The 227992-nt window shown below is 65.0% G+C and carries 210 protein-coding genes, 1 tRNA gene and 1 other RNA gene (2 of these 212 cut by a window edge); 108 read left to right on the top strand and 104 right to left on the bottom strand.

What is annotated here, in order from left to right; all coding sequences use genetic code 11:
- Both AC3FLX_RS10150 and AC3FLX_RS10145 read left to right on the top strand, forming a co-directional pair.
- Positions 1-984, top strand: partial view of a SulP family inorganic anion transporter gene (locus AC3FLX_RS10150; protein WP_488696133.1) — the 3' portion only. The gene continues 765 nt to the left of window position 1, outside the view; 984 of the gene's 1749 nt are visible here — the last part of the coding sequence; its start codon lies off the left edge, out of view; it ends in the stop codon at positions 982-984.
- 112 nt (positions 985-1096) lie between these two features.
- A complete protein-coding gene (locus AC3FLX_RS10145; RefSeq protein WP_488696132.1) occupies positions 1097-2056 on the top strand; it encodes a D-2-hydroxyacid dehydrogenase family protein in 960 nt (319 codons plus the stop codon).
- A gap of 30 nt (positions 2057-2086) precedes the next feature.
- On the opposite strand, the gene AC3FLX_RS10140 is transcribed toward AC3FLX_RS10145, so the two are convergent.
- On the bottom strand, positions 2087-2884 hold the full coding sequence (locus AC3FLX_RS10140; RefSeq protein ID WP_488696131.1) for an IclR family transcriptional regulator: 798 nt from the start codon (positions 2882-2884) through the stop codon (positions 2087-2089).
- On the bottom strand, positions 2881-3660 hold the full coding sequence (locus AC3FLX_RS10135; protein WP_488696129.1) for an IclR family transcriptional regulator: 780 nt from the start codon (positions 3658-3660) through the stop codon (positions 2881-2883). The genes AC3FLX_RS10140 and AC3FLX_RS10135 overlap by 4 nt, the downstream gene beginning before the upstream one ends.
- A 262-nt stretch (positions 3661-3922) precedes the next feature.
- Here AC3FLX_RS10135 and AC3FLX_RS10130 point away from each other — a divergent pair, with 262 nt between their 5' ends.
- The 5 genes from AC3FLX_RS10130 (at position 3923) to AC3FLX_RS10110 (ending at position 9459) form a co-directional block, all read left to right on the top strand.
- Entirely contained in the window at positions 3923-4882 is a 960-nt protein-coding gene (locus AC3FLX_RS10130) for an MBL fold metallo-hydrolase (RefSeq protein WP_488696128.1), read from the top strand.
- Positions 4883-4966: 84 nt separating this feature from the next.
- Positions 4967-6718, top strand: a complete 1752-nt coding sequence (locus tag AC3FLX_RS10125) for an FAD-dependent oxidoreductase (RefSeq protein WP_488696127.1) — start codon at positions 4967-4969, stop codon at positions 6716-6718.
- 27 nt (positions 6719-6745) lie between these two features.
- Entirely contained in the window at positions 6746-6955 is a 210-nt protein-coding gene (locus AC3FLX_RS10120; RefSeq protein WP_488696126.1) for a DUF2783 domain-containing protein, read from the top strand.
- Positions 6956-7047: 92 nt separating this feature from the next.
- Entirely contained in the window at positions 7048-8397 is a 1350-nt protein-coding gene (locus AC3FLX_RS10115) for an MFS transporter (RefSeq protein ID WP_488696124.1), read from the top strand.
- Between the two features lie 144 nt (positions 8398-8541).
- Positions 8542-9459 carry a glutamate/aspartate ABC transporter substrate-binding protein gene (locus tag AC3FLX_RS10110; protein WP_488696122.1) on the top strand — a complete coding sequence of 306 codons (918 nt, stop codon included), beginning with the start codon at positions 8542-8544 and terminating at the stop codon, positions 9457-9459.
- A gap of 12 nt (positions 9460-9471) precedes the next feature.
- Here AC3FLX_RS10110 and AC3FLX_RS10105 read toward each other — a convergent pair whose 3' ends face one another.
- The gene (locus AC3FLX_RS10105) at positions 9472-10356 is read right to left on the bottom strand and encodes a MurR/RpiR family transcriptional regulator (protein ID WP_488696121.1); all 885 of its coding nucleotides are present in this window, start codon (positions 10354-10356) and stop codon (positions 9472-9474) included.
- Positions 10357-10543: 187 nt separating this feature from the next.
- Here AC3FLX_RS10105 and AC3FLX_RS10100 point away from each other — a divergent pair, with 187 nt between their 5' ends.
- From AC3FLX_RS10100 to AC3FLX_RS10090, 3 genes are all read left to right on the top strand, one after another.
- A complete protein-coding gene (locus AC3FLX_RS10100) occupies positions 10544-11869 on the top strand; it encodes an aspartate aminotransferase family protein (RefSeq protein WP_488696120.1) in 1326 nt (441 codons plus the stop codon).
- 11 nt (positions 11870-11880) lie between these two features.
- On the top strand, positions 11881-12726 hold the full coding sequence (locus AC3FLX_RS10095; protein WP_488696119.1) for a beta-keto acid cleavage family enzyme: 846 nt from the start codon (positions 11881-11883) through the stop codon (positions 12724-12726).
- A gap of 71 nt (positions 12727-12797) precedes the next feature.
- Positions 12798-14000, top strand: a complete 1203-nt coding sequence (locus AC3FLX_RS10090; RefSeq protein ID WP_488696116.1) for a pyridoxal phosphate-dependent aminotransferase — start codon at positions 12798-12800, stop codon at positions 13998-14000.
- A 69-nt stretch (positions 14001-14069) separates the two neighbouring features.
- On the opposite strand, the gene AC3FLX_RS10085 is transcribed toward AC3FLX_RS10090, so the two are convergent.
- The 5 genes from AC3FLX_RS10085 to AC3FLX_RS10065 are packed head-to-tail and all read right to left on the bottom strand — an operon-like array spanning position 14070 to position 19371.
- Complete coding sequence (locus AC3FLX_RS10085) at positions 14070-15533, bottom strand: efflux transporter outer membrane subunit (protein ID WP_488696114.1); 1464 nt, start codon at positions 15531-15533, stop codon at positions 14070-14072.
- A 15-nt stretch (positions 15534-15548) separates the two neighbouring features.
- A complete protein-coding gene (locus AC3FLX_RS10080; RefSeq protein ID WP_488696112.1) occupies positions 15549-16712 on the bottom strand; it encodes an ABC transporter permease in 1164 nt (387 codons plus the stop codon).
- Positions 16709-17716 (bottom strand): ABC transporter ATP-binding protein, encoded by a 1008-nt coding sequence (locus AC3FLX_RS10075; RefSeq protein WP_488696110.1) that lies wholly within the window; start codon positions 17714-17716, stop codon positions 16709-16711. Before AC3FLX_RS10075 ends, AC3FLX_RS10080 begins: the two co-directional genes overlap by 4 nt.
- Positions 17713-18675: an HlyD family secretion protein gene (locus AC3FLX_RS10070; RefSeq protein ID WP_488696108.1), complete on the bottom strand. Its 963-nt coding sequence runs from the start codon at positions 18673-18675 to the stop codon at positions 17713-17715. The genes AC3FLX_RS10075 and AC3FLX_RS10070 overlap by 4 nt, the downstream gene beginning before the upstream one ends.
- 21 nt (positions 18676-18696) lie before the next feature.
- Positions 18697-19371, bottom strand: a complete 675-nt coding sequence (locus AC3FLX_RS10065; RefSeq protein WP_488696106.1) for a TetR/AcrR family transcriptional regulator — start codon at positions 19369-19371, stop codon at positions 18697-18699.
- 225 nt (positions 19372-19596) lie between these two features.
- Between AC3FLX_RS10065 and AC3FLX_RS10060 the strand changes: the two genes are divergently transcribed.
- Positions 19597-20973, top strand: coding sequence for a carbohydrate porin (locus AC3FLX_RS10060; RefSeq protein ID WP_488696104.1), 1377 nt, complete (start codon positions 19597-19599; stop codon positions 20971-20973).
- A 12-nt stretch (positions 20974-20985) separates the two neighbouring features.
- On the opposite strand, the gene queF is transcribed toward AC3FLX_RS10060, so the two are convergent.
- Both queF and ilvA read right to left on the bottom strand, forming a co-directional pair.
- Positions 20986-21819, bottom strand: a complete 834-nt coding sequence (queF, locus tag AC3FLX_RS10055; RefSeq protein WP_488696102.1) for an NADPH-dependent 7-cyano-7-deazaguanine reductase QueF — start codon at positions 21817-21819, stop codon at positions 20986-20988.
- Positions 21820-21827: 8 nt separating this feature from the next.
- Positions 21828-23363, bottom strand: a complete 1536-nt coding sequence (gene ilvA, locus AC3FLX_RS10050; protein ID WP_488696100.1) for a threonine ammonia-lyase, biosynthetic — start codon at positions 23361-23363, stop codon at positions 21828-21830.
- 198 nt (positions 23364-23561) lie between these two features.
- Here ilvA and otsB point away from each other — a divergent pair, with 198 nt between their 5' ends.
- The 3 genes from otsB to AC3FLX_RS10035 all read left to right on the top strand — a co-directional run bounded on the left by otsB (position 23562) and on the right by AC3FLX_RS10035 (position 27653).
- A complete protein-coding gene (gene otsB / locus AC3FLX_RS10045; protein WP_488696098.1) occupies positions 23562-24365 on the top strand; it encodes a trehalose-phosphatase in 804 nt (267 codons plus the stop codon).
- A gap of 104 nt (positions 24366-24469) precedes the next feature.
- Positions 24470-26227, top strand: a complete 1758-nt coding sequence (locus AC3FLX_RS10040) for a glycoside hydrolase family 15 protein (RefSeq protein WP_488696223.1) — start codon at positions 24470-24472, stop codon at positions 26225-26227.
- A gap of 31 nt (positions 26228-26258) precedes the next feature.
- Positions 26259-27653 (top strand): alpha,alpha-trehalose-phosphate synthase (UDP-forming), encoded by a 1395-nt coding sequence (locus AC3FLX_RS10035; RefSeq protein ID WP_488696096.1) that lies wholly within the window; start codon positions 26259-26261, stop codon positions 27651-27653.
- 47 nt (positions 27654-27700) lie between these two features.
- On the opposite strand, the gene AC3FLX_RS10030 is transcribed toward AC3FLX_RS10035, so the two are convergent.
- The 8 genes from AC3FLX_RS10030 to AC3FLX_RS09995 form a co-directional block, all read right to left on the bottom strand.
- Positions 27701-28306, bottom strand: coding sequence for a nucleotidyltransferase family protein (locus tag AC3FLX_RS10030; RefSeq protein WP_488696094.1), 606 nt, complete (start codon positions 28304-28306; stop codon positions 27701-27703).
- Positions 28303-29358 (bottom strand): XdhC family protein, encoded by a 1056-nt coding sequence (locus AC3FLX_RS10025; protein WP_488696092.1) that lies wholly within the window; start codon positions 29356-29358, stop codon positions 28303-28305. The genes AC3FLX_RS10030 and AC3FLX_RS10025 overlap by 4 nt, the downstream gene beginning before the upstream one ends.
- A complete protein-coding gene (locus tag AC3FLX_RS10020; protein ID WP_488696090.1) occupies positions 29331-29915 on the bottom strand; it encodes an SRPBCC family protein in 585 nt (194 codons plus the stop codon). The genes AC3FLX_RS10025 and AC3FLX_RS10020 overlap by 28 nt, the downstream gene beginning before the upstream one ends.
- Positions 29906-31153, bottom strand: coding sequence for a vWA domain-containing protein (locus AC3FLX_RS10015; RefSeq protein WP_488696088.1), 1248 nt, complete (start codon positions 31151-31153; stop codon positions 29906-29908). Before AC3FLX_RS10015 ends, AC3FLX_RS10020 begins: the two co-directional genes overlap by 10 nt.
- 1 nt (position 31154) lies before the next feature.
- Positions 31155-32051 (bottom strand): AAA family ATPase, encoded by an 897-nt coding sequence (locus AC3FLX_RS10010; protein WP_488696086.1) that lies wholly within the window; start codon positions 32049-32051, stop codon positions 31155-31157.
- Positions 32052-32190: 139 nt separating this feature from the next.
- Positions 32191-32991: an FAD binding domain-containing protein gene (locus tag AC3FLX_RS10005; protein ID WP_488696084.1), complete on the bottom strand. Its 801-nt coding sequence runs from the start codon at positions 32989-32991 to the stop codon at positions 32191-32193.
- 15 nt (positions 32992-33006) lie between these two features.
- Positions 33007-35391, bottom strand: coding sequence for a xanthine dehydrogenase family protein molybdopterin-binding subunit (locus tag AC3FLX_RS10000; protein WP_488696083.1), 2385 nt, complete (start codon positions 35389-35391; stop codon positions 33007-33009).
- Positions 35392-35403: 12 nt separating this feature from the next.
- Positions 35404-35898 (bottom strand): (2Fe-2S)-binding protein, encoded by a 495-nt coding sequence (locus AC3FLX_RS09995; protein WP_488696081.1) that lies wholly within the window; start codon positions 35896-35898, stop codon positions 35404-35406.
- Positions 35899-36166: 268 nt separating this feature from the next.
- Here AC3FLX_RS09995 and AC3FLX_RS09990 point away from each other — a divergent pair, with 268 nt between their 5' ends.
- The 16 genes from AC3FLX_RS09990 (at position 36167) to AC3FLX_RS09915 (ending at position 55513) form a co-directional block, all read left to right on the top strand.
- Positions 36167-36745 carry a YqaA family protein gene (locus AC3FLX_RS09990; RefSeq protein WP_488696079.1) on the top strand — a complete coding sequence of 193 codons (579 nt, stop codon included), beginning with the start codon at positions 36167-36169 and terminating at the stop codon, positions 36743-36745.
- Positions 36746-36919: 174 nt separating this feature from the next.
- A complete protein-coding gene (locus tag AC3FLX_RS09985; RefSeq protein WP_488696077.1) occupies positions 36920-40894 on the top strand; it encodes a DUF3683 domain-containing protein in 3975 nt (1324 codons plus the stop codon).
- Between the two features lie 77 nt (positions 40895-40971).
- Positions 40972-41406 (top strand): HIT family protein, encoded by a 435-nt coding sequence (locus tag AC3FLX_RS09980; protein WP_488696075.1) that lies wholly within the window; start codon positions 40972-40974, stop codon positions 41404-41406.
- A 189-nt stretch (positions 41407-41595) separates the two neighbouring features.
- Positions 41596-43506: an ABC transporter ATP-binding protein/permease gene (locus tag AC3FLX_RS09975; RefSeq protein ID WP_488696073.1), complete on the top strand. Its 1911-nt coding sequence runs from the start codon at positions 41596-41598 to the stop codon at positions 43504-43506.
- Between the two features lie 51 nt (positions 43507-43557).
- The gene (locus AC3FLX_RS09970) at positions 43558-43974 is read left to right on the top strand and encodes a gamma-butyrobetaine hydroxylase family protein (protein ID WP_488696071.1); all 417 of its coding nucleotides are present in this window, start codon (positions 43558-43560) and stop codon (positions 43972-43974) included.
- A 22-nt stretch (positions 43975-43996) separates the two neighbouring features.
- Entirely contained in the window at positions 43997-44728 is a 732-nt protein-coding gene (ubiE, locus tag AC3FLX_RS09965) for a bifunctional demethylmenaquinone methyltransferase/2-methoxy-6-polyprenyl-1,4-benzoquinol methylase UbiE (protein WP_488696069.1), read from the top strand.
- 50 nt (positions 44729-44778) lie between these two features.
- Positions 44779-45783 carry a Tim44 domain-containing protein gene (locus AC3FLX_RS09960; protein WP_488696067.1) on the top strand — a complete coding sequence of 335 codons (1005 nt, stop codon included), beginning with the start codon at positions 44779-44781 and terminating at the stop codon, positions 45781-45783.
- A 117-nt stretch (positions 45784-45900) separates the two neighbouring features.
- Positions 45901-46578 carry a ubiquinone biosynthesis accessory factor UbiJ gene (locus tag AC3FLX_RS09955; RefSeq protein ID WP_488696065.1) on the top strand — a complete coding sequence of 226 codons (678 nt, stop codon included), beginning with the start codon at positions 45901-45903 and terminating at the stop codon, positions 46576-46578.
- Between the two features lie 56 nt (positions 46579-46634).
- Positions 46635-48212, top strand: a complete 1578-nt coding sequence (gene ubiB / locus AC3FLX_RS09950; RefSeq protein ID WP_488696063.1) for a ubiquinone biosynthesis regulatory protein kinase UbiB — start codon at positions 46635-46637, stop codon at positions 48210-48212.
- Positions 48213-48489: 277 nt separating this feature from the next.
- Complete coding sequence (locus tag AC3FLX_RS09945) at positions 48490-49926, top strand: high affinity choline transporter 1 (RefSeq protein WP_488696061.1); 1437 nt, start codon at positions 48490-48492, stop codon at positions 49924-49926.
- A gap of 198 nt (positions 49927-50124) precedes the next feature.
- The gene (locus AC3FLX_RS09940) at positions 50125-50463 is read left to right on the top strand and encodes an FmdB family zinc ribbon protein (RefSeq protein WP_488696059.1); all 339 of its coding nucleotides are present in this window, start codon (positions 50125-50127) and stop codon (positions 50461-50463) included.
- A gap of 14 nt (positions 50464-50477) precedes the next feature.
- The gene (locus AC3FLX_RS09935) at positions 50478-51173 is read left to right on the top strand and encodes a DUF502 domain-containing protein (protein ID WP_488696057.1); all 696 of its coding nucleotides are present in this window, start codon (positions 50478-50480) and stop codon (positions 51171-51173) included.
- A 46-nt stretch (positions 51174-51219) separates the two neighbouring features.
- Complete coding sequence (aspS, locus tag AC3FLX_RS09930; RefSeq protein ID WP_488696055.1) at positions 51220-53028, top strand: aspartate--tRNA ligase; 1809 nt, start codon at positions 51220-51222, stop codon at positions 53026-53028.
- A gap of 214 nt (positions 53029-53242) precedes the next feature.
- Positions 53243-54211: a phytochrome family protein gene (locus AC3FLX_RS09925; protein WP_488696221.1), complete on the top strand. Its 969-nt coding sequence runs from the start codon at positions 53243-53245 to the stop codon at positions 54209-54211.
- Between the two features lie 85 nt (positions 54212-54296).
- On the top strand, positions 54297-54761 hold the full coding sequence (gene nudB / locus AC3FLX_RS09920; RefSeq protein WP_488696053.1) for a dihydroneopterin triphosphate diphosphatase: 465 nt from the start codon (positions 54297-54299) through the stop codon (positions 54759-54761).
- Positions 54758-55513 carry an endonuclease/exonuclease/phosphatase family protein gene (locus tag AC3FLX_RS09915; RefSeq protein ID WP_488696051.1) on the top strand — a complete coding sequence of 252 codons (756 nt, stop codon included), beginning with the start codon at positions 54758-54760 and terminating at the stop codon, positions 55511-55513. The genes nudB and AC3FLX_RS09915 overlap by 4 nt, the downstream gene beginning before the upstream one ends.
- 15 nt (positions 55514-55528) lie before the next feature.
- Here AC3FLX_RS09915 and mobB read toward each other — a convergent pair whose 3' ends face one another.
- Positions 55529-56041 (bottom strand): molybdopterin-guanine dinucleotide biosynthesis protein B, encoded by a 513-nt coding sequence (mobB, locus tag AC3FLX_RS09910; protein WP_488696049.1) that lies wholly within the window; start codon positions 56039-56041, stop codon positions 55529-55531.
- 220 nt (positions 56042-56261) lie between these two features.
- Here mobB and clsB point away from each other — a divergent pair, with 220 nt between their 5' ends.
- From clsB to AC3FLX_RS09875, 7 genes are all read left to right on the top strand, one after another.
- Complete coding sequence (gene clsB, locus AC3FLX_RS09905) at positions 56262-57476, top strand: cardiolipin synthase ClsB (RefSeq protein WP_488696219.1); 1215 nt, start codon at positions 56262-56264, stop codon at positions 57474-57476.
- 377 nt (positions 57477-57853) lie between these two features.
- Positions 57854-58444 carry a TetR/AcrR family transcriptional regulator gene (locus tag AC3FLX_RS09900; protein WP_488696217.1) on the top strand — a complete coding sequence of 197 codons (591 nt, stop codon included), beginning with the start codon at positions 57854-57856 and terminating at the stop codon, positions 58442-58444.
- An 89-nt stretch (positions 58445-58533) separates the two neighbouring features.
- Entirely contained in the window at positions 58534-60321 is a 1788-nt protein-coding gene (locus AC3FLX_RS09895; RefSeq protein WP_488696047.1) for an acyl-CoA dehydrogenase C-terminal domain-containing protein, read from the top strand.
- Positions 60322-60417: 96 nt separating this feature from the next.
- Positions 60418-62844 (top strand): 3-hydroxyacyl-CoA dehydrogenase NAD-binding domain-containing protein, encoded by a 2427-nt coding sequence (locus AC3FLX_RS09890; RefSeq protein ID WP_488696045.1) that lies wholly within the window; start codon positions 60418-60420, stop codon positions 62842-62844.
- A gap of 21 nt (positions 62845-62865) precedes the next feature.
- On the top strand, positions 62866-64065 hold the full coding sequence (locus AC3FLX_RS09885; RefSeq protein WP_488696216.1) for an acetyl-CoA C-acyltransferase: 1200 nt from the start codon (positions 62866-62868) through the stop codon (positions 64063-64065).
- Between the two features lie 117 nt (positions 64066-64182).
- Entirely contained in the window at positions 64183-65139 is a 957-nt protein-coding gene (locus AC3FLX_RS09880) for a DegV family protein (RefSeq protein ID WP_488696043.1), read from the top strand.
- Positions 65140-65175: 36 nt separating this feature from the next.
- A complete protein-coding gene (locus AC3FLX_RS09875) occupies positions 65176-65952 on the top strand; it encodes an enoyl-CoA hydratase (RefSeq protein WP_488696041.1) in 777 nt (258 codons plus the stop codon).
- A gap of 161 nt (positions 65953-66113) precedes the next feature.
- Here AC3FLX_RS09875 and AC3FLX_RS09870 read toward each other — a convergent pair whose 3' ends face one another.
- The gene (locus AC3FLX_RS09870) at positions 66114-66515 is read right to left on the bottom strand and encodes an acyl-CoA thioesterase (protein WP_066739509.1); all 402 of its coding nucleotides are present in this window, start codon (positions 66513-66515) and stop codon (positions 66114-66116) included.
- Positions 66516-66628: 113 nt separating this feature from the next.
- On the opposite strand from AC3FLX_RS09870, the gene AC3FLX_RS09865 reads away from it, so the two are divergent.
- The 4 genes from AC3FLX_RS09865 to AC3FLX_RS09850 all read left to right on the top strand — a co-directional run bounded on the left by AC3FLX_RS09865 (position 66629) and on the right by AC3FLX_RS09850 (position 71379).
- On the top strand, positions 66629-68521 hold the full coding sequence (locus AC3FLX_RS09865) for an ABCB family ABC transporter ATP-binding protein/permease (protein WP_488696038.1): 1893 nt from the start codon (positions 66629-66631) through the stop codon (positions 68519-68521).
- Positions 68522-68693: 172 nt separating this feature from the next.
- On the top strand, positions 68694-69752 hold the full coding sequence (locus AC3FLX_RS09860) for an ABC transporter substrate-binding protein (protein ID WP_488696037.1): 1059 nt from the start codon (positions 68694-68696) through the stop codon (positions 69750-69752).
- Positions 69749-70603: an ABC transporter ATP-binding protein gene (locus AC3FLX_RS09855; RefSeq protein ID WP_488696035.1), complete on the top strand. Its 855-nt coding sequence runs from the start codon at positions 69749-69751 to the stop codon at positions 70601-70603. Before AC3FLX_RS09860 ends, AC3FLX_RS09855 begins: the two co-directional genes overlap by 4 nt.
- A gap of 2 nt (positions 70604-70605) precedes the next feature.
- Positions 70606-71379 carry an ABC transporter permease gene (locus AC3FLX_RS09850; RefSeq protein WP_488696033.1) on the top strand — a complete coding sequence of 258 codons (774 nt, stop codon included), beginning with the start codon at positions 70606-70608 and terminating at the stop codon, positions 71377-71379.
- A gap of 30 nt (positions 71380-71409) precedes the next feature.
- Here AC3FLX_RS09850 and AC3FLX_RS09845 read toward each other — a convergent pair whose 3' ends face one another.
- Complete coding sequence (locus AC3FLX_RS09845) at positions 71410-71868, bottom strand: Lrp/AsnC family transcriptional regulator (RefSeq protein ID WP_488696031.1); 459 nt, start codon at positions 71866-71868, stop codon at positions 71410-71412.
- Between the two features lie 63 nt (positions 71869-71931).
- A complete protein-coding gene (locus AC3FLX_RS09840) occupies positions 71932-72477 on the bottom strand; it encodes a cysteine dioxygenase family protein (protein WP_488696029.1) in 546 nt (181 codons plus the stop codon).
- Positions 72478-72657: 180 nt separating this feature from the next.
- On the opposite strand from AC3FLX_RS09840, the gene AC3FLX_RS09835 reads away from it, so the two are divergent.
- The 6 genes from AC3FLX_RS09835 (at position 72658) to AC3FLX_RS09810 (ending at position 78499) form a co-directional block, all read left to right on the top strand.
- Entirely contained in the window at positions 72658-73626 is a 969-nt protein-coding gene (locus AC3FLX_RS09835) for a LysR substrate-binding domain-containing protein (RefSeq protein ID WP_488696027.1), read from the top strand.
- A 130-nt stretch (positions 73627-73756) separates the two neighbouring features.
- Complete coding sequence (locus AC3FLX_RS09830) at positions 73757-75064, top strand: Glu/Leu/Phe/Val family dehydrogenase (RefSeq protein ID WP_488696025.1); 1308 nt, start codon at positions 73757-73759, stop codon at positions 75062-75064.
- A 315-nt stretch (positions 75065-75379) separates the two neighbouring features.
- On the top strand, positions 75380-76279 hold the full coding sequence (locus tag AC3FLX_RS09825) for a glutamate/aspartate ABC transporter substrate-binding protein (RefSeq protein ID WP_488696023.1): 900 nt from the start codon (positions 75380-75382) through the stop codon (positions 76277-76279).
- 65 nt (positions 76280-76344) lie between these two features.
- Complete coding sequence (locus AC3FLX_RS09820; protein WP_488696021.1) at positions 76345-77073, top strand: amino acid ABC transporter permease; 729 nt, start codon at positions 76345-76347, stop codon at positions 77071-77073.
- An 11-nt stretch (positions 77074-77084) separates the two neighbouring features.
- Positions 77085-77768, top strand: coding sequence for a glutamate/aspartate ABC transporter permease GltK (gene gltK / locus AC3FLX_RS09815; RefSeq protein ID WP_488696019.1), 684 nt, complete (start codon positions 77085-77087; stop codon positions 77766-77768).
- The gene (locus AC3FLX_RS09810) at positions 77765-78499 is read left to right on the top strand and encodes an amino acid ABC transporter ATP-binding protein (RefSeq protein WP_488696017.1); all 735 of its coding nucleotides are present in this window, start codon (positions 77765-77767) and stop codon (positions 78497-78499) included. The genes gltK and AC3FLX_RS09810 overlap by 4 nt, the downstream gene beginning before the upstream one ends.
- A 290-nt stretch (positions 78500-78789) precedes the next feature.
- On the opposite strand, the gene AC3FLX_RS09805 is transcribed toward AC3FLX_RS09810, so the two are convergent.
- Positions 78790-79620, bottom strand: coding sequence for a class II glutamine amidotransferase (locus tag AC3FLX_RS09805; RefSeq protein WP_488696015.1), 831 nt, complete (start codon positions 79618-79620; stop codon positions 78790-78792).
- Positions 79621-79740: 120 nt separating this feature from the next.
- On the opposite strand from AC3FLX_RS09805, the gene AC3FLX_RS09800 reads away from it, so the two are divergent.
- The 5 genes from AC3FLX_RS09800 (at position 79741) to rnpB (ending at position 84320) form a co-directional block, all read left to right on the top strand.
- Positions 79741-80814, top strand: coding sequence for a tartrate dehydrogenase (locus AC3FLX_RS09800; protein WP_488696013.1), 1074 nt, complete (start codon positions 79741-79743; stop codon positions 80812-80814).
- Entirely contained in the window at positions 80811-82109 is a 1299-nt protein-coding gene (locus AC3FLX_RS09795) for a glycerate kinase type-2 family protein (RefSeq protein WP_488696011.1), read from the top strand. The genes AC3FLX_RS09800 and AC3FLX_RS09795 overlap by 4 nt, the downstream gene beginning before the upstream one ends.
- 15 nt (positions 82110-82124) lie before the next feature.
- On the top strand, positions 82125-83159 hold the full coding sequence (gene pyrC, locus AC3FLX_RS09790; protein ID WP_488696009.1) for a dihydroorotase: 1035 nt from the start codon (positions 82125-82127) through the stop codon (positions 83157-83159).
- Between the two features lie 4 nt (positions 83160-83163).
- Positions 83164-83940: a DUF3025 domain-containing protein gene (locus AC3FLX_RS09785; protein ID WP_488696007.1), complete on the top strand. Its 777-nt coding sequence runs from the start codon at positions 83164-83166 to the stop codon at positions 83938-83940.
- A gap of 34 nt (positions 83941-83974) precedes the next feature.
- Positions 83975-84320, top strand: an RNA gene (rnpB, locus tag AC3FLX_RS09780) — RNase P RNA component class A.
- 81 nt (positions 84321-84401) lie between these two features.
- Here rnpB and AC3FLX_RS09775 read toward each other — a convergent pair.
- Positions 84402-84824, bottom strand: a complete 423-nt coding sequence (locus AC3FLX_RS09775; protein ID WP_488696005.1) for an OsmC family protein — start codon at positions 84822-84824, stop codon at positions 84402-84404.
- A gap of 745 nt (positions 84825-85569) precedes the next feature.
- On the opposite strand from AC3FLX_RS09775, the gene rplM reads away from it, so the two are divergent.
- From rplM to erpA, 5 genes are all read left to right on the top strand, one after another.
- Positions 85570-85998, top strand: coding sequence for a 50S ribosomal protein L13 (gene rplM / locus AC3FLX_RS09770; protein WP_124682435.1), 429 nt, complete (start codon positions 85570-85572; stop codon positions 85996-85998).
- A gap of 12 nt (positions 85999-86010) precedes the next feature.
- Positions 86011-86403, top strand: coding sequence for a 30S ribosomal protein S9 (gene rpsI, locus AC3FLX_RS09765; protein ID WP_124682434.1), 393 nt, complete (start codon positions 86011-86013; stop codon positions 86401-86403).
- Between the two features lie 315 nt (positions 86404-86718).
- On the top strand, positions 86719-87393 hold the full coding sequence (locus tag AC3FLX_RS09760; RefSeq protein ID WP_488696003.1) for a DUF6776 family protein: 675 nt from the start codon (positions 86719-86721) through the stop codon (positions 87391-87393).
- Positions 87394-87415: 22 nt separating this feature from the next.
- On the top strand, positions 87416-87907 hold the full coding sequence (locus AC3FLX_RS09755; protein WP_488696002.1) for a bactofilin family protein: 492 nt from the start codon (positions 87416-87418) through the stop codon (positions 87905-87907).
- A 98-nt stretch (positions 87908-88005) separates the two neighbouring features.
- A complete protein-coding gene (gene erpA / locus AC3FLX_RS09750; protein ID WP_488696000.1) occupies positions 88006-88374 on the top strand; it encodes an iron-sulfur cluster insertion protein ErpA in 369 nt (122 codons plus the stop codon).
- Between the two features lie 65 nt (positions 88375-88439).
- Here erpA and AC3FLX_RS09745 read toward each other — a convergent pair whose 3' ends face one another.
- The gene (locus AC3FLX_RS09745) at positions 88440-89573 is read right to left on the bottom strand and encodes an anhydro-N-acetylmuramic acid kinase (RefSeq protein WP_488695998.1); all 1134 of its coding nucleotides are present in this window, start codon (positions 89571-89573) and stop codon (positions 88440-88442) included.
- A gap of 4 nt (positions 89574-89577) precedes the next feature.
- Positions 89578-90975 (bottom strand): M23 family metallopeptidase, encoded by a 1398-nt coding sequence (locus AC3FLX_RS09740; RefSeq protein WP_488695996.1) that lies wholly within the window; start codon positions 90973-90975, stop codon positions 89578-89580.
- A 215-nt stretch (positions 90976-91190) separates the two neighbouring features.
- Between AC3FLX_RS09740 and tyrS the strand changes: the two genes are divergently transcribed.
- From tyrS to AC3FLX_RS09720, 4 genes are read left to right on the top strand one after another with little or no spacing between them, the layout of a single operon-like run.
- On the top strand, positions 91191-92432 hold the full coding sequence (gene tyrS / locus AC3FLX_RS09735) for a tyrosine--tRNA ligase (protein ID WP_488695994.1): 1242 nt from the start codon (positions 91191-91193) through the stop codon (positions 92430-92432).
- A 10-nt stretch (positions 92433-92442) separates the two neighbouring features.
- Positions 92443-92913 carry a D-aminoacyl-tRNA deacylase gene (dtd, locus tag AC3FLX_RS09730; RefSeq protein ID WP_488695992.1) on the top strand — a complete coding sequence of 157 codons (471 nt, stop codon included), beginning with the start codon at positions 92443-92445 and terminating at the stop codon, positions 92911-92913.
- Positions 92914-92932: 19 nt separating this feature from the next.
- Positions 92933-93580 carry a YbhB/YbcL family Raf kinase inhibitor-like protein gene (locus AC3FLX_RS09725; RefSeq protein WP_488695990.1) on the top strand — a complete coding sequence of 216 codons (648 nt, stop codon included), beginning with the start codon at positions 92933-92935 and terminating at the stop codon, positions 93578-93580.
- Positions 93581-93623: 43 nt separating this feature from the next.
- Positions 93624-94298, top strand: coding sequence for a histidine phosphatase family protein (locus tag AC3FLX_RS09720; protein ID WP_488695988.1), 675 nt, complete (start codon positions 93624-93626; stop codon positions 94296-94298).
- A gap of 19 nt (positions 94299-94317) precedes the next feature.
- Here the strand turns inward: AC3FLX_RS09720 and AC3FLX_RS09715 are convergent, their stop codons facing one another.
- The 17 genes from AC3FLX_RS09715 to AC3FLX_RS09635 form a co-directional block, all read right to left on the bottom strand.
- Entirely contained in the window at positions 94318-95052 is a 735-nt protein-coding gene (locus tag AC3FLX_RS09715) for a queuosine precursor transporter (protein ID WP_488695987.1), read from the bottom strand.
- A gap of 158 nt (positions 95053-95210) precedes the next feature.
- A complete protein-coding gene (locus AC3FLX_RS09710) occupies positions 95211-95798 on the bottom strand; it encodes a BPSL1445 family SYLF domain-containing lipoprotein (protein WP_488695986.1) in 588 nt (195 codons plus the stop codon).
- Positions 95799-95862: 64 nt separating this feature from the next.
- Complete coding sequence (locus AC3FLX_RS09705; RefSeq protein ID WP_488695984.1) at positions 95863-96453, bottom strand: hypothetical protein; 591 nt, start codon at positions 96451-96453, stop codon at positions 95863-95865.
- A 162-nt stretch (positions 96454-96615) separates the two neighbouring features.
- Complete coding sequence (gene ruvB, locus AC3FLX_RS09700; protein ID WP_488695982.1) at positions 96616-97683, bottom strand: Holliday junction branch migration DNA helicase RuvB; 1068 nt, start codon at positions 97681-97683, stop codon at positions 96616-96618.
- A gap of 66 nt (positions 97684-97749) precedes the next feature.
- Positions 97750-98331 carry a Holliday junction branch migration protein RuvA gene (gene ruvA / locus AC3FLX_RS09695; protein WP_488695981.1) on the bottom strand — a complete coding sequence of 194 codons (582 nt, stop codon included), beginning with the start codon at positions 98329-98331 and terminating at the stop codon, positions 97750-97752.
- Between the two features lie 86 nt (positions 98332-98417).
- Complete coding sequence (locus tag AC3FLX_RS09690; RefSeq protein WP_488695979.1) at positions 98418-99590, bottom strand: glycerophosphodiester phosphodiesterase; 1173 nt, start codon at positions 99588-99590, stop codon at positions 98418-98420.
- 65 nt (positions 99591-99655) lie between these two features.
- On the bottom strand, positions 99656-100201 hold the full coding sequence (gene ruvC / locus AC3FLX_RS09685) for a crossover junction endodeoxyribonuclease RuvC (RefSeq protein WP_488695977.1): 546 nt from the start codon (positions 100199-100201) through the stop codon (positions 99656-99658).
- Between the two features lie 167 nt (positions 100202-100368).
- Entirely contained in the window at positions 100369-101943 is a 1575-nt protein-coding gene (purH, locus tag AC3FLX_RS09680; protein ID WP_488695976.1) for a bifunctional phosphoribosylaminoimidazolecarboxamide formyltransferase/IMP cyclohydrolase, read from the bottom strand.
- Positions 101944-101959: 16 nt separating this feature from the next.
- Entirely contained in the window at positions 101960-102193 is a 234-nt protein-coding gene (locus AC3FLX_RS09675) for a Fis family transcriptional regulator (RefSeq protein ID WP_488695975.1), read from the bottom strand.
- Complete coding sequence (gene dusB / locus AC3FLX_RS09670) at positions 102190-103260, bottom strand: tRNA dihydrouridine synthase DusB (protein ID WP_488695973.1); 1071 nt, start codon at positions 103258-103260, stop codon at positions 102190-102192. Before dusB ends, AC3FLX_RS09675 begins: the two co-directional genes overlap by 4 nt.
- 170 nt (positions 103261-103430) lie before the next feature.
- On the bottom strand, positions 103431-104684 hold the full coding sequence (locus AC3FLX_RS09665) for a UbiH/UbiF/VisC/COQ6 family ubiquinone biosynthesis hydroxylase (protein ID WP_488695971.1): 1254 nt from the start codon (positions 104682-104684) through the stop codon (positions 103431-103433).
- Complete coding sequence (locus AC3FLX_RS09660) at positions 104662-105135, bottom strand: hypothetical protein (RefSeq protein ID WP_488695969.1); 474 nt, start codon at positions 105133-105135, stop codon at positions 104662-104664. The genes AC3FLX_RS09665 and AC3FLX_RS09660 overlap by 23 nt, the downstream gene beginning before the upstream one ends.
- A complete protein-coding gene (locus AC3FLX_RS09655; RefSeq protein WP_488695968.1) occupies positions 105132-106529 on the bottom strand; it encodes an aminopeptidase P N-terminal domain-containing protein in 1398 nt (465 codons plus the stop codon). Before AC3FLX_RS09655 ends, AC3FLX_RS09660 begins: the two co-directional genes overlap by 4 nt.
- Positions 106530-106692: 163 nt before the next feature.
- Positions 106693-107403 (bottom strand): N-acetylmuramate alpha-1-phosphate uridylyltransferase MurU, encoded by a 711-nt coding sequence (gene murU / locus AC3FLX_RS09650; RefSeq protein WP_488695966.1) that lies wholly within the window; start codon positions 107401-107403, stop codon positions 106693-106695.
- A complete protein-coding gene (locus AC3FLX_RS09645) occupies positions 107400-107723 on the bottom strand; it encodes an AzlD domain-containing protein (protein ID WP_488695964.1) in 324 nt (107 codons plus the stop codon). Before AC3FLX_RS09645 ends, murU begins: the two co-directional genes overlap by 4 nt.
- Complete coding sequence (locus tag AC3FLX_RS09640) at positions 107720-108493, bottom strand: AzlC family ABC transporter permease (protein WP_488695962.1); 774 nt, start codon at positions 108491-108493, stop codon at positions 107720-107722. Before AC3FLX_RS09640 ends, AC3FLX_RS09645 begins: the two co-directional genes overlap by 4 nt.
- 3 nt (positions 108494-108496) lie before the next feature.
- Positions 108497-109555, bottom strand: coding sequence for an aminoglycoside phosphotransferase family protein (locus AC3FLX_RS09635; RefSeq protein ID WP_488695960.1), 1059 nt, complete (start codon positions 109553-109555; stop codon positions 108497-108499).
- Positions 109556-109735: 180 nt separating this feature from the next.
- On the opposite strand from AC3FLX_RS09635, the gene AC3FLX_RS09630 reads away from it, so the two are divergent.
- The 5 genes from AC3FLX_RS09630 (at position 109736) to trpS (ending at position 116725) form a co-directional block, all read left to right on the top strand.
- A complete protein-coding gene (locus tag AC3FLX_RS09630; protein WP_488695958.1) occupies positions 109736-112216 on the top strand; it encodes an LPS-assembly protein LptD in 2481 nt (826 codons plus the stop codon).
- A 9-nt stretch (positions 112217-112225) separates the two neighbouring features.
- Positions 112226-113695, top strand: coding sequence for a peptidylprolyl isomerase (locus AC3FLX_RS09625; protein WP_488695956.1), 1470 nt, complete (start codon positions 112226-112228; stop codon positions 113693-113695).
- 21 nt (positions 113696-113716) lie between these two features.
- Positions 113717-114781 (top strand): 4-hydroxythreonine-4-phosphate dehydrogenase PdxA, encoded by a 1065-nt coding sequence (gene pdxA, locus AC3FLX_RS09620; RefSeq protein ID WP_488695955.1) that lies wholly within the window; start codon positions 113717-113719, stop codon positions 114779-114781.
- A 3-nt stretch (positions 114782-114784) separates the two neighbouring features.
- Positions 114785-115627, top strand: a complete 843-nt coding sequence (gene rsmA / locus AC3FLX_RS09615; RefSeq protein WP_488695954.1) for a 16S rRNA (adenine(1518)-N(6)/adenine(1519)-N(6))-dimethyltransferase RsmA — start codon at positions 114785-114787, stop codon at positions 115625-115627.
- Positions 115628-115696: 69 nt separating this feature from the next.
- Positions 115697-116725, top strand: a complete 1029-nt coding sequence (gene trpS, locus AC3FLX_RS09610) for a tryptophan--tRNA ligase (RefSeq protein ID WP_488695952.1) — start codon at positions 115697-115699, stop codon at positions 116723-116725.
- Positions 116726-116786: 61 nt separating this feature from the next.
- On the opposite strand, the gene AC3FLX_RS09605 is transcribed toward trpS, so the two are convergent.
- Both AC3FLX_RS09605 and gloA read right to left on the bottom strand, forming a co-directional pair.
- Positions 116787-117692 (bottom strand): DMT family transporter, encoded by a 906-nt coding sequence (locus tag AC3FLX_RS09605; RefSeq protein ID WP_488695950.1) that lies wholly within the window; start codon positions 117690-117692, stop codon positions 116787-116789.
- A gap of 11 nt (positions 117693-117703) precedes the next feature.
- A complete protein-coding gene (gene gloA / locus AC3FLX_RS09600) occupies positions 117704-118111 on the bottom strand; it encodes a lactoylglutathione lyase (protein WP_488695949.1) in 408 nt (135 codons plus the stop codon).
- 69 nt (positions 118112-118180) lie between these two features.
- Between gloA and AC3FLX_RS09595 the strand changes: the two genes are divergently transcribed.
- Positions 118181-118357: a hypothetical protein gene (locus tag AC3FLX_RS09595; protein WP_488695948.1), complete on the top strand. Its 177-nt coding sequence runs from the start codon at positions 118181-118183 to the stop codon at positions 118355-118357.
- On the top strand, positions 118354-121113 hold the full coding sequence (locus tag AC3FLX_RS09590) for an autotransporter family protein (RefSeq protein WP_488695947.1): 2760 nt from the start codon (positions 118354-118356) through the stop codon (positions 121111-121113). Before AC3FLX_RS09595 ends, AC3FLX_RS09590 begins: the two co-directional genes overlap by 4 nt.
- Before the next feature lie 21 nt (positions 121114-121134).
- On the opposite strand, the gene AC3FLX_RS09585 is transcribed toward AC3FLX_RS09590, so the two are convergent.
- The 13 genes from AC3FLX_RS09585 to AC3FLX_RS09525 all read right to left on the bottom strand — a co-directional run bounded on the left by AC3FLX_RS09585 (position 121135) and on the right by AC3FLX_RS09525 (position 135672).
- Positions 121135-122007, bottom strand: coding sequence for a M48 family metallopeptidase (locus AC3FLX_RS09585; protein ID WP_488695946.1), 873 nt, complete (start codon positions 122005-122007; stop codon positions 121135-121137).
- Positions 122004-122765 carry a lysophospholipid acyltransferase family protein gene (locus AC3FLX_RS09580; protein ID WP_488695944.1) on the bottom strand — a complete coding sequence of 254 codons (762 nt, stop codon included), beginning with the start codon at positions 122763-122765 and terminating at the stop codon, positions 122004-122006. The genes AC3FLX_RS09585 and AC3FLX_RS09580 overlap by 4 nt, the downstream gene beginning before the upstream one ends.
- Positions 122766-122789: 24 nt before the next feature.
- Positions 122790-123383 (bottom strand): D-glycero-beta-D-manno-heptose 1,7-bisphosphate 7-phosphatase, encoded by a 594-nt coding sequence (gene gmhB / locus AC3FLX_RS09575; RefSeq protein ID WP_488695942.1) that lies wholly within the window; start codon positions 123381-123383, stop codon positions 122790-122792.
- Between the two features lie 30 nt (positions 123384-123413).
- Entirely contained in the window at positions 123414-125537 is a 2124-nt protein-coding gene (gene glyS, locus AC3FLX_RS09570) for a glycine--tRNA ligase subunit beta (RefSeq protein WP_488695940.1), read from the bottom strand.
- Between the two features lie 30 nt (positions 125538-125567).
- Positions 125568-126185, bottom strand: a complete 618-nt coding sequence (locus AC3FLX_RS09565) for a hypothetical protein (RefSeq protein ID WP_488695938.1) — start codon at positions 126183-126185, stop codon at positions 125568-125570.
- Complete coding sequence (glyQ, locus tag AC3FLX_RS09560; protein ID WP_488695936.1) at positions 126182-127135, bottom strand: glycine--tRNA ligase subunit alpha; 954 nt, start codon at positions 127133-127135, stop codon at positions 126182-126184. The genes AC3FLX_RS09565 and glyQ overlap by 4 nt, the downstream gene beginning before the upstream one ends.
- A 458-nt stretch (positions 127136-127593) precedes the next feature.
- The gene (lnt, locus tag AC3FLX_RS09555; RefSeq protein WP_488695934.1) at positions 127594-129237 is read right to left on the bottom strand and encodes an apolipoprotein N-acyltransferase; all 1644 of its coding nucleotides are present in this window, start codon (positions 129235-129237) and stop codon (positions 127594-127596) included.
- Positions 129234-130121 (bottom strand): CorC family transporter, encoded by an 888-nt coding sequence (locus AC3FLX_RS09550; protein WP_488695932.1) that lies wholly within the window; start codon positions 130119-130121, stop codon positions 129234-129236. The genes lnt and AC3FLX_RS09550 overlap by 4 nt, the downstream gene beginning before the upstream one ends.
- A 110-nt stretch (positions 130122-130231) precedes the next feature.
- The gene (ybeY, locus tag AC3FLX_RS09545; RefSeq protein WP_488695930.1) at positions 130232-130984 is read right to left on the bottom strand and encodes an rRNA maturation RNase YbeY; all 753 of its coding nucleotides are present in this window, start codon (positions 130982-130984) and stop codon (positions 130232-130234) included.
- Positions 130985-130986: 2 nt separating this feature from the next.
- On the bottom strand, positions 130987-131982 hold the full coding sequence (locus AC3FLX_RS09540; RefSeq protein WP_488695928.1) for a PhoH family protein: 996 nt from the start codon (positions 131980-131982) through the stop codon (positions 130987-130989).
- A gap of 6 nt (positions 131983-131988) precedes the next feature.
- The gene (gene miaB / locus AC3FLX_RS09535) at positions 131989-133341 is read right to left on the bottom strand and encodes a tRNA (N6-isopentenyl adenosine(37)-C2)-methylthiotransferase MiaB (protein ID WP_488695926.1); all 1353 of its coding nucleotides are present in this window, start codon (positions 133339-133341) and stop codon (positions 131989-131991) included.
- Positions 133342-133404: 63 nt separating this feature from the next.
- Positions 133405-133782: a hypothetical protein gene (locus AC3FLX_RS09530; RefSeq protein WP_488695924.1), complete on the bottom strand. Its 378-nt coding sequence runs from the start codon at positions 133780-133782 to the stop codon at positions 133405-133407.
- Between the two features lie 201 nt (positions 133783-133983).
- Complete coding sequence (locus AC3FLX_RS09525; RefSeq protein ID WP_488695922.1) at positions 133984-135672, bottom strand: ClcB-like voltage-gated chloride channel protein; 1689 nt, start codon at positions 135670-135672, stop codon at positions 133984-133986.
- A gap of 247 nt (positions 135673-135919) precedes the next feature.
- Between AC3FLX_RS09525 and AC3FLX_RS09520 the strand changes: the two genes are divergently transcribed.
- Positions 135920-137509, top strand: coding sequence for a DEAD/DEAH box helicase (locus AC3FLX_RS09520; RefSeq protein WP_488695920.1), 1590 nt, complete (start codon positions 135920-135922; stop codon positions 137507-137509).
- 12 nt (positions 137510-137521) lie between these two features.
- Positions 137522-138571, top strand: a complete 1050-nt coding sequence (locus AC3FLX_RS09515; protein WP_488695918.1) for a serine/threonine protein kinase — start codon at positions 137522-137524, stop codon at positions 138569-138571.
- Between the two features lie 31 nt (positions 138572-138602).
- On the opposite strand, the gene AC3FLX_RS09510 is transcribed toward AC3FLX_RS09515, so the two are convergent.
- Positions 138603-139046, bottom strand: coding sequence for a universal stress protein (locus AC3FLX_RS09510; RefSeq protein ID WP_488696215.1), 444 nt, complete (start codon positions 139044-139046; stop codon positions 138603-138605).
- Positions 139047-139371: 325 nt separating this feature from the next.
- On the opposite strand from AC3FLX_RS09510, the gene AC3FLX_RS09505 reads away from it, so the two are divergent.
- Both AC3FLX_RS09505 and panP read left to right on the top strand, forming a co-directional pair.
- Positions 139372-140046 (top strand): LuxR C-terminal-related transcriptional regulator, encoded by a 675-nt coding sequence (locus AC3FLX_RS09505; protein WP_488695916.1) that lies wholly within the window; start codon positions 139372-139374, stop codon positions 140044-140046.
- Between the two features lie 181 nt (positions 140047-140227).
- A complete protein-coding gene (gene panP / locus AC3FLX_RS09500; protein ID WP_488695914.1) occupies positions 140228-141886 on the top strand; it encodes a pyridoxal-dependent aspartate 1-decarboxylase PanP in 1659 nt (552 codons plus the stop codon).
- A gap of 119 nt (positions 141887-142005) precedes the next feature.
- Here the strand turns inward: panP and AC3FLX_RS09495 are convergent.
- The 5 genes from AC3FLX_RS09495 to AC3FLX_RS09475 all read right to left on the bottom strand — a co-directional run bounded on the left by AC3FLX_RS09495 (position 142006) and on the right by AC3FLX_RS09475 (position 146935).
- A tRNA-Met gene (locus tag AC3FLX_RS09495) sits at positions 142006-142082 on the bottom strand.
- 198 nt (positions 142083-142280) lie between these two features.
- Positions 142281-143978 (bottom strand): MFS transporter, encoded by a 1698-nt coding sequence (locus AC3FLX_RS09490; RefSeq protein ID WP_488695912.1) that lies wholly within the window; start codon positions 143976-143978, stop codon positions 142281-142283.
- Between the two features lie 321 nt (positions 143979-144299).
- Positions 144300-144650: a DUF4212 domain-containing protein gene (locus AC3FLX_RS09485; protein WP_488695910.1), complete on the bottom strand. Its 351-nt coding sequence runs from the start codon at positions 144648-144650 to the stop codon at positions 144300-144302.
- Positions 144647-146221, bottom strand: coding sequence for a sensor histidine kinase (locus AC3FLX_RS09480; RefSeq protein WP_488695909.1), 1575 nt, complete (start codon positions 146219-146221; stop codon positions 144647-144649). Before AC3FLX_RS09480 ends, AC3FLX_RS09485 begins: the two co-directional genes overlap by 4 nt.
- 24 nt (positions 146222-146245) lie before the next feature.
- A complete protein-coding gene (locus AC3FLX_RS09475; RefSeq protein ID WP_488695908.1) occupies positions 146246-146935 on the bottom strand; it encodes a response regulator in 690 nt (229 codons plus the stop codon).
- 262 nt (positions 146936-147197) lie between these two features.
- Here AC3FLX_RS09475 and recA point away from each other — a divergent pair, with 262 nt between their 5' ends.
- The 9 genes from recA to AC3FLX_RS09430 all read left to right on the top strand — a co-directional run bounded on the left by recA (position 147198) and on the right by AC3FLX_RS09430 (position 156638).
- Entirely contained in the window at positions 147198-148259 is a 1062-nt protein-coding gene (gene recA / locus AC3FLX_RS09470) for a recombinase RecA (protein WP_488695906.1), read from the top strand.
- A gap of 97 nt (positions 148260-148356) precedes the next feature.
- On the top strand, positions 148357-148815 hold the full coding sequence (gene recX, locus AC3FLX_RS09465) for a recombination regulator RecX (protein ID WP_488695905.1): 459 nt from the start codon (positions 148357-148359) through the stop codon (positions 148813-148815).
- A 342-nt stretch (positions 148816-149157) separates the two neighbouring features.
- Positions 149158-149829, top strand: coding sequence for a DUF2889 domain-containing protein (locus AC3FLX_RS09460; protein WP_488695904.1), 672 nt, complete (start codon positions 149158-149160; stop codon positions 149827-149829).
- Positions 149830-149919: 90 nt separating this feature from the next.
- Complete coding sequence (gene sucC, locus AC3FLX_RS09455) at positions 149920-151086, top strand: ADP-forming succinate--CoA ligase subunit beta (protein WP_488695902.1); 1167 nt, start codon at positions 149920-149922, stop codon at positions 151084-151086.
- A 58-nt stretch (positions 151087-151144) separates the two neighbouring features.
- The gene (sucD, locus tag AC3FLX_RS09450) at positions 151145-152026 is read left to right on the top strand and encodes a succinate--CoA ligase subunit alpha (protein WP_488695901.1); all 882 of its coding nucleotides are present in this window, start codon (positions 151145-151147) and stop codon (positions 152024-152026) included.
- 289 nt (positions 152027-152315) lie between these two features.
- On the top strand, positions 152316-153011 hold the full coding sequence (locus AC3FLX_RS09445) for a TerC family protein (RefSeq protein ID WP_488695900.1): 696 nt from the start codon (positions 152316-152318) through the stop codon (positions 153009-153011).
- Between the two features lie 278 nt (positions 153012-153289).
- Complete coding sequence (locus AC3FLX_RS09440) at positions 153290-153793, top strand: pilin (RefSeq protein WP_488695898.1); 504 nt, start codon at positions 153290-153292, stop codon at positions 153791-153793.
- Positions 153794-154054: 261 nt separating this feature from the next.
- Positions 154055-154555: a pilin gene (locus AC3FLX_RS09435; RefSeq protein ID WP_488695897.1), complete on the top strand. Its 501-nt coding sequence runs from the start codon at positions 154055-154057 to the stop codon at positions 154553-154555.
- Between the two features lie 271 nt (positions 154556-154826).
- A complete protein-coding gene (locus tag AC3FLX_RS09430) occupies positions 154827-156638 on the top strand; it encodes a PglL family O-oligosaccharyltransferase (RefSeq protein ID WP_488695896.1) in 1812 nt (603 codons plus the stop codon).
- On the opposite strand, the gene AC3FLX_RS09425 is transcribed toward AC3FLX_RS09430, so the two are convergent.
- The 3 genes from AC3FLX_RS09425 to moaC form a co-directional block, all read right to left on the bottom strand.
- Positions 156635-157159 carry a hypothetical protein gene (locus AC3FLX_RS09425; RefSeq protein WP_488695895.1) on the bottom strand — a complete coding sequence of 175 codons (525 nt, stop codon included), beginning with the start codon at positions 157157-157159 and terminating at the stop codon, positions 156635-156637. The two genes, AC3FLX_RS09430 and AC3FLX_RS09425, sit on opposite strands and share 4 nt — an antisense overlap.
- Entirely contained in the window at positions 157156-157617 is a 462-nt protein-coding gene (locus AC3FLX_RS09420) for a hypothetical protein (protein ID WP_488696214.1), read from the bottom strand. The genes AC3FLX_RS09425 and AC3FLX_RS09420 overlap by 4 nt, the downstream gene beginning before the upstream one ends.
- A 209-nt stretch (positions 157618-157826) precedes the next feature.
- Positions 157827-158303: a cyclic pyranopterin monophosphate synthase MoaC gene (gene moaC, locus AC3FLX_RS09415; protein WP_488695894.1), complete on the bottom strand. Its 477-nt coding sequence runs from the start codon at positions 158301-158303 to the stop codon at positions 157827-157829.
- Between the two features lie 118 nt (positions 158304-158421).
- Here moaC and AC3FLX_RS09410 point away from each other — a divergent pair, with 118 nt between their 5' ends.
- A complete protein-coding gene (locus AC3FLX_RS09410; RefSeq protein WP_488695892.1) occupies positions 158422-160251 on the top strand; it encodes a beta-barrel assembly-enhancing protease in 1830 nt (609 codons plus the stop codon).
- On the opposite strand, the gene AC3FLX_RS09405 is transcribed toward AC3FLX_RS09410, so the two are convergent.
- From AC3FLX_RS09405 to AC3FLX_RS09380, 6 genes are all read right to left on the bottom strand, one after another.
- Positions 160248-160832, bottom strand: a complete 585-nt coding sequence (locus tag AC3FLX_RS09405; RefSeq protein ID WP_488695890.1) for a DUF2946 family protein — start codon at positions 160830-160832, stop codon at positions 160248-160250. The two genes, AC3FLX_RS09410 and AC3FLX_RS09405, sit on opposite strands and share 4 nt — an antisense overlap.
- 46 nt (positions 160833-160878) lie before the next feature.
- Positions 160879-161895, bottom strand: coding sequence for a YheT family hydrolase (locus tag AC3FLX_RS09400; RefSeq protein ID WP_488695889.1), 1017 nt, complete (start codon positions 161893-161895; stop codon positions 160879-160881).
- Positions 161896-161909: 14 nt separating this feature from the next.
- On the bottom strand, positions 161910-162350 hold the full coding sequence (locus AC3FLX_RS09395) for a YybH family protein (protein ID WP_488695887.1): 441 nt from the start codon (positions 162348-162350) through the stop codon (positions 161910-161912).
- 10 nt (positions 162351-162360) lie between these two features.
- Complete coding sequence (gene waaF / locus AC3FLX_RS09390) at positions 162361-163383, bottom strand: lipopolysaccharide heptosyltransferase II (RefSeq protein WP_488695885.1); 1023 nt, start codon at positions 163381-163383, stop codon at positions 162361-162363.
- A 112-nt stretch (positions 163384-163495) separates the two neighbouring features.
- Positions 163496-163690 carry a zinc-finger domain-containing protein gene (locus tag AC3FLX_RS09385; RefSeq protein ID WP_029051276.1) on the bottom strand — a complete coding sequence of 65 codons (195 nt, stop codon included), beginning with the start codon at positions 163688-163690 and terminating at the stop codon, positions 163496-163498.
- 48 nt (positions 163691-163738) lie between these two features.
- A complete protein-coding gene (locus tag AC3FLX_RS09380) occupies positions 163739-164659 on the bottom strand; it encodes a branched-chain amino acid transaminase (protein WP_488695883.1) in 921 nt (306 codons plus the stop codon).
- Positions 164660-164785: 126 nt separating this feature from the next.
- On the opposite strand from AC3FLX_RS09380, the gene AC3FLX_RS09375 reads away from it, so the two are divergent.
- The 5 genes from AC3FLX_RS09375 (at position 164786) to AC3FLX_RS09355 (ending at position 172251) form a co-directional block, all read left to right on the top strand.
- Complete coding sequence (locus tag AC3FLX_RS09375) at positions 164786-167716, top strand: SNF2-related protein (RefSeq protein WP_488695881.1); 2931 nt, start codon at positions 164786-164788, stop codon at positions 167714-167716.
- Between the two features lie 374 nt (positions 167717-168090).
- Positions 168091-169578: an amidase gene (locus AC3FLX_RS09370; protein WP_488695880.1), complete on the top strand. Its 1488-nt coding sequence runs from the start codon at positions 168091-168093 to the stop codon at positions 169576-169578.
- A 34-nt stretch (positions 169579-169612) separates the two neighbouring features.
- On the top strand, positions 169613-170944 hold the full coding sequence (locus AC3FLX_RS09365; protein WP_488695878.1) for an MFS transporter: 1332 nt from the start codon (positions 169613-169615) through the stop codon (positions 170942-170944).
- Between the two features lie 189 nt (positions 170945-171133).
- The gene (locus AC3FLX_RS09360; protein WP_488695877.1) at positions 171134-171931 is read left to right on the top strand and encodes an AzlC family ABC transporter permease; all 798 of its coding nucleotides are present in this window, start codon (positions 171134-171136) and stop codon (positions 171929-171931) included.
- Positions 171928-172251 carry an AzlD domain-containing protein gene (locus tag AC3FLX_RS09355; RefSeq protein ID WP_488695875.1) on the top strand — a complete coding sequence of 108 codons (324 nt, stop codon included), beginning with the start codon at positions 171928-171930 and terminating at the stop codon, positions 172249-172251. Before AC3FLX_RS09360 ends, AC3FLX_RS09355 begins: the two co-directional genes overlap by 4 nt.
- Here the strand turns inward: AC3FLX_RS09355 and AC3FLX_RS09350 are convergent.
- Positions 172248-173402 carry a helix-turn-helix transcriptional regulator gene (locus AC3FLX_RS09350; RefSeq protein WP_488695873.1) on the bottom strand — a complete coding sequence of 385 codons (1155 nt, stop codon included), beginning with the start codon at positions 173400-173402 and terminating at the stop codon, positions 172248-172250. The two genes, AC3FLX_RS09355 and AC3FLX_RS09350, sit on opposite strands and share 4 nt — an antisense overlap.
- 138 nt (positions 173403-173540) lie before the next feature.
- The gene (locus AC3FLX_RS09345) at positions 173541-174647 is read right to left on the bottom strand and encodes a helix-turn-helix transcriptional regulator (RefSeq protein ID WP_488695872.1); all 1107 of its coding nucleotides are present in this window, start codon (positions 174645-174647) and stop codon (positions 173541-173543) included.
- 364 nt (positions 174648-175011) lie between these two features.
- On the opposite strand from AC3FLX_RS09345, the gene AC3FLX_RS09340 reads away from it, so the two are divergent.
- The 7 genes from AC3FLX_RS09340 (at position 175012) to AC3FLX_RS09310 (ending at position 182712) form a co-directional block, all read left to right on the top strand.
- Entirely contained in the window at positions 175012-176208 is a 1197-nt protein-coding gene (locus AC3FLX_RS09340; protein ID WP_488695871.1) for a phosphoglycerate kinase, read from the top strand.
- 72 nt (positions 176209-176280) lie between these two features.
- A complete protein-coding gene (pyk, locus tag AC3FLX_RS09335; RefSeq protein ID WP_488695869.1) occupies positions 176281-177726 on the top strand; it encodes a pyruvate kinase in 1446 nt (481 codons plus the stop codon).
- Between the two features lie 115 nt (positions 177727-177841).
- Entirely contained in the window at positions 177842-178906 is a 1065-nt protein-coding gene (fba, locus tag AC3FLX_RS09330; protein ID WP_488695868.1) for a class II fructose-bisphosphate aldolase, read from the top strand.
- Between the two features lie 116 nt (positions 178907-179022).
- Positions 179023-179931 carry a phosphoribosylaminoimidazolesuccinocarboxamide synthase gene (locus AC3FLX_RS09325; RefSeq protein ID WP_488695866.1) on the top strand — a complete coding sequence of 303 codons (909 nt, stop codon included), beginning with the start codon at positions 179023-179025 and terminating at the stop codon, positions 179929-179931.
- Positions 179932-179951: 20 nt separating this feature from the next.
- Complete coding sequence (purE, locus tag AC3FLX_RS09320) at positions 179952-180449, top strand: 5-(carboxyamino)imidazole ribonucleotide mutase (protein ID WP_066739411.1); 498 nt, start codon at positions 179952-179954, stop codon at positions 180447-180449.
- A gap of 19 nt (positions 180450-180468) precedes the next feature.
- Positions 180469-181713, top strand: coding sequence for a 5-(carboxyamino)imidazole ribonucleotide synthase (locus tag AC3FLX_RS09315; protein ID WP_488695865.1), 1245 nt, complete (start codon positions 180469-180471; stop codon positions 181711-181713).
- 6 nt (positions 181714-181719) lie between these two features.
- Complete coding sequence (locus AC3FLX_RS09310; RefSeq protein ID WP_488695864.1) at positions 181720-182712, top strand: L-threonylcarbamoyladenylate synthase; 993 nt, start codon at positions 181720-181722, stop codon at positions 182710-182712.
- Positions 182713-182823: 111 nt separating this feature from the next.
- On the opposite strand, the gene dacB is transcribed toward AC3FLX_RS09310, so the two are convergent.
- Complete coding sequence (dacB, locus tag AC3FLX_RS09305; protein WP_488695863.1) at positions 182824-184413, bottom strand: D-alanyl-D-alanine carboxypeptidase/D-alanyl-D-alanine endopeptidase; 1590 nt, start codon at positions 184411-184413, stop codon at positions 182824-182826.
- 99 nt (positions 184414-184512) lie between these two features.
- Complete coding sequence (locus tag AC3FLX_RS09300; RefSeq protein ID WP_488695862.1) at positions 184513-184971, bottom strand: PACE efflux transporter; 459 nt, start codon at positions 184969-184971, stop codon at positions 184513-184515.
- 112 nt (positions 184972-185083) lie between these two features.
- Here AC3FLX_RS09300 and AC3FLX_RS09295 point away from each other — a divergent pair, with 112 nt between their 5' ends.
- Positions 185084-185983, top strand: coding sequence for a LysR family transcriptional regulator (locus tag AC3FLX_RS09295; protein ID WP_488695860.1), 900 nt, complete (start codon positions 185084-185086; stop codon positions 185981-185983).
- A 14-nt stretch (positions 185984-185997) separates the two neighbouring features.
- On the opposite strand, the gene AC3FLX_RS09290 is transcribed toward AC3FLX_RS09295, so the two are convergent.
- From AC3FLX_RS09290 to AC3FLX_RS09260, 7 genes are all read right to left on the bottom strand, one after another.
- Entirely contained in the window at positions 185998-186426 is a 429-nt protein-coding gene (locus tag AC3FLX_RS09290) for a hypothetical protein (RefSeq protein ID WP_488695858.1), read from the bottom strand.
- Between the two features lie 12 nt (positions 186427-186438).
- A complete protein-coding gene (locus tag AC3FLX_RS09285; protein ID WP_488695856.1) occupies positions 186439-186885 on the bottom strand; it encodes a hypothetical protein in 447 nt (148 codons plus the stop codon).
- Positions 186879-187223 carry a hypothetical protein gene (locus AC3FLX_RS09280; protein ID WP_488695854.1) on the bottom strand — a complete coding sequence of 115 codons (345 nt, stop codon included), beginning with the start codon at positions 187221-187223 and terminating at the stop codon, positions 186879-186881. Before AC3FLX_RS09280 ends, AC3FLX_RS09285 begins: the two co-directional genes overlap by 7 nt.
- A gap of 115 nt (positions 187224-187338) precedes the next feature.
- Complete coding sequence (locus tag AC3FLX_RS09275; protein WP_488695853.1) at positions 187339-188811, bottom strand: efflux transporter outer membrane subunit; 1473 nt, start codon at positions 188809-188811, stop codon at positions 187339-187341.
- 14 nt (positions 188812-188825) lie between these two features.
- Positions 188826-192131 carry an efflux RND transporter permease subunit gene (locus AC3FLX_RS09270; RefSeq protein WP_488695851.1) on the bottom strand — a complete coding sequence of 1102 codons (3306 nt, stop codon included), beginning with the start codon at positions 192129-192131 and terminating at the stop codon, positions 188826-188828.
- Positions 192131-195292: an MdtB/MuxB family multidrug efflux RND transporter permease subunit gene (locus AC3FLX_RS09265; RefSeq protein WP_488695850.1), complete on the bottom strand. Its 3162-nt coding sequence runs from the start codon at positions 195290-195292 to the stop codon at positions 192131-192133. Before AC3FLX_RS09265 ends, AC3FLX_RS09270 begins: the two co-directional genes overlap by 1 nt.
- Positions 195293-195312: 20 nt before the next feature.
- Positions 195313-196800: an MdtA/MuxA family multidrug efflux RND transporter periplasmic adaptor subunit gene (locus tag AC3FLX_RS09260; protein WP_488695848.1), complete on the bottom strand. Its 1488-nt coding sequence runs from the start codon at positions 196798-196800 to the stop codon at positions 195313-195315.
- A 308-nt stretch (positions 196801-197108) separates the two neighbouring features.
- Here AC3FLX_RS09260 and AC3FLX_RS09255 point away from each other — a divergent pair, with 308 nt between their 5' ends.
- On the top strand, positions 197109-197843 hold the full coding sequence (locus AC3FLX_RS09255) for a response regulator (RefSeq protein WP_488695847.1): 735 nt from the start codon (positions 197109-197111) through the stop codon (positions 197841-197843).
- Positions 197840-199123 (top strand): ATP-binding protein, encoded by a 1284-nt coding sequence (locus tag AC3FLX_RS09250; RefSeq protein ID WP_488695845.1) that lies wholly within the window; start codon positions 197840-197842, stop codon positions 199121-199123. Before AC3FLX_RS09255 ends, AC3FLX_RS09250 begins: the two co-directional genes overlap by 4 nt.
- A 106-nt stretch (positions 199124-199229) precedes the next feature.
- Here AC3FLX_RS09250 and plsY read toward each other — a convergent pair whose 3' ends face one another.
- From plsY to AC3FLX_RS09220, 6 genes are all read right to left on the bottom strand, one after another.
- Positions 199230-199838, bottom strand: a complete 609-nt coding sequence (plsY, locus tag AC3FLX_RS09245; RefSeq protein WP_488696213.1) for a glycerol-3-phosphate 1-O-acyltransferase PlsY — start codon at positions 199836-199838, stop codon at positions 199230-199232.
- A gap of 104 nt (positions 199839-199942) precedes the next feature.
- The gene (locus tag AC3FLX_RS09240) at positions 199943-200434 is read right to left on the bottom strand and encodes an aminoacyl-tRNA deacylase (protein ID WP_488695843.1); all 492 of its coding nucleotides are present in this window, start codon (positions 200432-200434) and stop codon (positions 199943-199945) included.
- Between the two features lie 20 nt (positions 200435-200454).
- A complete protein-coding gene (gene xerD, locus AC3FLX_RS09235; RefSeq protein WP_488695842.1) occupies positions 200455-201363 on the bottom strand; it encodes a site-specific tyrosine recombinase XerD in 909 nt (302 codons plus the stop codon).
- Complete coding sequence (locus AC3FLX_RS09230) at positions 201360-201839, bottom strand: methylated-DNA--[protein]-cysteine S-methyltransferase (RefSeq protein WP_488695840.1); 480 nt, start codon at positions 201837-201839, stop codon at positions 201360-201362. The genes xerD and AC3FLX_RS09230 overlap by 4 nt, the downstream gene beginning before the upstream one ends.
- A gap of 256 nt (positions 201840-202095) precedes the next feature.
- The gene (locus AC3FLX_RS09225) at positions 202096-203076 is read right to left on the bottom strand and encodes a tripartite tricarboxylate transporter substrate binding protein BugE (protein ID WP_488695839.1); all 981 of its coding nucleotides are present in this window, start codon (positions 203074-203076) and stop codon (positions 202096-202098) included.
- A 95-nt stretch (positions 203077-203171) separates the two neighbouring features.
- The gene (locus AC3FLX_RS09220) at positions 203172-203789 is read right to left on the bottom strand and encodes a chalcone isomerase family protein (protein WP_488695838.1); all 618 of its coding nucleotides are present in this window, start codon (positions 203787-203789) and stop codon (positions 203172-203174) included.
- Between the two features lie 154 nt (positions 203790-203943).
- Here AC3FLX_RS09220 and AC3FLX_RS09215 point away from each other — a divergent pair, with 154 nt between their 5' ends.
- Positions 203944-204837: an AEC family transporter gene (locus AC3FLX_RS09215; RefSeq protein ID WP_488695836.1), complete on the top strand. Its 894-nt coding sequence runs from the start codon at positions 203944-203946 to the stop codon at positions 204835-204837.
- Here AC3FLX_RS09215 and queG read toward each other — a convergent pair.
- Positions 204834-206036: a tRNA epoxyqueuosine(34) reductase QueG gene (gene queG, locus AC3FLX_RS09210; RefSeq protein ID WP_488695834.1), complete on the bottom strand. Its 1203-nt coding sequence runs from the start codon at positions 206034-206036 to the stop codon at positions 204834-204836. The genes AC3FLX_RS09215 and queG overlap by 4 nt on opposite strands.
- A gap of 16 nt (positions 206037-206052) precedes the next feature.
- Between queG and tsaE the strand changes: the two genes are divergently transcribed.
- Both tsaE and AC3FLX_RS09200 read left to right on the top strand, forming a co-directional pair.
- The gene (gene tsaE / locus AC3FLX_RS09205) at positions 206053-206586 is read left to right on the top strand and encodes a tRNA (adenosine(37)-N6)-threonylcarbamoyltransferase complex ATPase subunit type 1 TsaE (protein ID WP_488695832.1); all 534 of its coding nucleotides are present in this window, start codon (positions 206053-206055) and stop codon (positions 206584-206586) included.
- On the top strand, positions 206580-208082 hold the full coding sequence (locus AC3FLX_RS09200) for an N-acetylmuramoyl-L-alanine amidase (RefSeq protein ID WP_488695830.1): 1503 nt from the start codon (positions 206580-206582) through the stop codon (positions 208080-208082). The genes tsaE and AC3FLX_RS09200 overlap by 7 nt, the downstream gene beginning before the upstream one ends.
- 70 nt (positions 208083-208152) lie before the next feature.
- On the opposite strand, the gene AC3FLX_RS09195 is transcribed toward AC3FLX_RS09200, so the two are convergent.
- Positions 208153-209178 (bottom strand): bile acid:sodium symporter family protein, encoded by a 1026-nt coding sequence (locus tag AC3FLX_RS09195; protein ID WP_488695828.1) that lies wholly within the window; start codon positions 209176-209178, stop codon positions 208153-208155.
- Between the two features lie 94 nt (positions 209179-209272).
- Here AC3FLX_RS09195 and AC3FLX_RS09190 point away from each other — a divergent pair, with 94 nt between their 5' ends.
- Positions 209273-210178 carry a LysR family transcriptional regulator gene (locus AC3FLX_RS09190; RefSeq protein ID WP_488695826.1) on the top strand — a complete coding sequence of 302 codons (906 nt, stop codon included), beginning with the start codon at positions 209273-209275 and terminating at the stop codon, positions 210176-210178.
- On the opposite strand, the gene AC3FLX_RS09185 is transcribed toward AC3FLX_RS09190, so the two are convergent.
- Positions 210179-210952 (bottom strand): class I SAM-dependent methyltransferase, encoded by a 774-nt coding sequence (locus AC3FLX_RS09185; RefSeq protein ID WP_488695825.1) that lies wholly within the window; start codon positions 210950-210952, stop codon positions 210179-210181. It abuts the gene before it with no gap.
- 126 nt (positions 210953-211078) lie between these two features.
- On the opposite strand from AC3FLX_RS09185, the gene AC3FLX_RS09180 reads away from it, so the two are divergent.
- On the top strand, positions 211079-211885 hold the full coding sequence (locus AC3FLX_RS09180; RefSeq protein WP_488695824.1) for a helix-turn-helix transcriptional regulator: 807 nt from the start codon (positions 211079-211081) through the stop codon (positions 211883-211885).
- Between the two features lie 20 nt (positions 211886-211905).
- Here the strand turns inward: AC3FLX_RS09180 and AC3FLX_RS09175 are convergent, their stop codons facing one another.
- From AC3FLX_RS09175 to AC3FLX_RS09145, 7 genes are all read right to left on the bottom strand, one after another.
- A complete protein-coding gene (locus AC3FLX_RS09175) occupies positions 211906-212664 on the bottom strand; it encodes a 3-hydroxyacyl-CoA dehydrogenase (protein WP_488695822.1) in 759 nt (252 codons plus the stop codon).
- A gap of 159 nt (positions 212665-212823) precedes the next feature.
- On the bottom strand, positions 212824-213489 hold the full coding sequence (gene adk / locus AC3FLX_RS09170; protein ID WP_488695820.1) for an adenylate kinase: 666 nt from the start codon (positions 213487-213489) through the stop codon (positions 212824-212826).
- A gap of 369 nt (positions 213490-213858) precedes the next feature.
- Positions 213859-214668, bottom strand: coding sequence for a 3-deoxy-manno-octulosonate cytidylyltransferase (gene kdsB, locus AC3FLX_RS09165; RefSeq protein ID WP_488695818.1), 810 nt, complete (start codon positions 214666-214668; stop codon positions 213859-213861).
- A 40-nt stretch (positions 214669-214708) separates the two neighbouring features.
- The gene (locus tag AC3FLX_RS09160) at positions 214709-214909 is read right to left on the bottom strand and encodes a Trm112 family protein (protein ID WP_101680194.1); all 201 of its coding nucleotides are present in this window, start codon (positions 214907-214909) and stop codon (positions 214709-214711) included.
- The gene (gene lpxK / locus AC3FLX_RS09155) at positions 214890-216014 is read right to left on the bottom strand and encodes a tetraacyldisaccharide 4'-kinase (protein ID WP_488695815.1); all 1125 of its coding nucleotides are present in this window, start codon (positions 216012-216014) and stop codon (positions 214890-214892) included. Before lpxK ends, AC3FLX_RS09160 begins: the two co-directional genes overlap by 20 nt.
- A 130-nt stretch (positions 216015-216144) precedes the next feature.
- Positions 216145-216576 (bottom strand): ExbD/TolR family protein, encoded by a 432-nt coding sequence (locus tag AC3FLX_RS09150; protein WP_488695813.1) that lies wholly within the window; start codon positions 216574-216576, stop codon positions 216145-216147.
- 18 nt (positions 216577-216594) lie between these two features.
- Positions 216595-217215 (bottom strand): MotA/TolQ/ExbB proton channel family protein, encoded by a 621-nt coding sequence (locus AC3FLX_RS09145; RefSeq protein WP_488695811.1) that lies wholly within the window; start codon positions 217213-217215, stop codon positions 216595-216597.
- 1022 nt (positions 217216-218237) lie between these two features.
- On the opposite strand from AC3FLX_RS09145, the gene xseA reads away from it, so the two are divergent.
- The 3 genes from xseA (at position 218238) to AC3FLX_RS09130 (ending at position 221417) form a co-directional block, all read left to right on the top strand.
- The gene (xseA, locus tag AC3FLX_RS09140) at positions 218238-219623 is read left to right on the top strand and encodes an exodeoxyribonuclease VII large subunit (RefSeq protein ID WP_488695810.1); all 1386 of its coding nucleotides are present in this window, start codon (positions 218238-218240) and stop codon (positions 219621-219623) included.
- A gap of 184 nt (positions 219624-219807) precedes the next feature.
- The gene (gene sodB, locus AC3FLX_RS09135; protein WP_488695808.1) at positions 219808-220386 is read left to right on the top strand and encodes a superoxide dismutase [Fe]; all 579 of its coding nucleotides are present in this window, start codon (positions 219808-219810) and stop codon (positions 220384-220386) included.
- Positions 220281-221417, top strand: coding sequence for a hypothetical protein (locus AC3FLX_RS09130; protein ID WP_488695806.1), 1137 nt, complete (start codon positions 220281-220283; stop codon positions 221415-221417). Before sodB ends, AC3FLX_RS09130 begins: the two co-directional genes overlap by 106 nt.
- A 25-nt stretch (positions 221418-221442) precedes the next feature.
- Here the strand turns inward: AC3FLX_RS09130 and AC3FLX_RS09125 are convergent, their stop codons facing one another.
- Positions 221443-222315: a DMT family transporter gene (locus AC3FLX_RS09125; RefSeq protein ID WP_488695804.1), complete on the bottom strand. Its 873-nt coding sequence runs from the start codon at positions 222313-222315 to the stop codon at positions 221443-221445.
- On the bottom strand, positions 222312-223361 hold the full coding sequence (locus tag AC3FLX_RS09120) for a LysR family transcriptional regulator (RefSeq protein ID WP_488695802.1): 1050 nt from the start codon (positions 223359-223361) through the stop codon (positions 222312-222314). The genes AC3FLX_RS09125 and AC3FLX_RS09120 overlap by 4 nt, the downstream gene beginning before the upstream one ends.
- Before the next feature lie 210 nt (positions 223362-223571).
- Here AC3FLX_RS09120 and AC3FLX_RS09115 point away from each other — a divergent pair, with 210 nt between their 5' ends.
- On the top strand, positions 223572-225275 hold the full coding sequence (locus tag AC3FLX_RS09115; RefSeq protein WP_488695800.1) for an FAD-dependent oxidoreductase: 1704 nt from the start codon (positions 223572-223574) through the stop codon (positions 225273-225275).
- On the opposite strand, the gene AC3FLX_RS09110 is transcribed toward AC3FLX_RS09115, so the two are convergent.
- Together AC3FLX_RS09110 and AC3FLX_RS09105 are read right to left on the bottom strand one after the other, a co-directional pair.
- Entirely contained in the window at positions 225245-226045 is an 801-nt protein-coding gene (locus tag AC3FLX_RS09110; protein ID WP_488695798.1) for a sensor histidine kinase, read from the bottom strand. The two genes, AC3FLX_RS09115 and AC3FLX_RS09110, sit on opposite strands and share 31 nt — an antisense overlap.
- Positions 226046-226047: 2 nt before the next feature.
- A complete protein-coding gene (locus AC3FLX_RS09105) occupies positions 226048-226662 on the bottom strand; it encodes a flavodoxin family protein (RefSeq protein ID WP_488695796.1) in 615 nt (204 codons plus the stop codon).
- A 342-nt stretch (positions 226663-227004) separates the two neighbouring features.
- Between AC3FLX_RS09105 and AC3FLX_RS09100 the strand changes: the two genes are divergently transcribed.
- Together AC3FLX_RS09100 and AC3FLX_RS09095 are read left to right on the top strand one after the other, a co-directional pair.
- Positions 227005-227544, top strand: coding sequence for a CBS domain-containing protein (locus AC3FLX_RS09100; protein ID WP_488695795.1), 540 nt, complete (start codon positions 227005-227007; stop codon positions 227542-227544).
- Positions 227545-227548: 4 nt separating this feature from the next.
- Positions 227549-227992, top strand: the beginning of a protein-coding gene (locus AC3FLX_RS09095; protein WP_488695793.1) for a GlxA family transcriptional regulator. It continues 528 nt past the right edge of the window; only the first 444 of its 972 coding nucleotides appear in the window; it begins with the start codon at positions 227549-227551; its stop codon lies beyond the right edge, outside the window.

Genomic DNA, 227992 nt, shown 5'->3' with positions numbered 1-227992 from the left:
CCGGCGTTTGCCATCCCCTGGCTCAGCGAGGTGGATCTGGTCAAGATCGTGCTGGGCGGCTGTGCCGTGGCGATGATTGCATTTGCCGATACCAGCGTGCTGTCCCGCACCTATGCCGCGCGCACGCATACGCGCGTGGATCCGAACCAGGAAATGGTCGGCCTTGGCGCGGCCAATCTCGCGGCCGGTTTCTTCCAGGGCTTTCCGATCAGCAGCAGCGCATCGCGCACGCCGGTGGCCGAAGCCGCGGGCGCGCGCTCGCAGCTGACCGGCGTGGTCGGCGCGATTGCCGTGGCGATCCTGCTGCTGGTGGCGCCCAACCTGCTGCGCTCCCTGCCGAACAGCGCGCTGGCGGCGGTGGTGATTGCAGCGGCCATCGGCCTGTTCGAGTTCAAGGACCTGCAGCGCATCTACCGCATCCAGCAATGGGAGTTCTGGCTGTCGATGCTGTGCTTTGCGGCGGTGGCCGTGTTCGGTGCGATTCCGGGCATCTGCCTGGCCGTGGTTATCGCCATCATCGAATTCCTGTGGGACGGCTGGCGCCCGCACTTCGCGGTGCTGGGTCGCGTGCCGAACCTGCGCGGCTTTCATGACCTGAAGCGTTACCCGCATGCCGCGCTGATTGACGGCCTGGTGTTGTTCCGCTGGGATGCGCCGCTGTTCTTTGCCAATGCCGAGCTGTTCCAGCAGCGGTTGATGGAAGCCGTGGAGGCTTCGCCAACGCCGGTGCGGCGCGTGGTGGTGGCGGCCGAGCCGGTGACCAGTGTCGATGTCACGTCCGCCGATATGCTGCGCGAACTGAGCCAGAAGCTGGCGGAAGACGGCGTTGCGCTGCATTTCGCGGAAATGAAAGACCCGGTCCGCGACAAGCTCAAGCGCTTCGAGCTGACCGAGGTGTTCAGCGACAATCGCTTCCATCCCACGGTAGGCAGTGCCGTGGATGACTACCTGGAGAGCACGGGCATCGGCAAGCCCGAGGAGTAGTCCCCCATTGATGCGAGCGGTGCATCAATTCGAAGCAACTTTGCAATTCACAGCTTGCGCGGATGCCGCGATGATGCTCCTCCTGGCGAGACAAGACGCAATGGAGGAGACAATGGCAGCCCGCCCACGCATCACGGTCCTTGGCGACTACGAACGCGCGCTTGCGCGGCTGGCCGACTGGCAGGCCATCCAGGCGCAGGCCGAGGTCGGCTTTCATCACGAACCGCTACGCGGCGACGCGCTGGCCGCCGTGTTGCGCAATACCGAAGTGCTGGTGCTCGTGCGCGACCGCACGCCGCTGGACGCCGCCACGCTGGCCATCGCCAGTCAGCTCCGGTTCGTGATCTATACCGGCACGCGCAACACCACGCTCGATACCGAGGCGCTCAAGGCGCGCGGCATTCCGGTGGCCAACACGCATTGGGGGCCTTCCAAGGAGAGCACCTGCGAGATGACCTGGGCGCTGATTCTGGCGGCCGTGCGGCAGCTCGAATCGCAGATGGCGACGATGCGCGCGGGCAACTGGCGTTCGACGGAAAGCCTGGCACTGCCGGGCGTGCTCCACGGGCAGCGCCTGGGCCTGGTGGGCCTGGGTGAAATCGGCAAGCGCGTGGCCCGCGTGGGCAAAGCATTCGGCATGGAGGTGGTGACCTGGAGCCCGCACATGACGCCCGAACGCGCCGTCGCCGAAGGTGCAACGGCCGTCACGCTTGAGGAACTGCTGCAAACATCGCGCGTGGTCAGCCTGCACCTGGTGCCGACCGATCAGACGCGCAAGCTCATCAACGCCGAGCGGATGGCCACGATGCGTCCCGATGCGATCCTGGTCAATACATCGCGCGCCGCGCTGGTCGACATGGATGCGCTGCCCACGGCGCTCGACCAGGGCCGTCCGGCACTGGCCGCGCTCGATGTCTTCGACACGGAACCGGTGCCGGCCGATCACGCATTGCGCAAGCGGCGCGACGTCGTGGTGACGCCGCATATGGGCTTCGTGTGCGAGCCGGTGTTTGCCACGTTTGCGCAAGGGGTGACCGAGGCGTTGACCGCCTGGCTGGCCGGGCAGCAATGACCTGAAAAATCCCGCCGATGGCCTGGTCGATCAGGCGCCGGCTGCTGTCGTCGCGCCGAAGCGCCACGACAGCCGCTGCGCCGCCTGTTTCACGACCTGGGCGATGTCGCTGTCCAGCGCGCTGTCGAAGCTGCCGCTGCTGCCCATGACGGCGATGACGATGGCCAACGCGCCGGTGTGATCGAATACGGGCGCGGCCAGTGTGTCGATGCCGGGCACGGGCCGGCTGACGGCGTTGTCGATGCCGGCCTCACGAATCCCGCGCCAGCGTGGCATGCAGTCGGCCAGCAGGCCGGCGTCGACTTCCACGCCCGCCATGCGGATCGCGTCCTGCGCCAGTGCCTGCCTGAGTACGTCGTCGGGCAGGTGCGCCGCGAAGGTCCGCCCGATCGCCGTATTGACCATCGACAGCACCGTGCCCACGCGCAGGCTCACGTGCTGCGGGCGGGACGCTTCCTCAAGCCGGATCACGGTTGGGCCCAGCGGCCCGAACACCGCCATTGCCACCGATAGCCCCGTGGCGTGCGCCAGCGCGATCACCTCCGGCTCGGCTTCGCGCGTGGGGGACAAGCGCTGCAGCGCCAGCAGCCCCAGCTCCAGCGCCAGAACCCCGGCTTCGAAATCACCGTTGGCGTTGCGTGTCAGCAGGCCGATCTTCTGCAGGCTGACCAGATGCGGAAAAGCCTTGGCCGGCGCCATGCCGGCGGCACGCGCCAATTCGCCGAGCGATAGCGGACGTCCCGCATCGGCCAGCGCGCCGAGCAACTGGCCGGTGTTGTCGAGCGACTGGATGCCGCGCTGGGGTTTGCTGTCTTCGGTTTCGGTCATGCCGGCTCCATCGCGCGCGCGATGTTATCGATCGTGCCGCGCATGGCGCGCGCCACCGGGCCTTGCCAGTCGACGTCGATCGCACCGGTCGATCCGATGGCCGTCAGCACCAGCCATAGCGTGCCATCGGCGCCTCTCAGCGGCATGGCAAGGCTGCTGACGGCGGGGCTGGGCGAATCGATGCTGTGTTCCATGCCGCGTTGACGAACCATCTCCAGATGCGCGGTGAAAGCGGGCAGGGTATCGGCCGATGCGCCGGTCTGCTGTTGTTGCCAGATTGGCTGCCAGTGCGCGTCGGGCTGGAACGCGCAATAGGTGCGGCCCGTGGCCGTGGTTGCCAGCGCCATCACCGTTCCCACGTGCAGGTTCACATGAAGCGGCGTGCCGGCGGGCGCGTAGTGGACGATGGTCGGACCCTGCGGCGTGGGCAGGCTGATCGCCACATTGCAGCCGATGGCCGATGCCAGCGCCTGCACATGCGGCACCGCGGCGCGATAGGCCGGCGCGTGATCCAGATGAAGCATGCCCAGCCGCAGCGCCAGCGGGCCGGGCTCGTAGCTGCCGTCGAGATGGTCGCGCTTGATCAGCCCGAGCCGCGTCAGGCTCACCAGATAGGTATGCGCCTGCGCCGGTGCAAGCTGGGCCGCGGCGGCCAGCTCGGCCAGCGACAGCGGCCGGCGCGCTCCGGCCAGCGCCTGCAGCAGGCGGCCGCCCACCTCCACGCTCTGGATGCCGCGTTGCGTCTTGCCTGCCGGTTCGCCTGGGGGTCGTGCCATTGCCACGGTCGTGGTTTGAAAAGAGTCCAATGGTAAGCGATACGCCGGCTTCGGGCGCCCTGTGAGGCGCTTGCCCGTCGTCGCGATCGCTGGGGTTTTCCCGGAGAAACCCACGTGGCCACGGGACTTTGCGGGTAATTTAGCAAATAGCAATCGTATTTGCCATTGACTAAAAATGGGCGTCTTCCTAAGATTCATTCACGCCGATCCCCACCAGATCGCCCCCCCGATCCCTACCTATCAAGACGACAACGAGGCAGACATGGCAAAAGCATTCGCATCCCAGGCCGACCTGGAAGCCAAGCAGATCACCTTCACCCAGCTTTCCGAAAACGCCTGGGCCTATACGGCGGAAGGCGATCCGAACTCGGGCGTGATCATTGGCGACGACGGCGTGATGATCGTGGACACCACGGCCACGCCCGCGATGGCGCAGGACCTGATTGCGAAGATCCGCGCCATCACCGACAAGCCGATCAAGTACGTGGTGCTGTCGCACTACCACGCGGTTCGCGTGCTCGGGGCGTCGGCGTACTTTGCCGAAGGCGCGCAGCAGGTGATCGCCAGCCGTGGTACCTACGAGATGATCGTCGAGCGCGGCGAGGCCGATATGAAGTCGGAGATCGAGCGATTCCCGCGCCTGTTCGCCGGCGTGGAAACGGTGCCCGGCCTGACATGGCCGACGCTGGTCTTCGAAAAGGAAATCACGCTGTTCATGGGCAAGCTCGAAGTGCGCATTGCCCACCTTGGGGCGGGCCACACCAAGGGCGACACCGTCGTATGGCTGCCGCAGCAGAAGGTGCTGTTCTCGGGCGACCTGGTTGAATACGACGCCGCGTGCTACTGCGGCGACGCGCAGCTTGAGCAATGGCCGGCCACGCTCGACGCGCTGGCCGCGCTGCAGCCGGAAAAGCTCGTGCCGGGCCGTGGCCCCGCGCTGACCAATCGCGAGGATGTGGCCAAGGGCCTGGCCTACACCAAGGACTTTGTCTCCACGCTGCTGCAGGCCGGCCGCGAAGCCGTGGCCGACAAGATGGATCTGAAGGCCGCGATGGCGCATACCCGCAAGTCGATGGATCCGAAATTCGGCAGTGTTTTCATCTACGAGCACTGCCTGCCGTTCGACGTGTCGCGCGCATTCGACGAGGCATCCGGCATCAGGCACCCGCGTATCTGGACGGCGCAGCGCGATCAGGAAATGTGGGCCGCGCTGCAGGAATGACCGCGAGCCGGTGATTGTCTCCCTCTCCAGCGGCGCCGGAGAGGGAAGCAGAAGAACACAACCACAGAAGTGGACGGAGACACCATGAGCAGTACCGAAGTCGATATCGACTACCAGAAGCAGACGTACGACTACGTGCCCTGTGCCGAGCAGCAGGCCGGCCACCGTGCCGAAGGCCCGCACCCCGTGATCGTCGTGGGCGCTGGTCCGGTGGGGCTTGCAACCGCCATCGACCTGGCGCGCCACGACGTACCCGTGGTGCTGATCGACGATGACTGCTCGCTGTCCACGGGGTCGCGCGCGATCTGCTTTGCCAAGCGCACGCTCGACATCTTCGATCGCCTTGGCTGTGGTGATCGCATGGTCGACAAGGGCGTGCGCTGGCACGTCGGCAAGGTGTTCCTCAAAGACCGGCAGATCTACGCATTCGACCTGCTGCCCGAAGCAGGGCACCAGCGTCCCGCGTTCATCAACCTGCAGCAGTATTACGTCGAGGGATACCTGCTCGATTGCGCGCGGTCGATGCCGAACATCGACATCCGCTGGAAGAGCCGCGCCGTGGCCCTGGAGCAGCACCCGGACCACGCGGCACTGACGATCGAAACGCCCGATGGCTGCTACACGTTGTGCGGCCGGTATGTGGTGGCGGCCGATGGCTCGCGCAGCCCGCTGCGCAGGATGCTGGGCCAGGAAAGCCACGGCCACACGTTCCGTGACCGCTTCCTGATTGCCGATGTGAAGATGGAAGCGCCGTTCCCGGCCGAGCGGTGGTTCTGGTTCGACCCGCCGTTTCATCCGAACCAATCGGTGCTGCTGCATCGCCAGCCCGACAATGTCTGGCGCATCGACTTCCAGCTTGGCTGGGATGCCGATCCCGTTGCCGAAAAGGCGCCCGAACGTGTCATCCCGCGCGTGCAGGCATTGCTCGGCCCCGACGCAAAGTTCGAACTCGAATGGGTCAGCGTCTACACGTTCTCATGCGTGCGCATGGATAGTTTCCGCCACGGGCGGGTGCTGTTCACGGGCGACGCCGCGCACGGCGTATCGCCGTTCGGCGCGCGTGGCGCAAACAGCGGCGTGCAGGATGCCGAGAACCTGGCCTGGAAGCTGGCCTATGTACTGCAGGGCAAGGCGCCCGACAGTCTGCTCGATACCTATGCCGGCGAACGTGAATTCGCCGCCGACGAGAACATCCGCAATTCGACGCGCTCCACCGATTTCATTACGCCCAAGAGCGCGGTCAGCCGTGTGTTCCGCGACGCCGTGCTGACGCTGGCGCGCGACCACGCGTTTGCGCGGCAACTGGTCAATAGCGGCCGCCTGTCGGTGCCGGCAGTGCTGCGCCAGTCCCGGCTGAACACGGCGGACGCCGATGGCTTTGCCGGCGCGATGGTGCCTGGCGCGGTGTGCGTCGATGCCCCGGTCGCGGACGCGGCCGGCAAGCCCTGGCTGCTGCAACATCTTGGCGATACCTTCGCCGTACTCGTGTTCGGCGCGCCGGCCGGACTCGATGCCGCACAGGCCGAAGCGCTGCGCACGCTGCAGCAGAGCGGTATTCCGCTGCGGGTGGTGTTCGTTACCGATGCATCCATTTCGGCATCGGCACAGGCATGGCCCGGCGCTTCCGTGCTGCGCGATGCCGAGGGTCTGGCAGCGAAACGCTATGACGCACGCGCCGGCACGTGCTATCTGGTGCGCCCCGATCAGCATGTGTGCGCGCGCTGGCGCGGCGTCGATGCCGCAAGCATCGCCGTGGCGCTGGCCCGTGCCACCGGCAACGAGCCGGCATCGAATGCCGGGCCGTCCGCGCCGGTGCGCGTCGCGGCATTGGCCTGAAGACCCGAACGTAAAGGAGACAGGCTCATGCCGCTCAACACCGCCCCCAATCTGGCGCGTCCCGATGATTTCTACGAGGCGCTGATCGACATGCATCGCGATCTCGACGACGCGGCCAGCCAGGCCGTCAATGCCCGGCTGATCCTGCTGCTGGCCAATCACATCGGCGATCACGACACGCTGGCCGAAGCCATGCGGCTGGCCCGCGCGGCGGCCGACGAATCCACGCCCGCCTAACCACTACCCAACCGGCGATTGACCTCCGCAGGGGCGCGCACAGACGCCCCAGGGGCCAACTCGTCCCTGTGCAACCGAATCCGGAGACAACCATGCACACCCAGAGCCTGGGCGCCGCCCCCGCATTGCCCGACGTATCTGCTTCGATCCTTCCGCTGCAACAGGAAGATGCGCTGTACCGCAAGGTCTGGCTACGCATCATCCCGTTCCTGTTCATCTGCTACGTGGTGTCGTTCCTGGACCGGATCAACATCGGCTTTGCCCAGTTGCAGATGAAACAGGACCTCGGCTTCAGCGACGCGATGTACGGACTCGGCGCAGCCGTCTTCTATATCGGCTACGTGCTCTGCGAAGTGCCCAGCAACATGCTGCTGGCGCGCTTCGGGGCACGGCGGACGTTCACGCGGATCATGATCCTCTGGGGTCTGGCATCGGTCGGCATGATGCTGGTGTCGCAGCCATCGCATTTCTATCTGCTGCGTTTCCTGCTGGGCGTATTCGAGGCGGGATTCTTCCCCGGCATCGTGCTGTATCTCACTTACTGGTTTCCGGCGCGCCGCCGTGCCGCGGTGATGGCGATCTTCTTTGCCGGTGTTGCCGTGGCCGGTGTGTTGGGCGGGCTGGTGTCGGGATGGATCATGCGTGACATGGCCGGCGTGCTCGGCATGTACGGCTGGCAGTGGATGTTTGCAATCGAAGGCGCGCCGGCCGTGCTGCTGGGGCTGATCGCGGCTTTCTGTCTGGTCGACGGGCCGCGCCAGGCCACCTGGCTGACGCCGGCCGAGCAAGACCATCTGGTGGCGCAGCACGAAGCCGAGACGCGCGGGAAGGGCAGTCAGGCGCATTCGCTGCAGGCGCTGACGCAGGCGTTGCGCAATCCGCGCGTGTACCTGTTCGCGTTCATCTACTTCGCGCTGACCTGCGGTTCGTTGACGCTGTCGTTCTGGATGCCGCTGATGATCCGCGACTTCGGCATTCGTGACGTGATGGCGGTGAGCCTCTACTCGGTGATTCCGAACGCCATTGGCGCCGTTGGCCTGATCCTGATCGCGCGGCGGTCCGACCGGCTGGGCGAGCGCCACGGGCACTTCCTGTGCTGCACTGCCGGAGGCGCCCTGGCACTGGTCGCGCTGACGCTCCATGTGCCGAGCTTCGGGGTCTCGCTGGCGATCCTTTCGATTGCCGCGGTGCTGATCTTTGCCGCCCTGCCGATCTTCTGGTCGCTGCCGCCCAGCCACCTGCCGGCACAGACCGCTGCCACGGGCATCGCCTTTATTTCCAGCATCGGTATTACCAGCGGCATTGTCAGCCCGTGGGTGATCGGCCAGATCAAGACGCATACGGGCAGCATGGACAACGCGCTGTATCTGCTTGCCGGGCTGCTGCTGGCCAGTGGCCTGGCCATGTGGAAGGGAGTTCCCCGCACCCCCACGGCGCACTGAGACCCGCCCACTTCACCAAAGCCGGGCGCCGCATGCCCGACTTCGGTGAAAAACCATTTGTTTCATGGTTATCCATGATGGAACACTTGTTGCTGAGTGACTAGCATTGCAACAGCTGACGCTTTCATTCAACAGGAGTGTTCCATGATCCAGTCCTTCCCGATCCGTGCCGCCGCGTTGCTGGCGGCATTGACCGGCGCCGGTTCGGCGCTGGCCGCCGATCCCGCCGCGGTGGCCGCCAGCCCCACGCTCGGCAAGATCAAGTCGTCCAACACGATTTCGATCGGGCATCGCACGTCGTCGATTCCGTTCTCGTACTACGACGCGAACCAGAAGGTGATCGGGTTTGCGCAGGACATCTGCGACCGCGTGATCGATGCGGTCAAGAAGGAAACCGGCTCGCCCGGCCTGCAGGTGCGCATGGTGCCGGTGACATCGCAGAACCGCATGTCGCTGGTGCAGAACGGCACCGTGGATCTGGAATGCGGTGTGACCACCAACCTGAAGGCGCGCCAGCAGCAGGTGTCGTTCTCGACCACGTACTTCGTGGCCGGTACGCGGTTGCTGGTCAAGAAGGGCAGCGCGGTGCACGACTTCCCGGACCTGGCCGGCAAGACCGTCGTGACCAACGCGGGTACTACGTCGGAGCGAATCCTGCGCAAGCTCAATGACGAAAAGGGCGCCAACATGACGATCCAGAGCGCCAAGGATTACGGTGAATCGTTCCTGATCCTGCAGTCGGGCCGGGTGGCGGCGTTCATGATGGACGATGTGTTGCTGTCCGGCGCGCGCACGCTCTCGCCCAAGCCCGACGACTGGGCCGTGGTGGGCACGCCGCAATCGTTCGAAGCCTACGGCTTCATGATGCGCAAGGATGATCCGGGCTTCAAACAGGTGGTGGACGGCGCGATGAGCGGCCTGATGCGCAGCGGCGAGATCAATACGCTATACGCGAAGTGGTTCCAGAAACCGGTGCCGCCCAAGAACATCTCGTTCGATCTGCAGCAAAGCGAGCAGATCAAGAAGGCATACGCGAACCCGAACGACGAGGCGTTCGAATAACAGGCGCACGCCTCAGGGCAGATAGGCCCCGGTGCGATGGAGTTGGCCCTCGGTCTGCTCCAGCGCCCGGATCGCGCCCTTGCCCTTGCGCGCCAGCAGCTGTTCCACCAGCGCTTCCACCATCGTCACGCCCGATGTGATCGACGGGAAGAACGACGGGCTGTCGATGGCGAACAGCAGCGTGCAATCGGCTTCCAGGGCGATTGGCGCCACGGTGCTGTCGGTCAGCGCAATGACCTTGCAACCGGCCTCGCGTGCGGCCTGCGCCACGCGCAGGCTTTCCTGCGAGTAGGGCGCAAAGCCGGCCACCAGCACGGCATCCTTGGCGTTGAGGGCGCGCAGTTCCATTTCCAGCGTGCCGGCATCGCCACGAATCAACCGCACCGAGCTGCGGAACAGGCCGTAGATGTAGTGGAACGTGAACGCAATCGGAAAGCACGACCGGAAGCCGGCCACGTGCACGATGGGCGCGGCGGCCAGCAGATCGGCCGCGCGCGGCAGCGTGTCGGCATTGTTGGCAAGCAGCGCATCGAGGTTGTGATGCTGGACTTCGATCATCTCTCCCAGCATCTTGCTTGAGCCACTTTCCTTGACCACCTTGCGCGCCCGCCGGGCATACGGCTGGCTGCCGCCGTCGCGCACCGCCGCGACAAAGAGTTCGCGCAACCCCTGCCAGCCTTCGAAACCCAGCGATTGCGACAATCGCACCAGCGTGGCCGGCTGCACCCCCGCATTGGCGGCTACCTTGCGCATCGACTGGATCGCGATGTCACGCGGATGGTCGAGCAGATAGCGTGCCCCGCCCTGGAACTGGACGCTCAGATTCGGGAATTCGTTGCGCAACTGTTCGAGCAGCGCGTCAAGCGTTTGTGGCGGCATGGCCTGATCGGCGGGCATCTGGATGGGGAGTGAACGAAAAGTGCAACGATTGTTGCATAGGTTCGTGCGCCGCGCCGCCCAATGCGCGGGAATCGTATGTATCTTTTGCTTGATGCAATGAAACAGTTGTTGCGTAGACGGAAGGTTGTTCCTATACTGGCACCTGTTTCGCGCCCCGCCCACTTGTGGCATCTCCGCTTCCATCATGACGCACGTATTCCATCGCAATCCCAAGCAAACCTTGCCCGTGGCCGTCGGCGGCAAGGGTATCGAGCTGTTCGACAGCAATGGCCGCGGTTATCTGGACGCCTCCGGCGGTGCCGCGGTGTCGTGCCTGGGGCACGGGCATCCGCGCGTGATCGAAGCGATCAAGGCGCAGGTCGATACCCTTGCCTATGCGCACACATCGTTCTTCACGACCGAAGTGTCGGAAACGCTGGCACAAACGCTGGCCGATGCCGCGCCCGGCGATCTCGATCATGTGTACTTCGTGTCCGGCGGTTCCGAGGCCGTGGAGGCCGCGTTGAAGCTGGCCCGCCAGTATTTCGTCGAAGTGGGCCAGACCCAGCGCCGCCACTTCATTGCGCGTCGCCAGAGTTACCACGGCAATACGCTGGGTGCGCTTGCGATTGGTGGCAATGCGTGGCGCCGCGAGCCGTTCCTGCCATTGCTGGTGCCCGCGCATCATGTGTCGCCGTGCTATGCCTACCGTGACCAGGCCGCTGGTGAAACCGATGTGCAATATGCGCAGCGGCTGGCCGATGAACTGGAAGCGAAGATCCTGGAACTGGGGCCCGATTCGGTGGCGGGCTTCGTCGCCGAAACGGTGGTCGGCGCAACGGCTGGCGCGGTGCCGCCCGTGGCCGACTATCTCAAGCGTATCCGCGCGGTGTGCGACAAGTACGGCGTGCTGCTGATCCTGGACGAAGTGATGTCCGGCATGGGCCGCACGGGCTACCTGTTCGCGTGCGAGGAAGATGGCGTGGTACCCGATATCGTCACGATCGCCAAGGGGCTGGGCGCCGGCTACCAGCCGATCGGCGCCATGCTTTCGACGTCGCGCATCTATGACGCGATCGTCGGCGGCAGCGGCTTCTTCCAGCACGGCCACACCTACATCGGCCACGCTACCGCATGTGCCGCCGCGCTGGCGGTACAGCGCACCATCGCCGAGGACAATCTGCTGGCGAATGTGCTGGCACGGGGTGAACAACTGCGCGCACGCCTGCGCGAAGCGCTCGGCAATCATCCGAATCTCGGCGACGTGCGCGGCCGTGGGTTGTTCGTCGGCGTGGAGTTCGTGGCGGACCGCGCCAGCAAGGCCACGCTCGATCCGTCGAAGAAGACGCATGCGGTGCTCAAGCGCACCTGCATGGAAAACGGGCTGCTGGTCTATCCGATGGGTGGCACGGTCGACGGCATCCACGGAGATCACGTGCTGTTCGCGCCGCCGTTCATCTGCACGCCGAACGATATCGACAACATCGTCGACCGCTTCGTGCAGTCGGTGAACAAGGTCCTGCCGGCCTGAGGAACGTCACCATGTCGATCGATACCACGCGGCGTCCGTTCGCGCTCGCCGTTGCCCCCAATGGCGCGCGCAAGACCCACGTCGACCACGCCCGCCTGCCCATCACGCCCGACGAGCTGGCCCAATGCGCGCGCGAGTGCGTGGAAGCCGGCGCGGCCATGATTCACCTGCATGTGCGCAAGGCCGATGCCACGCACAGCCTGGAAGTGGCCGATTACGAGCCAGCCATTTCCGCGGTGCGCAAGGCCGTGGGGAACCGTCTCGTGCTGCAGCTGACCACCGAAGCCGTCGGCATCTACCAGCCTGCGCAGCAGATCGCCACGGTGCAGGCGTTGCGCCCGGAGGCCGCTTCGGTGGCGGTGCGTGAGCTGGCGCCCGACAATACGGCGCTGCCCGACGCGGAAGCGTTCTTTCACTGGATGCACCGCGAAAACGTCGTGGCGCAGTACATCCTTTACGACGCCAACGATGTCCACCGCTATGCGGCGCTGCGTGCCAGCGGCGCAATCCTGGAAGGGCGGCACTGGGTGCTGTTCGTACTGGGCCGGTACTCGGCGGGACAGAAGTCGTCGCCCACGGACCTGCTGCCGTTCCTGGCCGCATGGCAGGAAACGGGCCTTGACCAGGCCGGCATCGAATGGGCGGTTTGCGCTTTCGGCAAGCAGGAAGCCGATTGCGCGGCAACCGCCGTGATGCTCGGCGGTCACGCCCGCATTGGTTTCGAGAACAACATGACGTTGCCCGATGGCGCGACAGCGCCCGATAACGCCGGGTTGCTGCGTGCGGTCGGCACGCCGCTGCGGAGCCTTGGCTATGCGGCGATGACGGCGGACGACCTGCGCGCCCGCTTCGCGTAATCCACTTTGGCAGGGCTGGCGGGATTCCGGTACGCTAGGCGCTTCATCGATTTCCCCATCCAGGAGTGCCGATGTCCGCCAGCCCGTCCAGCCAGTCATTTTCCACTGAAGCCGCGCCGCTGGCGCGCGACATCGTCCACGCATTGCGCGCGTCGCGCATCCGCGAAGTGGCCAATGCCGGCATCGGCCTGCCGGACGTCATGCCGTTCTGGTTCGGGGAATCGGATCAGGTCACACCGCAATTCATCCGCGATGCCGCTGCGCGCGCACTGGGCAATGGCGCCACGTTCTACACGCATAACCTCGGCATCGCACCGCTGCGCGCCGCGCTATCGGAATATGTGACGCGCCTGCACGGCGCCACCCCCGTCGACAACATCGCCGTGACCAGCGCCGGCGTCAATGCGCTGATGCTGGCTGCGCAACTGGTGGCTGGCCCCGGTGACCGCGTGGTCTGCGTCACGCCGCTCTGGCCGAACCTGGTCGAAATTCCGCGCATTCTGGGTGCCTCGGTGGAAACGGTCACACTCGATTTCGGGGCCGATGGCTGGACGCTCGATGTCGACAAGCTGCTGCGCGCACTGACGCCGGGCACGCGCGCGGTGATGATCAATTCGCCAAACAATCCCACTGGCTGGGTCATGACACGTGCCCAGCAGCAGATCGTGCTGGACCATTGCCGCCGTCACGGTATCTGGATCATCGCCGACGAAGTCTACGAGCGGCTCTACTACGGCGCCGAAGGCGGCAACGCGCCGTCGTTCCTCGACATCGCCAGCCGCGACGAGCGGGTGATCGCCGTGAACTCGTTCTCGAAAGCATGGCTGATGACGGGCTGGCGACTCGGCTGGATGGTGCTTCCCGCATCGCTGATGGACGACCTGGGCAAGCTCATCGAATACAACACGTCATGCGCGCCGTCATTCGTGCAGGAGGCCGGCATTGTCGCGGTTCGTGAGGGCGAGTCCTTCACGCAGGATCTGGTGCAACGCCTGCATACCGCGCGTGACCATCTGGTTGGCGCGTTGTCCGCGCTGCCTGGTGTCGAAGCCCATGCACCCGATGGCGCCATGTACGTCTTCTTCCGGCTGGAAGGCGCCACTGACAGCCTGGCCCTGTGCAAACGGCTGGTGCGCGAAGCACATCTGGGGCTGGCGCCGGGAAGTGCGTTTGGGGACGAGGGCGAAGGATTTGTCAGATGGTGCTACGCGTGTGACGTGCCGCGGCTCGATGAAGGGGTAGGGCGGTTGCGGCGTTTCCTTGGGATGGCTTAGGGATCGGGCCGGCGCGCAAGGTGCCGGCCGAACCTGCCATTCACGCGGGGCCTGTCGATTCGTCTCAGGCTACCTTGCCGCCACGTCCTCGCTCCACCATCCACCCCCCAGCGCCTGCATCAGCGCGGCCGAATCGGCCAACCGCGCCGCGCGTGCCTGCGACAGGTCCAGCGCGGCCTGCCGGGCCTGGCGTTCGGCGTCGATCACGGTGAACTGGCTGACGCCGCCCAGCCGATACTGTTCGCTGACGATGGCCAGCGTGTCGCGCGTCTGCCTGGCGTTGTCGGCGCGAGCCTGCAGCGTGCCCGCATCGGCATCGAGTGCGCGCAGCGAATCGGCCACGTTCTGCAGGCCCTGCAGCACCGCCTGCTGATAGGCGCCCAGCGACTGTTCGTACGCCGCTTCCTTCGCGCGCTTTTGTGCCCGGAGTTCGCCGCCGTGGAAGATCGGCTGCACCACGCCCGCGGCAAGGCTCCAGACGTTCATGCTGCTGAACATGTCGCGCAAGCGCATTTCTTGCGTGCCGCCGCTCGCGGTCAGCGTGATCTGCGGATAGAGGTTGGCCGTCGCCACGCCGATATCGGCGGACGCCTGGTGCAGCAGCGCCTCCGCCGCCCGGATGTCGGGACGGCGGCGGGCAAGCTCCGAGGGCAGGCTGACCGGTAGCGACTCAGGCAGATGGAGGTCTTCAAGGCGAAACTCCGGCAGTTGCGCGCTGGCCGGCGTCTGCCCCGTGTAGACGGCGAGCTGGTGGCGTGCGGCGTCCACTTGCTGCGACAGGCCCGGAATCAACGCCTGCGTCTGCGCCAGTTCGGCTTGCTGGCGCTGCACGTCGACGCGCGCCACGCCGCCTGCCTTCAGCCGCTCCTGCATGATGCCGAGCTGCCGCTGCTGGGCTTCGGCAATCGCCACGGTATCGGCCAGTTGCGCGCGCAGGCCGGCTTCGCGGATGGCGGTGGTGGTCACGTTCGCGGCAAGCGACAGCCGCGCCGCTTCCAGCTCGTAGCGTTGATAGTCGACGGCGGCCCGCAAGCCTTCCAGTTCGCGCCGCTGTCCGCCAAAGAGATCCAGCGCGTAAGACACCTGCACGCTTGCGTTGTAGAGCGTGAACGGGCGGGGACTCGGGAATTGCGTGATGCCGACGGAGGTCAGGTCCACTTGCTGGCGCGTGGCACTGAGCTTGGCGTCGACCTGCGGAAACTGCGTGGCGCCAGTGCGCGCGTTGAGATTTTCCTGCGCCTCGCGCAGACGCGCGCGCGCCTGGGTCAGCGTCGGGCTGTTGGCAAGCGCGATCCGTACGGTGTCGTCCAGCTTTGGGCTGCCGAACAACGTCCACCACTGTGCCGGCACGTCGCTCGCTTCGATCGTTTGCGTGGGGTAGCCTTGCGACGCCATTTGCAATGGTTGCGGACCGGTGGTGTAGCGCGCGTCGGCCGGTGCGTCGGGTGTGCGGAAGTCGGGGCCGACCGCACAACCGGCCATTAGCATTGCGGCAGCCGCCGCCGGGATTGCAAGAGAGGTTCGAATACGCATGATGGCGCTCCGCATTCAATCGAGCGTGCGCTTGTAGAAGCGCACCGCGATCGTCATGACGATGACCGTGAACAAGGCGACGGGCCAGACGTTGGGCCAGAGTTCGGTCCATCCGCTGCCCTTGAGCATGATGCTGCGGACCATCCGGTTGAAGTAGGTCATCGGCAGGACATTGCCAATCCACTGCGCCCACGTGGGCATGCCGGCGAACGGGAACATGAAGCCGGACAGCAGGATATTGGGCAGGAAGTAGAAGAACGTGAGCTGTACCGCTTGCAACTGATTCGCGGCCAGCGAAGACAGCGTGATGCCCACGGTCAGATTCGCCGCGATGAACAGCAGGGCGGCCAGATACACCGCGATCACGGACCCCAGGAACGGCACGTCGAACACGAAATGCGCGGCGAGCACGATGATCGTGGCCTGGATCAGGCCGATGAAGATGTAGGGGACGATCTTGCCCGAGATCACCTCGATCGGCTGTACCGGTGTGGCCAACAGGTTTTCCATCGTGCCGCGCTCGCGTTCGCGCGTCATGGCCAGCCCGGTCATCATCACCATCGTCATCGTCAGGATCACGCCCATCAGCCCCGGCACGATGTTGTACTGGGTGATGCCTTCCGGGTTGTATAGCCGGTGTACGTTCACGTCGAACGCCGATTTGCCGCCGGCCAGCGGCGCCAGGGCGCCCTTGAGGTCGATGCGTGCGACGGTGTCGGGCAATTGCGCCAGCGACCCGATGGCCGGGCCGGTGGCGGAGGGGTCGGTGGCGTCGGCCTCGACCAGAATCTGCGGGCGGTCGCCATGCAGCAGCCGGCGCGAGAAATCGGGCGGGATATTGACCACGAACTGCACATCGCCGCGCAACAGCGCTTCACGGCCCGCGTTTTCATCGGGCATCGTGCGCACGACCTTGAAGTAGGTGGTGTTTTCCAGCGCGGCGATGAACGTGCGGGAGAAATCGCTATGCTCGGCAATGATCACCGCCGTGGGCATGTGGCGCGGATCGCTGTTGATCGCAAATCCGAACAGCAGTAGCTGCACGATGGGCAGGCCGACGATCATGCCGAACGTAATGCGGTCGCGGCGCAGTTGCAGGAACTCCTTCAGCACGATGCTCCACCAGCGCTGCACCGAGAAGGACCGACGCAGCCGCGAGACCTGACGCGCGGCGTTCATGATGCCTCCTTGCCGCCATGCGCCTTCTTCTGCGCGGGCGCCGCGGCCATATTGTCCTGGGCGCCACCCATCATATGGATGAAGACGTCTTCGAGGCTCGTCTCGGTCTGCGTGATGCGATTGTCGGCGCCGGCGTACTGCTTCAGTGTCTGTTCGAGCTGGCTGGCGTCCTTGCCGGTCACATGCAGCGCCGTGCCGAAGGCCACGGTCTGGTCGACGCCGGGCTTGCCCTGCAACTGCGCGGACAGCTCGGCCAGGTTGCCGCCTTCGACGCTCCAGGTGCTCAGGTGCTGGCTGGCTACCACTTCGTCGGACGTCCCCTGGGCCAGCAGCTTGCCGTAGGCGATATACGCAAGCTTGTGGCAGCGTTCGGCCTCGTCCATATAGTGCGTGCTGACCAGCACCGAGATGCCGCGCGCGGCAAGCTGGTGCAGTTGTTCCCAGAAGTCGCGGCGCGCTTTCGGGTCGACGCCGGCGGTCGGCTCATCGAGCAGCAGCAACCGCGGCTCATGCAGCAGGCAGGCGGCCAGCGCGAGCCGCTGCTTCCAGCCGCCGGACAGGGACCCGGCCAACTGCTCGGCACGCGATTCCAGGCCAAGGTCTTCCAGCGCGCGATTCACCACCTCACGGCGGTTTGCCATGCCGTAAACGCGGGCGACGAAGTCGAGGTTTTCGCGGATCGACAGGTCTTCCCAGTACGAGAAGCGCTGCGTCATGTAGCCCACGTTGCGCTTGATCTCGGCGGCCTGCTTGAGGATGTCATAGCCCAGGCACGTGCCTGAGCCGGAGTCGGGCGTCAGCAATCCGCACATCATGCGGATCGATGTGGTCTTGCCGCTGCCGTTCGGCCCCAGGAAGCCGAAGATTTCGCCACGCGCCACCTGCATGGTCAGGTTGTTGACCACGTGCTTGTCGCCGAAATGCTTGTTCAGGTCGCGCACATCGATGGCGAGTTCGCCATTGCGATGCGCGCCACCGTTGACGGCGGAGGATGGCGTGCTCATGACTGGACCACCTCCACGGGCTGGCCGGGGCGCAGCTTCGGGGCATCGTCGGCGCTGGGGCGTGCCTCGATCAGAAAGACGAGCTTGCGGCGCGTTTCATTGCTGTAGATCACGGGCGGCGTGAATTCGGCTTCGTTCGATACATAGGTGATCCTGGCGGCGATCGGCGCCGCGCAGCCATCGCAGCGGATCGTGATGGCCTGCCCGTTCTTCAGCGATCCCACCACGGCCTCGGGCACGTAGAAGCGCACCTTGACGTTGCCCGGCGGCAGCATGCGCACGACGGCGCTGCCAGCGGGCACCCATTCGCCCGGCCGGAACGGCACGTCATAGACCAGGCCGGAGACCGTGGCATTGACCGATTTGCGGGAGAGCTTCCATTCGGCCTGCGCCAGCGCGGCGCGCGCGGCATCGATCTGCGCGCTTTGCGCCGCGAGCTGGTCTTTGCGGCCGGGCAGGCGCGCCACATCGATATCGCGCTGCAGTTCGCGCACGCGGGCGGCGTCGGCATCGGCGGTGGCGCGGCTTTCGTCGAGCTGGGCTTTCGAGATGCCACCGATATCGAACTGGGCTTCGTCGCGCTTGCGCTGCGCGGCGCTGCGTCCGGCCTGAGCCTGCGCCTGCACCAGTTGCGCCTGGTTGACCGCCACTTCCACGGGACGCTTGCCGGTCTGGATATCGGCCAATTGCGCCTCGGCCACGCGAACCTGCTCGGCGGCCTGCTGGCGCGCGGCGCGCTCGTCGTCGGACTCAAGCACGAAGAGCGGCGCACCGGTGCTGACCTGCTGGCCGCGATCGACCGACAGCTTTTCCAGCCGTCCCGCGAACGGTGAGGCCACGGCAACGAACTCGCCTTCGACATAGCCTTGCCAGGTGGTGGCCTTGTCGTTGCTGCACGCTGCGAACATCGTGCAGGTCAGCAGCAGGGTCCAGGTGCGGATCGGGGTGGGAAACATCATGCAGGCTCCGTGATTCGGCGTTCAGGCGGGGTCTTTCGGCGGCAAGGACAGGCCGTGACCAAGCAGGGCGGTGACGTGGCGCACCAGGGTGTCCGTGTCGATGTCGGCGGCGCCGGGCAGGGCGCGCCAGATATGCGTGGTGGCCAACGGCAGCAGCGTCAGGCCGACCAGCGACACCATGATCAGCGCGGGCTCCAGCCCTGGATTGAGTTGCCCCTGCGCATGGGCAGCGGCCAGCGGACCGGCGATCAGTTCCGCGCGTTGCAGGGCGACCCGTTGCAGCAGCCGTTCGCGCAGCAGCCCATCGGTGCCGACGATCTCGCGGATCCACAGCCCCGGGAACCACGGCGTCGCCGAGGCCGTGCGGATGATCTGGCCCGCCAATGCCTGGATGCGGGCCACTGGCTCGGCCGGAGCAGCCTGGAGTGCGCCGAACACGTGATCGATCAATGGCAGCAGGCGCTCGTCGAATACGGCATCGAGCAGCGTCTCGCGGTCTCGAAAGTAGTAGTGAACCAGCGCTGGCGTGACGCCGGCTTCGGCGGCAATGGCCTTGGTGGAGGTCGCCGCCACGCCGTGGCGCGCGAACAGCGTCACGGCGGCGTCGACCAGTCGGTCTCGCTGGCCCGCATCGGTGGTTTGCGCAGTGGGCCGGCCAGGGCGGCGCGGACGATCGGAAGGTGGCTTGGTGCTCATGGACAGTCAATGCGGGGTATCGGCTCAATATTAATTTGCGAATTAATTAATACAAGGCCGGTTACAACATCGACTCCACGGCACCCGCAAGCGTTGACAAGACAAGCGTGGACGGAATGCTGCGACGCAGCAAAACAGGGTAGACATGTCATGTCGGCTTGGCTATGCTCGCGCCAGTCAAGAAGGGTGCCCCGTGGGTGGCGCATCCGCATCCCTGGGTTTCCTATGCAGCGTTTCCGTTTCCCGGCCGCCTTGTCGCGGCTGCGCCCGCGCTTTGTCCGTCGACTGGCTGCCCTGTTGGTGGCGAGTACGGCATTGCCGTGGGCGGCGCTCGCGCAGGAAACGAAGGTCGAGCCGGACACTGAAAGCCCGTTCGCCTTTCACGGCCAGACCACCTACATCTGGACCCGCAAGCCGGCCTTCAACGCGGCCTATTCAGGCGAAAACAGCCTGACGCCCGATCGGGCCAAGAGCTATTCGTTCACGGGGACCCTCGATCTCGGTCTGCGCCTTTGGCGCGGCGCGGAATTCCACTTCAATCCCGAGGTGGCGCAGGGCGTGCCGTTTTCCGATTTGCACGGGATGGGCGGCCTGTCCAACGGCGAATTGGCGAAGACCGCCAGCACGACGCCCAAGTTCTATCGCGCGCGCGCCTTTGTTCGCCAGTACTGGGGCATGGGTGGCGGCGACGAAACGCTCGAATCCGATTTCAACCAGTTCGCCCGGACCGTGGACAAGCAGCGCCTGGTGCTGACCGCCGGCAATTTCGGCGTGATCGACGTGTTCGATCAGAACCCGTACGGATCGGACCCGCGCACGCAGTTCATGAACTGGTCGTTCATGACGCACGGTTCGTGGGACTATCCGGCCGATTCGCGCGGCTACAACTGGGGCGCGGCGCTGGAATACATCGGGGACGGCTGGTCGGCACGGGTTGGCCATTTCCTGCAGCCGGTCGAATCGAACGGGCGCGCGCTCGACACCCGGTTGTTCGAGCACTACGGGCAGATGCTGGAACTGGAAAAGCGCTACGCGATTGCCGGACGGCCGGGACAGGCGCGGCTGCTGCTGTGGCGGAACAAGGCGAAGATGGGCGCGTTCAACGATGCCATCGCATTCGGCCAGGCCAATGGCGTGACGCCCGATGTGGCCGACGTGCGCCGCGAGCACAGCAAGTGGGGCGTGGGCCTGGCATTCCTGCAGGAAGTGGCGAACGACACCGGCGTGTTTCTGCGGGCCAACTGGTCCGACGACAAGACCGAAACGTACGCCTTCACCGAAATCGGCCGGCAGGTGGCAGGCGGGGGCACGATGAAGGGTGCGCGATGGGGCCGCCCGAACGATGAGGTCGGGCTGGCGGTGGCGGTGAACATGCTGGGGTCGGCGCACCGTGGCTACCTGGCTGCCGGCGGCCTTGGGGCGTTCCTTGGCGATGGCGCGCTGCGCTATGGGCCGGAACAGATCGTCGAGATCTACTACAGCTTCGCGGTCTGGAAAACGCTGACGCTAAGCCCGGATTTCCAGTACGTGCGAAACCCGGGCTATAACCGCGATCGCGGTCCGGCCAAGTTCATCGGCATCCGCGCGCACGCGGAGTTCTGAGGGCGCCTTTGCTTACTGACGCGCGTTGCGCCGGTTATCGGGCCACGGCGTATTGAAGTTGGTGCGGAACGGATTGATGTCGAGTCCGCCGCGCCGGGTGTAGCGCGCGTACACGGCCAGCTTCACCGGCTTGCACATCCGCTGCACGTCGACAAAAATCCGCTCCACGCATTGCTCATGGAACTCGTTGTGGTTGCGGAACGAGATCAGGTACTTGAGCAGGCCTTCCTGATCGATCGGCGCGCCCACGTAGCGGATCTGCACACTGCCCCAGTCCGGCTGGCCCGTCACCAGGCAGTTCGACTTCAGCAGGTGCGACACCAGCGTTTCTTCCACCGGCGATTCGTCCTGGTCCGCCTTCAGCAGCGACGGGTCCGGTTCGTAGATATCGGTTTCGATATCGAGGCGGTCCAGCAGGAGTCCGTCCAGTTCGCCCATCTTCTGGGTGCCCAGGTCCGCTTCGGTCACCAGCCGCACCTGTACCGTGCCGCCCGTGGCTTCGGACAGGTCGTGGTGCAGCAGTTGCTGCAGCGCCTCGGCGGAGGCAACCTTGCTCTGGTTGAACGAATTCAGGTACAGCTTGAACGACTTCGATTCAACGATGTTCGGCGTATCGGCCGGAATGACGAACGTGGCCAGCGCCACCTGCGGCTTGCCCTTGAGGTTCAGCCAGGACACCTCGTAGGCATTCCAGAGGTCGACGCCGAAGAACGGCAGCGCGCGTCCTTCGGGCAGGCCGATCTCCGTGCGCTTGGGCTGGCGCGGAATCGGGAACAGCAGCGTCGGATCGTATTCGGTCTTGTAGGCCGAGGGCTTGCCCAGCGGCGAGTGCTCAGGAAGCGTCATGATCGGGCTCAGGCCAGGAACAGCTTGTAGACGGGGTTATCGGTCTCGTCCCAGTGTACGTAACCGAGTGTGGAAAGGAAGGTGCGGAATTCGCGCTTCTCGTTCTTCGGCACCTGGATGCCGACCAGGATGTTCGACGTGTCGGCGCCCTGGTTCCGGTAGTGGAACAGGCTGATGTTCCAGTTCGGGCTCATGCTCGACAGGAACTTCATCAACGCGCCGGGGCGCTCCGGGAATTCAAAGCGGTACAGCAGTTCGTCATGCGCCAGCGGCGAGTGGCCGCCCACCATGTAGCGGATGTGCTGCTTGGCCAGTTCGTCGTTGGACAGGTCCAGCGTGTCAAAGCCGTGGCGGCGGAAGTTGGCGGCCATCTTGTCGCTTTCCGCGCGGCTGGCGATCTGCACGCCCACGAAGATGTGCGCCACGCCGGTGTCGGCGATGCGGTAGTTGAACTCGGTCACGCTGCGCGTGCCGACCTGCTCGCAGAAGCGCTTGAAGCTGCCGCGCTCTTCGGGAATCGTCACGGCGAAGACCGCTTCGCGCGCCTCGCCCACCTCGGCGCGCTCGGCCACGAAGCGCAGGCGGTCGAAGTTCATGTTCGCGCCGCAGGCAATTGCCACCAGGTGCTGGCCCTTGAGCTTCTCACGCTCGGCATACGCCTTGAGACCGGCCACCGCCAGCGCGCCGGCCGGCTCCAGAATGCTGCGCGTGTCCTGGAAGACATCCTTCAGCCCGGCGCAGATGGCGTCGGTATCGACCAGGATGATGTCGTCCACCAGTTCGCGCGTGATGCGGAAGGTTTCCTTGCCGACCAGCTTCACGGCCGTGCCATCCGAAAACAGGCCCACGTCCTTCAGTTCCACGCGCTTGCCGGCGTCGACCGAGCGCTTCATCGCGTCCGAGTCGAACGTCTGCACGCCGATGACCTTGATCTCGGGGCGCACCGCCTTGACGTACGCGGCGATGCCCGAAATCAGGCCGCCACCGCCGATGGCGACGAAGATCGCGTGGATCGGGCCGGGGTGCTGGCGCAGGATCTCCATCGCAATCGTGCCCTGGCCGGCGATTACCTCGGGATCGTCGAACGGGTGGATGAACGTGAGCTTGTGCTTCTTTTCCATCTCGGCCGCGTGCAGGTAGGCGTCGCTGTAGGACTCCCCGTGCAGCACGATCTGCACCCATTCCCCGCCACGCTCGCGCACCGCGTCGATCTTCACCTGCGGCGTGGTCGTGGGCATGCAGATGATGGCTTTGCACTGCAGGCGCGCGGCGGACAGCGCCACGCCCTGCGCATGGTTGCCGGCCGAAGCGGCGATCACGCCGCGCTTCAGTTCCTCGGGCCGCAGCGACGCCATCTTGTTGTACGCCCCGCGCAACTTGAACGAGAACACGGGCTGGGTGTCCTCGCGCTTGAACCAGACCGCATTGTTGGTGCGCGCCGATAGCGCCGGCGCGTAGGTCAGTTCGGTCTCCTGGGCCACGTCGTAGACCTTGGCGGTCAGGATCTTCTTCAAATAGTCGGGCTTGGCGGGGGTGCGGGTCATGGTCTGCGGGCGCCACATGGGCGGTGGCAAAAAAAGCCGGAAAAATCGGCGGAAACCGCCAATGATAATGGATGGCGCACCAGCAGGCCCGCCGCGGCCGACAAAGCGTGACGGACCCGCGCGCGTGCCGCAAGGGCCACAGTTGTAGGACAGCGCCCGGTGGACGCTTGTCAAAACGACGTGTTACGGTTTCACGCGATGCCTCCGTTATCTCTCATCGAACCCAATACCGCGCTGTTCCTGGACTTCGACGGCACGCTGGCCGATCTCGCGCCGCTTCCGCACCTGGTGGAAGTGGAACCCGATCTGGTCGGCACGCTGCGCGCGTTGCATACGTGTCTGGGTGGTGCCCTGGCGATTATCTCGGGCCGGCCCGTGGCCGAACTCGACCAGTTCCTGCAACCGCTGCGCCTGCCCGCCGCCGGTATCCACGGAGCGGAGTTCCGCAATGGCGCGGAGCGTATCGCCAGGCCGCCGGCACCCGGCATCGGCCCGTTGCTGCCGCGCCTGGAAGCGCTGGTCCTGAAGTATCCCGGTCTGAAACTCGAACGCAAGTCGGTTGCCGTGGCCATCCACTACAGGCAGGTGCCGGAACTGGAACCGCTGGTCCGCGCGGCCGTGGTCGACCTGCTGCGCGATGCAATCGGGCTTGACGCGCTGCCGGGCAAGATGGTCATCGAGATCAAGCCGGCCGGCGTGGACAAGGGCGGCGCGATTGCCGCCTTCATGCGGACACCGCCGTTCGCGGGCCGCATGCCGCTGTTCGCGGGTGACGATGTCACCGACGAGGCTGGCTTCGCCGTGGTGCGCGAGCTTGGCGGCATCGGGCTGCTGGTAGGCCAGCGCGCCTCGGCGGCGTCACACAGCCTGCCGCAGCCCGCCGACCTGCGCGAGTGGCTGCACCGTTCCGCGCACGCGCTGACGCATCTGCACGCGCAACGCGGCGGCCAAATCCCATCCGATTCCCTCTCACCCCCATCTGCCCGGGAGGATACGTTGTGAGTGAACCTGCCAACCTCAACCCCCAGATTGCCACTGAGGCGCCTGCCGTCAACACCGATTCCGATGCGTCATGCCGGCACGCCGATCCGTCGCTGTCGCTGGGCATGATCGGCAACTGCGCGTTTTCGGCGCTGGTCGATGGCCGCGGGCGCATCGTCTGGTGCTGCATGCCGCGTTACGACGGCGATCCGGTCTTCAATGCGCTGCTGGACCCGAGCGAAAACGCCGGGCACTTCAATATCGAGATCGAGGACTTTCAGGAAGCCACGCAGTGGTATGAGCCGAACACGGCCATCCTGCGCACGCGGCTGATCGACCAGCACGGCAGTTGCCTGGAAATCACCGATTTCTGCCCGCGCTTCTTCCGCATGGGGCGCTACTTCCGGCCGCTGACGCTGGTGCGGCGCATTCGTCCGATCCGTGGCGCGCCGCGCGTGCGGGTCACACTGGCGCCGCGTTTCAACTACGGCCGCCAGCAGCCGCATGTCACACGCGGCAGCAGTCACGCACGGTTCGTCGGCGACGACATGACGCTGCGCCTGACCACCGACGCGCCGCTGGCCTACGTGCTGTCCAACACGCCGTTCCTGGTGACGCGCGGCTACAACTTCATCCTGGGGCCGGACGAGACGCTCACGCATAGCGTGGAAGAAATTTCGCGCGACTTCGAGCAGGAAACCACGTCGTACTGGCGGCTGTGGAGCCGCCGGCTGGCCGTGCCGCGCGAATGGCAGGACGCGGTCATCCGTGCCGCCATCACGCTGAAGATGTCGCTGTATGAGGAAACCGGCGCGATCGTGGCCGCGATGACCACGAGCATTCCCGAGGCGCCGGGCAGCGGACGCAACTGGGACTACCGTTTCTGCTGGCTGCGCGACGCGTTCTTTGTGGTGCGCGCACTGAACAGCCTGTCTGAAGTCGGCACGATGGAAGACTACCTGCGCTGGCTGTCGAACGTGGTGATGCAGTCGCAGGACGGCCATATCCAGCCGCTCTATGGCATCGGTCTCGAACGCGAGCTGCCGGAAAGCATCCTCGACCATCTGCCCGGCTATCGGGGCATGGGTCCGGTGCGCGTGGGCAACCAGGCGCAGGAGCACTTCCAGCACGACGTGTACGGCAATGTGGTGCTGGCTGCCGCGCAGGCGTTTCATGATCATCGTCTGCTCTATCGCGGCGGCCCCGCCGAATTTCGCAAGCTGGAGGACGTCGGCGAACAGGCCGTGCGCGTATTCGGCACGCCCGATGCGGGCATGTGGGAGCTGCGCACGCGCGCACGCATTCACACCTCGTCGGCATTGATGAGCTGGGTGGCATGCGACCGCCTGGCCAAGATCGCCGAGAAGCTGGAGCAGCCCGCGCGCGCCGCCTACTGGCACGACCATGCCAACCGCATGAAGCAGCGCATTCTCGACGAGTCGTGGAACGAGCAGCGGCAGGCCTTCGCGGAAAGCTTCGGCGGCAAGGAGCTGGACGCCAGCGTGCTGCTGATGGCCGAGGTCAACTTCATCGATCCGAAGGACCCGCGCTTCATATCTACCGTGAAGGCGCTGGAAGAGTCGCTGTGCGATGGCCCGTACATGCGCCGCTACGAGGCGCCGGACGACTTCGGCAAGCCAGAGACCGCCTTCAATATCTGCACGTTCTGGCGCATCGACGCGCTGGCGCGCATCGGGCGGCGCGAAGAAGCGCGCGAGATTTTCGAGTCGATGCTGGCCGCGCGCAATCCATTGGGACTGCTATCGGAAGACACACACCCGATCACCGGCGAGATGTGGGGAAATTTCCCGCAGACCTATTCGATGGTCGGCTTGATCAACGGTGCCATGCGGCTGTCGGCACCCTGGGACACCGTGATCTGAGGAAAGGATTCGCAACTACAAGAAGCGATATATGGGCAGACTAGTAGCGGTATCGAACCGGGTGGCGGACCCGCGCAATCATGCTGCGGGCGGGCTTGCAGTGGCGCTTTCCGAAGCGCTCAACAAGACCGGTGGCCTCTGGTTCGGCTGGAGCGGCAAGGTGGTGGAAACCAGCCAGGGCGGCACGCCCGGCGAAGGCGAGCTGCATCAGTCGCAGGCCGGTAACGTGACGCTGGCCACGGTGGACCTGTGCCGCGAGGACCACGACTCGTACTACCTGGGCTATAGCAACGGCGTGCTCTGGCCCGTGCTGCACTATCGCGTGGACCTGGCGGATTTCGATGCGGGCGGCAACCTCAATGCGTACCGCCGCGTGAACCAGCTGTTCGCGCGCAAGCTGGCACCGCTGCTCAAGCCCGACGACGTGATCTGGATTCACGACTATCACCTGATCCCGCTCGCCGCCGAGCTGCGTGCCATCGGCTGCGGGCAGCGCATTGGCTTCTTCCTGCATGTGCCGCTGCCGCCGCCGCTGATCCTCGCCGCGATTCCGCAGCACGAATGGCTGATGCGTGCGCTGTTTGCCTACGATCTGCTCGGCTTCCAAAGCCAGGCGGACCTCGATCATTTCTCGCGCTACGTGCAGGGCGAAGCGGGCGCGGAGCCGATGGGCGAGTACCGCTTCCGTGCTTTCCACCGCACCGTGCGCGCGCAGGCGTTTCCGATCGGCATCGATGTCGACGAGTTCGCCGAGCTTGGCCGGGGCGATGAAGCGGTGGAAACCTACGAGATGATGCGCGGCCAGTATTCGACGCGGCGGCTGCTGCTCGGCATCGACCGGCTCGATTATTCGAAGGGCCTGCCGCAACGGCTCAAGGCATTCCAGACGCTGCTGGCCGAGTATCCGGAGAACAGGTCGAGTGCCACGCTGGTCCAGATCGCCGCGCCATCGCGCGAAACGGTCGACGCCTACGCCGATCTGCGCCGCGAGATGGAGGGCATCACCGGTGCCATCAATGGTGAATACGGCGAACTGGACTGGATGCCGGTGCGGTATATCCACCGGTCCACGTCACGCCGACGCCTGCCGGGCCTGTGCCGCGCCAGCGCCGTGGCGCTGGTCACGCCGTTGCGCGATGGCATGAACCTGGTGGCCAAGGAATACATTGCCGCGCAGGATTCCGACGATCCGGGCGTGCTCGTGCTGTCGCGTTTTGCCGGCGCGGCCGAACAGTTGAAGGAGGCGCTGCTGGTCAATCCATACGACACGCGCGCCACGGCACAGGCGATTCAGCAGGCCTTGCATATGCCGCTGTCCGAACGCCGCGCGCGGCACCAGAAACTGCTGGAGCGCATCCGCCAGCAGGATGTGCACTGGTGGAGCAGCGAGTATCTGCGCGCGCTGATGGAGACGGAGGGCGGCTGACCGCTCGATATGTCCCGGGAGCAAGACGGCGGTCGATATCGCCGCTCTTAGAGCAGGTCCCCGGGCAGGTCTATGTCCCGGAACGCGCCGTCGTCTTCGGTCAGGATTCGCGTCACCGGTTGCGTCTTGAGCAACGCCCGCGCGCCTTCGTCGCCGTCCAGCTTCAGCAGTTCATCGCGCCAGGCCGCGCCGAATCCCACGGGATGTCCGCGCTTGCCGTCCCGCCAGGGGGCGGCGATGGTGTCGCGCGATGTGATCGTCAGCGCCACCGCGCGAACCAGTTCCATCGACAGCCACGGCATGTCGGCCAGTGCCACGACCCACCCCCGTGCATCGGCGCTGGCTGCCACGCCCGCGCGCAGGGCCGCGCCCATGCCGGCTTCGGCCTCAGCCGATTCGATCACCTTGCAGCCGCCGCGCCGCAGTTCCTCGGCCAGTTCCGGGTGACCGGGCCGGAGCACCGCAATCGAGTTCGGCAGACCGGCGGCCAGCGTGCGCGCGCTGCGCCACGCGACGGTGCGGCCGTCCGGCATTTTTTCGAGCAGCTTGTTGCGCAGGCCGGCCGGGTCGAAGCGCCGGCCAAAGCCGGCGGCCAGCAGGATGCCGGTGGGCAGGTCGGTCTGCGTGAGCGGGGCGCGTGCGTGTCTGGTCATGGCTGTGTGGCTGGCGTTGGCACGCCGCCCGGCAGGATCGGACACTCGGCCTCGCCCGCGGCGATCTCTCGCGCGGCCTTGGCGCCTTCCACTTGCAGGATGTCCGGCAGCGATACGTGGTTCTTGGCGGCAACCACCTCGGCCAGGATCGAGATGGCGATCTCGGGCGGCGTGCGGCTGCCGATATAGATGCCGACCGGACCGTGCAGTCGTGCAAGCTGCTGGTCGGTCAGATCGAATTCCTTGAGCCGTTCGCGCCGCGCATTGTTGTTGCGGCGCGAGCCGAGCGCACCGACGTAGAACGCCGGCGTGCGCAGCGCTTCCATCAGCGCCAGATCGTCGAGCTTCGGATCGTGGGTGAGCGCGATGACGGCGCAGCGCTCATCGAGCTTCATTTCCATGACCGTGTCGTCGGGCATCGTGCGCACCATCGTCACGCCGGCAATGTCCCAGGTCTCGGTGTATTCCTCGCGCGGATCGCAGACCGTGACCTGAAAGCCCAGGCCCACGGCGATCTGGCACAGATACTTCGACAACTGGCCAGCGCCTATCACGAGCATGCGATAGCGCGGCCCGTGGATCGTCATCAACGTCTTGCCGTCGAAATACAGGCCGTCGGCTGCCTCGGCGTGCGCCAGCGTGGCGCGTCCGGTGGCCATGTCGAGCGAGCGCGCGACCAGCCGTCCGTTCTCCACCGCGTCCAGCAGTTCGACGATCCCGCTGTGCTGCGCCAGCGGCTCGGCCACAAGTTCGATCGTGCCGCCGCAGGGCAGGCCGAAGCGATGCGCCTCTTCCGCGCTGATGCCGTACTTCATCGCCTCGGGGAGGGCCGTCTTGATGCCTTCCTTGTGCACGCGATAAATGATGTCGTCCTCGATGCATCCACCGGAGACCGAGCCAACCACCAGGCCGTCGTCGCGTACCGCCAGCATCGCGCCTTCAGGCCGGGGCGACGAGCCCCATGTCCTGACCACCGTCACCAGCAATACGCCATGTCCTTCCTGCCGCCACTTCACGCTGCTCTTCAGGACTTCGAGATCCACGCTGTCCATGATCGTTTCCGCTTCTTTGCTTGATCCTCGCCACCGCCTTCGTCGCCGTTTCCGGTGGCCCCATCGCTCTGGGTGTTTTCGTTGTTGTCACTGCCCGTCGCTTCATCGCCGCCAGGGGCGCCGCCCACGGCTTCGGTGAAGCGCACGAAAAATGTATCGGCCATCTTGCGAGCCGCGGCATCCACGAGCCGCGACCCGATCTGCGCGATCTTGCCGCCCACCTGCGCCTGCACCACATAGGTGAGCAGCGTCTCGTCGCCTTCCGGGGTCAGCGTGACTTTTGCCGAGCCCTTGCCAAAGCCGGCCGCGCCACCTTGCCCATCGAACTGGATCGTGTAGCTGTCCGGCGCCTGAATGTCCTGCAGCGCCATGCGTCCCTTGAAGCGCGCCTTGACGGGGCCGACCGCCGCGGTCAGCGCCAGCTGGTAGGCATTTTCGCCATCGGGCACGATGCTCTCACATCCGGGAATACATTGCTTGAGCAGGTCCGTGTCGTTCAGCGCCTCCCATGCCACCTGTTGAGGCACGGGCAGACGCTGGGTCTGGTTCATTTCCATGACGGATTTCCTCGTGTGGGGCCGGTTTGTCTCACCGGTGGAACGGGCGGGGGCGAATTGCTGTCCGCCAGCAGTGTTTCGAGCGCGAGCAGGCTGTCGAGGTTATGCGCCGGGCGCAGCGCATCCACATACGGCAGGATGGCTTGAATGCCGCGCGCCTGCGGCGAAAAGCCCGCGTAGCGCAGCAGCGGGTTGAGCCACACGATGCGATGCGCAAAGCGCCGCAGCCGCGCCATTTCCTGTTCCAGCAGATCGATATGTTCGAGATCGATGCCGTCGCTGACCAGCAGGACCGTGGCGCGTCCGGACAGCGTGCGGCGTGCCCACTGGCGGTTGAAGGCCGCCAGCGCGGCGCCGATGCGCGTGCCGCCTGCCCAGTCGCGTACCTGTTCGGTAATCAGGTTCACGGCGTCGTCGGGGTCGCGTTCGCGCAGCGCGCGCGTGACATTGGTCAGCCGCGTGCCGAACAGGAACACATGCATGCGCTCGCGCGACTGCATCAGCGCGTGGCAGAAGTACAGCACCGCGCGCGAATACTGGCTCATCGAGCCGGAGATATCGAGCAGCAGTACCACGGGCGGTTTGCGCTCGGCGTGCTTGCGATACTTCCAGCGCAGCCATTCGCCATGCTGGCGCACGGCCAGTCGCGCGCTGGCGCGCAGGTCCGCGTGGGTGCCGGAGGCCGCGGCGCGCAACCGGCGTGTGCGTTGCAGCGCCAGGTGCGTGCGGCGCGTGCGTATTAGGTGCTGCAAGGCGCGCCATTCCTCGGCGGACAGGGTTTCGAAGTCGCGGCTGGCCAGCCGCTCCTGGCCGGAGAACGTCAGCGGGGCGGTGAAGCGTTCCTCGCGCATGGGCGCGTCCGGACGGGCGGCGGCCGGCTGGCGCGCGGCCAGCGCATCGGCCAGGCGGTTATTGCGCCGGGGCGGCGGCGCGCCGGCATCCACGCGCGGCAGAAGCATCGCGCGCAGCTTGCCTTCCCAGTCGGGATCGCGCCAGAACAGGTCGAACGCGGCATCGAACAGCGGGCGCTGATCGGGGCCGGACAGCATCAGGGCAGCCAGCGCGGCGCGCACTTCGCCGCGGGCGCCGATATCGATGTGGCGCAGCGCTTCGAGTGCGTCGACGGCGTGCGCGGGCGACAGACCGAAACCGGCATCGCGCAGCAGCCGCGTGAAATGCGTGACGTTACGCGCCAGCATCGGCAAGGCGGTGGGCAAGGCGGGCACGTCCGGCGTCATGTCAGGCAGCCGGTGTGGCACCGGCCAGCAGTTCGGCGACCGTGGGGCCGTCGGCGCGGGCCAGGTCGTCCTGGTACTTGAGCAGCACGCCAAGCGTATCGCGCACCGATTGCGGGTCGAGTTCGGTGACGCCGAGCGCGGCCAGCGCGCGGCACCAGTCGATCGCTTCGGCAATGCCCGGTGCCTTGAACAGGTCGATGCCGCGCAGCCGGTGAATGAAGTCGACCGCCTGGCGTTGCAACGCGATAGCGGCTTCGGGCGCGCGCGCGGCGACGATCTGCAGCTCGCGGTCGCGCTCCGGGTAGCCCATCCACTGATACAGGCAACGCCGCTTGAGCGCGTCATGAACCTCGCGCGTGCGATTCGATGTGATCACGATCAGCGGCGGCTGCTCCGCGCGGATCACGCCGATTTCGGGAATCGAAACCTGGTACTCGGAAAGAACTTCCAGCAGGAACGCCTCGAATGGCTCGTCGGCCCGATCGATTTCGTCGATCAGCAGCACGCGTGGCATACCGGGCGCGGCGGGGTCGGGCAGGAGTGCTTCCAGTAGCGGGCGCTTGAGCAGGTAGTCGTCGTGATAGAGCGATTGCTGCTCGGGCCGCTCGCCGCGCGCCTCGGCCAGGCGCAGCGCCATGATCTGGCGCGGGTAATCCCATTCGTAGAGTGCGCTCGCGGCGTCGAGCCCTTCGTAGCATTGCAGCCGCAGCAGGCGCGTCCCGAGCATGCTGGCCAGGGCCTGCGCCAGCGCGGTCTTGCCAACGCCCGGTTCGCCTTCAAGGAACAGCGGCCGTTGCATGCGCAAGGCCAGGTAGAGCACGGTGGCGGTCTCGCGGTCGGCGAAGTACTGCTGCGCTTCAAGCTGGGCGAGGGTCTGGTCGATGGAGGTAGGGAGCATGATCGCAACAACAAGCCGTGAGCGAAGCCGGCGATGGTTTGGACGGCCACCGCCGCCAGCCGCGCCCCGGCGAATGCAGAATGTGGTGGTCCGGCTCCCTCTCTCCTTGTGGGGAGAGGGAGCAAACCGAGCGAAACGGCTAGCCCTTCAGCGCCTGCTCCACCGCCCTGGCCGTCAGCACCGGAATCAGATGCGCGCGATATTCCGGTGATGCATGCAGGTCGCCGTTGAGTCCGGACGGATCGACCTTCACCGCGCGCGCCGCCGCCGGGGTGAAGCTGGCCGTCAGCGCTTGCTCCAGCGCCGGGGCGCGGAACACGCTGTCGGCCGCGCCGGTCACGGCCACCCGCACCGCGCCCGCGCTGCGCGCCACCATCACGCCCACCAGCGCGAAACGCGACGCCGGATTGCGGAACTTGATGTAGGCGGCCTGAGTGGGCACGGGAAAGCGCACCGCCGTAATCAGTTCGTCAGGGGCCAGCGCGGTTTCGTAGAGGCCTTTGAAGAAGTCGTCCGCAGCGATACTGCGGCGATCGGTCACGACGGTTGCGTTCAGGCCAAGCACCGCCGCGGGGTAGTCGGCGGCGGGATCGTCGTTGGCCAGCGATCCACCGATCGTGCCCATCGCGCGCACCTGGCGGTCGCCGATGCCGAAGGCCAGGGCGGCCAGCGCCGGAATGCGGCGGATGACCTCGGCATTCGACGCCACATCGGCATGGCGGGCGGCCGCGCCGATCACCAGCTCGTCGCCTTGCACGCTGATGTCGGCAATGCCCGGAATGCGCGCGATGTCGACCAGGGTCGACGGCGCCGCGAGGCGCAACTTCATGGCGGCCAGCAGGCTCTGGCCGCCGGCCAGGAACTTGGCGTCGCCATCGGCCTTCAGCTTCGCCACGGCGGATTGGGCGTCCGTGGCGCGTTCGTACTGGAATGCGTACATGGTCGTCTCCCCCGGTTACGCCGCGCTACCGTACGCGGACTGGATGGCCTGCCACACGCGGTGCGGCGTGGCGGGCATCTGCACATCGCGCACGCCAAGCGGCGACAGCGCGTCCACCAGCGCGTTGATGAACGCCGGTGGCGAGCCGATGGCGCCGGCCTCGCCGCAGCCCTTTACGCCGAGCGGGTTATGCGTGCAGGGCGTGCCGCTTGCCGTTTCCACCGTGAAGTCGGGCAGATCGGCCGCGCGCGGCATGGCGTAGTCCATATAGGAGCCGGTCAGCAACTGGCCGCTGTCGGGGTCGTAGATGCACTGCTCCAGCATCGCCTGCCCAAGTCCCTGCCCGATCCCGCCATGCACCTGGCCTTCGACGATCATCGGATTGATCACGTTGCCGAAGTCGTCCACCGCCGTGAACTTGATGACCTGCGATTCGCCGGTGTCGGGATCGACCTCGACTTCGCAGATGTAGGCGCCGGACGGATAGGTGAAGTTCGTCGGATCGTAGAACGCATTTTCGTTCAGGCCCGGTTCGAGCTTGTCGAGCGGATAGTTGTGCGGCACGTAGGCGGTCAGTGCCACCTCGCCGAACGTTTTGGTGCGGTCGGTGCCGGCCACGCGGAACACGCCATCCTGGAACTCGATGTCGGCGTCCGATGCTTCCAGCAGGTGCGCGGCGATCTTCTTGGCCTTGGCCTCGATCTTGTCGAGTGCCTTCATGATGGCCGAGCCGCCCACGGCGAGCGAGCGCGAGCCATAGGTGCCCATGCCGAACGGTACGCGGCCGGTGTCGCCGTGCACGATTTCCACGGCGTCCAGCGCGATGCCAAGGCGGTCTGCCACGATCTGCGCGAAGGTGGTCTCGTGGCCTTGCCCGTGACTGTGCGATCCCGTGAAGACCGTGACCGTGCCGGTGGGATGCACACGGATCTCGCCCACTTCGAACAGCCCGGCGCGCGCACCGAGGGCGCCCGCGATGTTCGACGGTGCCAGGCCGCACGCTTCGATGTAGCACGAGTAGCCGAGACCGCGCAGCTTGCCGCGTTGCTTTGCCGCTTCACGGCGTGCCGGAAAACCGGCCACGTCGGCCAGTTCCTGGGCGCGCGCCAGGCACGGCTCGTAGTCGCCGGTGTCATACGTCAGGCCCACCGGCGTGGCGTACGGGAAGCTGCGGATGAAGTTCTTGCGGCGCAGCGTGGCGGGATCGGTGTTCGTCTCGCGCGCGGCGGCTTCGACGAGCCGTTCCACCACATAGGTGGCTTCGGGCCGCCCCGCGCCGCGATAGGCATCGACCGGGGAGGTGTTCGTGAACACCGCCTTTACCTCGGCGTAGATGGCGGGCGTGGCGTACTGGCCGGCGAGCAGCGTGGCGTAGAGGATCGTCGGCACGCTGCTGGCGAACGTGGACAGATACGCGCCCATGTTGGCCACCGTGTGCACGCGCATCGCCAGGAATTTCCCGTCGGCATCGAGCGCCAGTTCGGCCGTGGTCACGTGATCGCGGCCGTGGGCATCGGTCAGGAACGACTCGGACCGCTCGGCCGTCCACTTGATCGGACGGCCCACCTTCCTGGACGCCCAGGTCAGCGCCACGTCCTCGGGGTACAGGAAGATCTTCGAACCGAAGCCACCGCCCACGTCCGGCGCGATGATGCGCAGCCGGGATTCGGGCAGGCCCAGCACGAAGGCGCCCATCAGCAGCCGCTCCACGTGCGGGTTCTGGTTGGCCACGTAGACCGTATAGCTGTCGTCCTGGCGCGTGTAGCTGGCGTTGACCGCGCGAGGTTCGATGGCGTTCGGAATCAGCCGGTTATTGACGATCTCCAGCTTGGTGACGTGCGCCGCGCCGGCAAAAGCGGCGTCGGTCGCGGCCTTGTCGCCGTGGCCCCAGGTGTAGCACGTGTTGGCGGGTACATCGTCGTGCACCAGCGTGGCGGCCGCGGCCGCGTCGCCGGGGCTGACCACCGCCGGGAGTTCGTCGTAGTCGACTTCAACCTTCTCGGCGGCATCGCGCGCCTGCTGCAAGGACTCGGCGATCACCAGCGCCACCTGGTCGCCAACGTGGCGGACCTTGCCGTGGGCCAGCGCGGGGTGCGGCGGCTCCTTCATCGGCGAGCCGTCGATGCTGTGGATCAGCCAGCCGCATGGCAGGCCGCCCACCTTGTCATTGGCCATGTCATCGCCGGTCAGCACGGCGATGACGCCGGGGGATGCCAGTGCTTCCTTCGTGTCGATCGACCGGATGCGCGCGTGCGCGTGGGGCGAGCGCACGAAGTAGCCGTAGCTCTGGTGCGGCAGCGTGACGTCGTCGGTGTATTGGCCGTTGCCGGTCAGGAAGCGGTAGTCCTCCTTGCGGCGCACGGGCGTGCCGATGAACGGGTGCTTTTCGGGTGCGTTCATGACGGGCCTCCGTTATTCGGCGCTGACCGCGGCGCGGTCGCCCTGCATGGCGGCCTGGCCCTGCTGCACCGCACGCACGATGTTGTGGTACCCCGTGCAGCGGCACAGATTGCCCTCGAGCTGTTCGCGGATGGCCTGGGCATCGGCGTTCGGCTGCTGCTGGAGCAGCGATGTGGCAGCCATCACCATGCCCGGCGTGCAGAAGCCGCATTGCAGGCCATGACACTCCCGGAAGGCCTGCTGCACCGGATGCATCTCGCCGTTGACGGCCAGCCCCTCAATGGTGGTCACGCTGGCGCCGTCCGCCTGGACTGCCAGCATGTTGCACGACTTCACGGCGCGGCCGTCCAGATGGACGGTGCAGGCGCCACACTGGGCCGTATCGCAGCCCACGTGCGTGCCGGTGAGGCGAAGCTGCTCGCGCAGGAACTGGACCAGAAGGGTATTGGGTTCGACCTGCGCGTCAACGGGCTTGCCGTTGACCGTCAGGCGGATCGGAATCGCCATGCTTGTCTCCATGTGGGGTGGTGCGCGCATGGCCAGCTCTGCCGGATCCCGAATTGATGACTGCGCGGGACTGGCCACGACGCGGTACTGCCGCTTGGTTGAGACGGCTATTTCGTGATATTGGTGCTGCCGGGTTTGCCCGGTCTACACGGCGGAATGAACGATCCGCCGCAACAGGCTCTAAAAGTAAATCACAAAACGCCGGGGGCTGCCATGCGGGCATCCCTTCGGGACGCCGCGGATATGCGGCCTGGCCAACTCTCCACGCATGGAAGCCTTTATCGACTGGCTGTTCGACACCGTTGCCCTGCCCAAAGTGGGGCTGCCGGCCATCTTCGTGGTCAGCCTGGTCTCGGCGACGCTGCTGCCGCTGGGATCGGAGCCGGCGGTGTTCGGCTACGTCAAGCTCAACCCGGACATGTTCTGGCCGGCCGTGATCGTCGCCACGGTGGGTAATACGATCGGCGGGGCCATCGACTGGTGGCTGGGCTATGCGGCCAAGCTGGCCGTGGTGCGGTATCGCCAGCGGCGTCAGCATCATGAACACGAGCAGGAACACGCCGAGCACCGCGTTCATCCGCGCAAGCAGCACAAGCCCCGGCTCGACGCCAAATATTTCCGCTGGATGCGCCGCTACGGCCCGCCTACCATGTTGTTCTCCTGGCTGCCCGGTATTGGTGATCCGTTGTGCACTTTGGCGGGTTGGCTGCGCATGCCGTTCTGGCAGAGCCTGTTCTATATGGCAATCGGCAAGTTCTTGCGGTACCTGGCCATGACCGCCAGCCTGCTGTGGATTCCCGATTCGTTCTGGCACGGCGTGGGCCAGGCGATCCGTCAGTGGTTTTGACGGCGCGGAAAATCGGTAATTGCATGCAATCCCATGCAGATTCCTGACAAATTCAGGGGTTATTGCCCGAAACGCGCGTTGGTGCGGCGCAGCAAAACCAGCCGGTGCAGTACAATCGCGCTTTAATGAAAATCGCGCACAGTCCCCGTGCGCAGCTTCGAAGCGGTCCCGCCCATGAATGCCCCACTCGTGCTCGACGCCAAGCTCGCAGCGCAGGACGCCCCGCCGCGCCTGCGCGAGATCCCCTATAACTACACATCGTTTTCGGATCGCGAGATTGTTATCCGTCTGCTGGGCGAAGAAGCCTGGCGCATTCTTGACGAACTCCGCAGCGAACGCCGTACCGGCCGCTCGGCCCGCATGCTCTACGAGGTGCTGGGCGATATCTGGGTGGTCCGCCGCAATCCGTACCTGCAGGACGACCTGCTCGAAAATCCCAAGCGCCGCCAGATGCTGGTCAGCGCGCTGCACCACCGCCTGAGCGAGATCGAACGGCGCCGCGCCGCGGACCGTGCCGAGCACGCCGAGCCGGCCGCTGAAGACCGTTCGCACCGGGTGGAGCAGCTGGTGGCCTTCGCCAAGCAGGCGATCGAGGCGTTCCAGCAGGAATTCGCCGATGCCTATGCGCTGCGCAAGCGCACCCAGCGCGTGCTGGGCAAGGTGACGCAGAAGGACAACATCAAGTTCGATGGCCTGTCGCGCGTGTCGCACGTGACCGACGCCACCGACTGGCGTGTGGAATATCCGTTCGTAGTGCTGACCCCGGACAGCGAGGAAGAGATCGCCGGTCTGGTCAAGGGCTGCTTCGAACTGGGCCTGACCATCATCCCGCGTGGGGGCGGTACCGGCTACACCGGCGGCGCCGTGCCGCTGACGCCGTTCTCGGCCGTGATCAACACCGAGAAGCTGGAACAGCTGGACGCGGTGGAGATGTCTGACCTGCCCAACGTGCCGCACAAGGTGGCGACGATCTTCTCAGGCGCGGGCGTGGTCACGCGCCGCGTGGCCGATGCCGCCGACCGCGCCGGCCTCGTATTCGCGGTGGACCCGACGTCGATCGATGCATCGTGCATCGGCGGCAACGTGGCGATGAACGCGGGTGGCAAGAAGGCCGTGCTGTGGGGCACGGCGCTCGACAACCTGGCGTGGTGGCGCATGGTCGATCCCGAGGGCAACTGGCTCGAGATCACGCGCATGGACCACAACCTGGGCAAGATCCACGACGTACCGGTTGCCACGTTCGAGCTGAAATGGTCGGACGGCAATCGCAAGCCCGGTGAAAAGGTGCTGCGCACCGAGACGCTTGCCATCGAGGGCCGCAAGTTCCGCAAGGAAGGCCTGGGCAAGGACGTCACCGACAAGTTCCTGGCCGGCCTGCCCGGCGTGCAGAAGGAAGGCTGCGACGGCATCATCACGAGCGCGCGCTGGATTCTGCACCGCATGCCGAAGCACATCCGCACGGTATGCCTGGAATTCTTCGGCCAGCCGCGCGACGCGATTCCGAGCATCGTCGAGATCAAGGACTTCCTGGACGGCGAGTCGAAGCGCGAAGGCGGCGCCATCCTGGCTGGCCTGGAGCACCTGGACGAGCGCTACCTGCGCGCGGTGGGCTACGCCACCAAGAGCAAGCGCAATGCGTTCCCGAAGATGGTGCTGATCGGCGATATCGTCGGCGACGACGAAGACGCCGTGGCGCGCGCCACCTCGGAAGTGATTCGCATGGCCAACGGCAAGAGCGGCGAAGGTTTTATCGCCGTCAGCCCGGAAGCCCGCAAGAAGTTCTGGCTCGACCGCTCGCGCACCGCCGCCATCGCGCGCCACACCAACGCCTTCAAGATCAACGAAGACGTGGTGATTCCGCTGCCGCGCATGGGCGAGTACACGGACGGCATCGAGCGCATCAACATCGAGCTGTCGATCAAGAACAAGCTCAAGCTCGTGGATGAGCTGGAGGCGTTCTTCGCGCGCGGCAACCTGCCGCTGGGCCGCAGCGACGATGCCAACGAAATTCCTAGCGCCGAGTTGCTGGAAGACCGCGTGCAGCACGCGCTGACGCTGCTGCGCGAGATTCGCGGACGCTGGCGCTATCTGCAGGACCATCTCGATACGCCGCTGCAGTCGGCCCGCGCCTCGCTGATCGGTCACGGTCTTGGCCTGCTGGGCCCGGCGTTCGAGCAGCGCCTGCAGAACCAGCCGGACGCCACGGTGTTCCACCTGATGCAGGATCGCACGATCCGCGTGAGCTGGAAGAACGAGATCCGCGCCGAGCTGCGCAAGATCTTCAACGGCGGCGAATTCAAGCCAATCCTGGACGAAGCGCAGAAGATCCACAAGCAGGTGCTGCGCGGCCGCGTCTTCGTGGCGCTGCACATGCACGCCGGCGACGGCAACGTCCACACGAATCTCCCCGTCAACTCGGACGACTACGACATGCTGCAGGACGCGCACCGCGCGGTGGCCCGCATCATGGACCTGGCGCGTTCGCTGGACGGCGTGATCTCCGGCGAGCATGGCATCGGCATCACCAAGCTCGAATTCCTGACCGAGGACGAGATCGGCGAGTTCCGCGCGTACAAGCAGCGCGTGGACCCGCAGGGCCGTTTCAATAAGGGCAAGCTGCTGCCGGGTGCCGACCTGCGCAATGCCTACACGCCGTCGTTCGGCCTGATGGGGCATGAGTCGATCATCATGCAGCAGAGCGACATCGGCGCCATTGCCGATAGCGTCAAGGACTGCCTGCGCTGCGGCAAGTGCAAGCCGGTGTGCGCCACGCACGTGCCGCGCGCCAACCTGCTGTACAGCCCGCGCAACAAGATCCTGGCCACGTCGCTGCTGGTGGAGGCGTTCCTGTACGAGGAACAGACGCGCCGTGGCGTGTCGATCAAGCACTGGGACGAATTCTCGGACGTGGCCGACCATTGCACGGTCTGCCACAAGTGCGCGACGCCTTGCCCGGTGAAGATCGACTTCGGCGACGTGTCGATGAACATGCGCAACCTGCTGCGCAAGATGGGCCAGAAGAAGTTCAATCCGGGCACCGCCGCGTCGATGTTCTTCCTGAACGCGACCAACCCGCAGACGATCAACATGACCCGCGCGGCCATGATCGGCTGGGGCTACAAGGCACAGCGCCTGGGCAACGAGGTACTGAAGAAGTTCGCGAAGAAGCAGACCCAGCATCCGCCCGCCACGGTTGGCAAGCCGCCGGTGCAGGAGCAGGTGATCCACTTCATCAACAAGAAGATGCCGGGCAACCTGCCCAAGAAGACGGCGCGCGCACTGCTCGATATCGAAGACAACGAGATCGTGCCGATCATCCGCAATCCGAAGACGACCACGGCCGAAACGGAAGCCGTGTTCTACTTCCCGGGCTGCGGATCGGAACGCCTGTTCTCGCAGGTGGGGCTGGCCACGCAGGCCATGCTCTGGCACGTGGGCGTGCAGACCGTGCTGCCGCCGGGCTACCTGTGCTGCGGCTATCCGCAGCGCGGCGCCGGCCAGTACGACAAGGCGGAGAAGATGGTCAGCGACAACCGCGTGCTGTTCCATCGCGTGGCCAATACGCTGAACTACCTCGATATCAAGACCGTGGTGGTCAGCTGCGGCACGTGCTACGACCAGCTGGCCGGGTATGAGTTCGACAAGATCTTCCCGGGCTGCCGCATCATCGACATCCACGAATACCTGCTGGAAAAGGGCGTGAAGCTCGAAGGCGTGACCGGTACGCGCTACATGTACCACGATCCGTGCCACACCCCGATCAAGACGATGGACCCGACGAAGCTGGTGAACGACCTCATGGGCGGCAACCAGGGCGGCGGCAAGATCGAAAAGAACGAGCGTTGCTGCGGGGAATCGGGCACGCTGGCCGTGACGCGTCCGGACATCTCCACGCAGATCCGTTTCCGCAAGGAAGAGGAAATGCGCAAGGGTGCCGACAAGCTGCGCACCGACGACTTCAACGGCGACGTCAAGATTCTGACCAGCTGCCCGTCGTGCCTGCAGGGCCTGTCGCGTTACAACGAGGATGCGTCGGTCTCGGCCGACTACATCGTCGTGGAGATGGCCAAGCATCTGCTGGGCCAGAACTGGATGCCCGAGTACGTGGCCAAGGCCAACGCGGGCGGCATCGAGCGCGTGCTGGTCTAAACCACCGGCCGTCGCCATGCGCTTCCCTCTCCCACCTGCGGGAGAGGGAAGTCGGAACCCAATCCATTGATGCCAACATGATCCGAGTTCCCAACTGCCCCCTTTGCGAAGCCGATGGCGGCGAGCTGGTCTGGATGGGCGACCGCGCGCGCGTGATCCTGGTCGAGCAGGACCGCTTTCCGGGATTCTGCCGCGTGGTCTGGAACGACCATGTGGCCGAACTGACCGACCTGGACGATGCCGACCGGGCCTGGCTGATGCGGCTGGTGGCACGGGTCGAGCGCGTGGTGCGCGAAGTCATGGCGCCGGACAAGGTCAACCTGGCGGCGTTCGGCAACATGGTGCCGCACCTGCATTGGCACATCATTCCGCGTTATCGGTGGGATACCCATTTCCCGGAAGCCATCTGGGCCGCGCCGCAGCGGAACGCCGACGCGGCGCGCATCGCCGAACTGGGCAGCCGGCTGCCGGCGCTGCGCACGGCACTTTCGGTACTTGGCGATTCTGACTGAAGGGGGTTTCGGCCGTCGGCCACCCGGTGACAGGGCGACGATGAGACGACTCCCGCTGCATTTCTTCCCATCCCCTTGTAAAGTGCCGTAGCAGTCTGGTACGGAACCCGCCCGCATGGCGGCGCGTCTGACACCGGTCGAACAACAACACGCCCGCCGGTCGTTGGTGGCGGGCCAACCGCTGGCGCCATGTCTTCAACCCCATCGTCCGTAATCGTGCCGGGCCCTGCCGTTCCCGCCGAGGCACTCAAGAACCAGAGCCGGTTGCGGCTTGCGGCCACCTGGGCCCTGATCAAGCCGTACTGGAGTTCCGCGGACCGCAAGGCCGGCCTTGGGCTGCTGACGCTGGTCGTGGCGCTCAACCTGGGCATCGTCTATATCAACGTACTGCTCAACGAGTGGAACCGCGTGTTCTATAACGCGATCGAGCAGCGCGACTTCGTTTCGTTCAAGGCGCTGTTGCTGCGTTTTTCATGGATCGCGGCCTGCTTCATCGTGCTGGCCATCTCGCGCCAGTATTACCAGATGATGCTGCAGATGCGCTGGCGCACCTGGATGACCGGCACCTTCCTGCAGCGCTGGCTGGGCCATCAGGCGTACTACCGTATCGAGCAGACCCATTCGACCGACAACCCCGACCAGCGGCTGGCCGATGACCTGCGCCAGTTCACCGATGGCGCGCTGACGTTGTCGATGGGGCTGCTGAATTCGGTGGTGACGCTGGTGTCGTTCATCGGCATCCTCTGGGTGGTCTCCGGTCCGATCAGCCTCGCACTGGGCGGGGTGGACCTGACGATTCCGGGCTATATGGTCTGGTTTGCGATCGGGTATGCCGTGGTGGGTTCGCTGATTGCCCACTTCGTGGGACGGCCCCTGATCGGGTTGTCGTTCCAGCAGGAACAGTACGAGGCCAATTTCCGTTTCATGCTGGTGCGCCTGCGCGAAAACAGCGAACCCGTGGCGCTCTATCGTGGCGAGCCGACCGAAGAGGGCGGCCTGCGCGCAAGGTTCGAGCGGATTCGCGCCAACTGGAGCCAGCTGATGCGCTACACGCGGCGACTGACGTTCGTGAACTCCGGCTACGGCCAGTTTGCGATCATCTTCCCGCTACTGGTGGCGGCGCCGCGCTACTTCTCCGGCAAGCTGACGCTCGGCGGGCTGATGCAAATCAACTCGGCGTTTGGCCAGGTGCAGGGTGCGCTGTCGTGGTTCGTTGACAGCTATTCGACGCTGGTTGGCTGGAAGGCCGCCGCCAATCGTCTGATCGATTTCCAGGAAGCGATGCGTGTGGCCGAGCGCCAGGATCTGACGCACGAAGGACCGGGCGATATCGAGGTGGTGGCGGCGACGGACAAGTCGGAATCCGATATTTCCATTAGCGGCCTGGCGCTTGCACTGCCGGTACGCGGCGGTTTCGACGTGGACGACGAGGGCGTGGAGGAACATGGCCAGCCGGGCACGCGCCAGCTGGTGGCGCCGTTCTCGCTGTCCATCGCGCCGGGCGAGCGCTGGCTCGTGAGTGGCCCGTCCGGTTGCGGCAAGAGCGTGCTGTTCCGCGCGCTGGCCGGTATCTGGCCCTACGGGCGCGGCCGCATCACGCTGCCCAGCCGCCATATGCTGTTCCTGCCGCAACGTAGCTACCTGCCCATCGGCACGCTGGCCGATGCGCTGTCCTACCCGGACGCCGGCAACGCGCATTCGTGCGAGACGCTGACCGAGGTATTGCGTCGCGCCCGGCTGGGTTTCCTGGCCAGGCATCTCGATGTATTCGACAACTGGTCGCTGCGGCTCTCGCCGGGCGAGCAACAGCGGCTGGCCTTCGCGCGGGCGCTGCTGCAGAAGCCCGAGTACCTGTTCCTCGACGAAGCCACCAGCGCGCTGGACGAGGAAACCGAACGCGCGATGTATCAGCTCATGGTGGACGAGCTGCCCAACGCGGCCATCGTCAGCATCGCGCACCGCAGCACCGTGGCGGCGTTCCACGGACGGCGCCTGCGTTATGTGCCGGTTGCCGGCACGCCCGATGAAAGCGGTGGCGGCCCGCGGGATGGGCAAGGCGAGGGGGGTGGAGTAAGCTATCGGGTCGTACAAGACGCATGATGGCGCCGCTGTATCGGCCCGCGGGGCCGGGCGGGCGCCGCACCCCTCATCATGGCTGGCCTGGATAAAGACACTCCTCATCCCACCGCGTTGACCGTTCACACGCAGTCGCGCGTGCTGGAAATCGGCTTCGACAATGGCCGCGACTGGCGGCTGCCGTTCGAGCTGCTGCGCGTATACTCGCCTTCCGCTGAAGTCCAGGGCCACGGTCCGGGACAGGAAACGCTGCAGACCGGCAAGCGCAACGTCGGCATTGCGGCCGTGGAGCCGGTGGGCAACTACGCGATCCTGATCCGTTTCGACGACGGCCACGATACCGGCATCTATACGTGGGAACTGCTGTACCGCCTGGGCGACCAGCAGGACGCGCTGTGGGCCGACTACCTGAAGCGGCTCGAAGCCGCCGGGATGGACCGCGATGCCCCGATGCCGGCGGCCGGCGGCCACGCATGCGGCCATCATCACTGAATCAAGCACCTGGAGTCTGAGAATGAGCGAAACCCACTTCGGGTTCGAAAAGGTCGACGAGCAGGAAAAGGCCGGCAAGGTTGCCGGCGTGTTCCACTCGGTGGCCAGCAAGTACGACGTGATGAACGACCTGATGTCCGGTGGCATGCACCGGGTCTGGAAAATGTTCACGATCGCCCAGGCCAATGTACGTCCCGGCCACAAGGTGCTGGACATCGCCGGCGGCACGGGCGACCTGGCCAAGGCGTTTGCGAAGCAGGCGGGTCCGAAGGGCGAGGTCTGGCTGACCGATATCAACGAGTCGATGCTGCGCGTGGGCCGCGACCGCCTGCTCGACAAGGGCATCTCCACGCCGGTGGCGCTCTGCGATGCCGAGAGAATCCCGTTCCCCGATAACTACTTCGACCTGGTCACGGTGGCGTTTGGCCTGCGCAACATGACGCACAAGGACCGGGCGCTGGCCGAGATGCGCCGCGTGGTCAAGCCGGGCGGCAAGGTCATGGTGCTGGAGTTCTCGAAGGTCTGGAAGCCGCTTGAGAAAATCTACGACGTCTATTCTTTCAAGGTGCTGCCCTGGCTGGGCGAGCGCGTGGCAGGGGATGCCCCCAGCTATCGCTATCTCGCGGAATCGATCAGAATGCATCCGGACCAGGGTTCACTTGTACGCTTGATGGAACAAGTTGGGCTCGAACAAGTCGAATACTTCAATCTGACGGCCGGAGTCGTGGCGCTCCACGTCGGTAGAAAGTACTAATTCGCCATGTTCGGCCGGAGAAGGCCGAAAATGACAGGGGATCGATAAATATGTCTTCTTTTCGTGGAAAATTCCTGGCCGTGACGCTGATGGCGACGCTGGCCTTGGGGGCAGCACTCGACGCTAACGCGAAACGCCTGGGCGGCTCGCGCAGCGTCGGCAAGCAATCGTCCAACGTGACGCAGCAACGCCAGGCCACGCCGCCGCAGCAAAATACGCCGGCCCAGCAGCAGCCGGCGCAACAACAGGCCGCGCCGGCTACTGCCGGCGCCGCTGGCACGGCGGCCGCGGCGGCGCCGAAGCGCAACTGGGGTGGCATGCTGGGCGGCCTGGCGGCCGGCCTGGGCCTGGGCTACCTGCTGTCGCATTTCGGCCTGGGCGGCGCGGCGGCCAGCTTCCTGGCCAATGTCATCCTGATCGCCGTGATCGCGATGATCGCGCTGTGGCTGTTCCGCAAGTTCCGTGGTGGCGCGGCTCGCACGCAGACGCCGGCCTATGCCGGCATGGGTAATGGCAGCGGCAACAACTCGCCATTCGGCGGCTCGGCACGCAACGCGGAGCCGACACTGCGCCAGGCAGAGCCAGCGCAGCCCACCGGTTACAACGGCGCGGCTGCCAACCCGGTGATGGGTGGCGCGGCTGCGGGTGCCGCGGCGGCGGCTGTGCAGCAGCCGTGGGGCGTGCCGGCGGACTTCGACACCGAAGCCTTCCTGCGCAACGCCAAAGTGCACTATGTGCGTCTGCAGGCCGCGTGGGACGCCGGTAACCTCGACGATATCCGCGAGTTCACCACGCCGGAAATGTTTGCCGAGATCAAGATGGACCTGTCCGAACGCGGCGCCGCGGTCAACAAGACCGACGTGGTCACGCTTGACGCCCAACTGCTTGGCATCGAGTCGACGCCGTCCCAGCACGTCGCCAGCGTTCGTTTTACCGGCATGATCCGGGAAAACGCCGGCGAGGCGGCACAACCGTTCGGCGAAGTCTGGAACCTGGCCAAGTCCGCGTCCGGCGACGGCGGCTGGCTGCTGGCCGGTATTCAGCAGGAATCCTGAGCGGCGCAAGCCGCCGCGGCATGGATGACATGAAGCGGCGGCCGAGTAGCTTAGAATGGAGGCCCACGTACACGTGGGCCTTTTTTTGTTGGGCAGACCGCCCGCACACCGGACGCCATGAACGCATTGCCGACACCGCTGGCCGCGCCGATCGTCGCCGCATTGAATCACCTGATCGAACAGGAGCCGTGGGCCTGCAGTCTGCTGGCGCCATTTGCCGGACGCATCATCCGGTTCGATGCCGCCGCGTTCACGCTGTCGCTCAGGGTTACGGACCAGGGCTGCATCGAGCAGGCCGCCGGAACCGAGGCGGCGGCGGTGACGTTGATCGTGCCGCTGCAACAATGGCCGCTGGTAGTGGCCGATGTCGCGGAAGGCGGGCAGGCGGCAGCAATGCGCCATGTGCGGATCGACGGCGACGCCGAGCTGGCCAACGTGGTGTCGACGCTCGCGCGCAACCTGCGCTGGGACGCCGCCGAAGATCTGTCGCGCGCGCTGCGCGGCGTGATGGGTGGCCCGATCAGCGACAGCGTGGCCCAGCGCGTGGTGGACGGCGCCCGCCAGGTGCACGAAAGTGCCACGCGCGTGGGCAAGGCGCTGCTCGACAACGTGACCGAATACCTGCTCGACGAACAGCCGACCCTGGTGCGCCATGCGGCGCTGGAGGGGTTTGGCACTGATGTCGCACGGCTGCGCGATGATCTGGCGCGCCTCGAAAAACGGCTGGAACGCCTGGAACGCATGGGCGAACAGGGAGACCAGGCGCCGGGCTCGCTCCCGTCGGCCCACCGCTAACCGCCATGTCGCTCCCCGATGCCGCACTGCGCGGCGCTGCTATCTGAACATCCCGAATGACCCGCCTGCTGCGTCTCTGCAAGATTATCTTCGTCATCCTGTACTACGGGCTCGACGAACTTGTGCTGTCCGGTTTCAAGAGCCGGCGCATCAAATTCCTGGTTCGCGTCATCACCATCGGCCGCAAGCTCGAACAGCCGCGGGGCGAGCGCCTTCGCATGGCGCTGACCGCGCTGGGGCCGATCTTCGTAAAGTTTGGGCAGGTGCTGTCCACCCGTCGCGATCTGATGCCGCCCGACATCGCGGACGAGCTGGCCAAGTTGCAGGACCAGGTGCCGCCGTTCGATTCGGCGGTGGCGGTGAAGATTGTCGAGAAATCCCTGGGTAAGCCGCTGACGGAGCTGTTCGAGAATTTCGAGCACCAGCCCGTGGCCAGCGCGTCGATTGCGCAGGTGCACTTCGCCACGCTGCGCGGCGGCCCGAACCACGGCCGCGAGGTGGCGGTGAAGGTGCTGCGGCCGGGCATGCTGCCCGTAATCGACAGCGACCTCGCACTGATGCGCGATATGGCCACCTGGCTGGAGCGGGTCTGGGTGGACGGGCGCCGCTTGAAGCCGCGCGAGGTAGTGGCCGAATTCGACAAGTACCTGCATGACGAGCTGGACCTGATGATCGAGGCGGCTAACGCCAGCCAGCTGCGCCGCAACTTCGCCGACAGCGATCTGCTGTGCGTGCCCGAGGTGTTCTGGGACTGGTGCACCAGCACCGTGTTTACGATGGAGCGGATGCACGGCATTCCGATCTCGCGCACGGAATCGCTGAAAGCCGCGGGCGTGGACATGCACAAGCTGGCCGAGGAGGGCGTGGAGATCTTCTTCACGCAGGTCTTCCGCGACGGCTTCTTCCATGCGGACATGCACCCGGGCAACATCCTGGTGTCCGTGCAGCCGGAGACGTTCGGCCGCTATATCGCGCTCGACTTCGGCATCGTCGGGGCGTTGTCCGAGTTCGACAAGAACTACCTGGCGCAGAACTTCATTGCGTTCTTCCGCCGGGATTATCACCGTGTGGCGTTGCTGCACGTGGAGTCCGGCTGGGTGCCATCGGAGACGCGGGTCGAGGAACTGGAGTCGGCCGTCCGGGCCTGCTGCGAGCCGTATTTCGACAAGCCGCTGCGCGAGATCTCGCTGGGCATGGTGCTGATGCGCCTGTTCCAGACGTCGCGCCGGTTCAACGTGGAAATCCAGCCGCAACTGGTGCTGCTGCAGAAGACGCTGCTCAATATCGAAGGCCTGGGGCGCCAGCTCGATCCGGACCTCGACCTCTGGAAGACCGCCAAGCCGTTCCTGGAACGCTGGATGTACGAGCAGGTTGGCTGGCAGGGAGCTTGGGAGCGCGTCAAGGTCGAGGCCCCGCAATGGGCCAAGATGCTGCCCGACTTCCCGCGCCTGGCGCACCAGTTCCTGGAGCGCCGCGCCTTGCAGAGCAACGGCGAGCAGGAGCGGCTGCTGGCCCAGCTGGTGCAGGAGCAGCGCCGTACCAACCGCCGGCTTTCCACGGCCCTGATGCTGGTGGGCGGCTTTCTGGCCGGTATCGTGATCGTTCAGGCGCTGGCCTGGGCGGGCTACTGGTAAGCCTGCCGAAAGGCGCCGTGCGCCCCACGCTGCACCGTGCAGGTGCCAGTGTGGGGATTTGACCTCGCCCGGGGAATTTTTTCCTTCCCGGCGGGTCTCCGTCGCTATAATCCGCGTTTTGATTCGGCTACGACCGCCATGCCCCTCCCGGGCGCCCGCGGCCCCGACCGATGAATTGGACTCCGGGCGGAGTCAGCCTGGAGCATCCCAGGCATCCGGCCGGCTTTCGGTTTTTCGCCTCCAGGGCATTTCTGGCAAATTGGGATAGGGCAGCGGCATGCTGATCTGGTTCGTCATCATCTATTGGGTTATCTCGGTCGGCATCGGCCTGTGGGCGGCGCTCCGCGTGAAGGGCACCGCCGACTTTGCCGTCGCGGGCCGCAGCCTGCCGTTCTACATCGTCACCGCCACGGTTTTTGCCACATGGTTCGGCTCCGAAACCGTGCTCGGCATCCCCGCCGTGTTCCTCAAGGAAGGCCTGTCGGGTGTTGTGTCCGACCCCTTCGGCTCCTCGCTCTGCCTGATCCTGGTGGGCCTGTTCTTCGCCCGGCCGCTGTACCGGATGAACCTGCTCACGATCGGCGACTACTATCACAATCGCTACGGCCGCCTGGCTGAAGTGCTGACCACGCTGTGCATCGTGGTGTCGTACCTGGGCTGGGTGGCGGCGCAGATCAAGGCGTTGGGCCTGGTGTTCTATACCGTGTCGGACGGCGCGCTGTCGCAAGAGGCCGGCATGATGATCGGCGCGGCCAGCGTGCTGGTGTACACGCTGTTCGGCGGCATGTGGTCGGTGGCGGTGACCGACTTTATCCAGATGATCATCATCGTGATCGGCATGCTCTACATCGGCTACGAGGTGAGCGGGCAGGCCGGTGGCGTGACGGCCGTGGTGTCGCACGCGGCGGCGGCGGGCAAGTTCGAATTCCTGCCGTCCCTCGATATCGTCCAGATCATCGGGTTCGCGGCCGCGCTATTTACGATGATGCTCGGCTCGATTCCGCAGCAGGACGTGTTCCAGCGCGTGACGTCGTCGCGCACGGAGCAGATTGCCGGCCGCGCGTCGGTACTGGGCGGCGTGCTGTACTTCTTCTTTGCCTTCATCCCGATGTTCCTGGCCTATTCGGCCACGCTGATCGACCCGCAGATGGTCGAGAAGTACATCAATTCCGATTCGCAACTGATTCTGCCGCAGTTGATCCTGAACCACGCGCCGATGTTCGCGCAGGTCATGTTCTTCGGCGCACTGCTGTCGGCCATCAAGAGCTGCGCCTCGGCCACTCTGCTGGCGCCGTCGGTGACATTCGCGGAGAACATCCTGCGGCCGTATTTCCGCCATCTCAGCGACAAGCAATTCCTGCGCGTGATGCAGGCGGTGGTGCTGGTCTTCACGACGCTGGTCACGCTGTTCGCGCTCAATTCGCACCTGTCGATCTTCCATATGGTTGAGAACGCCTACAAGGTGACGCTGGTGTCGGCCTTCGTGCCGCTGGCGTTCGGGCTGTTCTGGAAGCCGGCCACGCGCCAGGGCGGCCTGCTGGCCATCGTGCTGGGGCTGACGTCGTGGCTGACGTGCGAGATTACGATGGCCAATGCGACGGTGCCGCCACAAATGGTGGGGCTGCTGTTCTCGATCAGCGGCATGGTGTTTGGATCGCTGCTGCCGCAATGGATCAGCGACCGGCCGCCAGTCCGTGAAGTGCATATTGCTTAACTTTTAAGCATTTGGGGGAAATCGTGATGATTACGCCCCCGAAAGCCCCTATTTCCTGCCGGTAGACGCCCCGCCGACGGTTTATAATCCGAGGCTTTGCATCGTCGCGCGTGCCGTTTTTTTGGGCACCTCGCCCTTGTCGATCCGGGCGGCGCTGCCATCTACCCGCTTTACGTTTCAGATTTCCACGAAAGAACCATGCCGATCTATGCCTACCGTTGCGACGCCTGCGGACACGGGCGCGATGTGCTGCAGAAGATGAGCGACGCCCCGCTCACGGACTGCCCATCCTGCGGCGCCGCCGGGACCTTCAAGAAGCAGCTGACCGCGGCTGGCTTCCAGCTCAAGGGCTCGGGCTGGTACGTGACGGATTTCCGTGGCGGCAGCGGCGGCACCAGCGCGCCGGCCGCAACCTCGACCAGCGCCCCCGCCGCTGACGCCGCGCCCGCCGCGTCGTCGTCGTCGTCGTCGTCGACCACGGCATCGGCCGCCCCGGCTGCCGCCGGCGGCAGCGCCGGTTCGTCCGCCAGCCACTGAGCGCCAGGCAAGCCGTGGCTACCAAGAAAACTTCCGCCATCAAGACCTGGTTCCTGACCGGGTTGCTCGTGCTGGTGCCGCTTGGCATCACGCTGTGGGTGCTCAACCTGATCATCGGCACGATGGATCAGAGCATGGCGCTGCTGCCCGTGGCGTGGCAGCCAGAGAACCTGTTCGGGCGCCGCATTCCGGGTCTGGGCGCGATCCTGACCCTGCTGTTCATCCTGCTGGTGGGCGTGCTCGCGCACAACTTCATCGGCCAGCGCCTGGTACGCTGGTGGGAGGCGCTGCTGGGCCATATCCCCGTGGTTGGCCCGATCTATACCAGCGTGAAGCAGGTGTCGGACACGCTGCTGTCGTCGTCCGGCAATGCGTTCCGCAAGGCGCTGCTTGTGCAGTATCCGCGCGAAGGGTCGTGGACTATTGCGTTTCTGACCGGTCGCCCGGGCGGAGACGTGCAAAATCACCTGCAAGGCGAATATGTCAGCGTGTACGTGCCGACGACGCCGAACCCGACTTCGGGCTTCTTTCTGATGATGCCGAAGGCCGACACCATTGAGCTCGACATGAGCGTCGACGCGGCGCTCAAGTACATCGTGTCGATGGGCGTGGTGGCGCCGACCGAACTGCCGCGCAAGAACGGCGGTGAGATCCACCCGGCCGAGGCTGTGATCGCTGCCGACGAAGTCGCCGACACCCATACCAACTGATTGCGCGCGGCTGCTTCGCGGCCGCGTATTACAGGGAATCTCTCCTATGTCTTCCATGCGTACACACTACTGCGGTCTGGTGACCGAACAACTGAACGGCCAGGAAGTGGCCCTGACGGGCTGGGTGCAGCGCCGCCGCGATCATGGCGGCGTGATCTTCGTCGATCTGCGCGACCGCGAAGGCCTGGTGCAGGTGGTGTGCGATCCGGATCGTCCGGAGATGTTCAAGGCGGCGGAAGAAATCCGTAACGAGTTCTGCATCCGCGTGGTGGGCAAGGTGCGTCCGCGTCCGGACGGCACCGAGAACAGCAACCTGACCTCGGGCAAGATCGAGGTGCTGTGCCATGAGCTGACCGTGCTGAACCCGTCGGTCACGCCCCCGTTCCAGCTCGACGACGACAACCTGTCGGAAACCACGCGCCTCACGCACCGCGTGCTGGACCTGCGTCGTCCGCAGATGCAATACAACCTCCGCCTGCGCTACAAGGTGGCGATGGAGGTGCGCAAGTACCTGGACGCCCAGGGCTTCATCGACATCGAAACCCCGATGCTGGGCAAGAGCACGCCCGAAGGCGCGCGTGACTACCTGGTGCCGTCGCGCGTCAACCCGGGCCATTTCTTCGCGCTGCCGCAGTCGCCGCAGATCTTCAAGCAGATGCTGATGGTCTCGGGCTTCGACCGCTACTACCAGATCACCAAGTGCTTCCGTGACGAGGACCTGCGCGCCGACCGCCAGCCCGAATTCACGCAGATCGACTGCGAGACGTCGTTCCTGACCGAGCAGGAGATTCGTGACCTGTTCGAAGACATGATGCGCACCGTGTTCAAGAACGCCATCGACGTGGACCTGGACGCCAAGTTCCCGGTGATGGAGTTCCACGAGGCGATGGCCCGCTTCGGCTCGGACAAGCCCGACCTGCGCGTCAAGCTGGAATTCACCGAGCTGACCGAGGTGATGAAGGACGTCGACTTCAAGGTGTTCTCGGGCCCGGCCAACAGCGACAACGGTCGCGTGGTGGGTCTGCGCGTGCCGGGCGGTGGTGCCATTTCGCGCGGTGAAATCGATGCCTACACGCAGTTCGTGGCGATCTACGGCGCCAAGGGCCTGGCCTGGATCAAGGTCAACGAAGTGGCCAAGGGCCGCGACGGCCTGCAGTCGCCGATCGTGAAGAACCTGCACGACGCCGCGATTGCCGAGATCCTGAAGCGCACCGAAGCCAAGGACGGCGACATCATCTTCTTTGGCGCCGACAAGGCCAAGGTCGTCAACGATTCCATCGGCGCGCTGCGTCTGAAGATCGGCCATTCGGAATTCGGCAAGAGCACCGGCCTGTTCGAGGACACCTGGAAGCCGCTGTGGGTGATCGACTTCCCGATGTTCGAGTACGACGAGGAAGATGCCCGCTGGGTGGCCATGCACCACCCGTTCACGAGCCCGAAGGACGAGCACCTGCAGTACCTGGAAACCGATCCGGGCAAGTGCATCGCCAAGGCCTACGACATGGTGCTGAATGGCTGGGAAATGGGCGGCGGTTCGGTGCGTATCTACCGCGAGGACGTGCAGAGCAAGGTGTTCCGCGCGCTGAAGATCGGTGACGAGGAAGCCCGTGCCAAGTTCGGCTACCTGCTGGACGCGCTGCAATATGGCGCGCCGCCGCACGGTGGCCTGGCCTTCGGCCTGGACCGTATCGTGACGATGATGGCCGGTGCCGACTCGATCCGCGACGTAATCGCCTTCCCGAAGACGCAACGTGCGCAGGATCTGCTGACCCAGGCCCCGAGCCCGGTCGACGAAAAGCAGTTGCGCGAGCTGCATATCCGCCTGCGTGCCCAGGAGCCGAAGACGACCGCCTGATCGGTATCTGTCTCCTGTTCCGCTGGCCGGATCATTCCGGTTCGGACATGAAAAGCCGCGCGAAAGCGCGGCTTTTTTGTTTGCGCAGCAAGGATGCGTTTCGATTTGTTACGACTTGGAACGAAGCGCGCCCCCATGATGTCTTTCTGCCTGATGCACGCACGATGCTGGCCCACCCGAAAGGCCGCCGTGACGTGGGAGGACAAGACCAATGCTGCAACTCGATACGGAAACGATCCGGGCCTTCGTGCTGGCCCACTCGGAAACCATCCTGACCTGGCTGGTGGCCGGGCTGCTGATGATGCTGCTGGCGCGCTTCGAGCTGCGCCGCGCGGTGCGCCGGTCGGCGCAGGCGATGTCGGAATCCGTGGCCACCACGGTGGCCGCCTGCGTCCCCGATATCGCACATGCCGTGCAGGGCGCGCAGCCCGCGCCGGACTATGCGCAGGCTCAGCAGGGCAGCGAACCCTTCGCGGCGCAGCGCGCCGAAGCGTTGCGCAAACTGGCCCTGGACACGGTTGCCACGGTGATGGCCCGCGGCCGCTGGCTGGAGGACGTCGGCAATCTGCGCCTGCCGGAGGATGCCCTGCTGTCGGGCCGCCGTGCCGGTGGCGCGGATCCGCTGCTCGTGGTGGCGCCGCAGCCCGTGGTGCAGGCTTACCTGACGGCCCAGCGCACGTTCGACGACGAAGCGTCGCGGCTGCAGACCCATCGGCGTGAAGCATTGCGCCTGCAGGAGACGCTGCAGCAGCTCAGCGCGGAAGCCGCGCATCTGGAGCAGGAAACCGCCAGCATCGTGATGCGTTTCGAGCAGGTCAACGCCCAGGCCGCGCAGGGCGTGGAAGCCGGCGATTATCAGCGCTTCCTGATCCAGAAATACAACCAGCTGGGTTTGCGCGAGAAGGAAATTGGCCAGGAACGTGCGGAGCTGGCCGCTCAGGTGCGCGAAAGTAACGATGCACTGGCCGAACATGCCCATGTGGCGTCGCAGCGCTATACGCAGGCGCTGGCCCCCTTGATGCAGCAGCTGCGTGCCGCCTGGGGGCATGGCGATTCGCCCGAGGTGTTCGACACGTGGCTGCGCGGCATGCCGGGCGTGGCGCCGGATGGCATGGCGACGCCCGCTCCCTCGAATCCGCACTTTCTGACCCCCCGGCAACCGGGTGAGCATACGGTTGCCTGATTCCACATCGCGGTAATCGGACAGTGGAGGACGCCCAAGCCAGCGCCGCTGCGCTATGCTTGGGTTCTGTCGCTTTTTCCGCCCCATGCGCTACAAGATTCCCGAATCAGTACTGGTCGTCATCCATACGCCAGACCTGCAAGTCCTGTTGATCGAGCGTGCCGACCGGCCAGGCTATTGGCAATCGGTCACGGGCAGCCTCGATGCCGAAGACGAGCCGCTGGCGGCAACCGCGGCGCGCGAGGTGGCCGAGGAAACCGGCATCATCGCCGAACGCTATCTGCTGACCGACTGGCGGCACACGATCGACTACGAAATCTATCCACAATGGCGCCACCGCTATGCGCCCGGCATCACGCGCAACACCGAGCACTGGTTCGGCCTGTGCGTGCCGGAGCCATTGCCCGTGACGCTGGCGCCGCGTGAACACCTGCAGTTCGAATGGATGCCCTGGCAGGCCGCGGCGGAACGCTGCTTTTCGAGCAGCAATGCCGAGGCGGTGCGGCAACTGGCGTGGCGCACCGCTGCCGAAAGTGGAGTGACGCGATGAAGCTGCGCGTCGTGACCTACAACATCCACAAGGGCGTGAAAGGGTTCACCGGCAAGCCCCGCATTCAGAGCGTGCGCACCGGCCTACAATCGATGGACGCCGATATCGTGTTCCTGCAGGAAGTGCAGGACCGCAACGACCGCCTGATTGCCGCCGAGCTGTTCGATCCCGACCACACCCAGCTCAATTACCTGGCCACGGACGCCTATCCGCATTCGGTCTACGGCCGCAACGCGGTGTACGAGCACGGGCATCATGGCAACGCGATCCTGTCGCGGCATCCGATCCTGATGTCGGAGAACCTTGATATTTCAGATCACCGCTTCGAGCAGCGCGGGCTGCTGCATGCGGTGGCGGATATCAATGGTGTGGAAGCGCATCTTATCTGCGTGCATTTCGGGCTTTTCGCGCGCAGCCGCGTGCGTCAGGCCAGCGCGCTGGTGGAGCGTGTGCGGTCGGTGGTGCCGGACGGTGCCCCGCTGGTGATCGCCGGTGATTTCAACGACTGGAACCACAAGCTAGACAGCAAGATCTGCAACACGCTCAACGCCGTGGAGTCGGCCCACGCCAAGAACGGCCGCATTCATACCTTCCCTAGTCACATGCCGTGGTGGCAGCTCGATCGCATCTATGTGCGCGGCTTCGATATCGAGCGCACGCAGGCGCTGACTGGGCGCGAGTGGGCCGAGCGCTCGGACCACGTGCCGCTGATGGCCGAACTGGCGCATCGCATGGCGATTCCAGAGGCGTAAAGCGCGGGACTTGCGTCAGTGTGATGCCAGGTAGTCGCGGATCCAGCCGTAGATGGCGTCAACGTCGGCCAGATCGATCACCGGCAGCGTAGTCTGCCCAACCACCTCGTCGATGGCATCGGTGGCCACCGCCACCACGCCTGGCACCTCGGCCCAGAGCGGTGACTTGCCGTTGGCGGGCCGGTAGATTTCCAGCTTCGGGAAATCGCTCCACTTGTAGCCCTCGACCATGACCAGATCGGTGTCGGGCGGCAGCACCGCCAGCGCTTCGCCAATTTCCGGCGAAGCCTTGTCCTCCGGAAAATGGCGCATCAGCGTCAAGTGGCGGGCGCCCACCAGCACCACGTTTTCGCAACCGCCCTGACGCATGCGCCACGAATCCTTGCCAGGTGTATCAGGATCGAAACCGTGGTGCGTGTGCTTGATGCCGGCCACCCGCAGGCCGTCGGCCACGAAGCGGGGAATCAACTGATCCAGCAGCGTTGTCTTGCCGCTGCCCGACGAGCCGGCGATACCGAATACCTTCACAATGCTTTCCTGTAGGGCGTCCACAATGCCCTGACAATAGCAGAGTTGGACTGGGCCATGTGCAGGAGCCGCCCATTGGTCGATAATCGAGCCCATGTCACGGATCTACGATCGCAATACGCCCTCGGACACTGCGTCGCCCGCGCCCGCGCAAACGCCCGGCATACCGGCGTCCGTGCAGGAATTGCGCTCCGCCAGTGCGCAGGCCAAGGCCAGGCTGATGCACTGGGTGCGCCGCCGCGGCAGCCCCGTGCCGGGCAATCTTGTCGACCTGCTGCGTAACGGGCAGGAGTTCTTTCCGGCGCTGATTGCCGAGATCGATGCGGCGCGCGTTCATGTCGTGGTGGAAACCTATATCTATGCCGACGATGCAGTGGGCGCGCGCGTTAGTGCCGCGCTGATTGCGGCAGCGCAGCGTGGCGTCGATGTCCGGCTCGTGGTCGACGGCTTCGGGGCAAACGATATGCCCGCGACGCTTCAGGATCGCCTGCGGGCCGGTGGCGTCAATCTGGAAATCTACCGGCCGCTGCGCGGATTCAAGCTCGCGCGGCGCCATCTTCGGCGGCTGCATCGCAAGATTTCGGTGATCGACGGCAAGGTCGCGTTCGTGGGCGGCATCAATATCATCGACGACCACAACCACGGTCCGATCGATCTGCCCGAGGTGGGGCCGCGCTACGACTTTGCGGTGCGCGTGCGCGGGCCGCTGGTGGCGCAGATCGCATTGGCTTCGGCGCGCCTGTGGTTCCGCATTGCACAACGGCGCGGACTGCGCGAAACCGCGAGCGCGTTTGCCGAAGTCGAAACGTTGACGCGCGGCGCGCGCCAGGCGCGCAACGATATCCAGCCCGGTGGGGTACCCGCCGCGCTGCTGCTGCGCGACAACCTGCGCAACCGCCGCACGATCGAGCGCGAATACCTCTATGCATTGGGATCGGCGCGTCACGACGTGATTCTGGCCAACGCCTACTTTCTGCCTGGCCACAAGATGCGCCGGGCGTTGCTGGCCTGCCGCGAGCGCGGCGTGCGCGTACGGCTGTTGCTGCAGGGCATGGTCGAATACCGGCTCCAGCACTACGCCACGCACGCGCTCTATGCGCGGTTGCTGGAGGCCGGCGTCGAGATCTACGAATACGAGGAAAGCTTCCTGCACGCCAAGGTGGCGGTCATCGACGATACCTGGGCGACGGTCGGATCGAGCAACATGGATCCATTCAGCCTGCTGCTGGCGCGCGAGGCCAACGTGGCTGTCTACGACGCCGTGTTCGCCGACACGCTGCGCACGCGGCTGGAGCGCGCGATGGCGCAGCGCAGCGCGCGCGTGATGCCCGAAGTGCACGCGCGGCTGCCGCGTTTGCGCCGGTTTGCCAATTGGGCGGCCTACTACGTGTTGCGTCTCGGCGTCGTGATCGCGGGCGTGACAGGGCGCTACTAAGCCGTCACACGGTAACATGCTGCCGTGCCACAGGCCCCTCGGGCCCGCATCCCCGTATTGCGCGATTTCACGCGGTTTTTAAGCCGTTGCTGCAATGCGCCGCAAATGGAGTCCGTGTGGGCCCGTATTCCCCGTGTGTTTAGAAACACCGGTCTAATTAAATACTTGATGCCAGTCGGCCTCGCCAGAATAATCTGAACGACCGTTCTTTTTTGGCTTAGACTTCGAGCATTTACGATGGCGTTTTGGCTGTCGTTGTGCCTGGCGCACATAGTGTCAGGCCAGAAAACAGCATCCGGAAGGGTGCTGCAGAGAACGGAGAGAAAACCATGCGACACCAGTCAGTTCGTCTTGAATCCGCCGCCGCCCCCGCACCCTTGCGCAAGGGTGAGATGACGCGCGTGGCGATTCTCGATGCCGCACTGGAACTGTCGTCCCGCGACGGGCTGGAAGGGCTGACCATCGGCCTGCTCGCGGAACGCATGCAGATGAGCAAGAGCGGTGTGTTCGCGCATTTCGGTTCGCGCGAGGACCTGCAGGTGGAAGTGGTGCGCGAGTATCACCGCCGGTTCGAGCAGGAGGTTTTTTATCCCTCCTTGCAGGAGCCACGCGGTCTGCCTCGCCTGTGGTCGATGGTACGGCGCTGGATGGAAAAGCGCATCCAGGAAGTGACCACGGGTTGCATCTACATCAGCGGGGCGGTCGAGTACGACGATCGCGCGGAAAGCCCGGTACGTGACGAGCTGGTCAAGAGCGTCACGATCTGGCGAGCCGCGCTGCTGCGTGCGATCGACCAGGCAAAGGAAGAGGGGCATCTGCGCACGGATTGCGATCCGCGCCTGATGCTGTTCGAAATGTACAGCCTTGAACTAGGCTTGCATCACGACGCCCGTTTTCTGCGCCTGCCGGACAGTGCCGAACTTGCTATGGTCGCGCTCAACAAACTGATTCAGTCTTACCGAACCTGAGCCGCCCCCGGGCAACGGTCGCACGCGTCCCCTCCAGGGCGTGCGGCATGCGCGTGTGGCGGCACAAGCAAACCTCCAAGGAGTTTTTGATGGGCCAGTACACCGCACCGTTGCGCGACATGCAGTTCGTGCTCCATGAACTGCTCGGCGCAGAAGCCGAACTCAAGGCGATGCCGCAGCACGCGGATATCGACGCGGACACCATCAACCAGGTTATCGAAGAAGCCGGCAAGTTCTGCTCGGACGTGGTGTTCCCGCTGAACCAGCCCGGCGACCGCGAAGGCTGCACCTACGTCGGCGACGGCGTGGTGCGTGCGCCGAAGGGCTTCAAGGAAGCCTATCAGCAGTACGTAGAAGCCGGCTGGCCGGCGCTGGCGTGCGACCCCGAATTCGGCGGCCAGGGCCTGCCCATCATCGTCAACAACGCGCTGTACGAAATGCTGAACTCGGCAGGCCAGGCGTGGACGATGTACCCGGGCCTGTCGCACGGCGCCTATGAAGCGCTGCATGCGCACGGCACACCCGAACTCAAGCAAGCCTACCTGCCCAAGCTGGTTTCCGGCGTGTGGACCGGCACGATGTGCCTGACCGAGCCGCATTGCGGCACCGACCTCGGTATCCTGCGCAGCAAGGCCGAACCGCAGGCCGATGGCTCGTACGCGATCACCGGCACCAAGATCTTCATCTCGGCCGGCGAGCACGACCTTGCCGAGAACATCATCCACCTGGTGCTGGCGCGTCTGCCGGACGCCCCGCAAGGCACCAAGGGCATCTCGCTGTTCGTGGTGCCGAAATTCATCCCCGATGCCAGCGGCAACCCGGGCGAGCGCAATGGCATCAAGTGCGGCTCGATCGAACACAAGATGGGCATCCACGGCAACGCCACCTGCGTGATGAACCTGGACGGCGCGCGCGGCTGGCTCGTGGGCGAGGCCAACAAGGGCCTGAACGCGATGTTCGTGATGATGAACGCGGCACGCCTGGGCGTGGGCGCGCAGGGCCTGGGCCTGACCGAGGTGGCTTACCAGAACTCGCTCGTCTACGCGAAGGACCGTCTGCAGATGCGCGCCCTGACCGGCCCGAAGGCTCCGGAAAAGGCGGCGGACCCGATCATCGTTCACCCGGACGTGCGCCGCATGCTGCTGACGCAGAAGGCGTATGCCGAAGGCGGCCGCGCGTTCAGCTACTGGACCGCGCTGCAGATCGACCGCGAACTGTCGCACCCCGATGAAGCCGTGCGCAAGGAAGCAGGCGACCTCGTGGCGCTGCTGACGCCGGTGATCAAGGCCTTCCTGACCGACAACGCATTCACGTCGACCAACGAGGGCATGCAGGTGTTCGGCGGCCACGGCTACATCGCCGAATGGGGCATGGAGCAGTACGTGCGCGACGCCCGCATCAACATGATCTACGAAGGCACCAACACGATCCAGTCGCTGGACCTGCTGGGCCGCAAGGTCCTGGGCGACATGGGCGCCAAGCTGAAGGCCTTCGGCAAGATCGTGCAGCAGTTCGTCGAGGAAGAGGGCACCAACGAAGCGATGCAGGAATTCGTGAACCCGCTGGCCGACATCGGCGACAAGGTGCAGAAGCTCACGATGGAAATCGGCATGAAGGCGATGGGCAACCCTGACGAAGTGGGCGCTGCCGCGGTGCCGTATCTGCGCGTGGTGGGTCACCTGGTGTTCTCGTACTTCTGGGCACGCATGGCCAAGATCGCGCTCGAAAAGCAAGGCAGCGGCGACAAGTTCTATGTCAGCAAGCTGGCCACCGCACGCTTCTACTTCGCCAAGCTGCTGCCGGAAACCGCTGCGGAAATCCGCAAGGCCCGCGCTGGCAGCGCAACGCTGATGGCACTGGAAGCCGATCTGTTCTGATGGGATTGACTCCCTTCTCCCGCCAGGCGGGAGAGGGGGGCAACACAGACAGTACCGAACCTCTCTCCTCAAACGCTCACGACTCTAGGAGCGCGCATGTCCAATTTCATCGTCAAGAAAGTCGCCGTGCTGGGTGCCGGCGTCATGGGGGCGCAGATTGCCGCTCACCTGGTCAACGCCCGCGTGCCCGTGGTGCTGTTCGACCTGCCGGCCAAGGAAGGCCCGAAGAACGGCATCGCCACGCGAGCCATCGAGAATCTCAAGAAGCTGTCGCCCGCGCCGCTGGGTATCAAGGACGAAGCGGGTCTGATCCGCGCGGCCAACTACGAGGACGACATCGAACTGCTGAAGGAATGCGACGTGGTGATCGAGGCGATCGCCGAACGCATGGACTGGAAGCACGATCTCTACAAGAAGGTGGCGCCGCACCTGGCGCCGAACGCGATCTTCGCGACGAATACCTCGGGCCTGTCGATCACGTCGCTGTCCGATGGCTTTGACGCCGACCTGAAGGCGCGCTTCTGCGGCGTGCACTTCTTCAATCCGCCGCGCTACATGCATCTGGTGGAGCTGATCCCGACCGCGACGACGAAGCCGGAGATCCTGGACCGCCTGGAAGCGTTCCTGACTACCACGCTCGGCAAGGGCGTGGTGCGTGCCAAGGACACACCGAATTTCATCGCCAACCGCGTGGGGATTTTTTCGATCCTGGCCGTGTTTGCCGAAGCCGAGAAGTTTGGCATTCCGTTCGATATCGTCGATGACCTGACCGGTACCAAGCTGGGCCGCGCCAAGTCGGCCACGTTCCGCACGGCCGACGTGGTGGGTCTGGATACGATGGCGCACGTGATCAAGACCATGCAGGACGGCCTGGGCGGCGATCCGTTCTCGGCTGTCTACAAGACGCCGGCTGTGCTGAAGGGTCTGGTCGACGCGGGCGCGCTGGGCCAGAAGACCGGCGCGGGCTTCTACAAGAAGGAAGGCAAGGCCATCAAGGTGCTGGACGCCAAGACCGGCCAGTACGTCGATTCGGGCAAGAAGGCCGACGAGATCGTCGTGCGCATGCTGAAGAAGGACCCGGCCGAGCGTATCAAGCTGCTGCGTGAATCGACCAACCCGCAGGCGCAGTTCCTGTGGACGGTGTTCCGCGACGTGTTCCAGTACATCGCCGTCTATCTGGAGCAGATCGCCGGCTCGGCCGCCGACATCGACCTGGCCATCCGCTGGGGTTTCGGCTGGAACTCGGGTCCGTTCGAGGACTGGCAGGCCGCCGGCTGGACGCAGGTGGCGCAGTGGGTCAAGGAAGACATCGACGCCGGCCGCGCGCTGGCCAATGTGCCGCTGCCCGCCTGGGTGCTGCAGGGCGCCGTTGCCGACAGCGGCGGTGTGCACACGGCACAGGGCTCGTGGTCGCCGGCGACCAGCAGCTTCGTCAAACGCGCAGCGCTGCCGGTGTACGAGCGCCAGGTGTTCCGTGCCGCGATCAAGGGCACCGATGCCGCGGACCCGCGCCGCGCCGGCAAGACCATCGAAGAGAACGATGGTGCGCGCATCTGGACCAGCGAAGGCGCTGACGACGTGCTGATCATCTCGTTCAAGAGCAAGATGAACACGATGGGGCCGGACGTTCTGGACACGATCGCGCGTGCCGTGGATCTGGCGGAAGCCGGCTACAAGGGGCTGGTCGTGTGGCAGCCGACGTCGCTGCAACTCGGCGCGCCGGGCGGTCCGTTCTCGGCCGGTGCCAACCTGGAAGCCGCGATGCCGGCGTTCATGATGGGCGGCGCCAAGGGCATCGAACCGTTCGTGAAGAAGTTCCAGGACACGATGATGCGCGTGAAGTATGCGGCGGTGCCGGTAGTGCCTGCCGTGTCGGGCATCGCACTCGGCGGCGGCTGCGAGCTGATGCTTCAGTCGGCCAAGCGCGTGGTGGCGCTGGAAAGCTACGTCGGCCTGGTCGAAGTTGGCGTGGGCCTGGTGCCCGCCGGCGGCGGCCTCAAGGAGGCTGCGATTGCCGCTGCCAAGGCGGCGCAGGCAGCGGGCAGCACGAACTATCTGAACTTCCTGACCAACCGCTTCCAGGCGGCCGCGATGGCCAAGGTGTCGACCTTGGCGCTGGACGCCGAGAAGATCGGCTACGTCCAACCGACCGACACCATCGTCTACAACGTCCACGAACTGCTGTATGTGGCGCAGAGCGAAGTGCGCGCGCTGGCCAACGCCGGCTACCGTGCACCGCTGCCGGGTCAGCTGATTCCGGTGGCCGGCCGCTCGGGCATCGCCACGATCCAGGCATCGCTGGTGAACATGCGCGACGGCAACTTCATCTCGGCGCACGACTTCCTGATTGCTTCGCGCATCGCCGAAGTCGTGTGCGGCGGTGACGTCGAGGCCGGATCGCTGGTCAGCGAAGAGTGGCTGCTGGCGCTGGAACGCAAGGCATTCATCGAGCTGCTGGGTACGGGCAAGACGCAGGAGCGCATCATGGGCATGCTGCAGACTGGCAAGCCGGTGCGCAACTAATCCCGCCAACGAGGAACCGACATCATGAAACAACTGCAAGACGCCTACATCGTTGCGGCTACCCGTTCGCCGATCGGCAAGGCCCCCAAGGGCGCGTTCAAGAACACCCGTCCCGATGATCTGCTGGCCACGATCCTGAAGGCCGCCGTGGCCCAGGTGCCGAGCCTGGACCCGGCGCTGATCGAGGACGCGATCGTTGGCTGCGCGATTCCCGAAGCCCAGCAGGGTCTGAACGTGGCGCGTATCGGCGCGCTGCTGTCTGGCCTGCCTAACACGGTAGGTGGCATCACCGTGAACCGCTTCTGCGCCTCGGGCCTGTCGGCGGTGGCGATGGCCGCCGACCGCATCCGCGTGGGCGAGTCCGATGTGATGATCGCCGCCGGCGTGGAATCGATGAGCATGGTGCCGATGATGGGCAACTCGCCGTCGATGTCGCCGTCGATCTTCGAGCGCGACGAGAACGTGGGCATTGCCTACGGCATGGGCCTGACCGCCGAGAAGGTGGCCACGCAGTGGAAGGTGAGCCGCGAAGATCAGGACGCGTTCTCGCTGGCATCGCACCAGAAGGCCATCGCCGCGCAGCAGGCTGGCGAATTCAAGGACGAGATTACCCCAATCGAGGTAGTCGAGAAATTTCCGGACCTCGCCACTGGCCAGGTCAGCGTCAAGACGCGTACTATCGCGCTGGATGAAGGTCCGCGTCCCGATACGTCGGTGGAAGGGCTGGGCAAGCTGCGCCCGGTGTTCGCCAACAAGGGCAGCGTGACGGCCGGCAACAGCTCGCAGACGTCGGACGGCGCCGGTGCGCTGATCCTGGTTTCGGAAAAGATCCTCAAGCAGTTCAACCTGGTGCCGCTGGCCCGCTTCGTATCGTTCGCGGTGCGTGGCGTGCCGCCGGAGATCATGGGGATCGGCCCGAAGGCCGCGATTCCTGCCGCGCTGAAGGCTGGCGGCCTGACGCAGGACCAGATCGAATGGATCGAGCTGAACGAAGCGTTTGCCGCGCAGTCGCTGGCGGTGATGCGTGACCTGGAACTCGATCCGGCCCGTGTGAACCGCATGGGCGGCGCCATTGCGCTGGGCCACCCGCTCGGCGCGACCGGTGCGATCCGCTCGGCCACCGTGGTGCACGCGCTGCGTCGCCACAACCTCAAGTACGGCATGGTCACCATGTGCGTGGGCACGGGCATGGGCGCCGCCGGAATCTTCGAGCGCGTCTAAACGCGCCGCTGGGACAGTCCTTGGGGAAGGGCTGTCCCAACCTTCGATCAGATGAAGAAATGTATGGACACGAAGATGCCAACACGTTGACGCACTGACACGGAGGAGAACAAAAACATGCAGGAGACCGCCATTCTGGCCGACGCGGCGTGCGATATGCCGCGCGCGATGATGGACGCGCTGGGCGTCCGCACCATTCCATTCCGTATTCGCGCTGGCGACCGCTTTGTCGTCGATACGCGCGACGAGGCCGCGTTGCCGGACCTCTATCAGCAATATCTGGTCGGCAAGCAGGACCACTACGCCGAATCGATTCCGCTGCTCGAACGCGAACTCGAAGACCATCTGCTCAAGAACGTGGTGGCCGGTTGCGACCGCGCCATTCTGCTGACGATCGCCAGCAGCCGCAGCAAGCTCTATTCGAATGCCACGGGTGCCGTGGTGGGCACCGTCGCACGCAGCTTCAAGCTGCGCAAGGACGCAGGGCGCAGCGGCCTGTTCGATCTGACCGTGATCGATACCGGCGCAATCGGGCCGGGCCAGGCGCTGATTGTGCGTGAAGCCGCGCGAATGCTTGCCGATGGCGCAAAGGCCGCGGACGTGGTCGACGCGGTGGAAAACCGCCTGCGCGACGCGGCCCATATGTTCCTGATCCCCGACGAGTTGCTGTACATGTACACGCGCGCGAAGCTAAAGGGCGAGAACAGCATCACGTGGAGCCGCTACATGCTGGGCAGCGCGTTCAATATCCGCCCCGTGATCCGCATGCATCAAGGTCAGACCGAAGCCATTGCCAAGGCGCGCGGCGCCGAGGACGGCGTGCGCCGCCTGCTGGGCCATGTGGAAGCCTGCATCCGCGCGAAGTGCCTGATGACGCCGGCTGTGGCCGCTGCCTATGCGGGTGACATGGATGAAGTGGAATCGTGGCCGGCCTGGCAATCGCTGGCCAAGACCGCGGACAAATATGACGTGACGCTGATGCTGGCGCCGATGAGCCTGACCGTGGCGCTCAACGTGGGCGCGGGCGCGTTTGGCCTGAGTTACCTTTCCGACATGCCGCCACCGTTTGTGTGAGCGGCGACTTTGCATCACGACCGAGACGAGGAAGACATGAGCATTGCCACCCGCATCGACCAGGGCATTCTGACCATTGGTTTCGATCGCATCGAGAAGAAGAACGCCATCACCGCCGCCATGTACCAGAGCATGGCCGATGCGCTGCGTGCCGCCGAGACCGACAACGCCGTGCGCGTGATCGTGATCGAAGGCAAGCCCGAGATCTTCACGGCCGGCAACGACCTCGAAGACTTCATGAAGCGCCCGCCGACGCAAGGCAGCGATGGCGCGCAGCCGCCGGTGTTCCAGTTCCTGCACGCCATCAGCCACGCCAGCAAGCCCGTTGTGGCGTCGGTCAGCGGCGCGGCAGTGGGCATTGGCACCACGCTGCTGCTGCACTGCGACCTGGTCTACGCGTCGGACACCGCCAAGCTGTCGCTGCCGTTCGCGCAACTGGGCCTGTGCCCGGAGGCCGCATCGAGCCTGCTGCTGCCGCGCCTGGCCGGTTACCAGCGCGCCGCCGAGAAGCTGCTGCTGGGCGAGGCATTCAGCGCGCAGGAGGCGTTTGCGATCGGTCTGGTGACGAAGGTGCTGCCGGTAGCCGAGCTGTCGGACTACGTGCGCCAGCAGGCCGCCAAGCTGGCGGCGCTGCCCGCGTCGTCACTGCGCGAGACCAAGCGGTTGATGAAGGGAGACGATGTCGCGGCCGTGGAGAAGAAAATGGCCGAGGAAGGCGAAGTGTTCCGGCGCATGCTGGTGGCACCCGAAGCCAAGGAGGCATTCACGGCGTTCTTCGAAAAGCGCAAGCCGGATTTCTCGAAGTTCGACTGAAGGATCAACGCTAACGCTTGTTTGTTCCCCTCTCCCGTCTTACGGGAGAGGGGCCGGGGGAGAGGGCCGGGAGTCCGATCAACGACACGTCGAATGTCGCGTCGGAACCGCCTTGCCCTAACCCCTCTCCCGCAGGCGGGAGAAGGGAATCAACCTCCAAATCAGGCCGGCAGCACCCTCGGTTGCCGGCTTTCATCCGTGGCTACGTACGTCAGCGTGGCCTCCGTCACCTTGACGATCTCGTGGCTGTGGCGCATCCGTTGCGCATATACCTCGACGGACACCGTGATCGAGGTGCGTCCCGTTTTGACGATATCGGCGTAGAAGCTGACCAGATCGCCCACGAATACAGGGTGCTTGAACAGGAACGAGTTCACAGCCACCGTGGCCACGCGGCCCTGGGCGCGCTCCACTGCCGGAATCGATCCGGCGATATCCACCTGGGCCATGATCCAGCCGCCGAACACGTCGCCGTGCACGTTGGCGTCGGCGGGCATCGGTACCACGCGCAGGGCCGGGTTCTTGCCGGCGGGCAGTTCGGAGATGGGGGCGGAAGTGGACATGTCGGCGATGGATGAGAGCGGGAAATACGGGGAATTCATAAGGCGATGAGGCGGTGGCCTGCCGGACCCGTCGATCTCTGCGACAATCGCGGCATTGGCACGAATTCTAACGTATGCGCCGCTATTCCACGACCGCCGAGCCCGCCCCCGCCGAGCCGGCCAATTCCCTATTCAAAGGCGCTGGCGCGCCGCGCAGCGACTGGCAGACCGTCCGCAACCTGCTGCCCTATGTCTGGCACTACAAGTGGCGCGTGATGCTGGCGCTGACCTGCCTGGTGGCCGCCAAGGTGGCCAACCTGGGTGTGCCGGTGCTGATGAAGAAGCTTGTCGACAGCATGGACCTCAAGGCCGGCGACCCCACCGCGCTGCTGGTGGTGCCGGTGGGCCTGATCGTCGCGTATGGGCTGCTGCGGCTCTCGGGTTCATTGTTCACCGAGTTGCGGGAAATTCTCTTTTCCAAGGTGACGCAGAGCGCGGTGCGGGAAATTGCGCTGCAGGTGTTCCGCCATCTGCATGCGTTGTCGCTGCGCTTTCACCTGGAGCGGCAGACCGGTGGCATGAGCCGCGACATCGAGCGCGGCACTCGCGGCATCCAGTCGCTGATCTCGTACTCGCTGTACAGCATCCTGCCCACGCTGGTGGAGATGTCGCTGGTCGTCGGCTTCTTCTTCCTGCACTACGACATCTGGTTCGCGGCGATCACGCTGTGCGCGCTGGTCGGCTACATCGTGTTCACGATCGTCGTGACCGAGTGGCGCACGCATTTCCGGCGCAAGATGAACGAGCTGGATTCGCGCGCCAACCAGAAGGCCATTGATTCGCTGCTGAACTTCGAGACGGTCAAGTACTTTGGCAACGAGGAATACGAGGCGCGCCGCTACGACGAGAACCTGCGCACGTACCGCGCCGCGGCGATCCGCTCGCAGAATTCGCTGTCGTTCCTGAACTTCGGCCAGCAGGCCATTATCGCCACGGGCCTGATCCTGATTCTGTGGCGCGCCACGGTGGGCGTGGCGGCGGGCAAGCTTACGCTGGGCGATCTGGTGCTGGTCAACACGCTGATGATCCAGCTCTACATTCCGCTGAACTTCCTTGGCGTGATCTACCGCGAGATCAAGCAGGCCACCACCGACATGGACCGCATGTTCGTGTTGCTCGGCACCAACCAGGAAGTGGCCGACTCGGCCGATGCGCCGGCGCTGCGCGTGAACGGTGCGGAGGTTCGCTTCCGCCATGTCGGCTTTGGCTACGAATCGAACCGCGTGATTCTGCAAGACGTCGATTTCACGATCGCGGCAGGCAGCACAACGGCCGTGGTCGGCCACAGCGGCTCCGGCAAGTCCACGCTGGCCCGGCTGCTGTTCCGGTTTTATGACGCGACGCAGGGCGGCATCGAGGTGGATGGGCACGACATTCGTGCCGTACGCCAATCCACGCTGCGTGCGTCCATCGGCATCGTGCCGCAGGACACGGTGCTGTTCAACGACAGCATCTACTACAACATCGCCTATGGCCGGCCCGATGCAACGCGGGAAGAGGTCATTGCCGCCGCGCGGGCGGCACAGATCGACCATTTCATCAGCGAGCTGCCGCAGGGCTACGACACGCCGGTAGGCGAACGCGGCCTGAAGCTGTCTGGCGGCGAGAAACAGCGCGTAGCCATCGCGCGTACGCTGCTCAAGAACCCGCCGATCCTGGTATTCGACGAAGCCACCTCGGCGCTGGACTCGCGCACCGAGCAGGCGATCCAGGCAGAATTGATGCGGCTGGCCCAGAACCGCACCACGCTGTTGATCGCGCACCGCCTGTCGACGGTGGTCCATGCCGACCAGATCCTGGTGATGGATCACGGCCGAATCATCGAGCGCGGCACCCATGCCGACCTGATGCGCGCGAACGGCCGTTATGCCGAGATGTGGCAGATCCAGGCGCGCAACGCCGCGAAGGGATCGCCCGACGCTGATGCGCGCGATATCGAGGTCGGCGACGCAACCCAGGACGCCTGACGATTGTCGACAATCACTGCCGGCAACGCATGCCGACAGTGGGCCGCGCACAATCATGGACCGTCAATGCACCGCGCTCACGCCTTTTGGCGGTGCATGACGATGCGGTGAAAAGCTGGCACGTCCCTTGCGAAAAGTCCTCTCCAGAGAGATCAACAACTGGAGAAGGTCAATGCCGCAATCCCCCGTGCGCCGTCATCTGCTGAAGCTGTGCACTGCATTGGGCACCATCACGGTGCTGTCGACACTCTGCGCAGGCACCGCGCAGGCGCAGGCCACCACCAAGGTCCGCTTCCAGCTCGACTGGCGTTTCGAAGGGCCGTCCGCGCTGTTCCTGCTTGGCGAGCAGAAGGGCTACTACAAGGCCGAGAAGCTCGACGTGGCGATCGACGCCGGCAACGGATCGGGCAACGTGGTGAACCGCGTGGCATCGGGCACGTACGACATGGGCTTTGCCGACCTGGCGTCGGTGATGGAGTTCTACGGCAATAATCCCGACGCGAAGAACCGGCCCGTCGCCGTGATGATGGTCTACAACAACACGCCCGCCGCCGTGCTGGCGCTGAAGAAGTCGGGCATCAAGTCGCCGAAGGACCTGGCCGGCAAGAAGCTCGGCGCCCCGGTGTTCGACGCCGGCCGCCGCGCGTTCCCGATCTTTGCCAAGGCCAACGGCCTGCAGGCCGCGTCGTTCAACTGGCAGGCGATGGACCCCACGCTGCGCGAGACCATGCTCACGCGCGGGGACCTGGATGCCATCACCGGTTTTTCGTTCACGTCGATCCTGAACCTGAACGCGCGTGGCGTGAAGGATGAAGACATCGTCGTGCTGCCGTATCCGCAGTACGGCGTGAAGCTCTACGGCAACGCGATCATCGCCTCGGAGCAGTTCCTGAAAAGCAATCCCGAGGCCGTGAAAGCCTTCCTGCGCGCGTTTGCCAAGTCGGCCAAGGATGTGATCGCGCATCCGGAAGAAGGCATCAAGGCCGTGAAGGCACGCGACGGCATCATCGACGAGAAGCTGGAAGTCCGTCGCCTGAAGATCGCGCTGGATAGCGTGGTGAAGTCGCCCGATGCCAAGGCCGAAGGCTTTGGCCGGGTCAACAAGCCGCGTCTGTCGCTGATGGCTTCGCAGGTGGCCGACGCCTTTGCCACCAAGGGCCGTATCAACCCCGATGCACTGTGGACCGATGCCTACCTTCCGTCGGCCGCCGAGCTGGACGTGTTGCGATGATGGCGCGCGAAGCCCCGATGCCCGCCTCGGGCGGTGCGCTCATGGAAGGCCCGGGCGCCGGGCCATTCGTCGACTTCAACCGCGTCTGGCTCGCCTATGACGACGAACTGGCACGGCGCCGGGAATTCGCCGTCGAGGACATCTCGTTGCAGGCGGCCCAAGGCGAGTTCATCGCCATCGTCGGCCCATCGGGCTGCGGCAAATCGACGTTCATGAAGCTGGCCACCGGCCTGCGCCCGGCCACACGCGGCGTGGTCACGATCAACGGTGCCAAAGTCACAGGTCCGCTGCAGCAGGTAGGCATGGCGTTTCAGGCGCCGACGTTGCTGCCGTGGCGTACCACGCTTGCCAACGTGATGCTGCCGCTGGAGATCGTCGAGCCTTACCGTTCGACGATGCGCAGGAAGCGCGCGGAGTACGAGGAGCGCGCGCGTGCTCTGCTGAAGACCGTGGGGTTGTCGGGCTACGAAGACAAGTACCCGTGGCAACTGTCGGGCGGCATGCAGCAGCGCGCGTCGATCTGCCGGGCATTGATCCATGAGCCGCGCATGCTCCTGCTCGACGAACCGTTCGGCGCACTGGATGCGTTCACGCGCGAAGAACTCTGGTGCGTGCTGCGCGACCTGTGGCAGGCGCAGCGCTTCAACGTGATCCTGGTCACTCACGATCTGCGCGAGGCCGTGTTCCTGGCCGATACCGTCTACGTGATGAGCGCGCGGCCCGGCCGCATCCTGCTGCGCCGCGAAGTCGACCTGCCGCGGCCGCGCCCGCTGGAAGTCACCTACACCGAACCCTTTGCCGAACGCGTGCACGAACTGCGCGAGAAGATCGGCCACGTCAGGCAGCATTGAAAATGGCAACGATGTCCTCTCTCCAGGCGAAGCGCGTGCAGCGCGTCGCCCCCTGGGTTCTGCTGGGTGCGTTCCTGCTGCTGTGGCAGGGCGCTTGCCTGGTGTTCGATGTCTCGGACTTCATCCTGCCAAGCCCATCGGCGATCGTCACGTCGCTGGCGGAATACAGCGGCGTGATTGCCGGACATGCGTGGCGCACGTTCTGGACCACGATGGTCGGCTTCGGCCTGGCCATACTGGTCGGGGTGGTGCTCGGCATGCTGATGGGTTCGTCACGGCTCGCCTACGCTGCCACCTATCCGCTGATGACCGCGTTCAACGCGCTGCCCAAGGCCGCGTTCGTGCCGATCCTGGTGGTGTGGTTCGGCCTGGGCGCCGGCCCTGCCATCCTGACGGCGTTCCTGATCTCGTTCTTCCCGATCATGGTCAACATCGCCACGGGACTGGCCACCCTCGAACCGGAACTGGAGGATGTATTGCGCGTGCTCGGCGCCAAGCGCCGCGACGTCCTGCTCAAGGTGGGCCTGCCGCGCGCGATGCCGTTCTTCTTCGCATCGCTGAAGGTGGCGATCACGCTCGCGTTCGTCGGCACCACGGTATCGGAGATGAACGCCGCCAACGAAGGGATTGGCTACCTGCTGGTATCGGCTGGGTCGGCAATGAAGATGCCACTGGCATTTGCCGGGCTGGTCGTCATCGCCGTGATGGCGATGGGCATGTACGAACTGTTCGCCATACTGGAGCGGCGCATGACCGGCTGGGCGCACCGCGGCTGAACCGTCGGAGAAACGCCCGGCGCGGCAGCGTCATGCGTAGCCCAGCGGCAGCGCGGTGGTGTACTTGATCTGCTCCATCGCAAAGCTGGAACTCACGTCGGCCAGCTCCGCGCCCTGGATCAGCCGCTTGTACACGGCGTCATAGGCGGCGATATCGGGTACCACCACGCGCAGCAGATAGTCGGTATCGCCCGCCATGCGGTAAAACTCGGTCACCTCGGGAATCGACGCCACGAGATCGTGGAACGTTTTCAGCCACTTCACGTTGTGTTGGCTGGTGCGGATCGAAACGAAGACGGTGACGCCCACGTTGAGTTTGGCGGCGTCCAGCAGCGCCACGCGCTTGCGGATGACGCCGGCTTCCTCCAGCTTCTGAACACGCCGCCAGCAGGGCGTGGAAGTCAGCCCGACACGCTCGCCGATTTCGGCGACGGGCACGGAAGCATCTTCCTGAAGGATATTCAGGATCTGGCGGTCATAGCGGTCCATTGCATTCACGTAGGGAAGGGGGTGGAACGGTGCCAGTGACCGGCCACCTCCGCGTGGCCGGATTCAGCTGACGATGGTATCCACCAGCAGATTGACGCCGGTGGAAATGCGGTCCTGCTCCACACCGTAGATATGAAGCGACACGGCTACGGTGTTGCTGTCGTTGCCCAGGGCGTGGATATGCTGCAGGCCGGCGGGCACGCTGAACGTGTCTCCGACTTCGCGCGTCACGGCACCCACCTGCGTGGCCGTGCGGTTTTCCGGGTTCCAGCGGTAGTGGCGCTCGGACAGCGTGCCGCGCAGCACGCGGTAGGCGCACCAGGTGCGATGGCCGTGCACCGGGCTGTGCTGACCGGGGCGCCAGACGAGCACCATCACGGAAAAGCGCTCGTACGGATCGGCATGCACCAGATGGCGCGTGTAGTTGTCGGGGCTGCCTTCGAGCGCGCCGGGCGGCAGGCTGGCCAGCAGCGTATCGACGTCGGGCAGGCTCGCCGCCACGTGAGCGGCCACCATGCGGGCGCTTTGGGCCAGCGAGGCTCCCATCCCGGAAGCCAGCAGGGACAGGGGGGAGTCGGACGACGTCTGGGGGGCTGTTGCGGCTGACATGGCTGGCTCGTTCTTGTTGAAGTGCAATAGCGTTCATCTTAAGAGCGGCTCCGGAGCACCAGCATGCAATATATCGTCCAAAATTAGCCGTAATGGTAATCCTGTTCTAATGAAATGCAAGAATACGGAAAATAATTGTTCGCGCGCCAAGCCCGGCACGAGCAGGCGATAATCCGCGGCATGGAAATCAAATGGCTTGAAGATTTTGTCAGCCTGGCCGAGACGCACAGCTTCTCGCGCTCGGCGGAGCTGCGGCATGTCACGCAGCCGGCGTTCTCGCGGCGGATCCAGTCGCTGGAGGCGTGGGTGGGCACCGAACTGATCGACCGGTCGAGCTATCCCACCAGCCTGACCGCGGCGGGCAAGGTGTTTTACGAACAGGCGCTGGCGATGCTGGCGCAGGTCAGCGAAACGCGCGCACTGATGCGCGGCCAGCGCTCGGCCAACGCGCAGGTACTGGAATTCGCCGTGCCGCACACGTTGTCGTTGACGTTCTTCCCCGAATGGCTCAAGGCCGTGGAGCGCAAGCTGGGCACATTGCCCTGCCGGCTGCGCGCATTGAACGTGCATGACGCGGTGCTGATGCTGGTGGAGGGCGGGTGCGACCTCGTCATGGTCTATCACCACCCGCGCCAGGCTATCCAGCTCGATCCGGCCCACTACGACATGCTGGTGCTCGGCACCGAGCGGCTGTCGCCGTTCAGCGTGCCCGACGCCACGGGCCGGCCGCTGTTCCGATTGCCGGGCACCGACAAGAAGCCGGTGCCATTCCTGAGTTACACGCCCAATGCGTTCCTGGGCCGCATGGTTGACATGCTGCTGGCCGAGTCCGGCGATACGCTCAAGCTGGACAAATGCTACGAGACCGATATGGCCGAGGCGCTCAAGGTCATGGCGCTGGCCGGTCACGGCATGGCCTTCCTGCCCGAAAGCACGGTGCGCGAGGACGTGGCCGCCGGCCGCCTGGTACGGGCCGAGGCCGCGCGCGGGCTGCCGCAATCGATCGATATGGAAATCCGGCTGTATCGCGAACGGCCGGCGGATAACGGTGATCGGCGCGTCGGGCCGGCACGCCGCAAGCGCCAGCTGGTGGACAAGGTCTGGGCCGCGCTGCAGGTCCCGGCGGAGGCGCCCACGGCTGGCGCCTGACGCCAGCAGGAGGGCGGGTGAAGGTTATGCAAGACTTGCATAACGAGTCTGGGGCGGATGAGCAATCGGCATTGGATCGGTTTGGGGTGGCGCCGATATGCTCCGTGTCACCTTCACTCGGAACCCAACGATGTCTTCCGCAGCACCGACGCAAAACGTCTCCAATGCTCATACCCTGCCTTCGTACCTGAACGCCGACAATCTCGGCCCGTGGGGCATCTATCTGCAGCAAGTCGACCGTGTCACGCCCTACCTGGGTTCGCTGGCACGCTGGGTGGAAACCTTGAAGCGCCCGAAGCGCGCGCTGGTCGTCGACGTACCCATTGAAATGGACAACGGCACCATCGCCCACTTCGAGGGCTACCGGGTGCAGCACAACCTGTCGCGCGGCCCGGGCAAGGGCGGCGTGCGTTTCCACCAGGACGTGACGCTGTCCGAGGTGATGGCGCTGTCCGCATGGATGTCGGTGAAGAACGCGGCCGTGAACGTGCCGTACGGCGGTGCCAAGGGCGGTATCCGCGTGGATCCGCGCACGCTGTCGAACGGTGAGCTGGAACGCCTGACGCGTCGCTACACCAGCGAAATCAACATCATCATCGGACCGAGCAAGGACATCCCGGCACCGGACGTGAACACCAACGCCCAGGTCATGGCCTGGATGATGGATACGTACTCGATGAATTCGGGCAGCACGTCCACCGGCGTGGTGACCGGCAAGCCGATCTCGCTGGGTGGCTCGCTGGGCCGTCATGAAGCCACCGGCCGCGGCGTGTTTGTCGTCGGTTCGGAAGCCGCCCGCAACCTGGGGATGGACATCAAGGGTGCGCGCGTGGCCGTGCAGGGCTTCGGCAACGTTGGCGCCGTGGCCGCCAAGCTGTTCCATGAGGCTGGCGCCAAGGTGGTGGCCGTGCAGGATCACCGCACCACGCTGTACAACCCGGCTGGCCTGGACGTGCCGGCAATGATGGAATACGCGTCGCACAGCGGCACGATCGACGGCTTCAAGGGCGAGGTTCTGCGCGTCGAGCAGTTCTGGGAAGTCGACTGCGACATCCTGATCCCGGCCGCGCTGGAAGGCCAGATCACGGCTGAGAACGCGCCGAAGATCACGGCAAAGCTGGTGATCGAGGGCGCCAACGGCCCGACCACGCCGCAGGCCGACGACATCCTGCGCGAGCGCAATATCCTGGTCTGCGCGGACGTGATTGCCAACGCCGGCGGCGTGACCGTGTCCTACTTCGAATGGGTGCAGGACTTCTCGAGCTTCTTCTGGACCGAAGAGGAAATCAACGAGCGCCTGGTACGGATCATGCAAGAAGCCTTCCGGGCGATCTGGCAGGTTGCCCAGGACAACAAGGTCACGCTGCGTACGGCGGCGTTCATCGTCGCGTGCTCGCGGATTCTGCAGGCGCGCGAAATGCGCGGTCTGTATCCATGATGCAGGCGGGTCAGGGAACGGGGGATTGGAGCTGCTGCGATGCAGCAATTTCACCCGCTCTCATGATTCACTGAAAAGCGGCGACCGGATTTGTTCCGGTCGCCGCTTTTTCGTTGACGGGGCTTTGCGGGGGACTAGCAAGCTGGCCTTTGCAGTCGTGTCTCATTTTGGCGCATTGCGGCGAAACCATGCCTGAAATGGCACCACTTAGGGGAAAAACCCGTTGTCTTGGGTGACGAGCTAAGCAATACTGTTTCGCCGGTGCGACTGTCTGTTACAGTCGCGCCTTTCTCTCTTCATGGTCAAGGAGATGTTATGAATGTTGCCAAGTTGGCCGGCCTGATGATTGCGGCAGGCATGCTGTGCGCAAGCGCACAGGCAGCCGAGCCGCTGACGGGTACGCTGCAGAAGATCAAGGATACGGGTGTCATCACGCTGGGTGTGCGGGACTCTTCGATTCCGTTCAACTACAACCTGGGCGGTGTGCGCCAGGTAGGCTATTCCTACGATATCAACATGAAAATCGTGGAAGCCATCAAGGACCAGCTGAAGCTGCCGAACCTGCAGGTCAAGGAAATCCCGATCACCTCGCAGAACCGCATCACGCTGCTGCAGAACGGCACGATTGACATCGAGTGCGGCTCGACGACGAACAACCTCGAGCGCCAGAAGCAGGCATCGTTCACCACCAGCATCTTCATCATCGGCACGCGCATCATGGTGAAGAAGGACGGCGGCATCAAGGATTGGGCCGACCTGAAGGGCAAGAACGTGGTGACGACGGCCGGTACGACGTCCGAGCGTCTGCTGCGCAAGATGAATGATGACCAGAAGCTGGGCATCAACATCATCAGCACCAAGGACCACGGCCAGTCGTTCCTGACGCTGGAATCGGGTCGTGCCGTGGCGTTCATGATGGACGACGCGCTGCTCTACGGCGAACGCGCCAAGGCCAAGAACCCGAACGACTGGATCGTGGTGGGCAAGCCGCAATCGCGTGAATCGTATGGTTGCATGATCCGCAAGGACGACGCACCGTTCAAGAAGCTGTCGGACCACGTGATCACCGGCCTGATGAAGGACGGCTCGATCAACACGATGTACGCGAAGTGGTTCCAGCAACCGGTACCGCCGAAGGGCCTGAACCTGGACTTCCCGCTGTCCGAAGACATGAAGACGCTCTTCAAGAACCCGAACGACAAGGCACTCGACTGATCTGCGCGATTGGAGCAGTGCGAAACGGAAGGAGCAGTCCTTCCGTTTCTTTTTGAGGACGCAACATGGATTACATCTTTCACTGGGGAGTGTTCCTCGAACAGGCCGCCTCCAACGAGACGTACCTGGACTGGATGATTTCCGGTCTCAAGGTCACGATCGCGCTGGGCCTGTCTTCGTGGATCATCGCCCTCATCATCGGCTCCGTGCTGGGTGTGCTGCGCACCGTGCCGAACAAGTGGCTGTCGGGATTCGCGGCCACCTACGTTGAAATTTTCCGGAACATTCCGCTGCTGGTGCAGCTGTTCATCTGGTACTTCGTCGGCCCCGAGCTGCTGCCCGGCGGCGAAGCCATCAAGCAGATGAACCCGTTCACCCAGCAGTTCCTTGCCGCCATGCTCTGCCTGGGCACGTTTACCGCTGCCCGGGTTTGCGAACAGGTGCGCTCGGGTATCAATTCGCTGCCGCGCGGTCAGAAGAACGCCGGCCTGGCAATGGGTTTCACACTGGCGCAGACGTATCGCCACGTGCTGCTGCCGATGGCGTTCCGCGTCATCGTGCCGCCGATCACGTCCGAGTTTCTGAACATCTTCAAGAACTCTGCCGTGGCGTCGACGATCGGTCTGCTGGAACTTGCCGCGCAGGGCCGCCAGCTGGTGGACTACACCGCGCGCCCGTATGAGTCGTTCATCGCGGTCACGGTGCTGTACGCCCTCATCAACTTCACGGTGATGTTCCTGATGCGCTGGGTGGAACGCCGTACCCGCGTGCCGGGCTTCATCGGCGGCAAGTAAGGAGCTGGAACATGGCATACGAATTCGATTTCAGCTCGATCAACGCATCGACGATCCACGTGCTCGGCGAGGGCATGATGGTGTCGCTCAAGATCACCGTGACCGCGGTGATCGTCGGCATCGTCTGGGGCACCATCCTCGCGATGATGCGCCTGTCGTCGAGCAAGGCGCTGAACTGGTTTGCGCAGGGGTACGTGACGCTCTTCCGGTCCATCCCGCTGGTGATGGTGCTGTTGTGGTTCTTCCTGATCATCCCGCAGTTGCTGCAGAAGGTGTTCAACCTGAATGCGGCATCGGACTTGCGCATGACATCCGCGCTGATCGCGTTCTCGCTGTTCGAGGCCGCGTATTACTCGGAAATCATCCGCGCCGGTATCCAGAGCGTGTCGCGCGGACAGATGTTCGCCGCGCAGGCGCTGGGCATGACCTATGGCCAGACCATGCGCCTGGTGGTGCTGCCGCAGGCGTTCCGCAACATGGTGCCGCTGCTGCTGACGCAGGGCATCATCCTGTTCCAGGATACGTCGCTGGTCTACGTGAGTGCGCTGGCGGACTTCTTCGGCCAGGCCTACGGCATTGGCGAGCGTGACGGCCGTATCGTCGAGATGTTGCTGTTCGCCGGTCTTGTGTACTTCATCATTTGTTTCTCCGCTTCGCTGCTGGTCAAGCGTTATCAGAAAAAGGTGGCCGTATGATCGAGATTAATAACGTTTCCAAGTGGTACGGCTCCTTCCAGGTGCTGACCGACTGCACGACCCAGGTCGCAAAGGGTGAAGTGGTGGTGGTGTGCGGTCCGTCGGGTTCGGGCAAGTCGACGCTGATCAAGACCGTGAACGCGCTGGAGCCGTTCCAGAAGGGCGACATCCTGGTCGACGGCACGTCGGTGGGCAATCCGAAGACCAACCTGCCCAAGCTGCGTTCGCGCGTGGGCATGGTGTTCCAGAACTTCGAACTGTTTCCGCACCTGTCGATCACCGAGAACCTGACCATCGCGCAGATGAAGGTGCTGGGCCGCTCGAAGGAAGAAGCCACGGCCAAGGGCCTGAAGTACCTGGAGCGCGTGGGCCTGAAGAGCCAGGCTGCCAAGTATCCGGGCCAGCTGTCGGGCGGTCAGCAGCAGCGCGTGGCAATCGCCCGTGCGCTGTCGATGGATCCGATCTGCATGCTGTTCGATGAGCCGACGTCGGCGCTTGACCCGGAAATGGTCAACGAAGTGCTGGACGTGATGGTGCAGCTGGCGCAGGAAGGCATGACCATGATGTGCGTGACCCACGAAATGGGTTTCGCCCGCAAGGTGGCCAACCGCGTGATTTTCATGGACGCCGGCAAGATCGTCGAGGATTGCGCGAAGGAAGAATTCTTCGGCAACATCGACGCCCGCTCGGAGCGCGCTCGCCAGTTCCTGTCGAAGATCCTGCATCACTGAAAGAAGCGGGTGGTTTGTTTCTCTCTCCTGCTGGGCGGGAGGGGGATGGCGGGGGGGCTATCCGAGGCTGCCGTGCTGGATCAAACCGGCAGCTTCGCTCCACTTGGTGCCTTGCTAGACCACCCCTCTCTCCCACTCTCTCCCCATGAGGGGAGAGAGAGCCAGGACACTACCTCCTGAGCACGCTTGGGCGTGACTCGCGGCGTTGGCCGTTAAACAACCGGCAGCGCATCAGGCGCATCAGGCGCGTCAGGGCTGTCAGGCCCGATTCGGGCACTCCCCATTTTCTGCTAGGTACAAGCCGTATTGGCCGCGTTCTTCGCCTGCACCTCGGGCGGAATCGGCACGGTCCATGTCATGGTCGGCTTGCCGTTCTCGAACATCATCAGCTCTCCCGGCGCGAACTGCGTCCAGGTCTCGTTGTCGGTCAGCGGCGCCGTGGTAATCACGGCCACGCGATCGTCGGGCGTGGTGACCTGCGCGAAATCGATCGACAGGTCCGCATCGATCAGATGTGCCTTGGAGAACGGCCACTGCCGCACGATGTAGTACAGCCGTGTGGAGCAGTGCGCGAACAGCGCCTGGCCGTTGCAGAGCAGAAAGTTGAAAACGCCGTGCAGCGTGATGTCGCGCGTGATGTCGGCCAGCGCATGGCCCAGCTCGTTCAGCGGCGGCTGCGACCCCGGAAAGCGCTTGCGCAAGCCCTGCATCAGCGTGCAGAACGCCAGTTCGCTGTCGGTATCGCCCACCGGCTGGTAGACCCCGGACAGGAATGGCGTGAAACCGTGCAGATCGCCGTTATGGGCAAAGATCCAGTGCCGGCCCCACAGTTCGCGCATGAAAGGATGGCAGTTTTCCAGCTGCACCGTGCCTTGCGTGGCCTTGCGGATGTGCGAGATGACGTTTTTCGACTTGATCGGGTAGCGCTTGATCAGGTCAGCCACGGGCGATGTGCCGGCGGACTGGTTGTCGATAAAGAGCCGGCAGGCCTTGTCCTCGAAGAAAGCCACGCCGAAACCGTCGGCGTGATGGTCGGTCACGCCGCCGCGGGCGGCAAAGCCGGTAAAGGAAAACGTCACGTCGGTCGGCGTGGCGCAGTTCATGCCTAGCAGCTGGCACATGGCGAGGGCACCGTGCGGCAGGGGGCTGCCGCTTTGCAATAGAATGCGGTCATTATCCTGCGCGCGCCCGGTGCTGCCAAGCCGGGGGAGCGCGCCCCCGCCACCTTGCCCTTCCCAGCCATGAGTCAATACAAAATCGCTGTCATTCCCGGAGACGGAATTGGAACGGAAGTGATGCCGGAAGGCATCCGTGTCATGGATGCCGCCGCGCGCCGCTTTGGCATCGACTTCCAGTGGGACCACTTCGACTTTTCGAGCTACGAATATTACGAGCGCCACGGCAAGATGCTGCCGGACGACTGGTTCGATACGCTGGTCAAGTACGACGCCATCTACTTCGGGGCGGTGGGCTGGCCGCAGAAAATTGCGGATCACGTCTCGCTGTGGGGTTCGCTGCTGCAATTCCGCCGCTCGTTCGATCAGTACGTGAACCTGCGGCCGGTGCGGCTGATGCCGGGCATCAAGAGCCCGCTGGCCGACCGCAACCCCGGCGATATCGACTTCTACGTGGTGCGCGAGAACACCGAGGGCGAGTATTCGAGCATCGGCGGCCGCATGTATCCGAATACGGATCGGGAGATCGTGGTTCAGGAAACGGTCATGAGCCGGCATGGCGTCGACCGCATCCTGAAATTCGCGTTCGAGCTGGCGCAGAAACGGCCGAAGAAGCATCTCACGTCGGCCACCAAGTCCAACGGTATCTCGATCACCATGCCGTACTGGGACGAGCGAGTCGAGGCGATGGCCGCGAATTATCCGGGGCTGAAGGTCGACAAGTACCACATCGATATCCTGACAGCGCACTTCGTGCAGCACCCGGACTGGTTCGACGTGGTGGTGGCCAGCAACCTGTTCGGCGACATCCTGTCCGATCTGGGTCCGGCCTGCACCGGCACGATTGGCGTGGCGCCGTCGGGCAATATCAACCCGGACAAGGTGTATCCGAGCCTGTTCGAACCGGTACACGGCTCGGCGCCCGACATCGCCGGCAAGGGAATTGCAAACCCGATCGGCCAGATCTGGTGCGGTGCCATGATGCTCGAACACCTGGGCCACGCCGATGCCGGCGCCGCCGTGCTGCAGACGATCGAGAAGGTGCTGGCCGCGGGCCCGGGCCATGCGCCCCTGACGCGGGATATCGGCGGAACCGCCTCCACGGCCGACCTCGGCCAGGCTATCGCGGAGGCACTGTGAACTTCCAGGGCTGCCCTCGCACATTGCTGCTTGAAAGCTTCCGAACCGCCGTGGCGGCCGCGGACCCGCTCGAAATCGTGGCGAATTATCTGCCGCCGCCCCACGCGGGCGGGCGGACGCTCGTGGTCGGGGCCGGCAAGGCTGCCGCATCGATGGCGCTGGCCGTCGAGCGCGCCTATCAGGGCAAGGCTGCTCTCGAAGGCGTCGTCGTGACGCGCTACGCGCATGGCCTGCCGACCGAACACATCCGCGTGATCGAGGCTGGCCACCCGGTGCCCGACGAGGCGGGCGAACAGGCCGCGGCCGACATTCTGGCCCAGGTGCAGTCGCTGGGTCCGGACGACCGGCTGATCGTGCTGGTCTCGGGCGGTGGATCGAGCCTGTTGTCACTGCCGGCCGAAGGTATTCCGATGGCCGACCTGAAAGCCACCACGCGCGAATTGCTGCGCTGCGGCGCGCCGATCACGGACATGAACATCGTGCGCAAGCATATCTCGCGCATTCAGGGCGGCCGGCTTGCCCAAGCCAGCCGGGCACCGGTGACGACGCTGATCGTCTCGGACGTGGCGGGCGATGACCCCAGTGCCATCGCGTCCGGCCCGACCGTGCCGGACCCCAGCACCTACGCCGATGCGCTTGCGATCCTGAAGCGCTTTGGCGCCACCGTGCCCGAATCCGTGCAATCGCACCTCGAGCGCGGCGCGCGAGGCGAGATCGGCGAGACGCCAAAGCCCGGCGACGCGCTGTTCGCGCGCGTGGACAATCGCATGATCGCCACGGCCCACGGCAGCCTGGAAGCGGCGGCGGCCCAGTTCCGCCGCCAGGGCATCGAACCGGTGGTGCTGGGCGATACGGTGACCGGCGAGGCGCAGGAGGTTGCGCGCGTCTACGCGGCACTGGTGCGCGAGATTCGCAAGTACAATGCGCCGTTCTCCGCGCCGGTGGCGCTGATCTCGGGCGGTGAATGTACCGTCACATTACCTGGCAGCGGGGCCGACAAGGCGCGCGGTGGCCGCTGCTCGGAATTCCTGCTGTCGCTTGCGATCGAACTGAACGGCGCGGCCAATATTCACGCGATTGCGGCCGACACCGACGGCATCGACGGGTCCGAGGACAACGCCGGCGCGCTGCTGGCGCCCGATACCTTGGCCCGTGCCGAAGCGGCGGGTGTGTCCGCGCGGCAGAAGCTCGATACTCACGATGCGTGGGGCTTTTTCGATGCAGTGGGCGACCTGGTGGTGACCGGGCCTACGCGCACCAATGTGAACGATTACCGCGCCATCCTGATTCTCTAAGTTGTGCTTGTCCCCATGACCCAGAAGCTTACGATTACCCGCCCCGACGATTGGCACCTGCACGTGCGTGACGGCGCCGCGATGTCGGCGGTGCTGCCCGATACCGCTCGCCAGTTCTCGCGCGCGATCATCATGCCGAACCTGAAGCCGCCCGTGACCACGGTGGCCCTGGCCAGCGCGTACCGCGACCGCATCCTGGCCGCGTTGCCGGCTGGCGTCGCGTTCGAGCCGCTGATGACGCTGTACCTGACCGACAACCTGCCGCCCGAGGAAATCGTCGCGGCCAAGGCCAGTGGTTTCGTGCACGCGGTGAAGCTGTACCCGGCCGGCGCCACCACGAACAGCGATGCCGGCGTGACCGACATTCGCCGCTGCGCCCCCACGCTGGAGGCCATGCAGCGGGCAGGTCTGCCGCTGCTGGTGCATGGCGAAGTCACCGATGGCGATATCGATATTTTCGACCGCGAGGCCGTCTTCATCGAGCGCGTGATGAAGCCGCTGCGCCGCGACTTCCCCGAGCTGAAGGTGGTGTTCGAACACATCACCACGCGCGACGCCGCCCAGTACGTGGCCGAAGCGGAAGGCCCGATTGGCGCGACGATCACCGCGCACCACCTGCTGTACAACCGCAATGCAATCTTCACGGGCGGCATTCGTCCGCACTACTATTGCCTGCCCGTGCTCAAGCGCGAAGTTCACCGGGATGCACTGGTCAAGGCGGCCACATCGGGCAGCGAGCGCTTCTTCCTGGGCACGGACAGCGCCCCGCACGCACGCGGTCTGAAGGAGCACGCCTGCGGTTGCGCCGGCTGCTACACGGCGCTGCACGCGATGGAGCTTTATGCCGAGGCATTCGATGCCGCCGGTGCGCTGGACAAGCTCGAAGCCTTCGCCAGCTTCAATGGACCGGCGTTTTACGGCCTGCCGCGCAACACCGGCACGCTGACGCTGACCCGCGAAGACTGGGAGCTGCCGGCCGAACTGCCGTACGGCGAGACCACGCTGGTGCCGCTGCGCGCCGGCGAAACGCTGCGCTGGAAGGCCAGCTGAGGCATTGCTGTCTGACATCGACTGGACGCGGCCGTGGCTCCGGCCATTTGCCGCGTCAGCCCCGGCTTTCACCGGTGGCGATCTGCGCCAGGCGCTCAACGCGAGCGCCGCGCATCTGCGTAACGCCAGGGGTCTGCCGCTGCGGTTCGTGCCGCAGGCCGACCTGCCCGAGGGCGTTGCCTACGAATCCCATATCGACGCCACCGGCCAGGTGCCGACGCGCGACAATCTTCACGATGCATTCAACGCGCTGATCTGGCTCCACTTTCCCGAAACCAAGCGCTTGCTGAACCGGCTTCAGGCCGCGTCCATCGCAAGTGATGGAGTGGGGCAGGTGCGTGGCGGATTACGCGATGCCGCGACGTTGTTCGACGAAAACGCGGTGATCTTCATTAGCGAGGATGCTTCGCTGGCCGATGCGCTGCGCGGATTCGGCTGGCGCGAACTGTTTGTATCGCGTCGTGACGCATGGCATGCCGCGTGTACCGTGCTGCCGTTCGGCCATGCGCTGCTCGAAAAACTGGTGCGCCCCTACAAGTCGGTCACTGCACACGCATGGTGGGTTTGCGCGGCCCCCGATACCCCGATCGATCGGCTGGATGCCCAGTTGGCCAGTTCGCTGGCCGGCGGCGCGGAAGCAGGGCGCCTTGCCGGCGGCCGCAGCTTCTGGCCGTTGCCCGTGATGGGCATCCCCGGCTGGTGTGATGACAACGCCGAACCTGCCTTCTACGACGACGTCGGCGTGTTCCGTTCTGGCCGCCGGACCGCCGCGCAGGGCTGACCGTTATCGGTAACGGTGATAGACTGCGCCCCGCAAAGCAGGCCAGACAATCGCTGCTTGTCCTCGCAAGAGGGCGAGGGGAGGAAAGTCCGGACTCCACAGGGCAGGGTGTTGGCTAACAGCCATCCACGGCAACGTGCGGAATAGGGCCACAGAGACGAGTCTTGCCGCCGGCTTCGGCTGGCGGGAAGGGTGAAACGCGGTAACCTCCACCTGGAGCAATCCCAAATAGGCAGACGATGAGGCGGCCCGCTGAGTCTGCGGGTAGGGAGCTGGAGCCGTCCGGTAACGGCCGGCCTAGAGGAATGGTTGTCACGCGCCGTATGCCTGCAAAGGCATGTGGCGTGCACAGAATCCGGCTTATCGGCCTGTCTTTGCTTCTTCGGATATGAAAACGCCCGGCATCGCGCCGGGCGTTTTGTTTTGCGGCATCGTACTCAGGCGGGCAGCCGCCTGGCCGATCAGCCTTCGACGATCTCGCTGGTGTGCGTGATCTCGGCCGTCTTGGCCAGCATGATCGACGCCGAGCAGTACTTTTCATGCGACAGCTCGATGGCGCGCTCCACCTTGGCGGGGTCGAGGCCCTTGCCGGTCACCGTGAAGTGGAAGTTGATCTTGGTGAAGACCTTCGGGTCGCTGTCCGCGCGCTCGGCTTCGAGCTTGACCGAGCATCCACGGATGTCCTGGCGGCCTCGCTTGAGGATCAGCACCACGTCATAGGCCGTGCAGCCGCCGGTGCCCAGCAGCACCATCTCCATCGGACGCGGCGCAAGGTTGTTGCCGCCGCCATCCGGGGCGCCGTCCATTGCCACAAGGTGTCCGCTACCGGTCTGGGCGATGAAGCTCATGCCCTCCGGGCCGGACCATGTCACTTTGCATTCCATTTTTTTCGTTCCTCGGTTTTTGATGGTGTTTTTCGCTCACGCCAGCGCGATCACGCGTCTTGCATTCCGCGAGTATATGGCAACCGCGCCGGACGCTCCGGATGCGGGATTACCCCTAAAAATCCGAAGGATTCCTCTAGTGCGGCACGAACACAAGCAGCGTGTGTTGTTGATAACTATATGTTTTAAAAGGAATTTACGTAAATTCACGTGCCTTTATTCGCATTCCGTATTATGAAATACGATTTCGCACTGCAAATTTCCTTGCATCTACGAGGCCCGTATGTATAATCCAATCCATCGAACGACGGCGCATGAGAGCGCGCCAGAGTGCGAAAGCGAAAGATGGTTACGAACCTGAATCGCTCGCCGCACCGCCTGCCATGACCGGCCCCGTCGATCGCCCGGTGTCTCCTCCACCCTCCTCCTTTGGTGGATTCGAACCCAAGTCCAAACCGACTTGGGTTTTTTTTCGTCATTTGCAAGGCCCGGATAGCTGTTTGAGACTTATGCGGCGCTTTTGCGAATCCTGCCTCGCTTCGTCTTGACGAAAAGCCACGACTTTGCTTGTGCTTTCGAGCTGTCGCCCAGTATAATCGTCGGCTTTCCGGTCATTGCCCCCGGAAAAAGAATCAGGGAGAGCCTGCAGATACAAGCAGGAAGGCCAGGTCCAAAGGGCCGGCCGCTGACAGGACGCTAAAACGGCGACCGTCATCTCGGGCATTTTTCAAAATTAGGAAAAATCATGAAGACCTTTTCCGCCAAGCCTGCAGAGGTAAAGCGCGACTGGTACGTGATTGACGCGACGGACAAGGTCCTCGGCCGTGTTGCCAGCGAAGTGGCACGCCGACTGCGCGGCAAGCACAAGCCAGAATTTACTCCTCACGTCGACACCGGTGATTTCATCATCATCGTCAATGCAGCCAAACTGCGCGTGACGGGTACCAAGGAACAGGACAAGAAGTACTACCGTCACTCGGGCTACCCGGGCGGTATCTACGAAACGACGTTCGGCAAGATGCAACAGCGTTTCCCGGGCCGCGCCCTGGAAAAGGCTGTTAAGGGCATGCTGCCGAAGGGTCCGCTGGGCTACGCGATGATCAAGAAGCTGAAGGTTTATGCCGAAGGCGAGCATCCGCATGGCGCACAGCAGCCCAAGGTGCTGGAAATCTAAGGGGGCCAATCCATGATCGGTAACTGGAATTACGGTACTGGCCGCCGCAAGAGCGCTGTGGCTCGTGTCTTCATCAAGTCGGGCAAGGGCGAGATCGTCGTCAACGGCAAGCCCATCAATGAGTACTTCGCTCGCGAAACCTCGCTGATGATCGTGCGCCAGCCGCTGGAGCTGACCGCTCACGCCGAAACGTTCGACATCAAGGTCAACGTGACCGGTGGTGGTGAAACCGGCCAAGCCGGTGCTGTTCGCCACGGCATCACCCGCGCGCTGATCGACTACGACGCAACGCTGAAGTCGGCCCTTTCGAAGGCTGGCTACGTTACGCGTGACGCTCGTGAAGTTGAGCGTAAGAAGGTCGGTCTGCACAAGGCACGTCGCCGGAAGCAGTTCTCGAAGCGTTAATTCGCTTTTGCCCGGTCTGGCCTATGGCTGGATCTGGCAAACCAAAAAACCGCACGATTCGTCGTGCGGTTTTTTTTTGTCCGACGCCTTTTAGGCATCGTCACGAAGCCGGTGCAGGCTTGCCATTTCTTACACTTTTCATTCGCGCAATGATTGTGCGGCGATACAATCACGGGCCTGCAGAACAAGGGAATAGACGATGGGTCACCGGAATTTCGCGCGGATGCGGCAATGGGGCTGAAATACCGCCCGCTGCGGCCACGTCGCGGGCTGCGCTCGGCGTCGGCCATTGTCCGGATGCATCGGCCCTGGCGAATGCGGCTGCTTATCACCGTCGTGTGCGCGGTGCTGGTGGCTGGGGCGATCGCCGTTGGGGCCTACTACGCTGGGCGCCAATCGGCGAAGTCAGGAGTCACTGACATCGAGATGCCGGCGGATCATGCGGCGTTGCGCCAGCAGCTTGCAGAGGTCTCGGCGGAGCGCGATGGCCTGCGCCAAAGTGCCAACACGGCCGAGGCACAACTGCAGATGGCGCGCGCCGCGCGCGAACGGATGGCTGAACAGGTCAAGTCAGCCGAGGCCGAGGTGGCCCAACTGAAGGAAGACCTGGGCTTTTTCGAATCGTTGCTGCCGGCCGCGGGCGATACGTCGGGGATTCATGTGCGCAGTTTTCGTGTGGCACTGGACGAGACGCAGCCGCGCGCCATGCACTATCGCCTGCTTGTGATGCAAGGCGGGTCGAAAGCCTTTGTCGAGCAGCCGGAGTTCAAGGGTGAATTGCAGTTCACAATTTCGGCGAATCGGCAGGGCAAGCCGTTAACCTTGGTGTTGCCGCAGCCGGGCGATGCGCCGATGCCGGCAATCCGGCTGACGCATTACCAACGCATCGAGGGCGATCTGGCGATTCCGCAGGATGCCGAAGTCCGGGCCGTATCGGTCCGTATCGCGCAGAACGGCCAAGTCCGCGCCAACCAGTCGGCGACGCCGTAGTCAGCGCAAAGAGGAGTACAACATGCTGTTTTCGAAGAAGAAAGGCTTGTCCATCGACACGTTGGTTGGCCAGGACGCCACCATCGAGGGTGATGTGACCTTTTCCGGGGGATTGCGTCTGGACGGCCGCGTGCGTGGCAATGTCGTGGCCGCCGAGGGCAAGTCGAGCATGCTGGTGATCAGCGAGAAAGGCGTGGTCGAGGGCGAAGTTCGCGTCGATCATCTGATCCTGAACGGTACCGTGACAGGCCCCGTGCACGCCGCCGAATTGCTTGAGCTGCAGCCGCACGCACGTGTTTATGGTGAGGTGCGTTATGCGGCACTGGAAATGCACCAGGGAGCAATCGTCGAAGGCAGGCTGGTGCCGCTGGTACAGGGCGAAATCCGCGCCTTGCCGAACCATGTGCCTCCATCCGGAACCAAGGAGCAGGCGGCGGATGCATCGGCGGACACGCAGGTCGCTGCTGACGTCAGTGATGACAAGGCCCCAGACGGTGCGGGCGTACCGGCCTGAAGTGGCGCAAGCGTCCAGAGTCCCTTGAAAACACAGGGTTTCGGCACGATTTGTGAGTAGCGCTTAGAATACGGGCGTATCTAACCAGGAGAATCCCCATGAACGCAGTCGCAGAGGCACCCGTTACCGAGGACGTGCCGGCACCGTTCGTCTTTACCGATAGCGCGGCCGACAAGGTCAAGCAGTTGATCGAGGAAGAGGGCAATGCCGAACTGAAGCTGCGCGTGTTCGTGCAGGGCGGCGGTTGCTCTGGCTTCCAATACGGTTTCACGTTCGACGAAGACGTCAACGAAGACGACACCACGTTGATCAAGAACGGCGTCACGCTTCTGATCGATTCGATGAGCTACCAGTATCTGGTGGGCGCCGAGATCGACTACAAGGAAGACATCAACGGCGCGCAGTTCGTGATCAAGAACCCGAATGCCTCGACCACTTGCGGTTGCGGCTCGTCGTTCTCGGTCTGAGGCTCCGGCCTCGCCAGTAAAAAAGCGCACCAGACGGTGCGCTTTTTTTATTTCCCCATGCTGCGTCAGCGTGGGTAGATCGCGCCCAGCACGCGCGGCCCCGCCGCGCCCGTGACGGTCGGCACGTTGCCCGGTGCACGGCGCACACACTGCCGCGCCAGCCACGCGAAAGCGATGGCTTCCACTTGCGATACCGGCACACCAAAATCCTCGGTTGTCTGCACCGTCATGCCAGGCAGCAATCGGCCCAGCGTCGCCATCAGATAGTCGTTGCGCGCGCCACCACCGCAGACGATCAGGCGGTGTGCGCTGCGAGCGTGCGTCTGGATGTCCTGGGCGATGGCTGCGGCGGTCAGCGTGGTCAACGTGGCCTGTACATCGGCGGCCTCGATCCGCTGGGGCAGGCTGTCCAGCACGCCCTGTAGCCATTCGGGATGGAACAGGTCGCGGCCCGTGCTCTTGGGTGGCGCCGCGCGGAAATACGGTTCGGTCAGCAGGCGGGCCAGCAGGTCCGTGTCCATGTTGCCGCTGGCACCCCAGGTGCCGCGATCGTCGAATGGCAGACCGCGATGGCGATGAATCCAGTGGTCGAGCAGCGCATTGCCGGGGCCGCAATCGAAGCCCGTGACAGGCCGGCCCGTGTTGGCGGCCGGCAGGATGCTGATATTGGAGATGCCGCCGATATTGCAGACCACGCGCGTTTCATCGCGCGCGCCGAAGAGCGCGGCATGCACGGCCGGTACCAGCGGCGCACCCTGGCCGCCTGCGGCGATATCGCGGCTGCGGAAATCCGCGACCACGTCAATATCGGTCAACTCGGCCAGCAACGCGGGATGCTGTGTCTGGCGTGTATATCCGATGCCGTCGTAAAGACCAGGCCGATGGCGGATGGTTTGCCCGTGCGCGCCAATGGCTGCGACCTGCGCGGGTGCGATGCCCGAATGCCTAAGCAATTCGCCCACGCAGTCGGCATAGACGCGCGCCAACCCGTTGGCCGCCACGGCCTCGCGATGGATTTCATCGTCGCCAGGTTGCTGCAACTCACTGAACGCCGCGCGCAGCCCGTCAGGGAAAGGAGAGTGGGCCGCCGCCAGCACCACCGGCCGCGACGCCGAGAAGTCGACGAGCACGCCATCCGCGCCGTCCATGCTGGTGCCTGACATCAGGCCGATGTAACACTCGCTGGACGACACGGACATGGGGTCAGTTGGCGGCAGTCAGAACGTTGTAGGTGCGCAGCATGTTGATGCGGCTCAGCATGGCGCTCGTGTAGGACAGGAATTCCGCGCGCGACTTGCCGGTCAGCGTAGGCGCTTCCATCAGCGTCGTGGTCAGCGGGTTCTGCGGCACGTCGTTATAGCGGAATTCGTAATGCAGGTGCGGTCCGGTTGCCCAGCCCGTCGAGCCCACGTAGCCGATCACCTGGCCCTGGCTCACACGCTGGCCTTCGCGAATGCCCGCAAAGCCGGACAGGTGCGCGTAGTACGTCGAATATCCGCTCGCATGCTGCAGCACGATGATGTTGCCGTAGCCGTTTTGCTGGCCGACGAACTCCACCGTGGCATCGCCCGTTGCGAATACCTTGGTGCCCTGCGGTGCCGCGAAATCCACGCCCTTGTGCTGGGCCCACTTGTGGTGAAGCGGATGGTTGCGGCCGCCAAAGCCCGACGACATGCGCGAATATTCCACGGGCGAACGCAGGAACGGACGCTTCATGCTGCGGCCATCGAACGTGTAGTAGGCGCCCGGCTCGCCGTCCTCCTCCGGTGCGTACCAGAGTGCCTGGTACAGCGTGTTCCGGTTGATCAGCTCGATCGCCACCACGCGGCCGTTACGGACGAAAGCGCCATCGCGGAAGCCGGCCTCGTAGACGATGCGGAAGCGGTCGCCACGAGCGATGTCATGGTGAAAATCGATAACCCCGGAAAAAATCGAGATCATCTGGCTGACCACCTCGTCCGGCACGTTGGCGGCGTCCATCGATTTGAAGAAGCCGCTGGCGTCGATGGCGCCGGACGCCATTTCGTAGTGCAGGTCGTTGTCGACCGACGCGATGCGAGCCTTGTACGTGTAGTCGGCGCCTTCCTTCGCCGGCGCCACGCGCTCGATCACGAGCTCACGCGATGCCGTGGCATCGCCGCCAAGGTTGGCCTGCAGCGACACCAGCAGGTTGCTGTCGTCGATCTCCGCCTGCACGGTCTGGCCCGGGTTCAGGCTGAACAGGCCGCGCGCGGTGGGATTCTTGAGGATGAAGGCCTGAGCGTCGGGATCTTCGATACCCAGGCGGCGCAGCAGCGTGGCGATCGTGTCGCCGCGCTGCATGCGCTCCTGGCGCACGTAGACGCTGTCGCTGTCGACCTCGGTCAACTGTTCGAGCTGCGCGTGCACGTCAGGCATGCGCAATGCCTGCTGGACGCGCGGGGCGAGCGGATCGTCGAAGGCGTTGCGGGGGGCAACGCCCATCGCGGCCGCCATGCCGAGCGTGAAGACCGTGCCGACGGCAACGGTCAACTGCTTGCGGCGGCGCGCATGCTGGGGATTCGTAGGGTCAACAAGGACCACCAGCTCACGCGCGAAAACTTCGCGGAGACTAGACCACATCACGTAGAATTCAAGCTTTCGGTATTGCCAGGCCGCTGCCGCGACGATATCTCTCGTCTGCCTTCCTCCCCCGAGGTGCGGTGCGGGCGTTGTCTGTGTACCGCCTGGAATGGCGGTTTGCCGACGGATGACCCGTCTGGCACGAAGCGCGGATTATACCAGAACAACGCTGGCCATCCGTCGCCGTTTCTTTATAGATTTCAAAGACTTACGTCATGAGTGAAGTGTCCTCGGCCGCCGCGCCCAATTATCCACTTACGCCGTCGGTGATGCGCGCACTGGAAATCACCAAGCGCGGCTGCGACGAGCTCCTGGTCGAATCCGAGTGGCTGCAGAAGCTCGCGCGCAGCGAGGCCACCGGCGTGCCGCTGCGTATCAAGCTGGGTCTCGACCCGACCGCGCCCGACATTCACCTGGGCCACACCGTGGTGCTGAACAAGCTGCGCCAGCTCCAGGACCTGGGCCATCAGGTGATCTTCCTGATCGGCGATTTCACGTCGACGATCGGTGATCCATCCGGCCGCAACAGCACACGCCCGCCGCTGACGCGCGAGCAAATCGAGGCAAACGCCCAGACTTACTACAAGCAGGCGAGCCTGGTGCTTGATCCGGCGAAGACGGAAATCCGCTACAACAGCGAGTGGTGCGACCCGCTTGGTGCGCGCGGCATGATCCAGCTGGCAGCCAAGTACACGGTGGCCCGGATGATGGAGCGCGACGACTTCACCAAACGGTTCCGGTCTGGGATTCCGATTTCGGTCCATGAGTTCCTTTATCCACTCATGCAGGGCTACGATTCCGTGGCGCTCAAGTCCGATCTGGAGCTTGGCGGCACCGACCAGAAGTTCAACCTGCTGGTGGGCCGCGAGTTGCAGAAGGAATACGGGCAGGAGTCGCAGTGCATCCTGACCATGCCGCTGCTGGTGGGGCTGGACGGCGTCGAGAAGATGTCGAAGTCCAAGAACAACTACATTGGCGTGACCGAGGCGCCGAACGACATGTTCGGCAAGCTGATGAGCATCTCGGACGACCTGATGTGGCAGTACTTCACGCTGCTGTCGTTCCGGCCGATGAGCGAGATCGACCTGATGAAGGAAGAAATCGCGCTGGGCCGCAACCCGCGCGATTGCAAGGTGGCGCTGGCGCAGGAAATCGTGGCGCGCTTCCATAGCCAGGCGGATGCAGAGGCCGCGCTTGAGGCGTTCAACCACCGTGCGAAGGGTGGCATTCCCGACGACATCCCGACCGTCAGCCTCGAAGGCGCGCCGCTGGGTATCGCTCAACTGCTCAAGCAGGCCAACCTGGTGCCTTCGACGTCGGAGGCCAACCGCAATATCGAGCAGGGCGGCGTGAAGATCGACGGCGAGACTGTCAGCGACAAATCGGTCAAGGTTGCCGCCGGCACCTATGTGGTTCAGGTGGGCAAACGCCGCTTTGCGCGCGTGACGCTGGCCTGATGTTCGCGCGATGATTGCCCTGATCCAGCGCGTATCGCAGGCACGGGTAACCGTGGATGGCCGCACTACCGGCGAGATCGGTGCCGGCCTGCTGGCGCTGGTGTGCGCCGAGCGCGGCGATACCGAGGCCCAGGCCGAGCGCCTGCTGGCCAAGCTGTTGTCGTACCGTGTGTTTTCCGATGCCGATGGCAAGATGAACCTGCCTGTGCAGAACATCGATGGCAACGGTGCGACGGGTGGCTTGCTTGTGGTGTCGCAGTTCACGCTCGCCGCCGATACCAACAGCGGCACGCGTCCCAGCTTCACGCCGGCAGCCTCGCCCGAGGACGGCCGCCGTCTCTACGATCATTTCGTGACCCGCGCACGCGCCGCGCATCCGTCGGTCCAGACCGGCGAGTTCGGCGCCATGATGCAGGTCAGCCTGACCAACGATGGTCCCGTGACATTCTGGCTGCGTGTGCCGCCAGCCGGAACGGCCTGACATATCGAAGGAGACTCCCATGAAACTCTGGAGCAACGCTTTTGCGGACAACGCGCCGATTCCTGGCGAGTTTGCGTTTTGCGTGCCCGACGCAGGCAGCCATGTGGCGTTGTCGTCGAACCGCAACCCAGATTTGCACTGGGACGATTTCCCGGCCGGTACCCGCTCGTTTGTGCTGATCGCTCACGACGCGGACGCGCCCGGCAACGGAGGCGACGTGAACCAGGAAGGCCGCGAAGTGTCGGCTACGCTGCCGCGCGTGGACTTCTTCAACTGGGTGCTGGTGGATATCCCGCCGGGCCTGAACACGATTTCCGCCGGCACGCATAGCAATGGCGTGATCGCACGCGGCAAGCCGGGTCCGGAGGCGCTGGTCGGTACCGCCACGGCTGGCGGTTTGCGTCATGGCCTGAACGACTACACGGGATGGTTTGCCAACGACGCGGACATGAAGGGTGACTACTTCGGCTACGACGGCCCGTGCCCGCCGTGGAACGACGCGATCCCGCACCGCTATGTGTTCACGGTGTATGCGCTCGACATCGATCACGTGCCCGTCGAAGGCAAGTTCACCGGAACCGACGTGCGCCGCGCGATTGAAGGCCATGTGCTGGCCCAGGCCAGTTTCACCGGCACCTATACGCTGAACCCGCGGCTCGTGAAGTAAGCGCAAGCCAAAGACGCCAAATCTTTCGCCCCAAGGAACCGGCATGTTGCAGAACACTGGCCCGCAGTCGCTGGCCTACACCCATCTGATCGTCATTCGTCACGGCGAGACGGCCTGGAACCGTGAACGGCGCTTGCAAGGCCAGATCGATATTCCGCTCAACGATACGGGGCGTGCCCAGGCGCGCGCGCTGGCCGAAGCGCTGACCGGTGAACCGATCGACGCGGTGTACACAAGCGATCTCGGCCGGGCCGTGGAAACGGCAACGCCGCTGGCGGAGGCATTGGGTTTGCGGGTGCGCGCCGAGCGGCGCCTGCGCGAGCGCTGCTATGGCGAGCTCGAAGGCATGACCTATGCGGAGGTGGCCGAAAAGCGCCCCGAGGACTTTGCGCGCTGGCAGGCGCGCGTGCCGGACTACGCACCGCCAGCGGGCGAGTCGCTGCGCGAATTCCATGAACGGGCGGTGGAGGTGGCGCTATCGCTGTCGCGCCGCCATCCGGGCGAGCGGATCGCGCTCGTGGCTCACGGCGGGGTGCTTGACTGCCTGTATCGGGAAGCGACGGGTATGACGCTCGAGGCACCGCGCTCGCATGAACTGCTCAATGCGAGCGTCAACCGGCTGCGTTGCGACAGCGCCAACCTGACGCTGCTGCAATGGGCCGATGTCAGCCATCTGGAAGCGTTGACGCTCGACGAAGTAGACCGCCGCGTCCCCTGATCGTTGTCGGGAAAGTCCGTCAGACCCGCAGCCGGAACGGCGTGAAGTTCGTGTTCCGGTCGTACCAGTCCTCATTCTCGGCACGTGTCAGGAACGCCACCACCTTGTAGGTGACGGGTGTCATCACCACTTCCCAGCTCGTCTTCAGCACGTACTGCGCAATGGCTACCTGGATGACCTTTTCCAGCGGCCAGATGCCGTAAAACGCAATCACGTAGAACAGTGACGAATCGACGAGCTCGCCGGCCAGCGTCGAGCCGATCGTGCGCGTCCAAAGCCAGCGGCCACCGGTCCAGAGCTTCATCTTGGCCAGCGTGTAGCTGTTGGTGAAGCTGCCACAGCAAAACGCGATCAGCGAGCCGAGCGCGATGCGCCAGGTATTGCCGAACACATCCTCCAGGCTCTTCTGGTAGTCGCTCATGAATGGCGCCACCGGCATGCGCAGCACCACGAAGGCCATGAACGTGGCGAACGCCAGCGCGGCAAAGCCGGCCCAGACCACGCGGCGGTCGCGCCCGTAGCCGTAGACTTCGGTCAGGATGTCGCCAAAGATGTAAGAGACCGGGAAGAACAGAACACCGGCGCCGAAGGTGACCGGGCCGATCACCGGCAGCGTCATCTGCGCTGCCTTGGCGGCCCCGATCAGGTTCGAACACAGCAGTACCGTGACGAAGGCCACCATCACGAGGTCGTAGTAGCGATAGACACGCCCGGTGTGGCCGGTAGTGGCGGGGGCGGCAAGCGGTTCGTGCATGGGTGGCATCCGGGGGCGCGGGCGACTGACGTGGTTTCGCGCGATTATGCCAGTGGCGGTGCACGCGCGTGGCGCGCACGAAAAAAAGCCCGGCCGGAGCCGGGCATCGTCCCATTGCCGCCCCGGCGTCCCGGGGCCGAGCCACTACGGATAGCGGGCTACAGGTCGAGCTTGCTGATCTTCGCGCCGTTCAGCGAGACATCGACCATCACGCCGGCGTTGGTCTGCACGAAGGCGATGACCGGCTGCTGGGCCGTGACCGTGTCCACCGTGCTATTGGCGCCCACCTTGGCCAGCGCCACGCTGGCATCGGCACCAACCGTCCAGCCCTTCGATTGCACGAACTTGTTGTACGAATCGGGCGTCATGAACATGATGATGACCGAGCGAGACTGGCCACCGGCGGTAAGCCCGATGGAGCCGGAAATCGTACGGTAGTAGCCCTGCGTCGCACCCTTGCTGCGCAGCGCGCCGTCGCCATACTCGCCACCGACTACCAGCCCACCCGAGAGAACGCGCGGGAAGACCAGAATGCCCTGCGAGCGGTTGCCAAGCTCCTGGGCGTTCTTTACCGAGGAATAGAGCCGATTCAGCGCGCCGTCAGCGCCCGCATCGATTTCCTTGCGCTTGGCCGCTGCATCGGTGCCGGCGCTGGTGCCCGTAGTCGTACAGCCGGCCGCAAAGGCGGCGGTGGCAACCAGCAGACCTGACCCGGCCACCCGGGTCACAAACTGACGTCGATCCATTTGTTGTTCTCCTGATGGAAAAGGTACTGCGTCAGAGGTAATACGGCCGCCGCCTTCGCGTCGGTCAGCCTGCAGTCGGTGCCTTGACGGTAATCGCCACGACTTCCTTGATCACGAACTTGGCCATCTGGCCCTTCTTGATGCTGGCCAGGTCGATGTTCGGGTCCTGGACCTTGACGGTGCGCAGCGTCTCGCGCGGCCCACGGAACGTGACCGTGCGCTTGGTGGTGTCCACATTGGTGATCTGCGCGGTGATGGTGGTCGTGATTTCGCGCATCACGCCGGGCTTGCCGCCCTCGGGCGCGCGCGAGATACGTTCCACCTGTTCCATCAGCGCGGTGTCCTTGCTGCCGATTGGCTCCAGGGCGGCGACCACGGCTGCGCCGCGCGTCAGCGTGACGATGTCGCCCTTCTTGACGTTACCGATGTTCTTGGCTTCGTCGCCAGCGACGATTTCGACCAGATTGCCGCGCGGGCCTTGCACCAGCACAGCATTCGACGACGGATCGATATCGACAACCTTGCCGCTGACCACGGCCTCCTCGGCCACGCCGATCGGCGCGGGCGTCGACGGCTTTTGCGCATGGGCGGCGCCGGCCAGGGCGAACGCAAGACAGGCAGCGACGGGGAGGGTGGATGGGAATCGCAGTTTCATGGCTGTCCTTATGGCGCGGGTGCGCGTTTTGAAAAAAAGGATGCAGCCATTGTGGACAAGCGGGCTGAGGCCAGCAATCCACTTCGAAAAAATTTGCAGGGGTTTCCGAAAACGTTTAATTGAGGCGCGATCCGCCCAAGGCCGGCGCCCCGGGGGCGTCTGTCAGGGAGCGTCCGGCATGCCGCCGCCGCGCTCGGCCTGCGGCGATGCCAGCCCGAAATGGCGGTAGGCCGCGGCGGTGGCCACACGGCCACGCGGCGTGCGTTGCAGGTAACCCTGCTGAATCAGATATGGCTCCAGCACGTCTTCGATCGTATCGCGCGCTTCGCCAATGGCCGCCGCCAGATTGTCGACGCCTACCGGACCACCGTCGAATTTGTGCAGCACGGCTTCCAGCAGCTTGCGGTCCATCAGATCGAAACCAACGCTGTCGACGTCGAGCATGGCCAGTGCCTTGTCGGCCAACTCGCGCGTGATCGTGCCGTCGCCCTTCACTTCGGCATAGTCGCGCACGCGGCGCAGCAGACGGTTGGCGATACGCGGCGTACCACGCGCGCGGCGCGCGATTTCCAGTGCGCCGGCCGAGTCGGTCACCGCGTTGAGCAGGTGCGCGGAACGCGTCACGATGCGCGCCAGCTCGTCAGGCGTGTAGAACTCCAGCCGCGCCACGATGCCGAAGCGGTCGCGCAGCGGATTGGTCAGCATGCCGGCGCGCGTGGTGGCACCCACCAGCGTGAACGGCTGCAGGTCGAGCTTGACCGAGCGAGCAGCCGGGCCCTCGCCGATCATGATGTCGATCTGGTAGTCCTCCAGCGCCGGATACAGGATTTCTTCCACCACCGGCGACAACCGGTGGATCTCGTCGATGAACAGGACGTCGTTCGCTTCGAGATTGGTCAGCAGCGCGGCCAGGTCGCCGGGGCGCTCCAGCACAGGCCCCGAGGTCTGGCGCAGGTTGACGCCCATCTCGCGCGCGATGATGTGTGCCAGCGTGGTCTTGCCCAGGCCCGGGGGGCCGAACAGCAGCACGTGGTCCAGCGCTTCGCGGCGCTTGCGGGCCGCGTGCATGAAGATGTCGAGCTGGCCGCGCACCTTTTCCTGACCGACGTATTCGTCGAGCAGTTTCGGCCGCAGCGCGCGCTCGAAAGCCTCTTCCTGGGTGGAGGCAGGCGTGGCGGAGATCACGCGCTCCGGCAGGCGGTCGCCGGTCAGCTTGTCGGTTTCAATCATGGCAGTGGAAGGCAATATCCCGCCATTCTACGCTGCGCGGTGCGCGTGGCCAGGCTCATCCATTCATCAGCCTTTCGACAGCGCCTTGAGCGCGAGCTTGATGCCCTCGGACACGCCCGTGCCCGCCGGCACTTGCTTGATCGCCTGCGCGGCTTCCTTCTCGGAGTACCCCAGGGCCAGCAGCGCGTTGAGTACGTCGACGGCGCTGTCGGGCACGGGCGTGACGCCGGGCGCGTGACCTAGATCGGCGCCAAGCTTGCCTTTCAGTTCCAGCAGCAGGCGCTCGGCGGTTTTCTTGCCGATGCCCGGGATTTTCGTCAGGCGGCCGGCTTCCTGCATCGTCACGGCCTGAGCCAGTTCCGGCACCGACAGGCCGGACAGCACGGCCAACGCCATGCGCGCGCCAATGCCGGTGATCTTGATCAGTTCGCGGAAGGTATTGCGCTCCGTGGCGGTGCCGAAGCCGAACAGCAGGTGCGCGTCCTCGCGGATGATCTGCTGCGTCAGCAGCGTCACGGGGTGGCCCACCGCGGGCAGGTTGTAGAACGTGCTCATCGGCACATCGATCTCGTAGCCGACGCCGTGGCAGTCGACCAGCAGATGCGGAGGGTTCTTTTCAAGCAGGGTGCCGGCGATGCGTCCGATCATGATGGGTGTGTTCTGGTGCGAAATCTGGCCGCAAGTGTAGCGCGGCCCGTTGGGTTTGCTTCTCTCTATCGAGCACGGGAGAGAGGTTAGGGGAGTACGCCGTCGGCAGCCTTGCGACCCAGCGCGGGGTCGTCCGTGAAGAAACCGTCCACGCCGGCGGCGATGAACGCCTGCACTTCGCGCACCATGCCGTCCGGGCTGCGCGTGGCGTCGTCGCCGGGCGCACGCAGCGGCTTTGGCAGGAAGCTGTTCTCGGGGCGGAACGTGTACGGATGTACGACCAGGCCCGCAGCGTGCGCGTTGGCCACCAATGCCGTGGGGGCGGCCAGGCCGCCTTGTGCATCGCGCGGAATCACCAGGTTTTTCTCGGGGCCGATGCCGTTGGCATAGGTGGCCACCTCGCGCAGGCCCAGCGGCGTCAGCATCGACGCATAGGTGCGGCTGTCGCCGGACAGACGCCAGTCGGCCGGACGGCTGTGCGCGTTGCCCAGCAACTGCACGATCCTGACGTTTGGCATCGACGTGCCCAGCAGCCGCTTCATCGTGCGCAGCGGCCCCACCTCGAACGATTGCACGTAGACCGGTGCCGTCTTTGCGTAGCTATTGCCTTGCAGCGCGGCAGCGAGCTTCTCTTCGAGTGGCAGGCCGATGCCGCGGAAGTAACTTGGGTGCTTCAGTTCGGGATAGATGCCCACCGGGTTGCCGCGCCGGCTTGTGGCTTGGCCCGCGAGCTTCAGGATTTCGTCGAAGGTCGGGATCTCGAACTGGTCGTCGAGCTTGGCGTTATAGGGCCGCAGCTTCGGAATGCGTTCGCGGGCGCGCAGCGTCTTGAGTTCGGCCAGCGTGAAGTCCTCGGTGAACCAGCCATCGATGCGCTCACCGTCGATGACCTTGATGCGCCGGCGGCTTGCAAACTCGGGCACTTCCGCCACGTTGGTGGTACCGGTAATGTTGTTTTCGTGGCGTGCCACGAGCACGCCGTCCCTGGTGGAAACCAGATCCGGCTCGATGATGTCGGCGCCGTCGTCGATGGCTTTCTGATACGACGCCAGCGTGTGTTCGGGCCGCAGCGCGCTGGCGCCGCGATGGCCGATGACCAGGGCCGGCGGTGCCGGGGCGGGAGCAGGCGCGGCCGGTGCCGGCGCGGCGGAGGGGTGCGTTGCCTTGGAAACCGGCGCGCGGGGTGCCGTGGCGCAGCCGGCGATCAGTGCGGCGGTGGCTGCGGCAAGCGAAAAACGGAAGACGAAAGGATGCGGCATCTGGGGCGTTCCTGAACGGACTTTCGAACGCCGATTCTAAGCGACGCGGATGAATCGCTGAGCTTTCAGCCGATCAGCCGGCCGCGCCGTACGCGCAGCCCCTTGCGCGCCAGCTCGGGCGCCATGCCGGCCAGCGTGCCCAGCGTATCGCCGCCGTTGGCATGACAGATTGCCACGCCGAGCGCATCGGCCGCATCGGAGCTGGGTCGTCCCGACAGCGACAGCAACCGCATTACCATTTCCTGCACCTGTTCCTTGTTGGCGCGGCCGTAACCGACCACGGCCACCTTCAGTTGCAGCGCCGTATATTCGAACACGGGCAGCCCCTGCCCAACCAGGCCACAAATGGCGGCGCCGCGCGCCTGGCCCAGCAGCAGTGTGGACTGTGGATTGACGTTGACGAATACCTTTTCGATCGCCGCGCAATCGGGCGCGTAGGTACGGGCAACCTCGGCGATACCGTCATAGAGCGTTTTCAGGCGCTGCGGCAGGCTTTCGTCGCCATTGCTGCGGATCGTGCCCGAGGCTACATAGGCGAGCTTGTTGCCGTGCTTTTCGAGCACGCCAAAGCCGGTGGTCCGCAGACCAGGGTCGATGCCGAGAATACGCATGAAGCGGGGAGGGGAGGCGGATGGGCGTAGTGTACGCTGCCCGCGGTCTCGATGCTGTGGGTTTGCTCCCCTCTCCGGCAAGCGCGGGAGAGGGGCCCAGGTCATCGCCGTCTGGCGGTGCCTGGGTGTGCCGTCCGGCGTTAGCCGGCAGCCTTTGGGTCTTCGTCTTAGTGACGGAAGTGGCGCGTACCGGTCAGCACCATCGCAATGCCGCGCTCGTCGGCGGCGGCGATCACTTCGTCATCGCGCATCGAGCCGCCCGGCTGGATCACCACGGTGGCGCCTGCGTCGACCACCACATCCAGACCGTCGCGGAACGGGAAGAACGCATCCGACGCCACGGCCGAACCGGCCAGCGTCAGGCCGGCGTTCTGCGCCTTGATGCTGGCAATGCGGGCCGAATCCACGCGGCTCATCTGGCCGGCGCCGACGCCGAGCGTCATGCCGTCGGCGCAGAACACGATGGCGTTCGACTTCACGAACTTGGCCACGCGCCAGGCGAACATCAGGTCGTCCATTTCCTTCGGGGTCGGATGACGGCGCGTTACCACGCGCAGTTCGCTCTGCTGCACGTTGCGTGCATCGGGACCCTGCACCAGCAGGCCGCCGCCCACGCGCTTCAGGTCATACTGGTTTCCGCCCTTACCCAGCGGAATTTCCAGCAGGCGCACGTTCTGCTTGGCCGCGAACACATTGCGCGCGGCGGCGCTGAACGACGGGGCGATCAGCACTTCAACGAACTGCTTCGCCACGGCCTGGGCAGCAGCCTCGTCCAGTTCAACGTTGAAAGCGATGATGCCGCCGAAGGCCGAGGTCGAATCGGTCTTGAAGGCCTTTTCGTAGGCTTCCAGCGCGTTCGCGCCGATGGCCACGCCGCACGGGTTCGCGTGCTTGATGATGACGCAGGCGGCGCCGTTGGCGGAGTCGAACGACTTCACGCATTCCCACGCGGCATCCGCGTCGGCGATGTTGTTGTACGACAGTTCCTTGCCCTGCAGCTGGACGTAGTTGGCCAGTGCGCCATCCACGGTTTTGAGGTCGCGGTAGAACGCGGCCGACTGGTGCGGGTTTTCGCCGTAGCGCATTTCCTGCACCTTTTCGAAGGCCAGGTTCAGCGTCTGCGGATAGCTGCTGCGCGCCAGGTGCGACTTGTCGGCGCCAAGGCTCGTCAGGTAGTTCGTGATCGCGCCATCGTACTGGGCCGTGTGCGCGAACACCTTGGTGGCCAGGCGGAAGTTGGTGTCGTAGCCGACGTTGTTGCCGTTGGCACGCATTTCGTCGAGCACCACGGCGTAGTCAGCCGGGTCGACGATCACGGTCACGTCGCGGTGGTTCTTGGCCGCCGAGCGCAGCATGGTCGGGCCGCCGATGTCGATGTTCTCGATGGCGTCGGGCAGCGTGCAGTCATCCTTGGCCACGGTCTGCTGGAACGGATACAGGTTCACCACCAGCAGGTCGATCGTCGGGATGTTGTGCTCGGCCAGCGCAGCCATGTGCTCGGGCAGGTCGCGGCGTGCCAGGATGCCGCCGTGCACCTTCGGGTGCAGCGTCTTGACGCGGCCGTCGAGCATTTCGGGAAAGCCGGTGTAGTCGGCCACTTCCGTGACGGGCAGGCCCGCGTCGGCCAGCAGCTTGGCGGTGCCGCCGGTGGAAAGCAGCGTGACGCCGAGCGCGTTCAGGTCACGCGCGAAATCGACGATGCCGGTCTTGTCGGAAACAGAGAGAAGAGCTTGCTTGATCATGGCTTGGGGGAACGCTTCAAAGTAATCCGTGTTGCTGCAGCTTCTTGCGAAGGGTATTGCGGTTGATGCCGAGATACGCGGCCGCCAGCGATTGGTTGCGCTCGGCGCGCAACATCACGGCTTCCAGCAGCGGCCGTTCCACGGCCTCCAGCACCATGTTGTACATATTGGATGGCACTTCGCCGTCCAGGTCACGAAAGTAGGTATCCAGGCTCTCCCGGATACATTGGTCGATAGCGTTGCGGCTCATGCGGCAAGCAGTTCCCGTTTCTTGTTGTTGTCGATGTTTTCTTGTTCGTCCGGAGCGGCGGCATTGTCGTCGACATAGACCAGGCGATCTGAAATGGCCGCCTGTTCGTCGAAGAATGCATTGACCGCTTCCAGCTGCGCGCCTGTGGTTTCGAGCGTGTTCATCCGGTGGCGGAACAGGTTCGCGCCCTTCAGGCCGCGCGTGTACCACGCGATATGCTTGCGAGCGGTGCGCACACCGGTGAACTCGCCGTAAAACTCGTAGTGGTCCGCCAGGTGGTGGTTCATGATCGCGCGGATCTCCTCTACCTCAGGTGCCGGCAGCAACTCGCCGGTCTTCAGGTAGTGCTCGATTTCGCGGAACAGCCACGGGCGGCCCTGCGCGGCGCGGCCGATCATGATCGCGTCGGCGCCGGTGGCGGCCAGCACCTGCTTTGCCTTCTGTGGCGACGTGATGTCGCCATTGGCCACCACGGGGATGCGCAGCGCCGACTTGACCGCTGCGATGGTCTCGTACTCGGCCTCGCCGTGGTACAGGTCGGCGCGCGTGCGGCCGTGGATCGTCAGCATGCTGATGCCGGCGTCCTCGGCCATGCGCGCCACGCGCAGTGCGTTCTTGTGCTCGCGGTCCCAACCGGTGCGGATCTTCAGCGTGACCGGCACGCGGTCACCAACGGCACCGACCACGGCCTCGACAATGCGCACCACGAGCGGTTCGTTCTGCAGCAGTGCCGATCCGGCCGCCACATTGCAGACCTTCTTGGCCGGGCAGCCCATGTTGATGTCGATGATCTGCGCGCCACGGTCGACGTTGTAGCGCGCCGCCTCAGCCATCATCGACGGCTCGGCGCCGGCGATCTGCACCGAGATCGGCTCCACCTCGCCCGCGTGATTGGCGCGGCGCATGGTCTTTTCGCTCTTCCACAACTGGGCATTCGACGCCACCATCTCCGACACCGCATAGCCTGCCCCCAGCTGCTTGCAAAGCTGCCGGAACGGACGGTCCGTCACCCCGGCCATCGGGGCGACAAAAAGGTTGTTGCGGAGGAGATGCGGACCGATCTGCACGGTGGCGGCGCGTTGTGTAATAAGGCGAAAAGGAAAAACAGGCCCCTGCCGATTTCTCGGCAAACAGCGTCGGGGGTCATGTGCGAGGCCGGGATTTTACCGCCAAATAGATACGATTGCCCAATAAATGAGCAAATATCATGGCCGGGGGCTGCCCCGGCGCGTCCCGCTTACTGCCGTGCTCCGAACATCATTTGCCGCGCCAGCGCGTGTTTGAGCGGTGCCACGCAGGCCAGCGCGGCCAGCGAAGCGCCGCGCGCGTGCGCCGCCAGCGGGCCACCCACGCCAAATACACGGGGCAGCAGATCGGTGATCCCGATCGTCATGGCCCGGTCCAGACGGTGGCGATTGGCAAATGTCTGCAATGCCTGCGGCGTGCAGCCGGCCCGCAGTGAATCGGCCAGCGCGAAGGCATCGCGCAGGCCCAGGTTCAGGCCCTGGCCTGCCACGGGATGCAGCGTCTGCGCGGCATTGCCGACGGCCGCCACGCGGCCCTTGACGGTGACCGGCGCCGCGTTCAGGCCCAGCGGGAATGCATGGCGCTTGCCCACCAGCGCAAAGCGGCCCATGCGCGTGCCAAACGCGCGGCCCAGTTCCTCGGCGAATTCGGCATCGGTCAATGCCAGCCGCCGTTGCGCCTGCTCCGGCGGGCAGCACCAGACCAGCGCGTAGCCGGTGGTGCCGTGATCCTCATGCGGCAGCAGCGCCAGGGGGCCTTCGTCCGTGAAGCGCTCCCACGCCCAGCCCGGTTGCGGTTGCGTGCAGGTGACGTGGCCGATGATGGCGGTCTGCCCGTAGTCGCGCCGCCGTGTGGCTTCCGTGCCGCGCGACAGGCGCTGCATCTGCTGATGGAACAGGCCGCCTTCGGCCTGAATGGCAATACGCGCGGCATAGGCCACGGGCAGGCCGTCGTGGTCGGCGTGCGTCGTACCCGTCAACCGCACCACGGCGCCGTCCTGCCGCTCGCCTTGGTCGATATTGTCGATGCGGGTTTCGAACGCGCGTTCGAGTCGTCCTGGCGCCGCTTCGGCGGCACGCGCCAGAGCGCGCTCCAGCGTCTGGCACAGGTCGCCATACTTGACCACGTGGCCCAGGGCGGGCACGCCATAGTCGTCGTGATGCAGCTTGACGTGACCAAAGCGGCCGCGCTGCGAGACGTGGATGTGCTCGATCGGTTGCGCCGGCACCGGCCATGCGCCGATCTGCTCAAGCAACTGCCGGCTGCCGTGCGACAGCGCAATGGCGCGCGGGTCGCGCGCGGCGCGGGCCGGCGTGGCCGCATCGATCAGCAAGATTCGCCACGGCGTGGTGCGTAGCAGCTGGCACGCCAGCGCCAGCCCGACAGGGCCGCCGCCAACGATGGCAATATCGCCCGGCTCGCCGTCGGCCGTGCCGATGATCTCAGGGCTGGCCAGCTGTGTCATGGTTGGCTTCCTCTTGGGCCGGCGCGGTGTCGGCCGCCGCGGCCTGGCCGCGTTTCCACAGGTTTGCGTCGGTGCGTGCCTTGCCAGCGGCTGCGTCGCGCATGGCGTTGTCCAGCTTCTGCTGATGGAATCCCGGCAACTGCCGCAGGCGCTGCACCAGCGCGTCGTGGTTGGCGGCCGTCATCGGCACCACGCAGCCTTGCTGGCTTTGCGCGTCGCCGGCCAGGATCAGCCACGGCGTGCCGGCCCACGGCGCGCGGTCGGAAACCCGCACCACCACGCGCTCCAGCGCATCCCATGCCAGTTCTTCGCGCTGGCCGTCCGGCCGATGCACGACCAGCCGGTCGTCATACAGGTTCACCACGAAGGGCTGGTTCGGATCCACCGGGTGGACCGTGCTCCGGTGTTTCGGTGTACCCACGCCAAACAGCTTGCTCAACAACGTCTTCATCGCGACGCTCCTCCATTGCCGCGCATCAATGCCTCGATCTCGTCGGCCTTCACAGGCACGCCGCGCGTGATCAGTTCACAGTCACCCGAGGTCACCACGGCGTCATCCTCGATACGGATGCCGATATGCCAATAGCGCTCGGGTACGTCTTCGGCCGGGCGGACGTAGATGCCCGGCTCGATGGTCAGCACCATGCCCGGTTCCAGCGGACGCCACGGGCGCTCGCCTTCCTGGCCGGCCGGCAGCGGGCCGGGCACGCGGTATTCGCCCACGTCGTGCACGTCCATGCCGAGCCAGTGGCCGGTCCGGTGCATGTAGAAGCGGCGATAGCTGCCGCTGGCCAGCACGTCGTCGAGCGTGCCTTCCTTGTTTCGGTCGAGCAGTCCCGTATCGAGCATGCCCTGCGCCAGAACCTTCACGGCCGCATCGTGCGGCACGTTATAAGGCACGCCGGCGCGCGTTTCGGCGATGGCGGCGTCCTGCGCGGCCAGCACCAGGTCGTACAGCTCGCGCTGCGCGGGCGTGAAGCGGCCCGATACCGGGAATGTGCGCGTGATGTCCGATGCGTAGCCATCGAACTCGCAGCCCGCATCGATCAGGCACAGGTCACCGTCGTGCAGCTCGGCCGGACCCGCACGGTAGTGCAGGACGCAGGCATTGGCGCCGCCGGCCACGATCGAGTTGTAGGCCACGCTCTGCGCGCCATGACGGCGGAATTCGTAGAGGAGTTCGGCCTCCAGGTGGTACTCGCGCAGCCCCGCACGCGAAGCGCGCATCGCCCGCACATGCGCTTGCGCGGAAATTTCCGCGGCACGGCGCATCGTGACCAGCTCGCCGGCATCCTTGAACAGGCGCATTTCGTCGAGCAGCGTGCGCACATCCATCGCCACCGCCGGCGCGGACACGCCGGCGCGGCCTTGCATGCGAACGGCGTCGAGCCAGCGGCGCACAGTGGCGTCGAAGTCGGCGGTCGCGGCCAGCGGGTAGGCCAGCTGGGCGCGGTTGGCCAGCAGGGCAGGCAGCAGCTTGTCGATGTCCTCGACCGAATGGGCCTCGTCAAAGCCGAACGTCGCACGGGCGCCTTCGGGGCCGAAGCGGAAGCCGTCCCAGATTTCGCGTTCCTCGTGCTTGGGGCGGCAGAACAGGATGCTGCGATCGCCACCTTCGCCAGGTGCGCCGGCCACCAGGACCAGCACCGCCTCGGGCTCGGTGAAGCCAGTCAGGTAATAGAAATAGCTGTCGTGCCGGTACGGATAGTCGCTGTCGCGGTTGCGCATGGCTTCCGGCGCGGTGGGCACGATGGCAACGCCGCCACCACCCGTGCGCAGGTGTTGCAGCACACGGGCGCGGCGGTCGCGACACGCGCCAAGGAGAGCGGAATCGGGTGCGGACATGGAGTGAAGCCGGTGAGGGGAATGTGCCGATTCTAAACCCGCCGGCCGGTCGTGCGGGCGTGCGATGCGTCGAAGCAGGCGCACAGGCAGTCGCAAAATCAGCCGTAAAAGCAGTCGCCCAGGCACGCGCACCCCGGCGCATGCCTGGCAATACGCCAGGCGGTCAGCCGCGCAATGCGCGGTCCAGGGCGGCGAGCTGGTCGGGCGTGCCGACGTTTTCCCAGCGGCCGTTGAAGCGTTCGCCCGTGGCGGTACCCTCGCGGATCGCATCGCGGTAGTACGGCGACATGGCTACCTTCTGGCCCGGCTCGATATCGCGGAACAGCCGCGTGTCATAGAGTCCGATATTGCCGAAAGTCAGCGCCTGGCGAGAGGCGTCTTCCGCGGGCATGTGCAGGCGGCCATCGTCACCCAGCACGAAGTCGCCGCGCGGATGGAATGCCGGGTTCGGCACCATCACCAGGTGCATCTGCGGGCGCGGCGCGCCGGCCATCGCGCGTGCGCGCGGCAGCAGCGTGCGGTAGTCGAATTCGCAGAAAATATCCCCCGACACGGCCAGGAACACGCCGTCGCTGCCACCGGGAGTGAGCAACGGCAGCGCGTGCGCGATGCCGCCGGCGGTTTCCAGCGCGGTGCCTTCCGGCGACCAGTGGATGCGCACGCCAAACTGCCGCCCGTCTCCGAGCGCGGCTTCAAGCCGCTCACCGAGCCAGGCATGGTTGATGACGATATCGGCAAAACCGGCATGGGCCAGCGCTTCGATCTGCCAGACGATCAACGGCTTGCCGCCCACGGCCAGCAGTGGCTTGGGCGTGGTGTCGGTCAGCGGACGCATGCGGTCGCCGCGCCCGGCGGCAAAGATCATCGCTCTCAAATCAAGGTCTCCAGGGCGATCAGCGTGGCCATGCCGCTGGCGATGGTCCAGCCTACGCTGCGTGTGCGCGCGGCAACCACGATGGCCACCAGGCCGGCCACCAGGCGCGCGTTATAAGGACTCAGGTACACCGCGCCGTCGCGCATCAGCAGGTCCGGCGCGATCAGCGCGGACAGCATCGCGGCCGGCACGAATTGCAGTGCGGTGCGAAACCAGGGCGGCAGGTGCACGCGCCCCTCGACGGCGATGAACGACAGCCGGATCAGAAACGTGGCCAGGCCGGCACCGAGGAACACCCACAGCAAGGTCAGCGAGCTCATGCGGTGTGCTCCTTGCTTTCGGGCCCGCCGGACGCATGCTGTCCCCCGCGGCGATTGCGCTGGAGCAGAAGCATGCCGGCGGCAATGCCACCAAGCGCCGCCACCATGATGCCGAGCTTGTGCGGCATGGCGTAGCACACCACGGCCAGCGCCGTGGCCACCAGCGCGGCCGCCACCTGGGCGCGGTGCTTGAGATTCGGCACGATGATCGCGATAAAGGTCAGCGGCAGGAAGAAGTCGAGCGGCCAATCGCGCGGCACCTGGGCGCCCACCAGCACGCCGGCCAGCGTCGACAGTTGCCAACTCGACCACAGCGCGATGCCCGCGCCGAAATAGAACCAGTGACGATAGCGGGCGCGCGGACCGGTGTCGCCCAGCCGCCGGGTCATGGCGGCGAAGGCTTCGTCGGTCAGCAGGTAGGCGACCAGCGCCTTCCAGCGGCGCGGCAACGGCGCCAGCGACGGGGCGATGGTGGCGGAATACAGCGCGTGCCGCAGATTGACCATCGCCACCGTGAAGGCGATGACCAGCGCGGGGGTGCCGGCCGACCAGAGCTGGGTCAGGATCATCTGCGAGGCGCCGCCAAAGACGATTGCGCTCATCGCGCACGCCAGCCAGGCCGGCATGCCGGCGTTGACGGCCAGCACGCCGTAGATCAGGCCGAACGGCACCACGCCAAGCAGCATCGGCGCCAGCGCGCATACCCCGGCCCACCACTCGCCACGGCGGGTGATGACGGGATCTGCGCTGGTTTCAGACGGCGTGGACACGGCTTAGAACGTCAGGCCGGTGGGGCGCTCGGTGCCTTCGAGCGCATCGAGCAGCCGCACCAGCTTGCGCATTTCGGAATAGCGACCGGCCACGCTGCGCGTGTACTTGAGCACCAGCGGCAGATTGGCCAGGTAGCCATCCTTGCCGTCGCGGTGGTACAGGCGCGCGAAAATGCCCAGCACCTTCAGGTGGCGCTGCAGGCCCATCCATTCGAAATCGCGGTAGAAATCGCCGAAATCCTGCGCCACCGGCAGGCCGGCCTTGCGCGCGCGCTCCCAGTAGCGAATCAGCCAGTCGAGCTGCTGCTCTTCTTCCCATTCGATATAGGCGTCGCGCCACAGCGATACGGCGTCATAGGTGATCGGCCCGATCACGGCGTCCTGGAAATCGAGGATGCCCGGATTGGCGCCCACGGTGGCGCCTTCGGGCAGCACCATCAGGTTGCGCGAGTGGTAATCGCGGTGCACGTAGACCTGCGGCTGGGCCAGGTTGTTGGCCAGGATCGTCTCGAAGACCTCGCGCAGGTCGGCCTGCTGGCGGTCATCGAGCGTGGCGCCGAGGTGCTTTGCCACATACCACTGGGGGAACAGGTCCAGCTCGCGCTGCAGCAGCGCGCGATCATAGGCTGGCAGTTCGCCGGGGCGGGTGGCCAGCTGGATCTGCACCAGTGCCGCGGCGGCGTCCTCATAGAGAGGGCGAGCCGAGGCGTCGTCCAGGCGCGACAGGTAGGTCTGGCTGCCCAGGTCCGCCAGCAGCAGGAAGCCCTGCTCCAGATCCTGTGCCAGTACGGTGGGCACCGTCACGCCGGCGTCGCCGAACAGCTTTGCCACGTGGATGAACGGGCGGCAGTCCTCGTGGGACGGCGGCGCGTCCATCACGATGGCCGTCGGGTGGCCGGGATGCCCGGTACGCACGCGGAAGTAGCGGCGGAAGCTGGCGTCGGCCGACGCCGGGGCGCATGAAGACGGGTCGATCGACCACGCCGCGCCGAGTCCGGCAACCCACGATTTCAGTTGTTCGATACGCGGGTCGTGGCCCGGGTCGTGATTTAGTGCTGCCATGCCGGAAAGGGAGAATACGATGCCCCGTATAATACCCGACCAGACCCGGGCGCCGGGTGGCCCCCGGGAGGGGTCTTTGTCGCCCCGCAGCCCGCTCCGGCATTAGGCTGGGGGCCGTGGGAAGCCGCATTGCGACGTCCCGCGCAGCGCCCGCCGCCGAGCCGACCGACAACCGTTTGCATGACCGAACAACAACGACGATCGCCGCATCATCCGGCCACCCGACCGCCTGCGCTCCAGGGCAAGCCCTGGCGCGCCCGCGTGCCCGCCAGCGCCTTGCGGCCGCTCGTGCTGGCAATGGCCGGCCTTTCGGTCAATGCGCACGCCCAGTATGGCGCCGCTTCGGCGATTCCGAACCTGGACATTGCCGAGCCGGCCGTCACCCAGTCCGCCGAGCCTCCGCCGCCGCCGCCCGAATCGGGCGATCTGGTGCCGAGCCTGGCCGAGCCGGCCCGCCGGCCCGCCGGCGCGAGCACCAGCACGCTGGGGGTTTCCCCGTCGTCGACGCCGTCGAACCCGAATGCACCGGCCTATGTTTCTGGCGACCGCGTGACCGGTTACAGCGAGAAGGGCGTCGAGCTGGAGGGCAATGCCGAGTTGCGCCGCGATGGCGGCGTGGTCAAGGGCGACAAGCTGACCTATGACCAGGACACGGACGAGGCCCATGCCACGGGCAACGTGCGGTTGTCCAAGGGCGGCACGCTGGCCGTCGGCCCCGAGGCACGCATGCGCGTGCAGGCCAATGAAGGCTACATGCTGTCGCCGGACTACTACTTTCAGCAGACCGGCGGCTCGGGCAGTGCCGAGCGGATCGACTTCATCGACCCGGATCGCAGCACGCTCAAGAAGGCGACGTACACGACCTGTTCGCCCGACAACGCGGACTGGTACTTCAGCGCGCGCAAGCTGGACCTGGACAGCGACCGCGAAGTGGGCGTGGCCTATGGCGGCGTGCTGAATTTCTTCGGCGTGCCCGTGGCGGCCGCGCCGGCGTTCTCATTCCCGCTGAACAACGAGCGTCGCAGCGGTATGCTGCCGCCGCTGTTCGGCTACAGCTCGAAGTCGGGTGCGGACCTGACGGTCCCGTACTACTTCAACCTGGCGCCGAACCGGGACCTGACGGTGTACCCGCGTATCCTGACCGAGCGCGGCGTGCAGCTGGGTGGTGACTTCCGCTATCTGGGCGATGGCTACAACGGCCGTATCCGTGCGGAATTCCTGCCGGACGACAAGAAGGCCGGCCGGGACCGCTGGGCATACTCGATCCAGCATAGTCAGCGGATCATTCCGGGCATGACGGCGTACGCGAACGTCAGCAAGGTATCGGATGACCAGTATCCCGACGACCTGACGCGCAGCGTTTCGCAATCGACGCTGCGGCAGTACACCCAGGAAGGCGGCGTTGTCTACAGCTGGCAGAACTGGACGTTCCTGGCCCGTGTGCAGAAGTTCCAGACGCTGCGCCCGAGCGAGCCATCGTACGAGCGTGAGCCGCAGGTCAGTGCCAGGTACACACGCTACGATCTTGGTGGCTTCGATATCACGCTCGACACCGACTACACGCGCTTCAAGATTCCGCTGACATCGACGGGCTTCCAGCAGCCCGAAGGCAGCCGCGCCTACTTCAATCCGTCGATCAGTTATCCGATCGTGCGTCCGGGCTGGTACGTCACGCCGAAGCTGATCTTCAACGCGGCGCAGTACAACATGGACGCGGGCACCAACACTGTCGGTGCGCCCAATACCATGAGCCGGAGCATCCCGACGGTGAGCCTGGACTCGGGCATGACGTTCGAGCGCGATGCGCCCGGCATCAGCCGCCTGTTCGGAGTCAACTATACGCAGACGCTGGAACCGCGCCTGTTCTACGTCTACACGCCGTTCCGCGACCAGAGCCAGTTCCCGCTGTTCGATACCGTGCAGTCGGACTTCAGCTATGGCCAGATCTTTACCGAGAACCCGTTCAGCGGTAACGACCGGATTGCCGACAACAACAAGCTGACCGCTGGCCTGACCACGCGCCTGATCGAATCGGAGACCGGTGTCGAGCGCTTCCGCGGTACGATCGCGCAGCGGATCGACTTCACCGGCCAGCGCGTGCAGCTGGGCGGCACGCTGACGGACACAAAGCCGACGTATTCGGATCTGCTGGCGGCGACGACGATTCAGCTGTTCCGCGGCTACTACCTTGACGCGGGGATCCAGTGGAACCCGGATGAGAACCGCGTCAACTATTCGAACGTGGCATTTGCATGGCGTCCGGAATCGCGCAAGCTGCTGAATCTGGGCTATCGCTATCGCCGGCCGACGTCGGTGACGGACAATACCGCCATCGACCAGTTCGAGGTATCGGGTCAGTGGCCGATCACGCAGCGTGTCTATGGCATTGGCCGCGTGGCCTATGACCAGTCGGCCAGCCAGCTCGTCGATGCGCTGGCCGGCTTCGAGTATGCGGCCGACTGCTGGGTGGGTCGCTTTGTGTACCAGCGTTTCCGCAACACCACGAACGGATACACCGGCCGGATCTTCCTGCAGGTGGAATTCCGCGGATTGTCCAACGTTGGCTCCAATCCGCTGGACATGCTGCGCCTGAACGTGCCGGGCTACGAGCCCGTGACCGCGCGACCGGTGCCCACGTCCCCGTACGATCACTATGAATGACGGACCAAGATGAAACGTCAAGCTTTTTCGGTAATGTTCGGCCTGAACTCCTGGCAGCAGGTGCTGCTTTCCGCGGTGCTCGTCACGTTGGCCGCACCGGCTGCCGCGCAACTGCGCGCACCGGGAGGCTCCCGCACACAGGGCATCTTCGTGCCGCAAAGCGGGCAGGGGGCAAGTACGGTGGCGCCAAGCCAGCCGCAATTGGGCGTGCCGCAGCCGGCGCAGAAGCGCTCGCAGCTGGTGGACGAGGTGGTTGCCATCGTCAACAACAGCGTGATCACGCGACGCGAGTTGCTTGACCGGGCCGACGAGATCGAAAACCAGCTGCGCGCCGCGAATCGCCCGATTCCCGAGCGGCCGGACCTGCTTGGCGAAGTGCTGGAACGGCTGGTGATGGAGCGCGTGCAGACGCAGGCCGCTCAGGATGCCGGCATCAAGGTGACCGATCAGGAAGTGGATCGCGCGATCGAATCGGTGGCGCAGCAGAACAAGATGTCCGCCACCGAACTGCGCCGCCGCGTTGAAGCCAGCGGCATGACGTGGTCCAAGTATCGCGACGAACTGCGCAAGCAGGTGCAGGTCATCCGCCTGCGCGAACGCGAAGTGGACTCGAAGGTGCAGGTCTACGACGGCGAGATCGACAATTTCCTGGCCGCGCGCAGCGGGCAGTCCGCCGCCACGGGGCCGACCGAGTACAACGTGCAGCAGATTCTGCTGCGCGTGCCGGAAGACGCATCCGATGCCCAGAAGGCACAGCTCAAGGCCAAGGCCGAGGGCCTGCTCAAGCAGGCCCAGGGTGGTGCCGACTTTGCCGAACTGGCCAAGGCGAATTCCGAGGCGCCCGAGGCGGCGCAGGGCGGCGCAATGGGTTTCCGCGAAATCGGCCGCCTGCCCGCGCTGTTTGCCAATGCAATCGTCGATCTGCAACCAGGCGCCGTCGTGCCGGAAGTGGTGGAATCGGCCAATGGCTTCCACGTGCTCAAGCTGGTTGCCAAGCGCGCGGCGCCCGCGCAGCAGGCTGCCTCCGACCGCATTACGCAAACGCAGGTGCGCCACATCCTGATCCGCACCGGCCCGAACATGCCCGAGGCGGAAGCCAAGCGCCAGATGACCACATTGCGTGATCGACTGACCCACGGCACCGACTTTGCCGACGCCGCACGCCGCTACTCGCAGGACGGTTCGGCGCAGCAGGGCGGGGAGCTGGGCTGGGTATCGCCGGGCGAGCTGGTACCCGAGTTCGAGCAGGCGATGAACCGGTTGCGTCCGGGCGAGATCTCGGAGCCGGTGGTCACGCAGTTCGGCGTGCACCTGATCCAGGTGGAAAACCGCCGCGAGACGGAGGTGTCGGCCGAGAAGCAGCGTGACTTCGCCCGCCAGGAAGTCCGCGAACAGAAGCTGCGCGCCGCCTATGATGACTGGGTGCGCCAGCTGCGCAGTGCGGCGTACGTGGAATACCGGATCAACCGCCAGCGCTGATAACGCGCCGGCCACCCTGCCATGCCCGACCCTGCACCCGCTCCACTGGCGTTAGCCATCACTACCGGCGAACCGGCCGGTATCGGTCCCGATATCACGATCGGTGCCTTGTTGCAGCTCGTGGGGGGTGGCAACGATATGGGACGTGGCGCATACCGGTTTCATGTGATCGGCGACGCGCACCTGCTGGCGCAGCGCGCCGAGGCGCTGGGCGTGGCGCATGCGTGGCGGCGCCGTATCGCCGACGGCGATGTGGTCGTCGAACATGTGCCGCTGGGCGTGGCGTGCGAGGCGGGCCAGCTCGACGCCCGTAACGGCCGCTACGTGCTGGCGCTGCTCGATGCCGCCATCGATGGCCTGCGCGACAGGCGCTATGCCGCGATGATCACCGCGCCCGTGCAGAAGAGCACGATCAACGATGCCGGCGTGCCGTTCACGGGCCATACCGAATATCTGGCCGAGCGCGCCGCCGTACCGCGCGTGGTGATGATGCTGGCGGGGCCGCAGCCGGCCCATGACAATGCGATGCTGCGGGTGGCGCTGGCCACCACGCACCTGCCGCTGCGTGCGGTGCCCGATGCGCTGACGGTGCCGATGCTGCTGGAGACGCTGAAGATCGTCGATCACGACCTGCGACGCCATTTCGGCATTGCGCGTCCGCGTATCCTGGTGACCGGGCTCAACCCGCACGCCGGGGAATCGGGCCACATGGGCCGCGAGGAGATCGATGTCATTTCGCCCGCGCTGGCGCTGGCCGGCGATGCCGACATCGATGCACGCGGCCCCTATCCTGCCGACACGCTGTTCCAGCCGCGCCACCTGCGCGATGCCGACTGCGTGCTGGCGATGTACCATGACCAGGGACTGGCGCCGCTCAAATACGGCACCTTTGGCCACGGCGTCAATATCACGCTGGGCCTGCCCTTTATCCGCACATCGGTGGATCACGGCACCGCGCTCGGCCTGGCCGCTACCGGCCAGGCCGAACACGGCAGCATGATTGAAGCCATCCGGTGTGCCATTACGATGGCTGGCCATGCCAGCGGCCGCCACGGCAACGGCGCGTCCGCCAACGGCCGCCACTGACTTATGCGTTCAAACGTGCACCAGGGCCATGTGGCCCGCAAACGATTCGGGCAGAACTTCCTGGTCGATGACGGCATCATCTACGGCATCGTCAATGCGATCGATCCGCAGCCGGACGACGTCGTCGTCGAAATCGGCCCGGGCCTGGGCGCCCTGACCGACCCGCTGCTAGAGCGGCTGCCGGCCATGCAGGTCGTGGAACTCGACCGCGACCTCGTGGAGCGCCTACGCAACCGCTACAACGACCGGCTCGTCGTGCATGCCGGCGATGCGCTGGCATTCGATTTCGGCAAGCTCAAGGAGGCCGGGCGCGCGCTGCGTATCGTGGGCAATCTGCCTTACAACATATCGAGTCCGCTGCTGTTCCACCTGATGGACTTTGCCGATCACGTGCGCGACCAGCATTTCATGCTGCAGAAGGAAGTGGTCGAGCGCATGGTGGCCGAGCCGGGCAGCAAGGCGTTTGGCCGGCTGTCGATCATGCTGCAGGTGCGTTATCACATGGAACACGTGCTCGACGTTCCGCCGGCATCGTTCAACCCGCCGCCGAAGGTCGATTCCGCCGTGGTGCGCATGATCCCCTGGCCGCGCGCCGAGGACGGCACATTGCGCTCGCCGTATCCGGCCTGCGATCCGAACGTGCTCGGCGACGTGGTCACCGCGGCGTTCTCGCAGCGCCGCAAGGTCCTGCGTAATACGCTGTCGTTCCTGCGCGACCAGGTCGACTTCGACGCGCTCGGCTTCGACCTGAGCCGCCGCGCCGAGGAAGTGCCGGTGGCCGAATATGTCGAACTGGCCCGCATCGTCGGCAACAGTGCGGCGCCGCCCGCGCGCGGCGTGGCCTGATGCCCGCACCGGTTACCGATTTTCCGAATTCCCGAATCTCCTGAATATCCCAAAGCTTTCGCGACGCTCATGACAGAACAGACCAAGACCGATCCGCGTCCCGTCATCCTGACTGGTGACCGTCCTACCGGACCGCTGCACCTGGGCCACTACGTCGGCTCGCTGAAGAGCCGCGTGGCTCTGCAGGAAACGCACAAGCAGTATGTGCTGCTGGCCGATACGCAGGCGATGACCGACAACGCGCACGACCCGGACAAGGTGCGCCGCAACGTGCTGGAAGTTGCGCTGGATTACCTGGCAGTGGGCATCGACCCGGCCAAGACCACGATCACGGTGCAGTCGCACCTGCCGGCGCTGGCCGAGCTGACGCTGATGTATCTGAACTTCGTCACGGTGTCGCGCCTGGAGCGCAATCCGACGATCAAGGAAGAGATCCAGGCGCGTGGCTTCGGCCGCGATATCCCGGCAGGTTTTCTGTGCTACCCGGCTTCGCAGGCCGCCGATATCACGGGCTTCAAGGCCGTGCTGGTGCCGGTGGGCGAAGACCAGGCACCGTTGATCGAACAGACCAACGAGATCGTGCGACGCATCAACCATCAGGTGGGCCGCGACGTACTGCCGGAGGCCGCCGCGCTGATCCCGAAGCATGGACGCCTGCCTGGCGTGGATGGCAAGGCGAAGATGAGCAAGTCGCAGGGCAACTCGATTCCGCTTGGCGCAACGGCGGATCAGATCCGCGAGGCCGTGCACAAGATGTACACCGATCCGAACCACCTCAAGGTGTCGGACCCTGGCCAGGTGGAAGGCAACGTCGTGTTCACGTACCTCGACGCGTTCGATCCGAATGTGGAGGAAGTGCAGGCGCTGAAGGAACACTACCAGCGCGGCGGCCTGGGCGATATGGTGCTCAAGCGCCGTGTGGAAGGCCTGCTGCAGGAAATGCTGCGCCCGATGCGCGAGCGCCGGGAGCAACTGGCCAAGGACCCGGGCTATGTGTTCGACATCCTGAAGAAAGGCACCGCCGAGGCGCGCGAGTTGACCCAGCAGACGCTGGACGAAGTGCGCGGCGCGCTCGGGATGTTCTCGTTCCCGAACTAATCCTCTGATGGTTCGCTGCCCTCTCCCGCGCGGGAGAGGGCGGAACACCGGCGGGCGTGTCCTATGCCTTCCGGTTCACCAGCACAATCCCCAGCAGCACCAGCACCGCCGCCACGGCGAACCGCACGCCGACCTGGTCGTGCATCAGCAGCACGCCGAACGCCACGCCGAACAGCGGCGTCAGAAACGAAAACACCGATAGCCGCGAAGCCAGGTACTGGCGCAGCAGCCAGAACCAGATCAGGTAGCTGGCAAACGCGATCAGCACCGACTGGTAGAACAGGCTTGCCACCACGAAGCCGGTGACTTCCACGCGATGGACCTGGCCGGCGGCCAGCGCCATCACCAGCAGCAGCACTGCCGATACCGCCAACTGATAGAGCAGCGTCTTGCTGGCTGGTGCGTGCGACAGCTTGCTGCCGCGTACCACGATGGTCGTTGCCGCCCAGAGGGCGCCGGCCACGACTCCCAGTGCATCGCCAAGGAGCGTGCTGGATTGCGAGGACGCGGCGACAATGCCGTCCGCGAACGCCAGCACCATCCCCAGGAATGCCAGCACCACACCTACCCACTGGCCGCGATGCAGATGCTCGCCCGGCACGAACAGGTGCAGGCCCAGCGCGGTGAAGATCGGCGCCGTATAGAGGAACACGGCCATGCGCGATGCCGTGGTGTGGCCCAGGCCGACGAAGATACAGAAGAACTCCGCGCCGAACAGCAGGCCAGCCACAAGGCCCGCGCGCAGCGTGCCGTCGCGTTCCCAGAGCGGTGTGCCGCGCCATGCCGCGAAGGCAAACACGAGCAGGGCCGCAATGGCGGAGCGGACGCCGGCTTGCAGCACGGCGCCCATCAGTGGAGCGGTGACCTTGATGATCACCTGCTGGAGTCCCCATGCGGCGCACAGCAGCACCATCAGTCCGATGGCCGTGCTGTCCAGCGGGCGCCTTGTTATTAGTTGTGTGCTCATTGCCGCGTCGCTTACGGACGTGCGGCGCCGCGGGTGGAGTTTCGCTCGATCAGTTCGATCTTGTAGCCGTCCGGATCTTCCACGAATGCAATCACCGTGGTCCCGCCCTTGACCGGACCGGCCTCGCGCGTGACCTTGCCGCCGGCCGCGCGGATGCGGTCGCAGGCTTCGGCGGCGTTGGGGGTTTCCAGGGCGATATGGCCGTAGGCGGTGCCCAGGTCATACTGGTCCACGCCATAGTTGTAGGTCAGCTCCAGCACCGCGGTCTCGCTTTCGGGGCCGTAGCCGACAAAGGCCAGGCGGTACTTGTATTCGGGGTTGTCGCTCTCGCGCAGCAGTTGCATGCCCAGCACGCGCGTGTAGAAGTCGATCGAGCGCTGGTAGTCGCCAACGCGCAGCATGGTGTGGAGGAGTCGCATAGGGGACCTTCTTTGGGTTGTTGATACAACAGAGTCCGTCATTCTAGTCCTGCGCGCCGGCGCTTGCCGATGACGCTGAAGTCCGGCAACGAGAAATTTCAGCACGCCGTTGCATTTGATGTTCACGAAGCGGTTGCTACAGTGAAGCACGCATGCATGACATATGGCAGCCTACGCCGATTTCACGGCGCGGCAGCGCTGTGGGTCGCGCGACAGGTTTCTTCTGACAAGAGGGAAACTGCATGACGCGATGCTTCCGGAGCAGTAGCTGTGGCGCGCTGGCTTGCGCGCTGGTCGCAGTGCTCGATGCCAGGCTCGGCCACGCAGCTGACTGTGCGCCACCGTCGCCCACGGCAAGCTCATACACGGCGAACGGTTGCGACGGCACCGTCACCGGAGGCACATTCAACACAGGGGCCTCGGCCTACGCTTCGGTGCTCCATGCCGTCAACAGCGGCACCATTACCGTTACGGGGCCCGTCACCCTGCTCTCGACCGGCGACGAGTCCACGGGTGCCTATGCGAACAACGCTGGCGCCATCTACTTCAACGCGCCGGGCAGTACGCTGACGACGTCGGGAGCCCACTCGAACGGCGTACACGCATTCGGCACTGTCACCGTGACGGGTCAGGTCAACGTAACGACCTCGGGCGAGCGCGGGCATGCTCTGTTTGCCGACTATGGCGGCGTGGTGCAGATGCACGACTCGATCATTGTGACCCAGGGCGCGGAGGCAGCGGGCATTGCCGTGGCCACTGGCACCATCTCGCTTGTCGGGGCCAGCGCGATTACGACAACCGGTATTACCGCACCCGGCGTGGCGCTGACTTCGTCGAATTCGAATGCGATCGTCGACGGCCAGGACGTCCGCATTCCGATCCGCACCACCGGCGAGAGTTCGCCAGGCGCCGCAGGGGCGCAAGGGTCTGGCTCGATGGTGTTGCGCCGCGTGGATATCACCACCGAAGGTGCCATCGCCTTCGGCATACTCGCGCGAAACGCCATGACCATACAGGCCGACGATGTCACCGTGGTCACAAAGGAGTCAGGTTCCATTGGCGTGCTTGCGAGCGATGGCGGCGTGGTGACGCTGACCGGCGGCAGCGTCGCCACGGCAGGACGCGGCGCGCACGGCCTTTCGGTGGAGGGGGCGGGCAGTTCCATCGTGGCCGATGGCACCGCGGTTACGGTCTCGGGCCCCCTCGCGGCGGCGATGCAGGTCCTGGACCAGGGCAGCATCGTCCTGAGCAACGGCAGCGCGGTCAGCACCGGGCAGGATGGCAGCGCGCTGTCCATGTTCAGCACCGACCAGACGATGATGCAAAAGGCCGAAATTACCGGCAGCACCCTGGCGGCGAACCGTGGCACTGCGCTTGCATTCCTGGGCGGTGAGGCATCGGTGAAGATCACCGACAGCAGCGTGTCGGGCTTCTACTTGTTGGGAATCGATTCACGTGCCGATCCAGTCGTCGCGGACGTGACTGCCACCCGCTCGGTACTGCGTGGGGCGGCGGTAGTGATGCCCGCGTCGAGTGGCAGCACGCACGCGGCGCGGCTGTCGCTGCGCGACGGTTCCACGTGGATTGTCACCGGCGATTCCAACCTGACGCGGTTGGAAAACTACGGCAGCACGGTCACGTTCGTGCCACCGGTCGACGGGGTGTTCCATTCGCTTGTCCTTGACGGATACCACAGCGCTGGTGGCACGGTGAGCCTGACGGCGGCGCTCGGCGGCGATGACTCCCCTTCGGATCGGCTTGTGATCCGCGGCGGTACCGTCACGGGCTCCAGCCTGTTGCGCATCTCCAATGCCGGTGGCAAAGGGGCGCTGACGAGCGAAGGCATCAAGGTGATCGACGCGGTCTCGGGCGGCGTCGTTCCTGCCGGCACTTTTACGCTTGCCGGCCGCGCGGTGGCGGGGGCGTTCGAGTACCGCCTGTATCGCGGCGGCCTGACCAATCCTGACGACGGCGACTGGTATCTGCGATCGCAGCAGATGCCCACGCCGCCCACGCCGCCCACGCCGCCCACGCCACCCGATCCGCCGTCGCCTCCTTATCCTTCCCGGCCCATGTACCGGCCGGAAGTGCCGGCCTACATCGCCAACGAGCACGCGGCCGCCGGCCTCTTCCTGCACAGCCTGCAAGACCGCATGGGCGAGCTGCCGTTTTCGTCGGCGCCTGCGAGCTGGCTGCGGCTGGTGGGACAGACCGCCGAGAGTGGCAGCCGCGGCAACGACTACGGCGCACGTGCCGATACCGTGATCCTGCAGGGTGGCGGCGATTTCGCGCGCGGCTCACTGTTTGGCGCGGAGGATCGCCTGCATGTCGGCGCGATGCTCGGCTACGGACACGTGGCGACCGACGGTCTTGCGGCGGGCAACGATGCCCGGGCCAAGGGCGAGGTGAACGGTTACGGCGTGGGCATGTACGCGACCTGGTTCGGCCAGGCTGCCTCCGACCTCGGGCCTTACGTCGACACCTGGTTCCAGTACGCCTGGTTCGACAGCAACGTGCGTGGCGATCAGTTGCCCAAGGTCGGCTATCACAGCCAGGCATGGAATGTGTCGCTCGAAGGCGGCTGGGCCCTGCCGCTGGCCAGCACGTCATGGCGCGTGGAACCCCAGGCGCAGGTAGCCTGGCTGCGCCATCTGGGCGTCAACGTGACCGAGCCCGGCGGCACGCAGGTCAGCGGCGGCGATACCAATGGCGTGGTCACCCGGCTTGGCGTACGTATCTTCCGCACGCTGGACCGGGACGACGGCGGGCGGCTGCAGCCGTACGCGACGCTGAACTGGTGGCATGACCAGGCCAGCGCGTCGGTGGGATTCAGTGATACGGTGCTGGGCCAGCTGTTCCCACGCGATCGCTACGAACTCAAGCTCGGCCTCAACGCGCGGCTGACACGCGGCTGGACGAGTTGGGGGAATATCGGAGGACAGTGGGGCAGCCAGGGCTACCGCCAGTACGCCATGCGGCTCGGCGCACGCTATGCCTGGTGAGCGGTGCGAACCGGCCGGGCGTCAGAACGTCGGCAGCAGCTCGGGCGGATGCGCGCGCAGTTGGGCGCGGGCGTCGCGGAATTCGGGAAAGATCGATTCCACGGTCTCCCAGAAACGCGGGCCGTGGTTCATTTCCTTGAGGTGCGCCAGCTCGTGCGCGGCCACGTAGTCGATCATCGACAGCGGAAAATGCATCAGGCGCCAGTTGAGGCGGATCTTGCCGTCGGCGGTGCAACTGCCCCAGCGCGTGGCGGCCGAAGTCAGCGCAAAGCCGGTATGGCGCACGCCAAGTTTGTCCGCATAGACGTCGAGCCGCTCGGCCATCAGCCGGCGCGCCTGGTTTTGCAGCCAGCCCTGCACGCGGTCCTTGACCTGCTGTTCCTCGGCATGTCCCGGCAATGCGAGATGCAGGACGCGGGTATCGGCGTTGAAGCAGAGCACGCCGGCCGGAGATTCCAGCTGGAGCGTGATGGGTTGGCCCAGGAACGGCAGCGTCGCGCCATCGCGCCATTGCACCGTGGGCAGCACGCGGCGGGTCTCACGGTGACGCCATTCGCCCAGCTTGGTGAAAATCCAGCGTTGCTTTTCCAGGATGGCCGCCTCGACATCGACCAGCGTCACCCAGCGCGGCGCCGTGATCGACAACCCGCGGTCATCGACCGTGAAGCCGATCGTACGACGCGACGAGCGCTTCAGCGAATAGTAAAGCGTGCGTTCTCCCACCTGCAGCACGCGGCTGTTTGGCAGCGCGGGCGGCCAGACATCGGCCGTCGGTCCCGCCGGAGCGTCGGGCGCCAGCAGAGGCTGCTGCGTCGGCTGGGCGGGCGGCGTGGCGTCTGCCAGCGGCAGTTCCATCTGCGCGCCGGGGTCGGCGGTAGGGCGCAACAGCTTCATGCGGTGGCCTGGCTCCCTGCGCGACGATAGCTTTCCGGGTCGATGCGACGCATCTCGCGCTCGATCCAGGCTTCCACTTCCTGGTTCAGGACGTCGGCAGTCTTGTTGGCGGACGGAATCACGTCGCCGATCGAGATCGTGATCGTGCCCGGATACTTTGAAAATGAATTGCGCGGCCAGAGGCGCCCCGAGTTGACTGCCATCGGGAACACCCATGCACCGGTCTCCACGGCCAGGCGCGCGCCGCCGCTCTTGTAGCGGGGACGCTCCAGGCCAGCCCGCGTGCGCGTGCCTTCAGGGAACATGATGATCCACGCGCCTTCGTTGAGCCGCTCACGGCCCTGCCTCGCGGCCGACGCAAATGCACGGGTGCCGTCCTTGCGGTTGATGTGGACCATCTTGAGCATGCCCAGCGCCCAGCCGAAGAACGGTACGAACAGCAGTTCACGCTTGAACACGAAGCACAGCGGCTTAGGCATCAGCGCCACGTAGGCCACGGTCTCCCAGGCGGACTGGTGCTTGGACAGCAGCACCACGGGCTTGTCCAGCATCGCGAGCATCTTTTCCATGCCTTCGATGCGGTACTGGATGCCGCAGATCAGGCGCGCGGCCCAGATCACCAATCGCGTCCAGCCCCGCACAAAGCGGAAGCGGTTCTCCGCGTTCATGAACGGGAAGACGATGAAGCAAACGCACGCGTAGGGCGGCGTCAGGATGATGAGATACAGCGTGAACAGCAGGGAGCGGATAAAGGTCATCGATGGGGGCGACGATGGACGAATTCAGGGGGCGGGGGATGCGGCGTGCGTGACGGTCTTTTGACTGCCTTCGGCAATCAGCCAGCGGGCGAATGCGGCCAGGTCGTCGTGCACGCGGGTATTGGCGGGCAGGCCGCCTTTGTCGAGCGTGCGCAGGCCTTTGCCGGTACGTACCAGATGCGGCAGGCAGCCGACGGCCACGCCGGCTTCGAGGTCGCGCAGCGAATCGCCCACGGTAGGCACGTGGCGCAGCTCGATGCCGAAGCGCTCGCCGATCTGTTCGTACAAGCCCGACTTCGGCTTGCGGCAGTCGCAGTTGTCGGCGGCCGTATGCGGGCAGAAGAACACGGCCTCGACGCGGCCGCCGAGGTTGGCCAGCGCCTTGTACATTTTTTCGTGCATGGCGTTGAGGGCGTTCATCTCGAACAGCCCGCGGCCAATGCCCGACTGGTTGCTGGCGATCACGATGCGATAGCCAGCCTGGTTCAGCATGGCGATGGCTTCGAGGCTGCCGGGGATCGGCACCCACTCGTCGGGCGTCTTGATGAACTGGTCGCTGTCGAGATTGACCACGCCATCGCGGTCAAGAATCACGAACTTCGGCAGGGACTGAGGCATGGCGTGCTCCGATGCGGCTTGAAAGACAGCTTAGGCCGCCAGCTTGGAAATGTCCGCCACGCGGTTGGCCAGACCGTGCAGCGTGGCCAGCAGCGCCAGGCGGTTGGCGCGCAGCTTCGCGTCGTCGGCCATCACCATCACATCGTTGAAGAAGCGGTCCACGGCGTCGCGCAGTTGGGCCAGATCGCGCAGCGCGGCAGTGAAATCGCCACCGGAGAAGGCGGCTTCCACGCCAGGGCGCACGCGCTCGATGGCTTCGAACAGCGCGCCTTCGGCTGCTTCCTGGAACAGGGCGGCGTCGACGTTGCCGATGGCCTCGTCGGTCTTCTTCAGGATGTTCGTGATGCGCTTGTTGGCGGCGGCAAGGGCCTCGGCCTCCGGCAGCGCGGCAAACGTGCGCACGGCTTCCATGCGGGCCAGGATGTCGTGCAGCGACTGCGGACGCAGGCTGACCACGGCTTCCACTTCATTGGTCGTGTAGCCCTTGTCCTTCAGGTAGCCGCGCACGCGGTCGTACAGGAAGTCGGCGATTGCCTCGCGCGACGGCTTCACGGCGGCAATGCCGGCGAAAGCCTGCTCGGTCAGGCTCAGGAGCGTGTCCAGCGGCACGGCCAACGGCTTTTCGATCAGCATGCGCAGAATGCCCAGCGCGTGGCGGCGCAGTGCGAACGGGTCTTTCTCGCCGGTCGGCTGCAGGCCGATGCCCCAGATGCCGACCAGGGTTTCGAGCTTGTCGGCCATTGCCACGGCCGTGCTCACGTTGCCTTCCGGCAGCGCGTCACCGGCAAAGCGCGGGCGATAGTGCTCGGAGCAGGCCAGCGCCACGTCGTCGGCTTCGTCGTCATGGCGAGCGTAGTACGTGCCCATCGTGCCCTGAAGCTCGGGGAACTCGCCGACCATGTCGGTCAGCAGGTCGGCCTTGGCCAGCTCGGCGCCGCGCATGGCGGCTGCCTTGTCCACCGTTGCGCCGGCGGCGTTCATCGCATCGGCAATGTGGCCGGCAATCTGCTGAAGGCGCTGCACGCGGTCCAGCTGGCTGCCGATCTTGTTGTGGTAGACCACATTGCCCAGTTGCGGCACGCGCGATGCCAGCGTCTTCTTGCGGTCCTGGTCGAAGAAGAACTTGGCATCGGCCAGCCGCGGGCGCACCACGCGCTCGTTGCCGGTGATGATCGACTGCGGCGTGTCCGTGGCCAGGTTCGACACGATCAGGAAGCGATTGCGCAGGTGGCCGGCGGCGTCGGTCAGTGCGAAGTACTTCTGGTTGGTCTGCATCGTCAGGATCAGGCATTCCTGCGGCACGGCCAGGAACGCTTCTTCGAAGTGGCACGGGTAGACCACCGGCCATTCGACCAGCGAGTTCACTTCGTCGAGCAGTGACTCGGGCATGACCACCTGATCGGCGCCGGCTTCCTTGAGCAGCGCGGTGCGAATCCGTTCGCGGCGGTCGCCATAGCTGGCGATCACACGGCCGCGCGACTCCAGCAGTCCCGCGTACTCGGTGGCATGCGGAATTTCGATCGTGCCCTGCGACAGGAAGCGGTGGCCCTGCGTCACGTTGCTGGCTTGCAGGCCGAGCACCGACACCGGCACGATTTCGGCGCCGTACAGCGCGATCAGGCTATGCGCCGGACGCACGAAGTGCACCGTGGCGCCGTCCGGGCGCTGGTAGCTCATCACCTTCGGAATCGGCAGCTTGGTCAGCGTATCGTCCAGCGCGGCCTGCAGCCCATCGGCCAAGGCGGCGCCACGGGCGGTATAGCGATAGAAGAAGGCATCGGCCTTGCCGTCGGAGGCGCGCTCCAGCGTCTGCCAGTCGATCTCGCCCACGCCCACGGACTTTGCCAGGGCCGCCAGCTTCTTGGCCAGCGGTGCGGTCGGCGCGCCGTTTGCGTCGAGCGCCACGGTCAGCGGCAGCACCTTTTCACGCTGCTCCCGGTCCGGCGCGGTGCGGCGCACGCCGCTGACCAGCGCGGCCAGGCGGCGCGGGGTGGCAAAAGGCGTCACGGTGGCGCCGGTTTCGAGCAGGTCCCGCGCGCCAAGGCCGTCGAACGCGCCCTGCGCAAAGGCTTCGCCCAGCCGGGCCAGCGCCTTCGGCGGCAGTTCTTCGGTGAACAGTTCGATCAGCAGCGAATCGGTCATGGGTTGCGACATGAATCTATCCAACAGGTATGGCCGCGCGCATCAGCAGCGCGGCGCGAGATTGGGTTCTACGCCAGACAGCAGCCACAGGCCGTTCTGCTGGCGGAATTGCAGCGTGGTGTAGGCGCATTGGGCGGCCACACCGGAAGCGCCGCGGCTGCCCGCGGCCGGAAAGCGTGCGTCGATACGATGGGACCGGCGGTCGTAGCGGATCTCGTCGATGCGCCCCCCCACCCAGAAATCGATCTTCGCGGGCAACTGCGTGGCGGAATAATAGGTGCGCACGGTGCGGCGCGTGCCGCCGGCGCGTTCTTCCCATTCCACCCACTGCAGCGGGTAGCGGATCGCGCTTTCGTACGCCCGCAGCGGTACGCGGTGCCAGCCGAGATCGCGCGAACCGGAGAGATCGCACGAGAACGAGCGCACCAGTTGCGTCCACTGGTCGATGGCCGACAGCGACGGCCGCCAGTGCCGCGTAATGGCCTGTTGCAGCGCCTGGGTATCGGCCTCGCAGACATTGGCCAGTTCCGCCGGCAGGTACAGCGCCTGCGGTGACGGCGCCGCCGAAGTGCGTGCCGCGGCCAGGGCGCCCGCCGGGGACAATGCGATCGGCAGGGCGAACGCGGCGAGTGCGATGGCGCCGCGTACGCGGGCCGTCATGCGCGCGCCCCGTTGTTGCACATCGGGAAGCCCAGCGCTTCGCGCGAATCGTAATAGGCCTGCGCTACCAGGCGCGACAGATTGCGGATGCGGCCGATATAAGCGGCACGCTCGGTCACCGAGATTGCGCCGCGCGCATCGAGCAGGTTGAACGTGTGGGCGGCCTTGAGCACCTGCTCGTAAGCCGGCAGCGCCAGGCGTGTGCCGTTCGTCTTCGGCGTTCCGTCTTCGTTCTTCTCGCCGGTATCCCCCATCAGTCGCTTGGCTTCGCGCTCGTGCTCGGCGAAGTGGCGGAACAGGATCTCGGTGTTGCTGTGCTCGAAGTTGTAGGTGGATTGCTCCACTTCGTTCTGGTGGTAGACGTCGCCGTAGGTCAGGCGGCGCGTCACGCCGTTTTCTTCCCACTCGGTCCAGACCAGGTCGTAGATGTTCTCCACCTTCTGCAGGTACATCGCCAGCCGCTCGATGCCGTAGGTGATTTCGCCGGTGATGGGCTTGCAGTCGATGCCGCCCACTTGCTGGAAGTACGTGAACTGCGTGACTTCCATGCCGTTGAGCCAGACTTCCCAGCCCAGGCCCCAGGCGCCCAGCGTCGGGTTTTCCCAGTCGTCCTCGACAAAGCGGATGTCATTCTGCTTCAGGTCCAGGCCCAGCGCCTCCAGCGAGCCCAGGTAGAGCTCCAGGATGTTCTCGGGTGCCGGCTTCAGCACCACCTGGTACTGGTAGTAGTGCTGGAGACGGTTCGGATTCTCGCCATAGCGGCCGTCCTTGGGCCGGCGCGACGGCTGCACGTAGGCCGCGCGCCACGGCTCCGGGCCAATCGCGCGCAGGAACGTATGCACGTGCGATGTGCCGGCGCCAACCTCCAGGTCGATCGGTTGCAGCAATGCGCAGCCCTGCCGGTCCCAGTAGGCCTGCAGGGTCAGAATCATTTGTTGGAAGGTCAGCATAGGAAAGCGAAATAGAAAGCCGGCGGGCAAGTGCGCGAACCATCTCGCACAGGGTTTGCCAAACCTCGGATTCTATCGGGTTTTTGGCCGCTCTCAGCCGCGCTGGAGCAGGAAAAGGGTGTGACAGGGCACGAATCGTGCGTGTGATGACTGTCGGGCGGCTACAACGGGTCGGGTAAATCCCGACCTGGGTTTCAGAATCGTCCGATAGGTGCCGATACCGTTTTTGTATACAGTGGAAGTACGCAGCCACCGCATCACAAACAAGATGGCTGCAATATCGGACCGTCAGCTTCCCAGGGTCGAAGCTCCAGCCTTCAGCAGGTCGGGGCGGTCCGTAGTCTTGGAAACAACATTAGGGGATTCGTCATGTCGCTGCTTTCTCGCAAACCTTATATCGTCGCCATCGCCGTGATGGTTGCCGCCGCGGCTGTGTCAATGGCGACTTCGCTGGTCGGCTAGGCCGGCCTCCGGCGCTGCGCCCGCAGCGCCAGCAACAGCACCAGCACGCTGCCGGCAAGCACCGGCACGTTACCCCAGCGGATATATGGCGTCAGGCCCTGCATGCCCTGCACGTCAGCCGTCAGCGTGCCCACTTCGAACGTCGGCAGCTTTGCCTGAACCGTCCCGTCCGGCCTGACCACGGCCGTCATTCCGGTATTGGTCGCACGCAGCATGGGCCGGCGCATTTCCAGTGCACGCATGCGCGAGATCTGCAGATGCTGGTCCAGCGCAATCGTGTCGCCAAACCAGGCCAGGTTCGTCACGTTGGCCAGCAGATTGGCGGGCGTAGCCTGCTGCCGCAGCGTGGCGGCGATTTCTTCGCCAAACAAATCCTCGTAGCAGATATTGGGGGCCACGTGGATGCCGCGCACCGGTACCGCCGGCTGGTCCAGCGTGCCGCGCCGGAAGTCGCCCAGCGGCATTTTCATCATGTTGACGAACCAGTGGAATCCGAACGGGATGAATTCGCCAAACGGCACCAGATGGTGCTTGTTGTAGCGGTACAGCTCGTTCTGCTCCGGCCCGATCGCAAAGACGCTGTTGGTGAAATCCACGGGTGAGTCGGCGCCCGCCGCACCAAAGACGACCGTCGTGCCGGTCGATTCCATGTAGGTGCGCACCGCCTTGGCGATGTCCAGCGGCAGGTCCTGCAGGATTACCGGGAACGCGGTTTCCGGCGTGACCACGAGGTCGGCCGGTGCTGCGACGATCATGTCGCGGTACAGCTCCAGCGAGCGCTGGATGCCAACCGGCTCGAACTTGATGTCCTGTGCCACGTTGCCTTGCAGCAGCCGCACGCTGATGGGCTGGCCGATTGGCGACGTGTACGCGATCGGCGCCAGCAGCACGCCGCCACCGAGCGCGGCGGCGACCAGGCCGACCGACCACACGGCGATGCCAGTGGCGCCCGGCTCGGCCCGCTGCAGACCGGCCCGGACCGCCACCGCCAGCAGTGCGGACACCGAGGCGGCCAGGAACGTGATGCCATAGACGCCGATCAGCGGCGCAAAGCCGGATAGCGGGCCGTCGGTATGCGGATAGCCGCTGCCCAGCCACGGGAAACCGGTGAATACCACGCCGCGCAGCCACTCGGACAACGCCCAGACCGCGCCGAACGTCAGCGCCGCCAGGACGCCGTCGCGTCCGCGCCGGCTCAGCCAATGCCACGTGCCGGCCGCCAGGGCCGGCCAGATCGACAGGTAGCCGGCGAACAGCACCACGGCCAGCGCGGCCATCCAGGCCGGCATCTCGCCGTAGACGTGCATGCTGATATAGAGCCACCAGATGCCGGACAGAAACCAGCCCATGCCGAATGCATAGGCCGTGGCGGCTGCCGCGCGCGGCCTTGGTGCACCGGCAACCAGCGCTAGCAGTCCGGCCAGCGACAGGATCTGCAGCCACCACCAGTCATGCGGGGCGAATGCCTGCGTGTGCGCCACGCCCAGCACGGCGGCAATCAGCAGGCGGAACAGTGTGCCCTGGCGCGATGCGGCGCGTAGCGCGCCGGCGGGGGAGGCGGAGGGGGAAGACGGACCGCCGCCGACGATCGGATCGGCGCGGCGGGTACCCACGGCGTCGGGCGCGCCGGCGCGCTTCATGCGTCGGCCACGCCGTTGGTTTCAGCCGGAGCCTCGCGGTGCACCTGCAGCAGGTGCACCTGGCGCGCGTCGGCGCGCAGTACTTCGAAGCGGATCGGTGGCAACGTAATAACCTCGCCGCGGTGTGGGACGTGGCCCACGTGATTGGTCAGCAGGCCACCCACGGTATCGACGTCGTCATTGGGAAACGCCGTACCGAATGCCTCGTTGAAATGTTCGATCTCGGTCAGGCCGCGTACACGCCAGGCGCCATCCGCCGTGGGCAGAATCATGTCCTGGTCTTCGTCCAGGTCGAATTCGTCCTCGATGTCGCCAACGATCTGCTCCAGAACATCTTCGATCGTCACCAGCCCCGCCACGCCGCCATATTCGTCGACGACTATCGCGATGTGATTGCGGTTGATGCGGAATTCGCGCAGCAGGATGTTCAGGCGCTTCGATTCCGGGATGAACACGGCCGGACGCAGTGTTTCGCGCAGGTCGAAGTTCTCGTCGGTGTAGTAGCGCAGCAGGTCCTTGGCCAGCAGGATCCCGATGATGTTGTCGCGGTTGCCCTCATACACCGGAAAGCGCGAATGCGCGGTCTGCTGCATGAACGGGATGAACGCTTCTGGTGCGTCCGCGATGTTGACTGCATCCATCTGTGCCCGCGGCACCATGATGTCGCGCGCCGTCAGTTCCGACACCTGGAATACGCCCTCGATCATCGAGAGGGAATCGGCATCGATCAGGTTGCGCTCGTGCGCGTCCTGCAGCACTTCCAGCAGTTCGGCACGGGTGTCCGGCTCAGGGGAGATGAAATCCGAAAGGCGTTCGAGAAGGGATCGGGGCCGATCCGGCTGCTTGAAGTTGGCAGCCTTCGAACTGGGATAGGGGTCGTTCATGTCGCGGCGAGCGCGTGGTGGAGATCGTCTGAAGCATACACTAAAAGGCTTGCAGCCCCGTGACGGCTGCATTGCAATGCCGCATCCGTCACAGGTAGCCGTTCGTGTGACTACTCGCGCACCGGCAGGTATGGGTCGCTGAATCCCAGCGCCTGCAGCGTCTCGGTTTCGATCGCTTCCATTTCCTCGGCCTCGGCATCGTCATCGTGCTCGTAGCCCTGGGCATGCAGCACGCCGTGCACGATCAGGTGGGCGTAGTGCGCCTCCAGCGGCTTCTTTTGCTGTTTCGCTTCGGCCTCGATCACGGGGCAGCACAGCACGATGTCGCCGGTGACCGGATCATCGGCGTTCTCGGCATAGGCAAAGGTCAGCACGTTGGTCGCATAGTCCTTGCCGCGATACGTGCGGTTCAGCGTGCGGCCTTCCTCTTCGTCGACGAAGCGCACGGTCAGCGCGGCGTCGGCATAGAGCGCCGATTTCACCCATTTCTCGATCGGCTTGCGACCCGGCACCCCGGGACGCTTTTTCGCGCCGTCGCCAAACTGGATGTCGAGCTCGACTTCAGGCGGCGTGGCCGGCGTGCCGGTGGTGGTCACGATCGGCGTGGCGGTGACCGCCACGGACAGCGTGTCGCTGTTGTCGGGCCGCACGAGCAGGCCAGCCTGCTGGCGCGTATCGGTGTGCTCGGCCAGCAAGGCGACCACGCCTTCGTTGGCTTGCGACAGGTCGAGCGTCAGGCTGCGGCCATCGGCCAGCTGGATGCGCAGCGCGTGGGCCGACGCATTGCGTGCGCGGCCTTCGGCGTCGAACAGGACGACGCGCGTGGCGTCGGTCGTTTTTGATGCGGGAGACTTCTTGGTCAAGATCAGGCGTCCTTGTGCTGGGCGTGATATTCGTCGTAAGCCTCGACGATGCGGGCCACCAGCGGATGGCGCACGACGTCGATGCTGGTAAAGCGCGTGAAAGCCACGCCGCGCACATCGCGCAGCACGTGCTGCGCCTCCACCAGGCCGCTCTTCTGGCCGCGCGGAAGGTCGATCTGCGTGGTGTCACCGGTGATCACGGTCTTGGAACCGAACCCGATCCGCGTCAGGAACATCTTCATCTGTTCCGGCGTGGTGTTCTGGGCTTCGTCCAGGATGATGAAGGCATGGTTGAGCGTGCGGCCGCGCATGTACGCCAGCGGCGCAATCTCGATCATCTGCCGCTCGAACATCTTCTGCGTGCGATCGAAGCCGAGCAGGTCGTAGAGCGCGTCATAGAGCGGGCGCAGGTACGGGTCCACTTTCTGTGCCAGGTCGCCCGGCAGAAAACCGAGCCGCTCGCCCGCCTCCACGGCCGGGCGCGTCAGCACGATGCGCTTGACCACGTCGCGCTCCAGCGCGTCGACGGCGCATGCCACGGCCAGGTAGGTCTTGCCGGTGCCCGCCGGACCAATGCCGAGGGTCAGGTCGTGCGAAAGGATGTTGCGCAGGTATTCGCGCTGGGTGGCCGTGCGGCCCTGCAGGCCAGCGCGGCGCGTATGTAGCACGGGCGATTCATCGTCCGGGCCGGTGGGTGCTTCCCCGTCGTTGCCGGGCAGGTAGGCGCCGTGCGCGGCGATCTGGCGCGATTCCACCAGGCCGAGCTGCACATCGTCGATCGACAGCGTCACCTTGGCGTTGTTGTAGAAGCGTTCCAGTGCCAGCGCGGCATCCTGCGCGCGCTCGCCGCGCACGGTCATGCGGTGCCCGCGGCGCTGGATCGTGACGTCCAGCGCCTGCTCGATCTGGCGCAGGTTTTCATCGAGCGGCCCGCACAGGTTCTGCAGGCGTGTGTTGTCGTCCTTGGGAGCGACGAATTCCGCTGAAGGGATCTTCATATTGCCTTATTGACGCACGACGATTTCACCGCGCAGCGAGTGCGGGAACGCCTGCGTAATGTTCACGTCGACCATCTGGCCGACCATGCGGTCACGCTGGGACTGCGGGACGCCCGGCACCGCGAAGTTGACCACGCGGTTGTTCTCGGTCCGGCCATGCAGCTCGGTCGGGTCCTTGCGGGCCGGGCCTTCCACCAGGATGCGCTGCACGGTGCCAACCATTCCCTGGCTGATCCGCACCACATTCTCTTCAATCGCGGCCTGCAGAATCTGCAGCCGGCGCAGCTTCACCTCGTACGGCGTATCGTCGTGCAGGTTGGCGGCCGGCGTGCCGGGGCGCGGGCTGAAGATGAACGAGAACGACGTGTCGTAGCCGATCTCGTGGACCATCGCCATCAGTTTGTCGAAGTCGGCATCGGTTTCGCCGGGGAAGCCGATGATGAAGTCCGACGACATCGACATGTCCGGGCGGATGGCACGCAGACGGCGGATGATGCTCTTGTACTCGAGCACGCTGTAGCCCCGCTTCATGGCCATCAACACACGGTCCGACGCATGCTGCACGGGCAGGTGCAGATGATTCACGAGCTTGTCGCAGCGTTCGTACAGTTCCACCAGCCGCGACGTGAATTCCTTCGGATGGCTCGTGGTGTAGCGGATGCGCTCGATGCCGGGGATCTCGGCCACGTATTCGATCAGCAGCGCGAAGTCGGCAATCTCGCTCGTGCCGCCCATCGTGCCACGGTAGGCGTTCACGTTCTGGCCCAGCAGCGTGACTTCGCGCACGCCCTGATCGGCCAGACCGGCCACTTCGGCCAGCACGTCCTCGAACGGGCGCGACACTTCCTCGCCGCGCGTGTACGGGACCACGCAGTAGCTGCAGTACTTCGAGCAGCCTTCCATGATTGACACGAAGGCGCTCGGGCCGTCCACGCGGGCCGGCGGCAGGTGGTCGAACTTTTCGATCTCGGGGAACGAGATGTCGACCTGCGACAGGCCGGTGGATTGACGGCGGTTGATCAGGTCGGGCAGGCGGTGCAGCGTCTGCGGCCCGAACACGACGTCCACGTACGGGGCGCGCGAGACAATCGCCGCGCCTTCCTGGCTGGCCACGCAGCCACCCACGCCAATGACGAGGTCGGGCTTGGCGGCCTTCAGCGCCTTCATGCGGCCCAGTTCGGAGAACACTTTCTCCTGGGCCTTTTCACGGATCGAGCAGGTGTTGAACAGGATCACGTCGGCGTCTTCGACGTTGTCCGTGGGCTCCATGCCCTGCGTGGCGTTCAGCACGTCCACCATCTTGTCCGAATCGTACTCGTTCATCTGGCAGCCGTACGTTTTGACAAATACCTTCTTCATGGTGCCGGTCTCAGTGGTTTACCTGGGGGCAGCCAGGGCACAACAGGTTGTTTCGTAAAAGGGTCAGTGCGCGGCCTTCCAGGCTTTGACTTCCGCGTCGGTCAGTACCCACGCGGTCAGCAGCTGGCCATAGAGGTCGAGCTTGTATCGCACATTGAGCTTCCTGCCTGCCACCGTTGCCGGGTTCATCAGCATCGTTTCGGTGCTGAAGATCCGTAGGCCGGGAGCCACGCCGACGATCTTGCCGTCGAGCTTGGCCTGCAGCGGATCGGTGGCGGATGGCCGCGCCAGCTCCATGCGGGCCATCGGCGCGTCCGCTGGAATCACACGCACGGGCGCGCCCGGCATCGGCTGGGTTTCCTGCGCCAGGACAGGGGCGGCGGACAACAACAGCACAGCGGCGCACGCAATGTGCGACGCACGCGAAAACAGCTTCAGCATGAAGACTCCCGACAAAAAATACAGCGATCGTTCTTGGAATACCGCCGGCGCCGGACGCCATCACGCTTGCAGCCACATCGCGCAGGCAGGGTAACCGGCGATTTTACCCGTTTGCGCCGCGGGCAGGGGGATGCCACGTCTGAGCGATGTGGCGCAAACCGTACATCGCTGGCGCGTGAGTCTGGCGCAGGTGAGTCCGGCTCAGAACAGGCAGGACGCTTCCTGCAGCACGCGCTGCTTGGACACCGTCCCCATCAGCTCGCGGCTGGCGGTGTCGCGCACCAGCGGAATCCGGTTGATGCCATGTTCGGAGAATATCGCCAGCGCATCGCGCAGCCGCGAGTCGGGCGTCAGGGAGGGGAATGCCAGGTCGCCCAGTGACAGCAGCGTGGCGTCCGGCGCTTCTCGCTGTGCACGCTGGACGGCGTGGATCGAGATCGCGCCCAGCAGCTTGCCGCTGGAGTCCACCAGATACAGGTAGCGCGTGCCGGTTTCGGCAAACTTGTCGGCGGCCTGGGCCAGCGTGGCCTCGGGATCGATCACCGTGTCGGTGGGATCGCACAGCCCGGCCAGGCGCAGCCCGCGGGCGCGCTCGACAGCGGCCGATGCCTGCGCGCGCTCCACCACCACGCTGTAGAGCGACAGCGTCTGGCAGCGGGACGCCGTGTAGTAAGCCGCCACGGCGCCGATCATCAGCGGCAGCAGCAGCGTGGGTGCCAGCGTCATCTCGAAGACCATCAGGATCGACATCAGCGGTGCCTGGCTGGTGGCGGCCAGGAAAGCCGTCATGCCGACCAGCGGCAGAACCGGCGTGGCCGTGCCGCCCGGAATTGCCAGCGCCACCAACTGGCCAAGTGCCGCGCCGACGAACATCGATGGCGTGAAGACACCGCCAACGGCGCCCGAGCCCATGCTGACCACCGTGGCCGCGAGCTTGGCCAGCAGCACGCCCCAGACGGCCACGGACAGCGGTTCGTTGCGCAGGATGGTCTGGATCGTGTAGTAGCCGTTGCCTACGACTTCCGGCACAACCGTGGCAAGCAGCCCCACCAGCAGGCCGCCCAAGGCCAGGCGCCCGACCGGGCCACCGGGAACATGCTGAAAGGCATTGCGCGCCAGCGTATTGGCGCGCATGAACACTGCGCCGGACACGCCGGCAATCAGGCCGATACCGGCGGCGGCCAGCAGCAGATGGGGCTGCTGGAGCAGGTCCGGGCCGATATGCAGGCCCGTGTAGAGCGGTTCCAGGCCCCCGCGCCACTGGCTGACCATCGTGCCTGCCACGGACGCCAGCAGCAGCGGCATCAGGCGCTGCACGGCCAGTGCGCCAAACACGACTTCGGCGACGAACACGGCTGCCGACAACGGCGTGTGATAGGCCGTGGCCAGGCCCGCCGCCGCGCCGCACGCGGTCAGCATGCGGCGCATATTGCCGTCGCCGGTACCCTGGTCGGCCCGTCCGGAAGGGAAGAGCGATCCAGTGAGCGCGGCAAGCTGGATCATCGCGCCTTCCTTACCCACGGAACTGCCCGAGACGATCGAGCAGAACGACGACAACGCGCGCAACAGCGTAATCCGCACGGGCAGGCGGCCGGTGCCGCGCGCCACCGCTTCCATATATTCGCTGGGCAGGGTTTCGGTGCGGGCATAGCGTTGTGCCGCCACCAGCAGCGCACCGGCCAGGGCGCCACCCATCATCGGGATCACCACGCGCCAGGCCAGCGCCAGTCCGGCAAAGATCAGCACGATGTCGGCATCCTTGCCGAACATGACCAGCCCGCTGGCTTCCAGCGCATCCTTGAACAGCGTGGTCACGATGCCGGCCAGCAGGCCGACCGGGATGGCCGCAAAGAGTGTGACTTCCTGGTCTTCGAGGAAACGGAACCGCATGGCGATGAGGAAGGGAGGGGGCTTGGGCGCGCCGGCACCGGGTGGCCGCCATGATAGCGCAGCGCCACCTGGCACCGACAAGCGACGCGCTGCTTTCCACAGGCTGGTACACTACGTGCCTTTCCAGCCCGGGAACGGGGGCAATCGACCCATCCCGCCGGCCTGACCCTCAGGTACGGTTATCTACCCGAGCCGCTTCACGATTGGCGCACATCTGCTGCGCGATGGGCGGCCGAAGCGTCATTTCATGTCTTTTTCCGAACTTGGCTTGTCCGACAAGCTGGTGCGTGCCGTGGCCGAACAGGGCTACACCACGCCTACCCCAATCCAGGCGCAAGCCATTCCCGCAATTCTGAAAGGTGGCGACCTCCTTGCCGGTGCTCAGACCGGTACCGGCAAGACGGCGGGCTTCACGCTGCCGATGCTGCAGTTGCTGTCCGACTCCGCGGCGCGTAATCCCGCGCCGCGCGGTGCCCGTCCGCAGGTGCGAGCCCTGGTGCTCACGCCCACGCGCGAGCTTGCCGCCCAGGTCGAGGAAAGTGTGCGCAACTATGGCAAACACCTGAAGTTGCGCTCGATGGTGATGTTCGGCGGCGTGGGTATCAATCCGCAGATCGATGCCCTCAAGCGTGGCGTGGATATCGTGGTTGCCACCCCGGGCCGTCTGCTCGATCACGTCTCGCAGCGCACCATCGATCTGTCGCATGTGGAACTGCTGGTGCTCGATGAAGCCGATCGCATGCTCGACATGGGCTTCATCCACGACATCCGCAAGATCCTGAACATCCTGCCGGCCAAGCGTCAGAACCTGCTGTTCTCGGCCACGTTCTCGGACGACATCCGCGCACTGGCGGATCGCCTGCTGAACAATCCCGCGTCGATCGAAGTGGCACGCCGCAACACCACGGCCGAAACCGTGGCGCAGCGCGTGTTCCCGGTGGATCGCGATCGCAAGCGCGAACTGCTGGCCCATCTGGTGCGCCAGCACGACTGGCACCAGGTGCTGGTCTTCACGCGCACCAAGCATGGCGCGAACCGCCTGGCGGAACAGCTGACCAAGGACGGCCTGTCGGCGCTGGCCATCCACGGCAACAAGAGCCAGTCGGCCCGCACGCGCGCGCTGACCGAATTCAAGGCCGGCACGCTGCGCCTGCTGGTGGCGACCGATATCGCCGCACGCGGCATCGATATCGACCAGCTGCCGCACGTGGTGAACTTCGACCTGCCCAATGTGCCCGAGGACTACGTGCACCGCATCGGCCGCACGGGCCGCGCGGGTGCCGAAGGCGAGGCGATTTCGCTGGTATGTGTCGACGAGCACGTCTTGCTGCGCGATATCGAGCGCTTGATCAAGCGTCAGATCGAGCAGGTAGTGCTGCCGGGGTTTGAGGTGGACCCGTCCATCGCGGCCGAGCCGATCCAGAAGGGTCGTCAGCAGCGCGGCGGCGGCGGTCAGGGCCGTGGCGCGCAGCCGCGTGGAAACGGCGGCGGCAATGGCAATGCCAATGCCGGTGAACGCCGCGCGCCGCGCGCACCGCAAGGGCAACGTCAGGACGCCCCGCGTCAGCAACGTCCGGCACAAGCAGCCGCCCAGCCGGCGCGTGGCGAGGGCCGAAACGGCAATGGCAGCGGCAATGGCAATGGTGCGCAGAACGGTGCGGGCAAGCCTGCCGGCCAGCGTCCGCAGCAGCCGCGTTCACAACAGCCGCGTCAGCAGCAGGCTCGCCCGCAACAGGCGCGTCCGGCGCAGGACGCCGCTGGTGCGGCGCCGGCTCGCAATCGCCGTCCTGCTCCCCAGGCAGCGCTGCTCGGCGGTAACCGCAAGCCGGCACCCTGATCGAACCCAGCGATGACAACGCCGGATAGCCCTGCACCGAACGACGATGTCCCCTACGCGGGACTAACGCCAGAGTGCATTCTCGATGCGCTCGAGGCTGCGGGGTTCTATCCGGATGGTCGTCTGCTGGCGCTGAACAGCTACGAGAACCGCGTGTGGCAGGTTGGCATCGAGGATGCCTCGCCGGTCGTCGTCAAGTTCTACCGGCCCGGCCGTTGGACCGACGCGGCGATTCTCGAAGAGCATGCGTTCGTGCAGCAGTTGGCCGACGCCGAAATCCCCGCGGTGCCGGCGCTGGGCGCCAGCATTGGGGGGCAGCCACAGAGCACGCTGTTGATGCACGCGGGCTTCCGGTTCGCGGTATTTCCACGCTGCGGTGGCCGTGAACCGCCGCTGGACCAGGCGCAGACGCGTACGTGGCTGGGCCGGTTCATCGGCCGGATTCACGCCTGTGGCGCTGCCGCGCCATACCAGGCGCGTCCCACGCTCGATATCGAAACCTTCGGCGTGGCCTCGCGCGACTACCTGATCCAGCACGACTGCATTCCGGCCGACCTGCTCGTCGCCTGGCGCGCAGCGGTGGACCTGGCGCTAGATGCCGTGCGCCGTTGCTACGAACGGGCTGGCGACGTGCGTTCGCTGCGCCTGCACGGCGATTGCCATCGCGGCAATGTGTTGTGGATTGATGAAGCCGACGCGCGCGGCCGTGGCGTGCCAGGACCGCATTTCGTCGATTTCGACGACAGCCGGATGGGTCCGGCGGTGCAGGATATCTGGATGCTGCTGGAAGGCGACCGCGCCGCGATGCAGGACCAGTTGGCCGACATCGTGGCGGGCTACGAGGACTTTACCGATTTCGATACGAGGGAGCTGTGGCTGGTGGAAGCGCTGCGCACGCTGCGGCTGCTGCACTACAGCGCGTGGCTGGCCAGCCGCTGGCGCGATCCGGCGTTTCCGGCGGCATTTCCCTGGTTTGGCACCGCGCGCTACTGGCAGGATCGCATCCTCGAACTGCGCGAGCAGATCGCGCTGATGGACGAACCGCCACTCTGGGCTACCTGATTCGTCCGCGTTCGGGTAGTTTTAGGCCGTCTCAGGCCTTCTGGTCCTTTTCCGCTTTCACCATCACCACCGGGCAATCGGCCTGCGCCAGCACGCGGCCTGCTACGGAACCCAGCACGGCGTCGAAGAACGATCCCCGGCCGTGCGTGCCCATGACGATGGCATCGGCAGTCACCGACTTCGCAAGGCCCAGAATCTTTTCCGGCGGATAGCCGTGCAGCGCGTGGCGCTCGAACGGAATATGCGCGGCCTCAAGAATTGCGCAGACCGATGTCATGGCCTTCTCGCTGGCTTCGTTGTGCCACGCGTCGATGGTTTCCTTGCTGACGAACGCACGCACCTGACCCGTAACGTCGGGCGATACGTGCACCACGTGCACCGTGAATCCGGTCTGCAGCAACTTGCCATCGGCAAGAAAGCGTGCGGCGGCATCGCTGAAGGGGGAACCGTCGGTGGCAAGCACGATATTGGACAGCGGGGGCATGGCGCAATCTCCTTGGAAAATACGTCGGGCGCTGGAGCGCAACGTGACCATCATGGCACGCGCAAGATGCTCACTTCGTAACGTAGATCAAATCCATGCGGAATATTTGAGGATTTCACGATTGTCATTTGCTTGGCCATCCGAATGGTCGAGGGACTGACGGGTCTAACGGCGCGGCTCGTGGACACAAGTCCGAAACATCTGAAATTTCTGTAGGAATGCCCAGACGCTTCGTTGCCAAGATCCAGACCTTTCCGTAACCCCCCGCGCTGCCGGATCTCTAAGCTTTGCCGGTTCCTTCACTCGGAGATCCGACATGCCCAATGCACTGGTTATCGATCCGCACCCCGTTATTCGCCAGGCTGTCTACCGCGTCCTGACCGAGGACGCCGGCTTTGCCGAAGTTCGCCTGGCACCTGGTGGTTCCAATGCCCTGCTTGCCTTGCGCGAGCGCGCCGCAGATCTGGTTGTGACGGATCTGCACCTCGACGATGTGCCGGGAGACGCCGTACTGGAAGAAGTTGTGTCGACCTGCCCGGACACGCGGGTGCTGGTGCTGTCGGCACAGCGGCGCGCGGCGGAGCGGGCATTGCTGGCCGGCGCGCACGGCTTCATCGACAAGAATGCCGGCCTGGAGGGGCTGGCCGATGCCGTGCGCGCGGTGATGGGTGGCTACGCCGCCTTTCCGCTAAGGTCGCTGCCGACCTTCCGCCGCGCCGCGGCCAATCCGGCTGACCCCAGAAGCTTGCTGAGCCGCCGTGAACTGACCGTGCTGCGCTTTCTGGCGGCGGGGCATTCCAACAAGGCAATTTCGTCGGTGCTGAACATCAGCAACAAGACGGTGAGCTCGCACAAGGCCAGTATCCTGACCAAGCTGGGCCTGAACTCGCTGATCGACCTCGCCGAGTTCGCGCGTATTCATGGGCTGGCGCCCTCGGAAATCGCGCCGGCGACACTGCGGCCGAAGATCCCGGCGGCGTCACTCGGCTAGGTCTCCACATCCACGAGGCTCACCGGCACGAAGGCGCGGCTGCGCGGACCTCGTGCGGGCTTTGCCGAAGCCGGTACGGCGCGGATACGGAATGTATCTGCGCCGCCCGCCAATCCGGCATAATTCCAGCCCTATCGGTGCCGCTTGTTGCGGCGGCACGGCACTGGAACGGACAAGGCAGATGAAGGCGCGCACGACGGAGACGTCAGACAACGCTCGCGAGGCAACCGCGCAAGACGCGCATGCGGACACCGATTGTCCGTTGCACTGGTTCGATGCGGACCGGGGAGCGTTCGAGGATCTGGAACGCCGGATCGCCGAGCATCCCGCGGACTTCTTTGCGAGCCCGGATTTCGATCCGGCCGGCGCCTGCGCTACGCGCGAGGCGCAGTTCACCTCGGTGGACCTGCCGGAGAATCCAACCGCCCCGCAGGTGCACGCCGATCATCTGCTGCACGACGTATTCCGCCACGTGATGCCGGTGGCCGCGCCAACGTTCGTCGGTCACATGACCTCATCGCTGCCATCGTTCATGCCGTCACTGGCAAAGATCGTGGCAGCGCTGAACCAGAACGTCGTGAAGCTGGAAACCTCGGGCGCGCTGACGGGGCTGGAGCGCCAGGTTATCGGCATGCTGCACAAGCTGGTGTTTGGGCGCGAGGACGGTTTTTACGCCCAATGGCTGCACAATGCGGAGCATTCGCTCGGCGCATTCTGTTCGGGTGGCACGACGGCCAACCTGGCCGCACTTTGGGCTAGCCGCAACAATGTGCTGCGCGCCCGCGAGGGATTCGCCGGCATCCATAGCGCCGGTTTGCCGGCGGCGTTGCGCCACTACGGGTACGACGGATTGGCGATCGTCGTGTCGGAGCGCGGTCATTACTCGCTGCGCAAGGCCGCCGATGTGCTGGGCATCGGCCGCGACAATCTTGTGCCGGTGGCCGTCGATGCCGACGGGCGCATGCGTATCGACAAGCTGCGCGAAACGCTCGGGGATCTGGAGCGGCGCAATATCAAGCCAATGACCATCGTCGGCATTGCGGGCACGACCGAGACCGGCGCAGTGGATCCGCTCGATGCCATTGCCGATGTGGCACAGGAAGCTGGCTGCCATTTCCATGTCGATGCGGCCTGGGGTGGCGCTACGTTGCTGTCTGAGCGAGAGCGTGGGCGGTTCGCCGGCATCGAACGGGCCGACTCCGTCGTCATCGACGCTCACAAGCAGTTCTATGTGCCGATGGGTGCCGGCATGGTGCTGTTCCGCGATCCGGCCTGGGCGCAGGAAATCATCCAGCATGCGAATTACATCGTGCGCAGGGGATCGGTGGACCTGGGCCGCCATACGCTCGAAGGCTCGCGCGGTGCGGCGGCCGTCATGCTTTACGCGAACCTGCACCTGCTGGGCCGCAAGGGGCTGGCCAGGCTGATCGACACCGGCATCGACAATGCGAAGTTCTTCGCATCACTGATCGAGCAGCAACCGGACTTCGAACTGGACAGTCGGCCGCAGCTTTGCATCCTCACCTATCGCTACGTGCCGGAGGCCGCGCGGGCGGCGCTGGCATCCGCTTCGACCCCGGCGGACCAGCGTGAGCGGATTCAGGAGGCGCTGGACGCGCTGACGATCAGCATCCAGGAAATGCAGCGCGACGCCGGCCATTCATTCGTGTCGCGGACGCAATTGACGTCGTCGCAGTGGGACGGGCGGGCCATCGCGGTGTTCAGGGTGGTGCTGGCGAATCCGGATACGACGCACGAAATCCTGCAAGGCGTGCTGGAGGAGCAGCGAACGCTTGCGGCGCAGAGTCCCAAGCATGCCGCGCTGATGGCGCTGGTCTGAGTCGACAACGATGGACGCCCCGAACGCTGCGGCGTGCGGGGCGGGTACGCCTTGAAGCCCTAACGAGCCCCAAAGCAAAAAGCCGCAATCCCGTGAAGGATTGCGGCTTTTCAAATAGATGGTGGCGAATCAGGGACTCGAACCCCGGACCTGCGGATTATGATTCCGTCGCTCTAACCAACTGAGCTAATTCGCCAACGAAGACCGCAATTATACCTACGCTTTGCGGCCTGTCAACACCTTCGTGACAACTTTCTGCAAGCTTCGGCGGCTGCCAAAAAAAATGGCAGACCCTGGGGTCTGCCTGGAAGGAGCGGCTGGCCTGTAGGCCAGCCATCCTGAGCGAGGGTTACCGGTCGTATCCCTCCGGTGAATGCTGCGATGTTCTGGCTGTTCAGTCGTTGGCGTAGATGTCGATGTCCTTGGTCTCGCGGACGAACAGCGCGCCCAACACGAAGGTCATGGCGGCGATCACGATCGGGTACCAGAGGCCGTAGTAGATGTTGCCGTTCTGGGCCACCAGCGCGAACGAGATGGTTGGCAGCAGGCCGCCGAACCAGCCATTGCCGATGTGGTAGGGCAGGGACATCGACGAGTAGCGGATGCGGGTCGGGAACATTTCCACCAGCATGGCCGCGATCGGCCCGTAGACCATCGTCACGTAGATCACCAGGATGACCAGGATCACCAGCACCATGATCGTGTTCATCTGGGCCGGATCGGCCTTGGTCGGGTAGCCGTGCGACGACATCTCCGTGCTGACTGCCTTCTTGAAGTCGGCGATCTGCTTCTTGCTGGCGTCGTCGAACGTGCCCTTGCCGACGGTGGCGTCGAAGGCCTTGATCTCCTTGTCGCCGATCTTGACCGAAGCGACCGTGCCGGCCGGGGCGTTCACCACGTCATAGCTGGCGGAGGCCTGTGCCAGCGTACGCTTGGCGATGTCGCACGAGCTGCGGAAGTCGATCTCGCGGGCGATCGGGCTGCCCTGGAACGAGCAGGTGGCCGGGTCGGCCGTGACCACGATCTGTGCCGACTGCTGGGCGCGTTCCAGTGCCGGGTTGGCGTAGTGGGTCAGCGCCTTGAACAGCGGGAAGTAGGTCAGCACGGCCAGCGCGCAGCCCAGCATGATGATCCACTTGCGGCCGATCTTGTCCGACAGGGAGCCGAAGAAGATGAAGAACGGCGTGCCGATCACCAGTGCGCCGGCGATCAGCAGGTTGGCCGTCTTGGCATCGACCTTCAGCACCTGCGTCAGGAAGAACAGCGAGTAGAACTGACCCGTGTACCAGACCACGGCCTGGCCGGCGGTCAGACCCACCAACGCCAGGATCACGATCTTCAGGTTGCGCCATTGGCCGAATGCTTCGGTCAGCGGTGCCTTCGAGGTCTTGCCTTCGGCCTTCATCTTCTGGAAGGCCGGCGATTCGCTCATCGACAGGCGGATGTACACCGACATGGCCAGCAGCAGGATCGAGACCAGGAACGGGATACGCCAGCCCCACGTGTCGAAGTTCGGACCCGTCGCTTCACGAACCAGCAGGATCACGATCAGCGACAGGAACAGGCCCAGCGTGGCGGTGGTCTGGATCCACGCCGTATAGGCGCCGCGCTTGCCGTGCGGCGCGTGCTCGGCCACGTAGGTGGCCGCGCCGCCGTACTCGCCGCCCAGTGCCAGGCCCTGCAGCATGCGCAGCAGGATCAGGATGATCGGGGCAGCCCAGCCGATGGTGGCGTAGCCCGGCAGCAGGCCGACGATGAACGTCGACAGGCCCATGATCAGGATGGTCACCAGGAAGGTGTACTTGCGGCCGATCATGTCGCCAAGGCGGCCGAACACCAGCGCGCCGAACGGGCGCACGATGAAGCCGGCGGCGAATGCCAGCAGCGCGAAGATGAATGCGGACGTCGGATCGAGGCCGGCGAAGAACTGCTTGGCGATGACCGCCGCCAGCGAACCGTACAGGTAAAAGTCGTACCACTCGAACACCGTGCCGAGGGAAGAGGCCAGAATGACCTTTTTCTCTTCCTTCGTCATCGGCGCATTGTGAGCCGTGCCGCCAGGCACCGCTCCCGCGTTATGCGCGTTTGCCATTTGTTGTCTCCTCCGTTTCCGTTCTTCCGTCGAAAATCTTTAAAGGGTCCCTGTCATTGGAGCCGCGTGCGTGTGCGCGGACCGGCCCATTACGGCAAGGTTGCAACGATTGTGGGAGGCGAAACTTACTGAGTTCTGACAGATTCAAGCCAAACCGGTCTGAATCCGTCGGGGTATACGCTAGCCGCGGCGCCAGTCTTGCGGGCGCTGGCCGTGCTGCATTGCGAGGCTTTGCAAGTCACAACCGCATGGCGTCGCGGCGCGCGGCGTTCTTGCCCCGCAGCAATTGAGGCGGGTCGAGAGGAAACCCTTAGATCGCCCTTAGATCGTGCCAGGGTCAGCGTTGCCGGACTTGCCGTCAGGTTGGGCAGGCGGTGCCGGATGGGCGTCGATGTGGGCCTGTTCCTGTGCGTGTATCTCGTCGTCGGCGCGGTTCATGCGCCAGGCGTAGAGCGCCGCCATCAACACGTAGAGGATCAGCGACCCTTGCGCGGCCATCCAGAACGAGAACGGCCAGCCCATGAAGTCGAAACGCAGCTCGCGCGCGAACCAGCTCACGACGAAGGTCACAAGAAACCACGCTGCCAGCAGCGCAACGATCCATCGCACGTTGTGATACCAGGCGCGCCGTTCCTGCGGCGTCATCTGGTCGCGGGGCGTTCTTCTCTTCATGCGGTCGTCTCTTCGGACGGCGTGCGGCGCAGCGTAATACGAAAGCGCGCGCCGGCCATGCGCGGCGATGCCTGGTAGACGTTGTCGTCGATCGTGACTTCGCCGCCGTGCTGCTGCACGATTTCGCGCACGATCGCCAGGCCCAGTCCGCTGCCTTCCGTATTGGTGCCCAGCACGCGATAGAAGCGTTCCATCACGCGCTCACGCTCCGTGGGCGCAATGCCGGGGCCGGTATCTTCCACGTCGAGGTAGGCAAACGGTTCGAACGCATCGGTGCTCACGCGCACCGTGGCATGGCCGCCGGAAGGGGTGTAGCGGATGGCGTTGTCGACGAGGTTGTTGAGCATCTCCGTCAGCATCAGGCGGTTGCCCGTGATCAGGACCGGATGATCGTCGGCTTCCAGCCCCAGGTCGATGCGCCGCGCCCACGCCTGCGGCAGCCAGTCCTTGACGACGTCGCGCGCCAACGCGGAAAGATCCAGCGGCGCCATGCCGCCCGCGCCCGCCAGGTTCTCCATGCGCGCCAGCGACAGCAACTGCGTCACAAGGTGCGCGGTGCGCTCGGAGCTGCCGGCTATCTGCGCCAGCGAACGACGCAACTCTTCGGGCGACTGCTCGCGCTGCGCCAGCTCGGCTTGCATGCGCAGTCCGGCCAGCGGTGTCTTCATCTGGTGCGCGGCATCCGCGATAAAGCGCTTCTGCGTTTGGACCGACTGGTCGAGCTGCGCCAGCAGGTCGTTGAACGATGCCACCAGCGGCGTGATTTCCTGCGGCGCGGCGCGCTCGTCGATCGGGCTGGTATCGCCCGGGTTGCGCGCGCGAATGCGCTGCTGAATCGCGGTGAGCGGCGCCAGGCCGCGTGTGAGACCGAACCACACCAGCACCACCGCCAGCGGCAGAATCACGAACTGCGGCAGGATCACGCCCTTGATGATTTCGTTGGCGAGCCGTGCGCGCTTGTCCAGGGTTTCAGCCACTTGCACCAGCACCGGCTGGTCGCCGCCGACATTTTTCAGATCGACATAGGTATAGGCCACGCGCACATCGTTGCCGGCCACGCGATCGTCGCGCATCGACACCAGCCCGGCATGGCCCTGTTCGTCCTCGGGCGGCAGGGGCAGGTCGTGGTCGCCAGCGACATACTCGCCACGCTTGCCCACCACCTGGTAGTAGATGTTGTCGGTCTCGTCGGCGCGCAGGATCTCGCGGGCCGAGAGCGGCAGCTGCAGTGTCACGCGCCCATTTACCTCGCGCACCTGCTGAGACAGCACGATGGCGCTGGCTTCGAGCGCACGATCGAATGGCCCGTTGGCGATCGATTTGGCCACCAGGTACGTGACCGCGATGCTCATCGGCCAGAGCAGCAGCAGCGGTGCCAGCATCCAGTCCAGAATCTCGCCGAACAGCGAACGCGGCGCGGGATGCGCGGACGTTTCCTCAAGATGCGGTAGCGCGTCGGCCAGCGCCGAATCTTCGGCGGCGGCGTCGGCCAATGTGGGGCGCGCCGGTTCAGGCGTGTAGGTGGCGCCTGTGGCGGAATGGCGTCGCCAGGGCAGGCGCAGCAGGCTCATGGACGTCCCATCTCGGATTCGGCGTCAACCATGCGTGGCCATCGCGGGCTGGAATTTTTCCAGGCAGTAGCCCAGGCCGCGCACGGTGGCAATGCGGATGCCGCCAACCTCGATCTTCTTGCGCAGGCGGTGCACGTAGACTTCGATCGCGTTGTTGCTGACTTCCTCGCCCCATTCGCACAGGTGGTCCACGAGCTGTTCCTTCGATACCAGCCGGCCGCTGCGTGTGAGCAGGATTTCCAGCAGGCCGATCTCGCGCGCGGAGAGGTCCAGCATCTGGTCGTTGAGGAATGCAATGCGGCCGACCTGGTCGAATGCCAGCGGGCCGTGGCGCATCAGCGTGGCGCCGCCGCCGGCACCGCGCCGGACCAGCGCGCGCACGCGCGCCTCCAGCTCGGACAGTGCAAAGGGCTTGGCCATATAGTCGTCGGCGCCCAGGTCCAGCCCCTTGACGCGTTCGTCCACGCCGTCGGCCGCGGTCAGGATCAGCACGGGCAGCATGGCGCCGCGCGCACGCAGCCGCTTGAGCACTTCCAGGCCGGGCATGCGCGGCAGGCCCAGGTCCAGGATCAGCAGGTCGAAACTCTGCGTGGAGAGTGCTGAATCGGCTTCCACGCCATTGGCGACGTGATCGACGGCATAGCCGGATTGGCGCAGCGAGCGCGTCAGGCCGTCTGCCAGCACGTCGTCATCTTCGGCGATCAGAATCCGCATGGTTTGTCTCCACCCTTGTCCAGCTTTTTTGAGGCCGGCATTGCCGTCCGCCGGGCGCGGTACCGGTGGGGCTTGCCAAGCATACTGTTTTTTTATACAGTACCCGTCATTCCGCGCAGGTGGTCCCGAAAGGGATCCGCGCCGAGGCCGGGTCAGGCGCCAGAGCTTCCGAATTCAACCGGAAAAGCCTTAAAAATCGGGCGCCAAGCCGCATGCGGCCTATTTATACACCAATTGCTATCAATTGAACTGAAGGACGACCATGGACGACAAGAAGGCCGGCGCCGGCGTGAGCGCTGAGAAGCAAAAGGCGCTTGCCGCCGCGCTCTCCCAGATCGAGAAGCAGTTCGGCAAGGGCTCGATCATGCGCCTGGGCGATGGCGACATCGAACAGGATATCCAGGTGGTATCCACTGGTTCGCTGGGCCTGGACATCGCGCTGGGCGTGGGCGGACTGCCGCGCGGCCGCGTGGTCGAGATCTATGGCCCGGAATCGTCGGGCAAGACCACGCTGACGCTGCAGGTCGTGGCCGAAATGCAGAAGCTGGGCGGCACCTGTGCGTTCATCGACGCGGAACACGCGCTGGACGTGCAATACGCCGGCAAGCTCGGCGTGGACGTCGGCAACCTGCTGATCTCGCAGCCGGACACCGGCGAACAGGCGCTGGAAATCACCGACGCGCTGGTGCGCTCGGGCTCGATCGACATGATCGTGATCGACTCGGTGGCCGCACTGGTGCCGAAGGCCGAAATCGAAGGCGAGATGGGTGATTCGCTGCCGGGTCTGCAGGCCCGCCTGATGAGCCAGGCGCTGCGCAAGCTGACCGGCACCATCAAGCGCACCAACTGCCTGGTCATCTTCATCAACCAGATCCGTATGAAGATCGGTGTGATGTTCGGTTCGCCCGAAACCACGACCGGCGGTAACGCGCTGAAGTTCTACGCGTCGGTGCGCCTGGACATCCGCCGCATTGGCTCGATCAAGAAGGGCGACGAGGTGGTGGGTAACGAAACCAAGGTCAAGGTAGTCAAGAACAAGGTCTCGCCGCCGTTCCGCGAGGCGTTCTTTGACATCCTCTACGGCCAGGGTATCTCGCGTCAGGGCGAAATCATCGACCTGGGCGTGGATGCCAAGATCGTCGAGAAGTCGGGCGCGTGGTACAGCTACAACGGCGAGAAAATCGGTCAGGGCAAGGACAACGCTCGCGAATTCCTGCGTGAGAACCCGGACATCGCCTCGGAAATCGAGAACAAGGTGCGTGCCGCGTTGGGCGTGGCGCTGACGAACCCGGTAGCTGCCGCACCGGCCGAGATCGAAGACTGAGGGTCTTGCCACTCGGCAACGGAAGCCGTCGCATGACAGTGCGGCGGCTTTTTTATTGTTTCGCGCCCCTGCTCTTATTCGTCACTGCTGATTTCCGATGGTTGGTACCCGCCCCCCGCTCTCTCTGAAAGCCCGTGCCGTTGGCTATCTTTCACGCCGCGAGCATAGCCGTGCCGAGCTGGCGCGCAAGCTGGCGCCGCATGCCGAATCGGCTGAAGAGGTGGAAGCATTGCTCGATGCCCTGGAGCGTGAAAACTGGTTGTCGAACGACCGCTTCGTCGACAGCCTGGTCCATCGCCGCGCCAGTCGCTATGGCGCCGCGCGTGTGATGCAGGAAGCCAAAACGCATCAGCTTGGCAACGAGCAGCTACGTGATCTCCAGGACAGGTTGCGCGATACCGAGCTGGATCGGGCAAAAGAAGTCTGGCGCAAGCGCTTTGGCGTGCCGCCGGATACTCCTGAGGCGCGGGCCAAGCAGATCCGATTCATGATGGCGCGCGGCTTTTCCCGGGCCGTGGTCGGCAAGATCATCCGCGGCGCGGAGGACGAGGAGTAGCCAGTTGCATACCTGCGTACGCATAAGGGGTATTCGTCTGGCCGTCAAGCCGGTTGTCGTACCACTGATGCAACGCAGCGGCGCGCCTCCCGGTTTTCCGTATTCCCTGATGTGGCGCGGGTTTGCCGCTTTTGCCCCTGCAACAATCGGCGCCAGACAAAGCGTTCCGCAGGATGTTCCCGGTCAAAGCAGCGCGGCATGTTAAACTCCACGAGTTCTCCGGCCCAGGCGGCCGTCCGGCAAGCGCCGGGCTGTCCGCAAGAAAGCGGGTTGCGGAGTTCGCCATAAGCTTTGCCCCTGAATACCGCCACACATCAGCCTGCCGCTTCAGCCCCTGCTGTCATGCCGCTTTCCCCACCCGTCAATCGTGCTTTGCGTCATCGCCGTGCCATCACGGCCGAAGCGTATTTGCGGGACGACGGCCTGTGGGACATCGAGGCACGCCTGACGGATACCAAGCCACGCGATATCGAGCTGGCCGGTAACCGCATCCGGCCCGAGGGCCAGCCGCTGCATGACCTGTGGCTGCGCGTGACGATCGACCTGCGCCTGAATATCGTCGATGCCGAAGCGTGCTCCGACTGGGTTCCGTATCCCACGCATTGCGACACGATTGGCCCGGCCTACCGTCAGCTGATCGGCTTGAATCTGACGAAGGGATTCCGCAAGGCCGTGCGCGACCGGCTGGGCAGCGTGGCGGGCTGCACCCACCTTACCGAGCTGGCCGGCGTATTGCCGACCGCTGCAATCCAGGCCTTCGCGGGCGATGTGTTCAAGATCCGCGACGGGGCCGACGATCCCAATCCCGAACCGCCCATGCAGCTTCATGGATGCCACGCGCTCCATTTCGCAGGCGAGGCAGTTCGCCAGTTTTACCCGCGCTGGTATGGTCACCAGCCGAAACCGAAAGCCGGCGCTGCGGCGTCGTCCCCCCAGACCGCGTCACGCGCCGATGCCCCCGCATCAGGTGGCGAAGACACCCTGGCCCACCGGCCCAACGGTACGTCGGGCTGACCGTCACGGTCGGCTCAAGGAAACAGGCGCAAGCCCTTCGTCTCCAAACATTTTTCCAATCCCTTTACGCCTACCCGAAAGGAAACACGCATGAATATCCATGAGTATCAAGGCAAGGAAATCCTGCGCAAATACAATGTGCCGGTTCCGCGCGGCATCCCGGCTTTCTCGGTCGAAGAGGCCCTGAAGGCGGCTGAACAGCTCGGCGGCCCGGTGTGGGTCGTCAAGGCGCAGATCCACGCAGGCGGCCGCGGCAAGGGCGGCGGCGTGAAGGTTGCCAAGAGCATCGACGAGGTCAAGACCTACGCCAGCAACATTCTCGGCATGACGCTGGTGACGCACCAGACCGGCCCGGAAGGCAAGAAGGTCAACCGCCTGCTGATCGAAGAAGGCGCCGACATCAAGAAGGAACTGTACGTTTCGCTGGTGGTGGACCGCGTGTCGCAGAAGGTGGCCCTGATGGCCTCGAGCGAAGGCGGCATGGACATCGAGGAAGTCGCTGCCCACACCCCGGAAAAGATCCACACGCTGATCGTTGATCCGGCCGAAGGTCTGAAGGACGCCGACGCCGACGACATCGCCCGCAAGATCGGTGTGCCCGACGCAAGCATCGCCCAGGCTCGCCAGGCCCTGCAAGGTCTGTACAAGGCGTTCTGGGACACCGACGCTTCGCTGGCCGAAATCAACCCGCTGATCCTGACCGGCGACGGCAAGGTCATCGCCCTGGACGCCAAGTTCAACTTCGACTCGAACGCACTGTTCCGTCACCCGGAAATCGTTGCGTACCGTGATCTGGACGAAGAAGACGCCAACGAAATCGAAGCCTCGAAGTTCGACCTGGCCTACATCTCGCTGGACGGCAACATTGGCTGCCTGGTGAACGGCGCCGGCCTGGCAATGGCCACGATGGACACCATCAAGCTGTTCGGCGGCGAGCCGGCCAACTTCCTGGACGTGGGCGGCGGTGCCACCACCGAGAAGGTGACCGAAGCCTTCAAGCTGATGCTGAAGAACCCGAACGTGCAGGCCATCCTGGTCAACATCTTCGGCGGCATCATGCGTTGCGACGTGATCGCCGAAGGCGTGATCACCGCGTCGAAGGCCGTGCAACTGGGCGTGCCGCTGGTCGTCCGCATGAAGGGTACGAACGAAGAACTGGGCAGGAAGATGCTGGCCGAATCCGGTCTGCCGATCATCTCGGCTGACACGATGGAAGAAGCCGCCCAGAAGGTCGTGGCCGCTGTCGCTGGCAAGTAAGGACAACTTTCGTTGCCGCCTGGCCGCAGCCGGGCGGGGCGACTAAAAGGACTAGCAAATGAGCATTCTGATCAACAAGGACACGAAGGTCATCACCCAGGGCATCACCGGCAAGACCGGTCAGTTCCACACCCGTGGCTGCCGTGACTATGCCAACGGCAAGAACGCGTTCGTTGCCGGCGTGAACCCGAAGAAGGCCGGCGAAGACTTCGAAGGCATTCCCATCTACGCCAGCGTCAAGGACGCCAAGGCACAGACCGGCGCCACCGTGTCGGTGATCTACGTGCCGCCCGCGGGCGCTGCCGCCGCCATCTGGGAAGCCGTCGACGCCGACCTGGACCTGGTGGTCTGCATCACCGAAGGCATCCCCGTCCGTGACATGATGGAAGTCAAGGACAAGATGCGTAAGCAGAACAAGAAGACGCTGCTGCTGGGACCGAACTGCCCGGGCCTGATCACGCCGGACGAAATCAAGATCGGCATCATGCCGGGTCACATCCACAAGAAGGGCCGCATCGGCGTGGTGTCGCGCTCGGGCACGCTGACGTACGAAGCCGTGGGCCAGTTGTCGGCTCTGGGCCTGGGTCAGTCGTCGGCTGTCGGTATCGGCGGCGACCCGATCAACGGTCTGAAGCACATCGACGTGATGAAGATGTTCAACGACGATCCGGATACGGACGCCGTGGTCATGATCGGTGAAATCGGCGGTCCGGACGAAGCCAATGCGGCTTACTGGATCAAGGAAAACATGAAGAAGCCGGTGGTTGGCTTCATCGCTGGCGTGACCGCGCCTCCGGGCAAGCGCATGGGCCACGCCGGCGCGCTGATCTCGGGTGGTGCCGACACCGCTCAGGCCAAGCTGGAAATCATGGAAGCCTGCGGTATCAAGGTCACCAAGAACCCGTCGGAAATGGGCCGCCTGCTGAAGGCAATGCTGTAAGCAGCGCGCTCATCGCGGCACCGTGCGCGGCTTTCAAGCGGCGAGCGGTGCGGCGTGCAGTACACGTGGCCATGTGCCGCGACATTGCCCTCGCCATTGCGGCGGGGGCAATGTCATTCTGGCGGGGCGCTCCCTAGGGTATATCCGGAGGGCGGCTACGCCACGTTGAAACCGAATCGAAAGGTTTCTGCGATACATCTTCATGTCTGGAAGTTCAGACATCCGAAAGTCCGCAGAAAGCAAGGTCCGCGGGCACGGAACATAACTTTGATATTCGAGGAGTCTTGCCGTGGAATTGTTGTCCAGCAGCACGTTCTGGATTGCGCTGGGATCGATCATCCTGACCAATATCGTCCTGTCGGGCGATAACGCCGTGGTGATCGCGCTCGCATCGCGCAACCTGCCCCCCGCCCAGCAAAAGAAGGCCATCTTCTGGGGCAGCGCCGCCGCCATCATCATGCGCGTGGTGCTGACCGTGGCTGCAGTCAAGCTGTTGAGCCTGCCGTACCTGAAGATCGTGGGCGCCATCCTGCTGGTCTATATCGGCGTGCAACTGCTGACTGGCGACGACGACGAAGATGGGCATGACGCCAAGGACAACATCTGGGCCGCGATCCGCACGATCCTGATCGCCGACCTGGTCATGTCGCTGGACAACGTGGTGGCTGTGGCCGCCGCCGCGCAGAAGGGTCCCGAAGGCAGCCAGCTGATGCTGCTGATCATCGGCCTGGGCCTGTCGATCCCGCTGATTGTCTTTGGCAGCACGCTGCTGCTGAAGGTGATGGAGCGCTTCCCGATCATCATCGTGCTGGGCGCTGCGCTGCTGGGCTACCTGGCGGGCGAAATGCTCGTCAGCGATCCGGTGGACGCCGAATGGTTCCAGGTACACGTGCCGCATGCCCACCTGGTGTTTGGCGTGATTGGCGCGGCCCTGGTCGTGCTGATCGGTAAGCTGTTGCGCCGCCGCGGCGCGCAGACCGCCTGACGACAGCATCGGGCAACACCGAAGTATCATCGCGAGCCTGAAACGGGCGACCCATAACGGGTCGCCCGTTTTGTTTTTGCAACACCCAAAGCTGCGGCATCCAAACCACGGACTCCTGCGGATTTCCAAACAATTCCCACTTTCCTGTGGGAATTGTCCGAGGTCATTGGGACCTTGCCAGCGTTCTTCCGATCATGACCCCGCGACGCCTTGCATGCCTGCCGGTGTGCGGCGCGTTGCAGAACTTCTCATCCAACACATCAATGAAAGGGGTCAATATGCAACGCAATCCGAACGCCATCCGCCGTGGCTCGCGCCTTACCGTTTTCGGCGCACGCGGCTTTTCGCTGATCGAGCTGATGATCGTGGTGGCCATCATCGGCATCCTCGCAGGCATCGCCATACCGCAGTACCAGGACTATGTGGCGCGCTCACAATTCACCGAAGGCGTGAACCTGGCGTCGGGCCAGAAGGCTTCGGTGACCGAAACGTTCTCGTACACGGGTGCCTGTCCCGACAACGGCAGTGGCGCTGCCGACGGCGTTCCCGCGGCGGCCTCCATCGTCGGCAGCTACGTCGAGAACGTGCAGGTTGGCGGCACTGCCACCGACGCCGGCGGGTGCACGATCACGGCGAACTTCAAGGACGACGGCATTGCCAAGGGGCTGGCCGGCAAGTACGTGACGCTGACGATGGGTAACGCCGACAAAGGATCGGTGACCTGGAAGTGCGAGTCGTCGGCCAACAAGAAGTACCTGCCACAAGCCTGCTCGCAACTGTAGGCAGCGAGCGAATCGTGAGCGCGATGAACGTCGTATCGTGACAAGTGGATGCGGATCGGATGCGTCCGATCCGCATTTCAGAAGCATCCGATCCGGACGATGGGTGTCGGATTTGTGGTGACTATCTGTAAATGCGACATCGGGTGTGGTCTTGTACTAAATCAAATTTGATGTGCCGTGACTCCCCTGAAGATTGCGCCGTGCCGAGGCCCGTGGAGGCCGTTGGCGCGCCATTCAAAACAAACTCGATAGGGGGTCAACATGCAAAACCGCAACCGTATCCGTAGTCGCATCCGCCATGCTGGATTCACGCTGATCGAACTGATGATCGTCGTCGCAATCATTGGCATCCTGGCCGCGATTGCGATTCCTCAGTACCAGGATTACATCGCCCGGGCTCAATTTTCGGAGGGATTGAGTCTGGCGTCGGGGCAGAAGGCGCCAGTGATGGAAACATTCTCGCAGACCGCCAGTTGTCCGAATAACGCTGCCCAGATGTCATATGGCATTCCGGCTGCCGTCGATATCTCAGGCAAATACGTGGAGCGGGTGAACGTCGGCGGAACGTCAAATGACTCCGGCAACTGCACGATCATGGCGACGTTCAGGCAGAAGGATGTGTCCAAACAGCTGGCAGGCAAGACCATGACGCTGACGATGAGCAACGCCGACAAGGGTGCGGTCAAGTGGGAATGTTCGGCAGACAAGATCGAGCAGCGTTTTCTTCCGCAGGCATGTGTCGGCTCGTCCAAGAAGATTTGAGGACGCTGCTGTGAGGGTGCGGGCCGATCGCTCGGTCCGTGTTTCGACAAAGATGGATGGCAGCGTGGGGATCATCCATACGAGACGCGGATAGTCCGCGGCAAGTGATGACTTTGTGACTCGTGCCGGTGAATACCGGAAGGGGAAGACAAGACTACAGATCCCCGAGCAGCGCGGGCTGTCGAACGGGGGCGCGTGAGCGGTTCTGCGCCATAGGCGCAGGCCGCCACGCTATCATGGCGCCTTTGCCCCCTTTAGGTTCTCCGCGCGCATGCCGGTCCACCGAGCCACGCTTCCCGCGACGGCGATTGTCGTTGCCTTTACCCTTCCGTTCCTGGTCTCGCGGCATACGTTGCCGCTGGCAACGTTCTTTGGCGAATGGACTGCTGCCGCCCTTGGTGTCGCGCTCGTTGTCGTGCTGGCTTTCGTCCGCGTCGATACGCCGGGACGGCGACCGGCCAGGGCTTTTCCGTGGGTGGCGGCATTTCCGGTCTGGCTGCTCGTCACCACGATCCTTCAGTCGGTTTCCGGCATGGCGGACGTCACCGGGAGTCGCCTGACCACACAGCTGGTACTGGTGCTGGGCACGGCGCTGATGCTGGGTGCCTGGCGTATTGGGCAGGCGTCCGCCGACCGTCGTGCCACGATCGTCGACGCGCTGGCCATCGCGTTTCTGATTGCCGGCCTGCTGGGCACCCTGGCGCAGTGGATTCAGGTCCTTCATATGGAGGACCAGACGTTCGGGCTGGTGTCGGAGTACTTCTATGACGCGAACCGGCGTCTCTGGGGCAACCTGAATCAGCCGAACCACCAGGCGACGCTCAATGGCCTGGCCTTGGCATCGGCGATCTGGCTCGCCACGCGCAGCTGGCTGCAATTTCCGGCGTGGCTGACGGCAACCATGCTGCTGGAAAGCGGCATCGTGCTTTCCGGGTCGCGCACCGGTCTGGTCCACGTGGGCCTGTCCGCCCTGTATGCGTTGCTGGCGGCGTTCATGGCACGCGGCACGCCGCGCGGTGCCAGTCCGATGCACCGGGCGCCTGGCCTGATTGCTGCCGCTGTCATCCTGGTGGTCGGCATCGTGGTACTTCAGCCGGCGATCAAAATGGCCGGGCAAGCGTTTGACTGGCGCCTGTTCGACACCGTGTCGCAGCTGCAGTCGGGCAACCAGATTTCATACCGTAGTGCCTTGTGGTCCCAGGCATTGACGATGTTCCGCGCGCATCCGTGGCTGGGTGTGGGATATGGTGAATTCGGCTGGGGGCAGTTCCAGGTGGCTTCCCAGGTGCAGGTCGTGGCCGAGATGTCACTGCATGCGCACAATGCGCTGCTCGATCTGATGGCGAAGAGCGGGACGGTCGGTGCGGCCGGCGTCGTACTGGTACTGGCAGCTTGGCTCTGGCGTGTGGTTCGGGACAGGATCTGGCGTGGCACGGCCGTCGAGCGAGGACTGACGGCGCTGGTACTGATCTGGCTGGCGATGCTCGGCGCGCATTCGATGCTCGAATACCCGCTGCACTATCTGTATTTTTTCCTGCCGTTCTGCTTCCTGCTGGCCTGGCTCGAACCCACGGGTATCGGCGGGCGCTGGCCACGCAGTGCCACCACGCTCGTTTGCGTGGTTTTCGTTGCGGCATCGGCGGTTGTACTGACCACGTTGTGGCAAGACTACAAGCGCGTGGAAGCGCGCGAGTATGCGAGCGAGGAACGTCGGGACGCGCTGCCGTTGCCCCGTTACTGGTTCCGTCAGCATGCGGCATCGGATATCGCCGAGCATATGACGATCACGCCCGGCAGCGCTGCCAGTCTGCTGCCGGCGCATGTCGACGCCTTGCATCTGCTGCCGACGCCAAACCTGATCCGCCGCACTGCGTGGCTGCTTGCGCTGACTGGCGAACAGGCGCGCGCACGGCTCTGGATGGAGCGCCTGCGCTACTACTACCAGGGCGACGAGGCAGCCCAGATCGCCGCGCTATCGCGTGATTGCGATGCGGTGGCCGCGGACCACCGGCCACGCGAGTTCTGTGCATGGGTCCGCATGCGCGACCAGCGCGGCCATAGCCAGGCAGCTACCGGCGGTTAGCGCATGTAGCCCGGCGGGGGCGGAGGCGGATAGTAAGGCTGGTAGTTGGCCGGCGGCATTGCTGCACGCGCGGGCGGCTGTGCCGTCGTCATCTGGCCATAGACCGGCACGCGATTGCCGCTGGCGTACATGCATTGGACATAGGCGGCGTCATACGCACGCTGCGATCCGTAGCCCGCGTTGTACGAGTTGCCCGCCCCGACGGCGGACCCGGTCAGCAGGCCCACACCCGCACCCACCGCGGCACCCTCGCCGCCACCGAAGGCGGCACCGGCCGCTGCGCCGAGCGCGGTTCCGATTGCGGCGCTTCCTACCGCTGCCGCATTGGCGTTCTGTTGCGGAGTCGTGCCACCAATCTGTCCAAAGGCGAACTGGCGACAGTTGTAGTCGTCCCCCCGGAACTGGTCGAACGTTTTGTTGGTGCCCGGCAGCGCCATCACGCTCGGACCCGAAGGCATCACGGCGCAGGCTCCCAGCCCCAGCGAAACCGTGGCCAGCAGGCAAAGCGAACGCAATCTCATGATGTCACTCCAGGCGTGGCCGGCACGGGGGCCGACGAAGACGGTGCACGCGGCTGCTCGCGTTGCCAGCCGCCGGGGCATTCCTTCACATACGGGTAGTAGCCTTCCGGTTGCGAGCAGTGGTACCACCAGGCGTTGGGCGACGACCCGTCGGTGACGGTCGGATTCCCATCGTTGCCCTGTTCTATGTACTGCGGTGGATTCTGCTGAGGCATGACAACCGCGGCAGGTGCCGGATAGTAGCCAGGGTAATAATACGGTCCATATGGATACCAGCCCGGACCCCAGCCGGGGCCCCACCCAGGGCCATAACCCCATCCCGGGCCGACATAAACGCCGACGCCCACACGGGCACGCCCGCCGTGGTAATACCCGTGTGCCAGCGATGTCGTGCTGTACCCGGCCGCGCACATCGCGGCCAATGCCAGAGCGATCTGGCAGAGCTTGCGCCCGTTCATGATCTGCATCCCAAGTTGCTGCTTGTTTCTAAACGCCTGACGCGCGCTTCCGGCTTACCGGACTGTTGTCACGTGTTGTATTGAATATCAATTTGCGGCAGGCAGGGGCAGTTTGGGCCATGTCGAAATGCGGCGTTACCTTTATTACGGGCGGAATGAACAAGGTGAGCGTGCCGGCACGCAGGTGCAACAAGAGCGCTACAGGTGGGTTACTTCGCCACCCAATCCCCCGACTTCCCGCCGTGCTTTTCCAGCAGCTTCACGTTGCCCATGACCATGCCCCGGTCCACGGCCTTGCACATGTCGTAGATCGTCAGCAGGGCCACTTGCACGCCGGTCAGCGCTTCCATTTCCACGCCGGTCTGGCCGTGTGTCTCGGTGCGCACCACGCAGGCGATGGTCGAACTTGGCTCGTCGAGGGCAAAGTCGACCGCAACACGGGTCAGGCCGATCGGGTGGCACAACGGGATCAGGTCGGCCGTGCGCTTGGTGGCCATGATGGCCGCGACTCGGGCGATGCCCAGCACGTCGCCTTTCTTGGCGGTGCCGTCGCGTACCAGTGCGAAGGTGCCCGGCAGCATGGTGATGGTGCCGGTGGCGATGGCTACCCGATGGGTGTTGGCCTTGTCGCCAACGTCGACCATGTGGGCCTGGCCTGCGGTGTCGAAATGGGTGAGCTGACTCATGGGCGGAAAAGGCGAGAAATGCTGGATCGGAAAAGGATAAACGTGGCGCCGAACAAGGGCAGGCCACGCTGGGGCTTGCCCGATGGGAACGTCATCCAGAGGCCGCTATCATAGCAACATGCCCAAGACATCATGGCCTCGCCGCCTGCCCATCCGGTCGAGCGCCCGCGCCTGCGACCCCACCGTGCCTGCCGTTCGTACGTCACATCTGACGCGCGCACTGGCGGCCGTGCTGGTACTGACCACGGCAGCACCGGCGTGGCCGCAGGGGACGCCCGCCACGCAGCCAGCGCGCACCAGTGCGGCGGCCGCCGCCAACGCAAAGCTGGCCACGTCGGGGGCTTCGGCATCGCAGGCGACTGCGCCAGTTCCGGCGCCCAGCCTGAACGGTGCCGTCAGCGACCAGGTCTACGACAACCTTAACCGAAGCGTCCGCGCCGGGCAGAAGTCCGAATTCGGTCTGCGCAGCGCCAACACGGTGGTGGAAAGCGCTGGCATCCAGCTTCCCGATCTGGGGGACCCCTCCACGGCGTCCCTGTCGCCCGACATGGAAAAGCGGCTGGGTGACCGCATCATGCGCAGCATCCGGCGCGATCCGGATTATGTGTCGGACCCGCTGTTGAACGACTACCTGAACGCGCTCGGCTACCGGCTGGTGCAGGCCGCGCGGCGCATGAACATCGCCGGGTCCAACGGCGCGGGCACCTTCGCCACCGGATTCGAGATGTTTGGCGTGCGTGACCGGTCGATCAACGCGTTCGCCATGCCGGGCGGCTACATCGGCGTGCATACGGGTCTGCTGGTGCAGTCCGATACAGAGTCCGAACTCGCCTCCGTGCTCGGCCACGAAATCGGCCACGTCATGCAACGGCACATCGCGCGTGGCATCACCAGTCAGGACCAGTCGATGTGGATTGCGCTGGCCTCGATGGTGCTGGCCGGCCTGGCTGCGACCAAGAGCGGCGATGCGGCGGCGGCGCTGGCGATGGGCGGGCAGGGTGCGGCCATCGCCAACCAGCTGTCGTTCTCGCGCGGCGCCGAACGCGAGGCCGACCGCGTGGGCTTCCAGATTATGACGGCGGCCGGATTCGATCCGCAGGGCATGCCCGATTTCTTCCAGCGCCTGCAGCGCGTGATGGGTATCTCGGACAACTCGGTGCCTGCCTACGTGCGCACTCACCCGCTGACATCGGAACGTATCGCCGATATGCAGGACCGTGTGCGTCACGTGGCCGCGCACCGGGTTGGCAATACGCCCGACTACGAATTCGCACGCGTCCGCGCGGCGGTCTTGCAGGCCCCCACGCCCAATGACCTGCGCAATCTCCTGGCCAACCTCCAGGCACAGGTGCCCAACGCCCCGCCCACGCGGCTGCCCGCCGTGTACTACGGCATAGCGTTCGCCAATCAGAAACTGGGCCGCTTCCCCGATGCCGACAAGGCGCTGGCCGAGGCGCGCCGGCTTTACGGCACGATCCCCGGCGCCACGTCGGGCACGCCGATGCTGGACGTCATGGCCGTGGAGCTGGCGCGTAGCGAAGGCCGTACGCAGGATGCGCTGACGCAGGCGGCCGCCACGCTGAAGGCCTTTCCGCTATCCCATGCGGCTGCGATGACATACGCCGATACGCTGCTTGCCGCAAACCGGCTCGACGATGCGGTCACGTTCCTGCGGTCGCGCACGCGCGAGGAATCGGGGCGCTCGGAGTGGTGGGAAATGCTGGCGCGCGCCTACGCCGCGCAGGGCAAGCGCTTGCAGCAGCATCAGGCGCTGGCGGAAAAGTACGCGATGGATGGCTCGTACCAGGCCGCGATCGAGCAACTGCAGATTGCGCGCAAGGCCGGCGATGGCGATTTCTATACGCTGTCCGAAGTCGACGCACGCCTGCACCAGCTGCAACTCCAGTACAAGGAAGACCGGCAGGACAACAAGGGAATGCCGAACTAGCTGGCGGGGGTTTCCGGCGCCGTCGGCGTCCTGACGAATCCAAACCGCTTCGGCACCTCGGCTTCCACGATCGGTTCGATGTCGAGATCGCGCCCATCGTGGTGGAACACGCCCAGCACCGCGCCGCATGCCTCGCCATGCCAGTCACTGGCCGTGCTGAACGCGTCCAGATCGTGGTCGTGCAATACCGCCGCCTGTTCGCCGTCGACTCCCTCCACCGCGCCACCAAGCACCACATTGCCGTGTTCGTCGGCAAAGCACGACGAGGGCGTGAACGCCCGTCCAGTCGAAGTCGTCAGCGCGCCATTGTGCAGGCGTGCGATCCAGGGTGCGTAGGCCAGCGAGACGAACACGCGCTGCGGGCCGTTCTGGAAATACCAGGCACCGCTGGCATCGTGCGTGTAATTGCGTTCGATAAAGCCGATCAGCGCCTCATGGCGGATCGGGTCGCCAGACAGTCCGTGCTGCTGCGCGAATTCATTGCGCATGCGCCATTGCCCGCGACGATCCAGCGCCAGCCAGCCGAAGCAGTTCGGCACGTTGGGCCAGCGCGTCATGGCCTGTTTCACTACCTCGTCCACGGTGTCTCCTTGCGGTACCGGTACCGTTTCATGGTGAACCGGTTCCTTACTTGCCGGCGCTGTCGAAAAAGTCGAGGATGCGTGCCGGCAGCCAGTCGATGTGCCCGGCCAGCGGCAGCAGGGGCAGTTGCCCCAGCAGGCCGCCGCGCGGTGTCATGAAGCCGACGTGGCCGCCGTGCTCGGGCTGCTCCAGCAGCACGTCGGCACTGACATCGGATGGACCAGGCAAATGCTTGCCCGGCAGGAAGGGATCGTTCCGCGCGTTGAGTACCAGCGTCGGGATGCGGATCGCTCCAAGGATCGGTTTGCTTGAGGCGCGCGCCCAGTAGTCGTCGGTATCCCGAAAGCCATGCAGCGGCGCGGTCACCACGTTGTCGAACGCATACAGGTCGCGGCTGCGGAGCATGTCATCACGATCGAACAGGCGCGGAAACTGGTCCAGCTTGGCCAGCGATTTGCGCTTGAGCGTCTGCAGGAACATGCGCGTGTAGATCATGTTGAAGCCGCTCGATAGCGCGGCGCCGCCGGCTGCCAGATCGACCGGTGCGGAGATGGCCGCGGCCGCGCGCAGAAAGCCGGCTTCGCGGCCGTCCTCGCCCAGAAAGCGCAGCAGTGCATTGCCTCCCAGCGAGATACCCACCGCCAGCATCGGCCGGTTTGGCGTGACCGCGTGCACGTCGTCACGCAAACGGCGCAATACCCAGCGGATTTCGGCCGAATCGCCCGAATGATAGAAGCGGGGCGCCTGATTCAGTTCACCTGAGCAGCCGCGGAAATGCGGTATCACCCCCTGCCATCCACGCTCGCGGAGCGCGGCCATCAGCGTCTGCGCGTAGTGGCTGCCGGAATCGCCTTCCAGGCCGTGGAACATCACCACCAGCGGCGTGTCGGGCGCGGACGCGTGCGTGGTCCAGTCGAGGTCGATGAAGTCGCCGTCGGGCGTATCCCAGCGCTCGCGCCGGAAGCCGATGCGACGATGCCGCGTGAAGCGGGCCGGCAGAATCGTCTGCGCGTGGCCGCCGCGCAACCACCACGGTGTCTGGAATGCGTCGCCGAACGGCATGGCCCGCATGGCCGTCAATGCAGGGCCTGTCCCGGCGCGGCGGCCACGGCGGCCACCTGCACCGCGTTGGCCGGACTGCAGTGGATATGGGCCAGGCGCCAGCCTTCGTGGTTCTGCATCAGCACGTAGGTGGTGTGCACGAACAGGTCGGCTTCCACGCGGCCTTCGCCAAAGCGCAGGGCTTCGGTGACGTCGAAGATCGACACGCCAAGCGATGAGTGGCTGCTGGTCTCGATGGCATCGATCAGCACCGGTTGCTCTTCGAGCAACTGCACAAAGGCCTGGCGCAGATTTTCATGGCCGATCAGGCGCTGGCCATCGGGCATGACGCACGTGATCGAGTCTTCGTCCAGCCAGAGCCGCAGCGCGCCATCGGCGTCGCGCAGCTTCATGGCTTCACGGAAGGCATCGACGATGTCTTCGGCGGAATCGAACAGACGGGCGAAACGGGGCATGTTGGTTGGGTCAGGGACGGTGCAGGAGCTTGCGCAACTCGACGAACACCATTTCGGGTTCGATCTCCTTCAGGCAGCGCAGGTGGCCGAGCGGGCACTCGCGCTTGAAGCAGGGGCTGCACTCGAGTTGAAGCCACATGATACTCGCTGCCTGTGACAGCGGGGGCGTATGGCGCGGGTCACTGGAACCATAGACGGCCACCTGGGGCCGGTTCAGTGCGGCGGTCACGTGCATCAGGCCGGAATCGTTGCAAACCGCGGCCTCGGAGAGCGCCAGCAGGTCCACGGCATCGTCGAGCGATGTCTGGCCGCACAGGTTACGTACGAACGGCGCGCCCTTGACGATTTCGTCGGCGATTTCGGCGTCCTTGGCCGAGCCCAGCGTGACGATCTGCGCGTACGGATACGAGCGGCGCAGCATCTGCGCCAGCGCGGCGAAGTGGGCCGCCGGCCAGCGCTTGGCGGGGCCGAACTCCGCGCCGGGGCAGAACGCGATCACGCGCGTGCCCGGGGCGATGCCGAACCGGTCTGCCGTGGCAGCCATGCGGGCCGGGTCCACCTTGAGCTGCGGGTCGGGAATCGATTCCGGCAGCCTGGCACCCGGCTTGAGCGCCAGGCGCGCGTAGTGCTCCACCATCGGCGGGCGGTTGTCGCGCGGCGGGTTCTTGTGGCGGATGTTGAGCATGCCAAAGCGCGCTTCGCCGCGATAGCCGATCCGCAGCGGAATGCCGGCCAGGAACGGAATCAGCGACGATTTCAGCGAATTCGGCAGCACATAGGCCACGTCGTAGCCTTCGTGCTTGAGCTGTTGCGCGAACATCAGCCGCGCGCTCAGCTGCAGCTTGCCGTGCGCGAGGTCGCTCGGGAATACCTTGCTGATTTCCGGCATGCGAGCCAGCACTGGCGCCACCCATTTGGGTGCCAGCGCATCGATGACCAGGCGCGGATGGCGTGCCTTCAGCATGGCAAAGAGCGGTTGCGCCATCAAGGCGTCGCCGATCCAGTTCGGAGCGATAACGAGGGCTTTTCTCATGGGGTGGGTAGTACGCGGCCCTTTTCTTTTTTGTAGTGCCCGGGCATGTCAACGCCCCGGGGCGCGTTTGCGGCCCGGGGCGTCGGTTCGAAACAGAGGCTGATGGCGCGGGTCAGTGGTGGCCCTTCAGCACGGTGCCCGGCTTGAGCTTGTACACGGTGCCGCAGTACGGGCACTTGACCTCGCCGGTGTCCACTACGTCCAGGAAGACGCGGGGGTGGTAGTTCCAGGCCGGGGTATTGCCGGTGGGGCAATGCAGCGGAATGTCTTCAGCGCCGATTTCGACGACGGTTGCGGTTTGCGTCATGGTGTTGCGTTTGTCTTGCAGGGTGGATGTTTTCGGGATGGCGCCGGATCAGACCAGCGTCAGCCACTTCTTGTACTTCTCGTCGGTGCCGCCAACGGCCGCGAAGAACGCGTCCTGGATGCGCTTGGTCACCGGGCCTCGACGGCCTTCGCCGATCACTCGGTCGTCCAGTTCGCGGATCGGCGTCACTTCGGCGGCGGTACCGGTGAAGAACGCTTCGTCCGCGCAATACATTTCGTCGCGCGTGATGCGCTTTTCACGTACCTCGATGCCGAGGTCGCGCGCAATCGTCAGCGTGGCATCGCGCGTGATGCCGTCCAGGCACGAGGCCAGATCCGGCGTGTAGATCACGCCGTTGCGCACGATGAACACGTTCTCGCCCGAGCCTTCGCTCACATAGCCGTCGGTATCCAGCAGCAATGCTTCGTCGTAACCCAGGCCGGTGGCTTCCTGGTTGGCCAGGATCGAGTTGATGTAGTAGCCGCTGGCCTTGGCGCGCACCAGCGACACATTGACATGATGGCGCGTGAACGACGACGTTTTCACGCGGATGCCACGCTCCAGGCCTTCCTCGCCCAGGTAGGCGCCCCACGGCCATGCGGCGATGGCCACGTGGATCGTGTTGCCCTTGGCCGAAACGCCGAGCTTTTCGGAGCCGATCCAGACCAGCGGGCGGATATAGCACGACTCCAGGTTGTTGGCGCGTACCACTTCGCGCTGGGCGGCTTCCAGCGTGGCTTCGTCGAACGGCATGGCCATCTGGAAGATCTTGGCCGAATTGAACAGCCGGCGCGTGTGCTCTTTCAGGCGGAAAATCGCGGTGCCTTCAGGCGTCTTGTAGGCGCGCACGCCTTCGAATACGCCCATGCCGTAGTGCAGGGTGTGCGTCAGCACGTGAATCTTGGCGTCGCGCCATTCAATCAACTTGCCGTCCATCCAGATCTTGCCGTCCCGATCTGCCATCGACATGGTCGTCTCCCTGTCACCAACAAAAGTCGTAAAGGCGTCATTGTAAGCCGGGGGGCCTTGTGTGCCAACGCGGTGCGGCGCACGCACCGTTCTACAATCGCACCTTCCTTTCCCCGGATCGCGCGCGTGACCCAGTCTGCTCCAGCCTTCCCCGAACCCGACACCTCCGCCAGCGAAGATCGCTGGCAGGACGCGCTGGGCGCCCTTGAGGCACTGGCGGGCGGCGAGCCGGCTCCGGATGCCGCCGGTGCGGGCCGCCGCCTGGTCTGGGCGCTGACGCTCGATGCCGACGGCGAGATCGGCACCATCGAGCCGATGGAACAGACCTGGGGCGCGCGGGGCTGGAGCAGGCCGCGCCCGGTGCCGCTGGCCCGCGTGGCCGATGACGATACCCTCCCGCCGTGGGATGCCCGCGTGGCGCGAGCGATCCGGCGCGATGCTTCGCGCAACCGCCGCCTCGTGCTGGACCGTGCCGCGGCCATCGTGGCGCTGGTCGGTCATCCGGCCGTGGTGTTGGCCCATGCACCCACCGTGGCAATGGAAGTGCTGGAGGCGGCGCCCGCGCTGGAGGCCGTGCGCGAAGGCGATCGCTTCATGCTACGCATCGTGCCGCCGATGCGCGCGCCGCGCTCGATGGAAGACTTCCTGCCAGCCACGGCGAAGCAGGAAGCCGAAGCGCTGCGTCTGATCACCGTGCTGCAGGACGGCGCACGGCGGCTGCGCGTGATCCGCTTCACCGCCGCCCAGCAGGAGGCCGCGAAACTGATTTCCGGCGGCCTGACGGTGCCCGCGAGCGCGCAGGCCCGGCTCGACAGTACGCTGCGTGCGCTGGCCGGGCATTTCCAGATCCACGCCGATAGCTCGGGCGAAGCGCGCGAGCGAGATCCCGAATCGCGGCTCCGTGCCGAAGTGGCACCGGTGGGGCGCGGTATCAGCCTGCGCCTGGTGGTGACGCCGCTCGGCCAGGTTGGCCCGCGCCTGGCTCCCGGTCATGGCCGGGCACAACTGATGGCGACGATTGGAGGCGAGACGCTGGCGACTTACCGCGACCTCGACGCCGAGCAGGCGCATGTGGCGGAGGTATTCGACGCGCTACCGTTCCTGGTCCAGCAGGCGCCGGCCAGCGGCGAGCATAGCTGGGCGCTCGACGATCCCGAAGACGCCCTGACTGTGATCGAAATACTGCCGGGTCTCAAGGGCGTGATCGACCTGGAATGGCCGCGTGGCCGCGAACTACGCGTCTTGCCGGCCGATCTGCCGCAACTGGCGGTCAGCGTGGAAACCGGCAGCGAATGGTTCAAGCTGGTCGGCGAGCTGCACGTGGCCGAGGGACTGGTGTTGTCGCTGGAAAAGCTCGTGGCCTGGGCGCACGGCCATGCGGGCCGTTTCATCCCGATGGAGCACGGCGTGTATGTGGCACTGACGCACCAGCTACGTGAGCGGCTGCGCGATCTCGCCGCCGTGGGTGACGGCGTGCGCGACGGTATCCGCGTGCCGCTGGTGGCCACTCCCTGGCTCGACGACGTGCTGGCCGGCGTCGGCATCGATCCGGACGCGCACTTTCGCACGCGCGTAAAGCGATTGCGTGCGGCACGCGAGAGCGATGCGGCGGCGCCGTCGATGCTGGCCGCGGACTTGCGACCGTACCAGCTCGAAGGCTACCGCTGGATGATGTCGCTGGCGGAGGCCGGATTCGGCGCCTGTCTGGCCGATGACATGGGGCTGGGCAAGACGCTGCAGTCGCTGGCGCTGCTGCTGGCGCGCGCCGCCGGTGGCCCCGCGCTGGTCGTGGCACCAACCTCGGTGTGCGGCAACTGGGCGGCGGAGGCACGGCGATTTGCGCCGTCGCTGCAGGTTCACGTCTACGCGGAGGGCGACCGCACGGCCATCGTCGAACAGGCTGGCGCGGGCGATCTGGTGATCGTGTCGTACAACCTGCTGCAACAGGCGAGGCGCGCATTCTGCGAGCGGCACTGGCATACCGTGGTCGCCGACGAGGCGCAGTCGTTCAAGAATCCTTCGTCACGGCGCGCACAGGCCATGTTCGCGCTCGATGCCGATTGCCGCATCGCGCTGTCCGGCACGCCCGTGGAAAACCGCCTGGCGGAGCTGTGGGCCGTCATGCGCTTTTGCAATCCGGGGCTGCTCGGATCGCTGGCCCGCTTCAACGAGCATTTCGCCAATCCGATCGAACGCAACGGCGCGCGCGACCCGCGTGTGCGGCTGCGACGCATGATCGCGCCGTTCGTACTGCGCCGGACCAAGGCCCAGGTACTGGACGAATTGCCGCCACGCACGGAGCTGGTGATTCGCGTGGCGCCCGAGCCCGCCGAAGCCGCGCACTACGAGGCATTGCGCCGCCAGGCGCTGTCCGAGGCCGAGCGTGCGCTGCTGCGGCCGAAAAAGGATGGCAAGGCGCGCGCCACGCTCCCCGAGCCGGAGGCGCGCATCCACGTGCTGGCGCAATTGATGCGCATGCGACGTGCCGCGTGCGATCCGCGACTGGCCACGCCAGAAACCGGCCACCCCGGCGCCAAGGTGCGCGCATTCGCCGAGCTGGCGGCCACGCTGGCTGCCAATGGCCACAAGACGCTGGTTTTCAGCCAGTTCGTCGATTTCCTGCAACTGTTGCGCCAGCCGCTCGATGAGGCCGGGCTGGCGTGCCAATACCTCGATGGCGCCACGCCTGCCGCCGAGCGCACGAAGCGCGTCGCGGCGTTCCAGGCCGGCGAGGGCGATGTCTTTCTGATCAGCCTGAAGGCGGGCGGCTTCGGCCTGAACCTGACAGCGGCCGATTATGTCGTGATAGCGGACCCGTGGTGGAATCCCGCCGCCGAGGACCAGGCGATGGGCCGCGCGCATCGTATCGGGCAGCAGCGGCCGGTCACGGTCTATCGGCTGATTACGGCCGGCACGATCGAGGAACGTATCGTCGACCTGCACCAGGGCAAGCGCGCGCTGGCCGAGGGCGTGCTCGACGCATCCGCCGATGAGGCCACGGGCCGTGACGTGCCACTGCCCGATATCGACGAACTCGTGGGTTTGCTGCGGCGTTGAAGTTTTCTTGCCCGGCGTGGGGAGCGAGCCTCGCCCAATCCCAATCTGACGGCGCTTGCACCAAACGGTATACAAATTAGTCCCGAGTTTGGTGCGAGCGCACATCCTCGGCTTTCCTTGGCAGGGCCCTGCATCCCGCCGGAGCCGGGGTGCGATATGCCTGCCATTCGCCCTTAACGCCTGACCTGTAAGCGGTAGGAGGTGATCCGGCCGGTGCCGGTCAAATCCTGTTGCGGTGCATCCAGCCTTGGCATAAATACTGCCTTGTGATTTGCTGGATTCTGAATATAGTATACCGATCGTTGCTTCCTGATTCGCCCCCACAGGCCCGGCCGTCTGCATTGCGCCGTGCCCATGACAACAACGGAGCCACTGTGACCCTGCCCGATTCCGTGCCGGCCGATCCGTCCCGGCCAGATGTCCGCTGGATGCCCGCCCACATTGCCGCCGCGCAACTGGCGCGCGGGGAGACCACGGCCCTGGCGCTGGTCGAATCGTGCCAGGCGGTCTGGGAGGCCCATCACGGCCAGATCAATGCGATCGTGCTGGCCGATTTCGAAGCGGCCCGGGAGGCTGCCTTGCAAAGCGATGCACGGCGACAGGCCGGCCGCACGCGCGGGCCGCTCGATGGCGTGCCGTTTTCGATCAAGGAATCGTTCGACGTGGCCGGGTGGCCCACCACCTGCGGCGTGCCGGCGCGCACCACGCATCGCGCCGGCACCGACGCGGTGGTGGTCGAGCGCCTGCGCGCGCATGGCGCCGTGCTGCTGGGCAAGACCAACGTACCGCTGGGCCTGCGAGACTGGCAGAGCTACAACGGCATCTACGGCACCACGCGCAATCCGCACGACCTGTCGCGCACGCCGGGCGGTTCTTCCGGCGGCAGCGCCGCGGCCGTTTGCGCCGGCATGAGCTATTTCGATATCGGCTCGGATATCGGCTCGTCGCTGCGCAATCCCGCGCACTACTGCGGCGTGTTCTCGCATAAGAGCAGCCACGGCATCGTGCCGCTGCGTGGCCACGGCAATGGCCGCGCCGGGTTTGCCGCGCAGGACATCAATGTGGCCGGCCCCGTGGCGCGCAGCGCGCGTGACCTGGAACTGGTGCTGCGCGCCATCGCCGGGCCGGATGCCGCCGAGGCGTGCGCGTGGCAGCTTGACCTGCCCCCATGCGATCACACGCGGCTGACTGACTTCCGCGTGGCCGTGCTGCCGAGCCATCCGCTGGCCGAAGCGGACGCCACGGTCAGTGGCGCCATCGAACGGGTCGGGCATTGGCTGGAGCAGGCCGGCGCGCAGGTGGCCTGGAACGTCCGGCCCGATTTCGACGCCGCGCAGCTATGGCGCACCTATGTGCTGCTGTTGCGCGCCACGACGTCGCTGCACATGGACGACGCCGCGTTTGCCGATGCGGTGCAACGTGCCGGCGATCCCAATGGCGACGATGCCGATTACGCAACGATGCAGTTCACGGGCGCCGCGCTGAGCCATCGGCACTGGCTGCTGATGCAGCCCACCCGCGAAGCGTTTGCGCGCGCGTGGAATCGGTTCTTCGGCGACTACGACGTCCTGCTGTGTCCCGCCGCGTCCACCACGGCATTTCCGATCGACGAGCAGGGCGAGCCGTGGCAGCGCACGATCACCGTCAACGGCCGGCCGTGGCCGCTGACGTCCCAGCTGTTCTGGGCCGGCCATTCGGGGCTGTGCGGGCTGCCGTCGACGGTCGCGCCGATCGGCCCCGCCAGCGACGGCCTGCCCGTGGGCGTGCAGATCGTGGCGCGGCGCTTTGGGGACCTCACTTCGCTGCGGTTTGCGCAACTGCTTGAAGACGCGGGCTACGCGTTCCGCCCGCCACGCATCTGACGATCATCGCTAAAGAGAAAAGGGGAGGGCGATCATGCTGGACTGGTTCAGGGAGTTGTCGCGCGCGGAGCGCAAGGGATTCTATGGAGCGTTCCTGGGGCATGCGGTCGACGTGTTCGACTTCATGATCTATTCGTTCCTGATTTCGACGCTGCTCGCGCAGTGGGGCATGAGCAAGTCGATGGCCGGCGCCATCGTCACGTGGACGCTGGTGTCGTCGCTGGTCGGCGCGGTAGGGGCCGGGCTGCTGGCCGACCGCTTTGGCCGCGTGCGCGTGCTGCGCTGGACGATCCTGGTCTTCGCGGTGTCATGCTTCCTGTGCGGTATCGCCAATTCACCGGAACAGCTGATGGTGTTCCGCATGCTGCAGGGGCTGGGCTTTGGCGGGGAATCGTCGCTGTGCATGGTGCTGGTGACCGAGCTGATCCGCAACCCGGCGCATCGTGGCAAGTATTCGGGCTTTACGGCCAGCAGCTATTCGTTTGGCTGGGGCGGGGCGGCCATCGCCTACGCCATCACGTTCAGCCTGTTCGAGCCGGAAGTGGCATGGCGCGTCTGCTTCTTCCTTGGCATTCTGCCCGCGCTGGTGGTGGTCTATCTGCGCCGCAATCTGCAGGAACCCGAAGTCTTTCTGAAGAGCCGGGCCGAGCGCGTCGCGGCATCGCCCGCGGCCGATCTGGCACGTGTGTTCCGCAAGCCGCTGCTGCGCAAGACCCTGCTGTGCAGCCTGCTGTCCGGCGGCATGCTGGGTGCCTACTACGCGATTGCCACGTGGCTGCCCACATTCCTGAAGACCGAGCGCGGATTGTCGGTGTTCGGCACCAGTTCCTACCTGGCGGTGACGATCCTTGGATCGCTGGTCGGTTACGTGGCGGGTGCCTATGCCACCGACCGCTGGGGCCGCCGGTTGACCTATATCGCGTTCGCGGCCGGTGCGTTCGTGATGGCCATGATCTACATGGTGATCCCGGTCTCGAACACGTCGATGCTGTTCCTGGGCTTTCCGCTCGGTGTGCTGATGCAGGGCGTGTTCTCGGGCATCGGTGCCACGATCTCCGAGTCATATCCGAGTAGCGTGCGTGCCACGGGCTACGGCGTGTCGTACAACCTGGGTCGTGTGATCGGATCGTTCTTTCCGCTGGCCGTGGGCTGGCTCAACAGCGGGCGCACGTCGCTGGCCCTGGCGATCGCGATGGTGGCCGGCGTCGGCTATGCGCTGGTGATGGTGTCCGCGGCGCTGCTGCCGGAAACATCGGGGATCGATCTCGGGCAGGCCGGTGGCGGCGACGACGCCGACGAAGCCTTGCAGCCCGCCCAAGCCGCGACCGCGATGGCGCAGACGGCCCCCGCGGGCAAGCCGGCCTGAAGCCGGCGGCTGCGGTTTGACCTCGATACAACAGTTGCCGCATCACTTTTAAGCTGCTGCTTACCAGCGGCTGTCCCGGGCCTATAATGGCTGCTCCGCCATCGGCCACGTGTTTCGCGTGGCCGATGGTCCTTCCTGACGGCAATCCCGCGCAAGACGGCCTGCCGTACCGTCTCTTCTCATCTCGCCATGACACCCCGACAGTCGTCCCCGGTGTGGTTGCGCCTTTGGCATCGCTTTGCCGAGGTGGAGCGCAACGCCTTTCTAGAAGGTGCACGATTCTTTGCGCCTTCACTGCCCGCGGTATTTTCGTGGGGCCTGGTCACCGGGGTGGCCATGAGCAAGTCGGCGCTGACCGTGCCCGAGGCCATCGGCATGTCGCTGCTGGTCTATGCCGGATCGGCGCAGCTTGCCGTGCTGCCGCTGTTTGCCGCCGGCATGCCGATCTGGACGGTCTGGCTGACGGCCGCCGTGGTCAACCTGCGCTTCGTGATCTTCAGCGCCGCGCTGCAGCCGCACTTCAACTATCTGCCGGGCTGGCGCCGCACGCTGCTGGGCTTCTTCAACGGCGACCTGCATTTTGTCTACTTCATGCAGCGCTATGCCGAGCCCGGTTACGCGCCGGGCAAGGAAGGCTACTTCTGGGGCATGGCGCTGATCAACGGCGCCACGTGGCAGGTGTCGTCGGTCATCGGCATCCTGCTGGCGAGCATGTTCCCCGACAGTTGGGGCCTGGCGCTGGCGGGCACGCTGGCGCTGATTCCGGTGATGATCGCCACGATCAATTCGCGCTCGACGCTGATGGCCGTGGTGGTGTCGGCCGTGGTGGCGCTGCTGTGCTTCGATCTGCCGTATCGCCTGGCGCTGGTGATTGCCGTGGTGGCCGCCATCGCGGCCGGCATGGCCAGCGACGAAATGGCCGCGCGGGCGACGCTGCGGGGCATCCGCGCGCGCAAGGGCGGCCAGCCGACGGGGGACCAGGCATGAGTCATCTGGAAACCTGGATCGCCATCGTCGGCATGACCGTGGTTACCGTGCTGTCCCGTGCGCTGTTCCTGATGGCGGGAGAACGCGTGACCGTGCCGGACCGCATTCAGCGCGCGCTGCGCTATGCGCCGGCCGCGGCGCTGGCCGCGATCATTCTGCCGGACCTGCTGACCTTCGAGGGTCACTTCACGATTTCACCGGGCAACGACAAACTCATGGCCGGCGTGGCTGCCACCATGTTCTACGTGTTCACGAAGCGCATGGTCGGCATGATCGTGGTCGGCATGGCGGTGTACACCGCGCTGCGGCTGCTGGGCTAGGCGGCTTTGGACGCCTGGCTGTCCGGCTCGGCCAGGATGCTGGCCAGGCGCGTCAGCAGGTGAGCGAGCTGGGCCTGCGTGCTGGTGCTGGTCTTGGTAAAGATCGACTTAAGCTGTGATCGCCCGGTCTCGCGCTTGATGCCGAGCTGGATGCACGCGTCGGGCAGGCCCACGCCCGTGGCCAGCAGCACGGCCAGGCGGTTTTCGGCGGGTGTCAGACCGAACAGGTCTCGCAGCACGGGCGGCACCGCGCGTGGCGGACCGTGGCTTTCGTGGATCGCCACCAGGATCGGCTGGCCTTCCCACTCCGATGACAGGTATAGCGAAGGCGTCAGCGCCACGGCCACGATCTGCGCCGCGCGGCCGTCCGCGCCGATGGCCTGGATGGCCTGGGCCGGCTGCAACATGCCAGGGTCGCACAGCGACCGGACCACATCGCAGAACGGGCGCGACAGGCGCCAGCCATTGCCGTTGCCATTTCCAATGCCATTCCCGTTCGGCGGCGGTGCGTCATGGGTCTCCACCGGCAGCAGGCGGCTTGCCCAGGGCCGGCCGGCCGCGTTGGCCAGCAGCACCTTGCCTGATTCGGCAAGCACGATGACCCCGAACGGCAGTCGATTGAGCAGATCGGCCGATACGTGGCCCTGTTCCGCCACCGCATGGGTGCGGTCCCGCAGGATCATCGCCTCTCGCAAATGCGGTATGGCCCAGTCCAGTTCACGCGCATCGGCCTCCGAATAGCCTTCCTCGCTGGCCGGGCGCTGGAGCGCAAGGTAGATCTCGCGCGTCGGGCTACGGTCGATCAGGCAGGCCATGACCGAGGTCTGCGTCACGACGTCATACGATTCGCCACGGAATGCCTCGTGAGGTGCCGCGGCGCCTGCCATGTCGCGCCGGTCGATGTGCCAGCCGCCCACGGACATGGCGCTGTAGGTGCGATATGGCGGCGGCACGATGGCCAGGTTGTCGGGGGCGCGATTGACCAGGTGCCGCACCTGCACGGTCTGTTGCCGGGTGTCCAGTACCAGCAGCGATACCTGGATGCTGCCGCTCAGTTCACATAGCCTGTGGAGACTGCGTTGCCACGCCAAGGGTTCGAAAATGCCCTGGTAGAGGCCGCGAATGGTCTCGTGCATGTCACCGTGGTTCATCGGTTGCTTCCTTCGTTTCTTGTCTTGGCGAACGCGCGGGAGGAGGGTATCCGCCGCGTTTCGCTGCCTGCCGGAGCCAGAAGTTGTTCGACGCTCTCAGGCTTTCGAATGGGGGCGTTGCAGAAGGCGCGTGGCCGCTCAACCTCCGTCGAGCGTGGTGGCCAGCCGGGTCAGCAGGTGCGTGAACTGCGCCTGGCTGGTGCAGCCCGTCTTGAGGAAGATCGACTTGAGCTGGGTTCGCGCGGTCTCGTGGCGGATGCGCATTTGCCGGGCGGCTTCGGGCAGGCCCTCGCCCGTTGCCAGGCGGGATGCAAGACGGGTCTCGGCCGGTGTCAGGGCAAACAGGGTCCGAAGCACCGTGTCGAGCAATACCGAGGGGGCGCCCGCTTCATGCACGACGACGAGCGCCGCCGGCTGCTGCCACTGCGCGGCAAAGGCGTGCGTGGCGGGCAGCGGCAAGACCAGGACATCGGCCTGCTTGCCCTGGCCATCGGTCGCGCGGGCCGCTTGCGCGCCAAGCGGATTGGCCGGATTGCATGCCGCCTGCACCATCTCGGCAAACGGGCGCGACAGCTGCCAGCTGGCCGTTTTACCGGAGGGATCGAGCCGGCGCGCCCAGCGCTCGCCAGCCATATTGGCCAGCAGCAGTTGCCGGTCGGGCGTGTAGACGGCCACGGCGAATGCCATCCGCTCCAGCAGCCGGGCCGACAGCGAGGCCATCGTCGACAGCGCCAGCGTCCGGTCGCGCATGGCGATGGCGCTGCGCATATGGGGGATGACCCAGTCGAGCTTGCGCGTGTCTTCGCCGGAAAATTCGTCCTGCGACAGCGCGCGCTGCATCGAAAAGTAGACCTCGTAGTGCGGCTGCCTTTCCACCAGGCACGCTACATACGATCGCAGCTCGAACCGGTTGAAGAAATCGCGGTAGAACGGATGACGCGCCATAGCCTGCGGGCCAAGGTCGCGCGCGTCGATGTACCAGGCGCCCGGCACCAGCCGGGGCGCGAACGCCTTGGCCGGATCAATGGTCTGGAAATCGTTTTCATAGGCGGCGAACAGTTCCGGAACCGGGTTGACGATCTCGTTGACGGTCACCTGGTCGCGTACCGTGTCCCATATCATCATCGACGCATGGGCCGTGTCCGCGATCTCGGTCAGGGCGCGCAGGCTTCGCTGCCACGCGGCCGGATCGAGGACGCCTTCGTACAATCCGCGGATGGCACCGTGGATGGCGGCTTGCTCCATCTGACTACCCCCTTGCATTCACGTACGACAATCCTTCCCGCGTGTCCGTCGTTACACGTCCGCGGAAATGGTTGAGGCGCCAGTCTGCCGCCGGCTGCCAATCTATGTACTAGAACTAATAAAAATGATTCTATAGCCTAACAATGCATACGTTTAGTACATTAACCGTACATTAACCGAAGCTACAGGCGCCCGGGGCAGGGATGTGCCCCTCCTAAAGTGGGGGTGTCATCCCGCCGTCATGGAATGGGTGAGGCGGCCGAGGCCGGGAAGGCGCAAATCCGTAACGGCGATCAGGTAAAATGCCGGTTTCCCCGATTTCTGTGGACGGTTGTATGCCGTCCGCGTCCCCGCTCTTATTGCCATGACCTCTGTTCTGCGTCTTACCGATCTCATTTCCCAAGGCAAACTCTCCGGCAAGCGTGTGTTTATCCGCGCCGATCTGAACGTGCCGCAAGACGACGCAGGCAATATCACGGAAGACACCCGCATCCGCGCCTCGGTGCCGGCCATCCAGGCTTGCCTGGATGCCGGTGCGGCAGTGATGGTGACGTCGCATCTGGGCCGCCCGACCGAAGGTGAGTTCAAGCCCGAGGATTCGCTGGCCCCGATCGCCGCGCGCCTGTCCGAACTGCTGGGCAAGCCCGTCAAGCTGGTGCAGAACTGGGTCGACGGCGTCGAAGTGGCGCCCGGCCACGTGGTGCTGCTGGAAAACTGCCGCGTGAACAAGGGCGAGAAGAAGAACAGCGACGAGCTGGCTCAGAAGATGGCCAAGCTCTGCGACGTCTATGTCAACGATGCCTTCGGCACCGCGCACCGCGCCGAAGCCACGACCCACGGTATCGCCAAGTTCGCCCCGATCGCTTGCGCCGGCCCGCTGCTGGCCGCCGAGATCGATGCGCTGGGCCGTGCGCTGGGCCAGCCGGCCCGTCCGCTGGTGGCCATCGTCGCCGGCTCGAAGGTATCGACCAAGCTGACGATCCTGAAGGCACTGGCCGACAAGGTGGACAACCTGGTCGTGGGTGGCGGCATCGCCAACACGTTCATGCTGGCCGCCGGCCTGAAGATCGGCAAGTCGCTGGCCGAAGCCGACCTGGTGGGCGATGCGAAGGCGATCATCGACATCATGGCCGCCCGCGGCGCATCGGTGCCGATTCCGGTGGACGTGGTCTGCGCCAAGGAATTCAGCGCCACGGCCGCCGCCACGGTGAAGGACGTCAAGGACGTGGCCGACGACGACATGATCCTCGATATCGGCCCGAAGACCGCCGCCATGCTGGCCGACCAGCTCAAGGCCGCCGGCACCATCGTCTGGAACGGCCCGGTTGGCGTGTTCGAATTCGACCAGTTCGGCAACGGCACCAAGGTGCTGGCCGAAGCCGTCGCCTCGTCGAAGGGATTCTCGATCGCCGGTGGCGGCGACACGCTGGCCGCCATCGCCAAGTACGGCATTGCCGACCGCATCGGCTATATCTCCACCGGCGGCGGCGCTTTCCTGGAGTTCCTGGAAGGCAAGAAGCTGCCCGCTTTTGAAGTGCTGGAACAGCGCGCCGCTGGCTGAAGCCATACCGGGCAGGCCGGTTTGCCGGCCGGCCCGCCCCTGAAAGCCCCCGAAACCCAGGAAACCGCCCGAATGACCCGCTCCACAAAGATCGTTGCCACGATTGGCCCCGCATCCAGCTCGCTGGACGTGTTGACCCGCATGATCGGTGCCGGTGTCGACGTGGTGCGCCTGAACTTCTCGCACGGCACCGCGCAGGACCATATCGACCGGGCCGCGCTGGTACGCGAAGCCGCGACGGCGTGCGGCCGCGAGGTGGCGATCATGGCCGACCTGCAGGGTCCCAAGATCCGCGTGGGTAAGTTCGAAAATGGCAAGGTCACGCTGAAGACGGGCGATGCGTTCGTTCTGGACTCGACCTGCGAGATGGGCAATCAGGAGCGCGTCGGTCTGGACTACAAGGACCTGCCGCGCGACGTGGGGCCGGGCGATGTGCTGCTGCTCAACGACGGCCTGATCGTACTGGTCGTGGATCGCGTGATCGGCACCGAAATCTTCACCACGGTGCGCGTGGGCGGCGACCTGTCGAACAACAAGGGCATCAACCGCCAGGGCGGCGGGCTGTCCGCGCCGGCGCTGACCGCGAAGGACATGGAGGACATCAAGACCGCTATGGCCCTGAATGCGGACTACGTGGCCGTCAGCTTCCCGAAGAACGCCACCGACATGGAAATGGCGCGCCAGCTGGCGAACGTGGCCGGCCAGCCGTACAACCACAAGGCGCGCATGATCGCCAAGATCGAGCGCGCCGAGGCCATCCGGCCGGGCGTGCTCGAGGAAATCCTGGGGGCGTCGGACGGCATCATGGTGGCCCGTGGCGACCTGGCCGTGGAAGTTGGCAACGCCGCCGTGCCCGCGCTGCAGAAGCGCATGATCCGGCTGGCCCGCGAGGCCAACAAGCTGACCATCACCGCCACGCAGATGATGGAAAGCATGATCGTGAACCCGGTGCCGACGCGCGCCGAAGTCTCGGACGTGGCCAACGCGGTGCTGGACGGCACCGACGCCGTGATGACGTCGGCCGAGACCGCCGCCGGACGCTATCCCGTGGAAACGGTCGAGGCGATGGCCGCGATCTGCCTGGAGGCTGAAAAGTCCGAGGTGGTGCAGCTCGACACCGACTTCCTGAACCAGACGTTCTCGCGCATCGACCAGTCGATCGCGATGGGTGCGCTGTTCACGGCCTATCATCTAGGAGTGAAAGCGATTGCCGCGCTGACCGATTCGGGCGCCACCGCTTTGTGGATGAGCCGCCACCGCATCCATGTGCCGATCTATGCGATGACGCCGAACCTGGCGTCGCAGCGCAAGATGCAGCTCTACCGCAATGTGGTACCGCTGCCGCTGCAATCGAGCACCGACCGCGACGAGGCGCTGGAACAGGCCGAGGAACTGCTGCTGGCACAGGGCGCCGTGCAGCATGGTGACTTCATCGTGCTGACGATCGGCGAGCCGATGGGCCAGGCCGGCGGCACGAACACGCTCAAGATCGTGAGGGTCGGCAGCAAGTTCAAGTAACGATTACGTCCGATGTGGCGTGGTGCACCGACGGCCCGTCACGGATGCGCGAACCTGCCCGGCGCTGCATCGAGAAGAATACCGAAATACCAGTTTTTTTATTCAGGAGTAAGACATGCCACTCGTATCCATGCGCCAGCTGCTGGACCACGCCGCCGAGAACGGCTACGGCCTGCCGGCCTTCAACGTGAACAACCTTGAGCAGGTTCAGGCCATCATGCAGGCCGCCGACGAAGTGAATGCGCCGGTGATCATGCAGGCCTCGGCCGGTGCGCGTAAATACGCTGGTGAGCACTTCCTGCGTCACCTGATCGAAGCCGCCGTGGAAGCGTACCCGCACATCCCCGTGGTGATGCACCAGGATCACGGCCAGTCGCCGGCGATCTGCCAGGGCGCGATCGACCTGGGCTTCTCGTCGGTGATGATGGACGGCTCGCTGCGGGAAGACGGCAAGACCCCGTCGGACTACGAGTACAACGTCGACGTGACCCGCAAGGTGGTGCAACTGGCCCACGCCGTGGGCGTGACCGTGGAAGGCGAACTGGGCTGCCTGGGCTCGCTGGAAACCGGTGAAGCGGGTGAGGAAGACGGCATCGGCGCCGAAGGCAAGCTCGACCACTCGATGCTGCTGACCGATCCGGAGCAGGCCGCCGACTTCGTCAAGTCCACGCAACTGGACGCACTGGCGATTGCCATTGGCACGTCGCACGGCGCGTACAAGTTCACGCGCAAGCCCACTGGCGACATCCTGGCCATCAGCCGCATCAAGGAAATCCACGCCCGTATTCCGAACACGCACCTGGTGATGCACGGTTCGTCGTCGGTGCCGCAGGAACTGCTGGAAGAGATCCGCAAGTTCGGTGGCGACATGAAGGAAACGTATGGCGTGCCCGTGGAGGAAATCCAGGAAGCCATCAAGTACGGCGTGCGCAAGATCAACATCGACACCGATATCCGTCTGGCGATGACTGGCGCGATCCGCCGCTTCTTCGCGGAAAACCCGAGCAAGTTCGACCCGCGCGAATACCTGAAGCCGGCCCGCGAAGCCGCCAAGCTGGTTTGCAAGGACCGCTACGTGGCTTTCGGTTGCGAAGGCCAGGCCAGCAAGATCAAGTCGGTGTCGCTGGTCGACATCGCCGGCCAGTACAAGTCGGGCAAGCTTGCCCAGGTCGTGCAGTAATTTGCCGTGCCGTGCCGCCCCGCCGCGCAGGATTGCGCGCGGGGCGTTCGAGTTTGATGGGGCTTCGCATTGCGCACGAAGCCCCGCTTGTTTTCAGCCGCAGCCGCCTTCACACCATGTCTGACGCCCTCTACGAATCCTCCATCCAATCCCTGCCGCTGCTCGGCAAGGGCAAGGTCCGCGACAACTACGCCGTCGGCGACGACAAGCTGCTGATCGTGACGACCGATCGCCTGTCGGCCTTCGACGTGATCATGGGCGAGCCGATTCCGGCCAAGGGCCGCGTGCTGAACCAGATGGCCAACTTCTGGTTCAAGAAGCTCGCGCACATCGTGCCGAACCACGAGACCGGCGTGACGGCGGAGAGCGTGGTGGCCGCGGACGAAGTGGCCCAGGTCAAGGGTCGCGCCGTGGTGGTCAAGCGCCTGAAGCCGATCCTGGTGGAAGCGGTGGTGCGCGGCTACCTGGCCGGCAGCGGCTGGAAGGACTACCAGGCCACGGGCAAGGTTTGTGGCATCGACCTGCCGGCCGGCCTGCAGAACGCGCAGAAGCTGCCCGAGCCGATCTTCACGCCGGCCGCCAAGGCAGAGATGGGCGAGCACGACGAGAACATCTCGTTCGACGAAGTGGAACAGCGTATCGGCAAGGAGCTGGCCGCCAAGATGCGCGACATCTCGATCCGCCTGTACAAGGAAGCGGCCGATTACGCGGCCACGCGCGGCATCATCATCGCCGACACCAAGTTCGAGTTTGGCCTGGACGAAGACGGCACGCTGACGCTGATGGACGAGGTGCTGACCGCCGATTCGTCGCGCTTCTGGCCGGCGGATTCGTATCAGGTGGGTACCAACCCGCCGTCGTTCGACAAGCAGTTCGTTCGTGACTGGCTGGAAGCCGTGCGCATCGACGGCAAGCCGTGGCCGAAGACCGCGCCGGCGCCGAAGCTGCCGGAAGACGTGGTGCTGAAGACCGCTGACAAGTACAAGGAAGCGCTGACCCGCCTGACCGGCGAGCAGCTGCTGTAAGGCGCAAGGAAAGAACAGACATGAGCAACGCAGCAAAGCCGGTGGTGGGCGTGGTGATGGGCAGCAGTTCCGACTGGGACGTGATGCAACACGCCGTGGCCATGCTCAAGGATTTCAACGTGGCGTTCGAAGCGCAGGTAGTCTCGGCGCACCGCATGGCCGACGACATGTTCCGCTATGCGGAGTCGGCACGCAGCCGTGGCATCCGCGCGATCATCGCCGGTGCCGGCGGTGCCGCGCACCTGCCGGGCATGATCGCCGCCAAGACGATCGTGCCGGTGTTCGGCGTGCCCGTGCCGTCGAAGTACCTGCGCGGCGAGGATTCGCTGCTGTCGATCGTGCAGATGCCCAAGGGCGTACCCGTGGCCACGTTTGCGATCGGCGAAGCTGGCGCCGCCAACGCCGCGCTGCACGCGATTGCCACGCTGGCCACGACCGACGACGCGCTGGCCAGTGCACTGGAAGCGTTCCGCGCGAAGCAGACCGAAGCCGCGCGCGCGATGACCCTGCCCGTTTAAGAAGACCCAAGCCTGAGCCATGCCGACCGATATCCATCCCTACCTGTCCGAAGCCCATACGCCGGAGTCGCGTGTCGAATTTGGCGTGGACGCTCCCGGCGCCCCGATCCTGCCCGGCGCCTGGCTTGGCATGCTCGGCGGCGGCCAGCTCGGCCGCATGTTCACGCATGCGGCGCAGTCGATGGGCTATCGCGTCTGCGTGCTCGACCCGGACCAGGACAGCCCGGCCGGCAACGTGGCCGATCGTCATATCTGTGCCAGCTTTACCGATGAGGCCGCGCTGGCCGAAGTGGCAAAGCTGTGCCAGGCCGTGAGCACCGAGTTCGAGAACGTGCCGTCGATTTCGCTGGACCGGCTCGAACAGGCTGGCGTGTTCGTGGCGCCGCGTGGCTACTGCGTGTCGATCGCGCAGAACCGCATCGGCGAGAAGAAATTCTTTGCCGCGTGCGCCGAGCGTACCGGCGTGCCGCCGGCCCCGCATTGGGTGATCCAGCACGATGCCGATGTGGACAACGTGCCCGACAACGTGCTGCCCGGCATCCTCAAGACCGCGCGCATGGGCTACGACGGCAAGGGCCAGGCACGCGTGAAGACACGCGAGGATGTGCGTGCCGCGTGGAAGGCGATGCAGCACGTGCCGTGCGTGCTGGAGCAAATGCTGCCGCTGGCGTACGAGGTTTCGGTGCTGGCCGCGCGTGCCGCGGACGGCAGCACGGCCACGTGGCCGCTGGCGGAGAACGTGCACCGCGACGGCATCCTGTTTTCGACCACGATGCCGTCGGCGAGCGTGTCCGACGATATCGCCACGCGCGCTCGTGCCGCGGCGGCCACGATCACGTCGGAAATGGGCTACGTGGGCGTGCTGTGCATCGAGTTCTTCGTGCTGACCGACGGCACGCTGGTGGCCAACGAGATGGCTCCGCGCCCGCACAATTCGGGCCACATCACGATGGATGCCTGCGAGACCAGCCAGTTCGAGCAGCAGGTCCGTGCGATGGCGCGACTGCCGCTGGGCAGCACACGCCAGCATTCGGCCGGCAAGATGCTGAACCTGCTGGGCGACTGCTGGTTCGAGTTCGGCCTGGAGCGCACGCCGGCATGGGATGAAGTGATGGCCCTGGCCGGTACCAAGCTGCATCTGTATGGCAAGAACGATGCGCGTCCGTCGCGCAAGATGGGCCATGTGAACTGCGTGGGCGAGCATGCCGAAGGCGCGGCCACCGCGTTCGATGCCGCCGCGACGGCGCTGCACATCCCGCTCTGATATTCGATGTCCTCACGCATGCCCACGGCCGCCGAGCTTGACGAGGCGGTCCGACTTCTGGAAGCGGGCCAGCTCGTGGCCTTTCCGACCGAAACCGTCTACGGTCTCGGCGCCGATGCCGAGAACCCCGAGGCCGTGGCGCGCATCTTCGCCGCCAAGGGCCGTCCGTCCAATCACCCCGTGATCGTGCACGTGGTGGACGGAGCCGATGTCAGCTACTGGACCGACGACGTACCGGAAGCGGCACAGAAGCTGATCGACGCATTCTGGCCGGGTCCGCTGACGATCATCCTGAAGCGCGCCGCGCATATTCCGGCGGCGGTGGCCGGCGGGCAGGACAGCATTGGCCTGCGCTGCCCGTCGCATCCGGTGGCGCAGTTGCTGCTGTCGCGTTTCAAGCGCGGCCGGGGCGGCATTGCAGCGCCGTCGGCCAACAAGTTCGGCCAGGTCAGTCCGACCACGGCCGAGCATGTACGCGACGAGTTTGGCGGCACGGTCTATGTGCTGGAGGGCGATGGCGTGGACGTCGGTATCGAATCGTCGATTGTCGATCTTTCCCGCCTGGAAACCGCTGGCCCGGTGCTGCTGCGTCCCGGCGCGATCACGGCGACGATGATGGCCGATGTGCTTGGCACGCTGCCGCTCCCGCCCGATGCCACCGCGCCGCGTGCGTCGGGAACGCTGAAGGCCCACTACGCGCCGCGCACCACGCTGACGCTGGCGCAAGCCGAGGCATTGCAGAAATACCTGCACGGTCTGCCCGAGGGCGGCCGGCTGGCGTTTGTCGGCAAGACGCCGGCGAGCGCCGATCCACGTTGCGAATTCGTGGAAGCACCGGCCACGCCCGACGCCTATGCGCAGGCGCTCTACGGCCTGCTGCGCAAGCTGGACAAGCAAGGGTTCCAGCGACTGGTGTTCGAGCCGGTCCCCGATTCGCACGAGTGGGATGGCGTGCGCGACCGGCTGGGCCGCGCAGCGGCTGCGTTCGAGAACAGCTGAGAAGCCGATAGCTTTCGCTCTACCCCCGTTGTTCTCCCCTCTCCCGCGAGCGGGAGAGGGGTTGGGGGAGAGGGCAGGCAGGTCAAATCCCGATCACGCCGAAGCCACCAGTCACGGCGCGCCCTTGTACACCCATTGCATCAACGCATCATGCGCTTCCTGGGCGCCCGATGCGTTCGGATGGTTGATATAAGCCACCACCACGTAGCGCTCGCCATTGAGCGCGTCGACGTAGCCAGCCAGCGCCCGCACATCGGTTAGCGTCCCGGTCTTGAGATAGGCATTGCCAGCCGCATTGGCGCGCGTCAGACGGTTGCGCAGCGTGCCATCAACCCCGAGGATCGGCAGCGAATCGATCAGCGCCGGCCCGACGTTGCTGGCCAGCGCCTGTTGCAGCAGCCGCGCCATGTCATACGCACTGATCCGTTCCTCGCGCGACAGACCCGATCCGTTCTCCATCACCAACCCAGGCATATCCAGGCCCTGCTTTGCCAGCCATTGATGAATGACACGTGACGACTTGTCGGTGCTGGCCGGGCCTTTGCGATCGATTTCCGCGCCGATCGTGAGGAATAGCTGGCGCGCCATCACGTTGTTCGAGTACTTGTTGATGTCGCGCACGATGTCGCCAAGCGGCTGGCCATAGTGGCGCGCCAGCAGGAAGGCATTACGCGGCACCGCGCCGCTGCGCAGGCCAGGCGGACGGGCAAAGCGCCCGCCGGCGTTCTGCCATTCGGCGACGAAACCGCCCCAGATGAAGTCGCTGTGGCTCAGCGTGGCCAGATTGACGATGTGCTCGCCGCAGTCGGCCGAATAGTTGCCGTCGAACGAGGCAATGATCGTGCCGTCGGGCTGGGGCGAGATGGCGGGCGTGGCGCGAGTTTTCCAGTCGCCGCAACGGCCATTGGCCAGTCTCAGGCGATTGTCCACGCGCAACTGCGCCAGCGCGGGAGTGACTGCCACGTCCACGGTCCGGTTGGTCGCGTCGGGCGTGATCGTGAACGACAGCGTCTTGAACGCGTACAGCAGCGCGTCCGGATTCACGTTATACGCGCGCTGCGTTTCACCATCGATCGTGTAGGCGCCATCCATGCCATCGGCAAAGAAACTGCGATCGAGCACCACGTCGCCATTGATGGTGCTGGCGCCGCTGGATCGCGCGGTCGCCACGAGCTTGGCCATTTCCTCGGGCACGAGCTTGGGATCGCCCCGGCCACGCAGATAGACGTTGCCGTTGATCGTGCCGTCGGGGCCAGGCTGGGTGTCCGAATAGAGCGAGGTCAGCCAACGGTATTCGGGTCCGAGCAGTTGCAGGCCGGCAAACGTGGTCACGACCTTCATCGTCGAAGCCGGATTCATCGGCGTTTCCGCATTCCAGCTCACGCGGGCCTGCGGTGCGCCAACCTTGACGACGTAGAAACTGGCCGACGAAAGCGGCACATGGGCACGGCGCAAGGCCGTGGTCACCGTGGCCGGCAGCCCCGAGCGCGCGGCTGCCGGATCGGCGGGTTCGGCTTTCGCGCGCGCGGCACCAGCGGTTGCGGCTGCCGCCGTAGCTGCTGCCGCAGCGCGGGCTGCCTTGGTGTTCTTGACGGGTTTGGCCTGGGCTCCGGACAGGCTAAAGACGAGCAGCGTGGCCGCGACGATGGCGGGCGACAGGCTGCGGCGGAGCAGAGACGGGCGAATGGGCATGGCGAGCATGTTAACGCATGGCCCATGCGCGCCGGATGACGTCATGCGGCTGTTTCCAGCCGCATTTCCCGAGCGAGGTCGACCACGCGCCGCGTGGCCGGCGTTTTCCTAGCTATTGGCCGACTGGCAATCCCCGGCCGTGGCGTTCGGCGTGGCGTTCGGGATCGGGAAGATCGCGTCGTAAGCCCAGTTGTAGAAGAACGCGTAGACCATGTAGTAGCCAGCCACGGCAATGTCCATGATGAACGCTTCGAGCAGGCCGATCTTCAGGTACCACGCCACCGACGGCAGGAACACGATCAGCAGGCCGCCCTCGAACAGGATGGCGTGCAGCACGCGAATCGCCGTGGTCTTCTTCAACTGACCCGTAAACCGGAGCATCGCCCGGTCGAACAGGATGTTGTAGATGTAGTTCCAGGTTGCCGCGATCAATGCCGCGACCGCGCCAACGATACCCATCTGGTGCAGCTCGTAGCCGAATACCAGGCTCGCCAGCGGTGCAAAGGCGATCAGACCGATTACCTCGAACCCGATGGTGTGACGGATACGGTCCGCGGTGGTGCGCATGTAACTCTCCAGCTCTCAGCTAATTTCAGCGATGGATGGCATTCTATCGGCGAGACAGCTAATCGCAAGTTGGATACCATCTGAAATTCCGATAGATCACCGGACCCGCACCATGAGCTTGTCCCTGGACCAATTGCAAGCGTTTGCCGCAGCAGCCGAGACCGGCTCTTTTTCCGCCGCCGCCCGCCAGTTGGGCAAGGCGCAGTCGGTCATCAGTGCCGCCGTGGCCAACCTCGAAGTGGATCTCGATACGACGCTGTTCGACCGCAGCGCGCGGTATCCGGTGCTGACGCCGGCCGGTGAACGGCTGCTGGTCGAAGCGCGCGTGATCCTGGAGCGCTGCGAGCACTTCCGGGGCGTGGCCAAGAGTCTGGGTGAAGGCGTGGAGTCACGGCTCACGCTGGCGGTGGACGAGCTGTATCCCGAAGAAACACTGGGCGAGCTGCTTACGGAATTCTCGCAACGCTTTCCGTCGGTGGAGCTGGAAATCCTGTTCCCGCTGATGGAGGACGTGAGCCGTCTCGTGCTGAGCCAGTGCGCGGACCTGGGCATCATGTGGCGCCAGGAAATCCTTCCGCCCGAACTGGGTTTTCACGCGCTGGGCTGGGTGCCGATGCCGGTCATCTGCGCGCCCGATCACCCGCTGGCCGCACAGCCGCGCGTCGACTTCGAGGAACTGAAGCGCTATCGCCAGCTGATGGTGGCGACACGCAGCGACAGCGAGGAAAAGAAGCGGTTGCGCGTGGCCGCCGAAGTCTGGTGGGTGGAAAGCCAGTGGGTGATCGTTGAACTGGTCAAGCGCCGTCTGGGCTGGGCCTTCGTGCCGTGGCACGTGGCGGCCAACTCGCCAGCCGCCGCCGGGCTGGTGTCGCCGCAACTGGCGTTCCAGGACCAGGACTGGCCCGTGGCGATGGAAATCGTCTGGCACAAACAGCGGCCGTTGGGCAAGGCTGCCACTTGGCTAAGGGAACGGGTCAGTCAGCAGCCGTTGCCGGTCCCGGAGGGGCGGTAGGCGCAGCGGTAATCCTATCTGTCGAAGAACCATCGATCGAAGTGGGCTGCTCGCCAGTCGGCCTGAGTTGGCGGAAATGTGAGGGTTTGGATTTCGAACGTGCCATCGTCGGATTGCACGCCAGCGTTGGTGTACTGGATTTCGTTATTACCGACAACGAAGCTGTTGCGGTGCGACCAAGGCTCGAAATAGTAATGGCGCTGCGCGAGCAGCGCGCCGGCTTCATTGTAGATACGCAATCGCGCATCGTTCAGCTCGCTACCCGGCTCGCTGTCGATGTCACAAACCTCGATGACATAGGGCGAACCGGCGATCGATTTCTGGACGGCGCCGCAAGTCCATGCGCGCGGCTTTAGGTTGATGGCATGGACGATCACGGCAATGACCAGAAAAAGACAAGTCACGAACAGCGTGCGCAGCCGGATAAAGGTCTTTTCGGACATAACAGGGACCGTTCAAGGATCGTAAGTCAGGCGGACCAGGTTGGCAGTCAGCCAGTCCCAGTGAGATGGTGGAAACCGCAGGAATTTTTCTTCCGGGAGGTCGATGTTCTGAGTCTTTGTGGCGTCGGTGTAACGGATGCCGTTCTCCAGGTACTCGATCTCGCCCAAGGTGTAGTCCATCAGGAAGATAAAGCGCCGGTGCGCTAGTAGTTGACGGCCTCCACGGTCGTAAATGCGCAGACGAATGATTTTCTGGCGGGTATCGAAGTCGCTGGTTATGCAGGTTTCGATCCGATAATCCGTGCCGGCAAACTTCATTTCGGGCCGGTCGCAGACCTGCGCCACGATATTGGGTCGCAGCAGCAGGAATAACGCCGCTACGACCACACCTGGCACCAGTACCAAATAGCTGGCAATTGCCAGGGGGATCCATGCCGTGCGTATCGTCCGGACTAGCATTCGATCCCCAGATCGATACGAATCGATTCGCGCAGCGCCAAGTGGCGGATATCTGAATACAAGCGATTGAACTTTGCCGGCGGCGTGTCGGCCGCCTTGGATGCCTTTGAGGCGCCCGCAAAGTCGGCGCCACGGGGCGGTGCCGTGTAGTACCGCCAGTCGGGTATGGGCGGGGGTGCCTTATGCAGGCTCAGGCCGAATTCTCGGATGTCCATCGGCGTGCAGGCACGCCGTCCGTCGTAGAGCTTCCAGCGTCGCTCGATCGCAAGGATTGGATCGAGCTTGTTGCGGATGTATGGCTGTGGTGCCTTGAACTCTTTGGCGCCTTCGAAAGACATGTCGCCCCCGTGGACACGTTTGGGGGCGACAGCGCAAAACGCTAACTCGGTCGTAACGGACTGTCTTTCATATTCCTACGAAATCGAGATGCGAAGGCGCGGGTGCGTTACCGCGTTACTGCGTTGCCGTTGATGTCGACGCTGCCGTGCCCTCCGCCTTACCCACTTCCACGTCATACCCATGCCACCCACCCCCCAGCGCCTTGATCAGCGTGATGGCCGCCGTGTACTGGCGATCCATGATTCGCAGCGTGGTGGTTTCGGCGGTATAGGCGGCGGTCTGGGCAGTCAACACGTCGAGCAGGGCGGCCGTGCCTGCCTTGTAGCGGTTGTTGACCAGCGATAGCGCTTCGCGCGCGGAGCGCAGGGCGTCGCCCTGGACCGTGGCTTCCTGTTCCAGTACGCGGGCCGACGCGAGGTTGTCCTCGACTTCCTGGAATGCCTCCAGCACGGTCTGGCGGTAGTTGGCCACTGTCTGGTCGTATGCCGCCACCGCCTGGGCCTTGGCGGCGCTGCGCAGGCCGCCATCGAATACCGTGCCCGCCAGACCGGCGCCGACGGACCACACGCGGTCTGGCAGCGACAGCCAGCGCGCCAGCGTGCTGGCCGTGAGGCCGCCCGTGGCCGATAGCGACAGCGTCGGATAGTAGGCGGCCTGGGCCACGCCGATCTCGGCATTGGCCGACGCCATGCGGCGCTCGGCGGCCGAGATGTCGGGGCGGCGTTCAAGCATTTGCGATGGCAAGGCCACCGGTACCACCGGCACGGGACCGTTTGTGTCGGCCGGAGCGATGTTCAGTTCCGACGGTGGCTTGCCGACCAGGATGGCGATGGCGTGCTCCAGCTGCGCGCGGCTGATCTGGATATCGAGTTGCTGCGCCTGGGCCGACTTGAGCTGCGTTTCCGATTGCAGTACGTCCGAGCGCTGCGCCGTGCCAGCCTTGTACTGGTTCTGCACGAGCTGCAGTGACTTGGCATAGTCGGCTACCGTGCGATCCAGCAGCGCGCGCTGGGCATCGGCCACGCGCAGCGAATAGTAGCTCTGTGCGAGCGTCGCCTGCGTCGACAACAGCGTCGATGCCAGGTCGGCCTGGCTGGCTTGCGCGCCGGCTTCGGCACCTTCGACCTGACGACGGATGCGGCCCCAGATGTCGATCTCCCAGCTGGCCGAGAGCGTGGCGTTCTGACCGTTGATGACGCGGCCGCTGGAGCTGGCCTTGCCGCGCGACACGCCTGCATTGGCGCCCACGGTCGGGAAGTATCCAGCGCGTGCGGCGGCCAGCGATGCCGTGGCCTGCCGATACACCGCTTCGGCCGCCTTGATGTTCTGGTTCGACACCTGCACCTGCGACATCAGTTGATCGAGCGCGGGGTCGTTGAACACGTGCCACCAGTCGGGGCGTGACATGGCGTCCTGCGGCTCGGCGGTTTTCCAGTCGCCGGTCCACGTCGGCATCGCGTCGCTGGCTTCCTTGAAAGCCTTGGGTACCGGTGCATCGGGACGCTTGTAGTCGGGGCCGACAGCGCAGCCGGCCAGCAGCGCGCAGGCCAGTGCCACTACCGAAAATGAATAAAGAGGTCGAATCATGGCAGTTGCCTTCTTCAGTGTTCCAGGTGCGGTGCGGCATGGTCGCCGCCACGCTGCCGGCGCGCACGCCAGGCATTGACCTTCAGTCGCCAGCGGTCCAGCGTCAGGTAGACCACGGGCGTGGTGTACAGCGTCAGGAGCTGGCTGACCACGAGGCCGCCCACGATCGAGATACCTAGCGGCGCGCGCAACTCGGCGCCATCGCCACGGCCCAGCGCCAGCGGAATCGCACCGAGCAGTGCCGCCGCGGTGGTCATCATGATCGGGCGGAAGCGCAGCAGGCAGGCGCGATAGATGGCTTCGCGCGGACTCAGGCCGTCGCGCCGTTCGGCGTCGATGGCAAAGTCGATCATCATGATCGCGTTCTTCTTGACGATACCGATCAGCAGGATCACGCCAATCAGCGCGATGATGCTGAACTCGGTCTTGAACAGCAGCAGCGCCAGCAGCGCGCCCACGCCGGCCGACGGCAGCGTCGACAGGATCGTCAGCGGATGCACGTAGCTCTCATAGAGAATGCCCAGCACGATGTAGATCGTGATGATGGCCGCCAGAATCAGCAGCGGCTGGCTCTTGAGCGAGTCCTGGAATGCCTTGGCGCCGCCGGCGAAATTGGCCTGCAGCGTTTCCGGCGCGCCGATCTGCGCCATCGCCAGCTTGATCGCATCCGTGGCTTGTGAAAGCGAGTAGCCCTCGGCAAGGTTGAACGAGATCGTCGACGCGGCAAACTGGCCCTGGTGGTTCACGCCCAGCGGGGTACTGGTGGGTACCACGCGCGCGAATGCGGACAACGGCACGCGGTGGCCGCCGCCGGTGACCACATAGATGTCCTGCAGCGCATGCGGCCCCTGCAGATACTCCGGACTCAGCTCCATCACCACGCGGTACTGGTTCAGCGGGTGATAGATCGTCGACACGAGCCGCTGGCCGAATGCATCGTTGAGGATGGCATCCACCTGCTGCGCCGTGACGCCGAGCTTCGACGCCGCATCGCGGTCGATGATCACCGATGTCTGCAGGCCCTTGTCATTGGTATCGGTGTCGACGTCCTCCAGACCCTTGATGTTCGAGATCGCCGCGCGCACCTTGGGCTCCCACGCCCGCAGCACTTCCAGATCATCCGACTGCAATGTGAACTGGTAGGCCGAACTGCTCTGGCGGCCGCCGATGCGGATGTCCTGCACCGGCGTCAGGAAGAGGCTCGCACCCGGCTCCTTGGCCAGCTTGCCGCGCAGACGCGCGACGATCTGGTCCGCGGTCTCCTTGCGTTCGGAAAGCGGCTTCAGCGTGACGAACATCTGCCCGGTGTTGCGCTGCGAGCCACCCGTGAAACCGGTGACATTGACCACGGCCGGATCGGACTGGACGATCTTGATGAAGTTGTCGAGCTTGGTGCGCATCAGCTGGAACGACGTGGCCTGGTCCGCACGGATGAAGCCGATCAGACGGCCGGTGTCCTGCTGCGGAAAGAAGCCCTTGGGCACGATCACGTACAGGTAGACGTTCAGCGCGATGGTCAGCAGCAGGACGATCCACACAACCGGCCCATGCCGCAGCGCCACGCCCAGCGTGCGGCCGTAGGCATTCTGCATCCAGTTGAACACCCGCTCGCTGGCCCGGAAGAAGCGGCCCTGTGGCTCATCCGCGGGCGCGGAACGCAGCAGCCGCGCGCACATCATCGGCGTGGTGGTCAGCGACACCACCAGCGACACCATGATGGCCACTGACAGCGTGATCGCAAATTCCTGGAACAGGCGGCCAACGATGCCGCCCATCAGCAGCAGCGGAATGAATACGGCAATCAGGGACAGGCTCATCGACAACACCGTGAAGCCCACTTCGCGCGCGCCGCGCAGCGCAGCGGCCAGCGGCTTCATGCCTTCCTCGATATGGCGCGAGATATTTTCGAGCACCACGATCGCATCGTCGACGACGAAGCCCGTGGCAATCGTCAGCGCCATCAGCGAGAGGTTGTTCAGCGAGAATCCGGCCAGATACATGACCGAGAACGTCCCTACCAGCGACACCGGCACGGCCACGCTCGGGATCAGCGTGGCGCGTACATTGCGCAGGAACACGAACACCACCATGATCACCAGCGCCACGGAGATCATCAGCGTGTTCTCCACCTCGCGCAGCGACGCGCGGATGGTGGGCGTGCGGTCCATCATCACGTCCATCGAGATCGTGGCCGGGATCATCTTGCGCAGCGTCGGCAGCATGTCGTTCACGCGGTCGACGGTCTCGATGATGTTGGCCCCGGGCGAACGGTTCAGCACCAGCAGCACCGATGGCTTGCCATTGGCCGAGCCGGCGTTGCGGATGTCCTGCACCGAGTCCACCACATTGGCCACATCCTGCAGCCGGACCGGCACCGCAAACGAGTTCGGTCCGGGATTGGTGGTGTTGCCACCCGTGGCACCGGTGCTGATCGTCTGCGTGCCGCTGCTGGTGGTAATCGTGGTCGTGGTGATGCCGTTGACGGTCTTGGTGCTGACGTTGCCACCCGCCGCGGCATTGGCGGTGCTGGCGATCAGCGCGCCGGCCGAGGTCGACGAGTACGTGCCCGGCGTGGCGTAGCGGATGATCAGCGGCATGTAGTCCTTGGCCGCCATCGCCTGATCGTTGGCATACACCTGCCACGCGGTATTGCGATTGTCGAGAATACCGAGCGGCCGGTTCGCATTGGTGGCGCTGATCGTATTGCGCACGTCCTCCAGCGAAATGCCGTAGTGGTTCAGCGCCGTCGGGTTCAGCTCCACCCGCACCGCCGGCAGCGAAGACCCGCCGATCGTGACCTGGCCGACGCCTTCCACCTGCGACAGCTTTTGCGCCAGGATCGTGGATGCGGCGTCGTAGAGCTGTCCGCGCGTCATCGTCGGCGACGTCAGCGCGATGATCATGATCGGCGCATCGGCCGGGTTCACCTTGCGATAGGTGGGATTGTTCGGCAGGCTCGTGGGCAGCGTGGCGCGCGAGGCGTTGATGGCGGCCTGCACGTCGCGTGCGGCACCGTCGATATTGCGCGACAGGTCGAACTGCAGCGTCACGCGCGTGGACCCCAGCGAGCTGCTCGACGTGATTTCGGTCACGCCGGCGATGGCGCCGAGCGCGCGTTCGAGCGGCGTGGCCACGGTGGCGGCCATCGTCTCGGGGCTGGCGCCGGGCAGCGACGCCGAGACCGAGATCGTGGGAAAGTCCACCTGTGGCAGCGGCGACACCGGCAGCAACCGGAACGCGGCAATGCCTGCCAGCAGGATGCCGATGGTCAGCAGCGCCGTGGCAACGGGACGATGGATGAAGGCGGCCGAAAGATTCATCAGCGGTTCGGCTCCTGCGGTTGCGGTTTCACGCCGCCGTGATCGTCGTCGTCGCCGCTGCCGCCTTCATTGGGGTCGCCGAACTTGCGGTGGCGCCAGTCCTTGAGCCGGTAGGCCACGCGATCGAACGCCAGGTAGATCACCGGAGTGGTGAACAGCGTCAGTACCTGGCTCACCAGCAGGCCGCCGACCATCGTGATACCCAGCGGGCGGCGCAGCTCCGACCCGATGCCGGTGCCGAGCATCATCGGCAGCGCGGCCAGCAGGGCGGCCATCGTCGTCATCAGGATCGGACGGAAGCGCAGCAGGCATGCCTGGTAAATCGCGTCATACGGCTTCATGCCATGCTCGCGCTCGGCTTCGAGCGCGAAGTCGATCATCATGATCGCGTTCTTCTTGACGATGCCGATCAGCAGGATGATGCCGATGATCGCGATGATGCCGAGGTCCTGCTGGAACACCAGCAGCGCCAGCAACGCGCCAACCCCGGCGGACGGCAGCGTGGAAAGGATGGTCACCGGGTGAATCGTGCTTTCGTACAGCACGCCAAGCACGATATACATCGTGACCACGGCCGCCAGGATCAGCCATAGCGTATTCGACAGCGATGCCCGGAACGCCAGCGCGGCGCCCTGGAATTCCGTCGCCATCGAGATCGGCAGGCCGATCTCTTTCTCCACCTTCGTGATCTTGTCGACGGCGGCCCCCAGCGATTCACCGGGTGCCAGGTTGAAAGAGATCGTCGCGGCCGGGAACTGGCCCTGATGGTTGATCACGAGCGGACCCGTGCGTTCGGAAATGCGCGCGATGGAGCCGAGCGGCACCTGGCCGCCCGACGACGACGGCAGCCGCAGCTCGGCCAGCGACGCCGGGCTGGTGCGGAATTCGGGCATCGTCTCCAGCACCACGCGATATTGGCTGGCCTGCGTGAAGATCGTCGAAATCAGCCGCTGTCCGAATGCGCTGTACAGGGCGCTGTCGATCACGGCCGTGGTGATGCCGAAGCGCGCGGCGGCGTCGCGGTCGATTTCCACGAATGCGCGCAGTCCATTGTTCTGCTGGTCGCTGGCCACGTCGCGCAGCTCGGGCTCCTGCTGCAGACGCTCCACCAGCTTGGGCACCCATTCGGCCAGCACATTCGGGTCGGGATCTTCCACCGTGAACTGGTACTGCGTACGCGCCACGCGGTCCTCGATCGTCAGGTCCTGCACGGGCTGCGTGTAGAGCGATACGCCGCCAAGTTTCTGCACGGCCGCCTGCAGCCGATCGGTCACCTTCGCCATCGAGTCGCGGTCGGCCTTGGGCTTGAGGTTGATCAGCATGCGGCCGGCATTGATGGTCTGGTTGGTGCCATCGACGCCGATGAACGAAGACACGCTGGCAACCGCCGGATCTTCCAGGATCACCTTCTGCACGGCTTCCTGCTTGCGGCCCATCGACTGGAACGAGCTGGTCTGCGCGGCTTCGGTGATGGCCTGGATCACGCCGGTGTCCTGCACCGGGAAGAAGCCTTTGGGAACCACCAGATAGAGCAGCCCGGTCAGCACCAGCGTGCCGACCGCCACGACCAACGTGGCGGTCTGGCGTGCCAGCACCCATTCCAGCGCGCGGCCGTACTGCTCGATCACGTTGTCGAAGAAGCGCCCCGTGGCCAGGTGGAAGCGCGATTGCTCGCTCTCCGGCACATGGCGCAGCAGGCGCGCGCACATCATCGGCGTCAGGGTCAGCGATACCACGGCCGAGATCAGGATCGACACCGCCAGCGTGATGGCGAATTCACGGAACAGCCGTCCCACCACATCGCCCATGAACAGCAGCGGAATCAGCACGGCCACCAGCGAGAACGTCAGCGAAATGATCGTGAAGCCGATCTGCTTCGAACCCTTGAGCGCCGCTTCCATCGGGGAATCGCCTTCCTCGATGTAGCGCATGATGTTTTCGATCATCACGATGGCATCGTCCACCACGAAGCCCGTGGCAATCGTCAGTGCCATCAGCGTGAGGTTGTTGATCGAGAAGCCGGCCAGGTACATCACGCCGAACGTGCCCACCAGCGACAGCGGCACCGCCACGCCCGGAATGATCGTGGCCGAAAGGTTGCGCAGAAAGACGAAGATCACCATCACCACCAGCGCGATGGCCAGCAGCAGCTCGAACTCCACGTCCTTGACCGAGGCGCGGATCGTGGTCGTGCGGTCGGTCAGCATCTGCACGTGCACCGATGCCGGCAGCGCGGACTGCAACTGCGGCAGCAGCATCTTGATGCGGTCCACCACCTCGATCACGTTGGCGCCGGGCTGACGCTGGATGTTGACCACGATGGCCGGCTTTGCATTGGCCCATGCGGCCAGCCGGCTGTTCTCGGGTCCATCGATAATCTCCGCCACATCGGTGATGCGGATCGGCGCGCCGTTCTGATACCCGATGATGATCTGCTTGTACTCGTCGGCCGACTTGAGCTGGTCGTTGGCGTCGATGGTGGACGCGCGTGATGGGCCGTCGAAGCTGCCCTTGGCGCCGTTGACGTTGGCGCTGCCGATGGCGGTGCGCAGGTCGTCGATCGACATGCCCAGGTTGGCCAGTGCCGTGGGGTTGGCCTGGATGCGCACGGCGGGGCGCTGGCCGCCGCTGATGGTGACCAGGCCCACGCCCTGGATCTGGGAGATCTTGGCCGCCACGCGGGTGTCGACCATGTCCTGCAGCTTGGGCAGCGGCAGGGTGTCCGACGTCATCGCCAACGTCATGATCGGCGCGTCGGCCGGGTTCACCTTGCTGTAGACCGGCGGCATCGGCAGATCGGCGGGCAGCAGGTTGCCGCCGGCGTTGATGGCGGCCTGCACTTCCTGTTCGGCCACGTCGAGCGACAGCGTCAGCTCGAACTGCAGCGTGATTACCGAGGCGCCGCCAGACGAAGACGACGACATCTGCTTCAGACCCGGCATCTGGCCGAACTGGCGCTCCAGCGGCGCGGTGACCGACGACGTCATCACGTCGGGGCTGGCGCCGGGATACAGCGTGGTGACCTGGATGGTCGGGTAGTCGACCTCAGGCAGGGCGGAGAGCGGCAGCAGCTTGAACGCGACCAGTCCCGACAGCAGGATGGCCAGCATCAGCAGGGCCGTGGCAACCGGCCGCTCGATAAAGATGCGTGAGGGATTCATGCCGCTTACCTGTCCTCGACTTACTGCTGCGGCCGCTGGCCCACGCCGGCGCCCGGATTGGCCGGCGTGTTCGTGGTCGCGTTCGGATTGGCGTCGGCGTCGCGGTGGCGGCGGTGCTCGCCTGGCGCGCCCGCGGCGTCGCTGGCCGCGCCAGGCGCACCGTGGGCGCCACTCGCGCCACCGTGCGCGCCGCTGGCACCACGGCGGCCGCGCGCGCGCGGGGCGCTCGACGGCTGTAGCTGCGCGGCGCGGGCGGCCGGGTCCACCGCTTCGACGATCATGCCTTCCTTGAGCCGGTCCGCGCCATCCACCACCACGCGCTGGCCGGGCTCCAGGCCCTTGAGCACGGCGGTGCGGCTGCCGTCCGTCGGGCCGAGCGTCACGACCTGGACCTTCACGGCATTGTCGTCGCCCACCACGTAGACGAAGGTGCCTTGCTGGCCACGCTGGATCGCCGCCACGGGGATCACGGTGGCGTCTTCCATCGTGTCCACGCGGGTGCGCACGTTGACGAACTGGTTCGGGAACAGCATCCCGTCCGTATTCTGGAAGATGGCCTTGAGCTTGACCGTGCCAGTGGTGGTGTCGATCTGGTTGTCGGTGGTCAGCAGCGTGCCTTCGGCCAGCTGGTTGCGCATCTGGCGGTCCCACGCCTGCACCGACAGTTTCTCGCCCGCGTTGAGCTTCTTCAGCACGGCGGGCAGGTTGTCCTCGGGGATCGTGTAAAGCACGGTAATCGGCTGGATCTGGGTGATCAGGGCGATGCCGTTGGTGTCGCTGGTATTGACGATATTGCCGGGGTCCACCTGGCGCAGGCCGATGCGGCCCGACGTGGGCGCCACGATCCGCGTGTAGCCCAGATTCAGCCGGGCGTTGTCGACATTGCCTTGGTCGGTCTTGACGACGCCTTCATACTGGCGCACCAGCGCGTCCTGCGTATCGACCTGCTGCTTCGAGATCGAATCCTGCGCCAGCAGCGTCTTGTAGCGTTGCTGGTCGAGCCTGGCGTTCTGCAGCAGTGCCTGGTCGCGCGCGAGCTGGCCCACGGCCTGGTCGAGCGCGGCCTGGAACGGGCGCGGGTCGATCTCGGCCAGCACGTCACCGGCCTTGACCATCTGGCCTTCCTTGAACAGCACCTTGAGCAGCGGCCCCGAAACCTGCGCGCGCACGGTGACGTTGGCCACCGGGGTGACGTTGCCCAGGCCGTTCAGCACCACGTCCATGTTGCGCTTGCTCACCGTGTTGACCACCACGGGCGAGCGCGGCATCGCATTCGGACCACCCGGCCCGCCCGGTCCCCGGCGCTCCGCGCCCGCGCCGGCCGCACCGCTGGCGCCCCCGGTGGCGGCGCCGGCTTCCCGGGCGGCATTGCGGTGGCTGTGCCAGTACCAGCCGGCGGCCGCCAGCACGACGATGACGGCGGCGGCAATCCAGGTGCGCCGGCGCGAGCCGGACGGTCCGCGCGGCGGATGGGGGGGAAGAGGCTGACCTTGTTCTGGGTTGGACATGAACGGAATCCTGGGAACCGGCACGACGAAAAAGGAGCGCGTGCCAAACGTATTCGCACAGCGACTGTGACGGCGAAGTGGCAGAAGTATGCCGCATCGCGAGGGCAGGGCGACCCGCCGTCTGGTGGGATGGCGCCCGGCGTGGGCGCGTCATGGGTGCAAGCATAATGTGCAGCCGTCATCCCACGTATTTCGCGCTTTCCTGCTTTTATTACAGCGGGTTACGAGCGGCGCGGGTGTAACCTCCAGAAACAAAACGTTCAGGGATGTTTGCAAAGTTGCACGCCTGTCCTGACTATCATGTGCCTATGCGTACAAATCAGCCCACCCAGATTCTTGTCGTCGACGACGATCCCGAACTGCGCGACCTGCTGCGCGAATACCTGACATCGCAAGGCTTTGCGGTGTCGGTGCTGCACGATGGCGACGGCCTGCAGGCCCGGCTGGAGCGCGAACGCCCCGCGCTGATCGTGCTGGACCTGATGATGCCCAAGGTCGACGGCCTGACCGCACTGCGCAACCTTCGCGCCAAGAACGACGATATCCCCGTGATCCTGCTCACCGCGCGCAGCGACGAGATCGACCGCATCGTGGGACTTGAGATCGGTGCCGACGATTACCTTGGCAAGCCGTTCTCGCCACGTGAACTGCTGGCGCGTATCAACGCCGTGCTGCGCCGCAAGCTGGCCCGTCCGGCCGCCGCGCCGGAGGACCGCGAGTCGATCGCGTTCGGCCCGTTCCGCGTGAATTTCCGCCAGCGCTCGCTGGAGCGCAGCGGGCAGGCCGTCAATATCAGCGATACCGAATTCGCGCTGCTGAAGCTGCTGCTGATGCATCCGCTGGAAGTGCTGTCGCGTGAACGGATCGTCGAACTCATGTATGGCACGGCCAACGGTATCAGTGATCGCGGCATCGACGTGCAGATCTGGCGGCTGCGCCGCCTGCTCGACGAAGATGCCCAGCGCCCGCGCTACATCCAGACCGTACGTGGCCGCGGCTACACCTTTGTGCCCGACGAGGCCGAGGACCACGTCCCGCAATGAAGCTGCGAATCGATACCCTGTTTGGCCGCATGGCGCTGCTGATTGCCGCCGTGCTCGTGATCAGCCATTTCTCGTGGCTGGCCGTGCTGCGCATGGACCGGCGCCAGCAGCAGATCGACTATTCGGTCGAGCAGATGCTGTTCCAGCTGGACAGCATCGAGCGCGCGCTGGACGCCAAGCCGCCCGTGCAGTTGCCGAGCCTGGTGGAAGTGGCCGACAACGCCGCCGCCGACGAGCATTCCGAACCGCCGCGGGCTGGCCGCCCGCGCCGGCTGGTGGAGCAGTTCACGGGTCGCCTGCCGGCAGGCTCGGAGGTGCGGCTCGAAGACGAGCTGTCCACGCCACGGCTATGGATCAAGCTGCCGAACCGCAACCGCTGGATCGCCATGCCGATCCTGTTCGTCCACAATCCGCCGCCCGACAACCGGCTGATTCCGGGCGTGGTGCTGGTGGTGGGCGTTGCCATCGTGTTCGCGCTGTTCGTGGCGTGGCAGATTCAGCGCCCGGTGCGCGACATGGCCGAGGCGGCCGAGAAGGTGTCGCGCCAGCAGGCCGTGCCGCCGCTGCGCGAGCGCGGGCCGCATGAGCTGCGGCAGCTCATCGTCCGTTTCAATCGCATGATTGCGGACCTGTTCCGCATCGATCAGGAGCGCAACACGATGCTGGCCGGCATCGCGCATGACCTCAAGACGCCGCTGGCGCGGCTGCGCCTGCGCGCCGAGATGCTGTCCGATCCCAAGGCGGCGGCTGGCGTCACGCGCGACGTGGACTCGATGTCGGCCATCGTCGAACAGTTTCTGACTTTCGCGCAGAGCAGCGAACCTACCGCACGGCCGGTGCCGGTGGACAGGCGCATTGGCGAGCTGGCGGCGTCTCTGCAGGAGCAGGATCGGCAGGTGGTGCTGGAATTGACGGCGGGTGACGGCTTCCGGATGATCGCCACGCAACTGGACCGCATCATCGGCAATCTGGTCGATAACGCCTATGCCTATGGCGCGCCGCCCGTCTACGTGGCCACGGCGCGCACCAGCGAGGGCTGGTGCCTGACCGTGGAAGACCAGGGCCCCGGCATTCCCGATGACGCGATCGAGCGCGTGACGATGCCGTTCGTGCGGCTGGACCCGGCACGCGGCGGCAACGCACATTCGGGGCTGGGCCTGGCCATCGTCGACCGTCTGGTCAGGCAGGGCGGCGGGCGGCTGACGATCAGCAACCGCACGGAAGGCGGGTTGCGCGTGGAAATGGTGTTTCCGTTCGCGGCGCTGGCGCAGGCGGCTTGATATCGTCCCGCCCGAGGGTTTCGCTCCCCTCTCCCAAATGACGGAAGAGGGGAGCCACAACAGTTAGACGGTTGAGACAGTCGAAACTGTCGAAACAGTCAGTTTCTCAAGCCTTCTTCTTTTCGCCGATCCGGCTTTCCTTGCCGGCCAGCAGCTTGGCGATATTGCCGCGGTGACGCGCGATCAGCAGCACGCCGATGACGAAGACGGCGCCGGCAATGACATCCACGCCCTCCATCAGTACGTAGAAGAACGGGGCAAAGATCGCGGCCACCAGCGCGGCCAGCGACGAATAGCGGAAGAAGAACGCGATGATGAGCCACGTGGCCAGCGTGCCCGCGCCCAGGATCGGGTCGATCGCGAACAGGATGCCCGCCGCCGTAGCCACGCCCTTGCCGCCAGCAAAGCGGTGGAAGACCGGGAACAGGTGGCCAAGGAACACGGCCAGTGCCGCGAGCGCGATGCCGGTGTCGTCGATGCCGTAGCGTGCGCCAACATACTTGGCCAGCATCACGGCCACATAGCCCTTCAGGCCGTCGCCGATCAGCGTCAGGATCGCAGCCTTCTTGTTGCCGGTGCGCAGGACGTTTGTGGCGCCGGGGTTTCCGGAGCCGTAGCTGTGCGGATCGGGCAGGCCCATGACCTTGCTGACCACGACGGCGAAAGACACCGATCCGATCAGATAGGCAATGACGGCAGAAATCAGGTTGACCATTGTGTGGGATGAAGACAAGGATTTTCAGGCTGGCGCGATTGTAGCGCGGCACGGCGTCAGTGGACTCCGTGATTTCCCCGGTTTCGCAGCCAGTCTGATGACCATCAGTCGGGCAGCGCGCAGTCCACGGGTTTCGCGCCGAGCAGGTTGGTCAGCACGCCCGGTGCGATGCTGACCAGGTAACCACGGCGTCCCCCGTTGATATAGATCGTATCCAGCGCCAGCACAGTGGATTCGACGTACACCGGCAGGCGCTTCTTGGTGCCGAACGGCGATGTGCCGCCAACCATATAGCCGCTGTGCCGCTGGGCCACCTCGGGCTTGCACGGCTGCACGCTCTTTGCGCCAATCTGCCGTGCCAGGTTCTTGGTCGATACCGAACAGTCGCCATGCATCAGTACGATCAGCGGTTTGGCGGCCTCGTCCTCCATCACCAGCGTTTTCACGACCGCATGCTCGGGCACGTCGAGCTGGCGCGCCGATTCACCGGTGCCGCCGTGGTCGACGTAGTCATAGGGGTGCTCGCCGAACGCCACGCCGTGCTTGCGCAGCAGTTGCGTGGCCGGTGTTTCGGAGATGTGTTTCTGTTTGCTCATGGGATGCGGCCCGCGCGGGGTCAACCGCGTGGGTGGTGATGCAGATGCAGCTCGCGCAGGCGCTCGCGCGCCACGTGCGTGTAGATCTGCGTCGTGGAAATATCGGCGTGGCCCAGCAGTAGCTGCACCACGCGCAGGTCGGCGCCGTGATTGAGCAAGTGCGTGGCAAATGCATGCCGCAGCGTGTGCGGCGAGAGCGGGGCGTGGATGCCGGCGTCGCGCGCATGCTTCTTGATCAGGTGCCAGAACGTCTGGCGCGTCATGCCTTCGCCGCGCTGCGTGACGAACAGTTCGTCGCATGCGCGGCCGGCCAGCAGCGCGGGGCGGCCATCGGCCAGATACTGGCGCAGCCAGTCTCCGGCCTGCGCACCGAACGGCACCAGCCGCTCCTTGTTGCCCTTGCCGCCGACCACACGCGCCACGCCTTCGTTGAGACCGATCTCGATCGTCTTCATGTTCGTCAGCTCGGACACGCGCAGGCCGCTTGCGTACATGAGTTCGAGCATCGTGCGGTCGCGCAGGCCCAGCGGCGTTTCGGTGTCGGGCGCGTCGAGCAGCGCCTCGATCTGTGCTTCGGACAAGGTCTTCGGAAAGCGCGGTGGTTGCTTGGCCGGGCGCAGCAGCAGGCAGGGATCGGCCTCGATCATGTGCTCGCGCAATGCCCATTGGTAGAAGCGGCGAAATACCGTCAGGCGCCGATTGGCGGACGACGCGCGCGTTTCCGGATGGCGCGCCGCGAAGTAGCCGGAGAGCGCCGTATCGTCGACGGCCAGCAGCGCGCAGGTTTCGCTTTCATGCAGCCAGCGCGCCAGCAGCGCCAGGTCGCGCCGATAGGCGTCGATGGTATTGCGCGAGAGGCCGTCTTCCAGCCACAACGCGTCGCAGAATCGATCGATGAGCGTCAGGTCCTGGTCCAGCGTCGCGGTCATATAAGCATCGCTCCCTCATGCCGCAGCAGCCAGCGTTTGACGCCCAGATGGAAACCCTCCTCGCCATGATGGGCGAAGCCGCCAAGACCGTTGGCGGCCACCACGCGGTGGCACGGAATCACAATCGGAAACCAGTTCTGCCCGCAGGCCTGGCCCACCGCGCGCGGCATGCTCTGCAGCGATCTGGCGATGGTGCCGTAGGTGGTCAGGCCGCCGCGCGGGACGGCGGAGATTGCATCCCAGACCTTGCGCTGGAAGTCGGTGCCGCGTGTGGCCAGCGGCAGGTCGAAGGCGATATCGGGATCGGCGTAATAGGCCGCAAGCTGCTCGGCCACGCGCTGCGTCAGCGCGTCCGCCGGGGCAATTTCCGCGAAGGAATCGGGCAGGTAGACGATCTCGTGGATTCGCGCGCCATCGACACGTACGCCGACCTTGCCGAATGGCGCGGGCAGGACGGCATCGAAGGGACGTTGCATGGTGATTGGCGATTCAGGTGGCAAGCCTGAATTTTATGCCGATTTGCCGGGCACACCGGTGGTTTTCTCCCCGCTCCCGCGTGGGGGGGAGGGTGCCGGCCGCGTTTGCCGCGAGGCACACACCAAAAAACAAAAAGGACCACCGGAATGGGTGGTCCTTGTGGAAAGGTGTCTGGAAGATCGGGCGCTTGCCCTTTGCCGCCCCCCTCGCCCGCATGGCGGGAGAGGGGAGAACACCCCTGGTATTGCAACCGGATTACTGTTCCAGCTTGATGTTCTGAACCTTGACCAGGTTCTTCATCTTGTCGAATTCCTTCTTGATTTCGGCGGCGTGCTGGGCCGGGGTGTTGCCCGACGGCTCGGCGCCGGCCGCTTGCAGGCGGTCCGCGAAACCCTTGTCCTGCAGCGCCTTGACCACCGCGCCGTTCAGCTTGGCGATGACGTCGTCAGGCGTGCCGGCCGGTGCCACCAGGCCGTACCAGGCCGGGTCGTTCGGCTCCTTCAGGCCCATTTCGCCGAAGGTCGGCACGTTGGGCAGACCTTCCACGCGCTTGTTCCAGGCCACCACGATCGGGCGCAGCTTGCCGGCCTTGATGTAAGGCATCGACGAAGGCAGGTTGTCGACCATGATCGGCACCTGGCCGGCCAGCACGTCGTTCAGTGCCGGACCCGCGCCACGATACGGGATGTGAACCATGAAGGTCTTGGTCGACACCTTGAACTGCTCGCCGAGCATATGGCCGAAGCCGCAGGTGCCCGACGATGCGTACGAATACTTGCCCGGATTGGCCTTCAGCACGGCCAGGAATTCCTTGTAGTCCTTGGCCGGGAAGTTCGGGTTCACGGCGATCACGTTGGCCACGTTCGCCACGTTGGCGATGGGCTTGAAGTCCTTGATCGGGTCGTACGACAGCTTCGGGTTGCAGGCCGGGTTGACGGCCATCGTCGACACGGTCGAGATGCCGATCGTGTAGCCGTCCGGTGCCGACTTGGCGATGGCGTCGGCGCCGATCGAGCCGCCGCCACCGGCGCGGTTTTCCACCACCACGGGCTGGCCCAGGATGCGGCTCATCTGATCCGCCACGCCACGGCCGACGATGTCGGTCGTGCCGCCCGGGGCAAATGGAATGATCAGGCGGATCGGCTTGGTCGGATAGGTGCTTTGCGCGTGCGCAATCGATGCCACGGACGCGGCGGCCGCGATGGCCAGGGTCAGTGCGGTCTTAACAGCTTGCATGGATGAGGGTCTCCCGTCGTAAAAGCCGGGCAGGTCGCCCGGGGAGGTCATGAATCACCGGCGCCGCGGATTGCGATGGCGCCAGCGTGCTTGAATCAGCCGCCCAGCAGGCCGCGCTTGAGGTTGCGGTCCACCGGGTGTTCGCCCAGGAAGATACGCAACACGGCCTGGTAGAAATCCTCGCCCGGAATGGCCTGGCCGCGTGGAATGCCGTTGAGCGTTACGGCAGTGCCGCCATCGGGCGTGAAATCGAAATTGATGATGTCGCCGCGCTGCGCCGTGCCCAGTTGGGTCATCGTGCGCTCCAGCAGCGACACGCGGTCCGACAGCAGTTGCATCTGCAGTTCGGAATGGTTTTCGCGCAGCCCTTCGTTGAGAGCCTTCACGAACTGGGCCGATTCCACCTCGCGCAGCGGCCGGATCTGCAGCCGCTTCGGCCCCGGCGACCCCAGCACCACGGTGGCATTGCGCGCCCGCTCGGGCAGGTACAGCGCCGCCGCATAGCCCTTGATCACGAATACCTGCCGCAGCCCGGTGCCGTTGAGCGGCAACTGCTTGCCGCCGAGCCGCGCGATGTCGTCGAAGCGCACACCGTCGATCTCCATTGCCGATACCGACGGCAACAGCAGGCCGAACGCCAGCGTCGCGCACAGCGAAACGGCAAGGCGGCGGGAAAGTGTGGCTCGGCGGGACGAATACTGCTCGGACTTCATGGTGCGACAGGCGGTTGCAAAACCGTAGGCAAGGCGAAATTCAGCGTGCCATCGTGCAGGAATTCTGAAAAAATACCCATCCGTATCTGCCCTAGGCTTCACTTTTGACGAAGCCTGCCGTCGAGCACGACGATAACTACAAAGCATCTGAGACATGTCTGCCGCCCTGCTGCTGGTGCCGGACTTCAGCCTGATTCTTATCGGTTGGCTGCTGGTTCGATTTACCTCCTTTGACCGCACTTTCTGGGCTGGCGTGGAACGGCTGGTCTATTTCGTCCTGTTCCCCGCGCTGCTGTTGCAATCCACCAACAGCGCCAGGTTCGATTTCTCGTCGACCTCGGCCATGCTGGGCCTGGCACTCGCCACGATGGCGTTTGGCATGGTCACCGGTTTCCTGGTCAGGTTCGTGCTGCGGCCGGACCCGGTCGACTTTGCGTCAGGCTTCCAGACCGCATTCCGCTTCAATTCCTATATCGGGCTGGCCCTGGCTTCGCGCATCGGCGGCGGCGAAGGGCTGGCGCTGATGGCGCTGATCGTGGGTATCACGGTGCCGGTCTGTAACGTGGTGGCCGTCTGGGCCCTGGCGCGGCATGGGGAAGCCAGGCTGCTGCGTGAACTGGCGCGCAATCCGCTGATCCTGGCGACGGCCATCGGGCTGGCCACGAATCTGATGGGCCTGCATCCGCCCGAGGTTGTCGGCATGACGCTGGGCCGGCTGGGATCGGCGTCTACCGCGCTGGGCCTGATGACCGTGGGCGCTGGCCTGCAGATGAGCGGCGCCACGGGGGCAGTGGGGCCGATGGCGTGGTGGAGCGTGGTGAAGCTGCTGGCCATGCCATGTTTTGCATGGGTGGCCGGGCGTCACTTGCCGTTGACCACGCTGCAATACGAGATCGTGGTCGTCTATGCGGCGCTGCCGACGGCATCGAGCGCGTACATCCTGGCCGTGCGCATGGGTGGCAACGGGCCGATGGTGGCGGCCACCATTTCGGCGATGACGGTGGCGGCAGTCGTCACCACGCCAATCTGGCTATCGCTGGTCAGTTAGTTTCCCGTTGCTGTGTCCTGGGCAAGCGCCCATTCGATATGCTCGCGCACCAACGGCGTGGCCGTGTCACGTTGCGCCAGCAGCGCGGCGCGGATGCGCGCGGCGAGCGCGGGGTCGTCGGCCGATGCCACGCGCAGGCTGTTGCCCAGCCCCACCGCCAGATTGCGCAGCCAGCGTTCATGGCCGATGCGCCGGATCGGGCTGCCTTCGAGCCGCTGGTTGAACTCGGCTTCGGTCCAGCAGAACAGTTCGACCATGTCGGGCGTGTCGAAGCCGTTGCGGACGTCGAAATCCGGCAGGGTGGCGCGGTGCGCGAACTTGTTCCACGGGCAGGCAAGCTGGCAGTCGTCGCAGCCATAGACGCGATTGCCCATCGGCGCGCGCAATGGTTCGGGAATCGCGCCCTTGTGCTCGATCGTCAGGTAGGAAATGCAGCGGCGCGCGTCCAGCCGATACGGTTCCAGGATGGCGCCGGTGGGGCAGATGTCGATGCAGCGGCGGCAATTGCCGCAGTGGGGCGCCTCCGCGGGGTCGGCCGGCAGCGGGATATCGACTAGGATTTCTCCCAGAAAGAACATCGACCCGCCGGCGCGGTCGAGCAGCAACGTATGCTTGCCGCGCCAGCCCAGTCCGCCCTGGCTGGCCAGCGCCACCTCCATGACCGGTGCCGAATCGGTGAACACGCGATAGCCGAATCTTCCGATTTCCGTTTCGATGCGCGCTGCCAGCTGCTGCAGGCGGTTGCGCAATACCTTGTGATAGTCGCGCCCACGGGCGTAGAGCGAGATCACAGCCGTGGCGGGATCGTCGAGCCGTGCCAGTTCATGGCGGCGCCAGTTGTCCGGGCCATCGGCGGGCAGGTAAGGCATGCGCGCGACGATGGCGCGTACCGTGCCAGGCACCAGTTCATGCGGCCGCGCGCGCTTTGTGCCGTGGTTGGCCATATAATCCATGTCGCCGTGGTAGCCCGCCTGCAACCACGCCAGCAAGCCCGCCTCGGCGTGCCGCAGATCGACATCGGCAATGCGGAGTTCATCGAATCCGAGCTCGCGCCCCCAGTCGCGCAATGCGGCCGCCAGCGACGCCAGCTCCGCCTCCGTCACTGCGGAAGCGGACGCGGCGGGCGCCGGAACCAGGTCTCTTGCGGGGCTGTTTCCGCTATTTGCGGGGGAAGGGGTGGGCACTGCACGGTCGATCATCCCTGAATTGTACGCAATGCCCCTGCTTGAAGAACGCATCCTGCCGCTGCCCGACGAAGCCGCCACCGAACGGTTTGGCGCCGCACTGGCCGGCGCGGTGCGCGAGATGCCGCCGCGCACGGTACATGTGCAGCTATCCGGAGACCTTGGCGCGGGCAAGACTACGCTGTCGCGCGCCGTGCTGCGCGCGCTGGGCCACGCGGGCAAGGTCCGCAGCCCCACCTACACGCTGTGCGAACCGTATGACGTGAAGCGTGCCGATGGTTCGGCGCTGACCGTGTATCACTTCGACCTATACCGGTTTGCCGATCCCGAGGAGTGGATCGATGCCGGTTTCCGGGATTGTTTTGCCGAGCCGGCGTTCAATCTGGTGGAGTGGCCCGAGAAGGCCGGGCGCCTGCTAGGGGAACCCGACCTGCACGTGTTGCTCCAATCGGACAATCGCGTGCCACAATCCGCCGATATAGAGGCGGGCGATGGCGTCGATCGCCGCATGGCAATATTGCGCGCCTATACTCCCACTGGACTTATCCTGCTGAACGCATGCTGATCAAGCGACTCGCCACTGACCGACCCGATGGACCCGACGGACTGCTGCAGGCCCGCCGCAAATGGATGGCGCAGGCCCTGAAAGTCAGCGCCGGGACGGTAGTCTTGTCGCTCGCTGGTCCGCAGATCGCGTTCGGCGCGGGCATCGTGGCCGTGCGTGTCTGGCCCGCCGAGGATTACACCCGCGTCACGATCGAATCCGACGAGAAACTGGTGGCCGTGCATCAGATGATCCGCAACCCGGATCGCCTGGTCGTGGACATCGATGGCCTTGACCTGTCGCCGACACTGCGCGAACTGGTGGCCAAGATCACCCCCAACGACCCGTATATCCAGTCGGTGCGCGTGGGCCAGAACCGGCCGCGCGTGGTGCGGATGGTGTTCGATCTCAAGGAAGACGTTTCCCCGCAGGTCTTCACGCTGCTGCCGATTGCCGAATACAAGAACCGGCTCGTGTTCGACCTGTATCCGGTCAATCCGCCCGATCCGCTCTGGAAGCTCGTACGCGAAACCGAAGACAAGCAGCGCCGCTTTGCCTCCAATCCGCCGCCTGCCGGTAGCGATTCGGCGGTAGCCGGTGCGCCCGCCGGTGCTGAAGAGGATGCAATCGGCGCCATCGTGCGCAAGTTCGAAGACCGCGACCAACTGCCGCCGGCTACCACCGCGCTGCCGCCTGCCGTGGCGGTTGTGAAGCCCAGGCCGTCAGTGCCGGACAAGCCGGCTGCTCCGCCCGTGCCGCCGCCGATTGCGCAGACCAATGTGCCGCCGCCAAGCCAGTTCAAGATGCGCCGGCTGTTGACCGTGGCGCTCGACCCCGGTCATGGCGGCGAAGACCCGGGCGCCATTGGCGCGGCCGGCTCACGCGAGAAGGACGTGGTGCTGCAGATCGCCACGCGCCTGCGCAAGAAGATCGATTCGGAACCGAATATGCGCGCGATGATGACGCGCGATTCGGACTTCTTCGTGCCGCTGAACGTGCGCGTGCAGAAGGCGCGCCGCGTGCAGGCGGACCTGTTTGTATCGATCCACGCTGATGCCTTCGTATCACCAGAGGCGCGCGGGGCATCGGTGTTCGCGCTGTCCGAGCGTGGCGCGTCGAGTTCGGCCGCGCGCTGGCTGGCCAACAAGGAAAACAATGCCGATCTGATCGGTGGCACCAATATGGGCAACAAGGACGCCCAGGTGTCGCGCGTGCTGCTGGACCTGTCCACCACCGCGCAGATCAACGACAGCATGCAGGTGGGCAAGTCGGTGCTGACGGAAATCGGCGGCATCAACAAACTCCACAAGGGCAGTGTCGAGCAGGCCGGGTTTGCCGTGCTGAAGGCGCCTGACATTCCGTCCATCCTGATCGAGACCGCGTTCATCTCCAATCCGGAGGAAGAACGCAAGCTCAATGACGACGCGCATCAGGAGCAGCTTGCCAACGCGATCCTGCGCGGCATCAAGGCGTACTTTGCCAAGAATCCGCCGCTGTCGAAGAATCCGTCGGTGTAGGTTTTACATTCGCAGCACAATAAAAAACGGCGCCGAGGCGCCGTTTTTCAATGGAGCAGGCAATCCGCCATCATGCGCGCACGGCGTTGCGCTCTTCCTTCAGATCGTCACGGCTGGCATAGCGCGCGGCAATCACCGAGCAGACGATCAGTTGCAGCTGGTGATAAACCATCAGCGGCAGCACCAGAAGACCCAGCGCCGGGTGGCCGGCAAACAGGATCTTCGCCATCGGGATGCCGTTGGCCAGACTCTTCTTCGAGCCGCAGAACACCGCAGTGATTTCATCTTCCACCGAGAAGCCCAGGCGGCGCGCGGTGAACGTGGTGGTGCCCAGGATCACGAACAGCAGCACGGCGGCGATGCCCATCACGGCGCCAATGGTCTGCCACGAATACTGGTGCCACAGGCCCGCGGCCGTTGCATCACAGAACGACGAATAGACGATCAGCACGATCACGCCGCGGTCGATCTTGTTCGTGATCTGCTTCTTCTTGGCCAGCCAGTTGCCGATCAGCGGACGGAACGCCTGTCCCAGCGCGAATGGCAGCAGCAGTTGCAGCGCCACGCCCGTCAACGCACGGCCCAGCGGCATCGACGCGCCGCTGGCGCTGATCACCAGACCCATCAGCAGCGGCGTCAGTGCCATGCCGATCAGGCCCGAGACCGTCGCGTTGAAAATGGCACCAGGCACGTTGCCGCGCGCCATCGACGTCATGGCTACGGACGACGACACCGTGGATGGCAGCGCGCACAGATAGAACACGCCAAGTAGCAGTTCGGGCGGCAGTGTGTTGCGCAGCGACAGCATCAGCAGTGCACCCACAATCGGGAACACGATGTAGGTGAATGACTGCACGAATGCATGCAGGCGCCAGTGCTTGGCACCGGCTACGAGTTTGTCACGCGACAATGCGGCGCCGTGCAGAAAAAACACGAGCGCGACACCGAGGCTGGTCACGATGCCCAGATGCAGCGGGCCGTCACCGGCGCCGATATCGGGCGCAATCAGCGCCAGGGCAATGGCGCACAGCATGATCAGGACAAAGCCGTCGATCAGATCGTAGGCTTTCTTGAAAGGGGCAAGGATGGCAGGCATCGGGGATAGTGCGTAAGGGTTTCCGCTTGGTATTGGACGCTTGTCTTGCTTAGAATGCAAATTCATTTATTTCATCCATATATCTCTTCGTTGCATGAATTACACACTGCGGCAGTTGCGGGTCTTTCTGGCGGTAGCGGCGCACGGTAGTTTCAGCCGGGCGGCGGATGCCGTCGGCCTCACACAACCCGCCGTCAGTCGCGGTGTGGCGGAGCTGGAAGAGGCCCTGGGCGTCCGGCTGCTGGATCGCACCACGCGCGAAGTGGTGCTTACCGATGCCGGTACCGCATTGGTGCCGGCACTGGAGCGACTTTTGGGCCAGCTTGACGACACGCTGGAAGAGACCCGGCAGTTAGGTGAGCGCTATCGCGGAAGAGTTGTGATAGCGAGTGCCCCGACGATTTCGGCGCGGCTGATGCCGATGTATGTCGCGGCCTGCGCAAGCCAGTACCCGGAGATCCGGTTGTTTGTGCGCGACAACGTACAGGCTGACGGCCTGGAGCAGATTCGCGCGGGTGCGGTGGACTTCGGTGTATTGATCGATCCGCTCGCGCGGGAAGGGCTGACCATCGCGCCGCTGGCGACCGACCCGTTCTGCTTTGTCTGCCGGCGCGATCATCCGCTGGCGAATGCCGAATCGGTGCCGTGGAGCGCGCTGCATGGCGAACGGCTGGTATTGCTGGACTTCGCGTCGGGGAGTCGGCCGTTGATCGACCGCATTCTGGCGCGCCACGGCGTGGCGCCGCAGGTGGTGCAGGAACTGGGCCACTCGGCCAGCGTGTTCGGGATGGTGGAAGCCGGGATTGGCGCGTCGGTGCTGCCGTCGTTTTCGCTACCGCTGCCGGAAGCCTCGCCGCTGGTGTCAAAGCCGCTGACGCCACGCGAAGAGCGCAGCATCGTCATGGTTCGCCGCGAAGACCGGTCGTTGTCACCGGCCGCCGCGGCGGTCTGGCATATGGTCCAGACCTTGCCGATTCCCGCCGAAGCAGTGACGTTCTGATCAGCGCGTGGAAGGGGAGGCGGTGAACAATGCCGCTTCCAGTGCAAAGCTGCCATCGGCCTGCACGCGATAGCGGTCACGCACTTCACCGGGCGCCTTGTCCCAGAGATGACGGATCGCGGCCTGGGCCACCTCGGGCGTGCGCATCCGCGTGACCCAGCTCTGGAATTCGATCTCGATCCGCCACACCGGCGAAGCCTCCACGCTGAAACCCGCCGCCTCGAACATTTGTGCCCAGGCCGCCGGCGTGTAGTCCCGGATGTGCGATGGATCGCGCAGCAGCTCGACGGATTGCAGCCAGGTATCGCAAAGCGGGTCTTCAGCACCGACGATGTCGATCAACAACACTTTGCCGTTCGGTTTCACCACGCGGCGGATCTCGCGCAGCGCGGCGGGCACGTCGCGCCAGTGGTGGGCGCTCATGCGCGAGACCACGGCGCAGAAGCTGGCGTCGGCAAAAGGCAGGCTTTCGGCCGCGCCTTGCCGGGTCGTCAGGTTGTTCAACCCGCGCTCCCTGGCGGCACCGGCGACGACATCGAGCATTTCCGTCGACAGGTCGTAAGCCACCACTTCGTTGGCAACCGTTGCCGCGGCAAAGCTGGCATGGCCGGCGCCGCAGCCCAGATCGAGCACGCGGCTGTGCGATACCGGCTTCAGGTGAGCCAGCGCTTGCTTGAGCTGTTCAAGGTCCGCGCCCTGGGCGTGCACGGCGCTGGTGAGATAGGCATTGGCGGTGGCGCCGAACTGGGCGGCGACGAGTTCCTGCTGTTGCATGAAGAGTGCCTCGTTCTTGTGGGGGTGGTGAAGGGAATTGCGCTGGACCCTAGGGTTCACGTACTGTAGACGTCGTGTTTTCCCGGTACAAGTCACAGTTTTATCCTGGTATAAGAGCCACCAGCCATGCCCGCCGACCACCTTCCATCCACATTGCATGCGTCATCGCGCGAAGCCGAGCTCGGTGCCTTTCTGCGCAATCATCGTGAACGGCTGGCGCCGGGCGATGTCGGTTTGCCGCCCGGACGCCGGCGCCGTACGCCGGGGCTGCGCCGCGAGGAAGTGGCGCAACTGGCCGGTCTCAGCGCTACTTGGGTGACGTGGCTGGAGCAAGGCCGCCCGGTCGCAATGTCCGTGCGCGCGCTGGCCAGCCTGGCGCAGGCCCTGCGCCTGTCGCGTGCCGAACGGGCGTATCTGTTTGCGCTGGCCGGCAAGCCCGAGCCTCGGCACGACGCGGAACCGGCTGTGCCACCGGCGCTGCTGGCCAGCGTGCAGGCGATTGGCGCGCCCGCCTATCTGCTCGACCGCCAATGGACGGCGCTGGCCTGGAATGCCGAAGCTGCTGACTTGTTCGTGGGATGGCTCGATGCGGCAAGCGATGAGAGGAATCTGCTGCGGGCGATGTTCCTGTCAGCCGGGTTGCAGGCGCTGGTCGAGGACTGGCCGCACCGTGCCGCAAGGCTCGTGGCCGAGTTTCGCGTGCACAGCCTGCGGCACGCGGAAGACCCGCCTACGCGCGCGCTGGTGGAGCAATTGATGGCGGACAGCCCGGCCTTTGCCAATGCCTGGCGGTCACAGGATGTGGAGGAGCGGCAGGGCGGCCGGCGCGGTTTTCATCATCCCGCGCGCGGGCTGGTCTATTTCGAACAGTTGACGCTGGTACCGCCGGCCGCGCCGGGTTTGATGCTGGCGATGCTGCTGCCGGCGGGGTAGATCAGGCGCCGAGGCCGATCTTATTTCGGCTGCATCCGGATGGCGCCATCGAGCCGAATCACTTCACCGTTCATCATCGGGTTGCCGATGATGGCCTGCGCCAGATTTGCAAACTCGGCGGGGCGCCCAAGGCGCGGCGGGAACGGCACCATCTTGCCCAGCGCGTCCTGCACTTCCTGCGGCATGCCCAGCAGCATCGGTGTTTCGAACAGGCCCGGGGCAATCGTCATGCAACGTACGCCATCGCGCGACAAGTCACGGGCAATGGCAAGCGTCATGCCGACCACGCCGCCCTTCGATGCCGCATAGGCCGCCTGGCCGATCTGGCCGTCGAACGCCGCCACCGATGCGGTATTGATGATCACACCGCGCTCGCCCTCGGCATCGGGCGTGTTCTGCACCATGACTGCCGCAGCCAGCCGGATCATGTTGAATGTGCCGATCAGGTTCACACGAATGGTTTTCTCGAAGGCGTCCAGCGGATGGGGGCCGTTCTTGCCGACAGTCTTCGACGCCACGGCGATGCCGGCGCAGTTGACCAGGCCCGACAGGCGGCCAAGCTTCTGGGCGGCATCGACAGCGGCCTGCCCGTCGGCTTCCGAGCTGACATCGCACCGGACGAACTGGCCGCCCAGTTCCTGCGCCAGTGCGGTGCCGGCGGCATCGTTGAGATCGGCAATGACCACCTTGCCGCCAGCCTGCGCCAGCATGCGCGCCGTGCCCGCGCCCAGGCCCGAAGCGCCGCCCGTGACGATGAATACGTTGCCCTGGATGTCCATCCGTCTGTCTCCTAGTCGTGAATGCCGCTTTGAATGCCGTTTACGTTAACGTAAATCATATGCCGGCGAAACCCGAATCATCACCAATCAGGCGGACCAAAAGAAAACGGCCCAGCCGAAGCTGAGCCGTTTCAGACCGCGTGTGGCGGAACGCCTGCGTTACTTCAGCGCTTCGAACACGCTGGCCGTGATCTTGTCCACGTCGCCCACACCGGAAATCTTGCGGTACTGCGGCGGTGCAACCTTGGCCGATGCGTCGCCCTTGGCGGCCCAGTCGGAGTAGTAGTCGACCAGCGGACGCGTTTGCTGCGAGTACACGTCCAGACGCTTGCGGACGGTGTCTTCCTTGTCGTCGTCGCGCTGGATCAGCGGCTCACCCGTTTCGTCGTCGGTGTTCTCGACCTTCGGCGGGTTGTAGCGGACGTGATAGGTACGGCCCGACGCCACGTGCACACGGCGGCCGCTCATGCGTTCGATGATGGCGTCGAACGGCACGTCGATTTCCAGCACGTAGTCGATGGCCACGGCGGCTTCCTTCATCGCCTCGGCTTGCGGAATCGTGCGCGGGAAACCGTCGAACAGATAGCCTTTTTCGCAGTCGGGCTGCTTAAGACGGTCTTTCACCAGGCCGATAATGATGTCATCCGACACCAGTCCGCCCGCGTCCATCACTTTCTTGGCTTCGATGCCCAGCGGCGTACCGGCCTTCACCGCGGCGCGCAGCATGTCGCCCGTGGAGATTTGCGGAATGCCGAACTTCTCGCAGATGAACTTGGCTTGCGTGCCTTTGCCGGCGCCAGGCGCGCCCAACAGGATCAAACGCATTTACGGGTCCTCAAGGTATTTGAATTCGGTCTGGCGGGAGGTATGGAAGGAGGGTACCGCCGCAACTTGACGCGGGACTTACGCGCGGCCACGCTCGACGTGAAGGCCGAGGCATATGCCGGCGTCCGCTCATGCGCGGTGCCCGAAGCGCGGTGTCCTCTGCCTGTCGCATGGTCCTGCGAAGGTCAGCGGCGCGCATCCGGGCGGGCTCGATCTCTATCTCCCCACCGAGCCTTTGCAGTCGTGCCTTTCACGGCTGCGGGCTCTGTATCGGCAGGCATTATGCCACGGGCAATGCCGGTTCGGCCTTCGTCCAGGTTGCAGCAGTATGAACTCCAGCGGGAAACTGCGGTCTACGACGCCCCGATCTCAGGGGCCGTCCTGTGCCATGCCCCGCGCCCATAGCGCACGCGCGCGCTCCAGATCGGCCGGCGTATCCACGCCAGGCGCGGGCGCGGCGGCAGTGACCATTACGCCAATCCGCTCGCCGTGCCACATCGCGCGCAGCTGCTCCAGTGCCTCGACCTGCTCAACGGGCGAGATCGCCAGGGTCGGAAAACGGCGCAGAAAGCCGGCGCGATAGGCATAGATCCCGATATGACGCAGGACAGGCATGTTCGGCATCGGCACCCGCGCTTCCGCCGCCGGTTGCGCCGGCACGGCGGACCATGCGTCGCGTGCCCAGGGGATCGGTGCGCGCGAAAAATACAGCGCGCGGCCCGCGTTGTCGCAGACCACTTTCACGACGTTGGGATTGAAGACTTCGGCCACATCGTCCAGTGGATGCGCCGCCGTGGCGATTGCACAGTCGGGATGCGAGGCCAGGTGCAGCGCCACCTCGTCGATCAGCGTGGGGTCGATCAGCGGCTCGTCGCCCTGCACATTGACGACGATGGCATCGTCGCTCAGGCCGAGTTGCGTGGCCACTTCGGACAGGCGGTCGGTGCCCGAAGGATGGTCGGCCCGCGTGATCACGGCCTCCACGCCATGCGCGGTGCAGGCGGCCGCCACCTCGGGCGCGTCCGTGGCCACCACGGTGCGCTGGGCCGACGACGCATGCGCGCGTTCGGCCACGCGGACAATCATCGGGTGTCCGCCGATGTCGGCCAGCGGTTTGTTCGGCAACCGGGTGGAAGCCAGACGCGCGGGGATGACGACGGTAAATGCGGGAATGCTCATGATGCTTGCGCGGGCGTTGGGGCAGGGGCCTGGTGCCGGCTCAGTTGCCGGACGGTTCCACGGGTACCACGCGGCCGGGTACCGATTGGCGCGCCTCGTCGGCCAGCATGACCGGAATGCCGTCGCGGATCGGGTAAGCCAGCTTGTCTGCGTGGCAGATCAGTTCCTGGGCGGCGCGGTCATATTCCAGCTTGCCCTTGCACAGCGGGCAGACGAGGATTTCAAGCAGCCGGTTGTCCATCCTGGTGTTCCTTGTCGAGACCGGTCGTCGTACCCGTCATGGCGGCGGATTGTCCTGTGGTGACGGGCGTTGCGACGGCCGGGTTGCGCGCCATCACGGCGCGGCGGATTTTATCGATCAGGCCCGCATCGATCACGGGCGTGGTTGGCACGACCCAGATCCTCGGGTCGTCAAAGCGCTCGCATTTTACGGCATCCTTCTCGGTGATCAGGATCACGTCGGCGTGGAGCGCTCCCTCGTTGTCCGCGAACGGGTCGACGGCAAAGTCGTAGTGGTCCGGCAACGGCATCGTGACGATCGACTCCAGACCCGCGCGGCGCAGGCTTGCAAAGAACCGTTCCGGATTGCCGATACCCGCGGCAGCGAGCACGCGCTTGCCGGCGAATTGCGATACCGGGCGTGCCATCGCGGGATCGTTGAGCTGCCAGGCGTCGTCCAGTTCGAGCCGCATGCCATAGACGTCGGGCTTGTCCGGCGTGGCCTTGAAATTCGGGTCGTTGATCAGCGTGGCGTCGCGCGGGCGGCTCAGCGGCTCGCGCAGCGGCCCGGCCGGCAGCAGCATGCCGTTGCCGCCCATCCGGCTGTCGAACATGACGATTTCAAAGTCGCGCTGCAGCCTGTAATGCTGCAGGCCGTCGTCGAGCAGCAGCACGTTGATGCCCGGATGCGAGATCAGCATCGTCTGTGCGCACAGCGCGCGATCGGGGAATACCCACACGGGCACGTCGGTGGCGCGCGCGATCAGCAACGGTTCGTCGCCGACGTCGACCGCCTTCGAGGTCGGCTTGACCCGGCGCGGATGCTTGAGCGTCACGCCGTAGCCGCGCGACACCACGCCGGGGCGCAGCCCCGCTTCTGTCAGGGCATGCGCCAGCGCGATGACGGCCGGCGTCTTGCCGGTGCCGCCGACGGTGACATTGCCCACCACGATCACCGGCATGGGCAGGCGCGTGGACTTGAACCAGCCGCGCTGATAGCCGTGGCGGCGAATGCGCGCGATCAGGCCGAACAGCAGCGACAGCGGCCACAGCAGCCAGGCGAACCAGCCGCGGCGCTGCCACTGGTCGGTGACGAAGTCGGCAAGGGCGTGTCGGGGTGTGGGCATGAAAGGAATGGATGGGAGCGGGCAGGTACCACGGGGTGGCACCCGCCGAATGCAGACATTATGGGCATTCCGCAGCGCACGCGGCAAGTTTGCCGCCCATCCGTGCGCCGCGTGCCCAGGGCAAGCGCCCTCAGCGTTGCTGCGAGCTTTGCGTGGCGAAGGTCAGGCGCGACAGGCCGGCCACGCGCGCGGCCTCCATCACGTTGATCACCGCCTGGTGCGTGGCCTGGGCGTCGGCATTGACGATCACCACGGGCTGCGGCCCGCTTCCGGCCGGGCCGGCGGCGCTGCGCAGCTGGTCGGCCAGGCTGGTGACGTCCTTCTGCTCCAGAACCTGTTTGTTGACGGAATAGACCCCGCGTGCCGACACCGATACGATGATTTCGGTCGGATGTTGCTGCGCGCGATCGGAATCGGCGGTGGGCAGCTGGATCTGCAGTTCGGTAAAGCGCGAGTAGGTGGTCGTGATCATCAGGAAGATCAGGATCACGAGCAGCACGTCGATGAGCGGGATCAGGTTGATCTCCGGCTCCTCTCGCCGCTGGCGGGAACGGAAACGCATAGCGTGCTCCCGGCCGCGTCAGGCCCGCCGCTGCGGCAGGATGGCGTCCAGGAACGCGGTGGCGCGGAATTCGAGTTCCGCCACGTAGTCGTCCACCAGCCGGCGGAAGTAACGCCAGAAGATCAGTGCGGGGATCGCCACGATCAGGCCGAAGGCCGTGTTGTAGAGCGCCACCGAAATGCCGTGCGCCAGCTGTTCCGGGTTGGCGCCGGTGCCACCCTGGTGGCCGAAGATCTCGATCATGCCGATCACGGTGCCCAGCAGCCCCATCAGCGGCGCCACCGAGGCAATCGTGCCGAGCGCGTTCAGATAGCGCTCCAGGTCGTGCGCCACGGCGCGGCCGGCTTCTTCGACCACGTCCTTGGCGGCATCGCGCGAGGTCTGCGGCTGCAGCACCACGTGACGCAGGCCGGCGGCCAGCACGCGGCCCAGCGGCGAATTCTTTTCCAGATTGTTGACGACCTCAGGCGTGGCCTTGCGTTGCTGGGCGGCGGACAGCGCCTCCTCATACAACTTGGGCGGCAGGATCTTGCTGCGCTTGAGGGAAAGGAAGCGTTCGACGATCAGCGCGAGCGCGATGACCGAGGCGAGCAGAAGCGGCCAGATCGGCCAGCCGGCCGCTTGAATGATGGAAAACACGTGGACCCCCGAAATTCTACGTAGACGACAGACCCGAAATGGAACGGCAAGACGAACAGACTAGTTGGCAGCCTTTGATGCGTTGGCGCAAATCCACGCGCGCACCGGCGATGCTCGAAAAATTGCAGGCGCCACTCTAACCCGCCCGCAGGCAGCGCGGCAAGCCACGCACGCAAGCCGCTGTCTGCGGCTTTCCACACATAACCGGGACAGCGTTGTGGACCGGTTGTGGACAGTGTTCGGAAAAACGCCTTAACTCCTTGATTGATAAGGAAGTGCCTCGTATTGCTCATTTTTTGTGCAGCATGGCAATTCAGGGGTTTGGCCCGTGTTTTCGGGGCTCGCCGCCGCCGTACGAGCGTTTGCGGGCCACCGCGTGGCAGCTTTCCACATTGTGGCGGGACAGTGTTGTGGATCGCTTGTGGAAAGATATCGAAGACATGCGCCAACCCATTGATTCGTAAGGGGAAGGTATCTGCTGCCTAAATTATGGGCAATCGGCGGGTCCGGGCATGCCAAAGACAGCCCGCGCGGAAGTCGCCCGCTTTCCACATGTAAGCAGGACAGGATTGTGGACCGGTTGTGGATAAGCACCGGAGAAGCTACGTAAACCTTTGATCCGTATGAAGGTATACGTCGGTGCCTAAAAACCGGGCAGATCGGGTGCGAAAGAGGCGCCGTGCGGCGTGGTCGACATCGGGATCGGACGGGCGTTACCACAGCACAATCCGTCGTGTCACGTATACGTTGTCCACAGCCGGAACCCTTGACAAATCCATTATCCAAAGCTTCTGTGGATAACTTTGTGAACAAGCGCCATTCGATTTTGGTAAGTCGTTGACGCGTAAGGTTTTCTCTTACATTGCCTGTTTTTTGGTCCCGGCCGAAAATTCATAAGAATCAACGGCTTGTACCTGATTATGCGGACCCTGGGCAGTCGTGTGTGCGCTGGGCAATGCCTCTTGACATAGCGGTTATGCTGTGGACATGTCCATCTCACGCCGCCTGCGCGGCCGTGCACCATGCCAGAGAACGAGAACCTTTCGCGTTTTGCGCCGTCCCAGACGCCTTCGCGCACGCGCGATGTGATCGCGGTCAGCGAACTCAATCACGCCATCGCCGGTGTGCTCGAACGTAGCTTTCCCTTGGCATGGGTGCGCGGGGAAATCTCGAACTTCACTCGCGCCGCCAGTGGCCACTGGTATTTCTCGCTCAAGGACGCCCGCGCGCAAATCCGCTGTGTGATGTTCCGTGGGCGCAACCAGCATGTCGACTTCGCGCCACGCGAGGGAGAAGCCGTCGAAGTGCGCGCCGTTGTGTCGATGTACGAGGCGCGTGGCGAGTTGCAACTTGGCGTGGAAGCCATGCGCCGCGCGGGACTGGGCAATCTCTACGAGGCTTTCCTGCGGCTCAAGGAAAAACTTGCACAGGCTGGTCTGTTCGATGCCGCACGCAAGCGTCCGATTCCCAAACATCCGCGCACGATCGGCGTGGTCACGTCACTGCAGGCCGCGGCAATGCGAGACGTGCTGACCACGCTCCAGCGCCGTGCACCGCACGTGCCGGTGGTCGTATACCCAGTGCCGGTGCAGGGCGCGGGTTCCGCCGAGAAAATCGCGGCGATGCTCGATATCGCCAGCGAACGCGATGAATGCGATGTGCTGATCCTCTGTCGTGGTGGCGGGAGTATCGAGGATCTATGGTCGTTCAACGAGGAAGTGGTGGCGCACGCGATCGCGCGCAGCCGCGTGCCCGTGGTGTCTGGTGTCGGCCACGAGACCGATGTCACGATCGCCGATTTCGTCGCGGATGTGCGCGCGCCCACGCCTACCGGCGCGGCCGAGCTGGTGAGTCCGGATCGCGCGCATCTGCTGCAGGCCGCGCGCCGCGCAAGTGACGCGCTGGCGCAATGCATGGACCGGCAACTCGAACGGCGTGCACAGCACCTGCAATGGTTGACGCGCCAGTTGCGCAGTCCGCAGGCGCAGCTTCAGGAGCGCCGCGCACAGGTCGACAATCTGGCCCGACACTTGCGTGCGGCATTGCGCGATACGGTATCGGCGCAACGTCATCGCCATGACGTGCTGACGATGCGCTGGCGCGCGTGCAAACCGGATACCGGCGCGGAGCGCGTCACACTGGATCGCCTGGCGGCGCGGATGGAAGTGGCACTGGAGCGGCGCCATGAACGAGAAACGCAGCGGCTGGCGCGCGCATCGGGCGCGCTGGAATTGCTGGCGCCGCAACGTACCCTGGAACGCGGCTATGCCGTGCTGCTCGACAACCGCGGCCGCGCGCTGCGCTCGCCCGCTGACTTGCGGCCGGGCAGCATTGTCGAGGCGCATCTGGCGGACGGCACGGCCGACATCGAAATCGCCGGCGTACAGGCCAAACTGGCGACGTTCTGATGCGCCGTCAGCCGTACTGCTGCGACTGATTCTCACTCGACCGCAACAGGAACCAAAGCGCTCCCCTGACTGGCCGCGGGGGAAACTAACATGAGGTCAGGGGCTTTCCGGCGCCGTTTGCGCGGGTCTGGCAAGTCACCTACAATCGGCCATTCTCCCCACCCAAAACCGTAGAGACAGAACAATGGAACACAAGCTCCCCCCTCTCCCGTACGCGCATGATGCCCTGGCTCCGCACATCTCCAAGGAGACCCTGGAGTTCCATCATGACAAGCATCACCAGACCTACGTCACGAACCTGAACAACCTGATCAAGGGCACCGAGTTCGAGAACGCTTCGCTGGAAGACATCACCAAGAAGTCGTCGGGCGGCATCTTCAACAACGCCGCTCAGGTGTGGAACCACACGTTCTACTGGGAATCGATGAAGCCGAACGGCGGCGGCCAGCCGACCGGTGCCCTGGCTGACGCGATCAACGCCAAGTGGGGTTCGTTCGACAAGTTCAAGGAAGAATTCACGAAGACGGCCGTTGGCACCTTCGGTTCGGGCTGGGCCTGGCTGGTCAAGAAGACCGACGGCTCGCTGGACCTGGTGTCCACCTCGAACGCCGCCACGCCGCTGACCACCGACGCCAAGCCGCTGCTGACGTGCGACGTGTGGGAACACGCCTACTACATCGACTATCGCAATGCCCGTCCGAAGTACGTCGAGGCATTCTGGAACGTCGTGAACTGGGACTTCGCTTCGAAGAATTTCGCATAAGCGAATTCGCGCAAGCGCTGATTCCCCGTCAAAAAGCCCCGGATTCTCCGGGGCTTTTTGTTTTCCGGCTCCGATGCGTATATGCCACGAAGACCTATACGCTGAAATTTGTCAGTTCTGTCGTGTCTGGTACATTACGCGGCAATCCGCGTACCGAAACGAAAAACGAAAAAATGGAACGGACATCGATGAGAGGGGTCTCGAAACACTACGCGCACGTGCGTGGCGGGCGCGATCGACGCCGCATGAAGGGGCAGGTCGTCGGATGGTTTGCCGCCTTGCTGGCGAGCCTGGCGATACCGTACTGCTCGTCCATCTCGACGAAGCCGTTCGTGCACCCGAAGGAATATGTCGGCCATCTGGACAACATTCCTGTCCGCGTGCCGCGTCCATATGCACGCTTCATCAGCTACGACGGCAAGCCCGGTTTCCTGGAGAAATATCTGGGACGGCAGCCCAAGCGTAATTTCCAGTCTGGCATCAACGGCTTTGCATTCGAGGTGCATTACCCCGATCTGGCCGTGCGCGATTTTCTTCAGCCGGAAGCGACACCCAAGGAGACGATCTCGGACTCGCGCTGGCTGCGGGTCTCTCTCGTGGCGAACAGCCATTTCAGCGTGGCATCGGACGTCTACATGGCACGCCAGAACGAGAGGATCAAGCTGACTGGGATCTACCGCGACGTACCGCTGGACGCCCCCGTTTACGATTTGAAGGCCTACCGCCCGTCCGACGAACATCCGGAGGTGGTAAAGAACCGCTACGTGGGCATGGGGGGCGAGAACAAGTATCTCGATATCGGTGCCGATGGCAAGACGCTGACATACATCACCTGCTCCAACCGGGAGTACGCGTCCAGCCCGTGCACGATGTCTTTCACCCTGGACCCGGCCATTCACGCCAGGATCGAGGTGACATTCCGCAAGGGCTTGCTGGAGAACTGGAAAGAGATCAGGGCGGCGGCGTCAAACATCGTCCTCGGCTTCAGGGTCGCCGATCACCCGCAGCAGGTGCAGACCGGGGCGCGCTGATCGCGGCCCCGCAGCCGGCGCCGCTTCAAGTCATTTGCTTCGCCGCGCGCCGCCACAGCATGGGTCCCACCGACGCCAGCGCCACACCGGCCACGATCAACGTGCAGGCCACGAAGATCATCGACCAGTCGCGCTCTCCGACATGGCCCGCCAGCGCCAGGCACAACATCGACAGCACCGGCGTGCTGTATCCGAGGATGCCGATCTGCGCCGCGTTGCCATGACGCATGGCGCGGTCCCACAGCACGAACGAAATGCCCAGCGGGCCCAGGCCGATGGCCAGGATCCAGCCGACGTCATTGCCCGAGGGGACGAAGCGCGGCTCGAACAGGAAATGGCTGACGATTGCGAGCAGCCCCGCGCCCAGGCAGAACCCGCCCACGGCCCATGACGAAAACGGAGGCAGCCAGCGGGCGCCCAGCGAATAGATCGCCCAGACAAAGGCCGCCAGCAGCGCCGTGGCATAGCCGGCCGCATAGTCGGCGCTGAATGCCATCGCGCCCGAGCCGGAGGTGATTGCGATGATGCAGCCGCCAAAGCCCAGCAATGCGCCAGCCATCTTCGCCACGCAGTCGATGCCACGCCATACCGATGTGCCGAGCAGCACCAGGATCAGCGGCCACAGGTAGTTGATCAGATTCGCTTCGGCGATCGGCGCCAGCCGGAAGGCCATCACCAGGCCCGCGTTGTACACGAACAGGCAGGTCACGCCAAACACGAGCGTCCGCGGCGGCACGCGCCATTCGCGCACGCGGTGCAGGCAGGTCACGCTGCCCGCGCATAGCGCCAGGCCCGTCAGTAGTAGCGGCGGCACGTCGGGCGCAAGCGAAACCAGCGTCGCGAACGATGCCCAAAGAACGATTGCACCAGCGGCGCAAAGCCAGGCGGCCAGTGTCATGCCATAACTCCCATTGTCGATACGCCGTTGTCGGTTTCCAGGTTGAAATCTGTCATGCAGTTCAGGTTCAGTGCGCGAATCTCGTCGGTCATGAAGTCAATGAAGACGCGGATGCGCGTGGGCAGGTGCTGGCGGCTCAGATAACAGATGTAGTGGCCGCGATCGTCGGGCGCGTGCCGGCCCAGCGCCACGATCAGTTGCTCCTTTTCCAGGTGATCGCAGATCTGGTAGCCCGCCATCTGGGCGATGCCCCAGCCTTCCAGCACCGCGTGCAGCACAAGGTCGGCATCGTTGAACGTCATGCGCGCCTTGGGCATGAACTTGCGCACCACGCCGTCGACCTTGAACTCCCACTCGAATATCCGGCCGCTTGAAAAGCGGAAGTTGATGCATTCGTGCTGCGCCAGTTCTTCCAGCGTGCGCGGCAGCCCGTGTGCGGCCACGTAGGACGGCGCCGCGCAGAGCGCCATCTGCATCGGTATCAGTTGCTTGGCGATGATGCTGGAGTCTTCGATGCGCCCGTTGCGGAATGCCACGTCGATCTGTTCCGACGCGAAGTCGGTAGGCCGGTCATCGAGCAACAGATCGATGGCGATATCCGGGTACGCCTTGACGAACTTGTCGAGCAGCGGCGCAACGACCTTTCTGCCAAAGCCCACAGTGGAACTGATGCGCACCAGACCGCGTGGCGGGCCCTGGCGCAGCTCCAGCATGTCGTTCATGGCCTCGACGATGTGGGTGACGCCCTGATGGCAGTTTTCGAAGAAACGCTGGCCCTCGCGCGTGAGCTGCGTGGTGCGCGTGGTGCGCAGGAACAGCCGGGTACTGAGCTGCGTTTCCAGCTTCTGCACATTCCGGCTCACGGCGGACCGGCCGATGCCCAGGCGCTCGCCGGCCTTGGCGAAGCTCCCTTCGCTGGCCACGGCCATGAACGCCATGATGCCCGCGTAGCTCGCGGCAAAGCTGGTCGAGAGCGCGTCCGCGCGATTCGGCAAGCTGAGCCGGAAACTGCGGTCCGATTGGTCCGTCGGTTGCGGCGATTCCATATTCCTCGTCCCCCAAAATTTCCACGGAACCCAGCCAGTGATCTGGTGCGCGGCACCCGCCGCCCGGGTATGCATTGCCGGCGGTGTCGAGCATCCATCGCGGCAATTCCCCTATACGTAAGTCTTACGGCGGCAGCCCGGTGCATGACTGAGTTTCAGGAACCGGACTGCTACGCTGCGCTTCAAGTCAAACCACAGCAACTGTCAGCCATGAACACCTCCCGGCACGAGCATTCCACCGCTGAAGCGGACCCGGCCACGCAGGCCCCCGAACATGCCGCGCCAGTGATGGCGTTGAACCGGCGGCAGATGTATCCGCACCTGTCGGCTGACGACATCGCCCGCATCGCGCCCTATGGCCGCGAGCAGACCTGGCGCGCGGGCGAGCATGTGGTGCGTACCGGCGATCCGGCCAGCGGCATGATCCTGGTCATCGAAGGGCGCGTGCGTGTCATGCAGCGCGACGGCATTGGCGACAGCGCATTCGTGATGGAACACGGTCCCGGCAATTTCCTGGCGGAGATCGGGCAGCTTTCGGGCACGCCGGAACTCGTGGATGGCATCGCCCAGGAAGATGTGCGGGCGCTCGTTGTGCGCCCGGCGTGCCTGCGCTCGCTGATGGTGGCGGAGGCCACGCTCGGCGAGCAGATCATGCAGGCGTTGATGCTGCGCCGTACCGCGCTGATCCAGCGCGGACGTGGTCCCACGCTGATCGGGCACGGCAACGAACCGGCCATGCTCGACCTGCAGGCGCTCCTGCGGCGCAACAACTATCCCTATTCGATCGTCGACATCGACGTCGATGAAGAAGCGGCGGACGTGCTTGCCAAGTTCGACGCGATCGATACCGACCTGCCGTTGGTCATCTGCCCCAACGGCACGGTGCTGCGGCATCCCGATACCACGCAGGTGCTGTCCTGCCTGGGACTGCTGCCGCAGATCGATGCCAGCCGCGTCTACGATGTGGCGGTCATCGGCGCGGGGCCGGCGGGCCTTGCCTCGGCGGTCTACGCCGCGTCGGAAGGGCTGCGCGTGATCGTGCTCGATGCGCTGTCGCCCGGCGGGCAGGCCGGCGCCAGTGCGCGCATTGAAAACTACCTCGGCTTTCCCGCTGGCATTTCGGGCCACGCGCTGACGACGAACGCCCACGTGCAGGCGCAGAAGTTCGGCGCGCATATCGCCTGCCCGGTGGAAATCGAACGGCTCGAATGCGGCGCGGCGCACCAGCTTCACACCCGAGGCGGCGATACGATCCGCGCGCGCACGGTGATCATCGCCAGCGGCGCCGCCTATCGTCGCCCGCCCATTCCCCGTCGCGCGGAATTCGAAGGCCGTGGCGTCTACTACTGGGCCTCGCCCGTGGAGGCACGGCTTTGCGCGAACCAGGAAGTCATCCTCGTGGGCGGCGGCAACTCCGCCGGACAGGCCGCGGTATTCCTTTGCGCGCATGCCAGGCACGTGCATGTCGTCATTCGCGGAGACAGCCTCGATGCCAGCATGTCGCGCTACCTGATCGACCGCATCGGCGCGCAGCACAACATCACCGTCCATGCGCGCACCGAGCTGACCGCGCTGCAGGGCGAAAGCCGCCTTGGCGGTGCCGTCCTGCGCGAGCGCGATAGCGGAAGGGAAGTGTCGATGCAGGTGCGGCATGTTTTCCTGTTCACCGGCGCGGAGCCAAATACCGCGTGGCTGGGCGGCTGCCGTGTCGGTGTCGATGCAAAGGGATTCGTGCTGACCGGCACGCACGCTGGACTGGCCGGCAACTCGCTGGAAACGGGCGTGCCGGGCGTGTTCGCCATCGGCGATGTCCGTTCCGGCTCGACCAAGCGAGTGGCCACGGCGGTCGGCGAGGGCGCGGCGGTCGTGTCGCAGATTCACGGCTACCTCGCCGCGCTGCAGGAAGCAGCCTGAGCGTAGCGGGGCAGGCGCACTTCGAAGGTGGCGCCACCGCCGGCCCTTGCTTCCGCGCGGATACTGCCGCCGTGATCGATCACGATGCGGTGGCAGATGGCCAGGCCGATACCCATACCTTCGTCCTTCGTCGTATAGAACGCATCGAACAGCCGTGATGCGGCTTCCCCGGAAATGCCGCAACCCCGATCGCCGATGCTCACCACGGCGTCCGGCCCCTCGGCGCGCAGATGCACTGTCAGCGCGCGCGCCGCTGGCGGCGTATCCGACATCGCTTCGATCGCGTTGACTACCAGATTCACAAAAAGCTGATGCAGCGCGGCGCGTTCGGCCATGACGCACAGTTCGGTCGCCTGCGGATGTTGTTCGACGGCGATGCCGTGGCGGCGCAGGTCATCGTCGAGCCAATGCAGTGTGTCGCGCAGCAGGCCATCGAGCGACAGCGCTTCTGGCTGCCGTGCAGTGGGCGATGCCAGCGCTCTCAGTTCGGCCAGCACGGTGCCCGCGCGCTGCGCATCGGCCACCAGCCGTTCCAGCGAAGCAATGGCGCGATCCACGTCAGGCGGATCGTGCCGCAACCAGCGCAGCGTCGACTGCCCGCGCGTCACCACTGAAGCCACCGGCTGCAGTGCGTCGTGCACGATCATGGCTACGCATCTGCCCAGCAGAGCCAGGCGGTTGGCGTGAGCGAGTTCACGGCGTCCGGACTCGGAATCGGGAAGTGTTGCGCTGGCGGCTACCGGCGTCGTCGCCTCTTCCTTGGTGGACATGGCTAGACGGTAAGCGCGGCTTTTTCCAGTTCCGCGCGCCCGGCCGCCAACTGAAGCGCCACGCGTGCCACGCGGGCGCCCAGGTAGGCCGACGTCTTCAGGTCGGCGGGCGTGGCGCCATCGTGGGCGTCGGCGTCGAAATCGGACTGCGCCGCCGCACCGAGAAAGTAGCCATGACGATTCATGGAATCCTCGGACGACGTCGAGTTGTTGTGGCCGGGCGGCAGGCCCAGGTTGACCCAGTGCATGCCAAGCTGGGCGGCAAAGATGGCCAGTTGCTGCAGCGTATTGAGCTTGTCGCCGGAGCGCGATGCGGCATTGGTGAATCCGGCGGCGACCTTGTCTCGCCACGCATTCCGGGCAAAGACCGTCTGCGATGAAGCGTCCATGAACGCCTTGAACTGTGCCGAGGCGCTGCCCATGTAGGTGGGCGCGCCAAAGATGATGGCATCCACGGTTTCGAGATGGCTCCAGTGAGCGTCGATATCTTCCACCGGGATCAGCTGGCTGCGTACGCCCATGACGCTGTTGGCGCCGGCGTGTACCGCCTCGGCCTGTTTGCGCGTGTGGCCATAGCCGCTGTGGTAGACCACAGCGACGTTAACTGCGTGAGTCATTTTTTCTCTCTATTGGATGGACCGCCGGCAAGCTGAACACCCCAAAGGGCCGGCTTCAAAGATGTTAATAAGCGCTTAATATGCAGTAAATGACAGCGTTCCCATTTTTCCTGCCAAACTGCCAGCCGTTCCGTGCACGCCACGACCAGATCCGGTGCGATTGGTGCGTATGTGGAAACGGCATCGCTCACGTGGCGCGTCTTGTGACATGCCGCCACGATCACTAGACTCGCTCCCTCTTTGTCTTGTCGCACCGACGCCCGCCCGCCAATGCGCGGCGGGAGCCTGGTTCCTACCTGCCGTCGTGCGATGCCACCGGATGTGACATACGGGAGCCGAACGATGACAGCTTTGCCCGCGCTCGAGCGCATCACGCAGCGTGTACCCGGCGTGCAACATACCCAGAGCCTGGGCGATGTGCTGCGCGTCTTCGCCAGCCATCCCCTGGCGTGCGCCGTTGTGGTGCTGGCCGTCGATGAGCCTGTGGGTGTGATCTGCCGCGACCTGATTGCCGATGTGGCAGGATTGCCCTGCTACCGTGCATGGATCGATCGTCAACGGTGCCTGCGGTTCGTCTCGCATCCGGCATGCGTGCTGCGCGTTGACGCCGACGCCGCGGAAGTTGCGCGCGTGCTGGCGCCGGTACCGCACCGCCATCCCTCGGAGCCGGTGGTCCTGACCAGCGACGGCGAATACGTGGGAATCGTCGAGCGACAGGCATTGATCGGGGCGATCGCTGCAATGCAGCAACACGCGCTGGCTGTCGTGTCACGGCCGGGGCGCAAGCTTGCGCGGGGTCGTCCCATTGACATAGCATCCCTCGATTACTGCAACACCCATCATGTCTGTGAATCAACCGCCCCCTACCTCTGGAAACATTGAAGACATGCCGCGCAACGTACTGTTCGTGGCATATCCCGACGTCAGCCTGCTCGACCTTGCCGGACCCCAGACCGTGTTCTGGGCCGCATCCAACTACGCACGCGAACGCGGCCTGGCGGGTTACCGCTGCCATACGGCCAGCTTCTCGGGCGGCAAGGTCGAAACCGTCGAAGGCACCACGCTCGATTCGGTGTCGCTGGCGACGTTCGATCTGCGCCTGGTGGACACGGTCATCGTGCCGGGGTCGCCCACCATTCTTGAAGTGGCCAAGAACGAAACCTCGCTGATCGAATGGCTGGCGGGCGCGTCCCGCACGGTGCGGAACATTGCATCGGTCTGCAGTGGCGCATTCCTGCTGGCGTTTGCCGGCCTGCTCGACGGCAAGCGTGCTACCACGCACTGGGCCATGCTCGATCGGTTCCGCGAGCTGTTCCCAACGGTGGACCTG

Source organism: Cupriavidus sp. 291-E7 (genome assembly GCF_057798835.1).
This window is presented reverse-complemented; position numbering and strand designations above follow the sequence as displayed.

Coding starts and splice junctions, on each gene's coding strand:
- AC3FLX_RS10145 (WP_488696132.1), top strand. CDS start 1,097: ATGGCAGCCCGCCCACGCATCACGGTCCTTGGCGACTACGAACGCGCG.
- AC3FLX_RS10140 (WP_488696131.1), bottom strand. CDS start 2,884: ATGACCGAAACCGAAGACAGCAAACCCCAGCGCGGCATCCAGTCGCTC.
- AC3FLX_RS10135 (WP_488696129.1), bottom strand. CDS start 3,660: ATGGCACGACCCCCAGGCGAACCGGCAGGCAAGACGCAACGCGGCATC.
- AC3FLX_RS10130 (WP_488696128.1), top strand. CDS start 3,923: ATGGCAAAAGCATTCGCATCCCAGGCCGACCTGGAAGCCAAGCAGATC.
- AC3FLX_RS10125 (WP_488696127.1), top strand. CDS start 4,967: ATGAGCAGTACCGAAGTCGATATCGACTACCAGAAGCAGACGTACGAC.
- AC3FLX_RS10120 (WP_488696126.1), top strand. CDS start 6,746: ATGCCGCTCAACACCGCCCCCAATCTGGCGCGTCCCGATGATTTCTAC.
- AC3FLX_RS10115 (WP_488696124.1), top strand. CDS start 7,048: ATGCACACCCAGAGCCTGGGCGCCGCCCCCGCATTGCCCGACGTATCT.
- AC3FLX_RS10110 (WP_488696122.1), top strand. CDS start 8,542: ATGATCCAGTCCTTCCCGATCCGTGCCGCCGCGTTGCTGGCGGCATTG.
- AC3FLX_RS10105 (WP_488696121.1), bottom strand. CDS start 10,356: ATGCCCGCCGATCAGGCCATGCCGCCACAAACGCTTGACGCGCTGCTC.
- AC3FLX_RS10100 (WP_488696120.1), top strand. CDS start 10,544: ATGACGCACGTATTCCATCGCAATCCCAAGCAAACCTTGCCCGTGGCC.
- AC3FLX_RS10095 (WP_488696119.1), top strand. CDS start 11,881: ATGTCGATCGATACCACGCGGCGTCCGTTCGCGCTCGCCGTTGCCCCC.
- AC3FLX_RS10090 (WP_488696116.1), top strand. CDS start 12,798: ATGTCCGCCAGCCCGTCCAGCCAGTCATTTTCCACTGAAGCCGCGCCG.
- AC3FLX_RS10085 (WP_488696114.1), bottom strand. CDS start 15,533: ATGCGTATTCGAACCTCTCTTGCAATCCCGGCGGCGGCTGCCGCAATG.
- AC3FLX_RS10080 (WP_488696112.1), bottom strand. CDS start 16,712: ATGAACGCCGCGCGTCAGGTCTCGCGGCTGCGTCGGTCCTTCTCGGTG.
- AC3FLX_RS10075 (WP_488696110.1), bottom strand. CDS start 17,716: ATGAGCACGCCATCCTCCGCCGTCAACGGTGGCGCGCATCGCAATGGC.
- AC3FLX_RS10070 (WP_488696108.1), bottom strand. CDS start 18,675: ATGATGTTTCCCACCCCGATCCGCACCTGGACCCTGCTGCTGACCTGC.
- AC3FLX_RS10065 (WP_488696106.1), bottom strand. CDS start 19,371: ATGAGCACCAAGCCACCTTCCGATCGTCCGCGCCGCCCTGGCCGGCCC.
- AC3FLX_RS10060 (WP_488696104.1), top strand. CDS start 19,597: ATGCAGCGTTTCCGTTTCCCGGCCGCCTTGTCGCGGCTGCGCCCGCGC.
- queF (WP_488696102.1), bottom strand. CDS start 21,819: ATGACGCTTCCTGAGCACTCGCCGCTGGGCAAGCCCTCGGCCTACAAG.
- ilvA (WP_488696100.1), bottom strand. CDS start 23,363: ATGACCCGCACCCCCGCCAAGCCCGACTATTTGAAGAAGATCCTGACC.
- otsB (WP_488696098.1), top strand. CDS start 23,562: ATGCCTCCGTTATCTCTCATCGAACCCAATACCGCGCTGTTCCTGGAC.
- AC3FLX_RS10040 (WP_488696223.1), top strand. CDS start 24,470: ATGATCGGCAACTGCGCGTTTTCGGCGCTGGTCGATGGCCGCGGGCGC.
- AC3FLX_RS10035 (WP_488696096.1), top strand. CDS start 26,259: ATGGGCAGACTAGTAGCGGTATCGAACCGGGTGGCGGACCCGCGCAAT.
- AC3FLX_RS10030 (WP_488696094.1), bottom strand. CDS start 28,306: ATGACCAGACACGCACGCGCCCCGCTCACGCAGACCGACCTGCCCACC.
- AC3FLX_RS10025 (WP_488696092.1), bottom strand. CDS start 29,358: ATGGACAGCGTGGATCTCGAAGTCCTGAAGAGCAGCGTGAAGTGGCGG.
- AC3FLX_RS10020 (WP_488696090.1), bottom strand. CDS start 29,915: ATGGAAATGAACCAGACCCAGCGTCTGCCCGTGCCTCAACAGGTGGCA.
- AC3FLX_RS10015 (WP_488696088.1), bottom strand. CDS start 31,153: ATGACGCCGGACGTGCCCGCCTTGCCCACCGCCTTGCCGATGCTGGCG.
- AC3FLX_RS10010 (WP_488696086.1), bottom strand. CDS start 32,051: ATGCTCCCTACCTCCATCGACCAGACCCTCGCCCAGCTTGAAGCGCAG.
- AC3FLX_RS10005 (WP_488696084.1), bottom strand. CDS start 32,991: ATGTACGCATTCCAGTACGAACGCGCCACGGACGCCCAATCCGCCGTG.
- AC3FLX_RS10000 (WP_488696083.1), bottom strand. CDS start 35,391: ATGAACGCACCCGAAAAGCACCCGTTCATCGGCACGCCCGTGCGCCGC.
- AC3FLX_RS09995 (WP_488696081.1), bottom strand. CDS start 35,898: ATGGCGATTCCGATCCGCCTGACGGTCAACGGCAAGCCCGTTGACGCG.
- AC3FLX_RS09990 (WP_488696079.1), top strand. CDS start 36,167: ATGGAAGCCTTTATCGACTGGCTGTTCGACACCGTTGCCCTGCCCAAA.
- AC3FLX_RS09985 (WP_488696077.1), top strand. CDS start 36,920: ATGAATGCCCCACTCGTGCTCGACGCCAAGCTCGCAGCGCAGGACGCC.
- AC3FLX_RS09980 (WP_488696075.1), top strand. CDS start 40,972: ATGATCCGAGTTCCCAACTGCCCCCTTTGCGAAGCCGATGGCGGCGAG.
- AC3FLX_RS09975 (WP_488696073.1), top strand. CDS start 41,596: ATGTCTTCAACCCCATCGTCCGTAATCGTGCCGGGCCCTGCCGTTCCC.
- AC3FLX_RS09970 (WP_488696071.1), top strand. CDS start 43,558: ATGGCTGGCCTGGATAAAGACACTCCTCATCCCACCGCGTTGACCGTT.
- ubiE (WP_488696069.1), top strand. CDS start 43,997: ATGAGCGAAACCCACTTCGGGTTCGAAAAGGTCGACGAGCAGGAAAAG.
- AC3FLX_RS09960 (WP_488696067.1), top strand. CDS start 44,779: ATGTCTTCTTTTCGTGGAAAATTCCTGGCCGTGACGCTGATGGCGACG.
- AC3FLX_RS09955 (WP_488696065.1), top strand. CDS start 45,901: ATGAACGCATTGCCGACACCGCTGGCCGCGCCGATCGTCGCCGCATTG.
- ubiB (WP_488696063.1), top strand. CDS start 46,635: ATGACCCGCCTGCTGCGTCTCTGCAAGATTATCTTCGTCATCCTGTAC.
- AC3FLX_RS09945 (WP_488696061.1), top strand. CDS start 48,490: ATGCTGATCTGGTTCGTCATCATCTATTGGGTTATCTCGGTCGGCATC.
- AC3FLX_RS09940 (WP_488696059.1), top strand. CDS start 50,125: ATGCCGATCTATGCCTACCGTTGCGACGCCTGCGGACACGGGCGCGAT.
- aspS (WP_488696055.1), top strand. CDS start 51,220: ATGTCTTCCATGCGTACACACTACTGCGGTCTGGTGACCGAACAACTG.
- nudB (WP_488696053.1), top strand. CDS start 54,297: ATGCGCTACAAGATTCCCGAATCAGTACTGGTCGTCATCCATACGCCA.
- AC3FLX_RS09915 (WP_488696051.1), top strand. CDS start 54,758: ATGAAGCTGCGCGTCGTGACCTACAACATCCACAAGGGCGTGAAAGGG.
- clsB (WP_488696219.1), top strand. CDS start 56,262: ATGCACTGGGTGCGCCGCCGCGGCAGCCCCGTGCCGGGCAATCTTGTC.
- AC3FLX_RS09895 (WP_488696047.1), top strand. CDS start 58,534: ATGGGCCAGTACACCGCACCGTTGCGCGACATGCAGTTCGTGCTCCAT.
- AC3FLX_RS09890 (WP_488696045.1), top strand. CDS start 60,418: ATGTCCAATTTCATCGTCAAGAAAGTCGCCGTGCTGGGTGCCGGCGTC.
- AC3FLX_RS09880 (WP_488696043.1), top strand. CDS start 64,183: ATGCAGGAGACCGCCATTCTGGCCGACGCGGCGTGCGATATGCCGCGC.
- AC3FLX_RS09875 (WP_488696041.1), top strand. CDS start 65,176: ATGAGCATTGCCACCCGCATCGACCAGGGCATTCTGACCATTGGTTTC.
- AC3FLX_RS09870 (WP_066739509.1), bottom strand. CDS start 66,515: ATGTCCACTTCCGCCCCCATCTCCGAACTGCCCGCCGGCAAGAACCCG.
- AC3FLX_RS09865 (WP_488696038.1), top strand. CDS start 66,629: ATGCGCCGCTATTCCACGACCGCCGAGCCCGCCCCCGCCGAGCCGGCC.
- AC3FLX_RS09860 (WP_488696037.1), top strand. CDS start 68,694: ATGCCGCAATCCCCCGTGCGCCGTCATCTGCTGAAGCTGTGCACTGCA.
- AC3FLX_RS09855 (WP_488696035.1), top strand. CDS start 69,749: ATGATGGCGCGCGAAGCCCCGATGCCCGCCTCGGGCGGTGCGCTCATG.
- AC3FLX_RS09850 (WP_488696033.1), top strand. CDS start 70,606: ATGGCAACGATGTCCTCTCTCCAGGCGAAGCGCGTGCAGCGCGTCGCC.
- AC3FLX_RS09845 (WP_488696031.1), bottom strand. CDS start 71,868: ATGGACCGCTATGACCGCCAGATCCTGAATATCCTTCAGGAAGATGCT.
- AC3FLX_RS09840 (WP_488696029.1), bottom strand. CDS start 72,477: ATGTCAGCCGCAACAGCCCCCCAGACGTCGTCCGACTCCCCCCTGTCC.
- AC3FLX_RS09835 (WP_488696027.1), top strand. CDS start 72,658: ATGGAAATCAAATGGCTTGAAGATTTTGTCAGCCTGGCCGAGACGCAC.
- AC3FLX_RS09830 (WP_488696025.1), top strand. CDS start 73,757: ATGTCTTCCGCAGCACCGACGCAAAACGTCTCCAATGCTCATACCCTG.
- AC3FLX_RS09825 (WP_488696023.1), top strand. CDS start 75,380: ATGAATGTTGCCAAGTTGGCCGGCCTGATGATTGCGGCAGGCATGCTG.
- AC3FLX_RS09820 (WP_488696021.1), top strand. CDS start 76,345: ATGGATTACATCTTTCACTGGGGAGTGTTCCTCGAACAGGCCGCCTCC.
- gltK (WP_488696019.1), top strand. CDS start 77,085: ATGGCATACGAATTCGATTTCAGCTCGATCAACGCATCGACGATCCAC.
- AC3FLX_RS09810 (WP_488696017.1), top strand. CDS start 77,765: ATGATCGAGATTAATAACGTTTCCAAGTGGTACGGCTCCTTCCAGGTG.
- AC3FLX_RS09805 (WP_488696015.1), bottom strand. CDS start 79,620: ATGTGCCAGCTGCTAGGCATGAACTGCGCCACGCCGACCGACGTGACG.
- AC3FLX_RS09800 (WP_488696013.1), top strand. CDS start 79,741: ATGAGTCAATACAAAATCGCTGTCATTCCCGGAGACGGAATTGGAACG.
- pyrC (WP_488696009.1), top strand. CDS start 82,125: ATGACCCAGAAGCTTACGATTACCCGCCCCGACGATTGGCACCTGCAC.
- AC3FLX_RS09775 (WP_488696005.1), bottom strand. CDS start 84,824: ATGGAATGCAAAGTGACATGGTCCGGCCCGGAGGGCATGAGCTTCATC.
- rplM (WP_124682435.1), top strand. CDS start 85,570: ATGAAGACCTTTTCCGCCAAGCCTGCAGAGGTAAAGCGCGACTGGTAC.
- rpsI (WP_124682434.1), top strand. CDS start 86,011: ATGATCGGTAACTGGAATTACGGTACTGGCCGCCGCAAGAGCGCTGTG.
- AC3FLX_RS09760 (WP_488696003.1), top strand. CDS start 86,719: ATGCGGCTGCTTATCACCGTCGTGTGCGCGGTGCTGGTGGCTGGGGCG.
- AC3FLX_RS09755 (WP_488696002.1), top strand. CDS start 87,416: ATGCTGTTTTCGAAGAAGAAAGGCTTGTCCATCGACACGTTGGTTGGC.
- erpA (WP_488696000.1), top strand. CDS start 88,006: ATGAACGCAGTCGCAGAGGCACCCGTTACCGAGGACGTGCCGGCACCG.
- AC3FLX_RS09745 (WP_488695998.1), bottom strand. CDS start 89,573: ATGTCCGTGTCGTCCAGCGAGTGTTACATCGGCCTGATGTCAGGCACC.
- AC3FLX_RS09740 (WP_488695996.1), bottom strand. CDS start 90,975: ATGTGGTCTAGTCTCCGCGAAGTTTTCGCGCGTGAGCTGGTGGTCCTT.
- tyrS (WP_488695994.1), top strand. CDS start 91,191: ATGAGTGAAGTGTCCTCGGCCGCCGCGCCCAATTATCCACTTACGCCG.
- dtd (WP_488695992.1), top strand. CDS start 92,443: ATGATTGCCCTGATCCAGCGCGTATCGCAGGCACGGGTAACCGTGGAT.
- AC3FLX_RS09725 (WP_488695990.1), top strand. CDS start 92,933: ATGAAACTCTGGAGCAACGCTTTTGCGGACAACGCGCCGATTCCTGGC.
- AC3FLX_RS09720 (WP_488695988.1), top strand. CDS start 93,624: ATGTTGCAGAACACTGGCCCGCAGTCGCTGGCCTACACCCATCTGATC.
- AC3FLX_RS09715 (WP_488695987.1), bottom strand. CDS start 95,052: ATGCACGAACCGCTTGCCGCCCCCGCCACTACCGGCCACACCGGGCGT.
- AC3FLX_RS09710 (WP_488695986.1), bottom strand. CDS start 95,798: ATGGATCGACGTCAGTTTGTGACCCGGGTGGCCGGGTCAGGTCTGCTG.
- AC3FLX_RS09705 (WP_488695984.1), bottom strand. CDS start 96,453: ATGAAACTGCGATTCCCATCCACCCTCCCCGTCGCTGCCTGTCTTGCG.
- ruvB (WP_488695982.1), bottom strand. CDS start 97,683: ATGATTGAAACCGACAAGCTGACCGGCGACCGCCTGCCGGAGCGCGTG.
- ruvA (WP_488695981.1), bottom strand. CDS start 98,331: ATGATCGGACGCATCGCCGGCACCCTGCTTGAAAAGAACCCTCCGCAT.
- AC3FLX_RS09690 (WP_488695979.1), bottom strand. CDS start 99,590: ATGCCGCATCCTTTCGTCTTCCGTTTTTCGCTTGCCGCAGCCACCGCC.
- ruvC (WP_488695977.1), bottom strand. CDS start 100,201: ATGCGTATTCTCGGCATCGACCCTGGTCTGCGGACCACCGGCTTTGGC.
- purH (WP_488695976.1), bottom strand. CDS start 101,943: ATGATCAAGCAAGCTCTTCTCTCTGTTTCCGACAAGACCGGCATCGTC.
- AC3FLX_RS09675 (WP_488695975.1), bottom strand. CDS start 102,193: ATGAGCCGCAACGCTATCGACCAATGTATCCGGGAGAGCCTGGATACC.
- AC3FLX_RS09665 (WP_488695971.1), bottom strand. CDS start 104,684: ATGACACAGCTGGCCAGCCCTGAGATCATCGGCACGGCCGACGGCGAG.
- AC3FLX_RS09660 (WP_488695969.1), bottom strand. CDS start 105,135: ATGAAGACGTTGTTGAGCAAGCTGTTTGGCGTGGGTACACCGAAACAC.
- AC3FLX_RS09655 (WP_488695968.1), bottom strand. CDS start 106,529: ATGTCCGCACCCGATTCCGCTCTCCTTGGCGCGTGTCGCGACCGCCGC.
- AC3FLX_RS09645 (WP_488695964.1), bottom strand. CDS start 107,723: ATGAGCTCGCTGACCTTGCTGTGGGTGTTCCTCGGTGCCGGCCTGGCC.
- AC3FLX_RS09635 (WP_488695960.1), bottom strand. CDS start 109,555: ATGGCAGCACTAAATCACGACCCGGGCCACGACCCGCGTATCGAACAA.
- AC3FLX_RS09630 (WP_488695958.1), top strand. CDS start 109,736: ATGACCGAACAACAACGACGATCGCCGCATCATCCGGCCACCCGACCG.
- AC3FLX_RS09625 (WP_488695956.1), top strand. CDS start 112,226: ATGAAACGTCAAGCTTTTTCGGTAATGTTCGGCCTGAACTCCTGGCAG.
- pdxA (WP_488695955.1), top strand. CDS start 113,717: ATGCCCGACCCTGCACCCGCTCCACTGGCGTTAGCCATCACTACCGGC.
- rsmA (WP_488695954.1), top strand. CDS start 114,785: ATGCGTTCAAACGTGCACCAGGGCCATGTGGCCCGCAAACGATTCGGG.
- trpS (WP_488695952.1), top strand. CDS start 115,697: ATGACAGAACAGACCAAGACCGATCCGCGTCCCGTCATCCTGACTGGT.
- AC3FLX_RS09605 (WP_488695950.1), bottom strand. CDS start 117,692: ATGAGCACACAACTAATAACAAGGCGCCCGCTGGACAGCACGGCCATC.
- gloA (WP_488695949.1), bottom strand. CDS start 118,111: ATGCGACTCCTCCACACCATGCTGCGCGTTGGCGACTACCAGCGCTCG.
- AC3FLX_RS09595 (WP_488695948.1), top strand. CDS start 118,181: ATGACGCTGAAGTCCGGCAACGAGAAATTTCAGCACGCCGTTGCATTT.
- AC3FLX_RS09590 (WP_488695947.1), top strand. CDS start 118,354: ATGACGCGATGCTTCCGGAGCAGTAGCTGTGGCGCGCTGGCTTGCGCG.
- AC3FLX_RS09585 (WP_488695946.1), bottom strand. CDS start 122,007: ATGAAGCTGTTGCGCCCTACCGCCGACCCCGGCGCGCAGATGGAACTG.
- AC3FLX_RS09580 (WP_488695944.1), bottom strand. CDS start 122,765: ATGACCTTTATCCGCTCCCTGCTGTTCACGCTGTATCTCATCATCCTG.
- gmhB (WP_488695942.1), bottom strand. CDS start 123,383: ATGCCTCAGTCCCTGCCGAAGTTCGTGATTCTTGACCGCGATGGCGTG.
- glyS (WP_488695940.1), bottom strand. CDS start 125,537: ATGTCGCAACCCATGACCGATTCGCTGCTGATCGAACTGTTCACCGAA.
- AC3FLX_RS09565 (WP_488695938.1), bottom strand. CDS start 126,185: ATGACGGCCCGCGTACGCGGCGCCATCGCACTCGCCGCGTTCGCCCTG.
- glyQ (WP_488695936.1), bottom strand. CDS start 127,135: ATGCTGACCTTCCAACAAATGATTCTGACCCTGCAGGCCTACTGGGAC.
- lnt (WP_488695934.1), bottom strand. CDS start 129,237: ATGAAGCGCGCCGGCGCGCCCGACGCCGTGGGTACCCGCCGCGCCGAT.
- AC3FLX_RS09550 (WP_488695932.1), bottom strand. CDS start 130,121: ATGAACGACCCCTATCCCAGTTCGAAGGCTGCCAACTTCAAGCAGCCG.
- AC3FLX_RS09540 (WP_488695928.1), bottom strand. CDS start 131,982: ATGAAGATCCCTTCAGCGGAATTCGTCGCTCCCAAGGACGACAACACA.
- miaB (WP_488695926.1), bottom strand. CDS start 133,341: ATGAAGAAGGTATTTGTCAAAACGTACGGCTGCCAGATGAACGAGTAC.
- AC3FLX_RS09530 (WP_488695924.1), bottom strand. CDS start 133,782: ATGCTGAAGCTGTTTTCGCGTGCGTCGCACATTGCGTGCGCCGCTGTG.
- AC3FLX_RS09525 (WP_488695922.1), bottom strand. CDS start 135,672: ATGCGGTTCCGTTTCCTCGAAGACCAGGAAGTCACACTCTTTGCGGCC.
- AC3FLX_RS09520 (WP_488695920.1), top strand. CDS start 135,920: ATGTCTTTTTCCGAACTTGGCTTGTCCGACAAGCTGGTGCGTGCCGTG.
- AC3FLX_RS09515 (WP_488695918.1), top strand. CDS start 137,522: ATGACAACGCCGGATAGCCCTGCACCGAACGACGATGTCCCCTACGCG.
- AC3FLX_RS09505 (WP_488695916.1), top strand. CDS start 139,372: ATGCCCAATGCACTGGTTATCGATCCGCACCCCGTTATTCGCCAGGCT.
- panP (WP_488695914.1), top strand. CDS start 140,228: ATGAAGGCGCGCACGACGGAGACGTCAGACAACGCTCGCGAGGCAACC.
- AC3FLX_RS09490 (WP_488695912.1), bottom strand. CDS start 143,978: ATGGCAAACGCGCATAACGCGGGAGCGGTGCCTGGCGGCACGGCTCAC.
- AC3FLX_RS09485 (WP_488695910.1), bottom strand. CDS start 144,650: ATGAAGAGAAGAACGCCCCGCGACCAGATGACGCCGCAGGAACGGCGC.
- AC3FLX_RS09480 (WP_488695909.1), bottom strand. CDS start 146,221: ATGAGCCTGCTGCGCCTGCCCTGGCGACGCCATTCCGCCACAGGCGCC.
- AC3FLX_RS09475 (WP_488695908.1), bottom strand. CDS start 146,935: ATGCGGATTCTGATCGCCGAAGATGACGACGTGCTGGCAGACGGCCTG.
- recA (WP_488695906.1), top strand. CDS start 147,198: ATGGACGACAAGAAGGCCGGCGCCGGCGTGAGCGCTGAGAAGCAAAAG.
- recX (WP_488695905.1), top strand. CDS start 148,357: ATGGTTGGTACCCGCCCCCCGCTCTCTCTGAAAGCCCGTGCCGTTGGC.
- AC3FLX_RS09460 (WP_488695904.1), top strand. CDS start 149,158: ATGCCGCTTTCCCCACCCGTCAATCGTGCTTTGCGTCATCGCCGTGCC.
- sucC (WP_488695902.1), top strand. CDS start 149,920: ATGAATATCCATGAGTATCAAGGCAAGGAAATCCTGCGCAAATACAAT.
- sucD (WP_488695901.1), top strand. CDS start 151,145: ATGAGCATTCTGATCAACAAGGACACGAAGGTCATCACCCAGGGCATC.
- AC3FLX_RS09440 (WP_488695898.1), top strand. CDS start 153,290: ATGCAACGCAATCCGAACGCCATCCGCCGTGGCTCGCGCCTTACCGTT.
- AC3FLX_RS09435 (WP_488695897.1), top strand. CDS start 154,055: ATGCAAAACCGCAACCGTATCCGTAGTCGCATCCGCCATGCTGGATTC.
- AC3FLX_RS09430 (WP_488695896.1), top strand. CDS start 154,827: ATGCCGGTCCACCGAGCCACGCTTCCCGCGACGGCGATTGTCGTTGCC.
- AC3FLX_RS09425 (WP_488695895.1), bottom strand. CDS start 157,159: ATGAGATTGCGTTCGCTTTGCCTGCTGGCCACGGTTTCGCTGGGGCTG.
- AC3FLX_RS09420 (WP_488696214.1), bottom strand. CDS start 157,617: ATGAACGGGCGCAAGCTCTGCCAGATCGCTCTGGCATTGGCCGCGATG.
- moaC (WP_488695894.1), bottom strand. CDS start 158,303: ATGAGTCAGCTCACCCATTTCGACACCGCAGGCCAGGCCCACATGGTC.
- AC3FLX_RS09410 (WP_488695892.1), top strand. CDS start 158,422: ATGCCCAAGACATCATGGCCTCGCCGCCTGCCCATCCGGTCGAGCGCC.
- AC3FLX_RS09400 (WP_488695889.1), bottom strand. CDS start 161,895: ATGCCGTTCGGCGACGCATTCCAGACACCGTGGTGGTTGCGCGGCGGC.
- AC3FLX_RS09395 (WP_488695887.1), bottom strand. CDS start 162,350: ATGCCCCGTTTCGCCCGTCTGTTCGATTCCGCCGAAGACATCGTCGAT.
- waaF (WP_488695885.1), bottom strand. CDS start 163,383: ATGAGAAAAGCCCTCGTTATCGCTCCGAACTGGATCGGCGACGCCTTG.
- AC3FLX_RS09385 (WP_029051276.1), bottom strand. CDS start 163,690: ATGACGCAAACCGCAACCGTCGTCGAAATCGGCGCTGAAGACATTCCG.
- AC3FLX_RS09380 (WP_488695883.1), bottom strand. CDS start 164,659: ATGTCGATGGCAGATCGGGACGGCAAGATCTGGATGGACGGCAAGTTG.
- AC3FLX_RS09365 (WP_488695878.1), top strand. CDS start 169,613: ATGCTGGACTGGTTCAGGGAGTTGTCGCGCGCGGAGCGCAAGGGATTC.
- AC3FLX_RS09360 (WP_488695877.1), top strand. CDS start 171,134: ATGACACCCCGACAGTCGTCCCCGGTGTGGTTGCGCCTTTGGCATCGC.
- AC3FLX_RS09355 (WP_488695875.1), top strand. CDS start 171,928: ATGAGTCATCTGGAAACCTGGATCGCCATCGTCGGCATGACCGTGGTT.
- AC3FLX_RS09350 (WP_488695873.1), bottom strand. CDS start 173,402: ATGAACCACGGTGACATGCACGAGACCATTCGCGGCCTCTACCAGGGC.
- AC3FLX_RS09345 (WP_488695872.1), bottom strand. CDS start 174,647: ATGGAGCAAGCCGCCATCCACGGTGCCATCCGCGGATTGTACGAAGGC.
- AC3FLX_RS09340 (WP_488695871.1), top strand. CDS start 175,012: ATGACCTCTGTTCTGCGTCTTACCGATCTCATTTCCCAAGGCAAACTC.
- pyk (WP_488695869.1), top strand. CDS start 176,281: ATGACCCGCTCCACAAAGATCGTTGCCACGATTGGCCCCGCATCCAGC.
- fba (WP_488695868.1), top strand. CDS start 177,842: ATGCCACTCGTATCCATGCGCCAGCTGCTGGACCACGCCGCCGAGAAC.
- AC3FLX_RS09325 (WP_488695866.1), top strand. CDS start 179,023: ATGTCTGACGCCCTCTACGAATCCTCCATCCAATCCCTGCCGCTGCTC.
- purE (WP_066739411.1), top strand. CDS start 179,952: ATGAGCAACGCAGCAAAGCCGGTGGTGGGCGTGGTGATGGGCAGCAGT.
- AC3FLX_RS09315 (WP_488695865.1), top strand. CDS start 180,469: ATGCCGACCGATATCCATCCCTACCTGTCCGAAGCCCATACGCCGGAG.
- AC3FLX_RS09310 (WP_488695864.1), top strand. CDS start 181,720: ATGTCCTCACGCATGCCCACGGCCGCCGAGCTTGACGAGGCGGTCCGA.
- dacB (WP_488695863.1), bottom strand. CDS start 184,413: ATGCTCGCCATGCCCATTCGCCCGTCTCTGCTCCGCCGCAGCCTGTCG.
- AC3FLX_RS09300 (WP_488695862.1), bottom strand. CDS start 184,971: ATGCGCACCACCGCGGACCGTATCCGTCACACCATCGGGTTCGAGGTA.
- AC3FLX_RS09295 (WP_488695860.1), top strand. CDS start 185,084: ATGAGCTTGTCCCTGGACCAATTGCAAGCGTTTGCCGCAGCAGCCGAG.
- AC3FLX_RS09290 (WP_488695858.1), bottom strand. CDS start 186,426: ATGTCCGAAAAGACCTTTATCCGGCTGCGCACGCTGTTCGTGACTTGT.
- AC3FLX_RS09285 (WP_488695856.1), bottom strand. CDS start 186,885: ATGCTAGTCCGGACGATACGCACGGCATGGATCCCCCTGGCAATTGCC.
- AC3FLX_RS09280 (WP_488695854.1), bottom strand. CDS start 187,223: ATGTCTTTCGAAGGCGCCAAAGAGTTCAAGGCACCACAGCCATACATC.
- AC3FLX_RS09275 (WP_488695853.1), bottom strand. CDS start 188,811: ATGATTCGACCTCTTTATTCATTTTCGGTAGTGGCACTGGCCTGCGCG.
- AC3FLX_RS09270 (WP_488695851.1), bottom strand. CDS start 192,131: ATGAATCTTTCGGCCGCCTTCATCCATCGTCCCGTTGCCACGGCGCTG.
- AC3FLX_RS09265 (WP_488695850.1), bottom strand. CDS start 195,292: ATGAATCCCTCACGCATCTTTATCGAGCGGCCGGTTGCCACGGCCCTG.
- AC3FLX_RS09260 (WP_488695848.1), bottom strand. CDS start 196,800: ATGTCCAACCCAGAACAAGGTCAGCCTCTTCCCCCCCATCCGCCGCGC.
- AC3FLX_RS09255 (WP_488695847.1), top strand. CDS start 197,109: ATGCGTACAAATCAGCCCACCCAGATTCTTGTCGTCGACGACGATCCC.
- AC3FLX_RS09250 (WP_488695845.1), top strand. CDS start 197,840: ATGAAGCTGCGAATCGATACCCTGTTTGGCCGCATGGCGCTGCTGATT.
- plsY (WP_488696213.1), bottom strand. CDS start 199,838: ATGGTCAACCTGATTTCTGCCGTCATTGCCTATCTGATCGGATCGGTG.
- AC3FLX_RS09240 (WP_488695843.1), bottom strand. CDS start 200,434: ATGAGCAAACAGAAACACATCTCCGAAACACCGGCCACGCAACTGCTG.
- xerD (WP_488695842.1), bottom strand. CDS start 201,363: ATGACCGCGACGCTGGACCAGGACCTGACGCTCATCGATCGATTCTGC.
- AC3FLX_RS09230 (WP_488695840.1), bottom strand. CDS start 201,839: ATGCAACGTCCCTTCGATGCCGTCCTGCCCGCGCCATTCGGCAAGGTC.
- AC3FLX_RS09225 (WP_488695839.1), bottom strand. CDS start 203,076: ATGCAAGCTGTTAAGACCGCACTGACCCTGGCCATCGCGGCCGCCGCG.
- AC3FLX_RS09220 (WP_488695838.1), bottom strand. CDS start 203,789: ATGAAGTCCGAGCAGTATTCGTCCCGCCGAGCCACACTTTCCCGCCGC.
- AC3FLX_RS09215 (WP_488695836.1), top strand. CDS start 203,944: ATGTCTGCCGCCCTGCTGCTGGTGCCGGACTTCAGCCTGATTCTTATC.
- queG (WP_488695834.1), bottom strand. CDS start 206,036: ATGATCGACCGTGCAGTGCCCACCCCTTCCCCCGCAAATAGCGGAAAC.
- tsaE (WP_488695832.1), top strand. CDS start 206,053: ATGCCCCTGCTTGAAGAACGCATCCTGCCGCTGCCCGACGAAGCCGCC.
- AC3FLX_RS09200 (WP_488695830.1), top strand. CDS start 206,580: ATGCTGATCAAGCGACTCGCCACTGACCGACCCGATGGACCCGACGGA.
- AC3FLX_RS09195 (WP_488695828.1), bottom strand. CDS start 209,178: ATGCCTGCCATCCTTGCCCCTTTCAAGAAAGCCTACGATCTGATCGAC.
- AC3FLX_RS09190 (WP_488695826.1), top strand. CDS start 209,273: ATGAATTACACACTGCGGCAGTTGCGGGTCTTTCTGGCGGTAGCGGCG.
- AC3FLX_RS09185 (WP_488695825.1), bottom strand. CDS start 210,952: ATGCAACAGCAGGAACTCGTCGCCGCCCAGTTCGGCGCCACCGCCAAT.
- AC3FLX_RS09180 (WP_488695824.1), top strand. CDS start 211,079: ATGCCCGCCGACCACCTTCCATCCACATTGCATGCGTCATCGCGCGAA.
- AC3FLX_RS09175 (WP_488695822.1), bottom strand. CDS start 212,664: ATGGACATCCAGGGCAACGTATTCATCGTCACGGGCGGCGCTTCGGGC.
- adk (WP_488695820.1), bottom strand. CDS start 213,489: ATGCGTTTGATCCTGTTGGGCGCGCCTGGCGCCGGCAAAGGCACGCAA.
- kdsB (WP_488695818.1), bottom strand. CDS start 214,668: ATGAGCATTCCCGCATTTACCGTCGTCATCCCCGCGCGTCTGGCTTCC.
- AC3FLX_RS09160 (WP_101680194.1), bottom strand. CDS start 214,909: ATGGACAACCGGCTGCTTGAAATCCTCGTCTGCCCGCTGTGCAAGGGC.
- lpxK (WP_488695815.1), bottom strand. CDS start 216,014: ATGCCCACACCCCGACACGCCCTTGCCGACTTCGTCACCGACCAGTGG.
- AC3FLX_RS09150 (WP_488695813.1), bottom strand. CDS start 216,576: ATGCGTTTCCGTTCCCGCCAGCGGCGAGAGGAGCCGGAGATCAACCTG.
- xseA (WP_488695810.1), top strand. CDS start 218,238: ATGCCAGAGAACGAGAACCTTTCGCGTTTTGCGCCGTCCCAGACGCCT.
- sodB (WP_488695808.1), top strand. CDS start 219,808: ATGGAACACAAGCTCCCCCCTCTCCCGTACGCGCATGATGCCCTGGCT.
- AC3FLX_RS09125 (WP_488695804.1), bottom strand. CDS start 222,315: ATGACACTGGCCGCCTGGCTTTGCGCCGCTGGTGCAATCGTTCTTTGG.
- AC3FLX_RS09120 (WP_488695802.1), bottom strand. CDS start 223,361: ATGGAATCGCCGCAACCGACGGACCAATCGGACCGCAGTTTCCGGCTC.
- AC3FLX_RS09115 (WP_488695800.1), top strand. CDS start 223,572: ATGAACACCTCCCGGCACGAGCATTCCACCGCTGAAGCGGACCCGGCC.
- AC3FLX_RS09110 (WP_488695798.1), bottom strand. CDS start 226,045: ATGTCCACCAAGGAAGAGGCGACGACGCCGGTAGCCGCCAGCGCAACA.
- AC3FLX_RS09105 (WP_488695796.1), bottom strand. CDS start 226,662: ATGACTCACGCAGTTAACGTCGCTGTGGTCTACCACAGCGGCTATGGC.
- AC3FLX_RS09100 (WP_488695795.1), top strand. CDS start 227,005: ATGACAGCTTTGCCCGCGCTCGAGCGCATCACGCAGCGTGTACCCGGC.